This window comes from Candidatus Lokiarchaeum ossiferum (assembly GCA_025839675.1).
GTDB classification, from domain to species: Archaea; Asgardarchaeota; Lokiarchaeia; order Sigyniarchaeales; family Promethearchaeaceae; genus Lokiarchaeum; species Lokiarchaeum ossiferum.
The window spans coordinates 4,611,904-4,842,589 of sequence record CP104013.1; the positions used below are offsets into that span (position 1 = coordinate 4,611,904).

The following is a 230,686-nucleotide window of genomic DNA, read 5'->3' on the forward strand; positions in this document are numbered from 1 at the left end:
GTTCCAACAACATTTCCAATAAGCTGATCTGTTCGAGTATTGGATGGATCTAATTCAGTTCCAATAGCAATTAGACCTCCTGGACGTGCAGTCTCAAGTGAATGTTTTCCTTCATAAATACTTTTAACAGTCGTAATTACAGGTTTATATTTTCCACTGTCCGGATTTTTTAACCCAGGACGAATTTCGACTTGATCCCCAACTGAGATTTGACCTGAGATGATACTTCCTCCCATCACACCTCCAGCGAGATCATCAATCGAAATTCCTGGGCGATTAATATCAAAACTTCGGGCTACGTTGAAAAGGAAATCTTCTTCATTTAGATCTTCAAAATCAGGAGATGGTATTATTTCTTCGATTAATTCGGAAATTTTATCAACATTAGCTTGGAAAATAGCTGAAGTTGGAATTATTGGTGCATTTTCAGCTATGGTGCCTTTGACGAAACTTTTAATTTGATTGTAATGTTCTATAGCACGTTCTTTTCCTACAGAATCTACTTTGTTTTGAACAATTATAATATTTTCAATTTTAGCAATTTCTAGGGCTGCCAAATGTTCTCTTGTTTGAGGTTGGGGGCAATCTTCATTCGCTGCAACTAACAATACGGCTCCATCCATAAGTGAAGCGCCTGATAACATCGTTGCCATCAAAATTTCGTGTCCAGGGGCATCAACAAAACTAATTCGACGTTTAAATGCTAATTTTTCGCCACAATCAGGACAATGCCCTTTTGGATCTTTTTTGCTTTTTCGGAGCAAATTAGCGAGTGCTTCAGCAATCACTCGATTGCACTTAGGACATTGCATAACTGCAGCTTCAGCATACCCTAATTTAATAGTAATTCCACGATTTATCTCATCAGCATATTTTTCTGTCCAAGTTCCGGAAAGGGCTTTAACTAAGGTTGTTTTTCCATGGTCAACATGGCCGACCAACCCTACGTTACAAGATGATTGAATGAAATCTGATTTTTTAGAAGATTTTTTAGTTGTTTTTTTCTTTGTTGTGGTTTTTTTCTTTGAAGTTTTCTTCTTAGCAGTTGTTTTTTTCTTTTTTTCTTCGGGAACGACACCTAAGTCTTCTGCTGAAAGATCATCTTCGGCTACTGTTTTTTTCTTTTTCTTTGCCATCAGTCATCTCAAATGCAACATGAAAAATAATGTTTATTAATCGTTCAAAAACAAAATTTCCAAAAAAATAAAAACTCACGGATTAAACATTAAAGTAGGATTAAATCAGAAATGAAATTCTGAAAACTATCCGAAATGTGAAATGTATGCCACAAAGCAATAAGGATGTTATTTCTGAACTATTTGATGATATAGACAATCAAATTTCTTCAAAACAATATGATAAAGCAGTTGATTTAATTGGTTCTTTATTAATGGAACATGTTTTTCATAAAAGTGAGAAATTCTTAGCCAAATGTTTGGAATTAATTAATATCATTTGTGATAAAACAAATTATACTGTCGATACTATCACCGAATTTATCGCACCATTATTAGATCATGAGGAATATTGGGTTCGACAAGATGTTCTTGGCATACTAAAAAAAATATATCCTTCGGTTTCCCTAGGCAAGTTTGATTCTCTAATTGAAAAATGTGAAGCTAAATTATTTGATCCTGATAAGAAAGTCCGAGAAATAGCAGTATCTTTAGTTGCTACTATTATTAAGAAATCATATACTGATTATCCCGATATTTATTTGACATATTGTCGTATGTTTGATGATGACTCTTGGAAAGTTCGTGCTAAATCGTTGGAAGGAGTATTAGAATTTTTAACTCCTGAGTCAAATCCTCCTGTTGATTTAATCAATGCACTCAAGGAAAACTTGACCCATTTATTTAAAGATCCTGATGAAGAAATTCGAGGATTTGCTTCCGAAGTGATGAAAGCATTATGTTTTCATATGGAATCTGATGAGATTATTACGATTTTGCAACCAATTCTTGAGGATGATGATTGGGAAATCCGAGAAAAGGGTATTTGGATAATTGGAGAGATTGGTTATCTTTATTTCAGTGAATTTGAGGTATTATTTAATATAATGATATCGCTATTTTCTGATCAAATCATGATGATCCAGACAAAGGTGATTGATGCTTTTGTTAAGATTGGAAAAACTCAAAGTAAAAATCTATTTCGCTTGTTTTTGGATTATTTATCCAGTATATGTAATATAGCTGAATGTAAAGATCAAGAAGATGGAATTTCGGAAACATTAATTTTCATTTCTCTTCAAAATATGAAAAAATTGCTTCCTATTCTAATCATTGAATTACAAAACCCAATACAAATCATCCGTGATATCATTGCGAATTGTTTATTAAAAATATATATGGAAAAACCCGACGCTTTCGAAGAAGAACTCTATAAAATGTTTCAAGGCTTAGATCCTGAAGATTGGCGTCAACGAAAGCAACATATTAGTTTGGTGGGAGATTTAGCTTATATTTTACATATTCAATCTGTAGCAATATGGACTGCAATCAATTTAAAAAACTGGCAATCTCTAGAAAAGGATTTGGATGTATTAGATGAGATAGAAAATTCGTTGTCTAAAATTAAGAATGTATATGAGAATATTGATACTGAAATACAAGAAGTTGAAAAGCGAAAAATTTCCTTTTATAAAGGATTAGACAAATTCCAATCCCTTTCTACAAATCTTCGAGGAAAAACCGAGCAGCTTATTATCAAGAAGAAATTTAATGATGCGGAGGTTCTCTTGGAAGAAGAAGGAAATAGAATTTCCGAAAAACTCAACGAATTTGAAAAGATCTTGTATGAATCCGAGTTTAAGCGTTTTTCTGTCGATATTTTGCAAGATTTCAAAGAAATTAAAGAAGAGATCTTGGAAAATATCTCTGATATTAAGGCTGTTATGTTCAATCAAATATGTGATGGACGTGCGGAATATTTAGAAGATCTTCAGGATGTTGTAAAAAATATTGAAGAATCTATTTTAGATGTTAAAAATGATTATCAATTTGTTTTGAACTTAGAAAAGAAAATTGAGAACTTAGATTATCAAAATGACCCCTCCAAGATTGAATCCTTTCTAGATCGCATTTCCCATATTAGAGAGAAGTTGTACACCTTGGAATTCAAGATTGGACAAACTTGGTTAAATAATTTGGAATTTAAAGAATTTCTAAAAGAAGTGACAATATATTGGGTTGATGTAAAAATTGAGGTTCAGCAGTATATTGGCAACATTTTCCAGAAGTTTAATTTATTACAATCTGAAATCGATGGGACCAATGGAGAATATTCCGATCTGAAGCGTAAAATTACCTTCAATTTTCTCAATTCAAACTTACAAAATATTATTTTGCAAGCTGTGCAGAGCCAACGGGATGTGCTTGAACGATTTGATTCTATTACTGAGCCGATATACCAAGAAATTAAAAAACGAAGGTTTAAAGAAGCTCATCATCTGGTATCTCTTACCATCAATAATTTATATAATACAATTGAAAATTACAATAAAGAAATTAACCATATTTATAATGATTTAGATAAAATTAATCTTTCAGCGGAAGCGTTAGCTGAAGTGCGAAATTATGTGAATAATTGGGCTGATGTAAAAGATTCACTTATTGAAAAAATTCGATCTTTCCAAAAAGAAGTTGAAGACGAATTGTTTATTCAAGAAGTTCGCGAGTATTTGAAATATATGAATCCGATTCCATTGGATCGTCTAGAGAAAGCCCTTTCAATACAAAAGAAGCATTTGAAGGATCGCTTATTTGCTTTAATCGAAGATCGTACTCTCCATGCAGAAATTCACAATGAAGAATTAATCATACCTGAACGTCCTTTAGGTGAAAATCTGTTGTCTTTCTCCCGTAAGGTTGAGATTATTGGTTCAAGAATAACATTTAATCTACGTATTTATAACCCTACCAAGTTTTTCCTCAATGATATGGGATTGATCTTCATTTTTCCAGAGTTTTTAAACCTTCAAAAGGAAGACAGCGATTTAACTGAGATTTTTATTCGGGAATTTGAACCAGAAGCAATCAGAGTCATACAGTGGAATTTTCGTTTGGAAAAACAAAATGAAAAGAAGTACGAAGTCAAAAAATGGTTGTTAAATGTGTCTTACCGCAACCCCTTCGATGAGATAACAACATTCCAGAAAGAGATGGAAATTATTTTTTAATATTAGGTTATTCAAATAGAGAAAGAAAGAGAAAAAATCTATTTTACATGTAAAAGGAAGCGCCAGGATCTTCGTCTTCGTCATCCTCGTCATCATCTTTCTTCTTTTGACGCTTTCCAAATAGTTGATCCATCATGCTTCGGGAAATTTGTTCCATCATTTTTGGATCGAGACCCATTTTTTCAAGATCTTTTAAATTTCCTCCTCCGAATGGCATGATCTGAACTCCTACCTTTTTATTTGCCATAGCTTGTTTTTTTTGACGGATCATCTTTTCTTGTTGAATTTTCCGCTTCTTGATTTCCTTTCCATGTTTCTTTTCCAGAATTTTTTGGAGTCTAGTAATTAGGAGGTTTTCAAGTTCTTCAGCTTCTTTCATGAAAAGTTCTTCTTCTGTCATCTCTTTTTCAATGTTGTGAATCGATTCTTCAATGCTGGCTTGATCCGGTGCGAATGTTGTTAGGGCTTCAATGCTATGTTGAATATTGGCCCAATTAATCATTGCCCAGGCTGCGCTGCGTTTCAGTGTTGTCATTATTTTTCGCTCTTAAATAAAAAGAATAAACGTCAATATAAATAATTGATTACTAGAATAATATCAAAATTTAATTAAAAAGTGAATAAAAAATAATGCCAATTGTCTACAAACCTAGTGAAATATTAAAAAATGTTTATTTAATAGATACGATGCAATTTTCGATTCCCCGAATCACAAGCGCATATTGTTATTGGGATGGTGAAAAATGTCTTCTAATGGATATAGGAACCAGTGATAACGTTCCAATTGTTATTCGAGCCTTGAAAAAAATGCATATTCCCTTGGAAAAAGTGGAAGGAATTATGTTAACTCACTACCATTTTGATCATGCAGGAGGTTCCCTTCGTATATGGCGTAAATTGGTGAAACGCAATCCTAACTTTAAAATAATAACCACCAAAAAAATGCGAGAGAAATTGCAAAATGCAGAAGACCACATAATAGGTGCTCGTACTACTTTTGGAGAATTTGTTGGTACTATGAAACCAATTTCTCCAGAATTTGCAGATCAAGCATTTTTTGAAGTGGAACCCGATAGCCCATTGCCCCTCAATTTGAAGAATAATTATGTTCTTCAATTACTATCAACTCCTGGTCATACTGGAGGGCATCTTTCTCCAACGATATTCCAGAACAATTCTCCCATATTTTGTTTTGCTGGAGAAACAGTTGGATGTTTATATCATAGTACAAAAATCTCTCCTCAACCAACTTCAATGCCTCCTAATTTCAATTATGATCTTACAATGCAAAGCTTGGAAAAATTACGAAAATTAAATCCTATTAACTTAGCTTTTTGTCACTTCGGTGTGATTACTGGATCAGAAGATGTTAACCGGTATTTCGAAGAGTTCCAAGAATACATGACTTCTCTACGTTCCACTGTGATAGAATTATATTCTAAAAATCCAAGTACAAAATTCATAGTGGAAAATACTGCATTATTTTTCTCAAGTAATGGTGAAAGGGTTGATGAGTATTATCGAACAGTTCCCCAGAGCCAAAAATTCTTCAAAAATCTTCATTTAGCTCTAATTTATGGCCTTTTAGTTGATTTAGGTTATAGGAAATCGAAATATGAAAAGTAAAAAATGCTAAAAAAAATTATTTATTGAGCTCAATTGAGCTAAATACCAGTTTTTGAAAGATTTCAAATAATTTTTCGGGTTCTTCCTTGTAATTTTGGATAAAACCTTGAGCGGAATCCGGTTTCCCTCCTCCTTTTCCATTCACTTTTTGTAAAAATTGCTTGGAGATTTTTGATAAATTATATTCTTTAATTTTTTCTCCACGCATTACTATAAAATTCACACCTTTGGGGGATGATCCAATTAAGAAGATTAATCCACTATTAACTTTTTTCAATAAAGCCTTACCCAAATTAGATAAAACTTTATTATCCATATTGGGATAAATTGCTGCAATAAATTTAACATTATGCACTTCTTTGGCATTTTCTACAAGATATTCAACATTTTTTTCTCCCACTACTATTGCGATCTGCTGAATTTCTTTTCTCATGGTCTCCCATTCTTCTTTTAATTTTTGAATTTTACCAATTAGCATATCAGTTGAAATTTCAAAAAATCTGGACAATACATGTAATGATTGGTCTGGATCTTTTTCTTTTATAGTTAGTGTTGTCATATATTCACTGTAATCACCTGTTGACATTGCTTTTCGAAGCATTCGCCATTTTTCAAGTAATTCTTGAGATCGAGCAACAAGTTCGTCTGGAGATACTTCTAAAATCTGACTCAATTTCTTTTTGATTTTCTCATTCTTTTCAAATAGAGCCTTTGTGGCATTTCCCGCTGTATATGTCAGACGCACTATCCCATCTTGTATTTTTTGAGATTTTATTATTTTGATTTGACCAATTTCCCGAGTATTATTCACATGGGTGCCTCCGCATGCTTCTATATCAATATCGGGGATTTCTACTACTCGTAATGATACTCCGGGAACTGCTCCCCCTTGATATAATGACATTCCATATTTGGATTCCGCTTCACTCCTTTCCATAAAACGAATGTTTGATTGAATTTCTCGTGAAACTAACTCATTTGCAACTTGTTCTATTTGGTTTACTTGCTCATCTGTTAAAGAATCGTAATGGGTTATATCCAAATGGGCTTTTTCTAGTGTTTTTTTAGCACCTGCTTGATTAATATGATTTCCTAATATTTTTCGAGCAGCTGCATTTACAATATGTGTTGCTGTATGATGTTGAGTTAAAAGCTTCCGGCGATCTCTATCAATTTTTAGAGTAACTGTATCTCCTTCCTTAAAATCTGGTTCTTGATCTAAAATATGGATTGTTATACCTCCTAATTTTATAACATCAATAAATTTAATTGTATTGATCCAGCCATTATCATGAAGTTGACCTCCCGATGTAGGGTATGCAATAGATGAGTCTAACACTATTGCCCAAGCCGTTATTTTTAACATTTGCTCTCCTTCGGCTTCTTCATCTTCAATTTCATGGGTAATTTTTTGAATTTTGAGCACTTTTGCAGAATTTTCTGTTTTAGAATAGTCGGTAAAATAAAGTTTCTTTGTATCGGGTATGTTAGTTAAATCAATATCTATTTTTTTATTGGTAGCATGGACTTGAACTATTTTTTCATGACGAGCAATTACTTTTCCATAAAAATCATCCGGGATCTTAATTTTTTTACCCAGTTTTGCTGCCGCTGCCTTTATTAGTTCTGGATTGATTCCATTACTATCATAAAGTTCAATCAACTTTTCTTCCGTGATATCCTCTTTTTTGACCAATTTTTTAACAATTTTTTCTGCTTCTTTCTTGGTGGCATAATATTTTTGTTTTTCAATTTCCAAGATTGCCTTCACTTCATTTAAGCTCTCGCTTATTTCTGGAAATATTTCAAATAATTCTTCTGCATGCCATTCACAAACTTCTCCCATATCGATATCCCAATTAAATTGATCAATGAAAGAAATTGCTCGTCTGAAAATCACTCGGAGATTATATCCTCCTCCCACATTTGAGGGGAGTTTTCCATCGGTGATGGCAAATAAAAGGGATCTAGAATGCTCCGCAATGGAATATACTGCTGTCATAGGAACAATCTTTTCCTTTAAAGTGATAGGATCAATATTTAATTCCCTCCCAACTCGAGCCCAAGCTTCATTCATATCTTCGACTTCATCTATGTTTAGAAAGGCTGAAAATTGGGAAAATCTATTATATAGTGTATAATCCAATTCAACTTTGGTTCGTTCACGAATACGCTGAAGAACTAATGGGAAAATTGCTTCGTAGATATTTGGTGTTCCTTGGCTGAACCAAGCAACTCGTTCCATACCCAATCCCATGTCAAGTACTTTAAGATTTAATCCGATTGGGCCTTCTGGAGTTTGCTGAAACAACGTGTAAACTTGATTAAAAAGCTCAACCCCTCTGCTGAAAAATTCCATGCATGGTCCAAAACATCCTGCACCTGCCCATGCATCCTCATGAATAACAAATTCTGTATTAGCAAGCCCAACTCCATCTACTAAGAAATCATAAATATCTCGAAAAGCTTGATCTTGATCCCATTCTTCAGGAGAAACAAATTGATGTTGTCCTATCATTACGAATCCTGTGCAATGAGACCCTGTAATGCCTACATTTTCAATATCACCAAATCGTAAACAAAATTGAGGAATTAATAGTTTTTTTGCTGGAGGGGGGACTTCACCAGAGACAACATATGGTTGAAATGCTGCAATTGATGCAATCGTAAATTCTGTGGTCGGGTTCCATCTTGCAACCACGGGATATCTTTTAATAGGTACATATCCTCGAGGTTCTAATATTTCAACAATTTTTTTCCATACCTGGATGAAAGATAAATGATTCTTCTTGGGATTATTATTTACAACTGTAAACCCATCATTACATTCAGGTTCACCACAAGTTTCTTTTGTATGCACTGCAGTCCAGAAATATTTCTTACAATTAATACAATGTTTTCGAATAAATCCTTTTTGTTTTAATACTGTGATAGGATAATATTTTCCTGGGTTTTCTTCAGCAATTTTCTTAAATGCTTTTTTCTGTTCTTTATCTGACAGAAGTTTGGCCATATGTATCATGTAGCTAGAAGTCGGGATTTTTCAAAAATTTTATGCAATTTCTTTTATTGGTTTATAGTGTGATTTTTAATTGAGAACCCAGAGAATATAAAAATGGGGGATAGGGTCCATAGCATATGCCCAATCCAATGGGCTGTGACATACCAAAATTGAATTGACAAAAATTCAAAAACTGCTGGTATTTTTAATAGTAGGGATAATCCCAACCAGTAAATATGTCCACATGCCATGAATACTGTTCCCAAAATTAATATTTTGATCCTTCTCCGAAAAATATCATCTGAAATGGATGGGATTGATGATCGAAGTGTAATTGAGAGAAGGATTACACTTGTGACAAATAATAAGATAACTATTGCTACAAAAGCACCTTCAATTCCATCCCAAACTGCATTAACACTCGCATTACCTTCATTAATTTCTACTTTAATCTTATCACCTGCAGATAACACAATTGAACTAGTCAGAATTAATGCTTGAATAATTCGATTGTTCCCAAAAAAATGGTGGGTTTGCTTTTCTCCAAATTTAATGTTAAAAGCAGCAACAAAATAACACCATGAAATTATTAATGCTCCAAAAAACCCTATATCTCTAAGAATATTCGCGATAAATAGCGAAGGAAATTGTGAATCATACCCAGTATAAACCCCAATAGGAGTGAGTTCTGTAAAAGAAAGAGGTGCAATGATGTATATGAAAATATCTAATGTAATATAAATTAACCAACCAATTAAACCAACTAAATATAACGTGTTGAGCTGTGGTCTTTCTTTCAAGGATAATCCTTTATATTTCTTATTCAATTTCAGAATAATTATCAAAAATAATACTGCTTCAATCGTTTTGGGTATAGCTAAAATTAATTGCATAATTTCAATCATTATTCATTTACTTCTAAATGTTAATTTATATCTAATTACTTAAACAGATTAGGACTTATTATCTCTATTTGTATCACAGAATCTGTCATACTGGAACAGATATAGTAAAAATTTCTTGTTTTATTCTTTAAGACCGAAATATATAAAAATAGGTGATAACATCCAAATCATGTGCCCAAACCAGTAAAAAATCTCATAACTCATGTCAAATTTAGCAAATTCGAGAAATACTGGCCAATTTCGTAGAAGACCCAAAATTAGCCAATAAATATCTCCTAAAGCCATGAAGATAATTCCATATTTCAAAAGTCTAATCTTTTTTCTATATTGTCGATCCTGGTGCTCGATTACTGTTGATTCTAGCGTTGTATTGAGTAAAATTGCTGCAAAAATAAAAAGACTAATTACTATTGCTAAAAGGATTCCTGTTATTCCTCTCCAATCCGATGATATATTTATCCTTGAATCCTCATAGGTTACCATGATTTTATCAAAAAAATCGAAGATCAAAGTAAATGCAATCATAAAGCCCAAAACCATTTTGTTCTTAAAAAAAATCTGTTTAGTTTTATTCTCCCCGTATTTTATACTAAAGGCTGCGATAAAATAACACCACGAGATAAGAATTAACCCTAAGAATCCTATATCTCTGATTAGATTTGCGATAAATAGTGAAGGATATTCTGCTTGATACCCGCTATATATTCCAAATGGCAAAGAACTTTCTAATGAAAGGGGAGCGATTATAAAAATAACTATATCTAGAGTAATATAAATGAACCAACTGAATAAACCGATTAGAAATAAAGCATTTAAAAGTGGTCGTTCCCGAAAGGGGATATTTGGAAATTTCTTAATCAACTTTATGGAAACTATTAAAAAAAGTGTAGCTTCAATAAATTTTGGAATGATTAAGGCGATTTGTAAGGGTTCGATCATTTTAGATACCTAAATTGTATTTCTTTAAATAAACCTCTGTTTATATAAATATTCTCGGAAATAAATTTAATTTTTTGAATGTAGAACAATTTTTTCAGTCTTTTACATTTAAACCTTTTTTGAACCTTAAAAAAAAAGTTCTTCAACTCAAAAAATAAATAAGAGGTAAAAACTAAAAGATTATTAACTTGCCCTCAAATAACTCATCCCCAGAGTTGAAGAAAAATAATGAAGAAAGTACAATAGAAAAGGATTCTTCAGAGCAAAAACAGAATGTTAAAAATATTCGAGAAGAGATCTCGGATGTAAAAGATTTACGGGATGAAATCGATAAACAACTACGTGAAGTAAAAAATACTCTTGAAACAGATGATTCTTCAGAAAAGAATATTCGAGAAGAATTACTCTTATCAGATCAAGAACTACAAGGGGAAATAACTTCCAAAAAAAAGATTCTGAAGGATTTAGTAGAGTCCTGTGAGCGGCAGCAAGAATCCTTGGTCAAGTATAATGAGAAAGTTTCTGGAATCGAATCGATTTTCGTTCAAAAAGAACGAAATTTGAAAGAAATTTCCGATACAATTGATAAATTAACTTCGCAAAGAGCGATATTCGAAGAATTAGAAAATCACTTAACCAAATCAATTGAAGATCTTCAAAAACAAATCAAGGATAATGAAGAGAAGTATAATGATTTACTTGAAAAAGTTAGTCAAATTGAATCCCAACATAAATTAATTACGCAAGATCTCGAAACTATCACTGTTGATCTTCAAGATCGAAGAAATTTTATCTCTTCTTTAAATCGAGAATCTCTTGAGTTGAAAGAACAAGTCAAGATTAATAAAGAGTTAATCAATGAAAAAGAAGATGAGCTCGCAAAGCTAAAAGATTCTTTAGAATTACGGGAAAAATATCTCGCTGAGCTGGAACAAAAAATTGTTTCTCGTCAACAAAATATTAGTGTTCTGGCTGAAAAATATAGCGAGCTAGAACAATCCATCCCTCGAGCGGAGGAACAAGAAAATAATCTTAAGAAGAATATATCCAACCTTGAGGCCCTTCTAGATGAAAAAAAGAAATTATTCTCTAGCCTCGACATGGAGCTTATAGAAATTCAAGAAAAATTAAAAACTCATAAAGCAGAATTTTCAGAGAAAGATGAAAAACTCAAAGTTTTAAAAGAATCTCTTGAGGTACGAGAAAAATATCTGACAGAATTGGAACAAAAAATTATAACTCGGCAACAAAATATGTCTACCCTCGCCGAGACGCACGCATATTTTGAAGAAAATTTACCTCTTCAAGAAGAAAAGGAACAAAAACTAAAATCGAGTAGTGAAGCTTTACTTCAACAAATTGAAGAGAAACAAACTTTTATTACTCGCCTAGAACGAGAAAAGTCTGAAGCATCGGAAAAATTAACAGCAATAAAATCAGAATTACTTGAAAAAGAAGAACTTCTCTCTAATCTTAAAGATTCAATTCAAGTACGGGAAAAATATCTTGAGCAGATAAAACAAAAGATAAGTGATCGAACCGAAAATCTTCAAGAAATTTCGGAACGAAAAGCAGAATTGAATCTTCTTGTTCCTCAAGAAGAAAAACGGCTTAAAGAGATGGAAGATATGAACGCTTTATTACTTTCACAAATTGAAGAACGGAAAGAACGTTCTAATATTTTGGAAGAAAAAGTATCCATAAACACATCCACAAACCTTCGTTTAACTGAAAAAATTTCAGGGAACAATGTAATTTTAGCGGAACAAACAGAACGATTGCGAGAATTTGATGCAAAATATCAGACTTTGCTGAAAGATAAAGAAAAATATGATGTTCAATACCAGTTATTGAATGATAAAGTCAAAGATAATTCAGAAGAATTGGAAAAGCTTGAAACCCGAAAACAAAACACTGAAAAATCTCTTAAAGATGCTGAAAAACTTCTTTCCATGGGGAAAAAGAAATTAGTATCCATGGAAAAAAACATTCGGCTGGCAGAAACTCGAATTGAGGAACATATGCTCCTGACCCGGATTCGAAAAATAGGGAAAATATATGGAGGGATAATTTTTACTGCAGGCCTTTTGGTTTTTGTTACTGGATTGATTGCTGCTGCATTGGGTACGAATTCAGTAGAAAATATACTTATATTGCCCGAAATAACAATTTTCCTCTTAATATTTGGAGGAGTTATTGTATTTGTTTCTGGTTTGTTTCACATGTCAACATAAAAAAAAGGAGACTAAACATCATGAACACATTTTCAAAAAATCAATATATGTCCATAAAGACTATGCTTGAAGAGGAAGGCTATCGATCAAGTAACGATTACGATTGTTTTCTACGCTATAGCATTGCCAAGGAACCTGAAACCACATTTATCTTAGGAATAAAAATCCCGATTCAAGTCCCCAATAAAGTTACTCCGAAAGCTGAACTTGTTTCATTCTATATTTCACTTTCTCTACGACCTCGTTGGTTAGATCAATCATTTGAAGATTCTCTTCGTTATTTGGCTGTGGCGCTCAGAGAAACGGTTCAAACATTGCTTCAAGATGAACCTTATCGCTATGACTTTAATTTTGTAGCATATCAATCTAAAATCGCTCAAGTTATTGAAAAATTTTATTCATCAAATGATGATCCAACTTTTCAAGATTCCTCTGATGGTTCCATCATTAATTCGCTATTACGGTCCAATGTATTACAAAATCAACATACATTTGATCATTTTAACCTCGCTTTGTCCAAAGATGTGCTGGATATCTATCAAGATTTTCATTTGCATCCCACCGATGATCTACCTGCTGAGCTCTCAAAAGGTTTTCCAGAGAACCGAAGAAATTTCGTGGTTCTGTTTAAACGTGAGGATCCTGACCAATATTTGATAGAAGAACCCGGAAGTGTTACATATTACCGCGATTATGTTTATAATAATGTATGGGTTCGGACTGGCTTAGAATCTCACACCCTAAATCTTTGGTATCAGGTTTTTCAAGATCAATCCTTCAAAATCAATTACTTGATCTATGATTGGATCATCTATTGTCGGGGTCTCATCAAAAAAGTAATGCCATTGTTAGAAAATGGTCCATTGTTCAATCCCCTTGACATAAAAAATTTCAGTTATGTTCAATTTCTCAAGCAATTTGCCCCTAATATGTACCTCCCAGGGTTATTTCTCCCTCAACTGGTGTATGAAAATACGTTAGTTTCAGATTATTACTGCCGAGATTTTTTTCTCTTTGAAAGTATCCCATGTTCCCTAGAAGAAACGAGCATCATTGAACATTATTCTCAAGCAAAAATATTAATCGGGAAGGGAAATTATTCGAAAGCGGAGGAAGCTTTTAAGGATATTCTCCATCGTCTTAAAAAATTTCATCATATTTTGGGAGAAGTGGCGGTCCTTTTCAAATTAGCAAAAATTGCGCGAATTAAAAAGAATCATGTGCTATCTGTTGCATACTTGGAAGAAGCTTTGGATCTAGCTCGTTCTGGGAAAGTTCCTTTGAGTGATATTGTGCATATTCACATCGAGCTCATTTATTCTCACAAATTTAATTCTGATTCTTTGAAAGCCAATCAACATAAACAAATTGTGGTTCAATTCCTAAAAGATCTCCCTGCCAATGAGCAATCAGAATCTCTTATTTTACGTTATTATTTGGATATGGCTCGATTAAGTATGATGGAACAAGACTACGATGGCGCCAACTTGCAATTCAAAGAACTCCTAAAACGAATTGATAAACATCCTGATTATGAATTTCTTTATTATTATGAGCGATCGAAATATTACGCTGGCATCAATAATGAAGCTAAACAATTTCAAGCTCTCCAAAAGGCGGTTGATCTTCCCGATGGACCCAAACAAGAACACATCGAAGCTTTCTTTGATCTCGGGTTGTTTTACCTCTATCAGCGAAATGATCATTTGAAAGCGATTAGATATGTGCTGGAAGCTGAAGCAATGATTCAAGATGAAGACTTAGCGAGCTTGCAATTAAAATTGAAATGCAAAGAAGTGTTAGCTGATGCCTATCAGGCAGCAAATAAAGGTATTGAATCCGAAATTCAAAAAGAAGAAGCTGAAAAAATAAAAGCGCGTTTAGACCATCTTTTTTAATCTTTCTATCTATTATTCTCTTGCATTTGTAAAACTCTTCGGGATTCTTCTATTAAAAGGACGTTTTTGCTTTTAGTTTGGTTTTGTCTTTTTTGATAATATTTATTTATGAACCAAATTGCCCAAAGGATAGTTGTGAGATGATTTCCAAAATACATAGGGTCTAAAAGTAGTTCATCGGAAAGGCCATAACTGTTTCTTTCAATTATATTATTCTTTGTTATTAGTTCTAGAATAAATACTACAATTAATGAAAGAAAAGTTAGTAACTTCCAGATTGAAGAAAATTGGTTAAATTTTATAGAAATGATAAGAAAAATACTAATCAGAATTGTGATTACTAATTGAATAAATAACAAAGTAAAAACGGGTGAAAGACTAAATATTTCCAATGAGAAATAGTATAACCTCTGATATTGAAATATTGCCATAGTACCAATAAAATTTATTAGTAAAATTGCCCAAATGATCCAATCCATTGTGATATTAAGTCTATTTTGATATTTTTTCATTGTTAAGCTCAAAACCTTTGGAGGGTCATTCTGTTGTGAGGATATGGTGTTTAATAACGTAAAAATGAAAATAGTCAATATCATTGGCATTGTATTCATACCCAATTGAAAATTAAGACCTATATCGGGTGCTTTAAGAATTAATAATGGTAGAAGGGGAACCAAGCAGTTTAAAAGATTTACAATTAATAAGCAAAAATTTATTCTCTTTTGGAATTTCTTACTTTTACTAATCAGAACACTTGCCATACCCAATATACTGCATAACATTAAGAGAATAAAAGCGGGTGTAAATACTTCTGCAAAATAATGATATATAGGAAAATTAAAAACCCATTTTGAAGTGGGAAAATAATACATGCCTAAAAAGGCTACAATAAATATAATGTAGTATCCAACCAATTGCATTTTTTCTTGATATATTTGATTATTTAAAACGATGATAAATGTTAATACCGCAATGATATTAATTCCAACAAGAATGGGAAAAGAAACTCCGTAGTAGAAGATGTTGATCCTAGGGGTTGGAACACGACTAACCAATAGAATATATGTGCTCAAACAAAAAATGGCTATAAGTAAGCCTAACTTAAATTGTTGTGATTTTAAATCTCGTTTGAATGCTAAATAGAACAAAATTATTCCCAAGATGCCAATGGTTGGAAATAGAAGAAGTGGTAAAGTTAATCCATACCACAACATATATTCATCCTCAAAGAAAAAGAATCCGATGACCACAAGTATCAAAATTAATAAAAAGCAAAATATCTCTCTGTATTTCTGGTTTGAAAAATCATTTTTCTTATGTTTCGAATTTTCTTCAAGGAGAGGCTGAGAACTTAAAATTGATCTTTTTTCTCCCTTAAGAAATTGAAAGAAATTCTTCTTAAAACTATAATTTTCTATTTTAACACGGAATTCCTCACCATTATCTAAATCCCAACGCAATTTAATAAAAAGAATAGCGCTAGTTGTAATTAAAACAACTAAATCTACAATTTGGAAGTGAGAGTAGTAATAATAATATGAGAAGAATTTTGTTTTTATTGCTTCAAGTAAAAGAAGGATAGTGAAATCTTTAAAAATCATTAAATAGGCAAATAGAAAATTTTGAATGAAATAAATGCAAAGAATTGTATTTATCATATTCATAAATAAATCGAATAGTTCTCGGAGCAATAAATTTGGAATTTTTTTTTGATTATTGTCTGAACTCCGGAAATTTATAATATTTATGCCTTCATATCCAATAATCGTAAGAAATGTTCCAACAGAAATTCCTATTTTTAACGCAGTAGGAAGTGTTTCATTAAATAAAGATGCTAATGAAATGAGAAAAGTCAAGGGAAATATCCAATCATGAATAAATTGGTGAATTTTTTGAAATTTTTTCTTGTTTTTCCAAACAGATATCATACCAAGAAATAACAAGATACTTCCCAAAACCTGAAACAATACAGGAAAGAATGTAAATAACCCTGATAATAACAAATAACTTATCCCATATAATACAAGATATTTTTTATCTGGCTTTCGGATGAGAATTGCCCAGGTTATACCAATAATAATCAAAATTGGTATTCCCACAAATAAAATTCTTAATAGAATCCATCTACTTAGGCCGAACTTAGATTTATTACTTTCAATTATTATATTGACGCAATTTTCTTGATAAATTTCATGTAAGGCTTCACAGTAATAAATTTCATTGTCTGTTATGGTGACATTATTGCACTGTAAAAGCGCAACATCCTCCTCCGTGCTGAAATATATCTTATTGTGAGAAAAGGTGGATGTGTTGCAACTCACTCCTCCAAACCCTATATTTGTATAGCGAATTATATTATTTAAAGCAGAAATATTGTTTGAATTTATGGTTGCTATTCCTGCATCTGTGTTTTTAATTGTTGAATTTGCAATCGAAATTTCCGTGGAATTTTCTATCCAAATCCCAAATGCTTCTGGGGCATTAATTTCGCAATCTAGTATCATTGTTTTGGAACAATTCCACAATTCTAAAGCAAAACAATCCGAATATTGTCCATAAATTGAATCGATAGGTCCAGTCTGAAACCATTTTTTGTCTTTAGTTATTTTTAAGTGTTCAATTAGCATATACTTGTGAATATTGAACAATTGGAGACCTGCTCTGAAATTTGTCATATCTATTTCTAAATTTGTAATTCGATAGGGTTCTGTTTCAGTGCCTTTCCCGGTGATCCAAGGTAATTGACTAAAATTATCCGTTCCATTGATGGTTATGCTTCCTTCAATCTCTTGAATCTCTGGTGAAGATGATCTCTTGGGGGTAGAAGCGAATTGCACGGATAAATTATTTATTTTTTGATCTCCAATTCTTTTGTCAGTTTTATCAAAATCCAGTTGTTCGTTTTCTTCTAATAATTGTATAGTGATTACCATAAGCACCAGAAGTATTCCAAAATAATATTTCCTCGTGTTTTTTGTATCCCACTTTTTGGAGTTCATTTCTATTTCTAAATTGGTTAAAAATTATTATAAAACTTTTGGCTCTGTTTTAGCTAACTTTGTAATTGATGAATACTTTTTCTCCTGAAAAGCGAATTCTTATTTAAGTGCCATTGGATTTCTAAAATTTGAAACTAAATCTTTTAATGAAAGACCGCTTTTTGAAAATCTTGTAAAAACCATCTCTTATTTTATACAGAAATGGAAATTTTCCAATAGTATATATGGAAAAATTGGAATATTTCCAACCTTCGTTTTGGTAAATAAAAAGTTTCTAAAGAAAATAAAAAGGATATAAAAGAAATGGCTTCCCAGAGTGATTTGTACTGCTTATCCGAACAAATTTTTGAAGGACAATAGATAAAAACTCAGAAACTGAAATATATCATAGGAAAGAAGTCGGGAATCTACTTCTGCATTTTCGATGGAAAATGCCGAGATTCATTCTCACCTTACTTGGATGTCTTTGCGTGATGTTTTTTTCGCAGTTGGGCATTACAAATGTCTGCTCTGTGGAATTGATTCATGTATTTAATCCAGTATCCCTCTGGCCTGTATGTTGCAGGCCCTCCCTCTTTTTATTTTTACATGTGCCCGGCTCTTCCTTCTCTTTCTTTTCATTTTTATCGCAATTCTAAGCAAATTATTATAAACAAGTAAATTGAAGATAAATTATCTTTTTTCGTCGCTTATAGCCAAACTATCGATGGATATAGAAACAATTAATTAGGTGCTTTAATATGAATAGTCGTCTTAATTTTTCAAGTGATGGAACATTGTATGGCCTCATTTTTGAAGGAAATGGGGGCGGGATAATCAATATATTTGATTCTACCACTGACAAAATTATATGGAAAATCAACAATGTAGGTAAAAATTGTTTCGCTTTTTCCCCCGATTCTAAATTCATTGCAGCGATTCATAATGGCATTTCCATTTATGATATTCGCTCTAAGGTAGAGGTTTGGAACTTCAAACCTAATTTTGAAACAATTAACTCTTTTTGTTTTTCTCCAGATGGCTTAAAATTTGTAGTGGTAGGTGAATATGAAACGGATTGGGATTTCAACGATCCAGATATGACTTCTTTAGCTCTTTGGGATCTAAAATCAGGTAAGAACCTTTGGGAGTGGAGATGTGGACTCTATGAAAAGGTTATTTTTTCCCCGAATGGAGAAACCCTTTTCACAATTGGGACGGCTGCAGTAAACAGAAATGAAACAGCAAAGATCAATTCCATTGACCTAACGACAGAAGAATTGGAAGAAATATTCCGAGAAAAAAATGGTCTTCGTTTCTGGGACCTTGACATAACTCCAGATGGAAGTGCTCTGATATGTTGTGGAATGTATTATTACTATGAGTCAGAGATAATTCCAATAGTTTTGGTTGATTTATCTTCGGTAACAAAAAAAATTGAGAAACGTGGGGCATATTACAAAACTAAAAATGAATTACGAAGGTTGGAAGGACACGTTGGTTCTGTTACTGCAGTAAAGTTGGCTCCTACTGGAAAAATTGCTGCATCGGCAAGTTCGGATGGAACGGTTCGTATCTGGGATCTTGCATCCGCAAAACAACTTCATTCAATTAAGATCTTCACAGAAGATTTGAAATTTTCTCCTGATGGCACCCATTTGGTTCTGGTAAATGAAGGAAAATTACATTTTTATGATGTAAAATCTTGGAATAAGGTTAAAATGGTCAAAATCAAGTAAATTGCAAAAATGGATAATTTAAAAAAACTCGATGCGAAACTTTTCAAAATTTAGTTCATATCTTTTTTTTGATATCGCTTTACGAGCCATTTAGGTTGAAAATAACCGACATAACCAAAAATAAAGGAAACTCCCACCAATCCCCAAGCGATGAAATAGAAGACTGACATTGCCAATTGAGGGACTGCCACATCTATTCCGTAAAGAATTACGTATCCAAGTAATACTATGGCATTAATTAATAAACTGCGAACACTTAAATGGCGCAACTTTTCTTCTCCGGTTTTGGGATGCCCACTTTTCGTCATAATTTGATAGAAAGAGTTGCTTGCTGTTATGAGTAAGGGTGCCAAAAGCAAAATCGAGAGTACACTGATGGGAAGGAAATAAAATTGATAGTTTTCATCTGTTGTGGGAACAATGAATAAGATTATTGCATAGATGGCTAAAAGGATACTGAGAACTTGAATTATTCGTAATACTTTTTTTGCCCAAGGTTTAATATTTTCCAAGAATGCGTAATAAACAAACCAAGCATAAAAGAAAAGAAAAGCTAGGGCTCCCAATCCTGCAAAAACTCCAATTTTTACACCATAAACTATTTCTGGATAGGTTCTCACTCCTGTGATCACCAAGATTTTCTCAATCAAGGTGGAGAGAAGTGTTAGCAAAAATCCAAGGTAGGACGTTGTAAGTAATCCCAATATTTTTGTGCGTTTTTGAAAGAATTTGGTGACCATTAGTCCCCAAAAAAGAATAGAAATAATGGCGACGCTCAATTCTAATATCATCCCCGCTTGGTATCGTTCAGGGGTGAGATCGTTCGGTAGTAACCATGATGATTGAAAAATCATGATGAAGTTACGAAAAATTATGTTAAAAAGTTGTGTTTTCATAATTCACTTTTGTTTGTTTAAAACATTTTTGTATGGGGGTAATTAATTTAATACTCCCTTCTTAAATTGTTGGATCTCCCTAGATTTGGCTTATATTGCATAGATTGATAAATCGAAAATGCGAAACTCACCTTTTTGCTGTCTATATGAGAATATGGAATTTTATTATATTGTATATCCCAAGTGATTGTATAAATTTGTTCTATGTGGGAAATTGTGTCGGCATGTACGACAAGATGCCATGTTCTTAGCTTAATATTTTTTCGCCAAACACTTAAAAAATCAATTTGTCATGTGATGTTTGTTATGACTAAACAACAATCTCGGCCAACAAAAAACCTCACTTTTGATATTAGCCCTTTTTTACCGCGGACACATGTGTTTTTTAGTTATCACCAAATTTTGAAGGCCCACAATTTCATCCGGGATGTTAGAGTGGTCATGAGAAATCAAGAAGTACTCATTCAAGTAGAACGCTTTCACTAGAAAGCAAATCTGAAAAAAAAGAAGAAAGAAATTCCTTGAAAAACGGAATTATTTTTCAATAAACCCATCCGGCGATACTTGCTATAACATTCATTAAGATCGCCACTCCATAAATCGATGCAATGGCAATAACCCGATTTTTTTGAGTCTTTATGTTTAAGATTAAAATACATGCCACATAGAAATGGAAATAGCCAATCAAAAAGATTAACCATACACCAGCAAAAGTTCGATTCCAAAAGGGATAGGTCCATGTGAGATGGCCTCCTAAATTGAGAAAACATTCTACTAAGACACAAAAAGCTGCCAATCCTATTGCCCAGAACCACCGGTTGGGGATGCCTAAAATTTTTGTCTCTTTCTTTTCTGAGAGCATATAGTAGAAAACAAGCCCATTCAGAGCAAACATGAACATAATTTCAATATTCCATCCCACCATTGTTCGCAGAGCTGTTTCTCCTGGGGCGGTCCAAAAAGCTTGATCTTGAGTCAACCAGCACACCCATCCGTTCCATGTTTCGTTAAGGAAATCCATCCCAAATACTGTCAATCCGCAGATTACCGCGTCCCAATTTTTTGTTTGTTTCGCTTTTTTGATTTCAACCGCATAAATGTAGAACACAATCGCAAGTAAGGGAATAACGTACCACTGTAATGTGGCCCAATCACGCAATCCATCTAATGCCAACTGTGTGTCGGCACTTCCATAGCTAAGACTCATCATTTCACCAGAGGTCACTTTGACTCTCTTAAAGAGAGGTGAGTGAATACTTGTTATTGTGCGATTGAAATATAAAAAAGTATTTTTGATTCTTCCATCAAAACGAACATAAATTCATCTTAATCTTATCAAATACTATTTGTGCATATCATATATCAAAAATTATGAAAAAAAGAGAGAACTATGAAAATCTTCAAAGTTTGGTTTTAGGCATTAATATCATCTGGAATAAAACCCTTGAATTGAGCCTTATAAAGTTCGGAATAAATGCCCTTTTCCGCCAAGAGACTATCATGGGTTCCTCGTTCTGCAATACCTTCGTCTGTGAGTACTAAAATTTCATCTGCATTTTTTATGGTGGAAAGTCGATGAGCCACAATCAATGTGGTGCGATCTTTGGCTACTTGTTCAATAGAATCTTGGATTGCTAATTCGGTTGCATTATCTAAGGATGATGTGGCTTCATCTAAAATTAACATTGGTGGATTTCGGATGAACACCCGGGAAAGGGCAAGACGTTGTTTTTGTCCACCGGAAAGTTTAACCCCACGTTCTCCAACGACAGTCTCATATTGTTCTGGAAGTGATATTATAAAATCATGAATATTCGCTTGTTTAGCTGCCATTACTATTTCATCTTCCGTGGCATTGGGTTTTCCATATAGGATATTCTCTTTAATTGTACCGTAAAAAACAATAACATCTTGTTGTACAAATCCTATGTTAGACCGCAAAGATTCTATCGTTAAATCTTTGATATTGTGCCCATCTACTAAGATCTGCCCTTTAAGGACTTCATAAAATCGAGGGATTAAATGAGTGACTGTTGTTTTTCCAACTCCCGAAGGACCAACTAAGGCGACAGTTTTGCCCGGAGCAATTGTTAAGTTGAAATTTTCCAAAATATTTTTAGAATTTTCAAGATACTTGAAGGTTACATCCACAAATTTGATTTCTCCTTTGGGTTCTCGTATTGCAAAAGCATCAGGTTTGCTCTGAATTTCTCCCTTAATATCCATCACTTCTAAAAATCGTTCAAATCCTGCAAATCCTGATTGAAATTGTTGCATAAATTGGGTTAGACGACGAATTGGACGGACAAATGCATTGGTAAACAATAAGAAAGTCACTAATTCGGGAACCGTGATCAAGTTATAATACACAAAAATACCACCCCCAACTATTGAGATTACCCCCAATAAATCAATTAAGAAGTTATTTCCACTTGCATAATTAGCCATAATGCGATAAGCTTTATCATAAGATTGAAAATATGTCAGGTTGTTCTCTTCAAATTTCTCAATTTCGAAATCTTCGTTGGCAAAGGATTTACAGAGTCGAATACCTGAAATAGAACTTTCTAAGTGGGCGTTGATATCGGCATGTTTACGACGGGTGGCTTTAAATCCATCCAGCATTTTTTTACGATAGGAAAGACTGAACCAAATTAAGATAATAACAAAGAAGAAAATGATTAAAGTGAGTTGCCAATTTACTCGAACCATGAGTATGAAACTTCCTATAAGCATTATTATGGATATAAATAAATCTTCTGGACCATGATGTGCCAATTCCGTAATTTCCCGAAGATCATGGGTTAAACGTGACATTATTTGGCCCGTTTTGTTATCATCATAGTATTTAAAATCTAATGTGTGTAAATGTTTGAAGAGATCACTTCGCATATCAAATTCCATACTTACTCCGACAATATGACCCCAATAAGCCATTATATAGTAACATATTGTTCGAAATCCATAAAGGATCAGCAAGTAAATTCCATATCGGATCATCAAGTAAATTTCTCTATTTGGGATAAAATCATCTAAAAATGTACCAGTTACCACTGGAAATACTAAATCCAAAGCGGCAATTATAAATGCGCAAGTCATATCCAAGAAAAAGGTTTTTTTTTGCGGTTTATAATATTGAATGAAACGGGTAAGTTTTGACATGTTCTAATTCAAGAAAAGAAAATGAAAAATTGGATTAGAGTATTACGGTTTTTCGAATTAGTATTATTCGGTATTTATAACATTTTTTCGATCGATTTTAGTATTCTGGATTGACACAGTGTTTACTTTCTACAAATAACTTTTTATTCAAATAAACACTTGAAAATACATCACTTTTTCTATGTAGACCTAACAAATATGTTGTGAATTATTATGCGAAATCTCTTTGAATCCTATGCGGAACTGCCTCTCTTTTTACGGAGACCTCTTTGGAGAATCTGGCACAATTTTCTTGTTAAGCAAGATAAATCTATGGTTATAAAATTTATGAATTATGGTTATGCACCTCTCAATGATTCGGAACCGGCTTTAGAATTGATTCCTGAAGATGAACCTGAACGATATTGTATCAATTTGTATCATCATGATGTCGAAGGTGTTGATCTTGAAGGAAAAGAAATTCTTGAAGTAGGTTGTGGACGGGGGGGTGGGGCGTCTTATATCTCTCGTTACTTTAAACCAAAATCTTATATTGGATTGGATCTGTCAAAAAAAGCGATTCGATTTTGCAATCGAAAATTGAAGAGTTCCAATTTGTCCTTTGTTCAAGGGAATGCGGAGGATTTACCTTTTGAAGATAATTCCTTTGATGCAATTGTCAATGTGGAATCTTCTCGATGTTATCCTCATGTAGATAAATTTTTATCCGAAGTCCATCGGGTTTTAAGACCAGGAGGCTATCTTCTATTCTCTGATATGCGTTTTGTCGCTGATTTGGATGTATTAAGAAAACAATTTTTAGACGCAGGTTTAAAAATTTTAGAAGAGGAAAATGTTCTTCCCAATATAGTTAAAGCTCTTGAATTAGATAGCTTAAGACGAGAAACATTAATTGACGAGAAATGTCCTAAATTTCTCCGAAATTCTGCTCGTGAATTTTCTGGTACCTTAGGCTCTGAACGTTATCGCTTATTTAAAGATGGTGAGATGCAATATCACCGATTTAGAGTACAAAAAGCAGTATAAAAAAAAGAACCCAAAATCTATTATAGGGGAGGATTTCCTTCCTGGCCGATTTTTTTATTTATTTTTAAAATTTTAATTCATCAAAATCCTCATCTAAATCAATTTCGATCGTCCGTTCTTCTTCATTATCCTCTTCATCATCAAAACTCTTTTTTTTCTTTTTCTTATTAGTCGATTTTGGTAAACTTTTCAACCAATCTTCATTGAAATTAAAAATTTTTTGCCCTTTTATGATTTGGGAAAGAAATTCCACATCAATATCTTCAATGTAAGGGTTGTCATTTAATTTTGCTATGAATTCTTCATGATCTTCCGCGGTGGTATGAATTGAAATGAGATAGATTACTTTAGAATCTTCAGACAATGCGATAAAAAGAACTTGGGGAAATTCATTATTAATAAAGCTCGCAAATGATTTGAGAAACATATCATCTAAGCTGGAGATGTTCAGAGGTTTGACTTTGATTTTTTGAATTGCAATTTTTTCAATATTGAGGAAATCCGGGTTGAAAATGATACTGTAACCTAAAATGACATTATTCGATTTCAAGCGTTGCAGGCGATGATAAATGGTGGATGTTTTTTTATTTAATTCATCAGCGAGTTTTTTTAAGCTTTTCCGGGCGTCATCTTCAAGATATTTCAAAATTTCTATGTCCAAATCATCGATTTGCTTTTTCACGTGTTATTCCCCTCTTTTTTGGCATTTTAACTCATGATGCCGATGCACACAATATTGATTCTCTTTGTGTTTATCTTAATTAAATATCGGTATATGACTTATTATATTTTTTTGTAATTTTGTAATTAATATGATTGGTTTAACAAAAAATATTCCAAGTTTGTTAGAATATTTTTCCAATATTGTAAATTAAAGCTAAAATATAGATAAAAAATGAGTAAATACATTTTACTCTTCTTTTAGGATAGTCGAGTTTAATAGTTGCGAGTATTTAAAAAATTGTCTTTAGAAAAAGACTTCTGATGTGTTTTCATCGTTTTGAGCTTCTTTTTCCTTCTTGTCGATAACTTCATCGGAATTATCATCGAAGTATTCTCCATCTTCTTCCTGTTCAAGCATGTCGCCCATGAATGTAAAGATTTTTTTCCCTTTTAAGATTTTATTGAACATAATGGTATTGAAACTTTCAATATATGGATTTTCCTTGATTAATTCGTTAAATTTGGCGAAATGCTTATCATCTCTGAAAGTAGCAATGATCCAGATTTGTTCATCGTTTCCCACAGAGCTGAATAAAACTTCTTGATATTGATCGCTCAAAAATTTTGCAAAAGATTCCAAGAACATAGAATCTAATTTTCCAATTACCATTTTCTTTAATCGGATTGAAATTAAAGAATGTACGGTTAATCCTATTTCTTCAGGATTTACAACGATGGTAAACCGTTCGAGTATATTACTTTCACGCAATTTGTGCAATCGATGGTAGATGGTTGAAGTTTTTACATTCAAATCCCGCGCCAAATTTTTTAATGAAACTCGTGCGTTTTGTTCCATCGCTGCTAATAATTTAATATCTACTTTATCCAATTAAAATTCCCCCAATTAATACTACATCTGAAATACTGCCGAAGCGCCCTTCATATTTATTTTCAAACATTCCAATGAACCGAGTTCCGATTAATAAATGTTTTGGAAAACAGAGAACATTTTTGTTGATCTCTGGTAAATATGAAAACTCCCTCTTTTTTGTTCTGTTTATGGGCTTTGAAAATTCCAAGACTCTTTCGACATTATTTCTTAGAATTACTATAAGGTTGTGTTCGAAGTCTTTTAATCTCTCATTTCAAGAAAATTTATCAGAAGTTTTTAGAAATATTCTAATGTGATTCTGCGCAAAAATGAAAGGGATGTCCTCAGAATGGTGTAAAAATAGGATGTTATATAGGGATCAAAAGGGGTTGAATAAATTTATTTATAGGGTACTTATATCTATGAACAAGCTTTTTCCCATTGAGATACTATTTTTTGACACGAGTAATCAATGGTATTGAGAATCTTCCGGAATTTTTCTGCTTCTATGGTAAATGGATCGATGATATCGCCATCAATTCCCGCCGCTTCAGAAAGAGTTTTCATTTTCCCTTCTATTTTGCGACGTTTCCGTTTGGTTGTATCACAAAAATAGTGCTTTAATATATATTCCTTATGCCACCGTTCCATCACTAATATCTGATCAAATTGAGTTAAGTAACGTCTGGTAGTCATTTTTGAACGGAATCCAGTAAGATTAAATCCTTTTTCTTTAACAAATTCATCAGAAATATCAGATAATTCAAGTTTTCCTCCAAATAATCCGGCTGAATCAAAATTGATTTTATGAAGTGCTGAATTTTTACTTCTTTTAGTGTACTCCCGCAACAATACTTCGGCGACTGGGGATCGACAAACATTGCCGACACAAACCGTTGTTACGGATTTTGGAATTTTGTTACTCATTGACAAATATGATAACTCCCTCTTTGTTTTGATTCCGCACTCTTACTTATGCTCTAATAACTACTTATTTTTTTTACCTTAAAGATTTTTTCATAATATCGCTCCATTTTTTCCCATGACAAGAAGGAATTATTAGATCAGATTGATCTGTGAAATTTTGTATTCATTTTACCGTAAATTAGAAAGTTATGTCTAACAAATCAATAAATCATTTTCTGGAATTTGCAATGTTGAAATAATTTACTTTGATTCTCTTTCTCTTGCTTCTAAATGTGCATTACAATATGAAAACAAATAATTATAGAATATTTATCGATCGTTCGATATCAAAAGTTCTAGATCCGCAAGTAGTTGTTCATTTGAAATCATAAATATTGAATTATTTCCAATTTTTTTTGCTTCTTCTATATTTTGATCCATATCATAAATAAAGATCTCTTCTTCAGGTTTCAATTGAAGTGATCGAGGACATGTTGATATATTTCGCGATCTGGTTTTCTGTGCCCTATTTCTTGGGAAAAGAATATGTTTTCAAAATATGAGAAGAGAGTTGGAAATATTTTAGTAAAGTTGCTCGATGATCACATTCTCGCTGCTTTGGTTTCTCGATTCTAAATGGCTCAACCTAATGAGACTTCGCTCGACTTCTAACATTATGACCAAAGTTTTTTCGAACCTTTTTGGCTCCTTTTGTGGGAAATCTTACATAATCTTGCTGTGTCTCTGAGTTCATTTCCATTTTTAGAATAATCACCAAAATAATTCTTACGTTCTTTTGAAAATATATTTGGGATTGTTCCAAAGATTTTGTTTTTTTTTCACTAAATACTCGTAAATTGGTCCAAAATTGCGTTATTTACTTGCTAATAAGTGGGTCTTTTGCGGTGTTTAGAGTTTTTTGTTTTCTTACTTCAAAAAATAGTTATCATTGTGACCGCTTTCTTTTTTCAGACGGATTTTAAATCATAGAAAATTAATCATTTACGTCTGAAATTTTTTTTAAAACTGCTATTTTTTCTGCTCTCCCCTCAAAATTATCTTTTTTTTCCAACAACTTATTTTCTCCATGATAGCGTGAACTTTGATGCAACTCATTTCACACTCAAAAAATTAGATATCTAATTCACCAAAATATACATTTTAATTTTTTGACCCATTCTTTCTCTCTTATTTTCACTTTGTCGCCCCCAATTTTGACATAATAAATTTTCTGCTCCCAACTACATGCGATGGTTATTCATCAAAATTGGGATCTGTCGGTTTTTTTTTTCAAATTTTTTGGGAAAAAAAATGGAAAATTTCCAAAATATACCCTTTATACAAAATCGGTTATAATTCTAATACATTGCAAAAGTTGATTCATTGAATTAACTTGGGCTTACCAACAACAATAAACAAAGGGGGTTTTTTTTATTTTAACATTAAAACGGGAATGGTTAGAAAACTACGAAAAACAATGCTGTGCCTCTCCATCGATAGGGGAACAAGAAGGGTATTTAGTGTGTAAAAACTGTGGGGTGGTGTTCCACCGCACGTTTGATAATTCACCTCGTCGTGCATTTACGCAAGATGAGATTAATAAGCGAAAAAGTCAAGAACCGGTTTATAGTCCAATTGGTCCACGAACCGTAATTCGGGGGAATACAGATTCAAAAGGAACTCTGATGTCCGCTCAAGAACAGTTAAAATTTTCAAGGCTAGGCAAGATTCACAGATCTTTAACAAGTTCATATGAACGTAATTTATGGATTGCCTTACCAAACTTTCAACGATTACAAGAACGAATGGGCTTACCTGCAACAGTTGTAAAAGACGCAATCCGCATCTATCAAAATGCTGTTAAGGCTAAATTAACCATGGGGCGTAGTATTGATATCTTAATGGCGGCTTCAATCTTTGTTTCATTAAAAATTCATGGAATTCCACGGGTTGTGGAAGAAATTATAAAAGATGTGGATGTTCCTAAGAAGAATGTAGTGAAATGCTATCGCTTATTATTAATGCGAATATTACCACAAATGAAAATTCGCGTTGTGCACTTGGGGCCGATTCGTTATGTGGATAAATTTGGTGAAGAATTGCAATTGTCCATGAATGTTCGCCAAGATGCTTGTCGATTATTACGCAGAGCCAAAAAGAATGGATTACTTATTGAAGGCAAAGATCCGAAAGGCTTAGCGGCGGCAGCTATTTATATTACTTCACACTTGCACAAACAACCAAGAACCCAAAATGCGATCGCAAAATTATCCCATATTACCGAAGTGACTCTACGGGTGCGCTGTCGGGATTTAAAAAAATACTGTAAAATTCCAAGTATCGGTCGATGATCTGGAATCAAGTAAGAATTATACTTATTCAACAACCAACCAACCAAACAAACAAACAAACAAAACAACCAACAACTCTTCTTTTTTTCTTTTTTCTTTTCTTTCTTCATTTTCTTCTTCTGATGAAGATAGATTCATATTGCCGATCTATGGTGGATCAATGAAAAATTGAAAAAAAATGACTAAATTTAGACAATTTTGGTAAAAGTGATATTTGGATGAACATTGAAAATTAATCCTCCTGCTGTAAAAGCGGGATATATTAATTTCTCATCAAATTCTAGATTTAAATCCAAGTATAAAATGGAATTTTCTACCGTGTAGTTGAAAGATGGTAAAAGGCTGCCATATCCGTGATTGGCGGCATATAAGTAAGTCAAATTCCATTTTGCCTCCACTAGTTTCTCGGAATGTTCATCTAATAATCCGTAGGTTACATTGAGATTGGAAGGGATCTCAAAATGAATTGGAGTCGTGTCTTGAAATATGATTTCATTTACTGAAAAAACCAAGTTATCTAGTTCAAAGGAACCGCTGATGGTGGTTGATCGAGCAATACTCCCGTCAAATCCTCGTTTATGGAAACGAACTGGTTTAAAGCAATTTACAACATACACGGTGACTTCATCCATTCCGCTGATATCAAAGAGGAAATAATCGGCAGTTTCATCTTCAAAATTAGTATTTTGATAAGAATTATTTCCAATTTGATTAAAGATCCCATTATATTCAGATAAAAAATTAATCTCATCTCCGGTTAATCTCACTTCGGTGCGGATAAATTCATTGCGACACCAAAATTTCATTTCTGATTTAAAATTGGACTCTATATTAACTTGGACTGAATTGTTGCGCTTTACATGTTGAGCCCAATAAAACATGATCGATCCCATGTCACTGGTTAGATTTACCGATGCAGGCTTCGGAAAAACCACTTCCCAAAAATCTAAAAAGAGATTACCACTCTCTGAATTGAAAAAGACGTCTCCATTAATATTCAACCAATCTACATACAAGAAGATATTTCCTGTTTTTGAGAATAACTGAACATCGGATTTTATGGATGTTTGATTTAAATAGCCGCGAAATTCCCCATCCCCAGTAGACACTTCAAATCGATCAAAGACAAAATTTCCCTTAGCTTCTAAGTAGACATTCCCATCTTTGGTGTCACTATCAAAAACATAATTTTCATAATCGGAACTAATCCAAATGGTATAATTCCATCCATAGGCTGTTGAAAAGAAATCATCTTTCGAGTAGATACTACGAACCGTAATTTTCAATGTATCTCCACTTTTTCTCTCGGAAATCGAGATTTTTAAAGGACTATGCAGATACGATTCAATCACAGTAGCATTCAGATAGGCTTCGAGAAGAGTGGAAGAATTTTCTGGTAGAAAAATGAAATTTACATCAATATTATCCGCGCGATTATAGATTTCTATGTTTTTAACATCATATTTTTCCTTATCTATATTAAATTCATCAGTATAAGTCCTTTTTGCTTTTTTATCGAAAATTCCATAATAAGCTGTCGAAATCAACCCAAGAGATAGAATAATCGTACTTGCAATCAGAATTTTTTTAGTTTTTTGTTGCATAGGATGTGAAGTTGTGGGAATATATTTATAGTTTAGAGCGATTCATCAAATTTCATCTTCTTTAAGTTCACATTTTTTTGAACTTACAAATATAATGAGTCAGGAATTGCTAAAGGCTCATTTAGGAAAAAAAGTAAATTCTTGAAAATTATGCAAATTAATAACAATCAACAAAAAAAGTGTAATAAATCAATCAAATTGTGTCTTTTTCCAATCTTCAAGGGCCACTTTGACCGATCGAACCATTTCGTGGGAATAATCGGAACCAGTTTTCATTAAATAATAATGCTGACCCAAATTTGTAGCTTCTCCCAAAAATTTTCGTGTTTTATAACGTGTTTCGAGGGTTTCGGAGTACATATCTTCGAATTCTTCTGCAGATAATTGTTTATATTTATCGTGGAAATGAATGTATTGTTGGGGAAATCGGGAGATTAATTTGCGTTTTTCAGGTGCTTGGTCCGATTTTGGATATCCAAAGCAGATCATGGTTATAGGAAAGACATTCATAGGCAATCCGAGTAATTCACGTTGAGTCTCAATATTTTCCATGATATCTCCAATATAACAAGATCCTATACCCAGCGCTTCAGCCGCTATAACGGCACTTTGGGCAGCAATTAGAGCATCACAACTCGCCAACAACAAATCGGATTCTTGGGGGCCTCGAAAAGTGAGCTCATGATCTTTACAATATTGAGGCACTTTGCAATGGGTGAAGTAATCATACCATCTTTGCATATCAGCCAAAAAAACCAATACTAACGGTGCTTTTGCAATAAAGGGTTGATTATCACACGATTTTACCAGTTTTTCTTTTACTTCTTGCTTGGTTACCTCGATGATAGAATACATCATCATATTTCCGGCCGTGGGGGCTCGCATGGCACTATGTATGAGTGTATCAATTATTTCTGGTGGAATTGGTTTATCTTGATATGCCCTGACAGATCTTCGATATTTTAGAGTTTTTATGGTTTCGTTCATAGTTTTCAACAATTTTCTTTCATTAATTAATAGGTTTATGATGGTTATTTCTTAGTCTAAATAAAAAATGAGGTCTTCAATGTGTGATATACGGTATTTTTGATTTTCAGCATCTAGGGTTTCCAATTGGCCTCGGATCACAACTTTTTGGCCTATAAAGCGTTCTGGATTAGCCATTGTGGTTTTTATGAGGCGATTGTTTTTTTTGTTGTGGTAATAGATGCAAGATTTCGTGAGATTTCCCGACCATCCCATTTGGGTTGTACTTAAAGTGACTAGAATTCTCTTCCCACTTTCGGTTTTTATCCCCAGTTTATAAAAATCTGTGACTCCCTTACTACTGGCATGTTGATAGGAATGAGGACTAGATGCTTTAGCTAGTACTCCTTTAATGGTGGAATTGGTTCGGTTGGGTTGTGGCATATAGATCAATTTGTAGAATCCGAAGATTTTATGAAAGAGTATTATTAAATGTTTGGAAAAATACATCTTGTTCGCATGTATATAATTCAAACATTTCGTGTGTCTAATTAAGAAGGGTACATTAAAGAAATTATGGAAACATACGAAGGCAAAAGTGATCATCCGATTGTGAAATCAAAAGTAGGTGGGTCACGGATGTTTATTGGCTTGTCATCCTTTCAAATGCTCGCCATGTTTCGAAGAGGGCTTTTTTATACCTTTTTATCTATTTACATGAGATACTATCTTGAATTAACAGTAACTCAAACAACTCTTTATGCAACTTTACCGATGGTAGCCAGTAGCATTTGTCAAATGTTTGTATGGGGTCGAATATCCGATCGATTGCAAAAAAGAAGAACTTTGATTATTATCGGGGAAGTAATCGCGGGGATTTTACTTTTAATCACCTTTTGGGTGCATAGAGCTTTTGATAATTTGACGACCGCTGGTTTTGTGATTATCATCGGATTAACAGTTATTGAGGTCTTTTGGTCAATGTCCAACATTGGTTGGAGTGCTTTAGTAAGTGATCTTTATCCTTCTAAAGAACGTAGTCGTGTTATGGCGCAATTGACTAGTATTGGTGGAATAGGTCGTATACTTGGCATCTTTTTGGGGGGGTTTCTATACGAAGGATTTTTCACCTTTAATTATGAAGGATGGGGTTTTCGAGAAGGAATTCTATTTTACTTAGCGGCTGCTGCGATGTTTCTTTCTACTCTACCGATGATTTTTATGGTTCCTGAAGGAGGGGTATCTTCAAAAATTGATGCTGATAATGCTTCCCTAACAGAACCTCAGTTACACGTCTCTGCAACAGATCAGCAAAATTCCAAGGAAAACTCTTCTCGTCTTCTAATAATTTTTGTGATCTTCATCATATCGATGGTTTTCATTAACTTTGGACGAAATTCGGTAGCAGTGACTTATTCACAATACCTGAATATTGAAGGATTATTTTCAGTTGATGTAAATTCTCGTATGATTAGTTACATAGCAAATGTGCGTTCGTTCGCAACTATTCTTGTAGGTATTTTTGCTGGGCGTCTTAGTAAGAAATTCGGTCATGGTATCACATTGCTTATTGGAAGTGCTATGGCGTTATTTTATCTTTTCCTCACTGCTATTGGATCCCAATTATGGGTAATTTTCTTTGGAAGTTTTCTCGCAGGTGCTTCAGAAGTGATTATTATGGCTGCTGCGTATGCTTTTGCTGCGGATCTGATACCTGAAACCCGACGAGCAAAGTTATTTGGGATATATAATGCAACATTTTTCTTATCGTGGGGATTAGCTAGCACTTTAGTAACTGGGCCTTTAGTAGATTCTTTAATTTCACAAGGAAATTCTGATCAATTTGCTTATCAAGCAGGTTTTTATGTTGGAATGACCATTACATTTGTTGGAATGCTCATCTTTGGCGGTTTATTGTTCTATAAAAAGAAAAAAATGGATATTATCAATGAATAAATATTTTTTAGATATTTTTTAATCTAATTTACGTATATTTTTGCTTTTCCAAAATTATCACTTGAATTGCGACAAGATTTTCTTTTCTGGGAGATTTAGGATTGGTGCCAGATATCGGGCAACATTTTTCTGATATTTAAGATGGAGTGCTAAACTTGGTTTTATTGTGCGCATGATGTCGTTTAGGGATGTTCGATATAGTTTTTGAAGTGTTAATGCAATTTCATCATCCGGAGCGGCTCGAAAGCGAAACCATCGTGGAGGTCTAACTCGAGATTTTGGCATTAGGTTATCACTTTTCGCATAACGAATACCTCCCAAAATATCAAAGAAATAACTTAAATGGGCATAATCTTGAGTTCTACCAATAATTCCAAGTAATCTATCTGCTAATGCTAAATTATCGTAAGCAAAGGCAATATCCACTTTTTTTGTGACATAATTCAAAAGGTTTTCATTTATCCACTTGTGGATCGTCCGGAAATCAATATCCCGTCCGATTATATCATCGATAGCTGCTTTGGCTGACCTTAAAGATGTAGATAGAAATAGATTTTGCATAAATTTTTGAACATCTGCCTCCGAATCTCGCTTATTATTAAGGTTTTTTAGCATATCTTCTTCAATTCCTGTCATTCCTTGGGCTATTCCTTGTAAATCATTAATGGCCGATCGATAATCACCATGGGCCGATTGTGCTAAAGTTTTAATTTGTTCGGTTGTCAATGCTATATTTTCTAATTTTGAAATACGATTCAAAAGGGTTGCAATTTCAGCAGGTGATGCTGTTGGAACTTCAATGAGGGGAGAAGCCAGAGTATATAGAGATTTGAACTTGTTATCATCTCTAAAATTGCATGTCATAATAATAGGATATTTAGAATAACCGATAATTTTTTCCAAAGTGGCGACTCCCCCTCGATCACTTTGACCGTGGATTCCATCGACTTCGTCTATTAAAATGAGTTTGTTTTTAACTTTTTTTTGAGTAAAAGAGAGGAGATTTGTGGATTTGACTGTTTCTTGTAGTTTACTATTAAGTGCATCTTCAGTGCGTGCATCGGATGCGTTCAATTCAATCACACTCATCTTATAATCTCTAGCTAAGGCATACACTGTGGTTGTTTTTCCAACTCCTGGTGGTCCAATGAGGATTCGAGCTTTGCTTTTCAAAATTTTGGATTGATGAGATTTTATTTTTAGCGTTAATTTTTTTTGTTCCCGCTTATCAGTTGTCATTTTCAGTTGTTTTTGGAAAACTTTTAGCTCTTTTTGTAATCGAAAGAAATCCTCAAGAAACTTACGGAGCATGACATTTATCTTTTCAAATCCCACCATTTCTTTGGTTGTTTGTGGGCGATATTTTTCAACCCATGGAATATCTTGAGTGGATGAAGTTGACATTCTTTGAATTCTCCTAATTAATTAATGGCCTTGCCAATCATGGCCATTTGTGATAATAATTTGTTTAGTTGAATTTCATCATCATTGGAATCTATGGATTCAAAATCAGTCTTAGCTATCATATCCAGATAGAAGGCTCGTAAATGACGCTCCAATGGGAGAGTCATTATAACTTGACTTAATTCGAGTAAAATTTGTTCTTTTGAGAGATTGTTTGATCGAAATATTTCCCGTAAGGTTTTTCGGATTGCCTTGAAATTGCTGGTAATCGTTTGAGTGAACAATTCTCGAATGAGTTTATAATTCATTTCGTGACTCATTGTTGAAAGATGTTCTAGGGTAATAAAATTAAATCGTAATTTAGTAAGTTGAAGCAGATCCAATGCCTTTCCAATATTATTTTGACTCATCCTTTGCAAGTAGTTTAAAATATCAAGTTTGATGGGGATTTTTTCTTGATCACAGACGCTTTTAATAAATTTGTTGAAAAGATGTGGAGGAACATGAGGGATCATGATCAACTGGCATCGTGAGATTATTGGGTCGATGATGCCTGAAATACGATCAGTAATTAAAATCATGCGACAATTTTTCGAATATTGCTCCATTATTCGCCGAAACGCTTGTTGCTCCACATCCAGTTTATGAAAATTTTTAATCGCCAAGATTTTAAAGGGTGATTCTCCAAATTTTTTGGTAGCCACAAAGGGGCGGACTCGAATTTGGATAAAAGGGCGATAGTTTTTTACAACTCCTGCACCCGATCCAATATGTTTTGTTGAAACCCGTCCTTGTCTCTTCGATAAGTCTCGTTCGGATTTACCAATTGGATCATCGGCAAATAAAAGCTTGAAATTCAGATCAAATTCGCTGTTTAGCATTTCTCGAGCTAAAATTTCTGCCAATAGTGTCTTACCGCATCCTTCAGGTCCCACTAACATAAGATGTGGTATGTTGTTCTGTGCGATAAACCCACTAAATTGTTGAGCAACTTGCCGGTAATATAATCGAATATCTTGTAAAGATCGAGGGCGGTATTTAATTCGCCAGAGAGGACTTTGATCTTCTGCAATGGGTTTTAATTCATCTGAGATCATGATTGTGGCTCCAATTGTGAAATTAGTTCTGCACATAGACCATCAATTTGAATTGTTGGATCGGCTTCTAAAGTTAATCGGTAATCATATTCTGCTAAAGTAATAAGTAAATGTTCTAATGTTGGTGTGGAATATTTTTCATTCAAAATTTTCGTCATTATTTGGCGAAACAATCCACGACTGGAAAACCCTTTGATTTTTCGGATTGTATCAATAGTTTTTTGATACTCACGCTTTTTACAGTTGGTGAATATGTCTTCAATCAGAAACAATGGCAAGAAACCCGATATTTCATACACAACATCTGGGTTCAAGTTCTTTTCTTGAACTACTCCCTCTGTATCTTCTAATAAAGCGACGGCCATCTGAAATAAATTAATGGCTTGTCGCATATCACCTTTAGATATATAATATATTGCCTCTATTACCTCTTTATTTATGGGTACTTCTTCCTTTTGGGCGATATGTTTAATTTGAATCTCAAAATCTGTTTTTGGTAGTGGGTAGAATCGGAAAATCGCACATCGACTTAAAATGGGGTCAATTATATTTTCGACATAGTTGCACATGAAAATGAATTTTACATTTGCGGGAGCCATTTCAATAATACGCCGAAATGCACCTTGCATTTGTCGGGATATATTATCTGCTTCATCTAATATGATAAACTTATATGTGATATTTTCCCCAATACCTGTATGATTGACAAAGTTTTTGATTTCATCTCTGGTGCCCATCCTTACACTATCAGATGCATTCCGCTCTAATATCATATCTTGTGTAATATTTTCCTTTCCTAAGAGATCGTTTATCAAAGATACTGCTGCCGAAGTTTTTCCAGTGCCAGCAGGTCCGGTGAATATTAAGTGAGGGATCGATTTTTTAGAAACAAATTCTTGAAGTGATTGAATAGTCATTGTCTGACTAACAACTTCTTTTAAAGATTGGGGACGATATTTTTCTACCCATGGAATGTCCCGGAGATTTAACTTGGTTTGAGGCAAATGTGTTTCACTATAATGTTTTTTTTCAACATTCTTTTTCTGGAGGCTTGAAGATACCATTCAGAATTTTTTTACACAGCTATATTATTTTGCTATCTAAAAAAAAGGCGATCAGTACCCAATTAATAAATTTATTAGATCACATTTAATTAAAATTGTTTTTTTGCAAGCTCTTATTTTCCTCTCTGTTTAAACCAAAATATCTTTAGGGAATTTTCGAATATAAGGATCATGTCACAAAATTTGCCCGAGGGGTTTCTCATTGGAAAAAAAATTGAATTGCGGCCAATGACAAAAGAAATTTTCAAAAATCTTCATCCTTGGATGAATGATCATCGTTCTCGTCGTCTTGCCCGTCATGTTCTTCCAGTTTTGGAAGAGACAACTGCACATTGGATCCAAGAAGGAAAATCAGCACCTTCAGGGGTAGTTATGGGGATCTGGACAAAGTTCTCCCAAGATTCTCCATCGATCAATATCGGTTTTGTTTCCATTTTCGAAATTGATTGGATTAATCGTCATGGAGAATTGGGTATAAATCTTCCTAATCCTACCTGCTGGGGACAAGGATATGGTCAAGAAGCTGTGAATCTTATGTGCCAATTCTCTTTTAGCGAACTCAATTTAGAAAAAGTTATGGCCCATGTTTTAGAAATTAACATCGGTTCTCAGAAATGTATGGAAAAAAATAATTTTCATAAAGATGGGACCTTAAGAAATCACCAGTTTATTGATGGAAAATATGAAAACATGACCATCTTTTCTATTTTGCAACATGAATTCAAGCCTTTAGAACCTTAATCTTTTTTCTTGAAAAAATATCCACCTATTAAAGTTCGTTAAAATATCTGGTCTAACTTAAAACGAATTGAATACCTTTATTATTTATATTTCTTCAACCCAGACTATATTTTGGTCGTAATCAAACTCATATTTAACTTTAACTTCATCAAATTCTTTTAGAGTGATGGCATCATCCAATACTGCTTGACTGACATAAGCGGGATCGGCATTATTTTCACATTTTGGAAAATTTGGACATCGATAGAATACCAATCTTATTGATATCACTTTGTCCATTTCCAGCTTGCATTTTTTGCAGTAAGTTCGGAGCATATGTCTTTGTTCTTTGCGTTTCGCCATAATTTCCATAAGAATTTCCTTTTTTTCACTTGAGGAAATGTCTTTTTTCTTAGCTTTAAATTGAACATTAAACGGGTGGATTAAAGCTTTTTCGGGAGGAAATTCGTCGGAAACAAAATAATTACAATGGAACATGTGTTTTATCAAAGTAAGATCAAAATTTCTCGGACAAGCATCTTTATTGGCGCATTGCTTGCACAATGATCCATCATTGCTTACTAGCGACATAGGAATCTGATCTTTATAATATTGGAGATTATTTAGTTGCTCTTTTTGAGAAAAAAAATCTATCTAAATTAGATTTTTTATAGAAAACTTTAACTAAATTTTAACACATCTTCTTTTAGATGACCTCAAGACGATTGGATTTAATACGACTTGATTATGCCTTTGCAGTTTTGATCCCATGTCTTTTGCCAATTTTCATTAATAATTTGAAAATTATTCCCCATTTAGACATTTTAATTGGATTTCTTTTCTTATCTATTACTGGTAGTACTTTAAACGACGCTTTGGATCGACGAAATCCACGTGAAAAAGAGACTATTGAACGAACTAAAGATTTTCAATGGAAAGAACTAGCGGCTTTATCAATAGTGAGTGGGTGTTTGGGAATTTTTCTTTTCATTCGAACAATTACTGAAAATTTAATCAATGCTATTTTCTTTGCTTTAATTATTGGATTTGTTATATTTTACTGCTTGAAAAAAGAAATTCCCATTTTAAACCAGTTTCTGTTAGCGACATCGCATATTATCTTCCCCTATTTGATGATAAAAGCTGATGCTGGATTACTAAATTCATTTCCTACTGTCGGAGAGATTTTCTTTTTACTTGCCCTCCTCATTTTCGGGATATGTGGAGAGACTGTGCATGAAATTATTGATTCAGACGCAATTTCTTCTTATTCGTTAAAAAATCAACAAAAAATTGTTCTCATTACCGCAGTTATTTCAATTGTGTGTTCATTAGTAGCTGGGCTCTTATTGAATGAGCCTGTCGTTTATGCAGTAATGGTAATTCCCATTGGTGTGATTTATGCATTTCGCAAGCCCACAAAGTCATCTCCTGGTGTTAAGGATATTGGGATAATCATGGGTAATTTGGTGATGTTATTACTCCTTGTGTTGATAATCCAGAAAAATTATCAAGAATAATTGTTCATCAATTTATTTTTTTGAAAAAATTATACATATATTCATTATTTTTTTCTGCGGTTGGAAACGAGCATCCATTTTCATCAGTTTACTTCCCCATAATACAAATTTATCCCAGATTCGATGAAAAATCGGATTTTTTTGGTATCGTGATCGAAGATTTTGAAGATCTTCTTCCATTTTTTCTGGATTACTCCCTTGAGAAAATTGCGCAAATCGCATAACTTGCCCATATACTCCAAATACGCACACTTCTTTTAATCCCAAGGGTAAAAAGAGATCTCTAAGTTGGTTGAGTTCATATCTTCGATAATGCCCTATTATTACATCTTGATGAGAGTAGTACTTCATACGATGAGGAACACTTAGGAGTAATGTTCCTTTAGTCTTTAAAACTCGAACTAATTCAGAAGCTGCTAATTGATCGTTCTTTACATGCTCAATCACATCTAGTGCAGAAACTAAATCAAAAGTTCCAGATTGAAAAGGCAAAAATGTGATAGACCCCATTGAAGGATGATTTTTTGGAAATTGCGCATATTGCGTCATCGGAAGGTGTGCCAAATCTATATAGGTTCTGTTAATTATCCCATCTAAAAACGGAAGAATTGAGTTTCCGCTACAACCAACATCAATTGCATTTGAAAACTTACGTGATCCTAAATATTTTTTAATTAAATCATATTTAGCCATAGTTCCTGGTGAAATACGATAATCTATTAGTGTGCGTTTTGCAAAATTGGGATGATTATCATAAAAATCTTTTTTTTTGATGATATGGTCTGACATTTGGTCACAGCAGGATTAGAATATTTCAGTATGTAGCCAAATAAGATTCTAAAAAACAAAAATTTATTGGCACATCAATGAATTTGAAGACTTAAAACTTCTGCCAAAGACTAGACTCCATAATTTTTATATTGTAAAAGAACAAAATATATGTGATAGCATATGTCAAAAGGTAAAATCTTCGGTATAAGTACATTAATGTATTTACTCTTAAATCTACTTTTTATTGTACTCTATGGAATTGTCGGTTTACACAACAGCTTTGGTGAGTTTTTTGGTCTAATTGCGGATGATATTAGCGGATTTCTCACTGCATTATTGACTCCAGGGGGCATCGTAAGTGATGTTTTTGGAGGAACTCACTATTATATTGTATTAATTTCCACTCCTGGATCCATGACTCAAGGGATTGTTGGCCTTTGTTGGGTAATTCTTCCAGGTTTATTAGCTGCTTTAACTGCAGGAATCAAATTGTCTCATGAGAGCAGTAAAAATGCATTTACTGGTGTGTTTTTCATGGTTTTGATCTTTACATCATTGCCACTTATTTTGGCTGCAGTTTGGAGTCCAAATGCTGCTAGTGTCATGACGACTGAAATGGTACCTTTTATGTATCAAGATATTGTAGGTGTTATGCAATACCTTTATCCCCCCTTAGTAGGATTATTTAACGCCCTATTCTTTGGTGGAATTGCAGCAGCTTCTGCATCCAGTCTTTAAAAAGTGAAATAGATATCTTTTTTTTTCCCATTTTCTTTATTTTATTATTCAAATGAAAAAAAATCTCACCGATTCCCTAAAATCAAAGTATGTCTTCAGGAAATTACATGGAAAATTTTATGATGTAAAATTTGGAACAGAAATTGTAAAAATTAAGAAAATCTATATTTTCCAAGAACATGATAAAAAAAAATCATATTTAGTCATAGAAACTTCCACTTCGACCTTTTTAGGTATAATTTTAGCACATCAATCATCTGATCTTTTAGCATTAATCGGAAAAAAGATCCTTCAAGAAAAAAAAAGAACCCATGATACCGAAGAAAACGCAAATCTCATTCAATATCTGTTGCCTATGGGAAATCATCAGGTGAAATTAATTGCATTTTATATTTGGACAAACGAAGAACAAGCTTTAGAAATAATACAGAAGTTGGATAGTATTTATGAAAAATTCAAACAAAAAATGAATATAATCATTTCACCAGCAATGATGTGATGAAAGAATTAGTTAAATGAAATAAATTTACTGGCAAGTTCATCATGTTCTAAAATTTGAGCTTCTAATATTAATGGATAATTTTTGTTGAAAAATTGGCTCAATTGGGCAAATTCGGTTTGGGCTTCAGTAAATTTCTTTTCATCTAATAAAGTTTGGATCAACTTCGATTTTTCTTTACAATACTTATTCACTTGAGCTTTTCGCATAAGTTCTAAAAATTTTTCCTTATTGGCTTCAATGCGATACAATCCCATGAGTTCTAATTGTTCTTCTATTTTTTGAGAGACCAAAGAAAAATCTCCATTATTCAAGGTAATAGAAATATCTTCTAAAATTGTGGGCATACTTCGGAGGAATATTTCCTTTTCAAAAAATTTGGAATCAACAGGTAAAAATAAGAGTCCGAAACCAAAAACAAATAAAATTAATCCTAAAATTAATACCCATGTAATATTTGCAGGAAGAATACTATATTGTATTAAATCCAAGGTCGATTGTTCATAGGTGATGAAAAATATTAACATAATTGCGGCGACTATCCATAAACTTAGGATTAAAATTTGCACTTTTACCGATTTATTGAAAAGATTGAGTTTTTCGCGTAAATTTTCGAATGTATGTTTTGTGGAATTGCTTTTTGTTTCTTCCATGATAATCAACTAAGTGTTTATCTAAGATTTGTTATTGTAACTTTATATTTTTTGGGGCCTTCAAATATAATATGTACGATCATGAGAAGGAAATTAGCGAAATTGCTAGTCGACTACAAAAAGATAATATCTCATTTAAAGATAAAAATATCTTGATGACCGGAGGGGCTGGATTTTTAGGTTCATGGATGTGTGAAACATTATTGAGTCAGGGTGCCAATGTAATTTGTATTGACAATCTAAGTTCTGGTCAATGGACAAACATTTCTCATTTAATTAATAATCCACATTTCAGATTTATTCGCCACGATATTTCAACACCTATATATTTTGGAAAGGTTGTTCCAAATGCAATTTGCTATCCTAATATAACTGATCGTATAGACTTTGTGATGCATCTTGCGAGTCGTGCATCTCCATTTGAATTTAAGAATCATGCGATTTCCATTATGAAATCTAATACATTGGGCACCATGAATGCTCTGGGTATCGCTTTGGAGCATAATTCAGTTCTTTTTTATTCTTCTACATCAGAATGTTATGGAAATCCACCTCCTTCTCAAGTTCCTACTTCAGAAGACTACTGGGGGCATGTGAATCCTATTGGACCTCGTTCTTGCTATGATGAATCCAAACGAGCGGGAGAAGCATTTTTGAAAGCTTATGAGTTACAGCATAATGTGAATGTACATTTTGCTCGAATTTTTAATACCTATGGGCCACGAATTCGCGCTGGAAAAGAATTTGGTCGTGTAGTTCCCAATTTTATAAACCAATGTTTAAATGATGAACCAATTACTGTTTTTGGTGATGGAAATCAGACCCGTTGTTTTACCTATGTTGTGGATGAAGTTGAAGGTTTGTTGCGGGATGCATTTATTCCTGAAGCGAGGGGTCTTCCTATCAATGTTGGGCAAGTTAAGGTGGATAGCGTCTTATATTTAGCAGAAACAATTAAAAGAATTACCAATTCCAACTCAAAAATTATTTTCAAACCTTTACCAATTGACGATCCAATTTTACGTCAACCAGATTTAACTCGCGCAAAAAAAATATTAAATTGGGAGCCTAGAACGGATTTAGACACGGGGTTGAAGAAAACTATTCAGTGGTTTAAAGAGACACAAGTTTAATTTTTTTATTTGCATTTAATAATTTTAGGTGTCCACAATGTCTGAAGATCCTGAATGGAAAGATGGGTTGTCTTTAAATAAGATAACACGTATTGTTCTTTTAGCTGGTATAATTGTTGTGTCTGGTGCTATGGTCTATACATTAACCCGTCCTGAAGAAGAAGATGTATTGTTTTTTATTTTAAATGAAGACCAAGTTATGAAAGATTATCCTGTTAATGCTTCAGTAAATCAGAATGTATCTGTTCATGCCTTTGTTGAAAACCATTTGCAAAGATCTGCTGAATTTGCCGTAAGAGTTTATCGAGGAAATAGCAATTTGACCCATAACATTTCAATTGGTGTTGAGCATAATTCCTATGCAACATATTTATTTAATTACACAAAAATTCTTGAAAATGAAGTTTCTTGGATAACTCCTAAGATCAATGTATCTTTTCCCATTGCGGGACCAGATCAACAAGTTATATTAGAATTGTGGGTTAATACTGACTTTGGATGGCGTTTTCTTCCAGAGTATATTACATTTCTGCGCATTGAAGTCTACTGAGAACTATCTTGCACGAAAAAATTCAAAAAAATTAGGTTCTTCCGGATATCGATGCTTTACTAATTTTTATCCAAGGGACAAAGGCTTCATCTACCCATTTTCGTTCTTGGCTGACTTCCTCAATACGATTATATGCATCTAATAAGTTAATACCAAGTAATGTTTCGGAAACAGCTGGACCAAGTACTCCATCTCTTATGATATATCCAGTCATAATCAATCCTGAAAAATCGCCTGTTATTTCATTTGGAGAATCTCCTGTATATTCAAAATAGATTCCTTTTTTGATATCTGCAATCATATCATTTTTTTTTCTATTGCCTGATGCCATTACAATGTTATTATTGGAAATTCCAATGTTCCCACTATAACTTCCCCGAGAAGCATGTCCATTGGAATCCACTTTTGCTCTTCCAGCAGTGAATGAATTATGATAAAAATGTTTGAGTACTCCATCTTGAATCATTGTTGTTTGTTCTGTGGCAATCCCTTCAGCGTCAAATGATTCGGTACCCAATTTTCCTGGAATGAACGGATCATCTTGAATAGTAAACTTTTTGTTTCCAATTTCCTTTCCTAAATAATCACCTAAAAATGACATCTGGTTATATACTCGTTCTGCATTTAATGCATCAGTTAAGGGTTCAATGAGGAAATGTGCGACTGCTAATGGTGATAATATAAGAGGATATTCCCCTGAATCAACTCCTTTCCGATTTAAACCTTTCAATGCCATATTATAACTTGTTTCCGCTACATTTGAAACATCTAAATTTTCGATCTGACATACACTTTGCCAATCAAAACCTCCACTCGGAATGTTGTTTTTCATCAAACTTACTTCGGTACTACAACCGATAGTTGAAAAACGATCCCATTGATTTATCCCATTACTATTCCAAATGAAAGTGGTACCTATCGATGCAGAAAATCCGCCTGAAAGCGCGATCGGTTTCATTGTTCGATTTTTTAAATCGAAAATCGGTTTCATTTGATTGTTGATATCATCGGGGCAAATATCTTCAATTAAAGGATCATAAGTTCCTTGAACCTCAGTATATTTTTTGGATGGAAACGCCAAATTTATAAAATCAGGATTTGGTGTAGCAGCTTTCATCATTTTTATTGCCTGTGATGAGATAAGCGAAATTGCTGCATCTGAGAAATCTGAGGTAAATGTCATTCCTTCTTTCCCTTGCTCCCCGATAAGACGCAATCCAATACCTCCCGCTTTTTTTTGGAAAGCATTTTTTATAAATCCTTGTTCAAATGAAACTTTTGTATTTTTAAAACTATTAGCATATATTTCAACGTGCTTAATTTCTTGCTTATTCCGTAATTTTTGGTAGATTTTTTCTGCGAGTGTTTCAAAATAGCTCCGTTCAAATAATTCAATTAATTCACAAGAATTTTCCATATTATTGTCCTCCAAATACCATATCTTTAATCCATGTATGTGGACCTCCTGAACCCACCGGAATTGATTGGCCGCCTTTTCCACAATAGCCTGTATCTTGAGTGAATTTATTGCTTATTAGGGAAATTCGTTGAAGAACCTCTAAGGTGACTCCCGAAATGGCCGCATCTCTGAGAACTTGGGTTTTTTCTCCATTTTCGATTAAATACGCTTTCGATAATTTAAAAGTAAAATCTCCCGTTATTGGATCTGTATATCCATATTTCCAGCCGATTCCTAAGACCCCTTTTTGCATCTCTGAAATCATTTCGTCCAAACTAGAATCTCCTGGTTTTAAATAAGTATTTGTCATTCGCACTTGGGGAATTACTGAAAAACCTGCTGCTCGCCCATTACCTGTAGGTTTCACATCCATTTTTGATGCGGTTTCAAGGGAATGAAGATAATTTACTAGGATACCTTTGTCTACAATCGATGTTTTTTGACTCGGTGTTCCCTCATCATCATACGGAATAAATCCGAATTCTTTTTCTAAGGTTCCATCATCGATAATTGAAACTAATTCACTACCAACTGGAGAATTCAGTTTATTTGCTAAAATACTCTCCCCCGCAATCACACTATCTGCTTCTGCAGCGTGTCCAAAGGCTTCGTGGATGAAAGTCCCCGTTAAATGGTGATCCATTATCAAATCATGAACTCCTTGAGGTGCTGGTTTGGAATGGAGTAATTCTAAAGAATTTTCGGCAGATTCTCTGCCTGTTCCTCGAGCACCTTCTAAAATTTCATAACCCCCATTTCCTCCTCGAGAGATGTGGTATCCTTCTTGACGATGGGCATCTTTGGCTATCGCTTGGAGGATAAAGAAAATACCGCTGTTTTTTATTCTAACAAATCGATTAAAATTATTGAAAATAAGTTGTTCATATTCATTATCAGAGTAATTGACATTTGTTGACACTATTTTTGGATCAAAGTATGCTTCTTTTTCAATTTCTAATAATAGGTTTACTTTTTCATCGGGATCAATATTATATATCGGTTTTTTAGGTGAAATTGTAAAAGCGTCTTTTAAACTGGATGTCGGGTGAATGGAGTATTTTTCTCTTGAAAATTGAGAACTCCATTTGGCAAGATTTGCAGATTGGACAAAGGTGTCTTCAATTGCATCTTTTGAAAAGGCTTGTCCCGCTGCAAATCCATATCCTCCGTCCTTAAATGTCATTATAGAAAATCCTTTACCAATACCTGTATTGGCAGATTTTGTTATTCCCTTTAAGAGTGCAATTTGAGTTGCTTTTCCCTTAGTAAATCGAGCATTGAAATATTGAATATTATGTTTTTGGGCTAGATCGCGTAAGAAATCTAGATCTTCGATTTCTAATGAAATAGGTTCCAGATCGATTATATTTTTAACTTGATTCAGAGTTTTCATTTCGTTGGTTTCCACTTTTTTTTTCGAAATTGAGCGTTTGGTAAAGGGCGTGCTACATGGAGTTTTCCTTCTGTAAAAGGAATATTGGGAAATTTTAAGATCAGATGGGATTGAAAATTTGTATTATCTTGATTTTTTAGAACTAATCCTTGATGATTCAAGTGATCAATCGTTTTTAGTATAAAATCGTCTTCTAAGCCTAATTCTGCTCCTTTAGATATAAGCATTTGGAAAGGAATTGCGTTGGGAAATACTGCAATGAGTTCTGTTATTAAATTTCCTAATAGATTATACTTATTCGTCATATTTGAGCTTGTCTCTGATTTTAAACGCGCAAGTCTTTGACCTATCTCACTTGGAGTTTTCATAGAGCGAACTAAATCCGAAGCTTCTTTCACAGACTCTGCTTTGGCAAAAACTTTTAGAGTTTGAACCTTCAAATGCGTTCCACAACGAGGGCACTTTCGGGATTTCTGATATTGGGAAACATATTGTACTGTTCCACACTTAGTGCATTTTACAATTAGATATATCTTACAATTCCTCCGATAATTCATCTAAGGTTTTATTAATCAAAAAATTTTGGAGAAATAAAGAAATTAACAAAATTTTTCTCTTTTGGAAGTTTTTTTTACGTGTAATGAAACGTAAAATTTCGGTTCCAAGATCAAGAGCTCCCTTATATGCAGTGATGATCATCATTACGATCATCGCATTTATTTTTCTTGTTAGAGTGATTGGTAATAATGACCAATTTAATAATTCTCAAGTCAATGGAGAATATCAAGGAACCGTCAATCTTCAAGGACAACCTCAAATTGAGTTGAATATAACTTTTGATGGGATCGGAGAACTCTTTGGATCAATTGAAATCAATAATCAAACTCTTGAGTTTCAGGAAAGTACTTATGCCAGTTTTGCTGGTCAAATCCACTTCTTCATTAATTTTCCCGAATCCGAGTTTTCTCTCACTTTCAATGGGACAGTGAGTTCAAATGCTTATTTATTAACTGGGGATGTTCTCTATATAGATTCTTCAGAAAATACTAACGAAGGATATTTTTATCTTTCAAAATTAAATTAAATTAATTCATCTAAATAAACCAAAATGAAAATGTGAAAAACATGAGTGAATCTCGAATACATCCAATTGAAGGAAGATATCGAACTAAAGACATGGCAGCATTATTTACTGATGGATCCAAGCTTTATCGTTGGTTACGTGTTGAATCTGCCTTATCTCAAGCCCATGCAGAACTTGGGCATCTTCCCAAAGAAGCATCGCAAGAAATCTCTAGAAAAGCCAATTTAGAATATGTCAAAGTTGATCGTGTAAAAAAAATTGAAGCAGATATTCATCATGACTTGATGGCCATGGTTAGAGGTTTAACAGAACAATGTGAAGGTAACGCTGGTAAATATATCCATCTTGGGGCAACATCCTATGATATTGAAGATACTGCTACTGCAATTCAATTATCCCAGGCACTAATTGTGCTTGAATCTTCCCTAATGCGAGTATTGAAAGCATTAGTAATGCAAGCTGAGAACAACAAAGCTCGAGTTTGTGTGGGGAGAACCCATGGGCAACAAGCTTTACCTACCACTTATGGAATGCGTTTTGCGATTTGGGCATCTGAAATTTCGCGTCATCTGGAACGCATTGTTCAAATAAAACCACGGATTGCAGTCGGAAAAATGTCTGGTGCTGTTGGTGCGATGGCATCTTTTGGGAAAGAAGGAATCAAAATTCAGCAATTAGTCATGGATATCTTGGCTCAAGAATTCAATCTTCCTCTGAAACCTGTTTTGATTGCAAATCAAGTAGTTCAGCGAGATCGGCATGCAGAAGTTCTAAATTTAACCGCTTTGGTTAGTGGAACGGTTGATAAAATAGCTCGGGAAATGCGCATCCTTCAACGAACCGAAATTGGTGAAATGTTTGAACCTTTTACAAAAAATCAGGTAGGAAGCTCTACTATGCCCCATAAGCGTAATCCTCATAAAGCAGAACGATTATGTTCTATCGCCCGTGTTTTAAAATCAAATATAATTATTGGGATCGATAATATAGGATTGGAAGATGAACGTGATTTAACCAATTCTGCAAATGAACGCATGATTTATGCCGAAAATTTCATATTGTTAGATTACATGTTAACACAATTGGCTCAAATTTTGGAGGGACAAGAATTTAATGATATAGCAATTCAACGAAATCTTGATTTCACCCATGGTGCCTTTTTAGCCGAAAAAATTATGGTTGAACTTGTATCCAAGGGAATCGGACGGCAAGATGGGCATGAGATCTTACGACAAACTGCTATAGAAGCTCGAAAAAGGAACTTACCTATGAAAGACATATTAATTGGCGATCCTCGTCTGGTTGGTAAATTCACAGAAAAGCAATTAGATGAAATGCTTGAACCCAAAAATTATATAGGTTTGGCAATTCCTCAAGTCGAAACTGTAATTACAAAATTGAAAAAGCAATATTTTCTCTAATCTTTTTTAAAAATCTACTTAATCTCCCACATAGTTGAATCTTATGACTCCAAATGAAAAACCCTCTTATGAAGCTCTGGGCGTCTCTTCCCAGAAAGAAGATGTTCACTCCGCCCTAAAAAATATTGACCAAGGTCTTTATCCTGATGCATTTTGTAAAATAATTCCTGATATTGCGCTTGATCCAGCTTATTGTTCTCTAGTTCATGCGGATGGTGCTGGAACCAAGTCCGCTTTAGCTTATATGATGTATAAGGAAACTGGTAATCTAAAATATTTTCAAGGAATTGTCCAAGATTCGGTGGTGATGAATGTAGATGACGTGCTTTGTGTGGGGGCAAATAGTCAGTTTTTACTATCTAACACAATAGGAAGAAATAAGAAATTAATCTCAGGAGAGATTATTTCCACCATTATTCAAGCCTATGAACATTTTATCCATAAATTACAAAGTTTTGGCTTGCCCATCTCCACTTGTGGGGGGGAGACTGCAGATGTTGGTGATTTAGTACGTACTTTGATCGTAGATAGCACTCTTGTTGCACGAATGAAAAGATCTGATGTGATTCATCCGGGTAATATTTGTAAGGGTGATGTTATTGTTGGCTTTAGTAGCTTTGGAAAAAGCACATATGAAGATCTTCCGTATAATAGTGGGATGGGGAGTAATGGATTAACTCTGGCTCGGCATGGTGTGTTAAATCATCAATATTATGAAAAATATCCCGAATGTTTTAGTCCTGAAATTGATGAGAAATGGGTCTTTTTTGGTGAGCATTCCTTGCATGATTCTGTCCCTGGGACTCCTTTAACCGTCGGAGAAGCAATTCTTTCTCCCACTCGAACTTTTACTCCAATTTTGATGGATCTTTTTCAACAAGATCACCATCAAATTCACACTATCTTCCATAATACTGGTGGCGGTCAAACTAAATGTATGAAATTTGGAAGAGGATTTCACTATATCAAGGATAATATGTTTGAAATTCCACCATTTTTCAAATTGATCCAAGAATCCTCAAATACTCCTTGGGATGAGATGCATCGAGTATTTAATATGGGGCATCGCATGGAAATTATTTGTGCGGAAGAGTATGCTAAGGACATTGTTATCCCTGCAACACGAAAATATGGTGTTGAATCGAAAATCGTAGGTCACGTTGAGCTTAACTCCGATCCCACTAAAAATAGGCTCGATATTATAAACTCAAAAGGGACATACAATTATTAATAAATGTAGGATTCGATGAGAAATGAGCGCAGAATTGAGTGGACGTATTCGATTTTTTTTGATGGTCTTGTTTTCTGGCATTTTAAATGTCATAATATATTTCATCTTACGATTTTTCGTAGACTTGTTCTCTTTATCTCTGGTTTATGAATATACTTTACTGCGATTACTTCATATGGGTGGATCTATCTTTTCAATTTTTATGGGAGTTCTTATCACCAACTATTTTATACCCGAAACAACCGTTGTGAACAATCCGAATTCGTTAAGTCTAGATAGACCAGTAGTAAGCACCCAAAAAATTTCGCAGAGTTTATTTGATGGGTTCAATTTTCAGAATTTGCTTTCACAATTAAAAATTGCTTTGATTTTGCTTTCTTGTATTTATGTCCCCCTCGATTTTCTCAGTTATCTTATTCCAGGGGTCCTTGAATTTACAGCCAATTCATTGGATGCAACAAATTCTGACAATTACTTCTTGCTTGATTCCGCCATCAATATGCTCATTTTTACTGCGATCATTCATTTCAGCATTGCCGTGAGGGAAGAATTCATTTACAGAGAGTTTTTTATTTCGATGGGGGAAGAACATGTGCAAAAAGGGACTGCTTTTTTATATAGCGCGATTCTCTTTGGATTGGCACATGTGAATTATATTTTTGATCCCGCTAATAAAGGTCTCTCACCTCTTTATCCAATTTGGTGGGGGATTAATGCTTTAATTATTGGATTTGTGTCTTCTTATCAGTTTTCTAAGAAAAAACAAATATTTCCCTTAATTTTAGCTCATTGGATCAATAATCTTCTGTCGGCAGTAGTTGTTCGAAATCATATCCTTGAAATCCCTTTCTGGAGTGAAACGTTCTTTTATATCTATTTACCATTTTTCATTCTAGGTATAATACTAATCTTTATTACTCGGAAATCGATAAAAGGAGAGTATTCTCAATTCTTTTCTTTATTCAAAGCCTATAAGATTGAAAATCCTGATAAAAAATATTATGCCATCGATGCTTTAATGATTATTCTCTTATGGCTCGTTTCATTTTTATTTTAAACTTGGAGTGAAACGATAATGGATATTGGAATTTTAAGCGATTCGCATTTGTCTGATGAAAATATGGGTGGATCTTCTTATAAGACATTTTTCTATACTCTTCAATCTCTCTTTCATGAAGTTGATCATATTATTCATGCTGGAGATATCACGTCTCCTCGATTTTTAGAAGATCTAAGTAAAATTGCGCCTGTAAGTTATATTCGAGGAAATATGGATTATGAGCATCCAAAGTGGCCGCGAAAATTACTCCTAAATTTTGAAGGTATCTCAATTGGAGTTGTTCATCGTATTGAAGATATTGGTTACTTTGATCCTATACCTCAGGTAATCATTTATGGACACACACATATCGCAGAAATTAAAGAAAGTAAAATGGGGTGTTTTCTCATTAATCCCGGATCGGTCACCCAACCTAGACCTCGATCTCGAATAAGGAACTTTCTTGAAGAAACAGAGTTAAAACCATCCGTCGGTATATTATCTCTAAATGAAGGGTTAATCTCCGCATTTATCAAACAATTTTAAATGGTTGAAATATGCTAAGGAAAAAATAATGAATTTTATGCGTCTTCTATTTGTTTTTGGAATTTTATCACTAGATCCGTTGCCATCGTGGTAAATACATCCTGGACATTAGAGTCTTCTTCTTCTAAATTCATTTTGGCGCTTACTAGGCGAATCGGGGTTTTGATCCTTTTCTCCATCTTCTTTATCTCCGCTTCGGAGATCGCCATCGGTAAATCTGTTTTGTTGCCAACAATGATTCTTAAGGCATCCTTCGCCACTTTATCGGCAAATTGAATCCAATCTGGGAGTGCTTCAAAGCTTTCTTTGTCTGAAATATCAAATACGATAATTATTCCCGCTGATCCTTCACAATAAATAGATGCTACATCCTTAAAATGTGATTGACCTGCCATATCCCAGAGTACAAGATTAAATGAGTCATTTCCTTTTAATATACCAATGTCATCACGGGTATAATTTTTATCAACAAAATCCGCTCCTAAGGTGGTCATGTATTCTTCAGAAAACGTGTTATTAATATATCGTAAAATTAAGCTTGTTTTACCGACACGTTCATTGCCAATTAATGATACTTTACATTTGAATTCCATATTTTTTCCCTATTTTATGATATTAGTAATTTTCTTCAAAAATAATTTATAGATAAGTATTTTTATTCGTGTTTATTGTTCCTTTTTTTTAAACATAACTTTTTGACAAAGATGTGAATAAACCCACAGACACATATGTTGAAATCCGATTAGTTGTTCATCGGATGCATTTTCCATGAAGATTCCGTAAGCATAATTTGGTTTCGGAGTCATATTCGATAGAAATGTTTGAATGAATGTTTTTTCAGTTAAATAAAGTCCAAACGGAAGAATTGAACCTGCATTCCATCGATAAACTTCAATATTTGAATGAAAAAGTTGATTGATAATTCCCCTTTGTTCACGCGATTCCTTCAAGATTTTCATCGCCACTCTAATTGAAAAGGATGGATTGGTTCGGCGTTTTTCGAGCAGAAGATCTGCGATGTTTTCTAATTCTCGAATCGATGGTGCCGAATTATCCAAGGTTAAGATAATCATGCAATATTTTTCCGCATCTTCCAAAAATTGCTTAAATTGCTTTCGAATCTTTCCTTCCCCTTGGATACTCCATACCGAATTATTTTCGGTAGGTTTAACATACTTAATATTTTTTAACTGCTTTTCTAAATTTTCAGCAAGTTTGATTTTATTTTTTAATCGATTTCTAATTTGTCCAAAAACTTTTTCTGGTGGAATTGCCCGATATCTCGGAGCTCTTGGTACGGGTTCTTCTTCGACAATATCCCGTTTAACAAGGCGTTTCAATGAGTCATAGACTCGTGCCCGATCTACTTGGCTTTTTTCTGAAATTTTTGCAGGACTCGACAGTCCAATCATAAGTAAGGTTGTATAAATTCTTGAGTCATTAACTGTGAAAGATCCCAATTTCTGAAGATTTTTATTAATGCTTCTAAATTGATCTTCCATTTCCGTTAAATCTGACTCACTATCATAATTTTCTTCAGAGATGATTATTCCCCCTCAATTTTATAATATTTTTTCGAGGTGTACTTTGACGTTACTTTGCAGTAACTACTTGTTGTTGTTCCTAAATTAAAAAAATTTCTATCTTCGTTTAATGAAAATAATTGTTTAGGAGATTTTGTCCTTTTGTTTTGAAAACTAATGAGATCTTTTTTAATATTTTCAACACATCATATAGTTGACGATGGATTCAGTTATCATTAAATGGTCCGAACTTAATCAAAAATTTTTGAAAAATCCTAAAAACTATTTGGAATATTTGAATCAAGATCAAAAAGATCCCAGAGTATATATGGAGTATGTCGAAGATGGTATTTTGTTTGTATATCAGAATGCTGAGGTTTTCATTGATGTCATGACATCGGTTACTGCAGAAGTTGCTGAAAATATCCATAAGTATGACCTTCCAGATGAAAATTTCTTCGAAGATATGTTCATCTCTCGAAGCGAATTTCCTTCGGAAGGATTAACGTGTAAAATAGAAGTAATAACCGGGAATGCAAAAACTTATTTTCCCGTGCTTTCAGATTTTGTTCATTTTCTTATGCCTGAATCAATTTTGAAATTTTCAAAAACAAATTATTTGGAGCTGTTCCTACCAAATTTTGAGATGTTGCAGATGTATTCAAAGTCTCTATACATTCGTTTTTTTCTAAAAAAATGAAACGTTGTTCACATTAATTAAACCCTTAATTTTTTGTCGGTGTAGGATGATAGTTACCTTTATAAGTATGGATTTTTTAATAAGGATTGGAGAAGCGGAAGCTACTTCGTGGGAAGAGTGATTCTCAGTGGGGCCTGGGTTTCACAGAGTTTCTTCCCATTTTTACCTCTCTTTTATTAACCAGCATAATTCAGCAATGTTGTTTATTATAGAAAAAAAAACCCCATAGAGGAAAGATACTGAAAATTTTATCTAATTTTTGGTATCAGAATTAACTGTTATTTTTATTTCAAATGATGTTTTATTATTCCTTTTTCCCAATAAGTAAAAATTTCTCTAAGAGGGGATATCATTTTCGCTTTTGGAAAGAAAATATCTTGGTCTAACAAAAGTTGCAGTTGTTCCTTCTGAGATAACTGATCAATATGCAATGTTCTAATAGCGTCATCGACTTTCTTTTGATTATTTTCTATTTTTTTACGCATATAGTCAAAGGGGAATGAATTTTTTTTATAAACAATATATGAATGGGAAGAAGTCATAATTTTAGCCTCTTCCATAAATTTCTTCTCCAGCTTAGTAATATCTGCTTGATAAATGTCCAGATTACATTCGTCAAATCCATACCACGGGCCAAATCCTCTATTTAATTCTTTCGGATCTTGAAGATCAAAACCAACGCAACTGATATGCAATAATTGAATGTCTGGAAGAAAAAAACCGACATGCCCTACCGAATGTCCATATAATGATATTGTCTCGATTTTCAATAGATCGAATACTAAAGTATTTCCGGACTTGAATGTTTGCGGTAAATTTTTGCATTCGTGGTATCCCATCATGGGAGCAAATTTTTCCACTATTTTTTTCTTGACTCCTTTATAAAAACCATAGTCTCCATAAAAATGGGTGACATCAACGAGTTTTTCTTTATGTTCATCGGGGCAATGGATGGTGGCGCCTAATTCTTCCCATTTATAGACATTAGCAATATGATCCATATGTCCATGGGATATAATGTAATCAATTTTCGAGTATTGTGATAAGTTAAAGGTATCATAAACCAACATAATTTCTTTGGGTTCTAAGTTTAAATCAAGAATTACTGGTGTTTTATTTTTAGAGATGGATGGTAAAAGTAATATCCCATCAGATCTTGTAAAATAACTGGAAGCTTTTATCTGATGAATGAAAAAGACTTCTGGAGTTAGTTGAGTTATTTCCAAATTCTCCAAATTTGGTAAATCCATTATTTAATATCAATATGGGGTGAATTTAAAAGTTAGTTTTCAAGATAACAGAAATGATAAAAATTGGCTTCTAAATTTTTCTTATAGTTACTCCACTTGAAATTAATTATAATAAAAACTTTTATTCAAGGTCAAAAAAATGTCTTATCATACATGGAATTCATTTATGGGGTTATTTCAAGCCAATGATATTGTCTCAATGATTGTTGGGATAACTATTGCTGTGCTTGTGTCTATATTGGCGTTATGGCTTACTTTTCAAATATTAAAACTAACATTCTGGTCTCTAGCCGTGTTTTTCAGGGCTTTATTTTTGGGGTTAGCAATTTTACTTTATACTTTAATCTTAGTCTTCATAACGGCTCCAATTGGCATGATTTTTCAAGGGAAGAATTTATTGGATATCATGAATGATTATGCTGAGAATCTCAAAGATATTGTTTACATATTTTATCCCGAATTAGAAAAATGGATCAACAAAAAGATAGTGAAATCTGCTCCTGTTGCAACGGTCCCAATCCGACAATCTCTTCCTGTTCGTATTCATCCAAAACGAACAATTCGACCAGTTAAAGTAGTAAAACCAATTGTACAATCTCCTCCTAAATCGAGAATGAATGAGATGGATGCAAAAACAATTATTGTTAAAAATCCTTCCGAATTGCAAACAAGTGCCGCTAAATTTTTCTGCACTGATTGTGGGTCTGAATTTACACCGATAATGAGCGGCTTATTACAAACTAAAAATACAGCATTTTGTCAAAAATGTGGAAAACGCTTCAATTATGAACATGGGCTACCCGTGCCCGCTTCCAAAATCTAAACAACATTCTGCTACTTCATTTTAATCCCTTTCTTTTTTCTTCTTATTTCTAATTTAAAAAAACTTCTAATTTACAGCTATATTTTCTAGTCTATGAAGAAACGAATCGCGATCATTGATAATTTTGATAAAGAAAATGAGAAATTTAAAACCCGCTTTGACAACACATTGAAAGATATAAGCAATATTGTGTCATGGAATTATTTTCATTATTCATCTGTAGGAGAATCGGCAATTATTGAAAAGATCATGAATTGTGATGGAATTATATTAACCGGTTCCTACAATATGCTTTCCGAAGAATCTACTGTTCAAAAATATGCTTCAGTGACCAAGATACTTCACGACTACTCCAAACCCGTTTTTGGAATTTGCTTTGGTCATCAATTAATCGCTTCCCTTTATGGATTTGTAACTGGACCTCTAAACCATCCTGATGATGATATTGAGGATGAAAAGACACTTCTTTTAAACTTATTCTCCCCCTATGATTTAATAAAGGGAGATTCAATATTAGCTTACGAAACTCACCACCAAGAAGTCAAATATGTTCCAGAATATGAAAATGAATTCAAAATTTTTGCTTCAAGTGAGGTTTGTAAAATTCAATTGGTTAAACATAAAACTAGACCACTATATGGGGCGCAATTTCACCCCGAAAATCCATCTAATCCTGAAGCTTTGAAACAAGGGATAGAAATGATTCATAATTTTGTAAAATTATTGTGAATGTGTGAATAGAAGTGTGATAAAAAAAATATAAATGAGTTATTGAAATACTTTTTTACTTATAGGAATTATTTTTTCCCGTCTTTTATTTTAACTTTTTGTTCCCATTCTTCAAATTGTTGATCAAGTGCTCCAACAAAAGCATTCATATCTTCAACTACAATAATTTTCTCATCTATTTTAAATGGAATAGTTTTATTCCATCTAATTAATTTTTCGAAAAGCAAATCTTCATCAATATTAAGACTTCTTCCAATTCGAGATATTTCAACACGTTGGGACATCTTCAAAATATCTTTGAATTTTTGCATTAATTCATAATCTGGATTTAATCCACTTTCAAGAATATTGGAAGATTCTAATGATATATTATTTGTAGATTGAGTTTTACTTTCAACAATTTTCTTTTCTTCATCATTTTTCTTTCCACCTACATCGACTTTTGCCATAACCGCAACTATAATCCAGATAAGGTAGAGCAATAATATTCCCATAATTGAACCAGAATCACCTCCACCTTCACCTAAAAGATTTAAGATTGGTTCAATACTAAGGATTCCCGCGATCGCAACGATGAGAAACATCCCAACTTTGCCCACATACATCCATAATAAGGTTTTTTTCATGGAATATTTAACCAAACCGAGGGGAACAAGCAGTAATGAATCGGGTAAAGGAGTTAGTCCAAAACACACAATGATTGCAGGTATTGCTTTTGGTTTTTTCATGATTAAACTTCCCCATTTATCCGTTTTATCTGGATCTTCTTTGCTCATAACGTGACCCGCCCCTTTGCCAATTACATAATCTAAGAAATCTCCAATGGCATTTCCCAAAGCAGCGAACATAATCATTCCTGCAATTTTTAGAAGTGGATTCGAAATTGTGGTGGAATTATACCATGCTGAAGCAAATAAAGCAGCTGGGATGATATATGGGATTGGGATTGGAATTAATGCTCCCAATACACTAACAATCATTAAAAATCCGATGGCTGTCCAATAATTAAAGCTCTCGTATTGATCTGATCCTAACAAATTGGTAATATCAAATACTTGTGCAAAATCAGGATTTAATAATATGATCGGGGTCAAGATAATTAGGATTATCAAAAATATTATGAGAAACCAATCGATTTTTTTAATTTCGTAGTTCTTGATTTTCATAAAAAAAGGTAGGATAACTGATGTTAAAAGATTTTTCTTTCAGATATTATTTTTCGCCAATATTGAAATTCTCTTTAACGTATTGTTCCAACCGTGTTAAGGCTTCCGGCATATTTTTCCGACCAAATCCGATTCGAAAATGTTTCTCATCAAATTCATATAGTGGACTCGGTAAGAGGAGCACTCCTTGTTTTTCGACCAAATCGAGACAAAAATCGGTCACATTTTGATCAAATTTAATCTTTACAAAGCCAATGGAACCCGCTTTGGGTCGAATCCATTCGAATAGCTGCTTATATTTTATAAAGAAGGAATCCAAAAGTTGCAAATTAGCGTTGATTATATTCAAATTACGTTGGAGAATTTTGGATTTATTTTTTAAAGCAATTTTAGCTAAAAATTCACTGGGGGCACTATTACAAATCGTTGTATAATCTTTAAATGCTCGCATTTGTGCTAAGAGTGCCATATCTTTGGTCGCAACCCATCCAATTCGAAGACCTGCCAATCCAAATGCTTTGGACATAACTCCCAGTGAGATTCCTTTGGAATAAATATCCGCAATGGCGGGTAAGCGATCCATTTCCTGATATTCTAAATAACGATAAACTTCATCTACAAAAAGATAAAGGTCATTTTTTTGGGCAAACTCAACAATCTGTGATAATTTTTCCGAAGATATAGTCATTCCCGTGGGATTATGGGGAAGATTTATGATAATTGCTTTAGTATTATCTCTCAAATTTTTATGTAAAAAATCAAGATTTAATCCCCATTGCAATTTTTCATCTAATTTCCAGAGTGATACTTCACACCCCATGGCTTTCTCAATTTCATACAAAGATTGGTAAGCTGGAAATTGGACAATAATGTGATCATTTTTATCAAGCAATGTGTTTAAAAACACAAAAATCCCTTCTTGGGCTCCAGCAAAACAAAAAATCTCATCTTTTGATAGAGTGCTGTAGAGATTGGCGATTTCGGTGCGTAATTCCGGATCTCCTTCGGATTCGGTGTAGCCTAACCAATGATCAAAGAATTTATCGCGACTATTTTCCTCAAGATTCAATAATTCTTGAATGGAAAATGATTCACAATCGGATGAAGAGAGGAGATAGGGGGATTTGAATTCATATTTTGCAAAATAACGTTCCAATTTGAATGGGCTTATCTTCATAAGAAGAACTAATAAAAAAAACCATTTGAGTGTTTGCTTTAAAAAGCAGTTACAGTATACAAGCACTATGAATCGAGTGATTTCGGCGATATCAAAATCATCTAATCCGTTAAGATCTATAGGTGTGGTAATTTCAAATTCCGATGGAAATTCCCCTCAAATTTTGCATTATTCATTCATTTTAACTCAAGATGGTCTCCAAAAGAAAAATTTTGTGCTTCACGGACAATATTGCATTGTAGATTCATTGGAAGGTTTTGTTTTAGGTGTGATTGAACAGATCCGTGTCGACAATCAATATTTTACCAATCATCAAACGGTCAAAAGCTTCGATATTGCTCAAGTTGATCTTCAAGCCTTCTTTCCCAGTGATCAATGGGAATGCCATATTGCTGAAGTCAAAGTATTGGGTGTGATCAAATCCGATGTCATTTTTTCTGAAGATATTTTACCCGATTCATTTGAGAGAATTGATAAAGTTGGATTTCCTGTAAAACCAGGAAATCGAGTCTATTTAATGCACGAATCTTATCTCCAGCATTTTTTGGGGGTAAATGAGACTGGTTTGAACATTGGACATCTGAAAAATTATCAGATGGATGTTCATTTAGACGTCAATCGCTTATTTAATAAACATCTGGCTATTCTGGCTCAAAGTGGAGCAGGAAAAAGTTATCTTCTGTCGGTATTAGTGGAAGAACTTTTATTACGGTCTAATGAACAAGGGACTCCCGCGCTGGTGCTAATTGATGTACATGGAGAATATCGATTTTTAAAAGCGAAACTTGCAGATGATCTAAAAGAATCCCCTTCGTTAAATGAATCAATTCGGTCAATTCAAAACAAAATCCAATTGTTTAATGCATCTTTTTTGCAAATAGGTGTTCCTGATCTGAATGCATATGATTTTCAGCGGTATCAGCCTGGAATTTCAGTTCCTCAACTCCGAGAATTACGGAAAGCCATTACATTTTGTAAAAAAAAATATATTTATCGGCGAGAATCCACAACCGATACCTTATCTGATGATATGCCAAAGGGCTACGATATTTCAGATATCATTGAGGTTTTAGTAGGAGATGTTGATATAAATTCTAAAACACGGGATACTTTAATCGGTTGGCTTGAAGATCTTAATCATTTGGGGATTTTTGCTAAATATAAATCTCCTGGATTAGATGAATTGGTACGAGTTGGAGAGTTATCTATCATCGATCTATCTTCAATGATCTCCATGAGAAAAAAGCAAATTTTGGTCCATTATTTTTCTTCCACCCTTTTTCAAGCACGTAGGAACAATTTCATCTCTCCATTTATTCTCTTTTTAGAAGAAGCCCATAATTTTCTCCCCGAAACAGGAAGTAAATTTGCAGTTGCTAAATCTATTTTAGAAACAATTGCGCGAGAAGGACGAAAATTTTATGCACAGCTTGTTCTTGTATCTCAACGTCCGGTCCATTTAAGTACTACGGCATTATCTCAATGTAATACGCAGATTATCATGCGAGTGACCAATCCTTACGATTTAAATCATATTAAATCGACTTCTGAAGCAATCACGAAAGAAGCTCTTGGGATGATAAGTACTCTTCCGACTGGAAATGCATTGGTAATGGGTGCGGCATTGAATTTTCCAATTTTTCTCGCAGTAAGAAAACGCCTGCTCCCCAACAGACAAAATGAAGAATGCTTATCTTCTGTGTCAAAACGGTTTATTAAAAAAGATCTCCAGCATGCTCTTGAAGATTTGAAATCAACAAGAATTACAGACCATTTCATTGCTGAAAAACTGGTTAAATCCAGTACAAATGAATGAAAAATCGCTTTATTAGGGGGATAATCCTTAATGCATAAATTTGCGAACTTCGTTCTTGATTTCATCCGTGAAACGAGCATTTCTGCTTATTTCTACTTTACTTACATCTTTCTTAATCGGAATGACGTGAACATAGCTGCGAACTTCAAGCTTGAATAATGCTTCCATCATTTCAGATTTTGCAAAATCCTGATATTTATTTGCCAATTGTCGATATAAGTCTGATGTGAGAATTTCGCCACGATTTGTCAATAATAATTGAACAATTTCTTTTTCTAATGGTATAGGTTGCCATAATTTTGTTTTTTTTGCCATGAAAGTCACAATTTTAAATATTGATTTTAATTAGAAACATTGCGTAGTTACTTGAAAAATGAAGGTAGTTAATATGAGTTAAAAAAATTCAAGTTAGTAAATGGATGCATTTAAAAAAATCTTCTGGTTTCTTGGTCATTTTTAAACCAAAAAAAAAGGAGATTCTTATGTGTACAAATCTCGTCCTTTTCGAGCACCTGCGCTACCGATTTTACGACTTCTCAAAGCATCCTCAAATTTTTCGTAAGATTCGCAAACTTCTTGCGATGCACTTGGATGCATTTCTTCCAATGCCATTTCAAAGTGGATGTTGTGGATTGTTTCTCCTCGGATATTTTCCCGTAATGCACGAATTGCAGCTTCTCGACATAATGATTCTATATCTGCTCCAGTAAAGAAATCTGTTTTGAGAGAGAGCTCATGAAGTTTCACATCGTCGTCAAGAGGCATTCCTTCTGTAAATATCTCGAAGATTGCTTCTCGATCTTCTGGACCTGGAGGTGGTACATAGGCGAGTCGATCTATTCTTCCTGGTCGCATTAAAGCGGGATCCAAGATGTCTGGGCGGTTGGTGGCTGCAATGAGGATTATTTCTTTCGCTTGAGCTAACCCATCAAGTTCTGTAAGCAATTGAGAAATCACTCGCTCGGTCACACCTGAATCGGTACCTCCACTTCCACGTCTGGGGGCGATTGAATCTAATTCATCAAAGAAAATTATACAAGGTGCTGCTAGTTTAGCTTTACGAAATACTTCTCGAACTGCTTTTTCACTCTCTCCCACCCATTTGGATAATAACTCGGGTCCTTTAATTGAAATGAAATTAGCTTCTGATTCTGTGGCAACTGCCCGTGCAAGTAGTGTTTTTCCACAACCAGGTGGTCCATATAACAAAACACCTGTCGGGGGTGCAACACCCATCCGTAAATAGGCTCCCGGGTTTTTTATTGGCCATTCTACTGATTCTATAAGTTGTTGTTTAGTATATTCCAACCCTCCGACATTACTCCAATGAACGCTGGGTATTTCTATAAAAACTTCTCGAATCCCAGATGGAATTATTTCCTTGAATGCTTTATCGAAATCGTCTTTTTCTACAAACATATGATCTAAAATATCTGGATCCACTTCTTCATCCTCAAGATTAATCTCTGGCAAATATCTTCGAAGAGCACACATTCCCGTTTCTCTTACTAAACTTGCAATATCTGCTCCAACATATCCGTGAGACACTCTTGCAACTTCTTGTAACTTAACATCTTCGTCTAATGGCATTTTACGTGTGTGAATTTGTAAGATTTCCAATCTCCCATTTTCTCCCGGAACTTTAATCTCTAATTCACGATCAAATCGACCAGGACGTCTTAACGCGGGATCTACTGCATTTGGACGATTTGTTGCTCCTATTATAACAACCCTTCCGCGACTTTCTAATCCGTCCATCAAAGCCAGCAATTGTGCAACAACCCGTCGTTCAACTTCCCCTGTGACATTTTCCCGTTTGGGTGCAATCGCATCAATTTCATCAATAAATATTATGCTGGGATTTTTCTCTTCCGCTTCTTTAAACAATCCACGCAATTTTTTCTCCGATTCTCCATAAAATTTACTCATTATCTCGGGACCATTGATTGAGATGAAATGTGCTTGGCTCTCGTTAGCTACTGCCTTTGCTAATAATGTTTTACCACATCCTGGAGGACCTCGTAGTAGAACACCTTTTGGCGGGTCAATTCCTAAGCGTTTAAATAATTCAGGGTGTTTTAAAGGAAGTTCCACCATTTCCCGAACAAGTTGAATTTCCCTATCCAAACCACCAATATCTTCATAGGTGATATAGGCGATTCCTTGAGGGATTTCATCGACAGTTGATTCATTTATTGATAAAATTGTTGATTGTTTAACTAAAGATATTCCTGCAGGTTTAATTGATGTTATTCGGAAAACAATTTCTTTCGTCATTCCAATATTAATATAAATTAGATCTCCTTTTGTGATTGGAAAATTTAAAAGTTTTCTTTTGACAAAACTCTCAAAACGTGTATTTGGTTTAATCTTTAATGATATTGGAGCTAATACAACGGATTTAGCAATGGCTTCTTCTACCTTTAAAATGTTCACAAATTCATCTATGCCAATATTTGCATTTTTTCTAACTCTGCTATCAATTCTGATAATGCCTAGTCCTTGATCTTGAGGATAGGCTGGCCACGCAATCGCTGCGGTGGATTGTTCTTTTCCTTGAATTTCTATAATGTCACCAGTGTTGACGTCTAAATCTTTCATAGTCGCACTATCGAGTCGAATAATAGATCTTCCAACATCTCTCTTGCGTGCTTCTTGCACTTTCAATTTGATCCGTCGAAATCCATTAGGGTTTTTACTAGGTTCTCCATCCATGCTCATTTTAAATTCTCATCTTCTTATAATCAATTTGTTCGTAAAGGTTTTTTGATCCTTTTATTTCTTCAATTAAAAAAAATCACCTAAAGTTCGTTGGGTTGATCCTGCTTTTTTTTTGAGACGATTTAGGGCTGTGGTTACTCTTTCTTTATTAAAATTGTGCTTTTCGCATAATATTTCGAAGATTTTATCTTGATTCGGCTTTTTCCATTTCAACGGAGGAATATTGGGATCTATTTCAGGTTTCAGAAAGATATTTCTCACTTGATTAACCATGTCCATATTCAAAGACTCCGAGATCGGTTTCTTTCGAATTTCAATATTATTGTTCATTAATGAATCGATACTGTGATGTGATTTAATTAATTTATAAGCTGTTTTTGCTCCAACTCCCTCAATTCCAGGGAAAAAGTCAACTCCCGTTAAAATTCCAATATCAACTAATTGTTCTTGAGTAAGTTCATTGGATTGCAATATTTTTGCAAGACTTAACCATTCCAAATCCACTTTTACAGTTGTTGATTTGACTTTTTTTGTGCGGTTTTGGGAGAGATTTCTAACCACTCTTGGTGCTCCAAAGAGAAGTGCGTCGTAATCCTGAGATCCAACTGCCCATGCATAATTTTGCTTAACTAAATAGGCGGCTTGAGCCTCCCCATCTTGTTTAGCTTGAATTATTGGGATTCCCATTGCTTTAATAAAATCCTTACTTTCTGCTATCATTTCTGAAGTTAGCTTACTCGAAGCTTGAGCGAAATTTGCAGCTTCTTCTTCACGACCTAAATCTTGAGCTTCGTGCATCCTTTTGGTAGCATCCTTACGAATAGTTCGTCGTCGTTCAATTTCTTCCATTTTTAAAGGATTAGGAAGACCATCAAACACAAAAATTGGTTGTATATCTTTTTCGACGATATTAATCGTTCGATAAAACAATCCGGATAAATGTGAGGTTACTTCACCCGAATAATCTTTTAAAGGACTACCGTCCACTCCACGAATGATTGCTAAAAACTGATAAAGAGTATTAAATGCATCAATGGCAATTTTTTTTCCTACTAAATTTTCAAAAGTAATTATTTTTTTTTCTTCTTGCACTAAAGGGGTAATTTTCACGCCCATAATCCATCAACTCGTTTAGTTTACTGTAATTTTCTATCTTACCTTCTTTATAAATTTGAATTTTTTTTTGGGAATTGCTCTCCTTCTTAAATTCGACGCCGTTTCCCACGATATCTTCGCCTTTTTAATTGAGCTCCGCAATGATCACATAAGTTTCCGAGTTCATTTGGGGGAAAGACTTGAAAACATTGAGGACAGTATATTTCCCATTGAATTTTTTTCTTAATTCCTTTTTTATGTAATTTGAAGATTGGAATTTTTAAAGCACTACAGGTATTTTGAACTGAATAATCATCTGACATTAAAATTATCCTTTTTTCTGCAAAATCTAATTTCAAATCCAAGCAAAGTCCAATAATACTTTGATCAGGTTTGGATAGTGCTCCAATATCTCCAGTTTTTGTTGCATATGTAGTTACAGTACTTAATGAGTCTGCAGTTGGATTTTGAATTCTTAAAATATTCTGGGCTTCAGCAATTTCGATAATTTGTTTGGATCTTGGATTTTTTAAAGCTTCTTCATAAATATCCATCGTAATGTACATTTGGATCGCTGGATTTTGAAAAGTAACCAAATTCAAATTAAATCCTGAGACAAAAGCAGTATTATCCAAAACTATAATATCAAATTGATTAAAACTCGGAAGGGAACCAGTAGAATGATTCATGTTTCTAATTTTCCAGACTATCATCAGCTAATTTCCGACTGAAAAGGATTTTGTTACGGACTTTATCAAAATATCCAGAAACTTGTTCTTTAAATCGGATAAAATAGATATTGTTCTCAGAACAACGAATCCGAATTTTAACTTGGGGACTCACTTTATATTCAGTCTGACCATCAACAATTACCAAACCATTGAGTCGTGGTCTTTGAAGATTAATTTCAATTTCGGCAAATGATGGAACGATTAAAGGTCGAAAAACCCCTGTTCCCGCAAATGGGTTTAACGGTACTATTTCTAATCCATTAAGTCTGGGATCTAACAAACATCCTCCCGCTGACAATGCATATGCTGTGGAACCAATATGTGTAGATATAATTAATCCATCCAAATAACTCGAGGTAAAATAACTACCATCTATTTTGATGTTAGCATAGAGAACTTTAGAAGGTTTAGAAGATATAATTAGCACTTCATTTAAAGCAAGAGGTAATTTATGATTTCCGATGGTTGTCCCTAATCTCACTGCTTTTTCCAATGAGTATTCTCCTTTGAAAATTTTTTCTAGGTCGGCTTTCAATGCATCGGGATCTGATTCCGATTCATCAAGAAAACCAACCGATCCTAAATTTACTCCTAATATAGGGGGAGGATCTTTTTTAGACAAATTTTGAACAACACGGAGAACCGTTCCATCGCCTCCCACAGAAATTAGAAATTTCGTGTTTGAAGAGGTCATATCTCCGAGATTTTTAGCAAAGTGTCGAATAAATTTTGAAGAGATCCGAGTTTCAAAGAAAATTTTTTCTTTCCGCTCTAATAGAAAATCTGTAATTATTTGAACTATTTTTAGCGCAGCTGGAGAATCTAAACGGCAAGCAATGCCTATGGCTCTATGATCTCCTGCTTTGCTCGAATTAATTCCTAAACTTTCGCTATTGTCCACTAAGTTAATCTCCTATTTATTGGAATGAAGAAAAAAAGAATAAAATGAATTTACTATCTTATTTTGGAGGAATAACTCGAGTTATGAAGGATTTTCCCATTACGGTCCAAAATTCACATTGAGTTTCTCCCATAAGGTCTGGATCTGCAATTACTTCATTTAATTTATTAATATTTACCTCATCATCCTCAAATGGGAACATAACATCAAGAGTTTCATAAGATTCGTTATCCATAATGGAGCAGATTTGTTCTTCTTGCATTACATCAATTAATTGACCTTGACGTTTAATAATTTCTGGAATTTCAACAGAAGTATCTGCTGTCATGGTAAGTGACTTTTTCTTCTTGGAAAATAATCCTTGACATCCAATTCGAGATTTAGCGTGACCGTGTTTCCCGCTTTTTGAATGATCGTTGGTTGAGACTAAGAAAGGTTCACCTTCATAGATGAAGTAGTTTCCCTTTTTCAAGTTATTTGCTGTTTTTCGTGCCATGATTTTTCACTTCAGTATTTCACATAAGAAAATTAATCTAATCTTATGAAATCAATGTGATAATGTATGCTAGGAAATTTTATGAATTTTTTGATTTTGTTATTTGATTTCTAAGTCGATACTTATTTTGATTGTTCTAACATAAAAATACAATCAAATATATTTTTCGATGATCAACTTCAACTGCGAAATTGAATATGGTTTAATTAAAATATCCGTAAAACCATACTCATCAAAATTTGCCACGAATGGATCATTTTCATATCCGCTCGAAACGATGATTGGTGTGATTTTATCGAGTTTTCGATAGACTTTAATCACTTCTCTTCCTCCAATTCCTCCTGGGATTGTGAGATCCATTATTATAAGTGTTTTCTTTAAAGGTAATTCCATTGATTCTAATTTTTGGAGAAATTCATTTCCCGAATAATAGGATTCAAATAGAATTTCGGTTTTCTTCAAAAATCGATCATAGAATCGATGAATCGTTTGATCATCATCTAATAGAATAACTTTTGCTTTAATCTCTGCAGAGTTTGGTTTATTTTTTATCTGTTGAGAAGAATCTACATTTTTAGAGACTGGAAGATAAATATAAAAAGTTGTACCTTTATCCATTTGTGAGCTAAAAGTCATATAACCTTCATGTTTTGATATTATTGAATAACTATTGGCCAACCCTAAACCATTTCCATTATTCTTAGTAGTAAAATAGGGTTCAAATATTTTATGCTGGATCTCTTTTGGAATTCCTGTGCCAGTATCACTAATTGCAATTTGAATATATTTTCCGTCAGGTAGGGGAATTGATGATTGATTCTTTAGGATTATTTCTGAAGCATAAGTCTTGATTATTCCTCCTCGAGGCATAGATTGATCTGCGTTAATCACTAAATTATTGAGAACTTGACTTATTTGACTTGCATCGACTTCCACTTGAGGTAAATTTTCATCATGATGTGATTCATGGCGTGATTTTGATCCCCTAAGCACAAAAGAAACGGATTCTTCAATAATATCAGTAATATTTGCAAAGATTTTTTGTGGGATACCTCCTTTTGAGAAAGTTAAAAGCTGTTTGGTTAAATCTCTTGCACGAAGGGTTCCTTGCTCCAAATCTGCTAAAATATCATATTGTTCTGAATTTAGTTCTTCTAGTTGGAGCAAATTTATGTTTCCTAAAATTGCAACTAGTATATTGTTGTAATCATGAGCAATACCTCCAGCGAGCAAATTAATGGATTCTAATTTTTGCTGTCGAATTCTCTCTTCATCAATTTTTTTACGTTCTGTGATATCCCGAACAATTGCCTGAATTCCTATTGGTTCTCCCTCTCGTTTCAATATTCTACTGTTCATTTCCACTAAGATGGTGGTTTCATCCTTTTTTAATAATTCTATCTCATATAGTGTGCTTTGAGAATTTCCAAATATTTTTTTATCGCCATGCATATCCATGACAGGATGAAACTCTGTAGGGACAAAATCTCTAAAATCATGGCCAATCATTTCATTAAATGAATATCCTAATATTTTAGCGCATGCTGGATTAATTGAGGTGATAATTCGCTTCATATCTACTCGAATTATCATATCACTTGCATCTTCAACAATAGCACGAAATTCTTTTTGCTGGTCTCGGATGATTTGTTCGATTTTTTTTTGTTCAGTAATATCATATCCAACAGTCACCTCATATCCATCTTCAATTTTCACGTCTCGAAAAACGATAATCTTATGGGATCCATCCTTACATGTTACTTCTCTAATTCGACTTGAACTGAAGTCATTGTTTTGATAGTTTCCTTCAGTGGGGATTGTCCTTCGATACTCATTATTTGGATATGCAAGTTCCATCCATTTTTGTTCCGTTGGAATATCCTGAAGATCATAACCAAGTGTTTCAATAAATGCTTCATTTAAATATACAAGATTTCCTTTATCATCAGAAATACCAATTGGAAAAGGAATAAGCTCGACGATCTTATCAAATCTTTGTTGGTATTTTTTAGCAGTTTTTTGGTTTTGGAGTTTTTCCGTGACATCTTCAAAAATTGTTATGAATTCATGGTCAGTGATATTTACATCCTGAAAAGTAACTTGTTTTACTGTTCCATCCTTGCAAGTTACGCTTGAAATTCGTTGATCTGTGATTGTGTTTGATATTTCTGGGGCATTCTTTTTTATTTTAGCTCGGTACAATTCATCAGGATAGGCGAGATTAGTCCAATGATCTGTTGTGGGAATATCTTCAATAGTATATCCAAAAATATGAGTGAATTTAGGATTAACATAAAGATTTCTATCCTCGTTATCGCTGATAGCTATGGGAAAAGGGAGTTGTTCAAACAAAATTCTGAAATCTTTGCTTGAACCTTTTTTGTTTGTTTGATTTTCAGTTTCACTCATATTTCTTTTCTTCCAAGATTCCTAGGTTGAATCAACCTAAAAATTTCATGGATTAAATAGCGATTTTTGTTGTTGAAAATGACATATCTGGAATTGAAAAAATTATCGAAAACGGATAACTTAACACAGTCAAATTTATTGTTATGTTCTCTAAATTAATTTCGATTTGCTCTTCATCCAAACAAAGTAATAATAGTATTGGTGTCTCATAACTTTCAAAATGTCCAGAGAAAGTAAAATTATGACTGAAAATCTGGTTTTTTTTTATAATGAGTGGTTCATCTAGCCAAGTATAATTGAGCTGAGCCAAATGGATATTATTCAAGGGAGGATTATCTTCCCCTAATTCGTACATATTAAAACTTATATTTCCTCCTATCGAACAAATTCTGACATCAATATTCATGGGATTAAAGAATATTGTTGAAAAATCAATGGAGTAGGAAAGATCTGCATAGTTAAAATCCAGATCGTTAATAGTAAAGTTGAAATCATTGAATAATTCAGGAAATAAATTCTCTTTAGAAAAACTTAATGTGAAATTAAAGTCAAAAGGGGGATAAATTGCCCCCGCTTTGAGTAAATGAAACTCTCCGAAAAAAGTAAGATTAATATGGTTATTAGCAATGAAATCCTGGAGGGTTCGGTTATAAAAATTGGGGTTTGGAAGGGAAATGTTGAATTCTTTTGACAATGGTTCTTGTTGAAAATCAAAAATTTCCTCTGAAGGATCAATTTGAACGATTCCAGCAGTCAAATTTTGGAAACCAACATTAAACTTGGATAATTTGAATTTAACATCAGAAAATGATGAATTAACCTTGCTTTCGAAAGCAATATTACAAATAAGATTTGTTTCCGATAGACTGGTAATGTTCGCGCCTAAAATAGTGAGAAACATATTTTCAAAAGTTAGATTTTCGAGTTTTTCATCAATTTTTGACTGAACAATTCCATAAGATCCTCCATAGGATGCACCTATAACGATTAGAAGGAGAATGGATGCATAGACTTTTTTATTTTTCAGTAGATTTTGAAACGTTGTTTTTTTTCCATTCTCCTCTCGCATGATATAATGATGGTTCGTGAACACATAAAATTATTCAATGCGATTTCTTTTAGTTATATTGTAATCAATTTGTGAAGAAATATGGTGCTTGAAGGATTAGGGAAATCACTGGATGGGCTTATTAGGAAGGTTAGAAGACTCCCCGAGATTAACAAAGATGTTATTAACGCTTTAATTAAGGAATTGCAGCGTAGCTTGTTAATGGCTGATGTCAATGTTGAGATATGTTTACAAGTGACAGAAATAATTAAGAAACGGGCTATGGATCAAAAAATAAATGAAAAAATTAACCGGAAAGACTATATAATTAAAATTCTCCATGATGAATTAATAAATCTATTAGGTGGGAAAGATGCACCGAAAAGAATTAAAACGGGTAAGGAAACAATCATTCTTTTAGTTGGTATTCAAGGGTCTGGGAAAACCACGACCGTTGGCAAGCTCGCTAATTTCTATAAGAAAAAAGGATTCAAGGTTGGAGCAGTATGTACCGATACGGATCGACCTGGAGCATATGAACAGATGGCTCAAACGATGGATTCTATTGGTGTAGCTCACTTTGGGAATCCAAAAGAAAAAAGTGCCCTCAAGTTAGCTAAAAAAGGATTAAAACAATTTACCAAATCAGGAAAAGACAAAAAAGATCTTATTATCGTTGATACCGCTGGGCGTCATAAAGAAGAATCGGGTTTAATGAAAGAAATGCAAAAACTCGAAAATGTAATTAAGCCCAATGAAACCATACTCGTGATCGATGGAACTTTGGGGCAACAAGCCTATTCCCAAGCTAAAGCTTTTTCTGAAACGACCCATGTGGGAAGCATTATTATTACAAAACTCGATGGTTCTGCAAAAGGGGGTGGTGCTCTTTCCGCGGCAGCTGCTGCCAAAGCACCCATTAAGTTTATTGGGGTGGGAGAAAGAGTTGACGATTTGGACGAATTCAGCCCCACTTCTTTTGTTGGAACATTAATGGGCATTCCTGATTTAGAAGGACTCTTGAAAAAGATTGAAGAGTTGGGAATTGAACCCGATGATGATCAGATTTCCCGGATGAAAAAAGGGAAATTTACCCTAAATGACATGTATGATCAAATGAAATCTCTCCGCAAGATGGGAGGTTTTGGAAAAGTACTTGCTATGATGGGGGGTGCCAATATTCCGAAGGAAGTCAAAGAAATGGCGGAAGGGAACATGGATCGTATCGAAGTAATGATGAAATCTATGACTCCCCATGAGCGGGATAATCCAGAAGTGATTCGAAAAACTCGAATTACCCGAATTTCTCGAGGAAGTGGTACAACCTATACCGAAGTTAAGGGTTTATTGAAGCAATGGTCACAAATGAATTCTATGATGAAAGGAATGCTCGGTAGAAAACGACGTGGTAAACGGGGTCAGCAAGTGCCAGGGATGGATGGTGGAATGCCTGGAATGGATGGAGGAGGCATGCCTGATCTGGCTCAAATGCAACAAATGATGGGTAATCAGAAGAAAAAACGTAAGAAATACCTTTGGTAATTTTTTTTTGCACAATTTTCAATCAATTTCAAATGGTTACTAAAATGCCTACACCTTTTACAATGCGAGTTATCGAAATCATCCAAAACATCCCTGTAGGAAAAGTTTCAACATATGGATCCATAGCGCGGTTAGCAGGAAGTCCTCGTGGAGCGCGCCAAGTTTCATGGGCCCTTCATTCTATGACCGAAAAATATGCTTTACCATGGCATCGCGTGATTAATTCTCAAGGGAAGCTTGTACTCAAATCTGATGCTTCTTGCGAAACCCAAAAAGCCCTTCTTGAGAAGGAGGGTGTTGAAGTAGGTCGAAATTTTAAAGTAGATCTTAAAAAATATCTCTGGGATGGAAATTCATAAGAAATTCAAAAGAATATTATGAATGAATTCCTTTTTTTCCATATGAAGCTTTTATACAATGCCCAGATTTTTACCGCAAATAAATTAATGCATGGACATTTAGTAATTAAAGAAGGAAAAATTGACTTTATCGGAAAAGGACATCCTTCTTCTGAAATGCTTTCTTCAATTGGAGACCCTAATTCTCGGATAGATTGTGAAAATGCCCTTTTACTTCCGGGATTTATTGATGCTCATGTTCACTTTCGGGATTCCAAGCAAGCTTATAAGGAAACTCTCACAACTGGTTCTAAAGGTGCTATTGCAGGGGGAGTCACTACCGTACTTTCAATGCCGAATACTGATCCACCTCTTTCTACCTTTGATGCTCTTTCAGAATATAAAACCATGGCGGCTTCAAAATCATTATTTTGTAACATTGGGCTGTATACTACTGTTAAGGAAGGTTTTTCTTTCGAAGAATTGAAGCAAATATCTTCTCTTGGTGTTTTTGGGATCAAAATATATCCTGGAGATCAATCCCAAGATGTACCCCTTGAATGGACTCCTGGATGGGTTAACGATGCTGATCCTGAATTTTTTGCGGAATCTGTTCCTAAAACTCTTAAGCATTTCATGAATACTTATCCAAATTGGACACAATTAATGCTCACAGCCAAGCAGATGAATCTCCCATTGATTTTCCATCCCGAATACCCTCGAGATCCTAAAATTTTGCAACGTATGTGGGACACCGGTGTAGCAATTGCCTCTGCTGAAAAAGCCCCAAATCCCAATTTATTTGCTCATGATGTTCATCATCCAATTTATACAAATGAGTTAGCCTGTGTCGAAATGATCGCCACATTATTACGAAAATATTTTCCGAATCCTAAAGATGCTCCTCATGTTCATTTTGTTCATGTGTCCCATCCCGATCCAGTTCAAGTGGTTAAAAGAGTGCTATTGGATCATGGATATTCTGCATCGGTAGAGGTTTCTCCCCATCATGCCCTATTGCATAAGTCAATGTCGTTTCCCGATGAAAATTTCGCGAAAGTCTTAGTTCCTTTACGAGCGCAAAAATTCCAAAAGGCGATGTATGCTTTGATCCAAAAAGGCGACATACATTCGATTGGCACAGATCATGCTCCTCATACTTTGGAAGAAAAACAACAACCTTTTGAAGTGGCTCCTTCAGGCTTTCCGTATATTGATTTCGCCAGTCGCATTCTTTTGACCGAAGTATTTGCAGAACGTTTAACTTTAAAGACAGTAATAAACTATTATGCAACCCAACCAGCAAAACTCTTTGGAATTGCAAATAAGGGTGAGATTTCAGTTGGGTTTGATGCTGATTTAGTTTTGATGAAAGAAGTGGATGCTTATCCGATAAAAGGTACTGAAATGTTGAGTAAACAGAAATGGACTCCTTGGGAAAATCACCCAATAACCGCTCAAGTACAAAAGGTGTTTCTGGAAGGAAACCTTGCCTATGATAACATCCATGGGTTATCTTCTCCCTTTGGAAAAATTCTTATAAAAAACTGATCACTACTTTTTTTTTGCAAAAATTTTTTACTATAGCTAAAAAAGCTATAACTAAATCAATTTATTCTTAGGTTTATTTGTCCTTCACTTGATAGGGGAACTACAATGACTCAACAATGGACATTAGAAGATGGCGAAAAATTAATCCGCTATGCTCGGGCAAATATCGAAAACTACCTAACTTTAGGTCTTCGCTTAGATATTCCGGATGATCTTATCAATCGTTTTGGGATTAAAGGGGGAGCTTTTGTAACCCTTAATAAATATTCTATTCTTCCGGGTAATCCTTTACGGGGTTGTATCGGAATTATTTTACCTCATTATGCATTGATTGAGACTGTTCAAAATGTTTCTATTTCTGCAGCAACTGAAGATCCGCGCTTTCCTAAAGTAAAGTATGAAGAAATGGATAAAATTCTTGTAGAAATCTCTATTCTCTCCATTCCCGAAAAAATAACAGTGACTGATCCCTTAGATTATGAAAAAGAAGTGGTTATTGGACGGGATGGATTGATCATTTCCAAAGGACATCATCGGGGATTATTACTCCCCCAAGTCCCGGTTGAACATGATCGAAACTGGACTCCTATCCAATTTTTAGAACAAACCTGTCAAAAAGCATGGTTGGCTCCAGATGCTTGGAAGGATATAAAAAATACAACTGTTGAACGCTTTACTGCCACTATTTTTGAAGAAACGGAACCTCGGGGGTTAGTTCGCCGAAAAGAAATAGGTGAATAGAATTAATTGATTATTTTTTAAATACGACAGATTCTTTTTTTAAGAAAATTTTATTCACCTACGATGATTAGCACTGAACCCTTACCTTCGAAAGACCAATCCTATGATATCATTTTAATCTCGGGAGAATTTTGGGCAGATCATCCCCATTCTGGGGTGGGAGTTATTGCCCGGGTTTTGGAAGCAGAAGGGTTCTCGGTTGGAATTATTGAAAAACCCAATTGGAAATCTTCCGAGGATTTTCTTAAGCTCGGTTTTCCCCGCCTTTTTTATGGGATTACTTCGGGTTCTATTGATAGCATGCTACAAAATTACACTCCCTTAAAAAAACCACGCGCTTCAGATCCCTATAGTCCTTTCAACTCGGAGATTCCTGACCGAGCAGTTATTGTGTATTCTCATAAAGTTAAAGAAATTCAGAAACACTTTCTCAATTCTAAACAAAGTGAAAAATCAGGAGATATGTCTACTTCAAAGAGAAAATTCATCCCCATTGTTCTTGGGGGGGTAGAAGCGTCCCTTCGGAGGTTTACCCATTATGATTATTGGGATAATAAACTACGTAGATCAATTCTATTGGATTCTAGAGCAGATATTTTGGTCTATGGTCCTGGAGAATTGCAAATCATTGAAATTGCTCATCGTTTAGACGACCATCAATCATTGATGGGAATTCCTGGAACATCCATTATTTCATCCGAATTCTTAGAAGATCTTCAAGGATCTTCGTTCATGGGAAAAAAATTCACTCTTCTTCCCTCCCATGAAGAAGTTCTTCAATCCAAAGAAGCATTTTGTTTAATGCAACTTCAATTTTCCAATCAAGCGAATCTCATTCAACCCGCTGGAAATCGTTTTATTGTGAAGTATCGAATGCCTGATTATACTACTGCAGATCTGGACCGAATCTATGATCTTCCCTTTACCTATGTCATCCCTAAAAAATTCAAAGAATTTGAAATGGCGCGGTTTTCCATCATTACTCACCGGGGATGTTTTGGGAATTGTCATTTCTGTGCTATTGCCCTCCACCAAGGAACTAAAATTGTTTCTCGTTCCGAAGCCAATATTTTACGTGAAATTGACACCATGGCCCAATTACCTGAGTTCAAATCGTATATTTCTGATTTGGGTGGCCCTTCCGCCAATATGTATGGGATGGATTGTATTCACAGGTATAATTGTTCTAAAAACTGTTTGGAATGTTCCCTCTTAGATCGTTCTCATCATCAAAATATCTCCTTGCTCCAAAAAGCCCGCCAAATTGCTGGCATTAAGAAAATTTTTGTGCGAAGCGGTATTCGCTATGATTTAGCTTTAGATTCCCTTCCATACCTTAAAGAGATCTCCAAATATCATATCTCAGGTTCCTTGAAAATTGCTCCTGAACATTTTTCTCCCAAGGTCTTAACTCTGATGAATAAGGATAATTCCCGGTTTGATGAGTTCAAGCAAAAATTTGATCAAATTAATCAACCTCTCAAACAAACCCTTAAATATTATTTCCTTACAGCTCATCCTGGAAGTACTATGCAAGACGCGCTCATCCTTCGACGTCAGATCAAGCATTTACATTATGAAAATTGTGAGAGTATTCAAATCTTTACCCCAACCCCGATGTCAATTTCTTCTTGCATGTATTATACCGGACTTAATCCTTTCACCATGGAACCCGTTTATGTTCCCTATGGATATAATGAGAAAAAGAAACAAAAAAATGTCCTTTACCCTCAGAATTTTCAACAACATAAGAAATCTCCCACATCTTCACGAAAAAAATCATCCAAAAGTTTCTACTCGAAATATTCTAAACATCCAAAAAGGAAGAAAAACAAACCCTAAATAACCTTACGGTGATCCCCATGGTTCCACAAAATCATCCCTTTTCGATTCCAAAACCACTTTTATTACAAAAACTCCGCAATTATCTGAATATTGACATCGGATTTGGAGATCTTTCCAGTGGGTTAATTCCCGCAGATTCACTTCGCTCGGCTCGAATTTTTGCAAAATCTTCTGGAATTGTGGCAGGCGCAGAAGAAGCACGCCTCTTGTTTGAAGATCTTGGAGTGCAAGTCGTTCAGGAGAAATATGATGGGGAATCTATTTCTAAGGGAGAAAATGTCTTCCAAATTGAAGGTAATTTGCGGAACATTTTGATGATCGAACGAACGGCTTTGGATTTTTTGATGATCCTTTCATCCATAGCGACCAGCACTCATGATTTGGTTTCCAAGGTAAGAGCTGCTCAGTTCCCTACTATTATTGCGACTACTCGAAAAGTGACTCCCGGCTTTGGGTGGTTTGAAAAAAAAGCAGTCTTTTTCGGCGGAGGCGATACACATCGCTGGAATCTCAGTGATATGGTCATGTTTAAAGATACCCATTTAGCGTTTTATGGGGGCGATGTATCCCGTTTATTATTGGATGCCAAGAAAACGATTAGTTTTTCCAAAAAAATCGAAATTGAACTGGAGAATTCGGAAGATATTATTCCTGCTATCGAAAGCGGGGCTGATATTATTATGCTTGACAATATGTCTCCTGATGAGATTAAAAAGGCTCTTTCATCTCTAAAAATTGCCCGCAAAGGGGTTCTTTTTGAAGCATCTGGCAATATCACCCCTGCTTCAATACTCGAGTATGCCCAAAGCGGAGTTGATATTATTAGTACCTCTTCAACGGTTTTGCAACCTCATAAACACTTGGATTATTCTTTACGCTTGCTATAGACTTTCGACCACAGTGGTTTCAATTTCACAAGAAATTTCTTTTATTTACAAATATGAAGTCGAAAAAAGGAGGTTATTACTCAATATGATCCTTTTCTGGGATGATAATGTATGTGATCGTGCATTTAAACAAGCGATCGCCGCTTAAACTGTGGAAAAAATCATCAATTTCTGTCCCAGACCCGGCTACCATGATTGATTTAATGATAATATTTTTTAAATTATATTGACCAATTGATTTGATAATAGATTCATGTTGTTCAGTAAGACCAAGAAAGCGATCGTAGATATCTTCGCGTACTTCATGATGAACTGTAATACATGCAATTCTGTGAGATTCTGAAGGAGCTTCCTTTTGGTTTTCCCGAATCAAATTATTAATTGCCATGCGTAAAATTTCACTACGGGAGGTAACTCCTAATTGCTTTTGAATTCCATCCAATTCGTTTATCAACTGTGCATTCACTTGTAGACTTATCATGGGCATTTTGATATTCTCCGATGTAAATTTAGGTGGGGAGGCTTAAATTTGTTTGGATCTCCCCTTAGTTTTCAAAAAACCTTAAAGTAATTTTAATTTACTGGTAATTCTATCTACTTGTTCGGCTTTGGCGGGTCCAATTGCAACTGCGGTTTTAGATCCTGGTTCTAACTGTGTTAGTCCTGCATCTTGAATCAAACTGCATGGAAGCCCCGCATCTTTCGCTTCTTGATAAATTTGGAGAAGATCCGTTTCGCTGGTTACTTTGAGTGCAATTTTTTTTTGCCCCTCTTTCCCCCAAGCTTGATGGATGGCGGGTGTATATTTTCGAGCATATTCCACCGCAATAACCGATGCGTGGGCACCTTGGGCAACTTTCTTTCCTGTAGACATTTTCAAATCTGTTCGTAAAATAAGTGCTTGTTTGTATTGATGATTTACTTTGATTTTCATGGGGATAACCTTGGGAAAATTAAGAAAGTAGTTAGAAAAAAGAATACGAGAAAAATAATTCGTTTCACTTTATTTTGAAAAAAAACGAATTAAATTTCAACTTGTTCTATTTCAATTTGTTTCAATAACTCTTCTGCTTTGGCAGGAGTGGTTTTGAAGGTAAATAAATGCTTTGGAGTTCGTAATTTGAGTTTCACGATGTCTTTAGATTTTTTAATACGACATAAATCTGCGGAGGTTTGAGCAATTTTGATAAATTCTGCTTCTTCAAATATTTCTACGGGCATGTTTTTTTCAACTCACTAAATAGATTATCGCTCTCTTTTCTTGGCTCGTAAATCTTTGCTTCGGCATCGACGACATTTTTTAGCACGAAATGGATTGCGGGCTCCACACTTTCTGCAGAGATAGACGTAGAGGTGATAATGATCTGCCACTCTTCTGAGATAAGGATCTGTAACTGGCATAGTTTTCACATTTTTATTTTAGCAAGATTGACTTGCTAAATACATTGAGTTGTAAAATACAGCATGAAATAAAATTTTTTTGGATACGCTTAGTTTTTTTTCCCGCAAAATGCAATAATCTTCATTTCCCGCTTTAATTTATTAAAGATCATCTTTTCAAAAAATTTTTCCTATATCACTTCTTGATTAAAGTGCTCTCTTACCTTGAACCTATGGAATCCACAATTTTAATGAAAAAACCGACTTAACCTCTCAAATTTCATTCTGTTCAATAACCTTCCCTTTTTCAGAGAAAAAAACTGGTGGTCTTTCATGTTTCTAAAGTAGTTTTACCCATCTTTCAGGGTTGGTCCAAATTTGGTTCCTCGGGAGAAAGGGGGGAAAAAAAGTGACTATTAATCATTCAACATTTTCTTAATATCTGCAACATTATCTTTTGATGTATTCGTTTCTATTTCAGGTTCATCTTCAATTGTTGGTTGTTTTTGGGGTTTTTGAACTTCCTTCTTCTTTCCTGGGAAGGGTGGAAGATCTAATTTAGTGGCACTCGGTTTTGCCGATTCTGGAGATTTATCTGATTTAAGTGTTTGAGCTGTGAATTGAAGTTGGTTCACTTTTTCCGTGAGTTTAATCAAAGATGGGACCAAGGTTGCTAAAGCATTATTCATACTTTCTAATCGATGTTCAAATTTCCCAACCGTTTTATCAATATTCATCAAGCGAGTTCGGGATTCAATATTCAAGTTTTCAACTTTTTGCTCCATGCTATTGAGTCGCTCAACGGTATTTTTTGCTAAATTCGTTATTTTCTCATCCGCATTAAACTTAGATAATCTATCTTCAATTTTACCTAATCGATTGTCCAGACGATTCATATCCAACGTATCTAATTTTGATTTAATCCTGGAAACATCTTCCGTAGTGGCTAAATTAGAGATTTTCATGTCTATTTGGGATTGATAATGTTCCATCTTATCCGATAACTTGTTTACTGCTTCATTTGGTGAATTTTCTTTTAATTCTTTGCTTAAATCTTTGATTTGATCTGTAAAATGAACTTCGCCGAATAAAGCATTCAACTTATATTCCACTTTTTCAAATCTTCCTTGGAGATCAAAACCGTCTAATTTTTGCTCTAGATTGTCTATTCGTTCTAAAACAGGTTTATTATCTAAAGATTGGGCTTCGATTTGGGGTGACTGATAACTACTTTGAGAATAGGTGGGTATTGGTGCTTGCGGCTGTGTATTTGGTTCCATGGCAGTTACCATTGGAGTTCGTTGCGGGTATTGGGCTGAACTGGTGCGTTGCGTGGTGCTTTGTATTGGATTTTGAGCGATAGTTGGTGTTTGAGGTGTTGCTCCATAGTTTTGAAAGGATGCCGTTCTTGGAACTGTGGTAGGAGAAACTCGTTTTTTAGGTGTCAATTCTTTCTTTTGACTCACGGGTTTTCCACATTTTGTACAAAATTTCTGGGAATCCTTCAATTCTGCACCGCAACCCCAGCAAAATTTTGGGGGACGTTTTTGGGCCATTTTCATTTAGTTCTCCGGATTACTCGAAGATGATTATTCTTAGATAATATATAGTGCGCTACTTCTTAATTGTTTTAGGAGGCCAATATTTGGAAAAGAGTAAAATAAAATCTCTAGAAATCTCGTCATTGTGAAATTAATTATGCAGTAATATGATTGAAATCATAAAAATAGTCAAGAATATGTTTTTTTTTTATTATTCCAAATTAATAGGGCGGGGAAATATGCCACTCTTTTTTCTCTCCAAATCGAATAAAAAATAACCGATAATTGGATAGATCATAATATTGTTCATGAATATAAGTTTAAATAATCGGAAATTAACTCCAACAGAATATTACCATCCCTTCCGTTTATACTGAAATAACTGAAGGATAAAATGTGTGGAACATTCAAAAATCACGATTATTTAGAATAGGGCTTCTTCCAAATGTGGATGTCCATGAGCTGATTATTTAAATCGTCGAAACAAATGTCCACATTCTTCGCTTCTTTCGCCGAAGTTTCATAATAGGATGCGCGCAATTCTTGTGCCAATGCTTCCCCTTCCGTTTTCGACACCACCCGCTCTTCGATCAAATCAACCTTATTTCCCAGTAATATTCGAGGGACTCCAGGCGCATATTGTTCTGATTCTTCCACCCAGTTCTTCACGTGTTCGTATGACTCTCTGCGGGTTAAATCAAACACAAAAATACATGCGAACGCTCCTCGGTAAAAGGATGGTCTTACAAATTGAAAGTGTTTTTGACCCGCCAAATCCCAAATCTGGAGTCGAATTGCCAAATTTTCTTCAGGTTTATTGATCATCTTAATTGCAAAATTGGCCCCGATGCTCATAATGTAATTTTCATTGAATTTTCTTTCCGTAAACTGGAGAACAAGAGATGTTTTACCAACCGCACCATCACCAAGTACAACTACTTTGAAGATATATTCTTTCGGGCCAGACATTCAAGTATCACAACGGTTTGATCTGTTTTTTTATTGATGATATTTGTATTGCAGATCGTATTAATTCATATTCTGATGAAATATGTTATATAGATTTTGCTTTGTTTAATAGATTTTGGGGATGAAGATTGAGGGATCGAAGGGCTTTTTTTAAAAAACAGAAAAAATAAATTAAGAGAACAAAAAAGTTCAACAATTTAGGAATGTAAGAACCCACGATAACTAAAATAAAAGCCTAACATCATGAAGAATGATGCGAACCATGTGAAAAAACTAGGGGAATCACTTAAATTGGCTAATGTAAAGAGGATGAATAGAAGTATGAAGCTAATTCCCATTAATTGGAACGATCGAAACTTAGTTTTGTATTTGGCATCATCCATACGGTGTAAAATTCGAGTGCTGCTAATTGTCCATAACCCGAAACAGAGGATGGACAATAGTAGAAAAATTACATTTTGCAGTAAAATTACCCGAGGCCAATGAAATGAATAATAGGTCATAATCAAAGTGGAAGAACCAAGCATTAATATCGCGTAGCTTGCCCACAATATATAATGGGATGTATTCCAGTTCTCTTTGACCCGAAAAATTTCGAGATATAATGCAATAAAAGCAGTATTGGCACAACCAACGAAAATTTGGCTGAAACCAAAACCTAACCATGTATTTTCTCCTAATAGATCATCCCATCCTAAAAAATTATCAAACCCCGAAAAAATCATCCCGAGAGAAGTGAAGATATAAGTAAAGAGAAGGAAAATGGTGATTTTTGATTTTTTCTGCTTATATTTTGGGATTAAAAGGAAAGCATATATTAAAGCAACCACACCAATGATTAACTTTAATAAACCATGAAAGAAAATGAGAGTTTCTGGGACCGGTAAAATATCAGCCATAGTTAAGTATGAGAAATTGAATTTATAAAGATATTTTTACGTTTTAGAACGAATTAAGTTGGGTGATCGAAGAAAAAAAAGAAAATTACTCAATAATGGTATTTTCGTTGAGTGTTTGAGCATCTAAAACCGTATTGGGTTTGAGAATTTTGCAGTTTGGACCAATTACTGTATTTGATCGGATGATACAATGATCGGCAATTTCTACATTATTAGCGATGATGGATTGTTCTACTCTGACTCCATTCCCAAGTTTCACATTATCCCAAATAACACTACGATCGATATAAACGTGATTAGAGAATCGGCAATTGGAACCAACTGTGGTAAGTTCTTTGATGAAATTACTGGTCCCATATTGATTATTCTTACCTAAACTTACATAAGGGCCATGAGATAAATTGGATGTGGGTTTTTCATTATCAAGATACCAAATGTGTGCATCTCCTTGTCGTACTCCTTTAGGTGAAATTGGAAATCCATAGAGTCGAAGCATATCCCAGTTACTCCATAAATATGTGGTGGGATTTCCAACATCTAACCAGTAATAATTGGAAGTAGGGAGAAATCCATAAAGGCGGTAATTATTTTCTTTCAAATAGGGAAATACATCTTTTCCAAAATCCATCATTTCATTATTATTTAGAAAATCGATAATCTCCTTCTTGAAGCAATAAATTCCAGTATTGATTATTGGCAAGGATTCTGCCCCTCCTCCAGTTAATGCTGACAAGTAAATTTCTTCAGAAGAGGGTTTTTCTAAAAATCGCAAAATTTTTCCATCTTCGGCAAGCATCGTATTTCCATATTTGGTAGCCATTTCTTCAATTCTTTTCATGCTAACCGTGGATTGTGCTTTTTTTTGGATGTGAAAATTCATCATGGCTTTCATGTCCAATGATGTAATGATGTCAGCCATCGAAATAACGACATTTTCTGAATCTATATGTTCGGAAACCATACGTACTGCATCAGCAGTTCCCTTGGAATCATTCTTTGGAATAATTATTTCTAAGCCCATTTTTTCCAGATATTCTGGTGTCCATGTTGTTTGAATTTGTTTTCGGAGCTGGTCTCCAAATTTTTTGACGCACACAATGATTTTAGAAATCCCTGCATACCGCAAATGGTCGATGGCGTAGTCTATCATGGGACGATTCGCCACGGAAACCATTGGTTTACACATTTCTGCTGTAAGCGGGTTTAATCGAGACCCCAATCCTCCCGCGAGGATAACTGCGTTCCACTTTTTTGGCATTTCGTTCTCATTTTTTTGTTAGTTTAATAAATAATGTATAGATGTTATTTATTCTCCTCTTCCTTAAAAATCTTATTTCTCTAAAGAAAATATATCAATAACGGGGAAAAATTGTAAAATAAAAAAAAAACTTGCATAGTTTAAGCTTTAATATTCAAAACCTTTTACAATATGGGTTGAATTAAATCTTCCGCGTATCTTATCAAGTCTTCCGACTTTTCTGGATCATTTCCTTCTGCTTCAAGTTCAATTGCGTTAGCATGCACAGACGGGGTGATGGTCACCCATCCTTTCTCCTTTAACACAATTTTCGTTCCGATCATAATATCTTGGTAATCCATCCCTTCGATTTCGGTAGTCCGAAGCAATTTTCGTAATTGTTCTTTAAACCGGTTTAGTTTTTCTTCTGTTAGTGGAACCGTTTTATATGCGTGGATTGTTCTTGGAAATGCACGAATTAATGCGGAAAGGGGTAGATTCTCCCGAGCGAGAATTTCAATGATTTTTAAAGTGGTAAACGTGGCATCTGAAAAGGGTCCGTATTGTGGAAAATAATATTTCATGGTATCGGCTCCTCCGAAGGCTGCCCGTTCTTCTCGAAGTCCTCGAGAGATTTCACCGGGGAAATTTTGAGTTTTAATCATGGTAAATCCACAATTTTCGATGGCAAATTGATCGAGAATTTTGGAAGATGACTCCGTCGCAATGATGGGGGATCCCTTGAGTTTGGATATTTTTTCTTCATATTTGAGGAAAAACATCATTAATTCCTCATACGAGAGAATGCGTCCTGTTTCATCAATATAAAGCGCTCGAGATCCATCCGTATCCAGTACTACTCCCAAATCGGCATTAATTGCCTTCACAATATTGATTACATCTTTAATTGATCGCAAATTTGGAAACATTTCGGTTGCTTTTTGATCATTTTGATAGGCGTTGATGGCAATCACATCATTTTTCAAATCGGTTAGGATAGATGGGATAACAATTGCACCGGGACCGTATGAACAGTCTACCACAATATGTAAATTCTTTTGTTTCATTAATTTTCGATTAACAAATTGCGGAAGGGCCTTTTTATAAATGTCCTGAGTATGTGGAATATCCGATATCGCCCCAACTTCGAGGGGTTTTGCGCGGTAAATTTTGTTGTTCTTAAAATATTCGTTGACACTATCAATCGAAGCGCGATTAAATTCGATACCAGAAGAATCATAAAAGCGAATTTGATTTTGCAGTTTACCAGAAGAAACCGAAGAAAAATAGACTCCTGCACTGGCTCCAAAACGCCGAATGCAAAATTGTAAAACAGGGGCGGGAGCGGAATGTAAATTTAATATATCTATTCCGGCACTCATTACTCCCCCAATGAATGCTCGTTTTAACATGCGATTATTATTTGAATATTCTCGTGCGACAACTAAAATCCCTTTGGGACCTAAATATGATCCTAATGCCGCTCCAATCTTTGCGGCGGCTTCTGGTGTGAGCACTTCATTTCCAGTGGCTTGAATTCTACCTCGTTCCATAATTTCGGATAAATCTAAGATTTCTGTCATATAAATATCATCTCTCTTCCAATAATATTCATATTTTTTAAAACTTAAAACCTTATCTTTGAAATTGCAGATATTCAGAAAAAAGAATTTCAGCCTTTTTTGGATTCTAATGAAACCTCGTTCTTTAAATTTCTAATATCCTAATAGGAAATTTCCTTTTTGAGAATTAATAATTTAACTGGTTCAGTGAAAATGTCCACCAAATTCATTCAAGAAACTATAAAGGGTACAAGCGTATTTATTTAATCATGAAGATTTCCAGACATGCGCGTGATAAATATCAATTCCATGAGGAGTATTTTGCAGAAAATGGGGATGCACTATTTTCAGGGGATGTGCATAAAGTCAGAAAATTTGTTCAACAACTTAATCAAAAGCGGGATCTTATTTCATATCCCGAACTTGCTGCAAAAACAAGCGATGTTTATACATTAACTTTAATTTCAGAAATTAAAGGGTATGTGTACCAATTATATTTGGATCAAATTCAAAATTCAAATTTGGCTCAAGAATTATATGAACATTTAGAAAAAGAATTTGATTCCAAAACCCTTCTTGAATGCACAAAATCCTTAATAGAAGAATTTCCTCCAGATCCCGTTTATAAAAATCAAATTGAAAGTGAAAAATTTCTGGAAATGGAAGAAAATGGAATTAAAAATAACATTAAATATTTGCCTGGGTTTATCGAGCTCTGGCTTATAAATTCCAATCCTGCCTTTTCACAATATATGGAATTATATGATGATGAAAATTTAGAAAAACGGACACAATATCTTGCCATTGTTGAAAATATCCGAACTTTTATGGAATCCAAACCCAAATTTACTTTTTCTGGTACCAATATTATTGATACTCTTCGAAATCCGGAATTAAAGAGTCCACATTCAATTCGTGATCAATTGAAATATATTCAAGAAAATTGGTCCGAATTTATTGGTAAATGGGGATATTTAGTTCTAACCGGTATGGATTTGATTCAAGAAGAAGAAAAAATGCGAGGATTTGGTCCAGGAAAAATCCAACCAATGGATTTTTACGGATTAGATATTGAAAACTATACTGCTGACAGTGCTTGGATGCCTAATGTCATCATGGTTGCTAAGAATGCATATGTTTGGCTAGGGCAGCTCTCTAAACAATATAATCGGGAGATTATTTATTTAAATCAAATTCCAAATGAAGAGTTGGATCAATTGGTAAAATGGGGCTTTACATCCTTATGGTTAATTGGATTGTGGGAAAGAAGTCCTGCCTCAAAAACAATAAAAAATTGGTGCGGTAATTCAGATGCGGAAGCTTCTGCATATTCCCTCTACGATTATGAAATTGCAGCGGATTTAGGTGGCTATCTTGCGTATCAAGATTTGAAAGATCGAGCGAGTCAGCGAGGGCTTCGCCTGGCGAGTGATATGGTCCCCAATCACACTGGCATCGATTCAAAATGGATGCGTGATCATCCAGATTGGTATGTTCAACTTCCTTATCCTCCATTTCCTTCTTATCAATATTCTGGGGCGGATCTATGTGGTGATTCGAATATTGGTGTTTATTTAGAAGATAAATATTTTTCCCGAACCGATGCGGCTGTGTCTTTTAAACGAGTGGATTTTCGTTCCGGTGATACGAGATATATTTACCATGGGAATGATGGCACGAGTATGCCATGGAATGATACTGCTCAATTAAATTTTCTGAATCCTGAAGTACGTGAAGCTGTAATCCAAAAGATTTTGGATGTTGCTCGAATGTTTCCCATAATTCGATTTGATGCTGCCATGACCTTAACTCGAAAACATTTTCAACGATTATGGTTTCCAGAACCTGGAACTGGAGGGGATATTCCATCGCGTGCGGGAATGGGCATGACTAAAGAAGAATTTATGAAAAAAGTCCCAGAAGAATTTTGGCGGGAAGTGGTGGAACGTATTCGGACAGAAGTACCTGATACTTTACTTTTGGCTGAAGCTTTTTGGTTATTAGAAGGTTTTTTTGTTCGAACCTTAGGAATGCATAGAGTATATAACAGTATTTTTATGAACGCATTACGGGATGAGGAAAATTCGCTCTATCGAGGGTCCATCAAGAAAGCCCTTGAATTTGATAGGCGGATGTTGCAAAGGTTTGTAAATTTCATGAATAACCCTGATGAAGAAACCGCCTCAGTTCAATTTGGCACTGGGGAGAAGTATTTTGGAATTTGCTTATTATTAGTTACCATGCCTGGATTGCCAATGTTTGGTCATGGTCAAGTTCAAGGATATAAGGAAAAATATGGGATGGAGTTTAGGCGAGCTTATTGGGACGAAACGGAAGATCGGGCTCTTCTTCATCACCATGAGCAAACCATCTTCCCAATTATGCAAAAGCGCTATCTTTTTGCTCAAGCGGATAATTATTATTTATATGATTTCTGGGCTGGGAATGTTGTAAACGAAGATGTATATGCTTTTTCAAATATGGTTGGAAATGAACGCGGTTTTGTTGTTTATAATAATCGATATAGTGAAACTAGCGGTTATGTGAAGAATTCGGTGGGTTATAATGAAAATGGGATCATTCTTCAAAAAGAACTTGCTTCCGCTATGAATATTCCACGCGAAGGATATTCAATATTTAAAGATTATATGAGTAAGCTGGAATACATTCGTAAAAATCAAGAAATTCAAGATAAGGGGTTATATTTTGAGCTAAAACCATATCAAAGCATGTGTTTTTTGGAGTGGAAAAGTGTACAAGATAATGAATTTTCTCACTATTCTCAACTTTACAATATGCTGGGTGGAAAAGGAGTACATTCCATTGATGATGCTTTAAAAGAGATGGTCTATAAACCAATTTTAACACCATTCCGTGAATTATTCAATGCTGGTCTGTTGAAACAAATACTGGTTGAAAAAACCAGTTTTATTGAAATTAAACCAAAAATAGAACATCAATTAAAGTTGTTAATTAATGAAACTCGAAGGTTTGTGGGGTTGGATTCCAATGGGGACGCTTTAGTTTTAGAAATCCTTAATAAATTGCACAATTTCATAGAATTTGCACAAAACCCTCCATCTCTCGATAATGTGGATGATCTCACACCTTCAACTCATGCTAAATGGGCAATGTTCTTTGGATGGGTTTTAACTCGTGAACTCGGAAAAGTTAAGAATCCAACTGATTTTTCCCTTTTGAGTCGAAGCTGGGTAGAAGAATGGCATCTTGGTAGTGTCATTCATTGGGTGTTAGGTGAAATTTGTCAGGAAAATGAAAAAATTGAAGAATATATCTATTTATTGAAAATTTTAATTGGGTATCAAAATTGGGACACTGTTTTGGATTCACAAAAAGCAAACCTGTCATATTTCTCCTTGAAACCCTTGCTTTCAGACCCTGAAGTCCAAAACTTCCTTGGCTTTAATAGGTATCAAGAATCTTTGTGGTTTAATGAAGAGCGTATGCGGGAACTTTTAAAGGGGTTATTCATGGTATCCTATTTGAAAAATTATTCTGAAGATCATCTGCATCCCAATCCAGTTTTAGTAAAAATTTATCAAAAATGGAAGGAATCAGTCTTGAAATCCAAATTTAAACTAGCTTCCTTCATAGATAACATAAAAAATGGCAACAATTAGTTATTATACCCTTCTTTTTTTCGATTATTATTATAACAAATCGCAAGCAGTGTCATTTTCAAATAAGATTTAAACTAAGCTTCAGCCTATCATTTAATTAAGCTGTTTTTTATTTCAATTATTTATAAGGAAAACTTCCGTGAGTTATAGGTGGTCAAATTAGATCTTAAATAGATCTTAGGTCAACCTATTAAACGCTTTTGTTGGATATGATCACAATATTGCTCGGAAATAACTAAGTTTGGCTTGAAAATTAGTTTAAAATAAAGTAAAAAATGAAAAAATCAATGATTTAATCTGGATTTACAAATGTTAAAATATTCCATCCGTTCGATATGATATCCCCTGAATCCAAATCAATAAGATCAAACTTAATATAAATGGATAAAGATGGACCGTTTAAGGATTCTGATGGATTAAGTTTTAGAGTTATCATTCGTCCTTCTCCTGGGAATATTGCGGTTGTGTCGTTCCAAACTCCTAATGTATGATTCCACGCGACAATATTCTCGGTAAAATTGTACTGATATCCTGGTTTTATACTGTTGAATACTTTAACATCAATATCAACATCGGTTCGGACAGATAAATTGAGCATTAAATTTTTCTGTGGAAGGCTGTCATTTGTAGTGAAGTATTCGAAATAAGTTCGAATTTCTGCCCAACTTGTCGGACTGTACTGAAATTCATCATATTCCTCTACTTCAAGCATCAAACCAGTTATATTTGTTTCAGTGGTTGTATCATTTAGTTGTAGATCAATTTTCAGTTCATTGTACGCTTCAGTTAAGGTAGGTCCATAATATGCGTCTTGTGTAAATGCATTTACTAAACCTGCCAAAGAAAGAGATTCCAAATTACCATCTTGAGAATATACTGGGATGTAGTAATATAATGATGATGCCAATGGATATAATAAGATATTTCCATATCGTTCATTCTGAATTGTGAAAATTTCATTCGTTGCTTGATTTCCAAGCTCACCCATGGCTGTAGTTGGCCCAATTATATTATTTGAACTCTGGGTTTTATAAAATATTGTTTCTCCAAAGTGATTTCCCTGACGAATGATATACAGTCCCGCTAATTTAACTGAATCAACTTGATCATATTCCACAATATCAACTCCTACAAACTCTAATCCTTCTCCTAAGTCTGTTTCAATATAGAAGACATCTCCATTTTCAGGCCGTTTATAGAAATCAGACTTAAGCTTCCATGTTTCCTTATTTGTAACGTGATATTTATAATCTATAACCAGTTGTTTTTCCCATAAAGACTCGGGATATCTTAATTGATCTAAAAGCCAATCTTCTGCGACCTCAAACTGGTAAATGCTCATATATACACCCCAAATACTGGAAAGTGGATCTTCTGAACCTGCGGGGAGTCCTGGGTTTCGATACCATGACAATTCGCCCGTTTGAACATCAATCAATACTGTACCTAAGAAACGGTGTAAAAATGAATCAGTATACGCCCCCATAAATATTTCCGTATAGATTGAAACAGCATAAAACATTTTGCTATTATTTCTATCAAACACTAAATATGGATCATCATCAATCTTTAGACCAGGCATCAAAATGGATTCAACTCGCGTTCGTATATTTCTGTTTATTAAAAAGGATTTATCTTCACCGTCAAAAGCATTTTTTGTTAATCCCATATTTGCAGTAAACCATAAAGCTTCTAAACCAGTAATTGTCCCATCTGGGTCTCCTTCGTACTTATATTTCATTGATTCGTTACTTTCCCATCCGGTGTTTAATAAGATATCATTATCATATGCATCAATTGAAAGTGGGACTGAATAAAAGTCTGTGTTTGTTGTCCCTTCTAAATATGATGTATCCTCCTCTTTCTCACCAAAGAAAATGGGGTGATCATTACCAACTCCAAAAATATCTTGGTAATCTTGACTATCTTGCAAAATTTTTCCTGTGGAAGTATCTAAAGCTATAAATCCTTCTACATGATCATAGATTTCCGTATGTTGGTTAACATTTGATTCTAACAACTTTTTTGTTTGTAAAGTTTTTGGGGCTACCCAGAATTCACCCTTACCTTGTACAAAAACAATATCACTATCAGCCATCGTTTGGAAAGAATTGGTTATCAACGGCTTAATCTTTTTTGCCGAATTTATTTTATCATGCTGCCGAATAACGTCAAGGATTGTATTATCTTCTTCAATTACATTTTGGGGATAGTTATCAATTGAATAAGTCATAAACAGATCATTGTCCCCAATGGTAATACCTGCTGCTGCTCGTGTCCATTCTATCTGTTTTCCATCTTTAATATCCCAAACTTCTTCGGTCCACGTTTCGGGAGTTGACAATCCAATAGTTTTTGGGATACTGATAAATACTGGGATTAAGATGATAAAAATAGTTAAAACTGCTGCCATAATGGTCTTTTTTTGGATATTTCGACTGAATTGATGAATTTTGAGTTGATTTTGTTTCCTTCCATAAACTAAAAAGGCTATTCCAAGACCAAGAAAGCTAAATATTCCCAAATAAATACTCCAAACTTGAGTTAAATCAATACCATTTTGTGCTTGTAATGGTCTGTCGATTAAACTCAGTATGAAAAATATTGCAATGATAAAACTCGCATTTGCTGCTATTTGAAACTCATCTTTTACTAAATAAGCATAATATACAATGGTTGAAATAAGTCGGAAAATTATTACCCCAAGAACAAATCTTAATATTGGTAAGGTTACCGCTGCATATAAAAAGATATCCAATTGTGATACGGATGCAGGATTTGAGATCGCATTTAATGCAGTCAAGAATGAACCCAAATTACCCTCAATTGTTCCTTCATCTATCATTTTCATGACTAAATCAAAATAACCACTTCCCATGGCTTGACCAATAATGAAGAAAAATACAAACCCTATCGTCCACCATATGATTAAAGTCTTCACTTTGGAAGGTTTTCCCCATCCGAATTTTTGACCGACAATTGTGATTAACGAATCGTCTGGTGGAATACTCATAATTAGTGATCCCAATATCGCTCCGATTAATCCTATTTTATTGAAGAAAAAGTTGGTGCTCCACCCATTTAATGTAAAAATTTCCCAATAATTAAGTCCGCTTTTAGTGTCATAGAGTTGGTTTTGGAGATTAATTTTAGCATGCCACACGGGGTATATATAGAAAATACTTATCAAAATAATAACTACTGCAATAATCCCTACGATGTAGAGTTTTTTTTTGAAATTAGGCGAATTTGATCGAGTATAGGTAAACCGATTTGGTCGTGATGGTGCATCATGGTAGGATGGACCATTTTCAATATTTGGAATTTCCGGTCGACGTGGTGGGGTATCATTTTTTGAATTTGAGAAATCTTCGTAATTAAAATCTTCTATGTTTACATCATCATACAAGCGTTTTCTATCTGAATCATCTTCGGTTTCAGCATTTAAAGCTTGACATTCAGAGCAATTTGCCACAAACCGATAATGTTTATCGCAATGTTTTTTTTTTACCATTTCATTCACTTATCTAAGATATGTATATATTAATAGGGTACACAAGATATCTAAAGATATATATATTAATGGGTATACAATAAAAAGTGAGTAATATGTTTAAGAAACGAGGCCAGAAGAAAGGAACGAAGGAAAATGATTTATACAGTGTTCTTGCTGCTCTAGGTGTTATGGAGGACGAATTTTGCGGAGCTGCTCCAATGGATGAAATTCATTTCTGTCTTCGAGTTGATTTCAAACGCAAAATGAAAGATACTCAAATGATTACTTTTCTCGAAAAAGGAATCGAACTTGGCTATTCTCTTCGAGCTGATAAGGGATGGAAACTAACTCCTCAAGGCGCTCAAATTGTAGATGAATATTTATCATCTTTAGCAAATTAACAATATTTTTTCAATTTATTATAAATCTAAGATAATTATGAATATGAAACTCCTTTTTTGATAAAGGGTGACTAATCGATGCTGAAAACACGGGAAGAAGTAAATCAACTAATTATTGATGCTGACAAATTGATTCAACAAGAAAAAATTTCAGAAGGACTTGCATTATTCGATAAAGCAAAAAAGCTTGCGATTGCATTAGATTGGGCTGAAAGAGAATCGCAAATATCTCAAATGATTTCTGATGTGCATTTTAATGTAAAAAAAAGACGATTTCTTGAAGAAAAACAAAAAAAAATCGAAGAAAATCTCAAGAAACAGCAAGATGATGAAAATAAATTAGTCGCTGCTCAAAAAAGGGTATTTGATAAACAACAACAAAATAAACAATTGAAATTAGATCAGTTAAAACAGAAGAAGGAATTTGAATCCCAACAATCCGAAAAAGCTTATAATCAATTAGAAATTGGCTCTAAATTTGTTTCTCAAAACCAGTTTGGGGAAGGATTGAATGCTTTTCAAGAAGCGCTAAGAATATTTACTGAAATACATTGGTCCGCAGAAATTATGCGTACTAAAGAATTAATTTCAGACACGAAAAATAGAAAAAATGAATATGATGTGAAACTTCTCAAGGAAAAACGAAATGTTGAGACTCTCCAAAAATCTATTCAACAGGAAAATAAAATTATTGATTCAGAACGAGAAAAAAAAATTTTGGAAGATCAAAAGAAGAACTCAATAAATGAAGAAAAAACAAAGAAACAATCTTTTGAAAATCAACTTTCAGATGAAATGTATGATGAAATTTCAAAATGGGAAAAAATTGGTGATGAATACCTTAAGCAAGTTAAATCTGGAAATATACTTTCTACTGAGTGCCCATATCCACAAATTATTGAAATTTACTCCCAAAATTACAAAAAAGCAAAGAATCTTGGCTGGACAAATCAAGCAAATCGATTTTTTGAGGGTATCTCTTTATATAAGGAAAAAATGGTAAGAGATCAAAAACTCAGAGTTATTGAAGAAAGAAAAATATCTAAATCCAAAGCAGATCAAGATTATATCAATAAAAAAATTAAAACTTCTAAGTTATTGCAACAGGAAAGACAACAAAAAATAGCTTCTAAACGTCAAGAAGAAGAATTGAAAGCTCAACAAGAGCAAGCTATCGCGGATGAAGTATTGAAATCCATTGATACGATTGAGTCTACAATTAAGCTATATGAAAATCGTGCTGATCGCATTCCCTATGAGTGTCCATATGCCCAAGCCATTGAAATTTATAAGGCGGGTGCGAACCGTTTAAAGGAACTCGGTTGGACGGAGCAATCTCAACGTCTTTATGATGGAATGAATACATATCGCGAAAAATTAACCAAAGATCAACAATATAGAGAATCCGAAGCCAATCGTATTGCAAAAACCAAAGAAGAAGCGGAAATGTTAGAAAAACGGGCGACTCTTTCCAAACAATTACAGGAAGAAAAACAACAAAAACTCTTGTCCCAACGTCAAAAAGAAGAATTGAAAGCCCAACAAGAACAAGCAATCGCGGATGAAGTGTTTAAATCCATTGATGCGATTGAGTCTACAATTAAGCTATATGAAAATCGTGCTGATCGCATTCCCTATGAGTGTCCATATGCCCAAGCCGTTGAAATTTATAAGGCGGGTGCGAACCGTTTGAAGGAACTCGGTTGGACGGAGCAATCTCAGCGTCTTTATGATGGAATGAATACTTACCGGGAAAAATTGACCAAGGATCAACAATATAGAGAGTCCGAAGCCAATCGTATTGCAAAAACCAAAGAAGAAGCAGAAATGTTAGAAAAACGAGCGGCTCTTTCCAAAAAATTACAAGAAGAAAAACAACAAAAACTCCTGTCCCAACGTCAAGAAGAAGAATTGAAAGCTCAACAAGAGCAAGCTATCGCGGATGAAGTGTTTAAATCCATTGATGCGATTGAGTCTACAATTAAGCTATATGAAAATCGTGCTGATCGCATTCCCTATGAGTGTCCATATGCCCAAGCCATTGAAATATATAAGGCGGGTGCGAACCGTTTAAAGGAACTCGGTTGGACGGAGCAATCTCAACGTCTTTATGATGGAATGAATACATATCGCGAAAAATTAACCAAAGATCAACAATATAGAGAATCCGAAGCCAATCGTATTGCAAAAACCAAAGAAGAAGCGGAAATGTTAGAAAAACGGGCGGCTCTTTCCAAACAATTACAGGAAGAAAAACAACAAAAACTCTTGTCCCAACGTCAAGAAGAGGAATTGAAAGCTCAACAAGAGCAAGCTATCGCGGATGAAGTGTTTAAATCCATTGATACGATTGAGTCTACAATTAAGCTATATGAAAATCGTGCTGATCGCATTCCCTATGAGTGTCCATATGCCCAAGCCATTGAAATTTATAAGGCGGGTGCGAACCGTTTGAAGGAACTCGGTTGGAAGGAGCAATCTCAGCGTCTTTATGATGGAATGAATACTTACCGGGAAAAATTGACCAAGGATCAACAATATAGAGAGTCCGAAGCCAATCGTATTGCAAAAACCAAAGAAGAAGCGGAAATGTTAGAAAAACGGGCGGCTCTTTCCAAACAATTACAGGAAGAAAAACAACAAAAACTCCTGTCCCAACGTCAAAAAGAAGAATTGAAAGCCCAACAAGAACAAGCTATTGCGGATGAAGTGTTTAAATCCATTGATGCGATTGAGTCTACAATTAAGCTATATGAAAATCGTGCTGATCGCATTCCCTATGAGTGTCCATATGCCCAAGCCATTGAAATTTATAAGGCGGGTGCGAACCGTTTAAAGGAACTCGGTTGGACGGAGCAATCTCAGCGTCTTTATGATGGAATGAATACATATCGCGAAAAATTAACCAAAGATCAACAATATAGAGAATCCGAGGCCAATCGTATTGCAAAAACCAAAGAAGAAGCGGAAATGTTAGAAAAACGGGCGGCTCTTTCCAAACAATTGCAGGAAGAAAAACAACAAAAACTCCTGTCCCAACGTCAAGAAGAGGAATTGAAAGCTCAACAAGAGCAAGCTATCGCGGATGAAGTGTTTAAATTCATTGATACGATTGAGTCTACAATTAAGCTATATGAAAATCATGCTGATCGCATTCCCTATGAGTGTCCATATGCTCAAGCCATTGAAATTTATAAGGCGGGTGCGAACCGCTTGAAGGAAATCGGTTGGACGGAGCAATCTCTGCGTCTTTATGATGGAATGAATACATATCGCGAAAAATTAACCAAAGATCAACAATATAGAGAATCCGAAGCCAATCGTATTGCAAAAACCAAAGAAGAAGCGGAAATGTTAGAAAAACGGGCGGCTCTTTCCAAACAATTACAGGAAGAAAAACAACAAAAACTCCTGTCCCAACGTCAAAAAGAAGAATTGAAAGCCCAACAAGAACAAGCTATTGCGGATGAAGTGTTTAATTCCATTGATACGATTGAGTCTACAATTAAACTATATGAAAATCATGCTGATCGCATTTCCTATGAATGCCCATATACGCAAGCCATTGAAATTTATAAGGTGGGTGCGAACCGCTTGAAGGAACTCGGTTGGACGGAGCAATCTCAACGTCTTTATGATGGAATGAATACTTACCGCGAAAAGTTAACCAAAGATCAACAATATAGAGAGTCTGAAGCAATGAAAGTGCTAAAGACCCAAAAAGATACCGAATTGCTGGAAAAACGCTCCCTTTTATCCCATCAACTAGAATTAGAAAAAAAGCAGCAAAAATTGCGTCATGAACAAGAATTAAGAGAAAAAGCCAGAAGAGAGAAATTACTAGGTGAAAGTGTTTTTAATGAAATCGATAAAATTGAAGCTGTTATAAAAAAATATGAATCCTTAGAGGATATTATCCCATATGAATGTCCATACTCTGAAGCCATAAATGTTTATAAAAAGAGCGCAAATCGGTTGAAAGATTTGGGTTGGCTTGAACAATCTTTACGATTGTATGATGGAATGAATACTTATCGAGAGAAACTTGCAAAAGATAAGCAATTTCGTTTAAATGATGCAAAAAGAATCGTAAAGACGAAGAAAGATGCCGAGATGTTAGAAAAAAGAGCAGCTATCTCCAAAAAATTACAACAGGAAAAAGAACAACGTATAATTAAGGAAAGAGAAGCAGAAAAGGCAAAACTTGATAATCAAACTACTATTGCAAATGAAATTTTTAGACAAATTGATGAAATTGAAGAAATTGTCAAGAATTATGAAAACAATGTTGATATCTTTTCGATTGAATGTCCCTACTCTATTGCAATAGAAAAGTATCAATATGGTTCAAGGAAATTGCAAGAGATTGGGTGGATTGAAGAATCAACTAGGTTGTTAGATGGGGTTGAGCTATATCGTGAAAAATTGATTAAAGACAATACTTTTCGCCAACTCGAGAAAAAACGAATTGAGAAAATTCAAGAAGATGCTGCTTTAATTGAACAACGTGTAAATTTATCTAAAAAATTGAAAGAAGAACGAGAAAAGATAGAAGAAGAGCAAAGATTCCGAGAATTGGAGAGTAAAAAACAAAAAGAGTCTTTAGCTCAAAAAGTTTTTTTGGAAATTGATGAAATCGAAAATCAAGTAAAACAATATGAAAATCAACCGGATAGAATCCCATATGATTGTCCTTATCAAAAAGCTATAAATATATATCAAGAAAATGCGTCAAAATTGCGTGATATTGGTTGGGGCGAGGAAGCTGCTCGATTATTTGATGGTGTGAATACTTATCAACAAAAATTAGCTGCAGATAAAAGTTATAGAAAGTTGGAAATGCTGAGAGTTGCAAAGACCAAAGAAGAATCTGAAATGCTCGAACGAAGAGCTAAGCTGGCCAAAGAAATTGCTGAAGCAACTAAAGCTAAACAAAAAGCTGCAGAACTTCAAATAGAAAAGGAAAACCAATATAAAAAAGAACAAAGTGATATTGCTTTTGAATTAATGGATAGGGGAAATTTGCTTGCTAATGAACATAATCTTTTTGATCAAGCAATAGAAAAATTCAAGGAAGCTCAAGAAATTTTTCGTAATATTCATTGGTTTGCAGAAGAAGAGAAAGTTTTGATGCAAATATCTCATTTTCGGGAACGAAAGCTTCAAAAACAATTAGAAGAGCAGAAAAATAAAGAAGCTTACTTTAAACAACAAAAAGAAATCGAAGAAATAGAGCAACTTGCGAAATTGAGCCAAGAAATCCAAAATAAAAAATTAAAAGAAGAAGAAACTAGAAAGAGAATTGATGCTGAAGATAAACGAAAACAAGCTGAAATTGAATTTCAAAAACGAATCGAATTATCCCAAAAGCTAGAAGCAAAAAAATTACAAGAGCGACAGAAAGCTTTACAAGAAGAAATTAATAAAGAAATGCATAATAAGCAAATTCATGACGAATGCCTGGAACTTCTAGAAAAAGCACGCGTTTTCGTGACTGATCAGAAAATTGAAGCAGCATTAAAAATTTATAATACAGTGATTGAAAAATATGCTTCAATTGACTATTTTGACGGGATTAGACTAACAAAAGATACTATTCTTAAGGTAGAACAAGATTTTGAAGAATTTAAGAAGCAAGAAATGTTAAAACTCAAGTCTATTCAGGAAAGAAAGGAAGAAGAAGCGAGATTGGAAAAATTGATTTTAGCTGCTAAAGAAGAGTCGGAACGACAAAAGCTTGAAGAACAAAAAAGATTTTTGCAAGAAGAAGTAGAAAGGGAGGAAAGAGAGCAAATTCAAGATGAAATTATTACTTTAATTGCAGATGCTGGAAATCTTGCACAAAGTAATAATTTTGAAAAATCACTTGAAATCTATCAAAAAGCTTTAAAATTATTTGATAAAATTTCTTGGCCGTTAAAACATCAACAAGTAAAAAGCATCATTAATGAAGTTAAATCAAAGAAAAAAACTTATGAAGAAAATCTTCGCCTTAAAAAAATCCAGAATGAAAAGTTGGAGGCTGAAAGGAAAGAATTTGAAGAGATGATGGCTCAACAAGAAAGAAAAAGAAAATCACAAGAAGAACTCGCTGAGCAGCAATCTATGGAAAGACAGATTGAGATCGCTCGTCAAAAAGAAATGGGTGATAATGCATATCGCATGTTAGAATTAGCTGAGAATTCAAGCGAGTCTCGTAAAAAATATCTTGGTTTACATTATTTTCACTATGCTCTATTTAATTTCAAGACTATTGGATGGGATCGTGAAGCAAAAACTACCAAAAAAAGGTTTATTGGTATATATAATTCTATTCAATCTCCATTAATTGATGTTAATGAACTTTTGATGAACGAAAAACTTGAAAAGGAGTTTCACATAATGAATTCTTTAACGCAAGTTATTAAATGGAAGAATAGAAACGATTTTTCCGCTGCCCAAACCGAAATTAAGACGATCATTCATCTGGTTCAAGAATTTGGGTGGGTTAAATCCTTAAAGTTACTCCAATCATTTCAAGACCAATTGAAAATTGAAGAAAAATTGTATCTGAAAGAATTGGAATCTGAACAATCTAAACCAAGTGAAGAAAAAGCAAATAAATTAATAAAACAAGCTACATATCAAATAAAACAATTATCCTATGATAAAGGAATTAATTTGGCTGAAGAAGCTCACGAAATGCTTGTCCAGATTGGAAGGGCGAGAGAAGCGAGAACTGTGGAGCAAGAATTGTTGAGGTGGAAATTGAAAGCGGAAAAAGCGTTACAAAAGAAAAATTCATCCGATAGATCGGAATCTCCAAAAATATCTCAATATTTAACTGATGAAGAACGAAGAAGAGCAATTATTGATGAAAGAAAGCGTAGGAGAAGAGAAGCTCGCAAAAAATTTCAGAAATAATTCAATTTTTTCAAATTTTTTTAGTTTTCCCCTTTATTTTTCCTATTTTCAATCAATTTTTTGAGTTGAATTTCATTACGTATTAAATCTCTAACTGCAGTACGAATAGCTTCGCTTCTGTTGGGGAACAATTTTTCATTTACTAATAAATCAAGCGTTTCAATATAAGCTTCAGGTATGTAAACAGTTAACATTTTCATAATTCTCTAATTTTAGAAAGATTTTTATCGATTAGTAGTTTTTCATAAAATTTTAAAAAATTTCCAACCCCTTGCCCGTACACGTTACAAAATTATTATATACCGCGTAACACATAAGATACTTTGAAAATATATTTAAAAAAAATGTGATTTAAAATATGATAGAAGCACTAAAAGAACACTTAGAAAATGGAAAAGATTGGGAAAAATTGGAAACTGATATACCTGGAGTTTTTGTCGTTAAAATTCCTGGTACAAAAACACGTTCTTCTCGATTAATGGTTGAAGTTAATCCTATTAATAAACTAACTGGAACTCCAAAGAAGCGCAAAGGACTATTTATTGCCGATTTTGAAATGTATTTACAATTCCAAGAAGCCTTAATGGAAGATGAGGTTCCTGCATTGATTAAAACGCTCGAAGAAGTTAATCCAGAACCTGCTTCAAGTGCAAAAGCTAAGAAACTGAAATTGAAAAGTTAAAAATTAAATAAAATCAATAACTCAACACTACCCAATCTTTTTTAATTATCTCATTCATGGTAAATATAATGCAAGAAAAAGAGATCAAAGTTCTGTTCAATTTGAAAGAATCTCTTAAAAAAATGGTTCAGACAAAAACAGAACAAATTCAGTTAATTGAAAATGAAATTGGATCTTTAACTAAACAGTGTGATATGATTGATTATTTAATTTCGGATGGATCTTTTATTTCTGCTGCAAATTTGATAGATGCAGAAACTGCTGCGAGTGATCATCAATCTCAATTTCAAAATTTAGAATACACTCAAAAAATTTTTTCTCCATCCAAAGAATTGTTAACCGTTTTGCAATTTCAAAATAATTCTGTGTTTATTCGCTTTCCTAATCCTGGAATTTCGAAAATAAATCAAGAAATTTATATAAATGAATTTGTTAAACCCCATTTGGTTTCTCTAAAAAAAATTGAACATGATTTAACTCCTAATATTACAAAAAATATTTACGATTCAGAAGAATACTTAGATTCAATCACACTATCCAATATCTCAAATTTCGAAAGCTTTGAATATATTGTTGAGAGTATCAATGAGATATTTAAAAATCAATTTCCAAAATAAATATCTGGAAAAAAAAATTATAACCGAAAATTTTTAGGCATTTAAGCCTAGTGGAAAATATAGTAACAAGTGAAAAGTAATGGTGAAGAAAACAAAAAAAAAGGAAGCAATTTTAGTCTTTCCCAAAATCCATTCTCGATTCAATGATGAAAAAGTTGAGACTGCTTTGATGAATAAGGCGAAGGAATTGCTTGGTACTGATGAGCAAGATTTAAATTTCATTCTCCTCAGTGGTCAGTTTTATGATACCCGTGGATGGGCATATTCAGCCCTCCGTTCTTGGAGAGGGGCGATAAAACCATCAAGCTCGAAAAAAAAACCTCTATTGGATGCAACTTTCGCATGTTTGTCCGTTTATCTATCATCGCTAATCTCATTTCAAGCAGACTTTGCATTTGCTTATGATGAGATCAAAGATATATTAGTAAAAGAAGAACGAGATGATTTATGGGCAATTATTGAAGAAAAATTACCTTTTGTGAGTTTACCTCCTGCAGAAATGTTTCCTCCAGGGCTGAAATCTCCTATCGCTCCATATTATACTCTTAGGCAAGATGAAGACATTTTCTTAGGGGAATTGTATGGTTCTGTTTTTCTATCTAATTTTGTATCGAATTTAAAGAGTCGTTTCTTCGTTTATTTTAATTTTGAAGGAAATTCTGCTTTTGGGTATTTTAATCAGTTGCCTCCAACGAAGAATTTCGGCTTTGGAAAAACGCCGAAAACCTTTGATGATGAACCAACAACAGAGAATATTGTTCGTTTCATAAATGAAGAAGTTGATAACTTGAAAGATTTATTAGGGGTTTTAATTTCATGTCATAATACTTCTGTTTTAGAACAATATTTAGTTGATGATTATGAAACTTTCTTAAATAAATTATTAGAAATTGAAGAAATTGATGAAGGAGAAGGATAAAAATGACAAATTTAGGCTTATTAGGTGCAGTTTCAGTTGGAAAAACCACTATACTGCGATTATTTGTAAAATATTTGAAAACTAAAAAAATATCTGATGTCAAAGGTGGAAAAAGTTGTACGGTCGTGAAAACAGACTTTTCTGGTGAAGCCGTCCTTGATCCAGAAACTGGTGTTAAAGAAACCAAAACAATTCATCCAAACCGGGTAGTATTTCGAGAGAATGAATTGAAGAGAAATCATACATTGTTTGCTCCTGGTGGAGACAGAGGTAGGGCCGTTGTTCGCATGGGTGTCATTACGATTTCACGGATTGCGAAACAAATCATTGCGGTATTTGATTGTAGCCGTCCAATTAAAGATCAGTTCCAATTCTTCCGAGATGTCCGCTTTTTCCCAAAAGGAATATTTGTGTGTTTTAATAAATATGATTTGGTACCAGAAGCGGATCGGGAAAAAACAATAGAAAACATGAAAACTGAAATTGTTGCTTTCTTTGCTAAGCGTAAAATTACCGTTAAAGAGTTTCATATTGTATGTGCAGAAAGCATTGATGGTATGGAATCATTTAATGATGCAGCTGCAGAAATGATCTTAAAAATTGCAACCAACATTTAATTCATTCTTTTAAACCCTCTCTTTTTTTTGTAATTCTCTCATCTCTGTTATTATGAGATCAAAGATTTTTTGAACTAAAGCGGGATTCAATGTGTATTTCTGTGCCAAATTTGCATATTTGGTTAAAATTTCTTTTTCTCTTTCCGGTTGATAAATTGGAATTTGATTTTCTCTTTTGAATTCAATTAGAGAAGGCACTAAACTCATTCTTGTTGCTAATAAATCAATGATATCTTCATCCACGCAAGAAATTTGGTGGCGAATTTCTGATAAATTTAAGGTAGTGCCAGTAATAATTTTTCGCTCAACTTCTAAGATAGGTTTAATCTGATTAATCAACTCCGAAAATTGTGCTATATCAAGTGATTGAGGTCCATCACTCATTGCCACCTCTGGATTTTGGTGTACTTCAATAATTAATCCATCTGAATTGCTTGCTATTGCAGCTTTGCACGCTGGGGTGATTAATTCTCGATTCCCTGTTGCATGGCTCGGATCTACAATTATAGGGAGGTGCGTTCTCATTTTGATCAAAGGAATAATTGATAAATCCAAAGTATTTCTGGTTATTGTTTCAAAAGTTCTGATACCTCGTTCACACAAGATGATGTTTTCATTCCCTTCAGTCATCAAATACTCTGCAGAGTTCAACCATTCTTCAATTGTTGCAGACATACCTCTTTTCAATATTATGGGGTTGTTGATCTTTGCCAATTCTTTGAGTAATTCAAAATTTTGCATGTTACGTGCCCCAACCTGCAGAATATCGGCATGCTGAGATGTCGTTTTGACATCTCGAGGATCCATTACTTCTGTAATTGTTGGGATTTTTAGTTCTTCCCCTAAATCTCTAATTATTGTTAAAGCTTCTTGTCCTAAACCTTGGAAGGAATATGGGGATGTTCGCGGTTTGTACGCTGATCCGCGAATTAAATTTGCACCAGATTTTTTAACAGCGATTGCTGTTTCGAAGTACTGATCTCGATTCTCGACTGCACAAGGTCCTGCTGCAATTGCGAAAAATTTTCCACCAATTTTCACATTTTTTACTGTGATAATAGTATCCTTTTTTTTATAATCTCGACTGTACCGCATAATTTTTGACATGCTTAAATATGCTCCACAATTGAATTATATGAACACCCAAAGAAAATATTTAGGATTTATCTTATATGAAAATTTTACCCTTGAATTCATTTTGTAAAATGAAGATTGAAAATAATATTCCTCGAGAATTTTTTGATGCAATAATTGCTATTTTTGCTCTTTATCCCTTCTCAGAAAAAGTAACATTTTCTCTTGAATTCATTCCAAATTCTTCAAAAGAAAAAGAATTTCTTCAATTAATAAAAAAAATGGGTGTGGAATTTATAGATAATGCTCATTCGGGAGAATTCTCCCTAAGCGGAGGTACTTTTTTAGATGGCCTGCAGATTGATTGTAATATTTACTCAAAGTTTCTTCCGATCTTAATAGTGATTGGAGTATTTTGTAATTATGATTCTCGGTTTTACAATTTGAAAAAAATTTCAGATGAAGAACGGAAAATTATTGAAGATCTTTTAAAAATATTACAATCTATGGGGGTACAATATGCTATTACTCAAGATTCCGTTTTTTTACAAGGTCCTCAACAAATAATTGGATTCAAACAAGAAAACGTTAATAATTTAAGTATTGCAAAATCCCTTGTTGTGGCTGGTTTGTACGCCCGGACGTCTTCAGAAATAAAGGTTGTGTCTAGTTTGCAAGAAAAATTTAATTCATTTACCACTTATCTTGCTGATTTTATATGTGAATTTAATAATTAGGAGAAAATAGTAATAAAAAAAAAATTTTTTAAGTTCGAATCCTTCTTGGGTTGTAATGGAGAGTCAATTCACTATTTGTGACAACTACGCTTTTAATCATTTTGCATTCTTTCTGAATTTTTTCATATTTCATTTTAACTGCATCAATTTTAGCTTGATCCTCCTTCTTTTCCGCTTTCCGAATTAATTTTAAGTATTTTCCCTTTTTCTTAAGTGCCTTATAGATATGTTTGTATTTTGTATCAAGATCATCTAAGAATTTGATTAAAATTCCAAACAAGATAAGAATTCTTCGAAAGACTACGGATCGATTTAATTCTTCAAACTCCTTTTCCCCGCGGAATCGAATTGTAATTTTTCCACCAATATTTAACTTGCGATCATCGATTTCTGCAACTCTTTGATTTGTTTCTGAATTATAAACAAAGAAATCTTTACCTGGTGTAAATCTCCTTCCTTTTATTCTGAAAGTGGTTAGTTCTCCCGTTTTTGGATTTGGGATTGTAAACATATACCTATCCCCGATAATTGTATGAGTGCGCATTAAACCTACCCGATAATTATAGCCTGGAAGGTTAATAAAGAAGAAGGGCCTGGCTTTTCCTCTATTTTCTCCCATCATTCCATTTGTACTATTTATTATACTCTCTTCAAGTGTTCCTCGCCATCTTCCAGCATGCCCTTTTTTCTTTTTGTCGCGTTTTAATTCCGAGAAGGTTTTAATGACTAATCTTCTTAGCAATTTTGCATACTTATCAGGATCATAGTCTTGGCTTAATTTTTGAGCCTGTTTTACAATTATCGAATTTTCATCACTTGGATCCCAAAATGATTTGTTAATGCCCAAGACTTCTTTATATTCTAGTATTTTCTTTTCCCGCTTTCGTTCCTTTAAAGGTTTTGTTAAATCTTCTGGAGAATACCCAAAAAAGGTGATATCACCTTTTACTTCCATACTTGCAGTAAATTGACGGCTTTGAGCTCGATATTGGTCTTGTTGTCGAATACCCATTGTGGCGGTATGCATTTGCGTTTTCCATAGATCAATTTCTATGCGTTTATACCATTCACGACTCATTTGGATTGCTTCTTTTTCTCCATCAATATCTTCTGGTGAAAAATCATCCATATTTAATGATTCATCTTCTTCCGAGCCAATTTCAAGTTCTTGTAATGAATCTTTTACCTCATCAAGATCGGTGAAATTTTCATCGTCCAATTCTTCATCATATTCATCTTTTTCTTCTTCCGACATTTTTTGATCTCAACTTAATATTTTTCTATTAGATACTACTCTTCATTTTGTAAATGGAAAATATAAATATATTGGAACTTTTTCAACCTCTAGGAGATTTACCCAGACAAAAATGACTTGTTATTTTTCCAATAAATTGTGGATGAATCTTTGTGAATCTGGAATTTCATTGGCTATTTTTCCCAAAAATGCCATAAAATCAAAAAAAATTAAAATGATGGTGATTTTTTCATCTTATATATTTATTAAAATATATAGGTTTTTCAAATGACTAATAAAGTTACAGGGCCGAGCAATGTGCAAAAACGCATGTTAGCTCGCAAGTTATGGCAAACTAAACGCCGAATTTGGCGTGATGTTTCTAAACGACTTATGGCTCCCCAGAAAAATCGAGTCGAGGTTAACTTGGCGAAATTAAATCTTGCAACATCCAAGGATGACGTTGTTGTCATTCCAGGAAAAGTCTTGTCTGTTGGTAATATGACCAAGGCAATCACCGTTGCTTGCTACGCCATCTCATCCTCAGCTGCGAAAAAGTTGGAAGAGTCTGGAAGTAAACGAATCTCTATTGAAGATTTGCTCAAGCAAAATCCTTCTGGTAGTGGAGTTAAAATAATTGTATAGGGTGAAAAAAATGGCAGATAAAATTAATTGGAAAATATTAGATGGTTCTGATTTAATCATGGGTCGATTATGCTCTCAAGTTGCAAAACTTGTTTTGTTAGGCGAGCATGTTTTGATTACAAACGCCAAAGATGTTGTTATCAGCGGTAGACGTAATGAAATTCTTGAAAAATATGTTCATTTGCGACATATAAGAAATTTATCCAATCCTCGAAGAGGACCATTCCATTCAAGCCGACCAGATACTTTCTTACGACAAAAAGTTAAAGCTATGCTCCCAAAGAATGCTCGTGGTCATGAAGCTTTAAAACGATTACATGTGTATATTACAGCAATTCCAGTAGTAAAAGCTGAAAAATATGCTAATCAAGAACCAATTGTTTTTGCAAATGCATCGGCAGAACGTCTCCGATCTAAATATATTACAGTTGAAGATGTATGTAATAATATGGGCTGGACCCGAAAACGTGGTCCTGGACAATCCGCATAGGAGATATTAGGTGAAAATCATGAAAATCATTCAAACAAGTGGAAAACGTAAAAGAGCGATTGCACGAGCAACTGTTCGTGAAGGTACTGGAGTTATTCGAATCAATGGGATTCCAGTGAATAAATTAACTCCTGATCTCGCTCGAATGAAAATTGAAGAATTATTAATTATCGTCCACGATGAAAAATTAGCTACTGTTAATATCGATGTTAAAGTTGAAGGCGGTGGCGCTTTAGGTCAAATTGATGCTGCTCGAATTGCTTTGAGTCGAGCTATTACTCAATTCTTAAAGAAGAAAACCGTTGTGAAAAACATCAAGGCATATGATCGAAGTATGCTTTCTGGTGATTCCCGACAAGTTGAAACTAAACATTGGGGTGGACGAAAAGCCCGAAAACGTTTCCAAAAATCCTATCGTTAAGATAGAATCCTTATTTTTTTTTATAGTTATTCCCACCGAGTTGATCCCCGTGAAAATTGACGTTTTTGAAAGAATTCAAAATAAAAACTTAGATATTGTTCGTTTTGTGTTAGATGGTGTTGGTGTCGAGCTTGCAAATGCCTTTCGCAGGATAGTTTTAACTGACGTTCCAAGTATGGCGATTACAGAAGTCCTTTTTATTGAAAATGATAGTGTTCTTTATGATGAGATGATTGCTCATCGGTTAGGATTAATCCCCATCACATCAGATTTAAAAAATTATAATCTACCTGAAGAATGTTCCTGCGGCGGTCAAGGGTGCACTTTGTGTCAAGCCCAACTTATGGCTGAAGTTCATGCTGACAACGGTGAACGGACTGTATATTCTGGTGATTTAGAATCAATGGATCCAAAGATTCATCCTGTCAATGGTGATTTTATAATCGGAAAGTTAGGAAAGAAATCTTCTTTGGTATTTGAAGCCTATGCTCAACTTGGACGTGGTAAAGAACACGCTAAATTCCAACCTGTTTGCTCCATCGGATACAAATATTATCCTGATGTTGTGATTGATAATTCGTTATTTTCCTCAGAAGAAGAAATTGATGAAGTAATTAAAAAAGATCACACGCAATTATTCCAAAAAGTTGATGGAAAATTGGTCTTACCTGAAAATTATTGGCAAGGTCCAGATTTTACTGGATCTTGTGAAAAATATTGCCCACCTGGTGCGGTTAAAGTGAACTATGTACCAAATAAATTTGTGTTTACCGTTGAAGGTTCGGGTGCAGTACCCTTAAAAGAAATTTTTGCCAAAGCTGTTGAAGTATTTCTTGAAAAAGTGGATGAATTTGAAGATCAATTAAGCAATATTCAAATTACCCAAAAAGTTATCGCAAAATATGAGAATTAATTTTTTTTCTCTTGTCTTTTTCTAAACTACCCCTTATTTCATTTATTCATTTTTGGCTCCATCAAGAAAGAAATGATCTTTGAGAGTATCAAATTTAAAATATAATTTTAACAAAATCGTTGCCTTAAGGAATGGACCATGGGCATTTTTTCCCGCTTTTCCATTCTTTGATTGCCATTGGTTTCATTGCAGAAAGTATTTAAATAAAGCGGTATGAAATTAATGCTAGAGAGTGCATTTTTATGAATTTAATGAATGACATAGAAACTAGCGATCCCAAAATATCTGATATGATTTTGCGGGAATTGAAACGTCAAGAAGAAGGTGTTGAATTAATCCCTTCCGAGAATTATACTTATCGATCTGTTATGCAAGCAGCTGGAAGTGTGTTCACAAACAAATATAGTGAAGGATACCCTCATAAAAGATATTATGGAGGTAACGAGATTGTTGATGAATTGGAAACACTCGCCATAGAACGTGCAAAAAAATTATTCGGGTGTGAACATGCTAATGTGCAACCATACTCTGGATCACCTGCGAATCAAGCCGTCTATTTTGCTTTATTAAATTTGAAGGATAAATTCTTGGGATTTAATTTGACATCCGGAGGGCATTTAACCCATGGAAGCCATGTAAATTTCTCAGGCAAGAATTATACTTGTGTGAGTTATGATGTAGATCCCAAAACTGAAATGTTGGATATGGAAGTTGTCCGTAAAATCGCAATAAAAGAAAAACCAAAAATGATTATTTCTGGATTGACAGCCTATCCTCGAAAAATTGATTTTAAGGCATTTCAAGAAATAGCAGAAGAAGTTGATGCATATCACATGGCAGATATTTCTCATATTGCGGGATTAGTCGCAGGAGGTGTTCATCAAAGTCCTATTCCTTATGCCGATGTTGTGACTACTACCACCCACAAAAGTTTACGTGGTCCACGTGGAGCTATAATTATGTGCAAGACAGAAGATCGTCTTCATGATTTATATCATGCAAATTCTAAGAAAAATCTTGCTCAATTAATTGATTCGGCGGTGTTTCCTGGATTGCAAGGGGGTCCTCATGACAACGTGAATGCTGCAAAAGCTGTAGCATTTAACGAAGCTTTAAAACCAGAATTTAAAACTTATGCAACCCAAGTTGTGAAAAATGCCAAAGCCTTGGCGGAAGAATTGATGGCTTTAGACATAAAATTAGTATCTAATGGAACCGATAATCATTTAATCTTAATTGACATGCGTCCCGATGGGTTAACGGGTGAGGGTAAATTGATTCAAAACGCATTAGATGCGGCCGGAATTACTGTGAATAAAAATACTGTGCCTTATGAGCCTTCAACTCCCTTTAATCCTTCTGGAATGCGGCTGGGGACTCCAGCAGTCACATCCCGAGGAATGAAAGAATCAGAAATGAAAGTAATCGCGGCTGGAATTGCAAAAGTTATTAAATCAAAAGGTGATAAAACCGTTTCTGCCAATGTTCATAAAGATATTCTTGAATTGACTGCAAAATTTCCCTTATATCCGGGAATGTCTATTTTAAAATAGTTTAACTTTTTTTTATTATCTTTTTTATTATACAAAGAAAATACTATATTCATCAAAGAGATATTACTCAATAAAACGGGTAAGAAAAGGTATAAAAAAATAGAATAAGAAAATTATTATTTCTTATTATTGGCCGCATCTTCTAAGAAGGCACGGGCTTCAAAGATATTCAATTTGACACCTTTCTTGATTTTAACTTGAGCGTCCTCAAGGGTCATCTTGTGAATTTCTTTCTTAATTTTCTTCTTGTTTTGGTATTGAGCTTTTCGGGTAATACGCTTTTGTCGATTTAATTTTTGACTGGATTCAATCAAACGCTGGTGGTAGATGTCAGCAATATATCGATTTTCGTTCAATTCTCTTTGTAATCCCCGTTTTTCATTTCGTAACTCATCCATTTCTTTGGAAACATCTAAGTATAATAAATGGTAATTTTGAGATTCTTCAGCGGTTTCTCGAAGGGTATCATTGGTTTGTTTTAAATCTTCACGGTAAGATCGAATGTTATCAATTTGATCTTTGAATTGTTTTGGTTTTTGATTTTCTTTCAACAATTCTTGTAATTGTCGTTCCAATTTATCAATTTCATCAACGATTTGATTTTCTTCTTTTAATTCTAAATCTTCAGTCTCAATCTTCTTTTCTAATTGATCGATTCGTCGCCGTAATCGACTAATTTGGGTTCCCACGCCCTTTCGCTTCTTAGGATCATCAGATTTACGTGCTTCTGATTTAGCATCCTTTAACGAATTGCGGGAATCATTAAGATTTTCAGAGATGTTATTTTTAGATTTTTTAATATCTTGAACCTTTTTATTTAAGGTATCGCGTTTATTGCGATAGTCAAGAGCTTGAGTACGAACGTTGGAAATTTCAATTTGGATTTTTTTTATCTTATTAATTAATTCCCGTGTTTCGTTATTATGAGCATCACGTTTTGCTTTTAATTCGCCAACATCGTCGATACGTTCAACTTCTTGGACGATCTTTTTAAGTTTAGGCGATTTACTGAGATCAATCTTTGGTTGTTTTCTCTTTTTCTTACCTTTTTTACCCTTTTTATCTGCTGTACTTTCTTTTTCCTTAGGTTCTTTTACAGCTTCAGGTTTTTCATCGTCTTCATCTTCTTTTTCTTCTTCGTCGTCTCCGTCGTCTTCTTCATCGTCATCTTCTAAGACGTCATCAACTTCATCATCAAGAGTTTCTTGGTCAACGTCTTCTTTAACTTCGTCATCTTCGGAAACGTCTTCAACAACTTCAGATTCTTCTTCAGAAGGAGCTTCTACTTCTTCAGCTTCTTCTTTTTTCTTTTTACTAACCATTTATTTAGGCACCCAAAATAACCATGATTCATTATGGTTTCTGACAATTTATTTCTCTCACAACAAAAATTTTATGAAAAAAGAGTTGTAAGATCAAGAAATTTTAGTCGAAGAAAGCCTTTTAAGTTTTCGATTTTTTCTCAAGGGCTTAAGTAAAATTTATGATTTTTGCTACTTTACACCTTTTAATGACAGTTATACAAGATGGTGATTTGATCTTCATTGTTCACGATAAACGGAGACAATGGGTGAGAAAAGTCCAGGCTAAACAGCAATTTCATTGCGATAGGGGATTTCTACGTTATGATGATATCATTGGAAAACCTTTCGGAGAAACTTTTTTACTCCAACCTAATAACCATAAAGTTGCATTATTAAATCCATTACCTGGTGATATCATTTCACACATGAAACGTCAAAGCCAGATTATTTATCCTGAAGATATTGGATTAATTTTAACTTCTAGCGGTATTCATCTAGGTTCCAAAGTGATTGAAGCTGGAACTGGGAGTGGAACTGTGAGTAGTGTTCTGGGAATGTTTTGCGGAAAAACAGGAAAGGTAAATACCTTTGATATTCGGGAGATTGCTTTAGATCAAGCCCGAAAAAATATTGCTCAGATGGGGGCTGATGGTGTGGTTTCTGCTCAATTTGGTAATATTATTGAAGATAATTTTGAATTCTCGAATATTGATTTTGCTATGTTAGATCTTGCTACTACATGGTTAGCTGTTCCAAAAGTGCTTCCATATCTGTCTGATAATGCTCGAATTTGCTTATTTAGTCCCACTCTTGAACAAGTAAAGAAAAATAATCAAGTTTTAGGCGAATATAATTTCAATAATATAATAACCATTGAAATGATGAAGCGAACTTTTCAAGTGAAACCAAATGCAACCCGTCCTCACGGAAGAATGATTGGACATACCGGATACCTAACATTTGCCAATCGAGATACAAATTCCTTATATTCTTCTGCCTTTTCTGAATATATAACTCCTGAAAATCTTGGAAATTTATTTGTGTATGGGGGGATTGTTCCAGGGATTAAATTGTTAGTTGTGAGTTCTGAAAAATCTTCATTGGTAGAATTAATAAAATATTATTTTAAAGAAGGTGTTGAGTTCATTAAAATTCCTAAGACTTATCCTCCAAACGAAGTATCAACATTCATTAAATCGGCTTGTAAGGTGTTTTCTACAAACTCCTTTAATAGCATTTTGATTGATAATCTTTCTTTACCTGATTTAGTATCTGTTTTGCACCCCCTATTGCTTCCAGGGGGGGCGATGTGTGCTCTAAGTGCTTACGTTGAAAATATGAAAATGATCTTTGATCAATTAATGGAGCTAAAATATTTTGAATTAACATCCTCAGAATTGATTAAACGGCAAATTCTTGTTGAAAACGATGGGTCTTCAACTCACTCTTCTCTATTACCAAGTACCGGTTATATAACTGTGGGAAGAAAAGTGATCGATAAACATCCCTATAAAGCAAAACCTGTTCCAAAAAATGAGTTTGTAGATATTGCAGTTGAAGTTGGCCTCAATCTAAAAGAAACGTTACCTGAAGAAAAAGAAAAGGTTGATTACGCCAATTTACGTGAATAGTGAGAATTGTTGAGACAATCCGCAATACGGGCAAATATCCCATTCATTTGAAATCAATTGGTGGCATTTACGGCATTTTTTTATTTTAATATCTCCACATTGAGGGCAGATTTCAAAATCCGTTTTTAAATCATAGCCACAATTATTGCATTGATAATCTGCTTTATATCCCCAGTTTGGATTTATTTTTAAGATTGAAGAATTTGATTTGGAGGACAACTTTTTATTAAAATTTTGTATTTTTTGATGTCCAAAAGTTGTTATTGAAATAAATTGCGACGATCCACTTTTATAACGAAGAGGATCAGATACAGAAATAAGTCCAAACTCCTCAGCATAGTCAACAATATTCTGCATTTTCATATTTAGGTCATTTAACGATTGGGATGGAAATAATTTAAGCAACGATTTTTCAAACATCTGTGATTTAAGAGCATATTTTTGAGATCTGGAACTGATACCATGTAAAAAATCACGGATGATATCATGATTTAGAAATTTGGCTATCATGAATTTTCGAAAGATTTTTGGTGATGTAAGGGACATAAATTCTTCAGAAATTGAGAAGGATTGAATTTTATGATAGCATTTTGGAACCCATTTGTACCATGTGTTGATTTGATTTTTAAATGAAATTGTTGCTTCTAACTGTCCTTCAAGTCCTGAAGCTGATGAAAAATGGGGTATAATTAAACCCCATTGAATTCCATCTATCAAAGCTTTTGCAATTATTTCTTCAGAGAGATCCACGAAAATTTTCAGTTTTCTGGGTGAATCTATTTGGTTTTTAGCGGAGAGAGCATGAATTACACTATAAAATGTGTTGTAGGATACAAATGGAAGCCACAAATGAGATTTTGATTTTATTTGATCCCAAAAGATTGTTTCCTCTAAAGATCTTTGGGCAAATCGTTCTAATTCTGGGATTTGAGAGGGTTCAAGAGGAGGTTGAGCATTCCACATATTTATAATCATGGCTGTTGAACTGAAATTCTTAGATATAGTGATTGTATCTTGGATATCTGGGTGGGATTGTAGAAAAGAATCTTCCCTATCTCGACGTTTTATTGGATCGGGGGTTGCTATGATTGCTATTGAAGATTCAAATTGCATATCATCTGAATATAGAGTATTGGGTTTCAAGATTTCTTGATCGAGTTCAAAGTTATTCTCTATATTCTTACTTGTAATACGAGTAACCTTCGTTTGTGATATTTTTTTTATTGTTGGAGTTGGTATCTTACTTTGAGCAATAATTGGATGTTGATTAATTGCTTGAGATTTTGGATTTGATTTCAAAGCTGAAGATTGAAGTGCTTGTTCCCTCAGTTTTCGTTCAAAAAGTTTCTTTTCTTCTTCAGCTTGTTTTTTAAGACGGAGAATTTCATTATCTTTTTGTTGTTCAGCAATTTTTTGTTTCTTTCGCTCTTCTTTTAATAATGTAAGTTCTTCTTCTTGCTTTTTTTTAAGAGCTTCCTTTTTTTTAAGTTCACTATCTTTTACTTCTCTCTGTTTTCGTTGCAATTTTTCCATTTCTCGCTGTAAAAGATCGCGTTCTTCCTGTTTTCGTTTTTCTTCTCTTTGTCTTTGTTTTTCTAAGTACGATTGTTGAGGATCTACTCCTGCCTGAATCTCTTTATCTCTCTGATTTTTATCTTTTTCTTTACGATCACGTTCTGCAGTTGCATTTTGGCGTTGTTTGGCTCTCCTTCGTGCCAGTTCCAACGCCCTTTTTCGAGCATCTGACATTTGATTACTCTTCCTCTATCATTATATCTCTCAACAAGCTGTAAGGGAAAAATTTCCTATTTGGATTTAATTTTTTAAAAAGATCGCAAAAAAAATAGATTAAAGAAAATCCAACAAGAAATAACATTACTCTTCCTTGAGTAAATTTGCCTCTTTTAATTTTTCTTTTAATGTGGAGATTTCTTTCATTCGTTCTTCTCTCATGCGAGAATGTTCTGCAAGTTCTTGTTCATCAATTTTTGCGAGCACTATCCCTTCACCCACGATTTTACTCATTAATTCTTCCACAACATCCAATTTACCTTTCAAAGCGCTCAGTTCTTTCAAGCGTTTCGCTTGTTCGTCTTTATGTGCTTTGATCTCATTTTCATCAATTTTCGTTAATTGGATTCCTTCTTTAACTGAATGCATAAGTTCTTCAGCAACCGCCATATGTGTTTTAAGATGATCCATTTCATTGGCTCGTTTAAATTTCAATGCCTGCATCTCTTGAAATTCTTCGGGAGGTATTTCTTTTAATGCCGGTGCTTGCTGGATTTCAGCCATCAAAGAAGCGGTCACATCAAATTTTGCTAACAATTTTTGCTTAATTGCTTCAATATCCTTAATTCGGGCTTGTTTTTCTAATTGGATGTTCTTCTTCACTTCTTCTGAAACAGGCTTCAAACTCGCCTTTTTCATTTCAGTAAATAAATCTTGCATTTGGTTTAGTTCTTTTTTAAGACCCGTGACCTCTTCTAACTTCGAAGTTTTTTCACTCTCAATTTTTTTTAAGTAATTAGAAGCGATCTGGAATTTTGAGAGTAATTCTTCTTGTAATAAACTTTGATCCATGGGTTTTAATTTTAATTCTTTAGAAATATCACTGATCAGATTCGTTGCCAGTTCAATTTTACTTCTCAACTGCGACACATCAGCAAGACGTTTTTGTTTTTCTTGTTGATATGCTTCCAATTCTTGCTCGTCAATTTTTTTGAGACTGATTTTACCTGATCCAATTTCATTAAGAATACTTCCAAAAGAATTTAGGTGCTCAGTTGCTTTAATAAATTCTGCTTTCCTTTGTTCCTTTTGTTGTTCTCTCTTCGCTTTTTCCGATTCTGGTGGAGGATGCAAATTGGTTGTTCCTTCTTTAATTTCATCCAATATATTTCCAAAGGTGATTAATTGATTATTTGCTTTTTGAAGAAGTTCGATCCGTTCTTTTTTATCTTGTTCATATTTTTCCTTGTCTTCTACAGGAACCTTTGCAAGATGCGGACTTTCCTTAATTTCATCTAATAATTTTGTGGTTGAAGAAATGTTTTCTTGTAAGGTTTCGAGTTCTGCCAATCTTTTTTGTTTTTCAAACTCGTAAGCCTTTCTATCTTCTTCTGGAATCGCAGCGAGCTTAACATTACCGCTGGTGAGTTCTTCCATCATGCTTTGAGCATTTTCATATAGTTGCTTTACTTCTCTAATCTTTTTCATGCGTTCTTGACGATTTAAATTTATTTCAGCAATCTCTTCATTACTCAATTTTTTCAATTCTTTTCCAGCATGAATTTCTTCATGAAGATCCGTAATTTCTTTCTTTTCCTCTTCATTTGTCATAGGTGTTTCACTATTATTGTTTTTATCTATGCTTGATTTAGTGTTTTGAACTTAAATGCTTTCTTTTGGTAAGAACAATAGATTAATTATTAGAAAATTTTGCACAACTTGAATGAATAAAACTGAAAATTTTAAGAATAAAAGAAAAAGAAATGAGATTGACACTTATTTATTACGTTTTCCAAATATTTTTGTACCCACTCTTACCATTGTTGCTCCAAATTGTATCGCTTCTTGAAAATCTGAGCTCATGCCCATTGAAAGTTCCGTGAGATGATATGCGTCTTTATATTTTAAAAAAAGCGACTGCATTTTTTGAAAATAAGGTCGGGGTTCCTCACCGTAAGGTGGGATGCACATAAATCCTAATAATTTAAGATGGGGGCAATTAATTATGAAATCCATCAGTTTTTGGACTGATCGGTACGAAATTCCATGTTTCTGTGGTTCTTCGCCTATATTAATTTCTATTAAAACTGACAGGGTTTTTTGAAATTCTCCCGCTGCTGTGTTTAATTTTTGGGCTAACTTCATTGAATCCACTGATTGTACCATATTAAAATATTGGGCTGCTAACTGTGCTTTATTTGATTGCAAATGGCCTATAAAATGCCATTGAATATCTGGTAAATGAGAAGCATTTTGGATTTTTGGAACTGCATCTTGAATATAATTTTCTCCAAAAATACGTTGGCCGTATTGATATGCTTCTTCTATCATTTCTAACGGCTTAGTTTTTGATACTGCAACCAATTTCACCGTAGAAGGAATGTTCAGTGATTGAATTTTCTTACCAATATCATCTGTGGGCATTGTTTAAGAAAATCCATCACGAAACAAAAATGTATTCAAATTCTAAGAAAAATCTTGTCAAATGCTGATAATTGAGAATTATCATAAAAGGATTGAAAAAAATAGAAAAATGGAAAATATGAAACTTTTTTACATCATACCTGGTGGCATACCGCCACCCATGCCGCCCATACCACCTGGTGGACCGCCGGCACTTGCTTTTGCTTTTATCATATCATCGATACGTAGGATCATAACTGCTAATTCTGTTGCTGATTTGATGATGTTGTCAATATTCGCAACAGGTTCAATCACTCCTGCTTCTCGATTATCAATAACTTTGCCTTGATAGATTTCTAATCCATAAAATTCGTTACCTGGTTTAGAATGGGCAGTACGAAGTTCAGCTATGATGTTAATTGGATCTAAGCCGGCATTTTCAGATAGAGTAATTGGAATTATTTCTAAGGCTCGAGCAAATGTTTCAATGGCAATTTGTTCTTTTCCAGTTTGTTTGCTCGCAATGTTCAATAATCTTTGGCTTAATTCCATTTCTACGGCTCCGCCTCCACCAACAACTGCTGATCGGTCATAAATTGATGCAACAACGCAAAGTGCGTCATGCATGGTGCGTTCTGCTTCATCTAATCCTTGACTTACTCCTGCTCGTAATAGCATTGAGACAGCTTTTGCATGATTACAACCAGAGATAAAACATAAATCATCTCCTGCTACTTTTTTGAATTCAACAACTTTTGCAGTTCCTAAATCACTTGGAGTCATTGCTTCAATATTTTCAATAATTTTACCTCCAATAGCTTTTTGCAATTTTGATAAATCGGTTTTAGTCACACTTTTTATTGCAACAATACCTTCTTTTTGTAGGAAATGGCTGGCTCCATCATCAATTCCTTTTTGGTTAATTATCACATTGGCCCCAATTGCTTTCAATTTAGTTGCAAAGTTTTTTAAGATAGATTCTTCCTGATCTAAGAACCCTTGAATTTGGCTGGGATCGGCAATGCGTAAATCTGTTGAGAATTCGGTTTTTTTAATTTCAAAGGATTGAGCAACTAATGCAATTTTGGCATCATGCACTACTTTTGGCATCATTTGGTGAGTGGCTTCTTTTTCTAAAATGATTCCATCAATGATTTCGGACTCCTTTAAGGATTTTCCTTTTTTCTTTACAATCATGATATCCTTGACTTGTCTCATATTATTTTTGTCCGATTTAACTTTAGCAAAGGCTTCTACGGCCAATTCAGCAAAGAATTCTTTATTTCCACTAATTCCTTTTGAATTCATGGTAGTTATGGCAATTTTTTTTAAGATTTCTTTATCAGTATCGGGATCGATTTTCATTGCGATTTCCTTAAGCACTTCACGCGCTGTTTTTCCTGCTAAATTAAACCCTCGGGATACCACACTTGGGTGAATGCCTTGAGACATCAATTCATTCGCAACAGTTAATAATTGACCTGCAATAATAACGCTGCTTGTAGTTCCATCTCCAACATTTTCATCTTGAGATTTGGAAATGGCTACAGCCATCTTTGCACCAGGATGTTGCACATCTAAATTATCCAAAATTGTGGCTCCATCATTAGTGACTGTGATATCGCCTAATGAATCAACTAACATTTTATCCATTCCCCGTGGACCGAGGGTGGATTTAACTGCTTCTGCTACCGCTTGGATTGCCAAGATATTCTTGGCTCGTGCGTCATTTCCTTGCGATCGTTCTGATCCTTCCCTAAGGATCAAAATTGGTGTTCCTCCGAGCATTGACATGATTTTTCACTTAGTTCGTTAAAATCCAGTCATCAGAGTGACTGGGGTTTAGTATGGAAGTCTAAGTCACCAAAAATTTTAAAGTTTTTTTTTGGGATTTTGGAGTGACAATAATTGGACTTTGATAATTTGAATAACTCTCCCCCCATTTTTTAGTTACAATCTAGTTTCGTGATCTCAACAATGGAAAAACATTATCATCCACATCATAAAAAACACGCTGAAATGCCTCATTCCGAATTTCTCGGATCATTGATTGCCTTTCTCGTTGTTGTTATTGTAATGAACGGAATATTTCCGTATGACCCTTGGTTTGCTGTTTTGCCTCAAGTAATTCTTGCGTTTATCATGGTGAAAAATGGAATACTATATATCCAATCCCGCGATGCACGCCGAGATTTTGTCTATACTACCACTCAAGACGATTTATGGCACATTTGGCTGGCGGCTATCATTGTAAATATAGTAATGTCGGCGATATTCCATGGAAGTTGGATTGGGCGAATCCCAACAACTGTCTTAAATATCAAAGCGATTGAAATTACCATTACATATATTGCTGCTCAAAAACAGCGCAAAAATGCGACATTATACACCCAACGATATGTGTCCCCTGTTGCTCAACCAGTTGCAACCGTTCACAACACAACTTCTGGTGCTTATGTCACCTTGTCAACTCCATCTGATGTGGCTCAATTCTGCCCTATCTGTGGTGAAAAACATGAAGCGGACTATAAATTCTGTGCCAGTTGCGGTGCATCATTATATTAATCTTTTTTTAGAATAAATCTAGATGATATGTTCCCCAAAAACAAAAAACCCCTCTTGTTTTTTTTTCTTCCCTTCGATCAGACTTTTTAATAGAAATGATTGAAGGGTAAAATGTTTTCCACAATTAGTCGATAAAAATGTCAACTCAAACCAACCAAAATCCAAATTCAGACCAGTTCGAGGTTAAAATGTACAACCTTGGGGTGGCGATGAAAGACTTCCAGAATTTTTATTGGACCGGAATCCTCCTTTTCTGGTTGTTCGTCCCGCTGATTATTTTATTTGTAAAATATGTGAAATATTTAATTGCCTTAAATGAAGTTAAAGGAACAACTCCCGATCAAGACTTTCATAAAGGGTTTATCCTACTGATTGTGAGTATTCTCTCTTCCTTTATTATAACTTCTGCAATTGGAGATTCTCGATGGTCTTTTTCAGGTATTATTGGCATAGTCCTTACGTATTTAGCGTATCAATCCTTCCAGCAATGGTCCGCGAGATTATCTCAACAATCCCAATCGCCCAATCATGTTCAATTACGCGAAGGTTTTCACGACATCCAAATTGCCAATTTATTCTGTATTATATTTATTGGGATATTTATGATTCCTGGGGCTTTTGGAAAAACCGCAGATGCGTTGCTAGCAGAATATAGTGGAGTGATTCAAAAAAATTTTTATTCAAATTCCAAACCCTTAAATCAAATCTATGGACATCAAGAATATGTTGCCCCTACTTCTACTGACACAACATTTACTCCTTCTATTTCACAAACTAAATCAATTCCAATTTCTAAAGAAAAATTTTGTCCCTTCTGTGGGAATCGGCAAAATTCTGATGTGAAATTTTGTGCTTCATGCGGAAATCAAATGGAATAATCGTGCTTTAATTTTAGCATAATACTCTTTTTTTTCTTTCATGCACTTTCTATTTCTTTTTATTTAAAGCCTTAATTACTTCTTTCTTCACAGAAACATGTAGTACAATTCTTTTCCCTACATACTTGATTAGTTTCCCTACATAACAGATTTTTAATAGAAGCGACATTTTTCAAAAGATGGGTCACATTTCTAATAGTTACTTGGACTTACAAAAACGTCTCGATAAGTCACCACAAACTGCCCCCATATCAGAATCCTTATTTAAAATTTTGGAAATTTTATTTAGCGAAGAAGAAGCGACTTTAGTCTCAAAGCTTCCAATTAAACCTTTTGATTTGGCAACAGCGGTAAAAATTTGGAAAATTTCAGAAGAAAAGGCTAAAGAAATCCTCTTTGAGTTAGCCGAAAAGGCTTTAGTTCTTGATTTTATTAGTGGGGATAAAATGATGTTCAGCTTGGCGCCTCCAATGGCAGGATTCTTTGAATTTTCTTTAATGCGTACCGATGGTAAATTTGATAGAAAGATTTTATCTGAGTTATATCATCAATATCTCAATGTTGAGGATGATTTTGTTCCAACTCTATTTGGGTTGGAGGTTCCTATAGATAGAGTTTTTGTGCATGAAGATACAATTCAAGATACCGATAAAAGCATTATTTTAGATTATGAAAAAGCAAGCGAAGTGATTGATACTGCAACGTGTATTACTGTAGGCACATGTTATTGTCGCCATAAAATGGAACATTTGGGAAAAGCATGTGATAATCCTCAAGAAGTCTGTCTTACGTTTAATAATGTCGCCGCCAGTTTATCCCGCCATGGTGTCGCCAAAGAAATATCTAAGGATGAAGCCCATGCCATTTTGGATCGGGTGAGAAAACTCGGACTTGTGCAGGTGGGTGATAACCGTCAAGCTGGAGTCTCTTGGATTTGTAATTGCTGTGGTTGTTGTTGTGAAGCGTTACTTGGATATAAACGATTGGGTTATAGTTCCAATATTCAAAGTAATTTTGAAGCTAAAATTGATATAGATGAATGCACTGCATGTGGTATTTGTGTCCAGAAATGTCCTGTTGATGCTATGGACATGATTGAAACAGCTGATGGATTATCAAAAGCGCAAGTGAATTATGATCGCTGTATCGGCTGTGGTGTATGTGCTCGGTTTTGCCCTTCGGAAGCGATCAGTATTGTTCGTCGGAAAGAGCTCAATTTCACACCTGTTGATGATTTTGAGCGATATATCATTAATGCAATTGAAACTGGTAAGCTCCCAAACTTAGTGTTTGATAATTTTAACCTCTGGAGTCACAAAATCTTGCGCCGCTTAATGAAGATTTATATTAAGCTTCCCAAAGTGAAAAGATCCTTGGTGGAAGATCAATTACAATCTCGGTATCTGAAAAAAATGGTCCACTTGTATAAAAAATATAATAAAGGAAAGTTGGATGATTTCGATTTAGAGAATTATACTCATCCTGAATTGTCCTCAAATAAACAGAAATAAATCCTTATCAAAATTGGTTTGGTAAAATCTATTTTTTCTATTCTTTTATTATCATTTTGAGATATTTGAGTCTTTTAGTCATTCAATTGGTTCTTAACAATTTTTCCTTCAAAACTATTTTATAGATTGCATTCTCGTAATGTATCCTACTTTTTCGGTAGTTTTTTTTACTCGCATTTGTCTTACTAATTTGGAGGATTGTATATCGTTTTTTAAGAATCGAAAAGAAATGAAAGAAAGTTGATAAAAAATCGAATAGATAAAAATGAAGTTGAAGATGAAAGAAATATGAATGGAAAAACAGTGTTTAAGGCTGATCGACAATTGGATCCAGAACTCGATTATGCTTTTGAAAAAATGATCCAAAAAATTAGTTTTGAAGCGAAAATTTCTCCCCAACTCCTCCGAAAATATGGCGGCGAAGCATTTAAGGATTGGGAATCTAAAACAGGAAAACCTATATCGTCTTTGAATGCGATGAAACCTGAAGATCGCAGTTCCAATATCTATGCCATTTTAGATAAATTTAGGCATTCATTAGAGCATATAGTCCCTTCGGTAAGAAAAATGGATAAAACAATGTGCATTGCTTCTGTGTCCATGGAGATCATGTTTGGATCCTAGATGAAGAGTTTGAGGTTGTATCTACTAATCCTTTTTTACCCCATCTTTCTGTTTTTAAGCTCATTTGCTTCCTTCAGATTTCGAAAATTAATGAGTCATATTTGGGAGAAGAAATTGAGAATTGAAAAATAAATTTAAAAGTTAGAGTAAAAAAACCAAAGAAATTCGTGTGCTGCTTTCACATTACCTCAGTTTTTGGCCGCATGTAGAACAAAAACTGGATTCTTTATCTATCAAAGTCGCTCCACAAAACTTACATTTGTCCGATACTCTATCCACCTCATTTATTGTGGTTGGGGTGTGAAAGTTAGTGGGGGTACTAAAAGTCTGGGTGTTGGATGGAGCTGCTTGATAGGTTGGTGCTCCATAGGATGAATTTGAAGTTTGGTTGAAAACAGGTTCTACTTGGATGGAAGGTGCTGATGGCATAAGATTTGAAGCCACAATTTCATCTCCAATTTTCATTAGTCCAAATCCCCAGATAATTTGTCCAAGAAATCGTAGAATTGGGCCAAAAATTCCTGGAATAAACACAAATCCGTTAATTAAGCTTACTGTAAAAGCGAAAATAGATCCGATCTTCATTATTAGGAAGAAATTTTTCGTGCTATCTTTTAATGGGTTTTTATCTGTTTGGGAGGGGATTAATTGAATCCATTTTTCTAAAATAAATACTATCGCAATAAATAATCCTAATTTTATTGATGCTCCAATAAACGGAATTAAATCTCCAAACACAACTAAGATAATATTTATTATTTCAAACCAAAATATCTTCTTAAGATTTGAATCCATTGTGATGTTTGCTAAATTATTCAATTTGGATAAATAAATTCCTAAGAATACTAAAATGACTATAAACCCAATGATTAGCAAAATAATGTATAAAAATGAACTCATTAATTCTGCTCCTGATATATTAGTCATTGCTTCTGGATCGTTAGCGTCAATTGTTTGAAAAACCGATGAAGCCATTCCTATTATGGCAATCATTTGAAATATGGACCAAATCATTCTGGCTATCCCATATCTCTTCGTCATTTTGCCAAATTCAGTAAATGGATTTGGCCGATAAAAATTCGGTGTGGACATTTTATTTTCTCCTAACGAATGTAGGATTTAAGTGAAATAAATACCTTTTGTTTCCAATTAAAATAGAATTTTCAACGATATTAGAGTGGCATTATCTCGAAAAAATTGTTCATTTCACTGTGAATGGGAAATTAATTAAAAACATTTAGAGCATCTTTGTATCTTTTAGTTGCTTGCTCGATAATTTAACAAAAGAATTATTTTTAGTTAAGAAGTAAGTTCGCAGTTGCTCGATTTAAGGCAATAGGTACATTTTTGATCACACAGATTCGTATCAATGTTTGAATATCATGTTCATGTCCGTGTGGAGACCTCGCATCTATAAAAAATATTACTTTATTCACTTTTTCTTCCAAAATTTTTGCCGCCAAGAGGATATCTCCTCCATCAGGTCCATGACCAAATCCATTAACTTTCAATTCTAGTACATTATAGAGTAACTTTGCTGTGTGTTCAGTTCCAATTAATTCATATTTTTCCAAACACTCTTTTTTGCTTTTTGCCCATTCTAAGAGGTTATTCTTAGTTTTATCATGAGCTACTAACGCAATTGTTTTTTTTGTATTATTCATACTCAAATTTAGTAAAGTTGCAAAAAAATTATTGTTTCTCCATCAGAATAATAAGGTATCTAACGGAAAAATTTGCATTTCACATATCTCCGCTTTCCTTAGTCTTTCTATAAAATAATATGACCTTTATCATTTTTCTTGATTTTAACAATTAAAGTAAAATTGTTATCCCTTAATTTCGCCCAAAATATAAATATGTTTTAATAGAGACAAGATCGGAAAAAAATATGAAATATAAGTTCAAAACAGAGTTTAATCCCTAAATCGAACCTTTTTTTATTCCATAAAAAACTATAACGATAAACTTGTGTTATTCAGATTACAATTCAAAATTTTCAAATTTTCTTGTTTCTTTATGAAAAAATGGGAATCCTGTTCTAAAGATTCAATTTTTCTAATCAAAGCTTCCTCAAATTCTGAAACTCCTTCCCCAGATCGTGCCGACATTTCAAAATATTCCATTTTGTGCTGATTACATATATCCAATACATCTTCCTTCGTAATACATTTTTTAACACTATCTATTTTATTTGCAATTAAAAATATATGGGCTGGAGGATCGTTTTTTGGAATCATAGAGATCCAAGATTTTATATCTTTGAGTGAATGAATCCATTCACAAGAATAAACAAAGATAACTATTTTAGCTCCCTTTATATATGAGTCTTGAATAAAACGAAATCGCTCTTGTCCACCTAAATCCCATAATGCTGCAATACGTTTTTCATTTTTAGACTTTTTAAATTCATGTAGATCTATTCCCGGTGTCATTTTTGGAGGATTAAATTTATCCAATTTTTTAGCTAAGAGGTGGCATATGGTAGTCTTTCCGACTGCGCCACTGCCTCCTACAACAATTTTGATCGGTTGTTTCATAATAATCAGTTTTTTAAGCTTAATTTGCTATCTCAATAAGAAATTATCGTTGACAATATACATGTAATAGGTTTGAATTGTACAAAATGAAGGGTGTAATGAAAACTTGATTACCTTCAAGAAATTCAACGTGTCTACAATTTAGTTTATTATCTAAATATGCGATCAGGGTATGAATCTCAATTTTCCCTTCACTATTATCTGCACAATGCATCAAAAAAATCGGAAAGGGGAAATTTTCAACATTTTCTACCATAGATTTATTTATCTCAATCTTTTTTGTTTCGTTACACTTTTTGCAAGGTATTAAAACAGTTGTTGATTTTCCTTTCTTTTGATTTTTTAGAAAAGTTTCAATTTCTTCAACTTTATCTGATTCTAGCATTTAATTTCTTTAATTCGAACAGATCTAATTACAATTCTTATTATGGTTATTATGGTAACATTGGGAAAATTCAAAAATCAATAAAAATCCAAATTACAATGTGATCCATATGGACCAGCCATGAGCAGTATGATTCACAAGATCGGAAGTTAAAATTTTACCTAAATAATTTTTGTTATACTTATTTATAACTAATACATCAGAATCTGTTGGCTTCATTTGGAAGGTTCTTTTTTTTTTTATACCATATGAAGAATGGGGGACAATTCAGTTATTATTATGGATCTATAGACTTGTAAAACTATCTATAGGGTGCAGATATTAATTCGATCTTGCATAGGTTATAATATTTACCATATTGGTGGCGTTAATCTGATTTGTAAGATAATAACATATTAGAGAACTATGAAACGAAAAAACATAGTATTCATGACCACATTAATGTTGGTTTTAATGATGGTAGGAAGTATCGATACAGGACGTGCTCAAACCACTCCACTCATCTCCGATACACAAAGTTTGGTTGTTGATGGTAGTACGACTGTTCAACCCATTGCTTCCAAAGCCGCTGAAGTATTTATGACCTATTTTCCAGGTTATACAATTACTGTGAAAGGTACAGGTTCTGGAACAGGTATTGCTTCATTAATTGCTGGAACATGTGATATTGCAATGGCATCTCGTAGCATCAAATCTTCTGAAATCACAAGTTTAGAGACCGCAGGTGGTTCAAGTGTTGAACATGTCCTTGCAGCGGATGGAATTGGAATCATTGTCCACCCTGACAATCCTTTAACTGGATTAACCATGGATGAACTTCATGATATTTTCAATGGTTCCATTTCCAATTGGAATGAAGTAGGAGATGGAAGCCATTCAGGAGAAATCACCGTTGTCAACCGAGAAACTACTTCTGGAACTTATGGATTCTTCAAAGACACAGTCCTTGATGATGATACTTTCCGAGAAGATGCTCAAATTGTTGAGAAAAATTCCAATGGTGCCGTTCATGATGCTGTTGCATCGATACCTTCTGCAATTGGGTATGTTGGTTTAGGATACATTGATGAAGATGTTCAAAATATGGAATTAGATGGTGTTGCTGCCAGTACAGCGACAGTTGCAGATGAAACTTATTCAATTGCACGAAATTTATATTTCTATACCAATGGCACCCCTGCAGAAGATAGCTTCGCAGCATTATTTATTCAGTTCATTATGAGCCCTATTGGACAAGCTATTGTAGAAGGTGAAAAATTTGTTCCTGTAGCAGAAGTTGGATTAATTCCTGGAAATGGATTCTCTGGGTCAATTGTTGTTGATGGTAGCACTACTGTCCAGCCAATCGTATCTAAATCAGCTGAAATTTTCATGGGTATGTATGACGGATTTACAATTACCGTGAAAGGTACAGGCTCTGGAACAGGTATCGCTTCATTAATTGCTGGAACATGTGATATTGCTATGGCATCTCGTAGCATTAAATCTTCTGAAATCACGAGTTTAGAAACCGCAGGTGGTTCAAGTGTTGAACACATCCTTGCAGCTGATGGGATTGGAATCATTGTCCACCCTGACAATCCTTTAACTGGATTAACCATGGATGAACTTCATGATATTTTCAATGGTTCCATTTCCAATTGGAATGAAGTAGGAGATGGAAGCCATTCTGGAGAAATAACCGTTGTTAATCGAGAAACTACTTCTGGAACCTATGGGTTCTTCAAAGACACAGTCCTTGAAGATGATACCTTCAGAGAAGATGCTCAAATTGTTGAGAAAAATTCTAATGGAGCCGTTCATGATGCTGTTGCCTCCATACCTTCTGCAATTGGATATGTTGGTTTAGGATACATTGATGATGATGTTCAAAATATGGAATTAGATGGAGTTGCTGCCAGTTCAGCGACAGTAGCAGATGAAACTTATTCAATTGCTCGAAATTTATATTTCTATACTAATGGCACCCCTGCGGAAGATAGCCTCGCAGCATTATTTATTCAGTTTATTATGAGTCCTATTGGACAAGCTATTGTAGAAGGTGAAAAATTTGTTGCTGTTGCAGAAGTTGGATTAATTCCAACAATCCCAGAAGAAGGCACTACTACTACTAAGACTGATACAGAAACTGATACAGATACAGGATTAGAAACAATTGATGTAAGTAATATTCCAGGGTTCACACCATACTTCTTAGTTGCAATTGCCAGCATTACTGTTGGCGGATTAATGTTTAGAAAACGGTCTCTGAAATAAGATTTCTATTTTTTTTTAATTTTTAAACAAATCCTTTTGGGGAAAACAATGTCAATCACAAAAATTCAAGGTCCAAAATCAACTATTCAAGATTTGGTTCCTAATCACACATTCTTAATGAAAAAAGAATTATTCATTGATAAAATCATAAAAAATATTCTCATCATTGCTGCTTTCTTTTCTACATTTGTTGTTTTTGCACAAATTATCTTTTTTTTTAACGAAGCTTCAGGAACATTTCAAGAAATTCCCGCATCTGAATTTATTTTTAGTACACGATGGAGAATCGATTTAGATACTGAGGCAAATACGAGTTATGGTTCAGTTCCTTTAATCTATGGATCATTAGCAACTACCTTACTTGCTATGTTAATTGCTGTTCCAGTAGGGGTTTCAACAGCAATATTTATATCCGAAATGGCACCGACCAAAATTAAAGATTTTATCAAGGGTTCTGTAGAAGTTTTAGCTGGAATTCCATCTATAGTCTGGGGGTCTCTGGGAATGACAGTATTAAATCCATTAATAATTAACTTATTTAATCGACCTATGGGTGATTCATGGTTATCTGGCTCCGTTATCCTTTCAATAATGGCCCTTCCAACAATCGTTAGCGTTTCGGAAGATGCAATAGAATCAGTTCCGATCTCATTTCGAGAAGCATCATTAGGAGTTGGAGCGAATAAATGGCATACTATTTCAAATGTAGTATTACCAAGTGCTTCTTCTGGAATAACAACTGCAATCATTTTAGGAATTGGAAGAGCTATTGGGGAAACTATGGCCATTTTGTTAATAACAGGTGCAAATCCGATTGTCCCGGACCCTCTTAATAATATTTGGAGTCCAATTAGCACAATAACTGCAACCATCGCCAAAGAATTCCCAGAAACTGTTTTTAGAGGGACCCACTACAAATCTTTAATATCCTTGGCAATTATACTATTCATCATAGTTATAGTTATCAACACAACTGCAGAATTTATCCTATCAAGGATTCAACTCAAATTTAATCCAAAAACACAAGTAAATTATGAACAAAAACTTAACGATATACAAAAAAATTGCAAAGTAGGGAAACAAACAGCTAAAAATAGGTGGGAAACGCAATTTGTTACATTACAATGCAAATTTCAACTTTGGAAAGAACGAAATTCATTTCGATTTTCAAAAATAAAGCATTTTTGGAATAAATACAATAAATATCTTGGAATTTTAATCTTGACTCTTTTTGTATATGCAATGGCGATTAATTTCACCACTTGGTGGGGCGCTCTAATATTTATAATACTTATGGGTTTTTGTATCTATATATTTTCTGATCGATTGAATATCAAATCAAAACAATCAGTTGCTTTTACACTTATTCGATTAACGGTTATTTTGGTTATCGCAGTATTATCATTTGTTGTGGGATATATTGTTTACCACGGTCTTCCATACATGACTCGAAGTTTTCTTCTAGAATTTCCAAGTGATATTGGGCGTGATGGAGGGATTTTACCGGCAATTATTGGAACTTTACTTCTGACTGTTGGATCAGTAATTGTTGCGGTTCCATTAGGAGTATTAGCAGGAATTTATCTTTCAGAATATGCGAAGGACACACCTTTAACTCGTTTTATTCGCACAGGAATTGATATTTTAAATGGTACGCCAAGTATAGTATTTGGATTATTCGGATGGGTTTTCTTTATTTACTTTATCGGAGTGAATTTCTATGAGCCGATGCGAAGACCTACATTACTAGCAGGAATCTTGACATTATCACTTATGATATTACCAACGATAATACGAACTACGGAAGAATCTGTGAAGTCAATTCCACAAAATATTAGAGAAGGAAGTTATGCATTAGGTGCCACTAAATGGAAAACCATCAATAAAACCGTTATGAAACCTGCATCTCCAGGCATCATCACAGGAATTATCTTAAGTATGGGGAGATCTGCGGGTGAAACTGCTCCAATAATGTTCACTGCTGCTACATTAATTGTCTATGCCATGCCAGATACTTTCTTAGGGGTTTTGCTTAGCCCCACTATGTCGTTATCATACCATCTCTATGCATTAAGATCATTTATACCGGGACAAAGCCAAAGAGCAGATGCAACAACTTTTGTTCTTCTTATATTAGTGCTATTCCTTTATCTGATCGCTATGTTCATTCGTTCCAAAATTAAAAAACAAAATAAAACAAATTTCCACTATTAATTTTTTAAATTTAAAAAAAAATATCATATAAACAAGTGATCTCTATGAGTAAAGTCGATATTGAAACGCAAAATAATGATAAAAATCATTCTGATAATATTAAAGTAAGCGTTGAGACCAAGTTCTCGATTAAAGCTACTTCTGATAATGATTTAATATTCCGAACGGAGAATTTAGATCTATTTTATGGGGATAAACAAGCCCTCTCAGAAATTTCGTTTGAAATTCAAGAGAAAAAAGTTACAGCTCTAATCGGGCCATCTGGATGCGGAAAATCTACCCTTATTCGTTGTTTTAATCGAATGAATGATGTTATTGACAGTTGTAAGATCAAAGGAAAAATTTTCTATCATGAAGAAGATATCTTTAGACCAAAACTGTCAGTTACGGATTTGCGCACTAATGTTGGAATGATCTTCCAGAAACCGAATCCATTTCCTATGAGTATCTATGATAATATTGCATATGGTCCACGGATTCATGGAATCAATAAACGAAAAGTATTAAATCAAATCATCGAAGTCAGCTTGAAAAAGGCCGCATTATGGGATGAAGTCAAAGATCGCCTCAAAGATTCTGCCTTAGGCTTATCAGGAGGACAACAACAACGTCTTTGTATTGCACGGGCTTTAGCGGTTGAACCCGAAGTCATTTTAATGGATGAGCCTACGTCAGCCTTAGACCCGATTGCCACTTCAAAAATAGAAGATTTAATAAATGATTTAAAGAAAAATTATACCGTAATTATAGTTACTCATAATATGCAACAAGCAGCACGCATTAGTGATTATACTGGTTTTATGTACTTAGGCAAAATGATTGAATTTGGGCAAACTCGTCAAATTTTTGAAATTCCAAAGAAGGAACTTACAGAACGATATATTACAGGGAGATTTGGTTAAAATGCAAAGATTTCATAATGAACTAACTTTATTAAAACAAAAATTGCTTAAAATGGGTGAACTCGCGCTTTTTATGTTAAATGGCTCGATTGAAGCATTAAAACGTATTGATATTTCCTTAGCAAATAAGATTCATGAAGAACGACTCGAATTGAATCAGTATGATATCGAAATAGAAAATGAAGCTTTACGATTGATTGCGCTTTATCAACCAATGGCAAATGATATCCGGACTTTAGCGTGTATTTTGAAAACAAATACGTATCTTAATCGCATAGGTAGGTACGGGAAGGATATTGCAAAAATTACTTGGGAATTTGAAAATCATCCCCATTTTAAAAAACTCGTCTCCATTCCCCAGATGGGCCGGCTTGTAGAAGAAATGGTAAAGGATGCATTGAAAGCCTTTGAAGAAGGTGATCTTAAATATCTTGAAAATTTTACTGAGAGGGATGATGAATTGGATGAGCTCCGCTATTCAATCTTTCGTGAATGTGTGTCATATATGATGGAGAACCCTCGCATTATTACTCAAGGGTCTCACTACATTATGGTGGCTCGCTATTTGGAACGTTGTGGGGATCATGCGTGCAAAATTGCTGAAAAAATTCATTATATGGTTGATGGTTCTTCAATTGAAATTAAATAATTAGAGAAGTAAAATAGGTAATCATTATGTATAACGATGCAAAAGGAAATCTTGATCAAACTTTCGAATTTGATAGAATCGATAAAAGTCAAAATATGCTTCAATCTCCAATTTATAATTTTTTTGCACTAATTCTATTCGGAATATTCGATTTTATTTTGATAAATGAATTTTTAAACCAAATAAAGGATCACGACATTCGGATCCAATTTGAAATTCTGCCTTTCATCCTTCTTGTAACAATTTTTATGTTCTTATCGATAAAAATTGTCCTTGAAGCATTCATTTCAAGGAAGAGCCCGAATCGTGTTATTTTCACCTCAAAGTCTGTGATGGTTTATCGAGATGAAAAATTGCTAAGAGAATTCAATTCATACAGTGTTAACAAAATTACCTTATTCAAAGCAAAAATTTCTCGTAAATCACAAAAACAAACTGAATTTGCTTCAAATAGCCAAACACCTTATATTTTTGATCTTGGATTTACAAAAAATAAAAAGAGAACCATAAAAATGTCGCGCTTTTTTCTGGTGAATAAATCAAATAGTAAGGATACTCTGGAATCTTTTACGAAATTTACATTCCAACCGAATCTACCTTATCAAATTTCAATAAAGGAACGAGTAAACAGAAGAGAAAAATATTTCGTGATAATTCTTCTGTTCTTCTGTTTAATAAGCGCATCAATTATTTCCATTATAAACTTGATTTTCACATGATTTGAAATAGGCGCTTGGGCTGGTGAACAAGATAAAATCACCTACCAAATTTTTTTTTTTCAAAACCGAGTACTTATTAACATTCTTTCCAAGAAGACCAAGAGGCGAAAGAGTTGAAATAAAGATAATCTCTCCCCATTGTAGATGCGATACAAAAATTAGTTTTAGTCTTCTAATTCATCAAAATCCATATCTGGATATAATTTTGCCACGCATTCTGGGCATAGACTATGTGTTAGAAGTGCATCTGAATGATCACTTATATAATTCTCGATATTATCCCAAGAATTTGATTCATTACGTATCTTTTTACAACTACTGCAAATAGGGAGTAAACCGGATAAATTTTTTATCTCGTCCTGGGATTCATTAAGATCTTTTTCTAGTTTTTGAGAATTACAATCGATTAATAGCAAGCTTTGAATAATATTGGATGAAATAATGTTGATGAAAGCTAACCCTTGGATAATCCCAGCTTCTAAGAAATCTTCTATTTGACTTTCCAATAATATTGTGAGAATTAAACGGGTTAGATGCCATCCAATAAAAATGACAAATGAAGTGAATAAGAAGATCTGTTTTTTTAGAAGAATTTTATAAATTCCTGTCCAAATGATATAACATATTCGACAGGAGATAAGGAATATTAGACTTGAAATTATTATGATTCGCGCATTTACATTTGGAATTACGTATGTATAAAAAATAAAAAATATAGTTAATAAAAGTGGAGGTATCACATCAAACCAAAGTTGTTGATCGCCCTCTGCAAATTTTCGTAATCCTCTTGCTATAAATACTAAATAGAGCAAAATAAAATTATTTGCAATGATTATCGATATAAAATCCGGCAAAATAGGACGCAATGCTAGTAAAATCATTCCCAAACTATTAAAAAAATTTGCTAAGGTCCACTCTTTAAAACCAGGATAAATCTTCTGTTTTTTTGCCACAAAAAGCATTACAATAAATGTACTGATTGAAACAATACTTGTTATAAACGATAAGGTTTGGATATCTAAGTAATCTTCTAGCATTTGAATGACTTCAATAAAGTTAATTTAAGTATTTTTTATCATGTCATTTAAATCTGTTCTTGCTATAAACATGTTGGAATAAGTATACTTTATCGGGATTTGATTTAGAATAAGTATGCATATTTTAAACATTATTTCTGACACAATTTAATTTCCAGATTCACTTTTCATTGTACATATATCATGTCGATATGTCTCTGTGGTCTGAAATCGGTCATTCTCTCCGAATTGTACAAGATCATGAATGGAGTTCGATCTGCTTCACAGCCATTTATCCATCTTTAGAATGTAGAAATGTGTATCTCTGGTCGAGATGTGAGTTTTTTTGATTTCATATATTATACTAAATTGTGATCTATATCTTTGAATCAAAGAAATTCATTCCATATGGAAGCAATAGCATAGCTAAATAACCATATAAATTTGATAAATGCATAGATTACCAACATAATAATTTGGATGTGGAATATATTGATTAAATTCTTAATAAGAAGTAATGAACATCGAATATGAAATCAATCAGTCACAACCTGTTGAAAATGTGTTAATTTTAAAAAAATATAAGGGAAGTACTATTTCCCAACTGATTGTTGCAAGTATTTTTTCTGCTGGTTTATACTTTCTTATCGGCTTTTACATCTTTATTTTAAGTATAATCTTGTTGTTGCTCGCTATTGTTATTGAGAACTTTCCCTCAAAATATGATCAGATTGAATTTACAAGTTATGGTATTGAGTTATTAAAGCAAAAATCAGGAGATCTTGTTGAAATTATTTCATTGAATCAACTGAAATCATTCAAAATTGAGTATAAACAATATAATCATAAAGGTTATACTCATTTTGGGATAGAATTATCATTAATATTGTGTGATGATAGATATCTAAATTTAGACCTATCAAACTATGTTTTAAATGAATGGGAAGTTGTTGAACGTTTATCAGAACAGTTACGCGATTATTTTCTTCAATATACTGGGATGATTGATTCCCAAGTTATTCATTAATAACATTATTTATAGTCATGAATTTTTTTTTTAAACCAAACCATAATAAAACCTTTTTTTTCCTGATATGACTTAGTCATCTCAGTTTTTTCATTTTTTCAAACATTCAAAATTTAAACATTTCTTAATTAACTATTCAATATCTCTCTTCATCTGACGATTATGACCCAGATCGTTAGAAATAGTCCACTTAGTTTTCAATAAAAAGTCCTAAATGTCAAACCAAGGTCAAAAATTAGATCAAAAAAAAACATTACATATCATTGTGAACTTTATTGACTATTGAATTTTTAAGACTGCTTTCACAGCTCTTCGCCATTGTTTTAATTTCTTTTCTCGTTTTTCTAACCCCATTTTAGGAGAAAAAGCATTATAATTTTTTTGTAAAGATCGGAGTTCCTCTTGATCTCGCCAAAATCCAACGGATAAACCTGCAAAATAAGCTGCTCCAGTTGCAGTCATATCCGATTCGGGGGCCCGTTCTACAGTAATATTGGCAAAATCTGCTAAACATTGGAGTTCAATGTCCGATTGTGAAACTCCACCATCAACCTTAATATCCTTAATATCAATTTTAGTATCGTGTGACATGCCCTCCAATATGTCATAAAGTCGCAAGGCAAGTCCTTCTAAGACGGCTCGACAGACATGACGACGATGTGTGGCTAAGGAGAGTCCAAATATTGCTGCCCGGGTGTTGGGATTGAAATGAGGAAAATTCATTCCAGAAGGCGTTGGTATAACAATCACTCCTTCAGTGTCTTCAGTTTGGGCTGCAAATTCATTTAATACTTTGGGGGTATCTGCAAGACCGATTCCTTCCCCGATCCAATCAATTAGGGTTCCAGCTGTTGTAACTTGACCTTCCAACATATACGTCACATCCCCGTTTAATTTCCATGCAATGAGCGGGAATAGCCCTCTTTTGGATAACTTGGGTTTGAGACCTACCGTCATATCCACAAAAGCTCCTGATCCTTGGGATATTTTAACTTCTCCTGGCTCAAAACAGCAGTGACCAAAGAGAGAACTCATTTGATCGCCAATACTCGCTCCAATAGGGATTGCGACATTACTAAATATTTCTGGATCTGTAGTCCCAAAATCACCGTCATTATCCAAAACCTTGGGGAAGAAGGTATCATTATGGGGAATATCAAATAATTTTGTATAGATCTTGTTCCATACCAGATCGAAGGGATTGTAGAGGGCTGTCCCACTTGCATTAGTAACATCCGTAATATGCTGTTTACCTCCGGTTAATTTGTACATAAACCAACTATCCAAGGTGCAAAAATGAATCTCTTCATTCTTTGCCATATCATAGAGTTGTTGGCCGCTCAGCTTACTGTCCCGATATATCACTTCTTCTTGTTCATATAGCCATCGGACCCGACAAAGGGCAAATTCTGGGGTAAGTTTTAACATTCCAGTAGTAGTTAGCATCGTGTTGCCGGAAATTTTGCCGAAGAGTTTGGCTATAGCCACTAATCCGCGATAGAGAAATTTTTTCCGCATTTTCATAGTTGTTTTTTCAGCACGAACATCGGCCCAACTAATGAGGTTGGTTAGTGGTTTACCTGTTTTCTTTTCAACTAAACAAAAGGATGCTCGTTGATTGCATATGCCAATGGCAGCAATTTCTTCTGGTGAATAGTCTGGTTTGGCAAAAATTTTATTGACAACACTTTTTAATGCTTCCCACAAGACTTCTGGATCATGTTCCAAAGCTCCATCTTCGGGGAACATTGGAAGGGTTTTTTCATATTCTCTGTCAACAATTTCGCCTTTTTTGTTAAAAAGAATGGCGCGGATGCCTGTTCCACCTGAATCGATGGAAAGGATATATTTTTTTTGTAGCGGTTGGGTATCTGACACGATTATCACTAAGGGTATGTTTGAAATGGGATTTCGTTTAGTGTTTCCTTCTTGAATTTTATTGTAGAAAAATCTTCTTTCTATCATATTCTAAAAAAAAAGATGAAAGATGTTTTTTTAAAAAATATATGTTTATAGAATGTAAAACCATTTAATGTCAACATATGAATTTAATACTCAATTTAAATTTATTAAATACATTAAAATATATATTTAAAATGGTTAAATTTGTTTAAACATTGATCAAAGTTGACTGATGTATTTATTTTATAAAAACATATATTTTAAGCAAAAAAATATATGTTTAATGAAGGAGTTAGTTTTGATAAAAAATTGAGGATTTCTATATGAAAATGCAAATTAGAAAACTAAAAATAAGAAAATGTGTAAAAAAAAAATGCTTGGGATGGCAAAGAATATCTTAAGCAATTGGGTATTTGATAAAGAAAACCACTATTAGAATCATCCGAATTATGAAAAATGTTGCTGAAATTCCAATAATGCCTTTATACATCAATTGCTGATTTTTTGTTTCTTTCTTCTTTTTGTAATAGCGCGTTTCCAATTCATTCCAAAGCATGCCTCCACTAAAAGTGATTGCTAAATTCAAAATAAAGAACCAACCATAATTCTCTGGAGCGGCATCGAATACATCCAGAGTGTAAGGATTGCCATCGTACATCACTAAGAAGAACTGGTATACTATGGAGAAGTAAAATATTTGTGTTAGTAAAATATGGTAAGTAGAGCGACTAATTCTTCTCACCCAATCGTAGTATTTTCCTTCGGGATTTTCTGGAATAAATTTCATCCCGACTAAAAATAGAAAGCCTGAATAGGGGAAAAAAAAGAGATGATAATCCCCTGTAATCCAAGAGAAGAAAAGTAAATTGTAACGCAACCAATTTCCCAAAAAGACGTATTGAAACATATATAAAAGACTTAGAGGTAATAATGACCACATCCAAATATTGCGTTTGGCATATAAATCATGATCTGTAGAAAACCAAAGCCCCAACCCTATGGCGCTGAACATGTTAAATATATGGCATCCGAAGAAACTGGATGTGATCCTTGCTGGATCCGTATAATCAAACACATTATAGAAATAGTAGGTCATAACTCTCCATCCGAACTCAATGACGAAGGTCGATACAAGAGTTAATGCTGGTTTCTGCAGATAACACCAATATAGAGCGGGGAAGATAAGAATTGTGGAGAAAAGTGCCGGTAAAAACCAACTTCCTGGTCCGTAGAAGGGAGTATAACCAATATAGACGTTGTAGGGTGATTCGTAATAGGCGACGTTTAAGGTAGTCATACCCGTATAGCGTTCCAAGAGATATAGGATAGTATGGGCCGCGTAAAGGATTAAAAATGGGGCAATATATCGTTTCAACTTTGATTCGAAGTATTTGAGGGAGTAGAGTTGTTTGATGGTAGTGTATCCTTTCTTTTTAAAGGAGATGCCCATATTATACCCCATAATTATTACAAGCATGGGGATACTGATCCTTTCCCAGAATGTGGAAAGGTATTTGGATAGATAATGGTGCGTAAAGGTATGGTCCATGATGACCAGAAATATCATCACCGCTTTGAAAGCATCTACCTGAAAATAATGCTTAGATGAAGTTGGTTTTGCGATTAAAGCCGTATCATCTGAGGGAGTTATACTTTGAGATTCCATGATTTTGTTCACAATTTCAATATTAGGTAGATAACAAAGGGCGAGGGATATATTATTTACGAAATTGAGATCAATGCAATTCATGAAAAATAGAACTAGGATGGGAAATTATCATAATTAAATACTCGTAAAAAAAAACTACTCCAAACCCGTCAGTTTTAATCGAAGAAAATTAAGGAAAAAGGCCATTGCAAGTATTACTGGTGCAAATAGCAACAAAAACCAGTTATCACTCAGAATGGGATTATCACTGACCTGAATAATTACGATAATACAGCATATGATCCATCCTCCGAAAAAAATCGCTGCAAAGATGCCGTACTTATTTGCCTTTTTACTGGATATTTTATATGCCGCAACTTTTTCTTTAAATTGTGGATCATTTTGAAGACGCCTTTCCCGTTCTTGATTTAAGGCATCAATATACTTTGCTATGATTGTTTTTTTGAGTGCTCGATTTTTTTTTGCATCAAAAGGTGTCGTTTCCTGCCATTTTTTCAAGTTTGGAGTGATAGAAAACATTTTGATCTTAATTTCGCCAATGGGGTCTTCTCCTTCTTGGTAATGACATTCTCCTGTTTGATTGATCCAAATTCCTCTAAAAACTTTCCTATATGGTAGTGTTTGCATCAAAGTCATTAGAGTTCCCATAAACATTCCTGCCAGCAAAATGACTTCCAATCCATTAAGCTTGCCCATTGAATACATTCGGGTGGGATTGACGATTAAACCAAGCCCCCAAATGAAAAGACAAAATAAGAAAAATGAAATCCACCAAAATTTGATACTGTCATGAATACTTTTCTTTAAGCGGATCGGGTCGAAATACATCGTATCATCGGGTAAATACCGGAAAATATCATCGGGGATCCACCCATCAAAGACAAAGACATTATTAATCGTGTTTTCCGTGGTGATAGCTGGAATTGCGGTGGCTTGAGAAAGAGCATTTTTCATTTTATATTCTTGATAAAACTCGACACATCTTTTGTGGTCTGCCTTTTTTAAAGAAAAATTGATATTCATCAAGATTTCATAGATGATCTTCCTATTTGGATTTGAGTATGCTAAAATTTATTGTCTTGGAATGAAATATCTCCGTCATGAAAAATGAAAGGAAAAATTGGACCTCTTGAAAGATAATAAAAAAAAAATGTGTTATTTTGACTTTCGTCGTTATATTTTCAATATTTTATGAAGAAAATCACGATTAACACTATTCGAGTCAAGAAGAACAATACACTTAAGCCTATGGCTCCTTTATAGATCAATTTCAAAGAAGAATTTTCTTTGACTTTGCGATAGAATCGCGATTCTGCTTCATTCCACAACATACCTATTGAGAATGTAATTAATACATTCAGCGGGTAGAACCATAGATAATTAATTGGATTGGCATCGAATACATCAGGTACATTATCGAGGGGGTTAAACATAAACAAGAAGAACTGATAAACGATTGAGAAATAGAATATTTGTGTTAAGAGAATGTGGTAGGTTGATTTACTAATCCGTCGGACAAAATCACTGAGTTTTCCTTGCGGATTTTCAGGAATAAATTTCATTCCCAACAAGAATAAAACAGCAGAGTATGGGAAGAAGTAGAGATGGTAATCTCCTGTCACCCATGGTAACCAATTGCCAATAGCATTGTAGCGGAAAATATAGATAATTGAAAACAGCCCAATAATCCAGACAAATCGATTACGTTTTGATAAAATATCATGATCAGTGGAAAACCATAATCCTAGACCAACAGCGCTGAACATTGCAAATACATGACATCCAAAGAACCCATCGGTTACTTTAGCTGGATCTCCAAAAAGCATATCCCCATAAATAATGTCTCGTATTAAATACCAACCCAATTCAATAACAAATGTTCCAACTAACGTAATAACATCATTTTTCTTGTAGCACCAGTAGATAATTGGGAAAATAAGGATTGTAGACATGAGTACTGGTAAAAACCACATGCCTGGGCCGTAGAATGGCGTATATCCAATAAATATGTTGAGAAAGTTCTCATAGTAGAAGACATCTAAGGTATCAAAGACCATTGCAGATTCTAACAGATATAATATGGTGTGAACGAAATAAAGTATCAAAAACGGGACCACGTATCGTTTCATCTTGTTCTCAAAATAGGAGAGCGAATACATTTCTTTTAATTTGGTAACTCCCTTTTTATCAAAGGATTTTCCCATATTGAATCCCATGATGATCATCAACATTGGAATCGAAATTCGTTCCCAAAAGGAAGAGCCAAAATCATGCAGAAAAGCGTGGGTAAAGGTGTGATCCATTATCACAAAGGCTATCATAAGGGCTTTCCATGCATCTACTTGAAAATAGCGCACACCCTTACGGGATTCTGTTTGAACTAAAGCAGAATCTGGTTCGGTTAAAGTTGAGTTTTCCATAAGATCTATCACATTAGTAGGTAGACTGAAGTTCATTGAAACTAGGTCAAATCCTTTCTTAGTTTACTTTAGAGAGAGATCTTATTTAAAGAAAAATTGATCTTTAAATCGATTGTTCAGATTAATTAGCACTTGCCTTTTTAGGATGTCAAGATTTCGTCCCATCAATTAATAGTCCAATGTGCAATATTCAGGGTTAATGGTATCATGGGAAAGATCATATTTCTGACAAATTTTCTGGATCAATTCGCACGAAAACGCACCAGCAAGATGAATTGCTTCACTATGGGCTTGGATTTTTTGAAGGTCAAGGGTATCTACCAAAAATTTTTCTATAATAAAATGATGGTTGGATAGATGTGCAGCATACTCCATTCCTTGGGAAGTTAATGAGACTGGACCATATTTCTCCCATGTTATTAGTTGAGTTTCTACTAAGCGTTTCAAAGTGGAATTGAGGGTGGAATGCTTTATTCTAACTTCCTTTTTCAAATCTCCCGGACGGATTGGTCGTTTCCAATAAAATAAAAAATCGAGGACTCGGTGATCCTTTTCCTTCAGCAATTCACAGCTTATTTGATTCATGATTTTTCATGCCTTTTGAATAAAACTACGAGTCCTATTAGCATTGATCCAAATATGATCTCTATTTGGTAACTGGGAATATTCGATGTTGAACTTGGAATTTCTTGAGGATTTACTAGTGCCCATAGGTTATATCTGATCATTTTAGCGTAAGTGTCAATCAACTCATTATTGTCTCCTGTCATGCCCAGAAGGGGTATGGCATTTACAATTTTTGCGTTCGTATCGCGAGCTAGTTGAGCCACATCCGCAACATCGAGGTTAGGTTGATTGATGATTATGGAAATATTTTGTTCTATCATAATTTGTTGAATATCTTGAATGTGTTTGGCAGAAGGCTCTGATCCTTCTTTTTCTTGAATCACAGCTACTCTTTCAATTCCAAGTAAATTGAGCAAATACATCATGGATGGGTGGTGTAGAACTACTTTTAGACCTTCAACTTGAGGTTTAAACTCGAGAATTTCTTGGTATAATGTATCCAAGGTTGCTTGATAAGCATTATACGTCGAATCTAACGCGGTTGAATCAAAATTTGAATCTATTTGGAATTCTGTATAAATATTTTCCACCATCATTTTAGCAATTATAGGGGAGGTCCAGCCATGAGGATTAATTCCTTCAAGTAATGGATCATTTTCTTCCATAGTTGCGTTCATAACAGTAATAATCTTGAGATTAGGATTATCTGCTAAAGCAACTTCCTTGAGACTCCCTTCCCAATAAGGTTCCAAATCTTCTCTTCCCATCAAGATAATGTAATCCGCTTGGATCAATTTTTGAATTTCAGTAGGATTTGGCTCGTAAGTATGAGGATCTTCATTTCCATCTACTAAGGAATATACTTCTACTTGATCTCCTGCAATTTCTTGCACAAAATCTTGAAGAATCGTAATGCTTGTGACTACTTGAATTGGATCTGCTTCGGTTGTTGAAGTTCCCATCGATAATGGGAGAGTGATAGTCATGCTTGCAAAGGTAAATAAAACAAGGATACTCATTTTTCTAAAATTATTAACAATTTTGTGATTTTTCATTTTTTATCTTCTCAATTAGGCAAAAATTTTAGTTGGTATGAGTTTACGAACTTTCGTAAATTTTGTTCATAATCGTATTCTAACTAAATAAGCATAAAAACATTTCTATGAAGTCATAAAAGCTAAAGAAAAAGAAAAAAATAGAAATTTCTCATCAAAAATCGTCAAAATAATACGTTTTCACAATCTTTTCTGTCCGGAGAATTCCAATACGGATGATTTCGGAATTAATTAGCACTTTTTTGATATTTGTGGTAAAATCCTCCACTTTTTCTAGTAAAACTGCAATATCTTTGGGGACAGCAATGGTGTTTACTCCTATGCAAAAATAGAAAGGAAACTCTTCCCCAACAGTAATAAAAAATTTCTTTGTATAAATTTGATTGAAACCAACAGTAAACTGTGGAAATTTTCCTTCAAATCCAGAAAAATCAAATTCTTTCAAATACGCTGAGAGTGTTTTTATATTGCTTTGTAAATGGTCAGGATTGGTAAAATTTCCAATTTCAAAGAAGTTCTTAGTAAAAAGAATTCCAAAATTCAGGGCATTTTCTTTGCAGAATTGACCAATGGTTTTACAAAGTGTTTCATAAATGTCTTCATTACTCAACATAGGCTGTGTAAATGCGGAGATCACGCTTAATGGATGATGAATTGAAGTGTGAAATATAGCTGGAGGATTATTTGCTTTTGCTTGAACTTTTGGAAGGATTTCTTCTAAAAACTCATTTTCAACCTTGGTAAAATCGACACTTCCAGAATACTCTGGATCAATTTTGTGGAAAAATAAATATAATTTGGCATTTGGGCTAAATTCAATCGCTTTTTCGAAAGTTTTAAGAAAATAAGCCATGGATTCACGTAAATTTTTGGTATCCTGACTATCAACGATATAATAGATGTAGCGAATTCCTTCAAAATATTTTTTGGGATTATTTAAATAATTTTGTCGATACCTTTCTTGCCCTCCAAAATCCCAAATCAATAATTCTCGTCCCAAAAATTCAATACTTGTTCTTTCTACACTCTTGGTTGGAGCCAAAGACATTAATGCTTCGAATTGGTAAAGGACTGATTTAACAATGGACGTTTTTCCAGCATTTCCAAGACCCAATATTGCTATTTTTTGGACCTTCTTTGCATCTAATTCTTTTTGCAATTCTTTCCGTTCATAATCTCGCAGAATCAAGGTACTCGATCTAGCAAAAAGTGAGTTATTGATTTATATTATATCTTTGTAAATTTTTTAAAGCTAATTGGAAAGTTTTTTCTTTTGAACTAGGTAGTTTTTAAGGGTGGGCTGATTTCTTTCTAAGTAGCTTATGTTGCTTGAGACATTAGGTTTTTTTGAAAGCTTAAAATATCAATATTTGCAATTTGCCTTGCTTTCTACCATTTTAGTAGGTGTAATCTGTGGAATTATTGGTGTTTTTGTAGTTCTCAAAGGTATGTCTTTTTTGGGTGCAGGGATTGCACATTCTTGTTTTGCTGGAGGTGCTTTAGCCATTTTGCTGGGGACTAATCCATTTATCACTATATTTCTTTTTGGGGAATCAGCGGCAATGATTATTGGATTTGTTAATGATCGGGATCCCAGTGGCAAAAACGATACTGCTGTGGGGATTATGTTTAGCTTTACAATGGCTCTTGCAATATTATTTATTGGTTTAATGGAATCGTACAGTACAAACGTCCAGTCATTATTATTCGGAAATGCTCTAACCGTCCCTAAAGAAAGTATGTGGCAATTGATTATCCTTGGAGGAATCATTTTGGTGATCTTTTTTGCACTGAAGAAAGAATTTTTCTTCATAATATTTGATGAAGAAATGGCCAAAGTTTCTGGAATACCTGTTCGGTTATTGAATTACATCTTTATTGGAATTATTGCTGGAATTGTAACTGTATCCATTCAAGCGATTGGGGCAATTTTAGTTTTTGCAATGATTGTGACTCCTGGGGCTGCCGCTCATGCTCTAACTTATAATGTAAATAAAATGCTCGGTTTAGCATCATTATTTGGTGCTATTTCATCTTCCCTTGGGTTAATTCTGAGTTTTTATTTTGATTTACCTACTGGTTCTACAATTGTAATGGTTATCACATTCATTTATATTCTTTGCTTTACTTTTTCCCCCAAAAGAAAAGCTTACCAGCCTATAACTCAACAAGATCAGCTAGATCATCAGAAATATTGTAAATTTTGTGTGGATGATGAATTTCGATGCCCTTATTGTGAAGATGAAAGTGAAATCTTAATTGTTGATTCTTCAGGAAAATCTCACACTCATTCAAAATCTCTCAATTCTTCACATAATCATTCTCATCAAAAATTTTGAGGTATTAAGCTTGGCAAAACAAGAACATAACTCCAATCAAGAATTATCTATGAATCCCGAGGAAGAATTAATAAGGTTTGAAAATGTTAAATTGGGATATAATCAGAGACCAATATTACATGGTATTAATTTCAAAATTCGAAAAGGAGATTACATTGGAATAATCGGGCCGAATGGCTGCGGGAAATCGACATTTTTAAAAAGTATTTTAAATTTAATCGTTCCAATGGAAGGGACTATCCGAATGCAAGGCAAAAAAATTAATCGTCAAATTCGTAATCAATTGGGATATGTTCCTCAAGATACTAAATTTAGCAAGGAATTTCCTCTTAGTGTGTCTGAAGCCGTTTTACAGGGACGTTATGGGATCATTGGTATTTTGAAGAGGCCGAAAAAAGAAGATTTTGAAGCCGTCCGTCTTGCATTGCATAAGGTACATATGGGGAAGTATGCAAAACGGCCTATTGGGCATCTTTCAGGTGGTGAGCAACAAAAAGTTATGATTGCACGAGCTCTTGCTCGGAATCCTGATATCATTCTTATGGATGAACCTACCAGTGCTTTGGATTATCAAATGACTCAAAGTGTATTTACTTTGATTGAAGAATTACATGATAAGTATGGTTTAACTGTATTAATGGTTCACCATGATATCACCCTCATACGAAAACATGCGCGAAGATTAGTTGTTCTTGATGGAACAATTCGTTATGATGGATCTCCAAATACACCAATTGCAGATGAAATTATTGCCACTGCATACAATGTGAGTAAATAATTTTTTCATTTTCATTTTCTTTTGATTTAATTGAGTTAATTAAATCAAAATAAATAAATCCCAAATTAACCTTTCGCTGGATGTTTTGGAGAGAATTTACTCTGATAAGAAATTTGCTTTTCATTTAACCAAGTTCAAATTTTTTTAAAAAGAAACGTCTAATGATATATCTATGGAAGAAAAAGGAGATCTCAAAGTAAATTTTGATCATGATCCCCATGCTGTAATCCAAGATCTTGATATTGTTATATCCAAACTGAAAAAAATTCTTGGGAATCAATGGGTTTCAACGGATTATATTGACAAAGTGGCTTATGGAAAAGATTATTGGCTAATATCTAATCAAATGACTCTTGATGGGAAAATCCCAGCATATCCTGATATTATAGTATGGCCTCAAAAAACTCACCAAATTGCTGAAATTTTAAAATATGCTAATAGTCATAAACCACCTATCCCCGTTATTCCCTATGGGGAAGGCTCCGGTGTGGTAGGAGGTGCAGTTCCAATTAAAGGTGGAATTATGGTGGATATGAAACATTTTGACCAGATCACAATTAATGCAGAAAATATGACTGCAACTATTGGAACAGGTGTAAATGGAAAAGTCTTAGAACGTTACATGCATGAACACGGATTTCGGATGGGTCATATCCCGCAATCTTTACATGCTTCAACTGTTGGAGGGTATGTGGCTCACCGCGCCGCAGGTCAATTTTCTGGAAAATATGGAAAAATGGAAGACATTGTCAAATCATTAGAAGTTGTCCTTCCTACGGGTGAGATTGTCAAGTCTAAATTTTATCCGCGAGCATCGGTAGGTCCTATTGTAGATCGAATCTTTTTAGGCTCTGAAGGGACTCTTGGTATAGTTACTGAAGTTACTTGTCGTATTTGGCCATTTCCTGAAAAACAAGCAGGGTCTTCCTTCGTGTTTCCTACTTTACAAGATAGTTTGAATGCAATACGAGAAACCTTACAAGCGAATATTAATCCAGCGGTCGTTCGAATTTATGACAAACCAGAAACAGTTCGTCACTTTGGATCAACTGAAAAAAAATCTAAGGATAAACTCATGGTGATTTTTGTTTTTGAAGGGAGCAGCCGATTGGTTGATTTAGAAATGACAATCACTGAAGAAAACTGCCTTAAACACAACGGAGAAGCTTGTAGTAGTAGACCTGTAGATCATTGGTTTGAGACTCGTTTCAATGTCAAAGAATCATCAGATTTTGGACCATACGGTCTTGTATTTGATACTGTCGAAGTTTCTATTCCTTGGGATAAAGCAAATGAATTATATGAAGCTGTTGTTCAAGAGATACTTGCTGTTCCCGGAGCTCTCATGGCAACTGGGCATGCTTCTCATTTTTATCCGACTGGAGTATGTTTCTATTTTACTTTCAGTGGTGTTCCGAAAAAAAATCAGGATTATTTAGAATTATATAATCAATGCTGGGATGCAGCTGTTAGAGGAACTCTTTTAAAAGGTGGTGCTGCGTCTCATCATCATGGGATGGGCTTGAATCGAACACGCTGGATGCAGCTTGAACACGGTGAAGAGTTTAAGCTATTGAAGCGGATCAAAAAGCTATTAGATCCAAATAATATTATGAATCCTGGAAAATTGTTTTCTCAGCGTGAAGAAGGATCGGTTTATTTAACTCAACGGTCTTCCCTTGATGCAAAACCTAAAGGAGGGCTTTAATATGGAAATATTTAAAAAATTTAAGAAATATAGTTGGATGATTCCAATTTTTAAGACCGTGAGTAAAGAAGATCGTAATAATTTCATTGATGGGTATAAAAATAGGAAAAAATTCTATACTGTGGATAATATCGATGCAAATTTAAAAGATATGGCAAAATGCGCCTTATGTCCAAACATGTGTCGTTTTGATTGCCCCGCAGTGCAAGTTACCAAAAAAGAGCCGTATGCTCCTGCCAGTAAAGCACGAATTTCATATTTTATGGGTATGCAACATATTCCCATGGGCGAATCTAGTGCTATTGACACTCTCTATCAGTGTATGGGTTGCAACGCTTGCCTTCAGTGGTGTCCAATGGATATTAGTACTGGAGATTTTCTCGTTGAAATGCGCGCCGAACTTGAAAAACGTGATTTATTACCTCAATCTGTTCAACCTCTAAAGCAACGCATTGAAAGTAACGGCTCCGTTTTTGAAATTTCCCCTTTTTCGGAAGAATCAGATTTTAATCATAATGATCCCAATCCTGAGGTTTTTTATTATATTGGATGTATGGATATGAAATATGCTCCACATGCAATTCGAGCAACTATGGGATTGTTGGAAATGATGGGTGTAAAATATTGTACACATCTTGAATCTAGGGAATGTTGTGGTGGTCCCGTAAATAAAGCAGGTCATAGATCCGTTGCTGTTGGTTTGTCTGAACGAAATCAAGTTCTCCTTAAGGAATCTAAAGTGAAAACCATCATTTCAACTTGTCCAGGATGCACAGGGACTATTAAAAAGACTTATACTTCCCTAGGTCATCCTGTAAAAGCTGAAGTGTTGCCAGCAATTCAATACTTTTTGAACAAAATCGATGAAGGATCACTAAAATTAACTCAAACCATTGATAAAACAATTACTTATCATGATCCTTGCTTATTGGCTAGAAAAAATAACGAAATCAATTTTGTTGATGGAACCCGCGAATTAATTGGTAAAATTCCTGGGGTGCAATTGAAAGAAGCATATTTGCATGGGGATGAAACTCGTTGTTGTGGGATGGGAGGGGCCTATCAAATCTCAAACCCTGAATTTTCTTCCAAAGTACGTGAAGATCGTTTAATTCAATTGGAGAAATATTCTCCCAATTATGTTGTATCTGCCTGCCCAACCTGTGAATATGCTTTCAAAAAAGCACAAGAACAATTGAAAAACTATACATCTGAAGTAAAGGATTTGGTTGAAATAATTGCAGACGCTGCAGGTGTTAAATACTAACTTTTTTTTTCATTTCTAAAATAAATTGTAAAAAATTTTTTTTATGTCTTTTTTCATTCCAGAATAAATTTCCAACCACAATAGTATTCTGGTGGATGTTCATCGGGAGGGCAACAAATACATTCAGTTCGAATGCGAGAATCTATGGCTTTAGCAAATAATCCATATTCCTCAACTCCCACTTCTTTACATGGAAAATCGGGTAAATTATTTCTATTTCGCGCGGTTTGAACCCTACACTTGTTCATGTGGAAGATAAATGAATTTTCCGTAATATCTACAATCTCTTGTACATTGATATTTGCATATAATCGGTATTTCAACGCCTGCATCAAACCTTTTAGTCCAGGATTTTCTTCCAACCCTAAAAACTGTTTAATCTTTTTAGCCTCGATCACTGTAAATCGTTTCCAACCTGCAACATCATATTTTATGGCTTCTCTCATTCCAATATCACGTTCAATTGCTTGAAACCAACAACCATCATGTGCGAGCCAATTTTTGGATATCATCTCGATGTAATCTAAAAGTTGTTCCTTCGAAAGATTTTCAATATCTTTTCTCATAGGTTTGATCAAAACAGATTAGATTTAAAATTTAGCTAATACACATTCAAAAAACTGAAAAATTTTTCTTTCACTTCAAGGTTAATAGACATATTCACCCATTGATAATTTGATTTTCGTCGAGCGTTATACTTCGGAGTTAATAGATACATATTCACCGATTAATAATTTGATTTTCGTCGAGCGTTATACTTCGGAGTTAATAGACATATACTCACCGATTAATAATTTGATTTTCGTCGAACTTTACACTTCGGAGTTAATAGACACATATTCACCCATTGATAATTTGATTTTCGTCGAGCATTACACTTCGGGGTTAATAGACATATATTCACCAATTAATAATTTGATTTTCGTCGAGCATTACACTTCGGGGGTAATAGACATATATTCACCCATTGATAATTTGATTTTCGTCGAACATTACACTTCGGGGGTAATAGACATATATTCACCCATTGATAATTTGATTTTCGTCGAACATTACACTTCGGGGTTAATAGACATATATTCACCCATTAATAATTTGATTTTCGTCGAACATTACACTTCGGGGTTAATAGACATATATTCACCCATTGATAATTTGATTTTCCTCGAACATTACACTTCGGGGTTAATAGACATATATTCACCCATTGATATAGGTGATAATTCAAAATAGGAAAAAAACAAAAGATTATATATATTTTTTTGCAACCAAATATTCCGCGCTCAAAACTCCTCCCCTTCCTGCACCCAATTCCGTATTATGGGAAAGCACAGTAAATTTAAAACCGTTGGGAAAATTCGTTTTGGAAATTCCTCCTACGTACGTAATCATCCCTGAATGATCATTACATCTATTTAATTCAACACGTGGTTGAGGTCTGTATGGTTCAGAATCATTAAATACTCGTATTGGATACTCTGGTGCATTCGGAAGATTCAAACCTTCGGTCTCCCCTTTAAAATTTGTTAGAATCTCTTGAATTTCTTCAACTGTTGTTTGTTTTACTGTTTGGATGAAAACACTTTCCATATGGCCATTGATGACTGGGACCCTATTACATTTTGCATCCATCATGATATCAGGTGCCGTTATTTTGCCTTCTTCAATAATTCCAAATATTTTCTTGAGTTCTTTGATTATTTTTTCTTCTTCATCGGGAATATAGGGGATGACATTACCTAATATATCATAAGATGGGGTACCAGGATATCCTGAGCCAGAAATTGCTTGTAGTGTGGTCACATGGATTGATTTAATTCCAAACTTTTTAAAAATAGGAAAAGTTGCTATAGCTAAGCCAACTGTACTGCAATTTGGTCCGGGGCATATAAATCCCTTCCATCCTCTATCCGCTTTTTGTTTATCAAATAATTTATAGTGAATTCCATTAACAAATGGAAGGAAAATGGGTATGTCTGGTTCATATCGATATGCAGAAGCTGTGCTAATAACTGGTTTCTGTATCGCTAGTTCTGCTTCCATTTTATTTGCAATCGTACTGGGAACCGCACTAAAAATTATGTCAATATTATTAATATCGGCATCGTAGATGTCTGTTATGGGCATATCCAAGATATGTGGAGATGTCAAATGTGATGATATGCCTTTTCGTGTTTCTCCATATGTTTTTCCTATGCTTTTTGTACTTCCATGAATAGATACTATATTGAACCATGGATGTCCGTCTAATGCTTCGATAAATTGCTGGCCTGCCATACCAGAAGCTCCTATTACCGCAACATTTTTTTTGCTTGTTTCGATGTTGATCACAACCTCAATGAAATATTCTTCAATCTTTGAAGAAGTTTTTTTCTTTTAATTAAGATTTAATTGGTTTTTAGTTAAATAAAATTGTTGGCTCTGATTTAATAAAATCATAAAACAAAAAAAATAAAACAACTAAGGTGAAATTATCTTTAGGATCAATATAGCTTAGAGGAAATTTCCATGGTGAAACAATGGGGTTTAGTTCTTTATTTGGACAATATAATTCTGAATAATTATTGGCGAAAATATTACACCTATTTAGAGCTCGGTTGGGATGATGCATCAATCAAACAATATTTATCGCAGAAGCAGTATCTAATGCAAGTTGCATCTTTTAGTACTCCCACGGTTACTTTTTCTGCGAGTTCACGAAGAAACCGATTTTACTCCATCTATAATCGTTTAGATTTGCTCGATCAAGATGTTGCTTATGGTGAATCAATCAACGGTTTGAAGAAACTGGCTCTTAATTATGATATTTTTGTAATTTCAGCACGATCTATTGATCTAAAGGATAAAACTCTCGATATTTTAACGAGATTAGGATTTCCAATGGAATCTTTAACCATTTTCTTTAAAAAAGGTAATGAACAATTGCATCAATATCGGAAAAAATGTCTCGAAAATATTCATGAAAAATATAAATCTGGTGTGGGAATTTCTTTACAACAAACAGATATTGCATTATACGAACGGTTCAATTTCACTCCCATTGCATTCACTTCAGTTAAAGAAAAACAGGAATTCGATGGGAAAGTACAAGCAATTTGTCAAGATTGGAACGATATTTTAATGGCATTAAATTGTCATTAGGTTAGATGATCTTTGAACAACCTAGGTGAAAAAAATGGATTGGGCAGAAAGAAAAAAACAAGAGCGATTAAAACGAATGCAACTTCTTCAGGCAAAAAAGAAAGAAGAAGAACGAATGCTAACTGATGCTAACGATACAATGGCTCTTGCAAAAAATGCTTTTTCGAAAAATAAATTCTCTAAAGCAGCAGAGTTGTACATCAAATCATCGAAGATTTTTGAGACACTTGGATGGACTCAACAAGCAGAAATGTTACTAAAAGAAGCCTCAGATATGGAAATAAAAAAGAAAGAATTGGAAGAAAAAACCTTACTCCAAGAAGAAAAACTTCGACTTGAAAAAGAACATTATGAAATCCGAGCACAGGAAATTCTTGCAGAAAAGGAACGCCTTAAACAATTAGAGGAAGAACTCCGAAATCGACCTTCTCCGGAACTCCAGTTAAAAATTGATCGTGCTGTCATGATTGAAGAAAAAGCAAAAAATTTGGAATTAAAAGGAAAAACCGCGAAAGCATTGGCTCGTTATGAATATCTTATAGAATTGTTCCACGAAATTGGATATGATTCCCAAAAAATTAAGCCAATTCAAGAAAAGATTAATTCTTTGAAAAACTAATCATCCAATTAAGATTCAAATGAATTTGGATCAAATAACTCATTTCCAGGCACTGTATACTTATTATGGCATACAGGGCAGGAGTTATATTTTTGAATCCACCAAACCGCACATGTATAATGGCTTAAAGAATCACAAAATTCACATTTTATATAATTATCTTCTGCCACTTTAACCGATTTATGGCAAATTATGCATTTTTTTGATTTTAAACCTTTTTCATTAAGTTTCTCTTCAAGAAGGGACAAAAACCTTTTTTTCTCCTCTTCATATTTCTGCTTACGCACATCGAGACTTGCTAGTTTGGTCGTTATTTTTTCTATCTGCAGACGGATATCTTTTTCGGAAAAACCTTCTGGGGAGACAATTTTGGTAGAAAAAAGATCAAAATTTTCATTGGGAGTAGACACATCCTGAATAATATTAAATAATTTTCCTTCTTTTTCCAAAACTCCTGAAAATTGATCAAATAATTGAACAAGGGAAGTTCTTAAGGAAAATTTGGAGCGATTCAGAATTTCGGAGTATTTTTCTTCCCAAGAATCAATATATGAACTGATGTTTATCTTTTTCTCGCTATATTCTTTAAATATTTTATTCATGCGTTCTTTAAGAGATGTAGCTCGTGTGTTGAAATCTTCAATTAATTCATTCATGGGGGTTAAGTCTGGTAGGTTTTCCAAATATGGAGTAGTTTTATTTTGGTAATCGAGAAGTAATGTTTCTAATCGCCCAATTTGTTTGCTTATCTTTTGTTCAATCTCCAATTTTACATTATTTTCTTGAACTGAATCAGAATATTCCTCAAAATCATTCAACTTGCGATTTATTTCACCGCGTAGTTGGTTAATCATGTTTTGATTTTTTCTCAAAATTTGTTTCCACGGTTGAACAATAGGGGCAATTTTTTGGCTCCAATTCTCCAGTGCATCCAATATTTGGAAAAACTGCCCTCCAAATTTTTGAAGTTCTTTGTTTGCTGCATTCAGATCTCCTTGTTTTTTTTGTGTAATCTGATCTTGAAACTCTTCTAATTGGAGTTTAATATTATGTGGAATTTCTTTGGAAGCAATACTTTGTTCGTTAAACACATAGAGAATGCCATATTTTTTTGAGATTAAACTCATTTCAAAATTTATTTGCCGATTTAAATATAATTCCAGTTGTTTAGCAATTAATTTTTTCTGGATTTTATCTTTAAAGGAAGGGTAGGATAATTGGATCGCTTCTTTAGAATAAAGTAAATATAAAAATTCTTGCTTGCAATAATCTAAAGACAAAGTCGCGTGGTCAGAAATTATTGGTGTGGTAAAAAGTTCTAAAAATTGAATATTTTGATTTTTAGTGGATTTCTGCAATGATTTTAACTCTTCTTCTAAAATTCCAATTTCTTCAAAAATTTTCATCCATGAGACGGGATATATGTTCAAATGAACAGTTCCTTGTTTTAAACATTCAATTGTATACCAAATCTCTGGAAGTTTTTGAGTGGGTGAATTATTTTTTGGTAAGAGATCTGGATGTTGTATATTATAGGGTGAATTAAATAACAATGATGAAAATGAATCTAATGTGGAAAGGATGCTTGATTCAATCTTGCTGGTTTCGTTATAAAATTTTTCCAAAAAACTAGAATATTTATACAAAGATTGGATTGAACGAATAGTTGAGATATTGTTTCCTAAATTTTGATGAATTAATTTACATTCAGAAAATAATTCACTGGGTAAGTAATAAAGGTCTAAATTCTCTAAAATGGGTATGATTCTTTTAATTGCAGCAAGATATTTGGTCAAATCACCAAGAAGCTTAATTTTAATTTTTTTTTCCAACTTTTTCACATCAGAGATTGATGTTAGGAGTTTTTGACCTTTGGAATCAATTATTTGTCCCAAAATCTCACTCACGAAATTAAAGATTTGAAATTTATTATTAAAAAGCTTAACCATGTCCTTAGGTTATGAAGCATCGTAAAAAATTTTTACCAACCAATTTTTTAAAAAAAATCTTAATCCTCTGAACATTGTATTCGGTAACAGAATGGGATCAGAAATCGCTTTACATATTGATGATGAAGAAATTAATTCTAAAACATCATTTCAAGGATTATGGGGAATCATTTTTGCCTTAATTGTATTAGTTGGGAACGGGGTTCATCCAATAATCAACTCTTCTCGTCCGGAAGATTTAAGCGCTTTACAATTTGTTTTTTTAATGTCTTTGATCGAGTGTTGCTTGTCATTACCATTTTTTATAAAGGACATGAAGAAAAGAAAGCTTACTCCAATTACATCTGATTTGACTAGTTTCCAAAAGTTGCCGATAAAAAATGTTATTTCACGTTTAGTCTTGGTTGGGTTAATTTTTTCACTCGCGACCTATCTTTATATTGAAGGTTTAACTCTTGCTGGCGGTGTTTCTGGCTCAATTGCATTAAAGACTTCTCCAATCTATGCTATGATTGTAGGGTTTTTTTTTCTTCATGAAAAATTTGACATAAAACAGATTTTTTTAACCTTTTTAATGCTTGTGGGTTTATTTTATTTAGGAACAGAAGGAAAATTTGAATTGGATGCTTTTTCTTTAGGTTTTGGGATGTGTTTAATAACACCTCTCTTTTGGACAATTGGACATGCAATTACTAAACCTTTGCTTGTTAGGAAACTGGCTCCGCCTTCTCAAGTCATTTTTATTCGTTCTGGTGTCATAACACTAACAATATTCTGTGTAAATGTATTCAATGATGGGTTGCAAATAATTTTGCATTCTTTCACCCAAATAAATCACCTATTCTTTGCTTTTTTAATGGGAGGGACCTATTTTCTAATGCATTTGTCTTGGTATAACAGTATTTCCCTCATCGATTTAAGTTATGCCAGTGCTTTAGTAACTCCAAGTCCCGTTATTACTGCACTTCTTTCATTTATCATTCTTGGTGAACCTATCAAAGGTTATCATATAATTGGTATGGTCATAATGCTAATAGGACTGTATTTAATGATATATATCAAAGCTAAAAAGAGGGATAAGGAAAAAAAAAATTAATCAATATTTTCTTCAAATTCTGCTTTGTGAGGATCAATTCCGTAGATATCTAACGCCTTTATTATTTTTTCATCAATATCGGGCGCTTTTTCCACTGAAAAATCCATTTCTAAAGATAGGTTTCCACTCCTCGGTTCTGTTTCAAAACCTAACTCCGCAAATTTCTGAAGTTGCTCTTCTGATAAAAATTCTTCTTCTGCAAGATGGGAGTTAGAAACTGCATCAATAAAGATTTTAGGTGCTTTCTTTGCCCCATTAACTTGAATGTAGTAGGGATCTTTTGAAATTGTAAGGAAGTTATCATCGCTTCCAGTTAAATACATATTTTTAAGTATCTTGACTAATTTTTTCATCGGTCAATTATAAAAAAAATACTGTCTCTTAAAATAATTTCTGAAAAAAAAAATTTTTTTTAAAATTTTATGAAAAACTAACTTCAAATACCTAATTACATTTTAGCTTTTAACATTCTTCAAGGATATTAGTGATTTTTATGGTTCAGCAATCAGGAAAGATACAATCAAATAATGATAAAAAATTAACCCCATCTCAAGTCCATAATCAATGGCCTGAATTTCTTGAGAAGACTGCCGTTATTCTCTATAGATCTAACTTAAACCACTTATGGGGTCTGGAAATTCTTAAAGGAGGTTATGAACCACTATTTGAAAAGATCAAAAATGACTTCATTTCTAACTCTCTAGATTTTTCTAAACTAATATCCCAATCTGACGAAAAATATATCCGGAATATAATATCCCATTCAATTGCAGAGAATCAGTCCTATTGCCTCGTTTATCAGATTAAGCTGGAAGATGGGTCGAAATTTTGGGTTAGGGATGTTGGTAATCCTGTATTTAATGAAGACGGTTCCTTTGAGTATTTAACTGGTTGTATTTCAAATCACACAACACAAAAAACACGTGAAATTGCCCAAACCCAAGAAAATCAAAAAAAAAATTTTATTCTTGAAAATATACCAATTGCAGTAATTGAATATGATCTTAACCTAAAAATCACCGAATGGAATAATTTTGCAGAAAAAATTTTTGGATATCCAAAGATGAAGGCTATTGGAAGAAATATTGAATCGTTACTTGTTCCTGCAGATCTTCAAGATGAAATAGAGTCGATTCTGCAGGATTTGCAGATTAAAAAAACTCCTTCTACGAACATTAATGAAAATCTAACAAAATCAGGAGATCGCATAATTTGTGAATGGTATAACACTCCGATTCTTGATGAGAGTGATAATCTCTTAGGTTATGCGTCTATGGTGCAGGATATTACTGATCGACGTATTATTGAATATTCTCTCAAAGAAAGTGAGGCGTTATTCCGTACTATGAGTGAGCAGTCCATTTTGGGGATGTTTTTAATAAAAAATCAGTCTTTTGTCTTCGTGAATGAAGGATTTGCTCAAATTTTAGGATATACTGTAAATGATGTGACAAATTGGGATGTTGAACAAAAGCTGCGTGAAATTGTACATCCTGATGATCTCAACAATTTTCTTGCTCTTCATGATCAAAAAATGTTAGGAAAAAGTGACTTTGGAGCTAAGGAATATCGCATTATACGTTCAGACGGGAAAATTCGATGGGTTCGCCATTATTCCAAACCTATTGAATCTATTTCTGGGCGATTAATTCAAGGTGTAATTTTAGATATTACTGAACAAAAAAATGCGATTTTAAACCTTGAAGAATCTGAAAGTAAATTTCGCGCTATTTCTGACCAGACTTTTGTTGGAATTAACGTCACTCAAGATGGTGTAACAAAATATAGCAATCTTGGCACTGAAACGATCACTGGTTATTCTCAAGAGGAGCGTGATTCTTGGGGAAAAGATGAGAATTTACAATTAATCCATAAAGATGATTGGGATTATGTCACTAAGTTATTTGATGATGATCAGAACCATGAAAAGAATCATTTACTTGAATATACTTATCGAATCAAAACTAAGGATGGGACGATAAAATGGATTGAAGATTATTCAAAGAAAATTTCTTATGAAGGAAGACCAGCATGGCTTTCCATCATCCTTGATGTGACTGAGAAACGAAAAATGGAGGAAGAAATAATTAAAACTTCAAAATTGGATTCCTTAGGTGTTTTAGCTGGTGGAATTGCTCATGATTTTAATAACCTTTTGACTTCCATCATTGGGAATTTATCTATTGCATCTTTAGAAATTGAAAATCATCAATCTTCTTTACGGGAATTAATAAATGAAGCCGAAAGTGCTTGTATAAGAGCTGCTCAATTAACTAAGCAGCTGTTAACTTTTTCTAAAGGAGGTGCTCCTATTAAAAAATCCGAATCGATTTCCCATATTATCTCAGACACAGTACAATTTTTATTACGGGGATCAAACATTCAATTCGATTCGCAAATTGATGAAAATCTTGATGTAGTAAATGTCGATGTTAGCCAAATAAGTCAGGTTATTCAAAATATTGTTATCAATGCCAAACAAGCCATGCCTCATGGGGGAACAATTAAAATAAGTGCAAGCAATTTCATTGCCTCTAGCGGTGATCACAATTTTGCTAAACGCAAGGGATTAAAATACGTTCAAATCGTCATTTCAGATTCTGGTATCGGAATTCCTCGAGAATTCCTTCCACGTATATTTGATCCCTATTTCACTACAAAAGAAAGCGGTTCGGGATTAGGTTTAGCAATGTGTTATTCTATTATTAAGAAACATGATGGAATTATTCTAGTTGACTCCGAGGTTGGGAAGGGGACGACTTTTACGATCTACCTTCCATCAGAAGTGAAAAAAAAATAGAAACAAAAATTGAAAGTTTCTTACATTGTTAACATTTTGTTGGCAAATACTTAAATATTTACATTGTCTATATAATATTGATATGGAAGATATTTTCGATCAACTTGATGCAATTATAAAAAAAATGTTTGAAAATTTAAACTTGGGTAGTGAAGACTCGCAAGATTCCTATTCTATTTCCTACCGATTTAAATCAGGCATGGATGAACCAGAGATAAAAGTGAATGGTGAATTAAAACCCGAAATCTCAGAACAATTTAATAAATTATTGGCGGATTTCACAAGCAGAAAATTTGCTTCTTCTCCCATAAATGAAGAGATCATGTTAGAAAATAAAAACAATAAGCCTTTTGTCGATATATTTGATGAAGAAAATCACTTTTTAATTGTGATTGAGCTTCCCGGAATTGATAAAAAAGACATCTCCTTAATCTCAATTTCTTCAAAGGAACTTGAATTGAAAGCTTTGGATTATGTTGAAATTATAACCTTACCTCAAAATTATATTTCAGATTCTGTTAAGGCTCGTTATAAAAATGGAGTTTTGGAAATAACTATATTAAAAGATCAATCCACAATCAAAACCAGCCGCATAGAAATTAACTAATTTTCCTTTTTTCATACAAAGAAAGTTTTTATTCACACAATTCGTATATTTTGTACATAAAAGGAGCTAATTCAATGGACGAAAAACCTCATCAAAAACACGACTCAATTGACGAAGCAGTCATTAAAAAACTCAATCATCTTATGAAAGATGACGATTTTCGTACCGAGCTAAAATATTTTTTTGAGCCCTTACCCTCTCAACATGAAGAAATATTCACATTTAGTTTTCATGATACTTTTAATAAAAAATCCCTTGAATTGGTGTGGGATACGCTCAAAGAAAAACTGGAAGGAGGATCGGTCGATTTATTAAGGGATTTAGATAAAGAGACTTTAAAAAAATTCCATGAATATCTTGAGCATTTGGAGATGAAGCAACGTATAAAGCAATATGCATCCAAAAAACCGGATTATATTGATTTTTATGAAGATGATGCTTTATTTATTGTTGCTGTCGAAATTCCCGCTTATGTAGGTGATGAAGATATTGAAATTGCAGGATCTCCTCATGAAATTGAAATCGTGATCGGAGAAACTTTTAAAAAAAACATCAAAATAAAACCACGAATTGATCCTGAGAGTGCCTTAGCTCATCATGAAAATGGTATTCTCGAAATTAAATTATGCAAAGCAAAGAAAACTCCCAAAACTAAAATTACTTTAAGTTCACACTAATTAAATAGTATATTAAAGAAAAAAATGACAGAGTCTAAAAAAAATGACAGAGCCTAAAAAAAATGACAGATCCTAAAGAGAGCCCCAAAGAAACTTTTGTACGTATTAGCGATTCACGTCGTCGTGATGCTGGACGTGGTTTTGCGCGTGTTGATCCCGAAATTCAAAAAAAATTGAAACTTCACTCTGGAGATGGTGTTATGTTAGAAAATGCTGTCACAGGGAAGAAAACCGTGGCTCTTATCATGCACGGGTACTCTGAAGATGATGGTACCGGAATAATTCGGATTGATGGATCAATCCGTCGAAATTTGAAGGCTTCTATTGATGAGCGCGTTCTTATCCGCAAAATTGACGTCTCTCCTGCACAATCAATAGTTTTTGCTCCTGTTGATAAGCATATTGGCGTGCGAAATGTGGCGGTATTTGCTGAAATTTTAGAAAATAGGATTGTAATGATTGGAGACACGATCAGTTTTGATTTGATTGGGCGTTCAGTTCATTTTGTTGTGAAAAATTTTACTCCCAAAGTTCCAGCGGTTCAAATCTCCCGAAGAACTAAAATTCAGGTGGATCGAAAACCTGTTGAAGCAAAATCGTTAGAGCGTACAATTCCTAGGACCACTTACGAAGATTTAGGTGGTGTATCCGAACCCATTCAGCGAACGAGAGAAATGATTGAATTACCTCTTCGTCATCCTGAATTATTCAACCGTTTAGGCATTTCACCTCCTAAAGGATTATTATTATACGGACCTCCTGGAACAGGGAAAACATTATTAGCTCGTGCAGTGGCCAACGAAACTGATGCGCATTTTATAACATTGAGTGGGCCAGAAATAATGTCTAAATTTTATGGGCAATCGGAAGAAAACTTAAGGAAAGTGTTTGAAGAAGCTAAAGAAAATGCTCCTTCGATAATATTTATAGATGAAATTGATTCAATTGCTGCCAAACGAGAAGAAGTGCAAGGTGAAGTTGAGCGGCGTGTTGTTGCACAATTACTTGCTCTAATGGATGGGCTTGATGAAAGGGGTAATATTGTTGTTATTGGTGCCACAAACCGTCCCAACAGTCTCGATGAGGCGCTACGCCGACCCGGGAGATTTGATAGGGAAATTGAAATTGGAGTTCCGAATAAAGAGGGTCGTTTGGAAATTCTTCAGATACATTCTCGAGGGATGCCATTATTGGATGGAGTTGATTTAAAATACCTTGCGGAAAAAACACATGGTTTTGTTGGTGCCGATCTGCAAGCTTTGGCAAAAGAAGCTGCGATGATCGCCCTACGTCGTATTTTACCTGATTTAAACTTAGATGAAGAAGTTATACCCCCAGATATTCTAAACAAATTAACCATTTCTCAAGATGATTTCAAAAAATCTTTGGCTGGAATTGAACCTTCAGCCTTACGTGAAGTTTTAATTAGTGCTCCTACTGAAACATGGGCTGATGTTGGGGGGTTAGAGCATGCTAAACAGCAATTGCAAGAAGCAATTGAATGGCCTATAAAATTTCCTAATATTCATAAATATCTTAAAACTAAACCTGCTAAAGGAATTCTTTTGTATGGCTTGCCTGGAACTGGAAAAACCTTGCTCGCAAAAGCTCTAGCCCATGAAGCCGAAGCAAATTTTATTTCCATTAAAGGTCCAGAACTTATTTCCAAATGGGTTGGGGAAAGTGAGAAAGCTGTCCGAGAAACTTTCAGAAAAGCACGCCAAGCCGCACCTTGCATTATTTTCATGGATGAGATCGATGCAATTGCTCCTACACGTGGCCGTGGAGAAAGCAATCAAGTCACGGAACGGATTGTATCACAACTTCTAACTGAAATTGATGGTATGGAGCGATTACACGATGTCGTTTTAGTGGCAGCCACTAATCGTCCTGATATTTTGGATCCCGCTTTAATGAGGGCTGGGAGATTTGGAAAACAAATTGAAATCCCATTGCCCGATAAAGATACGCGTGTTGCAATCTTCAATATACATCTTAAAGGATTACCTCTTGATCCTGATATTGATCTCAATTCACTTGCTTCATCGATGGAAGGAAAATCGGGAGCTGATATTGAATCATTTTGCTCTGGAGCTGTACAAATTGCAATTCGATCTTATATTTCAGGGAATAATTTTCTGGATTTGAAGGAAGACGAATTACAATCCATCCTTATCAAAAAATCTCACTTTGATGAAGCAATGGAGATTGTTGTGCATGATTCTGCACGATCTGAACGCGCTTACAACAAATTGGATGGATCAATGTCCAAAGATTTATACAGTTAAGATGGCCTCATTGATGTATCCGATCTAAAGTTTTTTTTACTATCTAAAAGACATGTATTTGGAGTTAACCTACTATGACCGCCCAGAAAAATGGTTCGAAACCATCTGATATTGATTCAGAACATCCTTTAAAAACAAACACCTCAATGATCCTTACTAAAAACCAATCAAATATGTTTCGATCGGATGGTAGCTTTAACGAAGAATCCTTTTTCGAATTGATGGGTAATGACATTCGTCGAAAAATTTTATCAAAAATCTCTAAATTTCCTCGCTATGCGTCTGATTTAGCCATTGATTTGGGGGTCTCCAAACAAGCGATTAAAAAACATCTTGATAAACTTGTGAATTTTGGTGTGGTGGAAATGGCTTATTCTCAAGGAGATCAAAAAAAACAATTTTATCAAATTAGCGGAAAAATTGCCTTGTTCGCCCAAATTGATCTGACTCCTAATTATTTTTCTCTGAATGTTGAAAATTCTCCAGAAGCATTGGCAAAAGGTATGGAACAAATGCTTCATAATCCAAAAACCGCCGTCACATCGAGTACGAATGCGCGTATTGATTATACTCAATTGAATTATGCATTGAAAATTTTGGGCCAGCAACTTGCTGACGCTGAAGGAAAAATTAACAAGGTTGAACAACAACGCAAAGAAATTCTCATGGAAAAAACGGTTTTATTAAATCGGATTCAAATGATAATTAATTCCTTGGTTCAAAATGATCTTGAAAAAGAAGTTATTTTCTCCCTATTTTTCGATACAAAATCTACCGTGGAGGGTTTAACTCTTGAAGAGATTCTGGATCAGTTATTCCTTCGGAAACGGAAACGGGCCGGTGTTTCAAAGTATAAATATATAAAAACCGATCCAAAAACCCGGGAACGTGGTCAAGAATTGTTAGATTTAATTCAAATGTTGATTGATAATTTTGGATTTATCCGAACTGAAAATATGAAGCTATTCTTTGATTTTGCGCTATAATTAACTTTTTTTAAACCGGAATATCATAACCTGATGTAATTAAATCTTCTAATTCTTGGGCAAATCGTGCCGCTGGTGCTCCGTCTAAAATGTCATGATCCAAATGGATGGTAATGTTGAGAAATTCCCGTTCTTCAATAACATCTTCCAATTTCGTGAGCCGTTTGGAAATTCCTCCGATGGCTATATTGAGTGTAGTTAATCCTCCAAACCCTAAAATCCATCCCTTCGACTTAACAAACATTCCTACTGAAGTTACTATAATCGTTGCTCCCTGCCGAAAATAGGTCATTGGGTTTGAAATCATATGACGAATTATTCTTTGACGAATAAATTTAGGAATGAATGGATAAAGTTTCATTAACTTGCCTTGATATAAGAGTTGATCATTCTCTTCATATTCTGTTAGTTGCGCGTTTCGAATTTCTTTTGATAATTCCAGTGTAGATTTTGTATTCGCTTGTTTGATTGAAACAGGAATAGGGATTTTTTTTCCTTTGATTTCTTTTTCTACCATGACAGAGATATCAACGTCATGGAAATGTATTAGTTTTCTTCTTCCAATTCGATAAGCATTTACTTTTGGATGTTTTTCAACTGTTTTAGCAATACATCGTAGAATCCAAGCTGTAAATGATATTTTTTCTCCGGATTTTTGAGTGTACTGGTGTAATTTCGTTCGAGCTTGCGTAATATCTAGCTCCATTAACCCTGTCATATAGTGTTTTTTTTGAAATTCATCATAAACATCGCTGAGAACTTGTCGATTTAGGGAAAAAGGCGAAATCGTCCATTTCTTATCCATAGGTGAAGTAGAAATTGACCGCTAATAAAAATACTGATCCTTTTTATTTGATCAAAACGAATCATCAAACAAAATATATCCATAGGACAAAGAATAATTGATGTAGGAAATTTAGGATGATCATCCCTTGAATTACTCGAACTATTTATATCTGGAAATCACGAATAAAGTTTAACAAACTATTCCATTTTTTCTACATTCATGTTTTTTAGTTGAGTTATATAATTATCATCTGATTTGTTGAACAATCCCTATTTGGAGTTTGCTTTTGCTTTTTATCTCTCCACAATTTCATATTTATAATGAAGTATCTAAAACAAAAGTTAATAATGATTTTGGGAATTGGGATAATTATTGGTATTGGTAGTATTGTCACCTATTTGGTTATCGATTCTTCCAATAATGCGAATTTTAGGATGAAAATGCATGATCCAATTCAAATTCTATCCGATGATGATTTTAGAAGTGTTAAACGAGCGGGAAGTGGATCTGAAAATGATCCTTATATTATATCAAATTATCAAATTGATGCCTCTGGTGAACATGAACCTGCAATTGCTGTAGAAAATACACAGAAACATTTTATCATCATCAACTGTTCCATTTCAACCAACTATGTTGCCATTCGGTTTAAAAATGTTGTTGCAGGGACTGCAAAGATTATTGGGAACAATTGTACTTCAAAAAATAATGATGGAGCAGGAATAAATTTGATTCTCTCGGATAGTTGTGAAATAAAAAACAACACATGTTCCTTTTTCTTCCAAGGGATTCATTTGAATACAGCAAAAAATAATCTCATTCAAAATAATCTCATAAAAAATTCATCAGGGGATGGGATCAATTTACGCACTTCCTCAAGCAATGTAATCATGCAAAATATGATTGAATCCAATGCAAATTATGGGTTGTCATTCGTACTTTCTTCACGAAATAATCTTGCATACTGTAATAGATTTCTGAATAATGGTTTATCATTTGCAGCTTTAGATCAAAATCACGGATATGATGAAAATGCCAGTAATCTGTGGTATAATACTGATTCAGAACAAGGTAATTTTTGGTCAAACTACGATGGATCGGGAAATTATGTTATTGAAGGATCTGTATCCAATGAAGACATTTTTCCTTTAACTGATTAGTAACACGGAATTATTAGCTTTATCACAATTTTTTTTTATTTATGGTATTAATTTTATTAGGAATTTGAAGTTCGGTGATTAATTCTTTTTCGAGGGTTATAAACGTATCGGTTGAATACAATCCTCTCAATAGATTCATCGTTATATAAAATTGAAATAGCTATTGATTTTTATATTCTACCATCTCAATTGCTTTATTAGATTTGGTTCTCTCCATTTAGAATTTCAAGATATCAAATCTGGTGATTAAATACCCGAAAAAATTATTGAGTCTAAATATTCCAAAATGATCTTTATAAAAGAAAATTATAATGTTAATTGTTCTCAAAGGATGAAAGAAAAAAAAGTGAACTCTTGTTCAAATTCAATCGATAATTTTAGGAAACATATTGTGCTTTACTTTCAAGATCAAAAGTAACTCTTTGTAAATCTAATTGATTTAAAACACAATATTGATAAAAATTTTCTAAACTGCTAAGATATTTTTGTTTCTGAAATTCATAATGTTCAAATTTAGGAAGGAGATATCTATGAAGGAAGGTATATAATTGGGCAAATCTTCTATCTTGTGAATCAACCCATGAAGTTTCAGTTAATATTTGAAATAATTGCTTAAAATCTGGAAAATATCTGTCCAAAGTGTGTAATAGACTTATCTCTGAGTGAAGTTCTGTATATTGAATAAAATCCAAAATATAATATCGTAATCTTGGGTGAGAATTAGTCGAGGGTTGAATAATTCGGACATTTAATACCTCTATTAGATATTTTAGAGCTTCAGAAATCTTGCCAATTGAATATCCACTTAATTCTTGAATCTTTTTTTGAGTTAAAATCTTCCTTGTATAGAAATAAGCAAAAATATTACTAAAAGATTTTTTATTTTTAATCAAGAGCGAATCTGATTTCATCAGTATTGAGATTACTTGAGATTCTAATTGTTCCACTATGGGATCAAATTCAATCGGTTTCTCACCCATCACTTCATTTTTTACGAACTCTGATTTGGATTGATAAATGCTTTCAATTTGTTCTTGAATTCCTATTATTTCAGGATGATTTCGTAGTAATAATATTTCATTAATTCTAAAACTTAATAATGCACTTCCAGGTCTGGCTTCTTTGATAAGTGGTTGAAGTTTTTTATTAATTAATTCCAAATCACATAAGATCGGTTCATTACTATAGTGCGAGCTATAATTAAAGGAAAACTGGTTTATATTGAGATAGTAATTATAAGAATTTGTTTTTCTTATTGATTCCTTTGATACTAATCCAGATCTTTGCATTTCCTGTAAATTTTTAGAAATAAGACTTGGTGAATAATGAGTCAGAAAAACTAATTCTCTCTGGGTTAATCTTCGTTTCAACAGAAGATAGAAATAAATTACGTTCATCTTTGGATTTATTGCCAATTCATGACCATATTCAAAATAGAAATTAGCAATTCTCTTCTCAATAATTTCATATGAAAGTTGATCATTTTTTTTCTTATTGCTATCCATTTATATTTAATAAATTCCAATCAATTATATTATTTCACATTTCCAAGAAAACGTTTCTTATTTTTTGAAGATTAGAATTTTCTATTATAATTCTAAAAAATAATCAGTTTTCACAATTCAGTACTCTAATACTCTGGAACTTGAAATTATACGTTTTGGATGATGGATGAACATGAATTAATTGTGGGCTGGAAATTCTATATAATAAGTTTTTGAAAACGAGGAATATAGATCTTACAAGAAAAATGAAAATAGAAAAAAAGTTTTAGTATGAATTTTTTGGAATCGCCTGTTGTATTGACCTTTTTGTTTTAATAATCTCCTTATCTGCTGGAATCTTATTAGATTCATTTTCAATTGGTATTTATTTATCGAAGTTTATTCATGGTTTCGTGCAATTCAGAGTAATTAACAGATTTTAGACCACAGAGACATATTGACATGATATTAGTACAGAGAGAAGTGAATCGTGGGTGTTAAATAGTATCCAGCAAGATGATACTATGGCCGCTTGCCGTGAATTCAACCCAGAGAAACAAGACTGTATATTGATCATGTCATTTTTCACAGTGAGGCTTTCTATTTGGTCATGACTCAAAAATGATATGCATTGAGGAATTGATTTTTACGAGAAAAAACGTAATAGAAATAAAAAATTACAATGTTATATCGATTTCAACAGATCCAACATTAGTTTCTGCGTCAATTTGTAAAAGATCAAGTAAGCTAGATTCAAATCCAGGGGATTGGTAATATCCATTCGTGGTTCCCCAATCCTCATGATTAAATTGGGTATCTCCAATATCTGTTTCAAGCCCCACCAAATATTTTAGTAAATTCGATTGGATTTCAATGTCGATTTCACCCACATCGGTAGATGCATCCAACACAATATCAGCACCTAATGCAATCGTTTGGTCCCAATTAACGCGAATCGCTCCCGCATCAGAATCCAAAATGATTGTAGACTCATTTTGGAATTTAATATTTTCGATATTTAGATCAATGGCTCCTGCATCAGTAGTCACAGATAAATCTCCATCAATTGAAACTTCATTGAGAGAAACTGTTATTTCTCCTGCATCGGTTTGAAAATACGCACCACTACTAATATTCACTGTGTTAAGATTAATATCAATGCTTCCTGCACTGGATTCGATAATGAATGTTTCCATTTCTATGTTTGCAAGATCTACATCAAGTTCTCCGGCTTTTATATCTCCGATTATGGAATAAAGTTCATAATTTGGATTGATGTATATGGTAAAGTCCCAGTCATCAATTAATATGATTTCCTCATCTGGATAATCAACAACTAAAGTGATGATTATCGTTTCATTAACTGTCGTATTTGAAAATGTGATTTCCAAATCCTCAACCGCACTATCGCCTACTCGGTATTCCAATGCCCAATCAGCACTAATCAAATTTTCAGAATCATTATTGAGAAGGCCTACGTCAAAATCACCAACATCTGCTTGTATATCAAGTGAGATTTTTGTTATATTTTCGTAATCTGTTTGTATTAATTCAAATTTTCCAGAAGATGTAGCTGGATTGTATTGGTCGTCAGGTAACGGGCCATACAAGGCAAAATACCAGAACCCGATGGCAAAGATTATAACTACAATAGTAATTGCCGTGGAAATTCCATGACTCGATTTTTTTTGATATTCACTCATATTATTTTCAACAAGTTTCGTGTTATTTTAAATGAACAAGCCTTCCTATCTAAAAATTGGAGAGACCACTTTTTGGCATGATCCATCTTTTTTCTGAGGAAATGTTCAAAAGTTTTATTTTGTTCAGAAGCATTATGTAATCAATAAGGTTCTAAAAAACGAGTTGAGTGAAAAACAAAATGAGTGAAATTTTAGTGCAGAAGGGGGGCAACCGCTTAGCGTGCCCAAAATGTGGAAACTACAAGAAAAATATGATTAGGGAAACAGAAGATCGAGAACATCAGATATATGACTATCCACCAATCTTCGCTAAGAAGTATACTTGCGGCCAATGTGGTACAATCTGGCGATGGGAAAAAGACGAATAATTTCAGTCTTACTGCTTTTTTCATTAATTATAGAACTAATTTCTTTTTTTCGGTAGTTAATTGAGAGTTAGTTCTTTTTAACCTTGTTAAAATGTATTTTCGGTTTAAATTTTTATAGAAAGCCAAAATGAAGCAAACTTCTTTTAGTCTCAATTCTGGCAATAAAACGTTTCTGGACTTCATCTTCGTTATCGGCTTGACCTTCTTCGAAGAATTTCGAAAGAAAATGTAAAAAATTTTCAAATTAATTTTTGCAGGTGATCATATACCAGAAGGTTTTTTTTCACAAATGAGAACCATAATTGATGATATCTAATTCCTTTCCAATGATTCAAATGGATGCAATCGATCCCTTAATTTTAAAAAAGGGGATTATTGCATATTGTGGTGCCGGAATTTCCATTTCTGCACCTACATGTGCACCATCGTGGTGGACTTTAACTGAAGAAATCTTAGAATCCTTTTTCCATTCCGTCCCTCCTGAATTTAAACTCCCAGATGATTTAATCATCAAAGAAAAATTATTCTCCCCTGAAGGGATATTTGAAGTCTTTGGCAATATTTTTGGCCAACATTTTTTTAAAACGTTTCAAGCTTTAGATGTTTCCGAACCCAATGGAAATCATCGATTAATTGCTCAATTAGCGAAAAAAGGAATATTAAAAGCTTGTTTTACCACAAATTTTGATATTTATATCGAGCGAGCATTAAAAGAAATCGGAGTTCCCTTTCAAGTAATTGTTAAGAATGATGAATTTGATGAAATTTTTCAGATCATTTCGAATTCGGGAGAATTACCTTGTTTTTATGTTTTCAAAATTCATGGCACTATTGAACAACCAGAAACTATTATTGCACTCGCTTCAGCCTATAAAAGTTCAAGTGGTTTTTCGGTAAATAAAGGCCGTGTTTTAGAAAGTCTGTTAAAAAGATATTCGTGTCTTTTTTTAGGTTATTCTGGATGGGATTTTGAACATGCCAACTATCGAAAATTTTGGGATAATGCTGGAAAAGAGATAAAAGGCATTTTTTGGAATCGAAGACCTCAAGAAACAGGAGGTCCAAAATTTCCTCTAATATTCAATTCTTGTGCTCAAAAATTCATTTTTACAGAAGCAGATCTTCCAGAAGGATGGGTTAAAGCACTTTCTTCTGCTAATATCATAAATCAAGAAGACATTGGATTAAGTGTCTTGGAACAAGCTAGCGATGAATCGAAGTGGCAAGAAGTAAAAAGTAAACGGTTAGAATTTTTTAAAGTTTGGGCAGAAGAGATTCCCGAATTTACAAAGATTGGAACCGTCATCTCGGAAGGAGTGCATTTTTCAGCTAAATTTAAGGAAATGCGGGATCAAACAATAGCTAAAGCTCAAGGTAAGGTGACCCAACCAAGCCAAGACCCAACTTTTCAAACAAAAGTTCAAGAATTGACTCAAAAGATGTCTAAACAGGAAATTTCACCTCAAGAATATCAATCTCAATATCAAAAATTACAATTAGATTCGATTATGGTTAATTTAGACTCGTCAAGAAAAGATCAGTTAAAGCAAGTAATTAGTAATAACCAGTTTCCGGGGATTACTGACAATCCCTCAAGATTATTTGGATTTGTGCAAAAAATAACCCAATTATGCAATAATTTTTCCATGGAAGAAGCAATTAAAATAGCTGAAGATTTGTCAAACCGTGAATGGCAAGCAATGATGAAGGGTGGCAATAATTATATTGCAGAAATGACAATTACTTCATGGCTCGCCGCGAATATGACACAAGATGAGACAAAATGGAAGCCAAATCATGAAAAGATGGAAAATGTTAAGGCAAAATTCCTTTCAGGTGAAATTGAAAATCAAGAACAATTTAAACAACAAATAATGTTAATTCAGCAAGATCAATCTCTGGCAAAAATGGGATACGATGCACCAATATATGATTGGATTCAAAAACTCGTGAATAAAATGGCAAATTGTACCACTCGTGACGAATTTCAATTAGGTGCTGAAGCATTTAATACTGCAATAATTGGAATTTATGCTCGAATTAATGCAGATCTCTTTTATTCTCCAGAGTACAATGCTTTACGCACAGCTGCAAATAGTAAACCTCCTTCTCAAGGTCAATTTATGGGTGATTATGCTGAAATCCAAAAACGGCAAACAGAGGTAATCCAACAATATCAAAAAGGAGAAATATCGGCTCAAGATTATGGTCAAAAACTTCAAGCAATCCAAAAAGAAATTACAGAAAAAACGGTTATTCCAGTATCGACCGCAGAACCACCAGTAATTTCAGAGGAGATTTTAAAAACGTATGATGATCTGATTCGAAGTAAGTTTATGCCTGCTTTCTTACAGTTAAAAAAACTTTTTCCTGAACCAGACTCTTACCCTGAGATGCTTATGGAAATGGCTATTTTAGCGCTTTGGATTGCAGGTACTCAAGTGATATATGCAGAGAAGAGTCAACAGTATTATCCTGCAGCGAATCGTGGCGAATATTTAATTATAGAAAGTCATCCCTCCATAGTGAAATTTCTGTATCGACATCATAAAACATGGATTGACAAGGCACTTGGAGAAATGAGTAAGAGATATGGTCAAACATTATGTCGATTTGTTGTCGAACTGGCTGAAATGGGGAATGATTTTTCCTTATGCAAAACAGCAACGGATCTTTCGATCAAATATGAAGAGGGAAAAATAACCGAACAAAATTACATGAAAATACCAATTGCTCTGGCGACCTTCTATGAAAATAAGGGTGATGAAGAAAATGCGCTTCATTATTATACCTTAGGATTAGAATCCTTACGAACGCAGTTTATTACCCCATATGCAGATGTAATTGTTTTTCGCACTGCGAAACTACTGATGAAGACCGATAAAGAAAAGGCGTTAAAAACAATATTACTAGGGTATCCAGAATTTTTAGGAAATCATCCTCCGATGAAGTTTCCTGCACGCGATTTAGGGATTAATTTAGCAAAAGACCTGTGTAAAGAGTTAGGATATCAAGATCCTCAAGAAGCAATTCAAAAACTATTTACAGATTGAGCTTTGCTATTACATCCCATACTTTTTTTTTTTTACCGTGGAATTCCTTTTAAATTAAAATTCATACGATTCCAGAGCTTTTTACACCCCGAAAGTCCAAAAGATTGATAGTAGGAACCAAAAAACCCTTCAATAATACTCCCTTTGTCATGGGTGTTTAATTCATAGTTTGGACGCTTTCTAACCGCAACGATCAAATCCATTTGATTAAAAATCTGAGCAAGGTATGCATTACTCACCAAATGATTTCGTTTTACAACGGCTTTTCGAGGGTTCTTATTTAATTGTTGTTCGCGAACTATCAAATCTAAAACCGCATCTCCGAGAAAATCTAATGGGCGATAATCCTCTGCATCGGGATCCAATTGATGGTAGGAGGGGTGGGTCAGAATGCGCGTGATTAGTGACTTTTCTAGTTTTGTTAAGTGCATAAGTTCCATTTTCTGTGTGAAACTTGATTGGTTACATATTTTTTCCTCTTCCTTTAGATTTAAGGGATAGTGTTGATTTTTACATGGTTCACAATGACCACAAAAGCATATTTGTTCCGCTTTCCCTTCTGCATTCTTGTGATATCTAAGTAAATTGTCACATTCCGGACAATACTCGCAAGTAGGACTCGTTTCATTCATTTTTCATCTGCTTCCATTCACTTTCATTGCTAATTAAAATTTTATTCAAAACCTTATAAAAGTGCCTTTTCTTCTACCAAATCATGTTGATTGAATCAAAGAGAATGGAAACTTTAAATGAGAAAATAAAATCTTTTCACAGCAATTTGAAGGAAGCGGGGTCATCTGCTTCTTCTGAATTATATTTAGGTAAAACCTCAATTTCTTGTTCCCAAGTAAGCAATTTTCAAATCGCAGTGAAAGCTGGGGATCACACAATAAAAATGGATGAACCCATTGAAAGTGCAGGGGATAATACTGCTGCTACTCCGGTCCAATTATTCCTTGCGGCCTTTGCAGGTTGTATGGAAATCACTTGGCTTGAGATCTGTACGATGCATAAACTCAACGTTTCAAAGATTTCTATTAATATAACATCGACAATGGATAGACGATTTGTATTGGCAGGAAAAGCACCAATTTCTCCTAGGTTAATTTCATTACTCATAATATTTCGATTCGAAACAACTGAAAAATTGGACACATTGAAAAAATATTTAAAAAAAGTGGAACAGTTCTGTCCCGTAGGTGCCTCTTTACATCCAGATATCGAAAAAATCTATAAATTCGAGGCGATGTAAGCTTTTTTTTTATTCTTCTCTACGCCAAACGGCACCACATTTGCCACAGTTATATTTTTTAGCATAGATTGGGGGATAATCATAAATCAATCGTTCCCGATCTTCTTGTTCGCGGATCATATTGTGATTATAATTACCGCATCTTGGACATTGATTTCTGCCTTCGCCTTGTTGGATCAGCATCCCATTCTTTGTTTCCACTGGTGCCTTTGGGGTTGTTTGAACAGGTGGTTTTACCTCCGCTGCTGGAGTGTCAATTGATTTCACCTCGCCTGCAGGTTCTTGGTTATCAAAAACTTCCGCATTTAAATCAACAGTTTCCCGATCTTGGGTTGGTAATTTTCCTTTGAAGATTTCCAAAAACTCCTCATCATCTGCTCCCTCAATGAATACTTTGGGACGTTGATCTCCGGCACGATCAATATCAAACTCTCGAGCATATTGGATGGCTTTGACCTTTTCTTTAACGTTACTGTCTTTTCCTTGCCATACCCATATATCTACGCCCAAATCGGCGATAAAACAGTCTTCGCTATCCAATGACTTTTTTTCAAATGGGACTTGAACATATTTCATTGCGTTAATTCCATTGTATTCTTCACTTGAAATGCGATAAAGAGCGTTTACATGATTTGCTTGATCTGCAAATTCCCCTGTTTTTACATCCTTCAACATCGTTTTTGCGAGATTTTTATCAAGTATTTTCAAATTCTTCAATCTAGCCAAAAATTCGGGGGCTTCATCACCTTCATCATATGTGATGATTTTTGCGGCACCGTTAAACACTTTTCCATCATCGATCCGACGGGCTTCAACTGCCGCAGTTCCTTTTTCATCGACAGAACATTTGGATCCTAACCAGACATATATCTTCTTTTCTTCTTCGTTAACGACTAAGTATGCATCCCCAGTCGTAAAAATCGGTTTATCAATAAGCTCTAAACTACCTTCTTTAATCATAAATATTTTATTTTCCATTTAGATCAATACCATTCCTTTTAAGCGTGCAGAAAAATACTAATTTGTTTATTATGACTTTTTCTTTTATTTGTAATAAGAGTTTTCTTTTGAATTTTCTGATTTGAAAAAACCTAAATTTGTCGGAATTTTTAATGTTGTTTGGGAAAAATAACTCTAGGTTTGAAGATTACACGTTTTTATAAGAAAATGTCCAATAACTTTATTAAAGTGGTTTTTCATAGAGAGAATATAAAAAATAAAAGACTCGACGGTGATTCATAGTTCCTAGAAACTATTTTGAAAAAACTAAACATGCTGAAAACGAGGTTTGTTGTTCCACTCCCCATATTGTTTTGAATAATGAGTGTGAATATGTCTGCATTAATTGTGGGATGGTGATTGCACCCCACCTTATCAATTCAGAGCGACGTGCGTACAATGCTTCTGAAATTAATTCCCGAAGACGAACTGAGCCATTATGGCGATCTTTTGGAAATCGAACAATCATCGGACAATATGTGACAGATGCCCGAGGAAAACAACTGCATCCACAAAAACGCGCGCTTTTTGCACGTTTGAGTAAAATCCAAGGTTCGTTAATTAATTCTCTAGAACGAAATTATTGGGAAGCCAAACCAAAACTTTCAACTTTGTGTAATCGTTTATCAATTCCCGATTTTATTCAAGAAACTGCATGGAAGATCTATAAAATCTCTGCTAAAATGAAACTTACCATGGGAAGGTCTATTGAAGGGTTTATTGCTGCAAGTATTTATGCTGCAATCCGTGTTCATGAATATCCCCGATTACTTGAAGAAATTGTTGAAGTGTCTTTGCTTCCGATGCGAAGTATCCATAAATCTTTAGCTTTAGTGGTACGTGAAGTTCTACCTACATTAGATTTACGTTATCGCCCTATATTAAGTGAACGCTTAATTCATCGTTTTGGAAATGAACTTGATTTATCCATGCCCATTCAACAAAAAGCACGAAAAATTTTGTTTTCTGCCAAGCGCTTGGGATTAGCACGAACAGGTAAGGACCCAAAGGGTATTGCTGCGGCCGTTTTATACTTGGCGGCAAAAGATTCTGGTGAAAAACGTACTCAGTCTCATATTGCAAAAGTTGCTCGTATTACCGAAGTAACTCTGCGAACAAGAGCAAAACAGATTCATCAAATTTCTAAAAAGATTGAACTTCCTCAAATGAGTTAAATATTTTCTATATTTTTTTGGAATATTTTCTTAGCAAGAACTATTTATGTTTGAATACTATTTATCTTATAGGTTATATAGCCTTTAGAGCTACAAGTATCGTTTATCAGATCCACATGATATCATGATAAAAAAGGACATTTTCCTTTTTTACAAATATGTATATCCCCAAAGTAACCAATGGGAGAATGCACAAACCTATGATTATCCAACACGTTCGTTCGGTCTTTAGAAAGAAATTCAAAGGTGTAGTCAGGTGTTTTGACGTTGGAATTCATGAAGGAGAACAATTTCTCGCATTAGGGTCTCAAGATAAACATCTTTATATTTTAAATTCTAAACTTGAGATTATGCAAGCAATCGAATTTCCACAATGGGTTAGATGCGTTACCACAGGTGATTTGAATGATAATGGAAATTCGGAAATCGTGGTCGGATGTGGAGATCATACTTTACGAGTTTATCAATCCGATAATGTTGAATATCATGAAATATATTCTACCAAATTTGACGGTTTTGTTACATCTTGCGCTATTGCAGATCTCACTGGGAATGGGAAGTCCGAGATAATAGCGGGATCTTGGGATAAGACGGTTCGAGCTTTTTCTATTGAAAATTCCGAATTATCTCTTCTTTGGCAACAAGAATTTTCTGCTGGTATCCAATATCTTAAAGCCGATGATCTCTCGTGGGATCAAAAACCAGAAGTTATTTGTTTATTCAAAGGGCACAGCATGGCTATATTGGATGGAACAACCGGATCGGAATTATGGAATTTTGAAACTACTTCCGAACTAAAAACCTGTGATGTTGGGATTCTAGACTATCGGGGGTACCCAACCCTCGTTGTAGGGAGCAACGACCATCATGTATATTTTTTTAACCATAAAGGCAATTTAATCCAACAATCTGAATTTGATGATCGAATCACTTCATTGCTAATCACTGATTTAACTGGGAATGGAAGAAATGAAATTATCTTGGGTATAGGTCAAAAATCTATTGAAACTATTGATTTTATTAATGGTGATATCACCGATTTTGATGTGCGGTGGTCACGACGCATTCATGGAGTGATCCTCAATATGAAATCAGTGGACTTTAATCTCGATGGCTACACCAATTTATTGGTGGCTGGATATGATTGTGCCATTTGTGGTCTCCAAGATAATTATTTTGGGGAACAAGTTTTTGATCCAATTCCTCCAGCGCCCTATTTTGGGGCTGAAAATGATGCTTCAGAAGATAATTGTGTGGAAAATTCTGCTCTTTTCTGTTCCGACAATGATGTTGCCCACTCACTCGGGGTTACTGAGTCCAATTCAGAGAAATCAGATACTGCAGAAACAATTCCAATACCAGATTCTGATTCAGAAACTGGCACAAGATCAGAAGACAATAATCGACAAGATAAACAAACAATACCAGAATCGTCTTCCGATGGATCACCCACTGAACCACCAGCGTCAGAAATTACACCAAGAACTACAGACACTAAAAAAAGCAATGATACACGAAATGACTCAGTTTTAGATACATCTCCTCCCAAACCTGAATCTACTCGATTCTTTAAAAAACCCGATGAAACTTCCGAGAATCTATTTTTTGAACTTAATTCTTCTGATATAATTTTTCAGAAAATAGTGCCTCTTTTTCAAGATCAGACCATTTATACTTCCAAAGCCGTCCTTTTCAACGTTTTTCGCCAACAAGGAATTGAAGAGAAGGATCTTGATCCATTGTTTGAAGACTTGAAGTCCAGAAATGTCTTGCAATACTCTCGATCCAGCCCGCGGGGTTGGCATACGAAGAAACTCCATAAATAAATTTTCAAGATCTTTTTATCTTTATTTTATCTTTATCTTATCTTCATTTTTTAGAAAATATTTCAAGGTAATTTTTGAAGTATTAAAACGTTAAATTCTGTGTAGAATGAAGAAAAAAATAAAAAATAAAGTTTCCTTACATGGAAACTTGTGCGCCAGATGCTCTGTATTCGTCTCCAGTTCCGGTAATTTTATACGTGATTGTATAAGTTTCTTCTGCTTCGATCTTTTCAATATTCCAAATCAATACATCTTTTCCTTCTAAATTATCAAACTTCACTGGTTCTAAACTATAATCAGCATATTCGAAGTTTTCTGGGACCATGTCTTTGATTTCTATATTTTCAAGAGCATCTGCACCGGTATTTCTAAGTGTAAGCGTAATTTCGTAATGTCCATCGGTTGCCATGGCGCTAACTTTCTTACCTTTGAGAATTCTTTTACGCATGTGCACGACTGGAATACGAGGCTCCTCAATAGGTGAGATTTCAAGAGGTGCTCCTGCAGGATATGTGTTTCCAAGATACTTGACATTGGCGACATATTCCGTATCCTTTGCTACTTTATAGGCGGTGATTGGGTATTTTGCCTTGATCACCATTCCAGGGATAAACATTCCAATAGCGTTATCGCGTAATTCTGTTAAATTGATTCTCACGATATGTTCCGTGTCTGGTTCCTGATCATTAGGGGTAATTTCAATCATCGATTCGTCAATTGAAATTTGTTCTCCTAATTCTTCCCATTCAATTTCTTCATCCACATCAAAACCTTCCGATGTGTCGGAATCTTCGGATGGGCGAACAATATATAATTCAATTTCTTCTGCTTTTGGTGGAATATATCCCGATTGAATTGTTTCTTCAATCACTAATTCATTTAAGTCTGCACCACCGGTGTTCTTGACTTGGTGTAATGCATCGAAAGGTACAATTCGGTATGATTGAATTGAAGTGGCAGAATAATCCAATTTTCCTGCCATTATTGCAACAGCAAGTTCAATATCATCAAAGGTTAAAGAACCAAGAGTCGAAATTTTGCGTTTTGAAACCAAGAAGAATTCTACAGTTTTCTGGAATTCTGGTTCCATACCATCTTCAGTTTCGGACACCCACTCCACGGATTTCCAAGTTGCTCCAGAAGCAATTAAAGGAATATCATTTGGATCAATATCAATGACTTTATCTTGTGATTCACTCTCAACAACATCAAGATTAACTAACTGCATTTGGAAGTCACTTTCGTTTTGGAACCAAACAGAACATGTGTATTTATCTGGATCTTCGTCTTGTTGTTCTTCCATAATTCCGACAAAGTTATCGGAATAAGCGTCGAATTTATCAATCTCAATACCTGTAATGGCTTTATTTGCGAAATATTCTGCCGCAATTGTTCCAGTGCGTGCCTTTTCTTCTGCTGATGATACTTCAATTGTCATATTGATCTTCAAAACGGCTTCTGCGCCTGCTTCTAATTTTTCAATAGTCCATTCAATGGTATTATCGGCAGTAGCTTCAGCAACCCCAAGGGAAGTATCTAAAACATCAACACCCATATATCCTTCTTGAATATTTTTAGTGACTTTGACATCAATCAAATCATAATCCTTGGTATTTTTGGCGGTAATCATGAAAAGAACGACATTACTGGCAGAGGTTGAAAGCGAATAAGAGTTGATTTCTTCATCATTTAAAGTGCTGATAAATTCTTTAACGTTTAATGCGGGTTCTTCAAATTCTTCAATTTCATAATCGATAATTTGTTCGCCTTGAGGTTCTAAATTATTGATATGAATGTCTTCGTCAATTGATGCTGATCCTTCTTTATTGAAATTTACATCAATATCCCAAATTTTATGGCTTTCCGAAGGGTTCGTGATTTTAAATTGACCAGATGTTTTCCGATCTTCTTCAATGTCTTCATCGGCATTAAATTCGAAATGTGCTTCCACTTTTTCGATAATTTCTAAAGGTACTAATTCCCCAGTTGCTCCATCTTCACCCAAAACAATTTGACCTTCTTTAGCACCGGTTCGGGCATCATAAGTTTCAATACCTGCAGTAGATGGATCGTTATCTTGATAAGAAATTGTACTTGTTTGACTTGATCGTGATTTCATGCTCTCAGAAGTGGCACTCTCTGACCTTTCATCAGCGTTAAAACCCATTTTAGTACCAGATGACATTTCTTCAGCCTTAGCGGCTACCTTTTCAAAGAATTCTTCTAAACGATCTCGAGATTTCTTATCAATTTTTATTTCTTCCCCTGGAGAATCAATTGCTTTCTCAATATCATCCTTTGGTAAGTAATCTTCAATCAAATCCCCAAATTTATCCACAAACTGGTTATAACTAATTGAGAAATTTGCTTTCATCCATTTTTTATCGACTTCAGCAGTCCCAATATCAATAATATTATATTTAGTTCCCATGTTTAATTTCTCCATAATTTCATCGATTTTATTCGATAAAAAAAATAGGATGAGGATTCCTAAAAAATGTTCCTTTTCAGAAAATTCAAAACATGCTGTCTACAATTTAGTCATAAAGTAAAACCAGTTGGAATTCTAATATTTCATAAGTATTTGCGAAAATTGATATTTTTTTGGAAATTTATAAGATATAATGACTTTTTGGGGTGTATTTTCGGTAACTTTTTTGTTAGGTTTAGCGGGAGCAATGTCTCCCGGAGCGTTATTAACTTATACTATCGTTAAATCTTTAGAAGCCAAAAAAAAAGCTTTCTTAGTTGGGTTTTTTATTAGTTTAGGGCATGCGATAATTGAAGTTATATTGATTTTAATACTCTTAGCTGGAGTAGAGTCTTTTATTTCCCAACCTACTATACTAATTATTATTGGTGTACTTGGAGGGAGCTTACTTTTCTTCTTTGGATCCCAGATATTATTAGATATTAAAAATAATCGGGTTGATACCTCCTTTTTGACTTCAACTGATGCACAATTTGATTCTATGGTGGAAAATCCGACAAAGCGACTCTATTCTCAGCACCCTATTTTTGGCTCAATTCTCTTTCTAATGTCTAATCCCTACTGGTGGCTCTGGTGGGCTACAGTAGGTGTCTCCATTATCATAGAAAATGCAGTTAGTCTAACTAATCCGACAGCATTCTGGGGTCTAATCATTGGAAAAGAACTTGGAGTGTTTCTTTGGTATATCTCTATTTCAACTGCCCTTGGATTTTCAAGTAGATTTATGACTAAAAATGTATATCTGAAAATTTTACTCTTATGTGCGTTATTTATGGCTGGTTATGGGATCTATCTGGCAATTTCTCCGATTTTCAAATTCCTTTAAAGATTAAATTCCAATAAAAAGTAAAAGTAACAAAAAAAAGAAAAATGCTGTGAGTGCAAATTTATCAAATTATAAATCAAAAGGAGAAATAATTTCCCCTTTTTCTTCTTGGAGGGCAAGGGTATTCTTCTTTTGAGATTCCATGATTTCCCAAAATTCTGGAGGCATATTTTCTTCATCTTTAAACAAAGCTTCCATTCGAGCAAATTTTTCTAAATAGGATTTGGTATAGATGCTGAATTGGTTGATATATTCTTCCTTGGTATAATCCTTGTGAAAAACTTTATCAAAGAGCATGTGTAAATCATCGAACTCTGGAATATTTCCTATAGGGGTGCTGATTGCTCCAAAATCTCCATGAATTCGTCCTTCGGCCCAAAGTACCCATATTTTTTTATCTAATTTGGAATTCAAATATTCTCCTTCATCACTCTTAAGGAAATAGTTGGTAGCAAAAACTTTTGGTAATTTTTTCAGTTTGTTTCCAAACTTGATATGATTGGAGAGATATTTTCCTAATGGCACAATAACAAAATCCATATTTGCCATTGGGCTTGATTTACGTACTCCAGACTTTCCAATGGTTGCCGCTGTTGTTTCTGATTCAATTGTGGCACCGATGAAGACACCATGAGCCCAACTTAAACTTTCAACAACTGGAACTGTCGTATCCGAATCTCGACCTCCATATAATATGGCAGAAATTTCTACTCCCGCGGGATCATGTAATTTTTCATCACAATTAACTAATTCATTAATCTTTAAGGTAAAACGGGCGTTTGGATGAGACAGTGGAATTTCAACACCTTCAGCATCACGATTTCCTTTAGTCCAATTACCTGAAAAATTAATACCTGTGTCAGGATATTGTATTTTCTTGCCCATTCCTTCCCAATATGTTTCTCCCAAATCAGTCGTTAAGATATTTGAGAATATAACTTCTTTTGGTTCGGTAATAGCTTTGAAAATTTCAGGATCATCTTTTTCGTTCACATCACGAATAATTCCAAATATGCCATGCTCTACATTCGCACCTCGCATTTCACCATCTGGACCTTCCCGAAGATAGGCAATATCATCACCAACAATTGATCCTCCCGGGATCATAGCTGTACTGGTTTTTCCGCATGCAGAGGGATAAGCTCCTGCAAAATATGTTTTTCGATTTCCATCAATAGGGGAAAAAGCCGAAATAAACATATGTTCAGCCAACCAATCTTCATTGTTCGCTTTATTAATTGCTAAACGTAACGCAAGCTTTTTACATGCCAAGGAATTTCCAGCATATTGATTGTTCACCGAATATACTCGATTGGCAATTGGATCGATATAAATTCTTCTTTTATCAATATTTTTTGTATTTCCGCGTTCATTAAGTTCACCTGCAGAGTGATAAAAATAGAAGAAATCATCTTTATTAGCAAGTTTTTTGAATTGTTCGTAACCTTGCCGATACAATAAATCTTCGGAGTGGCTAACGTAACTTGAATCTGTTATTTGCAATGCACTCAGGGAGAATCGAGAATTGGTTGGACCCAAGCAGAAAAATCGAACAATCATAGTTTTTCCTCTCATTACTCCATTCATAATGCCCAATACTTCCTTTAATCCTGCCTCTCGTTCCACAACATTGAGACCGCGACTAAGTTTTTGACCTTTGGGTAACAAAACTGCTGTGTGTGATTTATCGCGGGCTTGATCATGATTTGTTGCTGAAATGAATCCATCATAATGGATTGAATGTCCTCGTATTGCAAGTTTTTTTTCCTCATTCATATCTAAGGCCAATTGGCGTGCTCGAGCGATATCCTTTGGATCGTCATTTATCACAATAACCTCTTTGGGATTCATTAATTGAATTGCTTCATCAATCACCTTAGTTACTTTGGGATTATCTAAAGCTGTTATTTTTGCCTTATCGGCATCGGTAATGAGATAATCAGTATACATTGGAAGGTTCATCTATCGGATTTTTTTTTCTTCACGAATTTTATTAAAAATTGATTCGGTGTTTTGATCTTAATCGCGATTAATAAAAACCTTGCTCTTTTTTTCAAACCATCCATCCTTTTTTCAAGATTATGGGAAAATGTTGGGATGTTTTCCTTCCTTTTTTCTAAAGAAAAGGTTTGCGGATGATTTTTCTTCTATTACTTTTTTTTGGATTTACGAAGATTTTTTTGTGAAGCGAATTTTCTCCCCTTAGGAAAGAGGGTCGGTGGAATATCTACGGATTTTTGCATTCTCTCATAAAAAATATTATCTATACGGAATATATTTCAATGCTGGAAAATATCTTTTTAATAAATTGTGAAGAAGCTAACTTACAAAATTTAAAACTCAATCATTCTTCAACAGATTTAGCCTCTCTTGCACGAATTAAGACCTGTTTGGCTTATCCAAATGAAGAAATCCTATTTAAAGATCCTGATATTATCAAACAAATTGTGATTGGGGAATCTGCCACTTTAGAAAGATCTATTAATCCTTCACAAATGAGTGAAGATTTTATGTATGCTCATTCTAAAGCCATCCGAGTCAAAAACATGAATTTATTAATTCTGTCTTTACCTTATCGACATATTCTTGGGCTTGTTTTTGATTTGGATTCGAACCCTTATGATTATCGAAATGAACTTCTTGGGCTCATCCAAGAGTATGTTCTTCCTAAATTCCATGAAAAACTTAAAACTCAGGAAAAAACGAATATATTACTTACTTTATTTATTGATCTCCGTCGGTTTGCAGATGAATCCCTCATTTTTCAACCAGAACAAAACCGGATCATGTTAATTGATAATAAACCTTTAATCAAGGTCTTCGTGTTTGGGATTGATAATGCTGGTAAAACTTCTTTAATGAGGTTGTTAGCTACTGGAAAATTCGATCAAAACTATTTTCCCGCCACGAAAAAATTTCGTATCACAAATGTAAAACTTGATTCTGGAACAAAACTCGTCATGTGGGATATGCCTGGCCAAAGAATTTTTCGTCCCGATTGGTTACGAGGGGCTCAAGCGAGTAATTTACTTCTATTTATGCTTGATTCTGCAGATGAAGCTCGTTTCGCTGAAGCTAAACTCGAATTATCAAATATGTTAAAATTATATGATTTACAAAATTTACCTCTTGCTTTCTTGATGAATAAAGTGGATTTATTAGAAGAATCAACTTTGAACCAGCAAAATATCAAAGATTACTTTGAACTGGATTCTCTTGATGGAAGAAGTTATATTTTAATCCCTACCAGTTTACCCGATCGAAAAGGGATTGAAAATCTGTTGGATTGGATGGATGAACAGGTTTTAAAGATGCTTTCTTTAAGCGGATTGAAAACTACCGTAGAAATGTAAAATCTGTTAAAAATAGACCAAAAAAATTTCTCTTGTTCATCCTTTTCTAGTTGAGGGTTTAGAATTTATTCAACCTTTGGTTCTTTATTCAATGAAGATTCCCCTTTTTCATCCGATTTCCCTTCTTCTGACTTCCCATCAAGTATCTCTTTGGGTTCCAGTTTGGGTTCGGGTTTTGGTTCTGATTTGGGTGGAGGGGGGGTTTTCTTAGAGATAATTACTTTTGCCGGACGAATAACCTCACCGTCCATTTTATATCCCTTTTGAACAACTTGAATCACGGTATCTTCCTTTAAATCATCGTTGATTGTTTGCATTAAAACTTCATGCTGTTTATAATCGAAAGGAATGTTCACGTCTTCTATAGGGGTGACTTTGTAATTATTAAAAATTGATTTAAGATTGTTGTTAATCGCTTCAAATCCTTTGATGAAATTCGTGACTTGACAATTTTCAGCGTCCACACTTTTTTCTAATGCTGCTCGGTTTTTGAAGGCCATTTCAAAACTATCGATGATAGGAGTAAAAGATGTGATTACTCTCATTCTTGTGCGATTTTCTGCCATTTTTTGCTGTTTTATATAATGCTTCCGCATATTTTCAAGTTCAGCCTGTAAGAAAGCAAATTTGGTTTGGTGTTCCTTAATTTCTTTGTCTTTTTTCTTGATTTCATCTTGAAGTTTTTCCACCTCTGTTTTTTTGGGTTCTTTTTTCTTCTTCTCTTTCTTTTGTTTCTCATTCTTATTTGTATCAGAAGAATTTTGTTCGGTGGGATCTTGTTTGGCGGGAGTTTCTTCAGGGGTGGCCTGCGGAACTTCATCCTCAATTTGAGTTAAAACCTTATTAATTTTCTCTTTTGATTCTTCGAAATCCGGTTTTTCCTTAGAAGTTGGTTGTTCCATTTTCAAAAGTATATAAGGAAGAATATGATTTAAATTTTTCCTAATTGACAACAAAAGGTTGGCTTATCACAAAAACAGTCTTCGAGTGAGAAAATATCGTTATTTATATATTAATCATTTTCCTAACTCAAATTTTTTTGGCTTTTTTCTTTTCCCGTTTGGAAGGTAACCCATATAGCATCACTAAATGAAGTAAATTATAGTGATGACTTTTGGCTGAAAATAACGAAAACAATACTACTCTGTCTGATTCTCAACAACCAGAAACTGAAAAAAAATCATCGAAAAAGCAAAAACTCAAGAAATTTCAATTCTTTCCTAAAAAACGAAAGTGGGAAGAAAATTATGATACAAATGGGGAATTTATTTCCAGATCACAAGATCGATTAACTCTTTATTCCGACTATTATGGACCCATTATTGAAGATAAAAACGGTCATAAAGCGGGTAAATTTTTCTTTGAAGAATACTATGAGTTAGGTCACATCCATCGATTTGGTGAATTTCTGTTAGTTCTGCTTTTTGGAATCTATTTTGCTTATGGGGGATATAACCTATATTATCTTGGTGGAGTTGTGCGTGATGCCTATGCAGATCTCGGTCTAAGTTTAACAACTGATTATGCTGAATATATGATATTTGTTCTCTATATTATCCTCATTATCATTGGAATCTGGATATTATCATTAATCATTTCATATATCTTTGTAAGAATTTTTGCAGAAATTGCCGGAATTTTAATGTATATGCTTGTAATCATCGAAATTGGGTTATTGGTTCTTTTATACATCAAAATTGATTGGGAGTACAACTGGATTTTTATAGTTGCAGTGGTTCCCAATGTTCTCATGTTGACATTTTGGTATAAAAAATTTAAAAAAGCAATTTATACCATTCGCATGAGCAGCATTGCTGTTGCAAAACAGCGGGAAATTTTGACTCCTCAAATTACTCAAACACTATGGATTTTAGTTTTAGGCTTTTTCCATATTGTCACTTCCTTGGAAACCTTTTTGGATATTACTCCTATATCTGGAGCGACCTTTGAACTCCAAGGAAAAGCAATTGAAGTCTCCAAGGGATGGATCTACTTTGGTTACACCGCTCTCTTCGTATTCTGCATTTTCACGATCTATTTTGTTTCTCAAGGTATGAAAATGCTCATGGTCCATAATTGGTATCGGGGAGGAGGAAGTTTGGGTTTCGGTAAAGCATATGGAATTATTCGCAAGCGATGGTGGGGAATTATGGGCTATGCTTTCAATTCAACGCTCGTTCATATGGTTCAAGCATTTCGAAAAATGATCAAAGGAGAGTTTGGTCCTCAGAACATTAAAGAATGTTTTACTCAGACAGGAGAAATCATCCCGACTCAAGTAAATGCTCTTCGAACAAAAAAAAATACACCTTGGTATGAACGGGTGTGGATGAGTTTAAATTTCTATACATTGCCTGCAATAGTGATTGAAAATCGTCTTTATCATCGGGCTCTCCTTCGTTCGTTGTTTTTGTCTATTCGTGATATCCCTTCTCGGTATATTAAAGCATCCAAAGTTAATGTCCTATTCAATTTTGTTAAATATGCCTTAATCATAATTAATGGCTGTATTGGTGCGTTAGTTGGGTATACATTTGCCAGTTTGTATGGTTTTCCTGAATTCACGACTTATATTATCACAGGACTTGCCGTGCCCGTTTTTATTTGGGTCGGAGGTGGAACAGCAACATTAATTGTAAATGATTTAAATAATACTTATATCACTTTGCTGTATATCCACACAGTTGATGATTTGAATAACAAGGAACATTTCACGCTAAATGAGTTACAGAAATTAAAGGGTGATACATCCGTAGTGGTTGAAAAACCCAAATGGTACCAATTCAAAAAGAAACAGCAATTTGAAGAAGATGTATCAGTCGATCCAGACCAAAAATAGAATTTGGTTACTTTTTTTTTTGAATTTTAATTACAAATAATGGGTAAGAGTTCATCTCGAATTTTACTTTGATCTTCTTCCTCTAAATCCTGAAAATTCTGGTATATTCCCGTATGACCTTTCCCAAATAAACTTAAAATCAGAATAATCGTATTTTTTGCAATATCACCAATTTTTTGTTGCTCTTGTTCGTCATTTTCCAATTTTAACTCCGTTAGAATGGATACAATTTCACGAGATGCAAAGGTTTCAAAATTCTTTATATCATTGAATTCCATTTTTTCCATATATTTCTCAAGGATTTGTTCATAATACTGGGTTTCATCTTGAAATTTTAAGGGATTCATTTTTTTCATATCCGGATTTGGCATTTTTTTTGGGAACGAGAAGTGCAATTTTTGGTGTAAACCATACAATGCAAAACACCTACGTAACTTTCTAAGATCCTTATAACAATTTTCTAACAATAATTCTAATTATTGAATCCACATGTTATTCTCGGAACATTCTCGAAGTATTTGCGAAGTATGACTTACGGAATTTTTGAACGTGATCTTACTTTTTCTGTTTTTTTTTAAGATTTCTATTTCATTCGAAACTTTCTCTGTGGAAGAAATCCTAACATGATTATATATATCAACTAGTTTAGAAACTCTCCAATACTTTGTTTTTATAGATCTATATCAATTCCGACATTTTTGGTATCTATCTCTTTACTTCTTTTATATTCTACTCTTCATTGCAAAATTCATATTACACCATTGTCTTAATGAATTGGATTTGCAAAGTGTATGAAGGAATCAAATGTAATTATAAAACCATGGCGGGATGATTATCTGAAAATTGGATTAGTCTATCCAAATTCTTATTCTGCGATGGCGGGTTTGACAATTCAAACGCTTTATAATATGTGGAATTCCCATCCCAATATCATTTGCGAACGATTTTTTCTTCCTTCTCCCGAATTTTCTTTAACTGATTCCAAACAATTGAAAGGCCATCGTTCGAATAAAAAAAAACAATTTATTTCAAGTTCTTTAAGGACTGGTGATGATTTCACGCATAATCATCCTGGACAACATCAACCGATGATCCGCAGTTTGGAAAACAACATGCCCTTAGTTTCTTTTGATATTATTGCAGTGTCCCTTTGCTATGAAATGGATTATCCAAATTTATGTTGGATTCTAGAAAATTCTCATATTCCTGTATTTCGGAAAGATCGAATAAATGCGACCTCAGAAATGGAAGAGCTGATTGATTATAAAAATTATCCTCTCATCTTGGTGGGGGGGCACGTGATTCGCTCTAATCCACTTCCCATAGATTCCATTTTCGATGCTGCATTCATCGGGGAAATTGAACCTATGAATGAGAAATTAATCGAGGCTTGGTTTTCTGCAAAGGATGATATTTCAAACACTTCCTATTTGATGATTCAGAATGACTTTTTAAAATCTATCAACAAACTGCGGGGATTTTGGATACCTTGGCTCCGTCCGTTGCAAGATGATCCCCATATTTCTCGAGTCTATGTCAAAAATTTAGATTTAAATCCGCATCCAATTTCCCAAATTATTCCTCATTTTTCATCTTCAGAATCCAATTCTCTGCCTTTTGGAGAATCATTATTTGTTGAAGTCAATCGAGGATGTCCGCATTTTTGCCGATTTTGCATGACTGGGTCACAAATCAAACCCTTTCGGAATCGTTCCCTATCAGTTTTACAAAATATCATTCAAAAGGGATTAACGGCGACCAAAGTAAAAAAAGTCGTCTTAATAGGGTCATCCGTGACCGATCATCCTCAATTTTTGGAATTATGTAATTTTTTGATTGATCTTAATATCGAGTTTTCTATCCCTTCAATCCGCATTGAAACTTTAACACTCCCTATGGCAAAAGCGTTGGTGAAGGGAGGTATGCGTACGGTGGCAGTTGCTCCTGAAACAGGTTCTGATAGATTGAGGAAAACTATCAATAAACGTATTTCGAATTTACAAATTTTAAAAGGGGCCAAAATTCTCTTGGATGCTGGGATTCCTAATATTAAATTGTACATTTTATATGGGCTGCCCCATGAAAATGATTCCGATTTGGATGCCATAGTGTCCTTGGCCAAATCTATTGCAAAATTGGGATATGGAAAGAGTGGAGTTAGGTTGAGTGTGAACCCCTTTATTCCAAAATCCCATACTCCCTATGAATCATCAATAGAGTTGTATCTTGATGCTAAAATGGCTCGATTCAAGGAAAAATTGGCCCGGATTTATGTCCCACTTAAAGGTGATAAACAAATCAAATTCGAAACTTTACCTTTGGAAGAAGCTTACCTACAAACTTTATTTTCGCTTGGAGATTCTTCTTTTGTAACATTTATCTATGAGTGTTATCAACATGGGTTAAGTATAAAGAAATGGTATCGGTTTGCCAAGGCAAAGCAAAATGCTTATGCTGGTCTTCATCAAGATTACTTACAAAAGGTTGCTGAGAGTTCTTTTGGGGGCCATCCATGGAATTTCATCGATCAAAACCTTCCTCCCCGCCTCCTTCAAAGAGAATTTGAGAAAAGTTTTATTAAGGATAACTAAGAAGAAAAGTAAAATGAATGGCGGTTAAACATTAATTTAATCGTCAAAGAGATCGCGGCGTAATCCAAAGGGACGTGTTTTAACTGGGCAAGATTCGTGTTCATTACAACAAATTGGGATGTAGGACCAGACTTTAAATTGATCCCAAGGGACTAAGACGTATTGCAACGATTGAGTTAAAGGGCATTGAGTTGCTAACTCGCGAATTGGTCCATCACATAACATTTCTTTGTGGGATTTTTTTTGAGAAAAAATACACAATCCATCAGTAGGTCGAAATCCAAATAAGAATTGCTTATGGGGGATTACATGGGATGCTTTATCGGCACTGATCACTTTGCGTTCATATAAAATTTCAACATGACCTGCATCAAAAGAAAATTTTATTGCTTTGTACATATCGTTTTGTTGATCGAGGGGAGTTAATCGTAAGACGTCGACAAAATCTTGTTCTATGGCCTCATCTATCATGCGTTCTAAATACTGCGGAAGTGCATCGGGTTCGTTGAATAGACTGGGCATAGTGAAGTTTAACTCCATCAAATTTTTCACCTAAATTGCACGATTTATGGCAATTTTGTTTTATGATTGATTAAAAACTAATGTTCTAATTTAAATTCTAGCATTTTGTTTTTATACGTGTCACGTCGAAATTTTTATATATATTAAAAGTAACATATATTGAGCACCTATTTAAAGCTAACCCACTTTCGACAAAAAAAATTTGAGGTGGGCGACTAAAAATTATAATTTTCTAAGAATTGATTTCCATAAATGTTAATCTTGCCAAATTCTTTCATTATCTTCAGGGTTCAACTCTTCATCAAGATTTTCTTGAAAACCGATCTTTTCTTTGTCTTGCTTGGGAGAATTTTCGGGAATCTCTGCCAAACCATCATCTTCTAAGTTAACATCAATTTTATCATCGGGAAGTAATTTCATAGAGACTAATTCGGATCCATGTTGGACTCGGGACGATGTGACCGATATCTGTAATGAAGAAAGTACATAATTTAAGGTAAATTGGAAGCCTTTGTAAAAATCGGGTAGGATTGAAGTACCAAAAACGCGAATTTTATCCTTACCAAATTTTTTCTCAATGGCTAAGCGAATTGTGCTTATTTTTTTTTCCCGCTTTTTATCAGAGGGAATTAAATCTATTTTGTGAAGCAGAACATACACGAACGGAATATCATAGCGAGATACGATGGTATTTAGCTGTTCCACCAACTCAAGTATTTTACGTTTCGAATGTCGACAATCGAAAATAATAAGTAATTCATCCGTTGCCGGAAAAATATATTCATTTTCTCTCTTAAACCATGTTTCTAATTCTTGGCCAGCAAGGTCAAAAACTCCAATTTGTAAATTTCTCCATTGAAAATTAGAAACATCAATTCCTCGGGTTGGTTCAATAGAACTTCTCAATATGACTTCAGGTTCGACATATCCAAAAGTAGTTAGGACAATCGAGGATTTACCACTCGCGGGAGGACCGACGAAAATTACTTTTTTTTCAATTTCCATTATGATCAATTTTTTAAGGGATTAAAGGGTGCTTCTGGCTCAATCACGATCTCGTTCAATTTCCTGGATGGTTAAATCTTTTTTGACTGTTGCCATTTCATTATATCCGTTTGGGTTGACCTTCGGGACTTCTGCTAAACTATCATCGTCTAAATTAACGCCAATAAATCCTGCTGTCCGTAAACTTTTTAGCAATGCTTCGGAGACTGGAACTGCTCGGAGTTCTTTCATATTTCGGACAGATATTTCCAAGGCGGTAAGCATCCAATCCATTTGAAATTTGAATTTTCCAAAATGATCTGGAAATAGTGAAGTAGCAAAAATTTTGATCCGATCCATTCCAAAGGTATCATCAATATTCTTTTTTAAAGTCGCAATATAAGTTTCCCGCTCGTTGATGGTTTTTGCTTTATCAATTTTATGTAAAATAAGGTAATAATAAGGGATTTTAAACTTTTTAACAATGGAGAGTAACACTTTTATTAACCCGACGATTTTTTTCGGATTCATACCAAACTCAAAAACAATGAGAAGTTCATCAGTTCCTGGAAAAATGAAATCTTGTTCATTAGTAAGAAAGAAATTGAGTTCTTGGCCTGAGAGATCATGAACTCCAATATTGACATGCCCATAACGATAAACTGAGTTCTCCATTCCACGTGTGGGTTCTGCTGGTGATGCTAAAATCAAATCTGGTTCAACAGAACCAAAAATAGACAACAATATTGAAGTTTTCCCGCAGTTCGGGGGACCTAAAATAACGAGTTTTTTATCAGAATCCATATCAGAATTTTCCATATATACACTTATATCTGCAATTTTCACCAAAATAGCCTTGCTATTAGAAAAAATCCAACGATGTTTTTAAAATGATGAACGAACTTAAATCCAAGTTAGCATGTAGATACATAAGAAATGAAATTTTACTCTGCTTTTGAACCTCTCGATTCATATCCTACTGAGTTATTTATGCAAGATGCGATTCCTTTTTGGTTAAAGGGAAAATCCGACAACGCTATTGTGATTTGTTTGCATGGACATGGCGCTACCACCTATGAAGCTTTACCCATCGGGCGAATTATCTTTGAGAAAAAAATTGATTGCGCAGGTCCATTGTTACCTGCTCATGGATTAAAAAATATAAAGATGGCTCAAAAACACATGAGCGGTATTAAAATGGAAGATTGGATTGCTCATGCACGTAAAGAAATTCAGATTGCCCGTAGTCTCTATTCTCACGTATTTATTTATGGACAATCCATGGGGGGTGCTATTGCATTACTTTTGGCTGCTGAAGGATTGGTTGATGCGTGCGCCGTGACTGCTCCCGCATTGCTACTGCCTCGTATTACTAACCTTAGTCCATTCTTAGGGTGGTTGAATGTCAATATTCCTGTTGATACGACCCAAAATTCTTTTTTTAATGAAGTTTATTCTTTTAGAAACATCAAGGAGAGTAAACAACTCTATAAATTATCAAAACTAGCACGAAGAAAATTAAAATTGATTACTTGCCCTGTTTGTGTGTGCCATTCTCATAATGATCAAACTGTTAATCCCAAGGTGGTAGACATCATCTGTAGATCTGTGAAGGGGTATGTAGATGTGGGATGGTTTGATAAATCGCAACATTCAATGACTTTGGATATTCAAGCGAAGGAAATCGGCGACAAAATTAGTCATTTCTTCCAAAAATCGATTCACTGAGATGTTTCTTTTTATTTGTCGTTTAATAAATTGAAAGCGAGGGATTTATAAACTATTTTAAAGCTTATTATCGTGTGAAGAACACTTGAAGCAAATAAGAAGAAAAACTATCTTTAATTCGACTTTTGGAGTCGTTTTATCCATCTTAATTCTAAACATCTTTATTGGTTCCGTTTCGGGTTGGAAAAATGGATCCTTTGCGGATGATCCTGCAGTGTATAATTATGTCGATGATTATGGGACACATGATTGGATTGCTGATTACGCTTTGCAAAGTCTAATGGCGCTGAATGGTTCCCAATGGCAATGGTTGGAGGATCGTAAGGAAATTTACTATGTTGGGACGGAAGCTCCAGATAATTCTGGGATAAATATTGTCCTTGATGGATCTACCATTGAAGGCTTTGGGGATACAACCTATCATCATGTGTATTTCTACGAAAATGGAACTGTGCTGGAAGACGATTCTGCAGTGCGAGCAAAATGGTGTGGTGATTGGGCAGATGTTTCATTTTCTGCAGGAGATTTTGATAAAGCCGCTTTCTATTTGGGTGCTATGACACATTATATTGCTGATCTTGGCATGTATGCCCATGTTGCTGACAACTATGTTGCCCCATACAATATCTATTTTGATGAACATCATTCTACCATAGAAGGATATGTTAACACACGAACTAATGAATATGATGATATGGTTGAGTTTTTTCACATTTCAAATATCAATGTAACCTCAATCACTCCTTATAATTCTGCAATTCAACTTGCTTGGCAAACCTACAAAGACCCTTCTCCTTCTGAATCTATAACCCGAGATGCATTGTGGTTACATAATAATCATTTTACAGGCTGGGCATTGACCTATGATTCTCGAATGAGTGAAACGAATGAAACCAAACTTCAATATTACGATCGCTTCGAAGAAAACTTGTGGAATGCAATTTCTAAATGTGCTTCTTCCATTTACAATGTATGTGGATCCGGTGATACCGCTTCTACATCCACTACCGCCACCACGACGACTACAACTGAATCTGAACCAGATGTCATCGATCAGATTTTATCCATTTTTACAATAATTCCTTGGTGGACAATTTTGATTTTACTCGGGATCGTTGTTATTATCGTTGTTATTAAACGGAATAACTAAATTTTTTCGAATCTTTTTTATTTATCGCTTCTTTACTCTCAAACGAGTTAAAATCGAGAAATTCCTTTTTACCTCGATTTAAAAAACGGTTCAAACTGATTGAGATGATAACTATATATGGTGTCAATAGAAAAAATCCATCTGGAACATGAAAAACTAACCGAAAAAATTAAGAAAATTGAACAAAATATCAAACATAAATCAAACGAAATGAAAATGCAGAAGAAATATGGACATAAACATCATGATACCGAAAAATTTGCCCGGGAAATAAGTATTTTAACTCGGGAAAAACGAAGTTTAATCCATAAACTTGAAAAACTGAAACTTAAGGAACAGAAAGTGCAAGCAAAATTAGACAAAAAAAAACCAAAAGTGGAACCACCCGTTAAATAAATTTCATTAATCTTTTTTTTCTTCGCATTGATTAAGATGACATCGTCGGCAGCTTTGACACCCTGAATGATCAAGTAAGTTTTCTTGAATTAGAATGGTTTGTTCTGGAGAACGATTCCTATGATGTTTTTTTTGATGATTTGAATGTTTTTTGATTAGATGCAAGGTTAAAATCATCAATCCAAAGAGGAATGCGAATGTGGTGATCATAACAACGGATTCTGAACGCTGAGGTAAAATAAATGCAAGAAGAACATAACTCCACCGAACGATTGCAGAGATAAATACCGCTCCAAGTAACTCAAATAGAAAAATTTGTAACGCGAATTTTTTTCCAGACTCTTTTCCGATTACTACTATCGTTGCCAAGCATGGCACATAGAGCATCGTCACCAATGTAAAAGTTATCATTTGAATTGGTGTCATATATTCATTCATGGTCATACCAATAGAAAGGACATATAATTCCAAGAGAATAAGATTTAATTCTTTTCGCAAAACTCCATAAAATAAATATATTCCTACACCAATAGGTAATCCCAAAATATAGACTGTAATGGGTGAAATCATTATATTAAGGCTCTCAACTATATTAAATTCCATCATAATTTGCATTAAAATACTCAGAATAACGATGAGTGGGAGAGCTAATACCACAAATTCTTTGCTCCGATGCCAGGTTTGTTTGGCAATGACTTTCAAATTTGGACGCCGAAAATCATGAAGTTCAATGATTAATTCTGATTGAATACCCCCTTCTTCAAACCAATTGGACATTAATTTCCCAACTATGATTATAACCATCAGATTAATTAAATATAATAAGAAGGCCCATCCGATTCCGAGATATTTGCCAACTAATCCCAATACAATGGTAGTCACTGCTGAGCATGGGATTAGCGAGGAAATCACTATTGCTCGCTTCTTTTCCGCTTCTGTTTCCATGATTGACGTTGCACTGATTGCTGGAACGTTGCAACCTAATCCTATAAGTACGGGAATTATGGTTTTTCCATGCACTCCAATGGAATGCATAAAGCGATCCATTAGATAGGCTGCCCGAGGAAGATAGCCTGTGTCTTGTAAAATTTCAATAATTGCAAAAAATGGAATAACATAAGGTAAAACTCCGCCGATTCCTGCAAATAATCCCCCTATGATACTGCTCCAAATAATTTTAAATGCCCAAGTATCCGCTCCTAAGAGATTAATAGCACCAGGAGTAATCAAACCAAACAGATTATCCATTAATCCAGAAATCCAGTTTCCAAAAGAAAATATTGCAAGATATATTCCGAACATAACCACTGCTAACAATATGTAGCCTTTGATGTTGTCTAATGTTATATGATCAATTAAATGGCGAATTTTACTTTTCCGTGTTTGAGTCTTGAGAAATTCCACTTGGGTAACGATTTGAGATGAAATATTATACATTTCTGCATTCAGAATAGTGGAAATTTGTTCCCCATGTAAATTTTCTAAATTTGTTCTTGTTTCATTAATTTTATATACTAATTTAGCAGTATCTGATCCGGTCACTTCATTAAATGCACGAATATTTTTTAAACAATATTCATCATTTTCCAAGAGTTTCATAGCCATGAATTTTGATGGACAAGATATCTTTCGATAGAGTTCTTGAACTTCTGCAGATATTTGATTTATTTTTTCTTCTATTTCTTTTCCAAAAGTTATTTTTTTCATACTTAAAGTCTTATGGCCTTCTTCAATTTCGATGATTTCTTCTAAAATTTCATGAACTCCTCGATTATGGACTGCAACCGTCGGGACTACTGCCACGCCCAAGAGTGATTCTAATTTTTCTCGGTCTATTTCATATCCTCTTTCTTTAAGTAAATCAATTTGGTTTAAGGAGATTATTGTCGGCCGATTCAACATCAAAAGTTGAATTGTTAAAAATAAATTCCGTTCTAAATGGTTGGAATCTAAAACATTCACAATATAGTCCGGTGATTCATCTAAAATATATTCTCGACTCACAATTTCTTCTAGTGAATAGGTGGATAAAGAATAAATCCCTGGAAGATCAATGATTTTGAAAATGTAGTTTCCAAATTTGGCGGTTCCTTCGGCTTTTGCTACGGTTTTTCCTGGCCAATTACCCACCACTTGACTTAAACCAGTCAATCGATTAAAAATAACACTTTTACCCACATTGGGTTGTCCAGCTAGAGCAATACGAATAATCTTGGGGTCGCTTATTTGATGTTGAGGGCTCATTGTTTTAATTCGTTTTTCTATTAAGTAAAAAAAAGAAAGGAAGGTAAATACGAAATATCTGGTCTATTCTCACAAAATTTGAATAAGAATCTTTGCTGCTAATCCTCGACCAATAGCTAATCGAGTTCCCCGCAGTGAAATTTGCACGGGACCTCTAAAAGGTGCAGCAGAAATTTTTTCAATAACTGTCCCTGGGGTAATTCCCATTCCTGAAAGGCGTTGGGTTGCTCGAATTCCTGCAAAAATATGAGATACTTTGGCTTTCACATTTAATGGCAGATCTGATAATGGAATTTCTCTAAAATCTTTGTTTTCATAGTTTTTGCTTGATTGTGACAAGATGATCATTTTTTATTATTTGTTAGGCTAGACTAAATTACCTAATATTAAAAAGGAAGTGGAGGGTTAAAAAGTTTCACTTGGAAAAATATAGAGAATTAATGCGAAATCCCTTTTAATAATTGGAACATTTAGATTTTTTAGAATTCCCATAAAGAATTTGAGAACTTATGATGTTTATGTGAATATATATTCACATACAAAAACACTTTTTTATTTTTTTGAACTAAATCGATTTACAATTTTACGGTTTAAGGATTCAGAAATCTATCCAAATTTTTATTTCGAAACCGATTTTCAACGCCTCCTTTCATTCCAGGGAGTTGCATGCAGTTTTCAGGGATCATTTTCTTAAAATACTTTCGGTTTTCTCGTTCAGCGATAAATTGGGAAGCGTAAAATTCTTCGAAGAGGTCTGTATTATCAAAAGTAATATCATCAAAATAGGGTTGATCGGCACGATTAACACTCAATTGTATGATTACAGTATCCAAAGTTTTTTTAAATATTGAAATTTGCCCCATTTCATCAATTGAAATTGTTTCTCTTTTCAAAGAGTTGTATAAACACACTATGAAATTTGGAAATCTATCATGAAAATATTGAAGAACGAAATCTTCTACAGCGTGGGAAATTGATATTTCACCCGCCAAAATTCCCTTCTTATTTAATTTTGTCCGCGTAAATTGTTTGCATCGTTCCGTTTCCTTGAATAATTCTTTGATCATTTTATCTACTTTACGTGCAAAGGGTGATCCAATATTTTGTAATACCGCTTCTGGAGTGGATTGAATTCTTTTGTGTATAATGGGAGAATAATTTGCATGACGTGGGATCAAATCTAAGATTTGAGCTTTTTCATATCCTTTTAATCCACATCGGCCATTAGATTCTACTTTTTTCTTTGGATACAAAGTTGGAACCCATTTTTCTAACATATCATCTTCAATCCTTTATCTATAAAACGATCCAATTTGTTTTGGCGATATCCATTAATTGTTAAGAATGGATCTGCTCTTTTTAAAACAACGCCCATGGAATGCAGTTGCTCTCGGGATTTGATAGGGATTTTATGTCGTCTTAATTGCATGATTCGATTTGCTGATTTAATACCAATACCTGGAACCCGCAATAAATCTGCTTTTGAAGCTGTATTCGGGTCAATAAAACCCTTTTCTCCAAAATATTGATCCGCAAGAAACATCTTAGGATCTCCTTTTGGTAAATTATTTTCATTTGTTAAAATTGCTTTAATTTCCGGTAATTTGATATGGTAGAGTCGTAATAACCAATCTGTCTGGTACAAACGGTGTTCTCGCTCTAAAGGTGCTGCTTGTTGCTTTTCTAAGGGTGTTCCTTCTATGGGGGCAAATGCTGAGAAATATCCTCTCCGAAGATCAATTTCCTTATATTCCCAATCTAATCGTCTGAGAATATCATAGTCATTTTCCGATCCGGCCCCTAACACCATTTGGGTAGTCTGTCCGGAGTTCATGATTGGGGCGCCATCCCATCGAATTTTTTTATATCCAGTCGAACGTCGTTCAATTCCATGTTCATCAATCCATCCATCTTCCAATGGATTTTGGGACTTTTTCGTTAAGGATATTGTTTTTTGGGGGAAATCATCAGCAAGATGATCTTGAATTTCCTTTTGAGCTTCTTGATTATGGCGAATTCGAATGGATTTAAGCCATTTTTGGCGGGAAAGAATGTCTGTATTGTAATTTTTTTGTTCGGCAATCTCAAGAAGATGTTGTTTGGTAGGAGCTTCCACATTCACCGAGATACGATCGGATAATTTGACTGCTTCCTTTAGTAGATATTGACTGGTTCCAGGAAGACATTTAAAGTGAACATATCCTTGAAACTTGTATTTAAACCGTAATAATTCTACTGTTTTAAGCATATCCTTGGTGGTTTCATCTGCATCTCCACAAATTCCAGATGACATAAATAATCCTTCCAATACATTCATAGAATAAAGTTTCATAAAAGTTCGAGCATATTCCTCTGGTGTAAAGGACATTCTTTGCTTACAGACATTGTTAAAACAGTATTTGCAATTATAAATACATTTATTTGTAAATAACACTTTGAAAAGGGACACACATCGCCCATCAGGAGTGTAGGAATGACATACACCCGATGCTATGGTAGATCCGATCCAATCATTCCCTTTTCCAAATAAATTTGGAGCTACTTCGGATCGACTGCTTGATGTACTCGCACAAATGTCATATTTTCCATTTTCCCCCAAAACTCGAATTTTTTCTAAGGTCGAAGGCATTTATATCCCATTCCAAAAAACCATCTCCCTTCATATTGAAATGAATATGGTGACGATGTTTTTGTATATTAAGTTCCGCTTCGTATAAATCCCTCAAGACCCCAATGACTTAGTAATTTGAATGTGGTTTTATCAGATGTTTTTTTCTTGTGAAATTGTTATTGTAATTTTCGGGTCATAATATCTCCATGTTATTTTGATGATAACTCGATCTTAACACCCTTCAATAAGACAAAATCTCTGTGTATGCATAGGTCTTCCTTCTCTGGTGTCATTATGTCCACAACCAAAACAACTCCGCACATTCAAATCTCCCAGCTCGAATTACCCTTAAAACAAAATTTGTCTGAAATTGAACACTTTCTTTCCCAAGGTCAAGTCTTATTCATCCAAACAGGGAAATATTTTGCTCATTATCAAGATGATGTGCTAAAGTTAAAGGATACAATGGATCAATTAAAAAAGATTTGTATTCGACGGGGGGGATCCATGGGAAGAGTAGGCGAAAACATTCTCATTATCACACCTCACAAAAACTTTAAACTCGGTTAATTTTTTCCTGAATTCTGTGATACAATGTTTTTCTCAAGTTTAATTATACCTTAGCGGTGAATATCTATTGATTTCTTTCCTTGTCATAATTTTCCTCAAAATTAACAAAGAATCATTTAATTGTCTATTAAATTTCAAGAGAGAGTAAAAGGGAGAAAAAAGGTATGTCTTTGACAAAATGTAACGTGATTTTTCGTTGAAGAAAAAAGAACTAATGCTTCTTAGTATGCTTACCTTTAATTTTGCGTTTGAACATTTCGTCGCGACCATTACGTCGTTTATTGCCATAAAAGGCTCGGATTTTAACCATCCAGTTGTAATGTCGAATTTTTGAAGTTTTTCCATAACCACAAGAGGCACAGAATCCTTTTCGTTTGAAATAACTATGACTTCCGCATCGTCTGCAGATTGTATGTGTTGCGCCTTTATTGTGCTTACCGAAGGCTGCTGTTCCTTTACCCATTTTATATCACTGAACTTAATGCTATAATAGAATCGCCACGTAATAGAATTGGACCGGAATATTTTTCGTGTTCCACTAAATTGCCCGATTCTTCATCTTGTTTATACTCGATAGCATTTTCCAAAAGAACATTAGAGTACTGATCAAAGGAAGCTAAAGTACCTTTCAAAAAGGTTCGGTAGAGCCGAATCTTGACAGTTACTTCTTTATCAAGCATATTTTTCAAGTTTAATCGTAAAGATGGATTTCGCATGCGATTCTCAACTGAGGTAAAAAAAGCGGGATTTAATTTATTTTTTTCGTTTTCTTGCCTCTTCGGTGCAAAAAAACTCGGAAAGGGAGGTAAGAAAATCAAAAATTATATATTGGATAAATCGAAGCCCCTTGATTTCTTGATGGAAGCTATTAAAGATATTTTGTGTTTGCTCGTTCAAAATTTTTTTGATTTTATTGGAAATATGTGATTATTTGGAAAAGGGTTTAAAAAAAGGGGAAGAATACTCATTCCCGGGTGTTTGTTTTGTTTATTGTTTGGCTTTACGTCGTTTTTTGATGATAAGGAACTCGGGTATTACTAATGTCATACCAATTGGGATCCAGAAAAGACCCACATCTTCATACCAGTGAGAAATAGTTTCTCCAAATTCTGATGCAAAACTTTTCAAAGGAATTGTGTCAGTCGCCGAAACAATATGGATATTATTCTCAAATAAGTATGTCACATCGAATTCCCCTCCATCTGAGGTGAATTGTCCGAGCATTGGTCTACTTATCCGACTTGATCCAACATAATGCCATTTTAGTTTTGAAGTTGCACCGTCAATGATGTTTAAGTAGTTATAATTTGTATAAACTAAATCATTTGTTCCATCATCATCCATATCCTTAACTATCATGTAGGAATTAACCGCACTCACCATGAGTGGAGCATTGAATCGCCAGACTTCCGTACCGACATTGTTGTAGGCAACAACACCTTCTCTTTCGAGATTGAGGATTAATTCATCATAGCCATTACTTTGATAGATATCTCCTGCCATGAAACTCCGAAGTGATGTATCTGCAGCATAAGTGACTGATACTGTATTATGTGATATGATATCAAACATGGTAATAGTCCGATCATAACGATAGGCAATACTTGAATAGGAAGAAGAAGTGTAATGGAAATTTCCTACGACCATATCCCAAATATTGTTTCCCGTGTTGTGGGTCCAAATATGAGATCCATCTCCGCCTTCAACAAAATATATATCATCATTGTCTCCACCGAAAGCAACATCGAGAGTAGTTAAATCATTGAAGTAACCTACTACAATTTTGTTATTATTGTCATAGATTGTATCCTCACTTTTATACAATGAATTTCCATCATTGTCATACCATTCAAGATAAGATTCTGTTCCACTACTCTTTTCAAATAGAATAACACATTCATCACCAGGATTTTCAGAATCTGTATTAAATTCTCCAAAGTAATAATCAGCAATATCATAACCCGTTGGAGCAGAAATAGTGGCGATTGTTTTACCCGAATCTCCATCTAAATATAATAGTTCAAATTCTCCATCGGTTTTATTCTCAAAACTAACCGCAAAATCCAAATTTCCATCTTGATTTAAATCGGCAAATTTAACATTACGGATTGTTTTCTTATATTGAACGCTTATTATTACAGAAGGTTCACTTGTCCATAAATTCAAGTTCATTCCGTCGTTTATTACCAAAATTTCATCAATTCCAGGGGTGGAAGGGTCAATATCTTCGATATAATATTGGTCAATTTTATCCCCATTGGTCTCGAAATCAAGGTATAGTTGATGAGGATCAAATCCAGCAGGAGCATGTTTGGAATATCTATCAGTAGAATCATACACATTGATATATTCAAGATCGTTCCAAGATGCGATTAAATCAAAAGGACCATTACGCTTAAGGGATACTACGGCTCTATTTAGTGAGTTTGTTTTGTTAAACCACATAGCCATTCCACTCTTTCCATCAACAGCAACAGTATATCCATCATCTCCAACAACTATTACATCAAATAAACCATTTCCTCCAAATTTTCCAATCGTTATATCTTTGATTGTAAATGTTGGGGAATAATTCCATTGAGTTGCTCCACCTTCTAAATCCTCCAAGAATATTCCATTGGATTCTGTCTGGGCCAAGACTTCTAATCCTCCATCTCCATCAAAATCTTCAAGATATATTTTTGGACCGATTTTTCCGAAGTAGGTCGAGTTATGCAAATAATAACTATTATTTACATCGATGACATGAATCGCATCTCCACCAACAATCAGTTCCTCGAATCCATCTTCATTCAAGTCAATAGGGATCATTTCATACCTTCGTCCGCTATTAGAATTCATAACTCCTTCAGAAGTTTCAAAAATTAATGATCCATCAGTGATATTTATGACTGACACTCTTCCATATTGTTCTGAAATTGCCAATGATGAAACATTTGCATTGTTATAATATCCTGTTTGCATTGAATAGATGCTATATGTACAAACATCTTGTAGATCATCAATTTCTGTGCCATTATAGTCCAAAATTTGAATATCGTTTTCATATGCCAATAAGAATTCCATATATCCATCATTATTAATGTCAGCAATATGCCATACTGGAGTGTAATGAGTAGATGGTTTGGTCCAAATAACTGATCCATTTAAAGCACTAACCACTACAATTTCATCACTTTCATGATGTTTGAAACAAATTTCCAAATATCCATCAGAATTTAAGTCAACCACGTCCATGGTCAATGTGTGAGTTCCTGATCCAAAAGAATCTGCCCACAATAGACTTCCATCTTTCTTTAATACGGTCACTTGCTTTCCTTGCGTAGAAATTGTAATTATTTCATCATTACCATCACCATCCACATCAACACTTTTCATCAAGTCAGAATCGGGAACGTAGTTGATGTCATAATACCAAGCGCGTTCTGAATTATATAATTCCACTGGGCCTTCTGAAGGATCCCGAAATTCGTAGAAAAATACATTTCCGCGTTTAGTTGCGACGGCAATTTCCTCAAATCCATTACTTTTTGTATCATACACTGTTAAACCTGTGAAATCATTCTCATACTTCGGTGAAAGCCAAGTTTCTTCATAGGTCATGAAATCCGTTCCATCAGTAGAAGATTTCATTTCATAAACTCCAACTTGATCTTCCCAACCCGCGATAACTTCACGACGACCATCAGAATCAGTATCACCAACATCTAGATCCAATACTCTTAGTAGTTGATTAGCGGTCCAATCTGATTGTGGATTAATTCCATAACTTTGAACTCCTGCCCAATCAAATTGATCTCCGATCCATGACCAATCAAAGACATCTACTGTCCAAACGAGCGTATACATAAAACCTTCTCCATCCATTCCTACTATTGTTGGTGAAAATACTCTTGGATTAAAATAGCTCCAAGATGTATAGCCATACTCTGGATATTCCGTTCTAACTAAATCCGGTGGTATGGTGTTTAATGTGTGTTCTCGTCCCCAAGTCATTCCTAGATCAGAACTCGCAATAATTCCTATTCGATCCTCATAGGGGACCCCAACATTTTCATAAACTACAATAAGAGACTCATCATCTGATTTTAAAGTATCAATTTCTGGAAAAACTTCATCTGTGTATGAATCAGTTATTTGTCTTGCAATTGAATCAGAAAAACCTGATGAATCCCATTGAAGTAAATAAATATCATGATCTGGTTTTCCATTTTTAGCTGTAAGGGCTGAGAAAACAGTTGCATAGCTTCCATCCGATAATGTTGTTGTTGAAGTTGATTGAATGTCAAAATCAGCATATCCATCAAAAAATAATATTCCACTACCTGCATAAGATAAAGTTGATGAAATATCCATTGAGAATGCACCAATCCAGCTTCCCGATCCTAAATAATCATAATCGGCTCTAAATGTAATTCCAATATAATCAGAATCCATTTGAAATAAGCTTGGATAATGGAGTAAATCATTTGTGTTCAACGCACCTATTCCTACTGGTGTGTTCCATAGACCCGTTCCAGTATTCAATTCTGATGCCCAGAATTGTGTATCTCCAATGTTAGTTACGATTTTCCAAACAGCAAAAATTCGACCTGTTGTTGTACATGTAATCGTTGGTTCGCATTCATATATGAAAGATGCATAGGATGAATCTGGCATCACTTGTTTTGGAACTTCCCATTCTTCAGTACCCTTATTATAACGTTTCCACCAAAGGTCTGACTTGTTGTTATAAATTTGTAGAATGAAATTACTATACGGTCCACTTTCACAGTTCACCGCATCGCTTCGATATTCATTTTTAAGCCACAAATACTCGGTTGTGCTGGGTGCGTAAGTTTCATCCAATTCGATGACTGGGTAATTGGGGGAACTAGTTACATATTCGATTTTTTGATATTCAGAATCTGTTGAAGGAATATGTTCCCAAATATCAAAACCTTGACTATGACCTATGATTATTTCTTGAGACCAATCATAATCCTGATCATCTAGTTTGATAATTGTAATTGGATTCCAGTAAACAACTTCACGGGGTGCATTCCAAACCTCATAGAATGTACCACCTTGGCATTCATAAATATTTACAAAACCGTTTTTTCGAATAGCACGTGTATCATTGATACCACCTAATATAAGTTCCTTGTATCCATCTTGATCAGTATCTCCCGATGCGAGTGTGTCAATCCAAAAATATTTAAAATTGCTGTCTGCAATTGGATTACCAACTAAATCATATCTACCTTCCAAGCTCTTGCTTGTAACAAAGTATTCTTGATCCTCAATCCCTTCATAATTATTTTCGGGGACATTATAAACAAATAAATAGGGTCCTGCAGCCAATATCAATTCTCTTTGGCCATTATAATCAAGATCATCACCATTAATTAATGCGGTGATCTCAGTTACTTGATCCCAACCTGATTGGCCAACAAATTCTGAGTCCCAGAGATCAATTGAGTAAATAAATTGCATCTCATCTCCTCCAGTTAATCCCCTATCTTCAAATACATAGGCTTTTAGATTTGCTGTCACTATCATTTCTTTTAATCCATCCTGATCTAAATCAACATCAGCTAGAAGATTTGTCGCATGATCCCAAATCGTTCGAGTAAATTCACCAGATATTCCTTCCAAATCTTGATATAAATAGGGACTTTCTGTTGTACTTTCTTCATGGGTCAAATCAAAAGTTTTATACATCCGTTTATAATTATTTTCCACTAAGTTTTCAAATAGATAGACATTGTTATCATAATCACCAACAATTATTTCTCCTTTTCCATCTCCATCAGTATCTGCAGATGTAATTGATAACGTCCAATCTTTGAGATCCTCTTCAGTACTCCATGATTCAAGAACATGGTAACCAAAATTCATGAAGTTTGTATCTCCACTATCAAGGAGACTGAATTCCGTTCTGATAACTTCTGGATAGGATGCTACTATATAACTGTCGATTGCATCATATACTGGTTCTGCCCAGTGTGTGGTATGCGTTTCATTATTATATGTAACCATTAAAAACTCTGGATCATCATAATCGTATAAATTTGAATAGATATCATATGTTGAACCCGTACCTACTGGAATAATTCTTGTATCTGTCATTCCCAAAAATTTTAAATTCGTTTCAGGGCGAGTATTTGAAAATATTCGTTTATCTTGTCTCCAAATAGGCTTGTCCTTAGTTCCGTGATTCAAGAATGCTGTGGATCCATTTTTATTGGCGTAACTTAAAATTAAGTCCAAATCGTCATCTTTATCTAAATCGAAAAGTTCTGGTTGGCCCCATGCATTGGATTTTAATTCACTGTTCACATCTGCAAAGTAATCATGAATAAGGGTGAAATTCATAGTTTCCGTTTCAACCCAAAGATTTTTTGCCAAATATAAACGACCATTGGTGAAAATTAAATCTTGATCTCCATCTCCGTCGATATCATCAAAGACCATTTTTGGAGTGGTTTTTGACATTCCAACTAGTGCAGTGATTTCTCCAGTTAAATCATAATAATTGATATTCCTTCTTAGCGAAAATGGATCACTGAAACCTCCTCGAAACCAGAAATTCAATTCTGCGTTATATGTATCTACATCGTTACCATAAGGTTCGATATCTGGGCTGTATGATGCTACGGCGAGAAATGGTAGTGGACTCCCTGTGGCTGGAATTAAGGGGACTTCTACAGATACGAAAGGTTTATCTTTTATTGCTAAGTAGTTATTGATATCATTAAGATAGGCTTGAACTGTTGAATCTGGCAAGTTCGGAAAAGCTTCATAGGCAAATATTTCTGATTGCTGGGTTCCTACGAAGTAATTTGGTGCATCAAAATATGGATTAATATTTCCAAAAGTCCATGAGTTATAGTCTCCCGAAAGTGGTGGCAAAGGCATTGGAACATAATTGGTTGGATTGGGACCTTTTAGAAATCGCCATCCTGGAATACTCGCAACGGATTCAATGTGTTGCAAATCCCAAATTCCTGTTCCCGCTGCATAAAATTCGTCATCGCCAGAATCCCATACTAATTCATAGATATCTTCTGCACTATTCCACTGAATCCCTAGATATTTACCAGTCACTGTTCCAACAACAATCTTATTGGCTTCTTCTTCTCCATCCATATAAGCTTGTCCGTCTAATCGTAGTGGGCCAATGGTAAGGGATAATCCATCTGTTAAAAGGTTGTACACTTGCATCAATTCTAAAGAATTGATGTCATAGTTAGCATCGTTAAATACTGATAATTTTGCATACCTGAACCAATCCCATTTTCTCTCAATGAGTGCGTCATCTACATCAATTCGCAGTTTGTTTCCCGAAATTGTGAAATGATCTGAGAAAATTTGATCGAAATCTACCCCATCTTGAGAAATTGAGAAATTAAAATCTGAATAAATTGAAGTTGTTAGACTGGTTGAAAATGTGATTTCAACATCATAAGCATCACTTGCACTTCCAGATCCTTCTTCATCTAATCCAAAATCGACCACTGCAGATGCATTAGTCACCCCTGGAATTGAAGCATCAAAAGTTGAATAATTCCCATCGGGCGCCATTGACATTCCGGTATTGTAAGGATAGCAATCAGCATCTGGTTCAAAATGATCTGTTACCCAGACATAGTCTATTGGTTCAGGTGCATCGAAGTAAGGTGAGATTGGATTGCTATAAGTGACATTATTTGCCGAGATAACTCTGTCAACATAATGATCTAATCCCCAATAGCCAAAAGTTTCCCAATCCTCGTAAGCTCGAACTATTTTTTTATAATCAAAGGTTTTGGTAATTTCATTCCAATCTAATGAGAACACCCCTTGTCCTTGAGCGATCAAAGCTAATTCTTCTCCCTCACTTCCATCAAGTTCTCCAATATCCATTGATAGAATCGGGGTCCAAGTATAATTTTCACTCGTCCAAATTAATTCATACGCGTTATCTTGAATTAAGGGGAAATAATCACCATTGATTTCCATACTAATTCCATCATTTTCAAAAATAAACACAGTTCCTTCGCGAGTTCCAACAACAATTTCAGGAAGTCCATTATGATTAGTATCTCCCGATTCAAGAGAATAGATTTTTTCTCCATCCACATCATCATGATAAACTTGACGGTAGGTTATCCAATGTTCTTCGTTGAATGGATAACCAGAATGTTCATCGTATTCATAAAGGTATAATCCATCCCAAGATCCAACAATAATATCCGGTCGATAGTCTCGATCGGCATCTTCAATTTTCACATCAAACACTCGAAACATGGAAGGTGATGTCCATACCAATTCAAACATATTTTCAGTATTAGTGAATGGATCATAGATATGGCGTTGTTCAAAAACATACACATGCCCATCAGAACTTCCTGCAACGATTTCTAAGAAATCATTCAAATCAGTATCTCCAAATGCAATTGCCATTACATCACTTTGAATAATTCCATCACCACATACCCAAACCTTGTCAAAATCCCCTGTTTCAGTATTTAAACGATACAAATGTACTTCATTATCATACAAATATCCTCCAGCCATAGCTAAATATCCTGTATCTTCATGATAAGATACTGCATGAATGGCTGCTTGTGACTTCCAAGGTTGGTATATTTCAGTGTAATCATTATCCCGATCCCCAAGAACAACTCCAATATCTTGATCTGAAGGAAATTTAACCATTTCTTCTTCCAACAGATTAGTTACAGCGGGTTGAATGTCCATAGGGAGTTCATCTAAAATGTTTTCACCTACATCTTGAGTAATTTGTTTCAATTCTTCTTTTTGATTATAATTGGGCAATAACGATACTACGTTCATCATTACTAAGCTAAGTACGATTAAACCTGCAATTTTTGTTTTAATTAAGTTTTTCATTGATTATGCCCCTCCTTTTTTCTTTTTCAAAATTATTAAAATCGTGGTTCCTATTAATAGAACTGAACCACCTCCAATACCGCCCCAAAAGAGTGCAGGGTTAATTTGGGTGATCACCTCAAAATAGACAACCACTTTATGAACTGTGCCGTTGAGATCCCGGCCATAGACTTCCATTGTGTAATTTCCGGGTTCCCAAGTAATCGTGTCATTAAACCATTGTTGTTTATCCGCTTCATAGGTCATCGAGACATTATCACTCCATCCCGTGCCATTATCAAAGCGATACCATACATCACTAAAGGATGTAAAATTAACCACTCTGACTTGAGTTTTTAAATAAACTGTAGACTGGTTTTTAGGTAGTAACACTTTCATGCTTCCAGAACCTAGCGCAATACTTAGCATGTTATTAAATTCTTCTTTTGAGGTCCATACTAAAGGATCAGTACCAACAGCCATTTCAGTTCCATCGGAAAATCCATCTCCATCTGTATCTGATTTAGTAGGATCTGTTCCGTAGAGATAGTATTCATCTCCATCTAAGAGTCCATCAAAATCTGAATCGGGATTTTCAATACCTCCTCCATAAATTGCTTGAGTCCCAATTTTGAATTCTAATCCATCTGCTAATCCATCAAAATCTGTATCAAATTCGTATCCATCAATAATTCCATCGTTATCAGAATCATCATCCATTGGATCCGTGCCATAATAATGCACCTCTGCTCCATCAGGTAATAAATCGCCATCCGAATCTGGGTTTAATGGATCGGTGTTATATGTGGTAATTGTTACCGAAGCCACGAATGGAATCGGGACTTGGGATGCTGAAGCAGGCAATATAATTGTGAGTAATTCTTCATTATCATATAACCCATCTCCATCCGTATCATTATAGATGGCTGAAGTATTATATTTGAAAATTTCATCATAATCTGATAAAGTATCATTATCGGTATCTATCACTTGTGGATTAGTGTTGTATACAATAACTTCTAAGTAATCATTTACTCCATCCCCATCTGTATCATTCAAAACAGCACTTGTATTGTATTGAAATACGAGCGTTGCTGAAATGAAGGGGTAAAGTATATCAGTTTGATTCTTTAATTGCACTTCTAAACCGTCTTCAAGTCCATCTCCATCTGTATCATTACTTAATGGATTCAATGGGATTGGATCGGTCCAAGGAATTTGTCCAGAACCTAAATAAAGTTCAAGACCGTCTCTTAATCCATCCATATCGGTATCCGATCGGGTGGCATTTGTTCCATATACCATGACTTCATCATAATCGCTCATTGGCCAAGTCATTTTTCCTTCGGCATTTGGTTCAACAATAGAATCTCCATCGGTATCCCAATTGAGTGGATCGGTGTCATAGAACAAAATTTCTTCACCATCGGAAAGTCCTTCGCCATCAGAATCATAATCAAACGGATCCGTTCCATAGACAAATATTTCTTGATAGTCCGTGAGTCCATCATTATCGGAATCCTCATCCATTGGGTCGCTACCATATTTTAAGACTTCATCTCCATCAACAATGTTGTCTCCATCACTGTCATCGGTCAAAGGATTACTGTGCCAAAAGTAAACTTCTTCTCCGTCTGTCAGACCATCAAAATCCGTATCAATCAAGTTTGGATTAGTGAAGAAAATATAAAATTCATCACCATCAGGGATCATATCAAAATCACTATCCGCGGTTCGAGGATCTGTCCCAAGCAAAATTTCTTGCATATCAAATAGTCCATCATCATCGGTATCAGGATCGTTGGCATTTGTGTGGTTGCTATATGGATTGAGTACTCCTTCAATTCCATCAATTAATCCATCATCATCACTATCCCCATCTGTAGGATCGGTTCCATAGGCTAATTCAAATCCATCTCCGTTTAACCATTGACCTGGCAGTGGCGTATGATCGCTGTTACCCGTATCACCATCCGTATCAGGATTCACCGGATTTGTAAAAACATGCTTGAGTTCAGGTTCTCCCTCATCATCATAAACAATTAGATCAAAACCCGCAACTTCAGCTCCATCATTGCAGTCGAAGAGATAATAATTATTCAATTGCTTGTCGACCATTCCATTGTATAATTGATAATTGGAATCATCATCAGTATCCGCATCTAGAGGATGTGTGTATCCATAAAAGAATATGAGTGGATCTCCTGCAACTGCAGTATCGGTCTCATTATAGAGTGAGTCCAAACCATAATATGCTCCCATTGGGCCTTCATCTCCATCCATTAAACCATCCCCGTCCGTATCGGGGTTAAGTGGATCCGTGTGGTCATTGTAGGTTTCTCCTCCGATATTGATTTCAGTTACTGTGGTGGTAACATTATCAATATCCCATTTAGTGTAAATTTCATAAGCATCTGTCAATCCATCTCCATCTGTATCTTGAGAGAAAGGATCTGTGTTGTAAACTTTTAGTTCTTCATAATCAGTGACATCGTCCCAATCGGTATCTGGTTGAAGAGGGTTTGTTCCTTCATCCCATTCTTCCCCATCAGTTAATCCATCATTGTCTGTGTCTGGATCTGTGGCATCAGTTCCCATGGTTTTGACTTCAAGTTTATCTCCGGCTCCGTCTCCATCTGTATCTGGATTATTTGGATCTAATCCGGGGATCGTAGCTTCATACTCGTCTCCAAGCCCATCACCATCTGAATCGAAACCTATACCGGCATCTTCGTAATCGGTGTCACCCTTATTTGGGGATAAATCCCATGGACCGCCAGGTTCCCATGTCCAAGTTTTAGTTGTTGAAGCAAATAAAAACCGTAGCTTAATTTTAAGCGTTAGTATTAACCTAAGAGTTATCTTCATAGGAGCACTTGATGACAGATCTTGGAAGAATGTGAGAATTATTTCTAGTGACCCATCAATCACGATTTCGACGATCAAAAGATTAATGCCAATATGAATCGCCACTCCCAAAGTAATGACAATCGTCAATGTCGATACTTCGGGAGATGTTGCACTGGCAGCTTTCTTGCAAATATCTATTTCGACCCCTAAATATATGGAAATCGTTATCGAATCTAATCCCAGAAATTCGGCTACTGCATTAATTGCTCCTCCACCCATACCACCTGTGAAGAATTCTAAAAGGGTCATGGTTTTAGAAAGTTGGATTTTTATATTAAATCCCCATTCAATAATATTAAAGAAGTCTTCCCATTCAAAAATACCTCCTTTGAAAGTAAAGAGACTCATCTTGAAATGAGCACTGCCGGAAAATGATAATTCTAATCCCAAAGCGCCTAATAAATACTGCATAAAAGAGTTTTTAGATGAATCCATACCATCTACTCCCAGTTCTGCTACAAAAACGGGACTTATTTCAAAACATGCAAAAATAGTTTTGAAGAAATCACCTACGGAGTTCAATGAAAAAGTACTTCTTCCATCAAAGATCAAACTTTTAATAAAATCTAAAAGGGGTGTGGGATCGATATTAAAGTTGGCTGTAATTCCTAAATCTATTTTTAGATCGAAAAGCGACCATTCTCCCAATCCAATTGGGATTTTTCCATGGTAACCAATTATTTCTTGTCCTCCTCCAAAGATTCCCAAAATGGCTGTTTCCAGTTCATCTATCATAGGATTGAGTAAACCTGTTAACCAATCCATCACTTTTCCAATTATCCAATCTAATCCATTCGTAAATAATCCTTTAAGATCCATGGCAATTTTTAAGAACTGGTTTAACATTTCACTATACTGAGTTGGTATTAATCCTGAAACAATAGACATTATTTCATTAATGATTTGCGTTGCACTGGGTAGATCTTTTGGTTCTAAGCCAAACATCTCGGGGAAAAAGGATTTTAAGAGGTTCAAAAATGCATCTATAGGGACTCCATCAAAATAAGGGTGAATTGTAATAATCGACCCTACCGAAGTCCATAATGCTTGGAGTATACCTTTGAAAGACTTACCTTTCACCGAAGAAACGAGATTTAGAATTCCACTGGCAATTTCTCCAAAAGTGTTAATTGTTGAATTGAATGTTTCTGTTCTTTTTGCTTGAGGGGTAAATCCCGTTATCACACCTTTCAATAATTTAGGAATCGCTTGATACAAATTGGTCCCAACATCTTTCAGAGCATTTTTCATTAATTGTTTAAGAGACCCTGAATCGGTAATATAGGCAATCATACCTAAAATAGGTCGAACGGTTTCGTTCACAATTTTTTTTATGGTTGTTAAATCCGTGCTACCCATCCCTACTTCATCCAAAATGTCAAATGCAATCTCAAATAAGTCGGGTAATTGATTAACATCAAATCCATCATTGTAAATTCCGGTAATAATTGTCATAACATCTGCTATTATATTCCGAAGATTCGATGAAACTGAAGAAGCTAAACCTTCTTCTAATTTTGCTATGATTTCTGCTTTGAAATTTGCAACACTGGTCATTCCTCCTTCCTTGTAGTTTTTCACAATATTCATGACTTTTCGGGCTAGTTCTTCAGCATCTCCAACGATACTTGAATCCCCCACGAATTCTTGTAAAACTACTTTAACCAACTCAATTACTGATTCGGCATTGAAGTTGTCCACCAAATCGATTACTTTGAACGATAATTTCATCATGGATGTTATTTTGTCCATTCCGGCTTGCATATCGGTGCTAACTGTTCCAGCCAATAATTGGAGTAAAGGTCCACCTATGTTTTCTAATAATTCTTCAATATCAAAATTCACAAGAAAGGAAACGAGACTTTTTACCACTGATTTTACTTTTGGCAACATATCGGAGACTTCAGAAGGTGTCCATCCTAGTACGCCTGCAATAGTTTTGTTTAACAGTGCATCTAAGACGTTTTCCATAAAGAAACTAACCATTACATCAAAAACATTTTTCCCTTCATTGACCACTTCATCAATAGAATTCCACAAATCTTCTCCAAAATCTAAAATACTAAATATTGTATCCACAATTCCGCTAGATTCTTCTGGTAGTAGATCTGCCATGAGGGTCTGAATTAATTCCATAACAATTTCCATGATATCGGAGGTATCCCCACGTAAGTTGAATAATGCCTTCACAAAGATATTCAAGTAATCTTTCATGCTTTCAATAAAAGGAAATTCATTCGAAATAGCATCGATAACTATTTTTAGTGCACTTTCAGCGCTGGGATCTTTTGCCAATCCAATTAATTGAGTTATTTGTCCAAAAGATGATTGGATTGTTTCCATGATGTTCGAAGGGATAGATAGGGATGTATCACCTGTTGATTCCATAATGGTTAAGAGCACATCAACAATTTCTCCAATAGGTCCACTTAATCCTGAAAAGAGTGGAAGTTCTCCTAAATCAAAATCATCTTCTGCGGCAGCTTCCGGTGCGGATAGTTTGATTATTGGACTGAATCCTTCATCTAGTTCTTCTTCCGGAATTTCGGTAAGCTCTCCTTCTTCATCTTTATAATATGCGGTAGGTTCTAATTCAGCTTCATGACGATCCCACATGGCATTTTTCCGTTCTTCGGCTGCTTCGGGATCAATTTGTCCAACAGGTGTTTGAGGTTCGGTTGAAACTTGGAAGAGTGCATTGAAATTATCTGCGTAAATTTGCCCACTCATTTGTTTTAAGTCCTCAGCGGCTTTAAGATAGTTTTCATCTTCAGCGGATTTCTTTTCAGCAAGTTCTGCAACACTCCAGATATCGAACATAGTTAGTAAAATGGCATCGGTTTGTTCCGCTTCGCTGTGATGGATATAATTCGCATCGGAAGGAATAAATTTGTCAAAAGTTAGAGTGTTTCCCATTCCCATAATATGTTGGGTGTTTGGTTGAGCTAAAAGAAGTTTAGTAAAGGTGCGCCACGAAAGTGAGTACTCTTCAAAATTAACACCATACAAGTTTGAATCCAAAGCATAGATGGCCAGCCATGGAGCATCATAAAGTTCAAGTCGCAGATCTGTTGCGGAACTAATTGGGATCATTCTTACATTTTTCAATCTAAATCCGATCACCTCATGTACTGATTCTGCAATATCTATCATTTTTGGGAGATTAGGATCATAAAAGATGTAAACCCAATCTAAATCATATTTGTCTAACGGATTAGTGTCTTTCCGTTGACTTTCTTCCATAAATTCGGCAGCTGAAGCCGCTTGCGGAATAATACTAAAAGCAAACGTTGCTATAACGAATACTGAAAGAAGTTGAATGTGAAATTTGTGAGATTTATAAAACTTCATGAAAAAATTACTGCGAATTAGCTTAATTAATGTTTTCTTCGATATTGCCCCAATATTAGAATAATTCCAAAAAAAGGGATTGATTTCATTGTATTTTTTCCAAATTTACATCTGAAAATCTAGAAAAATTACCAAAAAAACCATTTCTAATTATTGAAGGGACTTAGATTATTACTACATGGAATAACAACTATTTTCAGTAATTAAGATTTAACCAATAATAAATATTTGGTGTGCTTTATGATATCCTTAAAACTCTCAAAAAATGAATTTTTAGATTTGATTTCTGCTTTTGAGAATTTTTGTTTTCATAATCACTCCAATATTTATCATTATGCTGGCCAAAGTGTGAGTTTCTCTGAAAATGAATTTAATGATGAGACTGTGAATCCAAAAATGTTGGTTGAGCTACTTGAAGATAAACCATTGATGAAACGACAACAATCTGGCACGGTTTTTACTCCTGATACAATCACATACGAGATCGTATCTTTAGTCTTAAATATGAAAATGAGTCATCATTTTGCCAAAACCCCAAATTCTCACAATTTATTTAATTTCAAAGGGAGTTTCTGGGTTAATTTTAATAAATGGGTTAAAAAATCTTCAATTTCACAACTTTCTTCTTTTTTAAGTGAATTGTTCGGTTTATTTCTTTCCAAAAATAAAATATTAGATCCTGCTGTAGGGGGTGGATCTTTCATTTTCACTACTTTTCTAAAATATTTAGAATTTTATGTTCTTCTCTATCCTTATTACATTAATCCTAACAAGAGTCAATTGTCAAAGATGTCTTTGGTGCAACTTTTGGGAGTATGGAATCAATGGGAAAATACATCTTCCATTGAAAAACGGTTTAAATTCCTTCATCTGACATTCCATAATTCGACTCCATCTCAAAAAAGTGATATAACTCATAATTTTCTTAAAATATTAAATGAAAATATTGTTTGTTTCGATATCGACCCTATTGCAGTACGAGTTACGAAAATTCGACTCCATTGTTTATTAAAAACTTTTTTTGGTCATTCTGCGATGGAAAAAACACCTCTTTCGATCCAAACCCACTCGCTTGATTTTCTTTCTGTCACTTCAAAGAATCTCCTACCTTACTTTGACATAATATTGGGTAATCCTCCATATGTGGGATCTGATTCATTGGCAAAATTCTATCCTCGCTCTCATCATGAGGATCTAAAAAATAAATTTAGGGAGGTCGTTTTATTAGGGAGTAAACCTGATCTATATTTTTATTTTATAAAACGAAGCCTCGATTTACTCGCCAAAGAGGGAATTTTAGGCTTTATCATACCCAATCGAATTCTATCGAATACTTATGCTCAGAAGTTGCGGGAATATATCTTCTCAGTAACACGAATTGATTATGTGATTACTTTTTCTGATACGCTGGAAATATTTCCTTCCGCAAATGTTCATCCTTGCGTTATTCTACTTAAAAAACCAAACATAGTTGGAGATCCCGAAAATTATATTACTAAACATTTTACGAATTTAGAAAAATCAAATCAGAGTGGATGGGATCTTGGAATGAATACTCAAATTCCCTTAACCTTAGCTAAAAATTATAATCTATTTTTATCCGGTCTATCCTCTAAAAATATTTTATTTTTAGAAAAAATGGCTTCTTTTTCGCCGCTTAAATCCATTTTGCACATTCGAGAAGGTACCCGACTTGCACGTTTTAAATCCAAATACCCTCCCAGCTTCCCTTATCGAATATCTAAGGATGAATGGAGTAATTTGTCACTTCCAGAACAATCTCAATACTTGGCAGAAATTCGGGGAAAACAAATTAAATCTTATTCTATCTTACCTACTACATCTTATCTTGCCCTTCCCAATCTTCTTTTGTCTAATAATATTGTTTCCCAACGATTAGCTTTGCTAGAAAAATATTCCAAACCTACCGTGTTTATTCGGGAGTTGGGTAAAGAAATTTTTGCTTCCTACATCGATTGCAGTTCCCAACCTTCCATTGGTTATGGGGGGGTTTATTTCTTTCAATATGCTGATTTTACGGCAAAATTTCTTAAAACTTTTGAAAAAATTGATCTTCCTTCATCTGATGTTTTATTGGCTTTTTTAGTATATTTTTCTTCGACTTTCTTCTTAAAACTTTACAGGATTCTATTTACAACAGGATCTTGGGGAAATGCGCTTAAATTCCGTAGTTCATATTTTGAACAGATCCCTTTTGTTCCCTTCAATTATGAGTTGTTTGCCGTGTTTGGTCAAATTTTGATGATACTTAATCATCCTTCTTCCTTAAAATCCTATGAAAAAGTTAAAAATACTACACAACTCATCACTTGGATTGAGGGCATACGAGAGAAATTATTAATTGGGCGAATTTATTCTCAAGATGTTCCTACTATCTCCAATTTTGAGAAATTTCTTCTTGGTTCTCTAAATGAATTCCACTTTTCCAAGGATCTAGAATACTCCTTGGATAAATTGGAGAATCTTCTAAATTTTTTGTCAATAACACGAACTAAAATTTCAAGTCAAAAGTTTTATAGTGTATTTCTTAAGGAAGTGAGTGATTGTGAGAATAGATTGATTAAAGAATCTCAATAAAAAAATAGAAAAAATTATTTAAAGGTTTTTGAGAATGCCCAGATTCCATCGGTTAAAGAATGGACACATTTGATCACTTTTCCTTTTTCTCGCGCTTCCATTTCCGCTGCGTCAAATGTTGCTTCTCCAACTGCTAAAACTCGGTTGTGGCTTGGATCTTTAATTAGAATGATTTCTCCTTCTTTAATGCCTGGATCAATTGTAGTAATTCCAGGGCGCATAACATCCGCTCCTTTGGATACAAACTTGATTGCTCCTTCATCAACATGAACTGATTTGAAGGGTAATTCATTCTTCATCAGATAGCTAAGTAAAGGCACTAATTTATCTTCTTTTAACCAAAATGTTAGAACTCCATCTATTGCATACAATTCTTGATTTTGATCTAATCGAATCCATTCCACTTTCGATTTGGAAGAAAGAATATCACTTGCGGTCGCGGCATTTTCAGCCAATAAAGCATCAAATTTTGCGATCAGTTTCTTCTTATCTTTTGATTTTAATAAATGCCGTTGATGGATTTTTAAGGGAGCGGGAGCCATAGTTATTTACCTTGTAATGAATTTCTATTAAGCCTTTGGGTTTATCGTTTTGGGTAACCCAACGCGTATACATGCGCATAATCATCTGGATTTACCAATGAACGATGCCCTATAAATGTTGGAACGGTTATTTTTGGGATGATTTCTTTGAATTCTGCCCAATCGGTTGGGATTAATACCAATTCTGCATCTTTAATGCACTCTTCCGCGGAATTCATGTAGTTTACTTCGGTGATCCGTCTTTCTTCTAACATTTCTTTTGCCATTTCCATTCCTTGGGGACAATATGCTTTAATTTCGCATCCTTGGGAAACTAAGTAGGAAATAATTCGTAAAGCGGGTGATTCACGTGTGTCATCGGTCTCAGGTTTGAAAGATAAACCTAAGATCCCAACTTTTCGACGTGCGATAGAACCCATTTTTTCTTGAGCTAAATCAATTAAATGTAAATATTGGGTATGATTAACCGCTACCACTTCTTCCAAAATCCGAAATGGTGAATGACGAACTTGACCTGCATGCACAATTGCATTCACATCTTTTGGGAAACAACTTCCTCCATACCCAGGACCATTTCGTAAAAACATGGGGCTAATTCGTCGATCGGCCCCAATCGCTTCCAATACTTCCTTGGCATCAATTCCTGCTGCATCACAAAAATTTGCCCACTCATTAGCAAAGGTGATTTTTGTGGCTAAGAATGAATTTTTGGCGTATTTAATTGCTTCCGCTGCTGTGATACCAACATAAGTGAACTTGCTTTCTTCAGCCCAAGCATACATTTCTCTCATAATTTTTTTTGTTTTTTCATCTTGAGTTCCCAAAACAATGCTATCAGGATGGATGGAATCTTCTACCGCAACTCCTTCTCGTAAAAATTCTGGATTCATACATAATCCAAAATCAATGCCTGCTTTTTTACCAGAATATTGTTCCAACAGTACATTGACCGTGTTTAACGATGTTCCAGGAACAACTGTCGATTTAACCACCACTACATGATAGTTTTCTTTTGTTTTTAATGCTTCCCCAATACCTTTAGCGACTTGTTGAATATAGGAGAGATCAATCATCCCTCCTTTATCGGGTGTTCCCACACAAATTAATGAAATGTCGGTTGCATGCACAGCTTGTTGTAAATCAAGGGTTGCTCGAAGTGTTTTTTTCTTGAGCACCAATTCTTGAAGTAAACCTTCTAAACCTTTTTCAAAGATGGTGGGAATCCCTTTATTAAGGGAATCCACTTTTTTAGGGTCAATATCAACTAAAATAACTTCATGGCCATAATGAGCTGCTCCCGCTGCATTTACTTGGCCGACATATCCACTACCAACAAATGAAATCTTCATCTTACGGAATAACAATTTAAGAATCTTTTAAAATTCTAACAAACAGTTTTTTTATTATCAAAACTTTGAATTTGTGTAGAATTTCTAATGTCATCTCAAAAGATCTCGCTTAAACGTTTTAAATGGAAAATTGCACCTTGGTTGCGTCCTGAAAATATCTATGCATTATGGCTCTATTGTAAACAAGGGATCCTCTCCTTTGAATATGAAATAAATCCAGAAATAATTTTGCCGAAAAGTGAAGTGCGGGCACGGAATAGTAAAAATTTAGATTTTCCAAATTTCATCAAATTGACAGATCCCAAAATAATTGCGATGGTTGGAAATCATTTGAAATCTACCACTGTGAAGGGTGCTATTGGAAAAGGGATTTTCTTGGGAAATATCGAAATTCTATTTGAAAACTCTAAAAAAAGCATTCCAATGATGTCCACATTAATTGATTGGCGGGAATGGTGGTTATCCACGAATAAGAGGAGTCCTTAAAAATTTAATCGATTTTCTTTGTGGTGAAATTATTTTTTAGATATGTAGAATTACATTCTTTAGAAATTATCTTTTTAAAATAGGAACGAAAATGTCCAATTTAGAAAAACCTACTAAACGGTTGGAGCGTTATAAAATCTTATGGGAAATCAGCGAAGCTTCACCGATCATCCGCCGATATTTTGCTATGAACTTCTTTGATGGTGTTTTAACTGCATTAGGGATTGTCCTTGGTAGTTTTGTCATTTTTTTAGATAATAATGAAGCTACATCAACTCCAATTAATGGATTTGTATTTTTCACTGGGTTAACCACTGCTATCGCAATTGGGATTTCTGGTCTCACGGGAAGTCATCTTGCAGAATCTGCAGAACGCAAGTTAAATGTAATAGAAATGAAAAAAGTACTTGGGTTGGTTGATCATCACGGAAATGAGAGAACTGATGATTTAGATCGTCCAAAATGGACAGAACGTGATATAAGGTTGGCTTTGGGTAAATTCGAGAATATTAATGCACCTGTTTCTCGAAAAAGAGCCAAGAAATCAAGCCTCCATTTGGGATTAACACCTGAGCAAGCAAAAAAATTAAATTTAAATTTAGACGGGTCTCCCAAAGTCGTGGATACAAAAAAACCTCCCTTAGTTCAACCAACTCCTAAAAAACAAAAAAACCTCCAAAGTCCAACCAGCGAAGAGCAACCAAGAAAGAAAAAGAAGAAGGTTGAAAAAGAAGAAACTATTTTCGAGGCTGCGCAGGAATTTGCCAGTAAAGTTGCTGCGGCTGTGGATGGGCTTAGTCCTTTCGCAGGTGTTGTGGTTGTAGTGATTCCTTTTCTCTTTGCTGGGTGGGATTCTACAGTTGGGTGGGCTTCCTTCATAATTTCGTTCATATTGACAGTAGTTGTGTTATTTTTCTTGGGAAGATATTTAGCCATTTTAAGTCGAGAATCTGTTATAAAATATGGTGCTCAGATGGTTTTTGCTGCCTTATTGACTGCATTATTGACTCTTGGATTAAATCAAATTGTCCAAGGCTTAAATCGTGTCGTCTAAAATTTCCATTATTCTCCCAAAATTTTTTTACCCGTTTTATTTTCTCAACTATCTTAATATCCTAGAAATTTTTAGGTCGAGAGGTCTATGAACTACTTGGTGAGATTAATTGGATAAAATTGAGCGAACGGTTTTTGCTAACCTCGAGGCCCAGAGCAAGTTAGTGAGTAAAACTTTCAAAGAAATGGGCATTTGCATTAATGCATACTTAGAAGGAAATGAAGATGTGCAAAATAGCAGCATTACAAAGATTCGCAGCTATGAAAAAGATGCGAGTAAAATTCGAAGGAAAAATTTAGAAGTTGTAGCTCAAACCGTGAGTATTTACCGTAGTGATCTGCTTCGATTGGTAATGAAAATGGCAGATGTAATGGCAAATCAAGCAGGTGCTTCAGTACGCCTTGGCAAAGTAAGATACACCCCCCGTTCTGATGATGAAATGGTTCTCAAGTTTAAAACTTTAATTGATGTTTTCATTAAAATGGGGGAAGAGCTTAGAAATCTAATGTCCAAACTTGGAGAAGATATGGAAAAAGCCCATCATGCTTGCGATAGAGTGGATGAAGTAGAAGAACAAGTTGATGAAATTTATCGGGATTTACATGGTCATTTGTATAATAGAGAAGATATTCCATTGCGAATTATAATGCAGTTATTAAGTGTTGCAAAGCATGTTGAGGAAGCTTGTGATCATTGTGCAAGCGTGGCGGATTCTGTCAGAATTATTTTAGTGACGCACTGATTTTAATGAATATTGGTAAACCTTTTTTTTATGTGAGTTAAAAAGATCAATTAAGCTTTTACCTTTGAAAAAATTAAGTTGCTCAGATTAAAAAAACACGAGATTAATTGAATTTACTTATGTATAACTATTTTAAAAGGGTTTTTTATGAAGATGGAGCACACTTGAAGTGACGTTCATAGTAAGGATATTAATCCTTGAAGATCGAGAAGATGATTACGTATTAATTAAAAGAACTCTTGGACAAAGCATTCATGAAACTGTTATCAAATGGGTTAAAACTAGAAGTGAGTTTGTTGAAGCGCTCCAACACAATTCTTGGGATGTAATTTTATCCGATTTTGACCTTGGAACTTTTACAGGGCTGGATGCCTTCAATTTATTGAAACAAACTCGCAAAGATGTACCCTTCATTCTAATTTCAGGTGCAATTGGAGAAGAATATGCTGTAAATGCAATGAGGGCTGGTGTGAGTGATTATATTTTAAAGGGAGATCTTACGCGTCTCAATCCTGCTTTAGAACGTGAATTGGAAGATGCAATTATTCGAAAAGAACAAGTTGTTTCAGAAAATAAATTTCAAGAATCTCAATTAGAACTTACCCAGATTTTTAATTCTGTGGGTCCGATGAGTGTTATCTCCCTAGATTATAAATTTAAGATGGTTAATGATTCTTTTTGTAATTTTTACGGATATAATCGGGATGAAATCATGAAATTGGATTATTTTACGATTATGAAAGTTCCCTTTGATGAAGATAATGGGTGTCCAATTAAGGAAGTTTTGAAAACAAAGAATACTGTTGACCGGGAGTACACTTTCATATCACGAACAAACGAGATATTCCACTGTTTATTATCTTACTCGCCTTTTATTGATTCAAGGAATACGATCATTGGTTGTGTGGTTACAATAACTGATGTGTCTCAAATTCGTTCTCTGGAAAATCAATTGTTACAATCCCAAAAGATGGAAGCCTTGGGGAGGTTTGCAGGTGGGATTGCTCACGACTTTAATAACATTATGACTGTTATATTGGGTTTTAGTCAAATGATTTCATCTTCTTTAAGTGATTCTGATTCGAATAAAGAATATATTGATGAAATTCTCGGAGCGGCAAATCGAGCGGGGGCTTTAACTGAACAGATTCTGTCTTTCAGTCGTAAAAAGAAACTCACGGAACAATCCATTGACTTAATCCAGTTTATCCAAGATCTAGAAAAAATCCTACAGCGAATGATTGGAGAAGATATTGAATTAAATACCGTTTTTAGTTGTGATAGTGCTCCAATTTTTGCAAATCCCACTCAAATTGAACAAGTTATTTTGAATTTAGCCACAAATGCACGCGATGCTATGCCTGAAGGAGGGAAGTTTACTCTAAAGATAGACATTATTGATTTTTCAATTGAAAATAAAAAAAATCATTTCAAGTTACCACCTCAAAAATACATTCATTTGCAAGCATCGGATACGGGGTGTGGAATTAAGAATGAATTAAAAAATCGTATCTTTGAGCCATTTTTTACCACAAAAGAACGTGGAAAAGGTACTGGGCTAGGATTATCAACAGTTTATGGAATTATTAAGCAAGTTAAGGGAGTAATTGATGTTTTTAGCGAAGAATCTATGGGAACAACTTTCCACATCTATATTCCTTATTCATTAAAAAAAATCTCTTCGAATCCTACCAAATTAGTATATAGGGATCAATTGAATGGAAATGAATCTATTTTACTCGTTGAAGATGAAAGTTCCGTTCAAAATTTTACTAAAAAAATTTTAGAAAAACATGGTTATGAAGTAACATCTGCGGAAAATGGTATTGAAGCATTAAAGATCATTGAAGATTTAAAAAATCCATTCGATCTTATCCTAAGTGATATTATTATGCCAAAAATGGGGGGAATGAAATTGTTTGAAAAGTTAGCAATAGAAAAGAAAAATGGTCTAAAATTCCTATTTATGTCTGGATATGATTTGAAAACATCCTTTTTGGCCGATCAAAGAATTAATGAAAAATTTTTCTTACAAAAACCGTTCACTTCGCATGAACTACTTGTAAAAATGAGGAAAATTTTAGACAATTAAAGCAAATTTATTAATTTCCTATCTTAATTTGTCAAGTTTTTTCAAGATTTTTACATCTTTTTTGAATTCTTTTTTTTGAGATTTAAGTAATTTTATGAAATTCTTCAGATTATCTCTGTAGTCATTCAGAAGGGTAATATCTTGTTGTAACGGCGTAAAACGGGTAATATATGATCCTATTACTATAGATTGTGCCATAAATTCATCAATTTTTTCAACGAATTTGTAGTGATTCAATTTCTGCTGAATTATATTCGTTCGTTTTTTCTTCCCAAATTTTTCCGTGAGCCCGTAGAAGTAATGATGAAATATATAAATCTCCTCCTATTTTTTTATTGAAATTTACAAAAATGTAAGAAAAACACGTAATAATAAATCTATTTCTTCTATGAGAAGATTTTTGATTTAATGATATAAACTTAAATTATTTCATATTTTTTCAAAATTAAATCACATCCAGTTATTTGAAATACCTATTTCATAGATTCCGTAAACTTTTAACACTATGGAGTTTTCATTGTTAATAGGAAATATCATTTTAAATTGTATTTTTTAAATGATCTTTCAGAAGGTGTAGTATTTACGCGTGCCAAACAAAAATTTTATACACTTCTTGTGCTTTTTCAATTCATTTTAGCCATTACTGTTTATTTTTCAGTTAATGCAATTTTAGCTGTTGCACAAGAAGGGACTACTGAAGTTGTTAACCCTTCCACTAATGAATATGATGTTGGGATGTGGTTAGCCCTATCTGCTGCTATTGCTGTTGGATTGTCTGGATTAGGAGCGGGATATGCAATTAAAACGACTGGAACTGCTGCCATCAGTGTGTTGGCTGAACGGCCTGAAGAATTTATGAAAGGATTTTTAGTGGTTGCTCTTGGTGAAGCCTTGGCAATATATGGACTTATCGTAGCCATTTTATTGTGGAATAAAATTCCAAACTAGATAAAAAACAATTCAATCAATTCATAATAGAATTTTATTTTTTTTGATAATAATCAAACGAGTATTTAAGAAGAGTAACTTCGCTTTGAAGCCGGAGATTATATGAAAGTAACTATTGATGATTATGGATTTATTTTTGTCCGTTTATCTGTTATTAAATCTTTACTAATGTCTGAAGATGACCTGAGTAAATTGGCTTCAATAGGAGATCTTGAATCTTTAGGTATATACACTAAAAGATTTTTTCCCAGTTTTTCTCCTGAAGAAAATACAGTTTGGGAATATGAGTGGACCTTGTGGAATACATATTTTGCAATATTAGAAAAAATATTAATCGCTGCCCCTCATCCAATTCAAATTTTCCTAAAATCTTTATTAGTGAAATATGAAATTTTAAATCTAAAAATATGTATCTATGGAGTTATTGAACAAACATCACTTGAAGATCGATATCATCGAGTTTTTGATCGTCCTTCAAAAATTTTAGAGAGATATGATTTTTTGAAACGCTTATTGATAATGAAAAATTTTGAAGATCTCATTAAAGCTGTTCATTCTACACCATATCGAAAAATTGTTGAAGAAGGTGTCCAAAAATTTAAGGAATCTGGAGACATTTTTTATCTTGAACATAGTCTTGATAAGTTCTATTATACTAACATGATTGAAAAGAGCAGATTTTTCCCCCACCGAGAAAAGAATTTTATAGAAGGATTTATCCGAGCTGAAATTGATTACAATTCGTTAAATCTTATCTATCGCGCTCTTTTTAATGGAATTTCATTAGAATTAATTAAACCCTACGTTATTTCAAATGGGCTGCTTTTTAAGCATAATGAAATTAAAATTCTGATAACTTCTTCATCAATTCATGATTTTATAATTAAATTGAAACGAATTTTGAAAAAACAGAAAGACTTTGCAATAATTCCTGAAAAACTGAGTGATCCTAATCCAGATGTGTGGTCATGGTTGTCTGAATTCTTCTTGAATAAATATCTTGAACGTTTTCAGACTTCAATTGTTGATGATATTCCTCTCATATCTATTTCATTAATTTTCAAGTTACTATTATTAAAACAAAATGAAATCAAAAGAATTTCTGCTCGGGCAATTCAAATCTCTCTCGCTGAAGAGAAATATTAAATTTATAGGTGATATGTTATGCCAAAAAAGCTAAAAAAGAAAGATAAATCAAAATCTCCTTCAAAAAACTTAGATGATCCTACTGAAACATTTTCAAAAACGATTCTAGTAAAAGACCAAAATTTTGAAAATTTATCCTCGGAAGATGATTACAGCTGTAGGGATATTTCACCAGAACATTGTGCAGAATTAAGAAATCGGGGATTTACCAATCGTAAAGAAGATCTCTTTCTTGAAGTTCGTTCCCTCGAAGAACGCTATAAATATAAGATTAGTGTCGAAAAAGAATTATGGTCGGATAAGGTTTCCAAAGAAAGAGAAAAAAACTCTATTTTATATAAAAATGCTTTATTGAATAAGGAGAAACAATTGAAGTTTGAAATCGAAGAGTTGAAACTGGAAATGGAGAAAAATATTCATGCTTTGGAGACTCAAGAACAAATGATTCTTTCCCAGATCGACATGGTCTATAAAATTAATAAGGACAAAATAATCAATGATTTCTTTGAAATCATCGGTTTAAATTTTTAAATTGTAAAATGAAATGGGGTAGAATAAACTGAAAATAATTTGCGTTTCTGATGATGATACAAACATTCTATTTCGATTGATAGGCATAAAAAGTTTTGAAATTTCATCTAATAATTCTGAGATCTTTCAAGAAGAATTTGATAAAATTTTAGAGGATCAAGACATCGGTTTAGTATTATTAAATGAAAAATATTTGATGCGCCAACGAGATTATTTTAGGCGATTAAAATTGCGCAAATACCCCATAATTATCGAAATTCCGGATATGAAGGCTCCTTTGAAAGAATCCTATTTCCGGCATTTAATAGAGAAGTATTTGGGATTAACATTAAAGGAAGGATAGTATGTCATTAAGAGAAGATTTTAGAGATATTGGCTATGAAATGGCTCGTATGGTAACTAAAGAAGTGGAAATGATTCAAAAGAAAGCTCTAAGTGCAATAGATTTCATCAAGGAAGAAACAAAAAAAAAACTTGAGAAAGATCTAATAAAATTAGAAGCTGAATTAATCAATCGAAGCTTACAAAAATTAAATATAAATGAAACAGAACGTGTAGCTGAAATCAATCAAGCCATAGCAAACAAGAAAAATGAATGTATTGAGAACTTCATAATTTTTTTTAAAGAACAAACTCAATTAAGAATAAAAAAAAATAGTCAAAAATATTCGATGTTTATTATGTCAAAAATTATGGAATTTCTCCCATTAATTGATCGCCCTGTGAAAGTTCAATTCAACACCCGAGACTTACAATATATTAAAGAAAACACTTTTTTCAATCCAATTCCCGAGAAACAGAATTTATTGAGGTTGGATGAACGTCCTCTTGATGTTGCATGTGGATTTAAAATTGTGTCAGAGGATAAGGCCTTTACTATCGATTATACATTGGAATCCCTAATAGAAAAATATAAACAAGAATTATCTCTACGGTTTATGAAGATCTTCCCTATATTTGAAATTAAAGTAAAAAATGCAATGGAAATAGATATGCAACAACATGGAGGTGCAAAAAGACATGAGAGATGATGCTGGGGTTAAAGGAGTAATTACTTCAATAAATGGTTCAGTTATAAAAGTTGAAGGATTTCATAATCAAGCCGTAGGTGATATGGTTGAAGTTAGTTTAGATTTGCACTTAACAGGAGAGATTATTAAAATCATTGATAATGTGTCAATTATTCAATGCTATGAAGAAACTGCTGGATTAAATCTGAATGCAATTGTGACTAATCATTGTTATCCTTTATCTATGGAATTAGGTCCGGGAATGTTGAATTCAATTTTCGATGGGATACAACGCCCCTTGACTAGTATTGCTGATATGACGGGTGACTTCATAGATCGGGGGATGAGTGTTGACGCGCTAAATCGAAAGACAATGTGGGATTTTAATCCAACAATAAATGAAGGTTCACAAGTCAAAGCTGGTGATATCATTGGTTATGTCCATGAGTTTTCTCTTGAACATAAAATTATGGTTCCTCCAAATATTTCTGGAGTTATACAAGAAATTAAACCAGGAAAATTTACGTTAACCGATGTAATATATAAAATAAAAGATTCTCGCGGTGAATTACGTGAATTTTCACTTTTGACTAAATGGCCGATTAGAAGTCCGCGACCCGTAAAAAAACGAAAAATTCCTCAACGTCCTTTATTAACAGGTACCCGTGTATTTGATTTATTATTTCCCGTCGCCCGTGGGGGAGTTGTTGCAGTTCCTGGAGGATTTGGTACAGGTAAAACAGTCGTTCAACATTCCCTCGCCAAATTTGCAGATGCAGATGTTATTGTATATATCGGTTGTGGTGAAAGAGGTAACGAAATGGCTGATTTATTGAATACTTTTCCTTTCTTAGAAGATCCTGTAAACAATCGACCTTTGATGGAACGAACGATCATGATTGCCAATACCAGTAATATGCCAGTTTCAGCTCGTGAAGCTTCTATATTTTCTGGCATTACTATGGCTGAATATTGGCGCGATATGGGAAATCATGTTCTATTACTTGCAGATAGCACCAGTCGATGGGCTGAAGCTCTAAGAGAATTATCAGGAAGGCTTGAAGAACTACCGATCGAAGGTGGTTATCCTGCATATCTTGCAACTAGGTTAAGTAATTTCTACGAACGTGCTGGATTAGTTGAAGTTCTTGGTTCTCCTTCGCGAATGGGATCAATTACCATTGTTGGTGCGGTTTCTCCTCCTGGAGGTGATTTTTCCGAACCTGTTACCACAAATACTAAGCGATTTGTAAAAGCTTTTTGGGCGTTAGATGCCAGATTAGCATATGCCCGACATTATCCATCTGTTAATTGGGTAAATTCGTACTCTCTTTATGATAATCTTGCTACTTTTTGGGAAAGCAATATTGCTACTGGCTGGCAAGAATCTCGCAAAGTCGTAAGCATTATTCTTTCTAAAGCTGAAGAATTAAATAATATCGCAAAGCTTATCGGTCCTGAAAATTTACCTCCTGATCAACAACTCGTTCTCTTTATGGCTTCCCTTATCAAAGATGGCTTTTTAATTCAGAATGGCTTTAATGAGAATGATCGTTTTAGTTCTCCAGAAAAAACTATGAAGCTCATCTCGGTAATATTGGAATTTTATGATAGAAGCTTAAAAAAAATTCGGAAAGGTGTTCCTTTCTTTCGGATTCGAGAAATGCATTGTCTGCAATCCTTAAGAAGGGCACGTCTAGACATTGGTCCTAAAGATCTTTATAAATTTGAAGAAATATTTCAAGAAATTACCCATGATTTTGAGGGTTTAAAAGCTCAATATGAGGAGTTGCTTTAAGATGTCAATTGTATACCACAATGTAGAATCAATTAAGGATCCATTATTATTTTTGAAGCCCATTCAAGGGCACGATATCAAAAATGGGAGTGTAGTTAAAATAAGCACTGAGAATGGCGTTCGAACTGGAATTGTTTTGACGGTAAATACTGAGCTTGTTGTTGTTCAAGTGATTGAAGGTGCTTTTGGTATTGTAATGGGTAAAACAAACATTACTTTCTTGGATCAAGTTTTTCAGATTGGAGTTTCACGAGAAATGATGGGGCGCCGATTTAATGGAAAAGGTATGCCTATTGATGGTGGTAAAGCATTTTTACCAGAGGAAATGCGTGATATAAATGGATTACCAATGAATCCAATTAGACGAGCATACCCAAAAGATGTTATTCAAACTGGAATATCTTCATTTGATTGTTTAAATACTTTAGTACGTGGCCAAAAATTACCAATTTTTAGTGGACAAGGATTACCTCATAATAAATTAGTTGCTCAAATAGTAAATAATGCTAAAGTCACAACAAAAGATCCATTCGTGACCATTTTTTGTGGTATTGGACTTTTAGCAGAAGAAGCTCTTTATTTTCAGCAAAAATTCGAAGAACGAGGTGCAACAAATGTCATATCCTTTATAAATTTAGCTTCCGATCCTACCATTGAAAGAATATTAATTCCCAGAATTGCATTAACTACTGCTGAATTCTTAGCTTATAAACACAATATGCATGTATTGGTTGTTATGTCTGATATTACAAACTATGCTGAGGCCTTACGTGAAATATCTAATGTAAAAGGGGAAATACCTGCTAGGAAAGGATTTCCTGGTTATATGTATAGTGATTTTGCTAGTCTCTATGAGCGCGCTGGCCGAATTCGAATGAATATGGGATCTATTACGCAAATTCCTGTAATATCCATGCCGAATGATGATATTTCTCATCCAATTCCTGATTTAACAGGATACATCACTGAAGGACAAATTGTTCTGAGTCGAGACTATCATCAAAAAGGGATTTTTCCTCCAATTTACCCTCTAGCTTCACTTTCGAGATTAATGAAAGATAGTATTGGAGAAGGGAATACTCGAGAAGATCATGCAGATGTTTCGAGTCAGATGTACGCTTGTTATTCCAAAGCCCTTGAAATTCGTGAATTAGAAAGTATTATTGGTACAGAGAGTTTAAGTGATGTTGATAAATTGTACTTAAAATTTGGAAGCAAATTTGAAAAAAAATTTATTCACCAAGGTGAATCGGAAAGAGATTTTATAAAAACATTAAATCTCGCCTGGAAATTACTTTCTCTTATGGGAAAAGGGGAATTGGTGCGAATAAAAAAAGAATATCTAAGTAAATATTTTGTTTATAATGCTGAAGAAATGGATCTTTAAATTGAGGTGAAGAAATGTCTTTCCAAAATGTAAAACCAACAAAACCAGAACTTGATCGGTTGAAGAAAAAACGTCAATTTTCTGTAAGGGGTGAAAATCTGCTTGAAATTAAGCGAGAACAATTACTTAATTCATTAAAAACCATATTAGATAAGAATTTCTCTATTCGCAGTGAAATGCGGTCTGAAATTCTCAAGGATATGGATTTATTGGAAAAAACATATGAAACAATTGGGAAACGAAAAGTAGATCGGATCTCTCGATTGAATGAAGTTACTCTTAAAACCTCTGTAGAAATTAACTATATCCATGAAATGGGGATAGATGTTCCAAAACTTGAACTGCATTTTCAAGATAAACCTTTACCCTCATATTCGTATGGTGATACAACTCTACACCTTGATATATTATTGAAACGATTGAAGACAACTCTTGGTCGTTTAATTGAAATTGCCGAAGTAGATAGTATGATGTACCGGTTAGCTGAAGACAATAAAAAAATTCAGCGAAGGATTGATGCTTTGGATGATATCATTATTCCCCAACTTGATGGTAATATACATACTATTGAAGAAATTTTGAATGATGAAGAACGCGAAGAGTTTATTCGAATGAAGAAAATTAAAGAATTTTTAGAAGATGATGAAGCGGAAAAGAAAGCTAAAAGTGATTAACATGTTAACACCTGAAGATATGACTTACTTAGACATTGCTATTCATAAAAGTAAGATCTCTGCATTTTTAAACGAAGTACCGAAACATCGCATACATATTGCTGAATTTAAAGAGCCTAAAGATAAATCTGCTCATCATATCCGGCGGGAACATAAGATTAATGATGATACGGAAATGATTCAGCATAAAATTAATGAAATTGAAGAAAGTATTATTTATTTTTTTCAGAAACTTGAAATTGATCCTAAAAAACTATCAAAACCTGAATTAGATAAGCGAATTTTCTTTGAAGTTACTTCAGTTAATAACGCTATTGATATATTGCATGAAAAAGCTACCAATGAAGCGAGACGAATTCGGGCTTATTATAATACTCTAGATAAATATGAAAAAGAACTTAAATTGAATAAGATGTTACGCCAAATTTATTCTTGGGTAGCAACTTACTCTGCTACAAAAATTGCATTTGAATGGTTCAATCTATTGGAATTTCGATTGTTTTATATGAATTCATCAGAGTTTGTTGATATGGAGGTTGTTTTAGAACATGATGAACTTCCAATTGTTTTAGAATATAAAGAAATTTCGGATGATATTACAGCTTTTTTCATGATTTATTTCAAAGAACATCGTCAAAGTATAAATGAAATTTGCCATGGTGCCAGTGAATTGACTGATTTTAAGGATCATTTTGATGATTTTGGTGTAAATCTTGATACGATTGATAAAGAGATCCATTTTGCAAAAGAGCGCTTAATAAAAGCAAATGAATCGATTCAAAAAGTCAAAAATGAGGCTTTAAGGTTTCGTGCTTATATGGAATTATTAGAAAATATCAAAAAGTATGAGTTAATTGAAATTCAATTCCGAGAAAGTTATGGTTCAGAAATTGTCCGAATGGAAGCTTTCATTCCAACTAAAAATGAAGAATTTATCTGCAATTCTTTAGACAAAAAATTCCATAACTATATTAGAATAGCCGCCCGAGTTATTAAGAGAGATGCAATCAGTAATGAAAAACACCTTACAACTTCAAAATTGATTGGTACAGATTCCGAGGATTATGATTATTTTACCGATAGATCTGATTCTGATGTGTCTTCCTCATCGATTCCCTCATTAATTAAACCGAAAAAAATATTCAAACCTTTTCAATTATTAACACGATTATATGGTACAGCCAATTACTCTGAACTGGATCCTACATCCTTAGTCGCCCTTACATATCCT

General features: G+C 34.2%; 188 protein-coding genes and 2 pseudogenes (2 of these 190 running past the window's edge). 95 read left to right on the plus strand and 95 right to left on the minus strand.

Annotated elements, in window-relative coordinates:
- A protein-coding gene (locus NEF87_RS19815) for a translation initiation factor IF-2 subunit gamma (protein WP_457917192.1) crosses the window boundary here: on the minus strand, positions 1 to 1,136 show its 5' portion. The gene continues 295 nt to the left of window position 1, outside the view; the window shows 1,136 of its 1,431 coding nt (coding positions 1-1,136); its start codon is at positions 1,134 to 1,136; the stop codon falls past the left edge of the window.
- A gap of 146 nt (positions 1,137 to 1,282) precedes the next feature.
- Here NEF87_RS19815 and NEF87_RS19820 point away from each other — a divergent pair, with 146 nt between their 5' ends.
- On the plus strand, positions 1,283 to 4,183 hold the full coding sequence (locus tag NEF87_RS19820; protein WP_457917193.1) for a hypothetical protein: 2,901 nt from the start codon (positions 1,283 to 1,285) through the stop codon (positions 4,181 to 4,183).
- Positions 4,184 to 4,226: 43 nt separating this feature from the next.
- Here NEF87_RS19820 and NEF87_RS19825 read toward each other — a convergent pair whose 3' ends face one another.
- Positions 4,227 to 4,718: a hypothetical protein gene (locus NEF87_RS19825; protein ID WP_457917194.1), complete on the minus strand. Its 492-nt coding sequence runs from the start codon at positions 4,716 to 4,718 to the stop codon at positions 4,227 to 4,229.
- Between the two features lie 95 nt (positions 4,719 to 4,813).
- Here NEF87_RS19825 and NEF87_RS19830 point away from each other — a divergent pair, with 95 nt between their 5' ends.
- A complete protein-coding gene (locus NEF87_RS19830; RefSeq protein WP_457917195.1) occupies positions 4,814 to 5,809 on the plus strand; it encodes an MBL fold metallo-hydrolase in 996 nt (331 codons plus the stop codon).
- Positions 5,810 to 5,825: 16 nt separating this feature from the next.
- Here NEF87_RS19830 and alaS read toward each other — a convergent pair whose 3' ends face one another.
- The 3 genes from alaS to NEF87_RS19845 form a co-directional block, all read right to left on the minus strand.
- A complete protein-coding gene (gene alaS, locus NEF87_RS19835) occupies positions 5,826 to 8,822 on the minus strand; it encodes an alanine--tRNA ligase (protein WP_457917196.1) in 2,997 nt (998 codons plus the stop codon).
- A 53-nt stretch (positions 8,823 to 8,875) separates the two neighbouring features.
- Positions 8,876 to 9,703 (minus strand): hypothetical protein, encoded by an 828-nt coding sequence (locus NEF87_RS19840; protein ID WP_457917197.1) that lies wholly within the window; start codon positions 9,701 to 9,703, stop codon positions 8,876 to 8,878.
- Between the two features lie 132 nt (positions 9,704 to 9,835).
- Positions 9,836 to 10,654 (minus strand): hypothetical protein, encoded by an 819-nt coding sequence (locus tag NEF87_RS19845; RefSeq protein ID WP_457917198.1) that lies wholly within the window; start codon positions 10,652 to 10,654, stop codon positions 9,836 to 9,838.
- A 188-nt stretch (positions 10,655 to 10,842) separates the two neighbouring features.
- Here NEF87_RS19845 and NEF87_RS19850 point away from each other — a divergent pair, with 188 nt between their 5' ends.
- Entirely contained in the window at positions 10,843 to 12,888 is a 2,046-nt protein-coding gene (locus NEF87_RS19850) for a hypothetical protein (RefSeq protein ID WP_457917199.1), read from the plus strand.
- A 20-nt stretch (positions 12,889 to 12,908) separates the two neighbouring features.
- On the plus strand, positions 12,909 to 14,786 hold the full coding sequence (locus NEF87_RS19855) for a tetratricopeptide repeat protein (protein ID WP_457917200.1): 1,878 nt from the start codon (positions 12,909 to 12,911) through the stop codon (positions 14,784 to 14,786).
- 5 nt (positions 14,787 to 14,791) lie between these two features.
- Here the strand turns inward: NEF87_RS19855 and NEF87_RS19860 are convergent, their stop codons facing one another.
- Positions 14,792 to 17,719: a right-handed parallel beta-helix repeat-containing protein gene (locus NEF87_RS19860; protein WP_457917201.1), complete on the minus strand. Its 2,928-nt coding sequence runs from the start codon at positions 17,717 to 17,719 to the stop codon at positions 14,792 to 14,794.
- 806 nt (positions 17,720 to 18,525) lie between these two features.
- On the opposite strand from NEF87_RS19860, the gene NEF87_RS19865 reads away from it, so the two are divergent.
- Positions 18,526 to 19,503, plus strand: coding sequence for a WD40 repeat domain-containing protein (locus NEF87_RS19865; RefSeq protein ID WP_457917202.1), 978 nt, complete (start codon positions 18,526 to 18,528; stop codon positions 19,501 to 19,503).
- A gap of 50 nt (positions 19,504 to 19,553) precedes the next feature.
- On the opposite strand, the gene NEF87_RS19870 is transcribed toward NEF87_RS19865, so the two are convergent.
- Positions 19,554 to 20,357 carry a hypothetical protein gene (locus tag NEF87_RS19870; RefSeq protein ID WP_457917203.1) on the minus strand — a complete coding sequence of 268 codons (804 nt, stop codon included), beginning with the start codon at positions 20,355 to 20,357 and terminating at the stop codon, positions 19,554 to 19,556.
- A 348-nt stretch (positions 20,358 to 20,705) separates the two neighbouring features.
- On the opposite strand from NEF87_RS19870, the gene NEF87_RS19875 reads away from it, so the two are divergent.
- Complete coding sequence (locus tag NEF87_RS19875; RefSeq protein ID WP_457917204.1) at positions 20,706 to 20,885, plus strand: hypothetical protein; 180 nt, start codon at positions 20,706 to 20,708, stop codon at positions 20,883 to 20,885.
- Positions 20,886 to 20,940: 55 nt separating this feature from the next.
- Here the strand turns inward: NEF87_RS19875 and NEF87_RS19880 are convergent, their stop codons facing one another.
- Together NEF87_RS19880 and NEF87_RS19885 are read right to left on the minus strand one after the other, a co-directional pair.
- Positions 20,941 to 21,624 carry a hypothetical protein gene (locus NEF87_RS19880; protein WP_457917205.1) on the minus strand — a complete coding sequence of 228 codons (684 nt, stop codon included), beginning with the start codon at positions 21,622 to 21,624 and terminating at the stop codon, positions 20,941 to 20,943.
- A gap of 188 nt (positions 21,625 to 21,812) precedes the next feature.
- Entirely contained in the window at positions 21,813 to 23,561 is a 1,749-nt protein-coding gene (locus NEF87_RS19885; RefSeq protein WP_371803223.1) for an ABC transporter ATP-binding protein, read from the minus strand.
- Between the two features lie 213 nt (positions 23,562 to 23,774).
- Here NEF87_RS19885 and NEF87_RS19890 point away from each other — a divergent pair, with 213 nt between their 5' ends.
- On the plus strand, positions 23,775 to 24,587 hold the full coding sequence (locus NEF87_RS19890) for a class I SAM-dependent methyltransferase (RefSeq protein ID WP_457917206.1): 813 nt from the start codon (positions 23,775 to 23,777) through the stop codon (positions 24,585 to 24,587).
- Positions 24,588 to 24,651: 64 nt separating this feature from the next.
- Here NEF87_RS19890 and NEF87_RS19895 read toward each other — a convergent pair whose 3' ends face one another.
- The 4 genes from NEF87_RS19895 to NEF87_RS19910 all read right to left on the minus strand — a co-directional run bounded on the left by NEF87_RS19895 (position 24,652) and on the right by NEF87_RS19910 (position 27,048).
- Positions 24,652 to 25,269: an Lrp/AsnC family transcriptional regulator gene (locus NEF87_RS19895; protein WP_457917207.1), complete on the minus strand. Its 618-nt coding sequence runs from the start codon at positions 25,267 to 25,269 to the stop codon at positions 24,652 to 24,654.
- A 285-nt stretch (positions 25,270 to 25,554) separates the two neighbouring features.
- Entirely contained in the window at positions 25,555 to 26,139 is a 585-nt protein-coding gene (locus tag NEF87_RS19900; protein ID WP_371803226.1) for an Lrp/AsnC family transcriptional regulator, read from the minus strand.
- Positions 26,132 to 26,329 (minus strand): hypothetical protein, encoded by a 198-nt coding sequence (locus tag NEF87_RS19905; RefSeq protein ID WP_457917208.1) that lies wholly within the window; start codon positions 26,327 to 26,329, stop codon positions 26,132 to 26,134. Before NEF87_RS19905 ends, NEF87_RS19900 begins: the two co-directional genes overlap by 8 nt.
- Before the next feature lie 212 nt (positions 26,330 to 26,541).
- Positions 26,542 to 27,048, minus strand: coding sequence for an arsenate reductase/protein-tyrosine-phosphatase family protein (locus NEF87_RS19910; protein ID WP_457917209.1), 507 nt, complete (start codon positions 27,046 to 27,048; stop codon positions 26,542 to 26,544).
- A gap of 1,499 nt (positions 27,049 to 28,547) precedes the next feature.
- On the opposite strand from NEF87_RS19910, the gene NEF87_RS19915 reads away from it, so the two are divergent.
- Complete coding sequence (locus NEF87_RS19915) at positions 28,548 to 29,378, plus strand: transcription initiation factor IIB (protein ID WP_371803228.1); 831 nt, start codon at positions 28,548 to 28,550, stop codon at positions 29,376 to 29,378.
- Positions 29,379 to 29,566: 188 nt separating this feature from the next.
- Here the strand turns inward: NEF87_RS19915 and NEF87_RS19920 are convergent, their stop codons facing one another.
- The 3 genes from NEF87_RS19920 to NEF87_RS19930 form a co-directional block, all read right to left on the minus strand.
- Positions 29,567 to 30,982 carry a hypothetical protein gene (locus tag NEF87_RS19920; RefSeq protein ID WP_457917210.1) on the minus strand — a complete coding sequence of 472 codons (1,416 nt, stop codon included), beginning with the start codon at positions 30,980 to 30,982 and terminating at the stop codon, positions 29,567 to 29,569.
- Positions 30,983 to 31,171: 189 nt separating this feature from the next.
- A complete protein-coding gene (locus tag NEF87_RS19925; protein WP_457917211.1) occupies positions 31,172 to 31,969 on the minus strand; it encodes a nitroreductase family protein in 798 nt (265 codons plus the stop codon).
- A gap of 51 nt (positions 31,970 to 32,020) precedes the next feature.
- Positions 32,021 to 32,392: a hypothetical protein gene (locus NEF87_RS19930; protein WP_371803231.1), complete on the minus strand. Its 372-nt coding sequence runs from the start codon at positions 32,390 to 32,392 to the stop codon at positions 32,021 to 32,023.
- Positions 32,393 to 32,524: 132 nt separating this feature from the next.
- On the opposite strand from NEF87_RS19930, the gene NEF87_RS19935 reads away from it, so the two are divergent.
- A complete protein-coding gene (locus NEF87_RS19935) occupies positions 32,525 to 33,904 on the plus strand; it encodes an MFS transporter (RefSeq protein ID WP_457917212.1) in 1,380 nt (459 codons plus the stop codon).
- Between the two features lie 57 nt (positions 33,905 to 33,961).
- Here the strand turns inward: NEF87_RS19935 and NEF87_RS19940 are convergent, their stop codons facing one another.
- The 3 genes from NEF87_RS19940 to NEF87_RS19950 are packed head-to-tail and all read right to left on the minus strand — an operon-like array spanning position 33,962 to position 37,469.
- Positions 33,962 to 35,308 carry an AAA family ATPase gene (locus tag NEF87_RS19940; RefSeq protein WP_457917213.1) on the minus strand — a complete coding sequence of 449 codons (1,347 nt, stop codon included), beginning with the start codon at positions 35,306 to 35,308 and terminating at the stop codon, positions 33,962 to 33,964.
- 17 nt (positions 35,309 to 35,325) lie between these two features.
- Entirely contained in the window at positions 35,326 to 36,441 is a 1,116-nt protein-coding gene (locus tag NEF87_RS19945) for an AAA family ATPase (protein ID WP_457917214.1), read from the minus strand.
- Positions 36,402 to 37,469, minus strand: coding sequence for an AAA family ATPase (locus NEF87_RS19950; protein WP_457917215.1), 1,068 nt, complete (start codon positions 37,467 to 37,469; stop codon positions 36,402 to 36,404). The genes NEF87_RS19945 and NEF87_RS19950 overlap by 40 nt, the downstream gene beginning before the upstream one ends.
- Before the next feature lie 171 nt (positions 37,470 to 37,640).
- Here NEF87_RS19950 and NEF87_RS19955 point away from each other — a divergent pair, with 171 nt between their 5' ends.
- Positions 37,641 to 38,210 carry a GNAT family N-acetyltransferase gene (locus NEF87_RS19955; protein WP_457917216.1) on the plus strand — a complete coding sequence of 190 codons (570 nt, stop codon included), beginning with the start codon at positions 37,641 to 37,643 and terminating at the stop codon, positions 38,208 to 38,210.
- Positions 38,211 to 38,294: 84 nt separating this feature from the next.
- On the opposite strand, the gene NEF87_RS19960 is transcribed toward NEF87_RS19955, so the two are convergent.
- A complete protein-coding gene (locus NEF87_RS19960; protein WP_457917217.1) occupies positions 38,295 to 38,780 on the minus strand; it encodes a hypothetical protein in 486 nt (161 codons plus the stop codon).
- Between the two features lie 119 nt (positions 38,781 to 38,899).
- Between NEF87_RS19960 and NEF87_RS19965 the strand changes: the two genes are divergently transcribed.
- Positions 38,900 to 39,709, plus strand: coding sequence for a hypothetical protein (locus NEF87_RS19965; RefSeq protein WP_371803238.1), 810 nt, complete (start codon positions 38,900 to 38,902; stop codon positions 39,707 to 39,709).
- A gap of 12 nt (positions 39,710 to 39,721) precedes the next feature.
- On the opposite strand, the gene NEF87_RS19970 is transcribed toward NEF87_RS19965, so the two are convergent.
- Positions 39,722 to 40,498, minus strand: coding sequence for a class I SAM-dependent methyltransferase (locus NEF87_RS19970; RefSeq protein WP_457917218.1), 777 nt, complete (start codon positions 40,496 to 40,498; stop codon positions 39,722 to 39,724).
- A gap of 162 nt (positions 40,499 to 40,660) precedes the next feature.
- Between NEF87_RS19970 and NEF87_RS19975 the strand changes: the two genes are divergently transcribed.
- Positions 40,661 to 41,218, plus strand: coding sequence for a hypothetical protein (locus tag NEF87_RS19975; protein WP_457917219.1), 558 nt, complete (start codon positions 40,661 to 40,663; stop codon positions 41,216 to 41,218).
- A gap of 52 nt (positions 41,219 to 41,270) precedes the next feature.
- A complete protein-coding gene (locus NEF87_RS19980; RefSeq protein WP_457917220.1) occupies positions 41,271 to 41,717 on the plus strand; it encodes a hypothetical protein in 447 nt (148 codons plus the stop codon).
- 8 nt (positions 41,718 to 41,725) lie between these two features.
- Here the strand turns inward: NEF87_RS19980 and NEF87_RS19985 are convergent, their stop codons facing one another.
- Positions 41,726 to 42,370: a hypothetical protein gene (locus tag NEF87_RS19985; RefSeq protein WP_457917221.1), complete on the minus strand. Its 645-nt coding sequence runs from the start codon at positions 42,368 to 42,370 to the stop codon at positions 41,726 to 41,728.
- A gap of 71 nt (positions 42,371 to 42,441) precedes the next feature.
- Between NEF87_RS19985 and NEF87_RS19990 the strand changes: the two genes are divergently transcribed.
- The gene (locus tag NEF87_RS19990; RefSeq protein ID WP_457917222.1) at positions 42,442 to 43,503 is read left to right on the plus strand and encodes an NAD-dependent epimerase/dehydratase family protein; all 1,062 of its coding nucleotides are present in this window, start codon (positions 42,442 to 42,444) and stop codon (positions 43,501 to 43,503) included.
- A gap of 37 nt (positions 43,504 to 43,540) precedes the next feature.
- Positions 43,541 to 44,053 (plus strand): DUF1616 domain-containing protein, encoded by a 513-nt coding sequence (locus tag NEF87_RS19995; protein WP_457917223.1) that lies wholly within the window; start codon positions 43,541 to 43,543, stop codon positions 44,051 to 44,053.
- 31 nt (positions 44,054 to 44,084) lie between these two features.
- On the opposite strand, the gene NEF87_RS20000 is transcribed toward NEF87_RS19995, so the two are convergent.
- The 3 genes from NEF87_RS20000 to NEF87_RS20010 are packed head-to-tail and all read right to left on the minus strand — an operon-like array spanning position 44,085 to position 47,462.
- The gene (locus NEF87_RS20000; RefSeq protein ID WP_457917224.1) at positions 44,085 to 45,470 is read right to left on the minus strand and encodes a TldD/PmbA family protein; all 1,386 of its coding nucleotides are present in this window, start codon (positions 45,468 to 45,470) and stop codon (positions 44,085 to 44,087) included.
- Position 45,471: 1 nt separating this feature from the next.
- Positions 45,472 to 46,905: a TldD/PmbA family protein gene (locus tag NEF87_RS20005; protein WP_457917225.1), complete on the minus strand. Its 1,434-nt coding sequence runs from the start codon at positions 46,903 to 46,905 to the stop codon at positions 45,472 to 45,474.
- Positions 46,902 to 47,462 (minus strand): DUF1922 domain-containing protein, encoded by a 561-nt coding sequence (locus NEF87_RS20010; protein ID WP_371803247.1) that lies wholly within the window; start codon positions 47,460 to 47,462, stop codon positions 46,902 to 46,904. Before NEF87_RS20010 ends, NEF87_RS20005 begins: the two co-directional genes overlap by 4 nt.
- Positions 47,463 to 47,545: 83 nt before the next feature.
- Here NEF87_RS20010 and NEF87_RS20015 point away from each other — a divergent pair, with 83 nt between their 5' ends.
- The 5 genes from NEF87_RS20015 to NEF87_RS20035 are packed head-to-tail and all read left to right on the plus strand — an operon-like array spanning position 47,546 to position 52,226.
- The gene (locus NEF87_RS20015; RefSeq protein WP_371803248.1) at positions 47,546 to 47,989 is read left to right on the plus strand and encodes a hypothetical protein; all 444 of its coding nucleotides are present in this window, start codon (positions 47,546 to 47,548) and stop codon (positions 47,987 to 47,989) included.
- A gap of 41 nt (positions 47,990 to 48,030) precedes the next feature.
- On the plus strand, positions 48,031 to 49,410 hold the full coding sequence (gene purB / locus NEF87_RS20020) for an adenylosuccinate lyase (protein WP_457917226.1): 1,380 nt from the start codon (positions 48,031 to 48,033) through the stop codon (positions 49,408 to 49,410).
- Between the two features lie 43 nt (positions 49,411 to 49,453).
- The gene (locus NEF87_RS20025) at positions 49,454 to 50,641 is read left to right on the plus strand and encodes an AIR synthase related protein (protein ID WP_457917227.1); all 1,188 of its coding nucleotides are present in this window, start codon (positions 49,454 to 49,456) and stop codon (positions 50,639 to 50,641) included.
- Between the two features lie 22 nt (positions 50,642 to 50,663).
- Positions 50,664 to 51,698, plus strand: coding sequence for a CPBP family intramembrane glutamic endopeptidase (locus NEF87_RS20030; protein ID WP_457917228.1), 1,035 nt, complete (start codon positions 50,664 to 50,666; stop codon positions 51,696 to 51,698).
- Positions 51,699 to 51,716: 18 nt separating this feature from the next.
- Positions 51,717 to 52,226 (plus strand): metallophosphoesterase family protein, encoded by a 510-nt coding sequence (locus NEF87_RS20035; protein WP_457917229.1) that lies wholly within the window; start codon positions 51,717 to 51,719, stop codon positions 52,224 to 52,226.
- A gap of 35 nt (positions 52,227 to 52,261) precedes the next feature.
- Here NEF87_RS20035 and NEF87_RS20040 read toward each other — a convergent pair whose 3' ends face one another.
- Entirely contained in the window at positions 52,262 to 52,819 is a 558-nt protein-coding gene (locus NEF87_RS20040; RefSeq protein WP_457917230.1) for a Rab family GTPase, read from the minus strand.
- A 72-nt stretch (positions 52,820 to 52,891) separates the two neighbouring features.
- Positions 52,892 to 53,728 carry a TrmB family transcriptional regulator gene (locus NEF87_RS20045; RefSeq protein ID WP_371803254.1) on the minus strand — a complete coding sequence of 279 codons (837 nt, stop codon included), beginning with the start codon at positions 53,726 to 53,728 and terminating at the stop codon, positions 52,892 to 52,894.
- Between the two features lie 241 nt (positions 53,729 to 53,969).
- Here NEF87_RS20045 and NEF87_RS20050 point away from each other — a divergent pair, with 241 nt between their 5' ends.
- Complete coding sequence (locus tag NEF87_RS20050; RefSeq protein ID WP_457917231.1) at positions 53,970 to 54,449, plus strand: hypothetical protein; 480 nt, start codon at positions 53,970 to 53,972, stop codon at positions 54,447 to 54,449.
- Between the two features lie 284 nt (positions 54,450 to 54,733).
- On the opposite strand, the gene NEF87_RS20055 is transcribed toward NEF87_RS20050, so the two are convergent.
- Entirely contained in the window at positions 54,734 to 55,699 is a 966-nt protein-coding gene (locus tag NEF87_RS20055; RefSeq protein WP_371803256.1) for an MBL fold metallo-hydrolase, read from the minus strand.
- A 139-nt stretch (positions 55,700 to 55,838) separates the two neighbouring features.
- Between NEF87_RS20055 and NEF87_RS20060 the strand changes: the two genes are divergently transcribed.
- Positions 55,839 to 56,522 carry a hypothetical protein gene (locus NEF87_RS20060; RefSeq protein ID WP_371803257.1) on the plus strand — a complete coding sequence of 228 codons (684 nt, stop codon included), beginning with the start codon at positions 55,839 to 55,841 and terminating at the stop codon, positions 56,520 to 56,522.
- A gap of 93 nt (positions 56,523 to 56,615) precedes the next feature.
- Positions 56,616 to 57,251, plus strand: coding sequence for a glutamine amidotransferase-related protein (locus NEF87_RS20065; protein WP_457917232.1), 636 nt, complete (start codon positions 56,616 to 56,618; stop codon positions 57,249 to 57,251).
- A 68-nt stretch (positions 57,252 to 57,319) separates the two neighbouring features.
- Here the strand turns inward: NEF87_RS20065 and NEF87_RS20070 are convergent, their stop codons facing one another.
- Together NEF87_RS20070 and NEF87_RS20075 are read right to left on the minus strand one after the other, a co-directional pair.
- Positions 57,320 to 58,417, minus strand: coding sequence for a hypothetical protein (locus tag NEF87_RS20070; protein WP_457917233.1), 1,098 nt, complete (start codon positions 58,415 to 58,417; stop codon positions 57,320 to 57,322).
- A gap of 46 nt (positions 58,418 to 58,463) precedes the next feature.
- Entirely contained in the window at positions 58,464 to 59,594 is a 1,131-nt protein-coding gene (locus NEF87_RS20075; protein WP_457917234.1) for an aminotransferase class I/II-fold pyridoxal phosphate-dependent enzyme, read from the minus strand.
- Positions 59,595 to 59,661: 67 nt separating this feature from the next.
- Between NEF87_RS20075 and NEF87_RS20080 the strand changes: the two genes are divergently transcribed.
- Positions 59,662 to 61,410, plus strand: a complete 1,749-nt coding sequence (locus NEF87_RS20080) for an ATP-binding protein (protein ID WP_457917235.1) — start codon at positions 59,662 to 59,664, stop codon at positions 61,408 to 61,410.
- A gap of 27 nt (positions 61,411 to 61,437) precedes the next feature.
- On the opposite strand, the gene NEF87_RS20085 is transcribed toward NEF87_RS20080, so the two are convergent.
- The 8 genes from NEF87_RS20085 to NEF87_RS20120 all read right to left on the minus strand — a co-directional run bounded on the left by NEF87_RS20085 (position 61,438) and on the right by NEF87_RS20120 (position 70,832).
- Positions 61,438 to 61,725 (minus strand): hypothetical protein, encoded by a 288-nt coding sequence (locus NEF87_RS20085; RefSeq protein WP_371803262.1) that lies wholly within the window; start codon positions 61,723 to 61,725, stop codon positions 61,438 to 61,440.
- Between the two features lie 165 nt (positions 61,726 to 61,890).
- Positions 61,891 to 64,131 carry a CDC48 family AAA ATPase gene (locus tag NEF87_RS20090; protein WP_457917236.1) on the minus strand — a complete coding sequence of 747 codons (2,241 nt, stop codon included), beginning with the start codon at positions 64,129 to 64,131 and terminating at the stop codon, positions 61,891 to 61,893.
- A gap of 66 nt (positions 64,132 to 64,197) precedes the next feature.
- Positions 64,198 to 65,247 (minus strand): flap endonuclease-1, encoded by a 1,050-nt coding sequence (gene fen / locus NEF87_RS20095; RefSeq protein ID WP_457917237.1) that lies wholly within the window; start codon positions 65,245 to 65,247, stop codon positions 64,198 to 64,200.
- A gap of 86 nt (positions 65,248 to 65,333) precedes the next feature.
- The gene (locus NEF87_RS20100; protein WP_457917238.1) at positions 65,334 to 65,915 is read right to left on the minus strand and encodes a hypothetical protein; all 582 of its coding nucleotides are present in this window, start codon (positions 65,913 to 65,915) and stop codon (positions 65,334 to 65,336) included.
- A gap of 4 nt (positions 65,916 to 65,919) precedes the next feature.
- Positions 65,920 to 66,858, minus strand: a complete 939-nt coding sequence (locus tag NEF87_RS20105; protein ID WP_457917239.1) for an NAD(+)/NADH kinase — start codon at positions 66,856 to 66,858, stop codon at positions 65,920 to 65,922.
- A gap of 58 nt (positions 66,859 to 66,916) precedes the next feature.
- Positions 66,917 to 67,354 (minus strand): translation initiation factor IF-5A, encoded by a 438-nt coding sequence (locus NEF87_RS20110; RefSeq protein ID WP_371803267.1) that lies wholly within the window; start codon positions 67,352 to 67,354, stop codon positions 66,917 to 66,919.
- A gap of 153 nt (positions 67,355 to 67,507) precedes the next feature.
- Positions 67,508 to 69,763, minus strand: a complete 2,256-nt coding sequence (locus NEF87_RS20115) for a hybrid sensor histidine kinase/response regulator (RefSeq protein WP_457917240.1) — start codon at positions 69,761 to 69,763, stop codon at positions 67,508 to 67,510.
- 52 nt (positions 69,764 to 69,815) lie between these two features.
- Positions 69,816 to 70,832, minus strand: coding sequence for a hypothetical protein (locus NEF87_RS20120; protein ID WP_457917241.1), 1,017 nt, complete (start codon positions 70,830 to 70,832; stop codon positions 69,816 to 69,818).
- An 81-nt stretch (positions 70,833 to 70,913) separates the two neighbouring features.
- Here NEF87_RS20120 and NEF87_RS20125 point away from each other — a divergent pair.
- The 6 genes and pseudogenes from NEF87_RS20125 to nadC form a co-directional block, all read left to right on the plus strand.
- Positions 70,914 to 72,212, plus strand: a pseudogene (locus NEF87_RS20125) (signal recognition particle receptor subunit alpha); the annotation flags it as partial.
- A gap of 173 nt (positions 72,213 to 72,385) precedes the next feature.
- Entirely contained in the window at positions 72,386 to 72,712 is a 327-nt protein-coding gene (locus tag NEF87_RS20130) for an MGMT family protein (protein ID WP_371803270.1), read from the plus strand.
- A gap of 42 nt (positions 72,713 to 72,754) precedes the next feature.
- Positions 72,755 to 74,242 (plus strand): dihydroorotase, encoded by a 1,488-nt coding sequence (locus NEF87_RS20135; RefSeq protein ID WP_371803271.1) that lies wholly within the window; start codon positions 72,755 to 72,757, stop codon positions 74,240 to 74,242.
- 105 nt (positions 74,243 to 74,347) lie between these two features.
- A complete protein-coding gene (locus NEF87_RS20140) occupies positions 74,348 to 74,983 on the plus strand; it encodes a TIGR00296 family protein (RefSeq protein ID WP_457917242.1) in 636 nt (211 codons plus the stop codon).
- Positions 74,984 to 75,046: 63 nt separating this feature from the next.
- The gene (locus NEF87_RS20145; RefSeq protein WP_457917243.1) at positions 75,047 to 76,825 is read left to right on the plus strand and encodes a DUF3362 domain-containing protein; all 1,779 of its coding nucleotides are present in this window, start codon (positions 75,047 to 75,049) and stop codon (positions 76,823 to 76,825) included.
- Positions 76,826 to 76,845: 20 nt separating this feature from the next.
- Positions 76,846 to 77,715, plus strand: a complete 870-nt coding sequence (gene nadC, locus NEF87_RS20150; RefSeq protein WP_371803275.1) for a carboxylating nicotinate-nucleotide diphosphorylase — start codon at positions 76,846 to 76,848, stop codon at positions 77,713 to 77,715.
- A 76-nt stretch (positions 77,716 to 77,791) separates the two neighbouring features.
- Here nadC and NEF87_RS20155 read toward each other — a convergent pair whose 3' ends face one another.
- The 9 genes from NEF87_RS20155 to NEF87_RS20195 form a co-directional block, all read right to left on the minus strand.
- Positions 77,792 to 78,202, minus strand: coding sequence for a CopG family ribbon-helix-helix protein (locus NEF87_RS20155; RefSeq protein ID WP_371803276.1), 411 nt, complete (start codon positions 78,200 to 78,202; stop codon positions 77,792 to 77,794).
- Positions 78,203 to 78,277: 75 nt separating this feature from the next.
- A complete protein-coding gene (gene pth2 / locus NEF87_RS20160; RefSeq protein ID WP_371803277.1) occupies positions 78,278 to 78,649 on the minus strand; it encodes a peptidyl-tRNA hydrolase Pth2 in 372 nt (123 codons plus the stop codon).
- 89 nt (positions 78,650 to 78,738) lie between these two features.
- The gene (locus NEF87_RS20165; protein WP_371803278.1) at positions 78,739 to 78,936 is read right to left on the minus strand and encodes a hypothetical protein; all 198 of its coding nucleotides are present in this window, start codon (positions 78,934 to 78,936) and stop codon (positions 78,739 to 78,741) included.
- A 24-nt stretch (positions 78,937 to 78,960) separates the two neighbouring features.
- A complete protein-coding gene (locus NEF87_RS20170; RefSeq protein WP_371803279.1) occupies positions 78,961 to 79,116 on the minus strand; it encodes a 50S ribosomal protein L40e in 156 nt (51 codons plus the stop codon).
- A gap of 395 nt (positions 79,117 to 79,511) precedes the next feature.
- Complete coding sequence (locus tag NEF87_RS20175; protein ID WP_457917244.1) at positions 79,512 to 80,657, minus strand: zinc-ribbon domain-containing protein; 1,146 nt, start codon at positions 80,655 to 80,657, stop codon at positions 79,512 to 79,514.
- Positions 80,658 to 81,056: 399 nt separating this feature from the next.
- Positions 81,057 to 81,605 carry a Rab family GTPase gene (locus NEF87_RS20180; protein ID WP_371803283.1) on the minus strand — a complete coding sequence of 183 codons (549 nt, stop codon included), beginning with the start codon at positions 81,603 to 81,605 and terminating at the stop codon, positions 81,057 to 81,059.
- A 197-nt stretch (positions 81,606 to 81,802) separates the two neighbouring features.
- The gene (locus NEF87_RS20185; RefSeq protein ID WP_457917245.1) at positions 81,803 to 82,504 is read right to left on the minus strand and encodes a hypothetical protein; all 702 of its coding nucleotides are present in this window, start codon (positions 82,502 to 82,504) and stop codon (positions 81,803 to 81,805) included.
- A gap of 85 nt (positions 82,505 to 82,589) precedes the next feature.
- The gene (locus tag NEF87_RS20190) at positions 82,590 to 83,762 is read right to left on the minus strand and encodes a sugar phosphate nucleotidyltransferase (protein WP_371803285.1); all 1,173 of its coding nucleotides are present in this window, start codon (positions 83,760 to 83,762) and stop codon (positions 82,590 to 82,592) included.
- A gap of 164 nt (positions 83,763 to 83,926) precedes the next feature.
- Complete coding sequence (locus tag NEF87_RS20195; protein WP_371803286.1) at positions 83,927 to 85,324, minus strand: phosphohexomutase domain-containing protein; 1,398 nt, start codon at positions 85,322 to 85,324, stop codon at positions 83,927 to 83,929.
- Between the two features lie 248 nt (positions 85,325 to 85,572).
- Between NEF87_RS20195 and NEF87_RS20200 the strand changes: the two genes are divergently transcribed.
- The gene (locus NEF87_RS20200) at positions 85,573 to 88,944 is read left to right on the plus strand and encodes an alpha-amylase family glycosyl hydrolase (RefSeq protein ID WP_457917246.1); all 3,372 of its coding nucleotides are present in this window, start codon (positions 85,573 to 85,575) and stop codon (positions 88,942 to 88,944) included.
- 292 nt (positions 88,945 to 89,236) lie between these two features.
- On the opposite strand, the gene NEF87_RS20205 is transcribed toward NEF87_RS20200, so the two are convergent.
- A complete protein-coding gene (locus NEF87_RS20205) occupies positions 89,237 to 92,458 on the minus strand; it encodes a UPF0182 family protein (protein ID WP_457917247.1) in 3,222 nt (1,073 codons plus the stop codon).
- A gap of 95 nt (positions 92,459 to 92,553) precedes the next feature.
- Between NEF87_RS20205 and NEF87_RS20210 the strand changes: the two genes are divergently transcribed.
- Together NEF87_RS20210 and NEF87_RS20215 are read left to right on the plus strand one after the other, a co-directional pair.
- A complete protein-coding gene (locus NEF87_RS20210) occupies positions 92,554 to 92,841 on the plus strand; it encodes a hypothetical protein (protein WP_371803289.1) in 288 nt (95 codons plus the stop codon).
- A gap of 78 nt (positions 92,842 to 92,919) precedes the next feature.
- Complete coding sequence (locus tag NEF87_RS20215) at positions 92,920 to 99,744, plus strand: hypothetical protein (protein WP_457917248.1); 6,825 nt, start codon at positions 92,920 to 92,922, stop codon at positions 99,742 to 99,744.
- Between the two features lie 20 nt (positions 99,745 to 99,764).
- Here NEF87_RS20215 and NEF87_RS20220 read toward each other — a convergent pair whose 3' ends face one another.
- A complete protein-coding gene (locus NEF87_RS20220; RefSeq protein WP_457917249.1) occupies positions 99,765 to 99,938 on the minus strand; it encodes a ribbon-helix-helix domain-containing protein in 174 nt (57 codons plus the stop codon).
- Positions 99,939 to 100,102: 164 nt separating this feature from the next.
- On the opposite strand from NEF87_RS20220, the gene NEF87_RS20225 reads away from it, so the two are divergent.
- The 4 genes from NEF87_RS20225 (at position 100,103) to NEF87_RS20240 (ending at position 102,579) form a co-directional block, all read left to right on the plus strand.
- A complete protein-coding gene (locus NEF87_RS20225) occupies positions 100,103 to 100,426 on the plus strand; it encodes a hypothetical protein (protein WP_371803292.1) in 324 nt (107 codons plus the stop codon).
- Positions 100,427 to 100,494: 68 nt separating this feature from the next.
- Positions 100,495 to 101,043, plus strand: a complete 549-nt coding sequence (locus tag NEF87_RS20230) for a hypothetical protein (RefSeq protein WP_371803293.1) — start codon at positions 100,495 to 100,497, stop codon at positions 101,041 to 101,043.
- Between the two features lie 79 nt (positions 101,044 to 101,122).
- A complete protein-coding gene (locus NEF87_RS20235) occupies positions 101,123 to 101,962 on the plus strand; it encodes a hypothetical protein (protein WP_371803294.1) in 840 nt (279 codons plus the stop codon).
- A gap of 2 nt (positions 101,963 to 101,964) precedes the next feature.
- Entirely contained in the window at positions 101,965 to 102,579 is a 615-nt protein-coding gene (locus NEF87_RS20240; protein ID WP_371803295.1) for a P-loop NTPase family protein, read from the plus strand.
- A gap of 9 nt (positions 102,580 to 102,588) precedes the next feature.
- Here NEF87_RS20240 and NEF87_RS20245 read toward each other — a convergent pair whose 3' ends face one another.
- Entirely contained in the window at positions 102,589 to 103,686 is a 1,098-nt protein-coding gene (locus NEF87_RS20245) for a bifunctional 3-deoxy-7-phosphoheptulonate synthase/chorismate mutase (protein WP_371803296.1), read from the minus strand.
- 98 nt (positions 103,687 to 103,784) lie between these two features.
- Between NEF87_RS20245 and NEF87_RS20250 the strand changes: the two genes are divergently transcribed.
- On the plus strand, positions 103,785 to 104,390 hold the full coding sequence (locus NEF87_RS20250) for a hypothetical protein (RefSeq protein WP_457917250.1): 606 nt from the start codon (positions 103,785 to 103,787) through the stop codon (positions 104,388 to 104,390).
- A gap of 28 nt (positions 104,391 to 104,418) precedes the next feature.
- Here NEF87_RS20250 and NEF87_RS20255 read toward each other — a convergent pair whose 3' ends face one another.
- A complete protein-coding gene (locus tag NEF87_RS20255; RefSeq protein WP_371803298.1) occupies positions 104,419 to 105,645 on the minus strand; it encodes a hypothetical protein in 1,227 nt (408 codons plus the stop codon).
- Between the two features lie 267 nt (positions 105,646 to 105,912).
- On the opposite strand from NEF87_RS20255, the gene NEF87_RS20260 reads away from it, so the two are divergent.
- From NEF87_RS20260 to NEF87_RS20280, 5 genes are all read left to right on the plus strand, one after another.
- On the plus strand, positions 105,913 to 106,269 hold the full coding sequence (locus tag NEF87_RS20260; protein ID WP_371803299.1) for a 50S ribosomal protein L18e: 357 nt from the start codon (positions 105,913 to 105,915) through the stop codon (positions 106,267 to 106,269).
- 10 nt (positions 106,270 to 106,279) lie between these two features.
- On the plus strand, positions 106,280 to 106,759 hold the full coding sequence (gene rplM, locus NEF87_RS20265) for a 50S ribosomal protein L13 (protein ID WP_371803300.1): 480 nt from the start codon (positions 106,280 to 106,282) through the stop codon (positions 106,757 to 106,759).
- A 19-nt stretch (positions 106,760 to 106,778) separates the two neighbouring features.
- Complete coding sequence (locus tag NEF87_RS20270; RefSeq protein WP_371803301.1) at positions 106,779 to 107,180, plus strand: 30S ribosomal protein S9; 402 nt, start codon at positions 106,779 to 106,781, stop codon at positions 107,178 to 107,180.
- Between the two features lie 49 nt (positions 107,181 to 107,229).
- Positions 107,230 to 108,093 (plus strand): DNA-directed RNA polymerase subunit D, encoded by an 864-nt coding sequence (locus NEF87_RS20275; RefSeq protein WP_371803302.1) that lies wholly within the window; start codon positions 107,230 to 107,232, stop codon positions 108,091 to 108,093.
- A gap of 251 nt (positions 108,094 to 108,344) precedes the next feature.
- Positions 108,345 to 109,646, plus strand: a complete 1,302-nt coding sequence (locus NEF87_RS20280; RefSeq protein WP_457917251.1) for a serine hydroxymethyltransferase — start codon at positions 108,345 to 108,347, stop codon at positions 109,644 to 109,646.
- Between the two features lie 116 nt (positions 109,647 to 109,762).
- On the opposite strand, the gene NEF87_RS20285 is transcribed toward NEF87_RS20280, so the two are convergent.
- Positions 109,763 to 110,968 carry a DUF7121 family protein gene (locus NEF87_RS20285; RefSeq protein ID WP_371803304.1) on the minus strand — a complete coding sequence of 402 codons (1,206 nt, stop codon included), beginning with the start codon at positions 110,966 to 110,968 and terminating at the stop codon, positions 109,763 to 109,765.
- Between the two features lie 188 nt (positions 110,969 to 111,156).
- Between NEF87_RS20285 and NEF87_RS20290 the strand changes: the two genes are divergently transcribed.
- Entirely contained in the window at positions 111,157 to 112,581 is a 1,425-nt protein-coding gene (locus tag NEF87_RS20290) for a tRNA (adenine-N1)-methyltransferase (protein ID WP_457917252.1), read from the plus strand.
- Here NEF87_RS20290 and NEF87_RS20295 read toward each other — a convergent pair.
- From NEF87_RS20295 to thsB, 4 genes are all read right to left on the minus strand, one after another.
- Positions 112,570 to 114,330: a double zinc ribbon domain-containing protein gene (locus tag NEF87_RS20295; RefSeq protein WP_457917253.1), complete on the minus strand. Its 1,761-nt coding sequence runs from the start codon at positions 114,328 to 114,330 to the stop codon at positions 112,570 to 112,572. The two genes, NEF87_RS20290 and NEF87_RS20295, sit on opposite strands and share 12 nt — an antisense overlap.
- Before the next feature lie 126 nt (positions 114,331 to 114,456).
- Positions 114,457 to 115,923 carry a hypothetical protein gene (locus NEF87_RS20300; protein ID WP_371803307.1) on the minus strand — a complete coding sequence of 489 codons (1,467 nt, stop codon included), beginning with the start codon at positions 115,921 to 115,923 and terminating at the stop codon, positions 114,457 to 114,459.
- 165 nt (positions 115,924 to 116,088) lie between these two features.
- Positions 116,089 to 116,736, minus strand: coding sequence for a YggS family pyridoxal phosphate-dependent enzyme (locus NEF87_RS20305; protein WP_457917254.1), 648 nt, complete (start codon positions 116,734 to 116,736; stop codon positions 116,089 to 116,091).
- Between the two features lie 129 nt (positions 116,737 to 116,865).
- A complete protein-coding gene (thsB, locus tag NEF87_RS20310) occupies positions 116,866 to 118,509 on the minus strand; it encodes a thermosome subunit beta (RefSeq protein ID WP_457917255.1) in 1,644 nt (547 codons plus the stop codon).
- A 183-nt stretch (positions 118,510 to 118,692) separates the two neighbouring features.
- Here thsB and NEF87_RS20315 point away from each other — a divergent pair, with 183 nt between their 5' ends.
- The 4 genes from NEF87_RS20315 to NEF87_RS20330 all read left to right on the plus strand — a co-directional run bounded on the left by NEF87_RS20315 (position 118,693) and on the right by NEF87_RS20330 (position 122,293).
- A complete protein-coding gene (locus tag NEF87_RS20315; protein ID WP_457917256.1) occupies positions 118,693 to 119,280 on the plus strand; it encodes a zinc ribbon domain-containing protein in 588 nt (195 codons plus the stop codon).
- 137 nt (positions 119,281 to 119,417) lie between these two features.
- Complete coding sequence (locus NEF87_RS20320) at positions 119,418 to 120,158, plus strand: hypothetical protein (protein WP_457917257.1); 741 nt, start codon at positions 119,418 to 119,420, stop codon at positions 120,156 to 120,158.
- Positions 120,159 to 120,337: 179 nt separating this feature from the next.
- Positions 120,338 to 121,669 (plus strand): ATP-binding protein, encoded by a 1,332-nt coding sequence (locus tag NEF87_RS20325; RefSeq protein WP_457917258.1) that lies wholly within the window; start codon positions 120,338 to 120,340, stop codon positions 121,667 to 121,669.
- 288 nt (positions 121,670 to 121,957) lie between these two features.
- On the plus strand, positions 121,958 to 122,293 hold the full coding sequence (locus NEF87_RS20330) for a hypothetical protein (protein ID WP_457917259.1): 336 nt from the start codon (positions 121,958 to 121,960) through the stop codon (positions 122,291 to 122,293).
- A gap of 183 nt (positions 122,294 to 122,476) precedes the next feature.
- Here the strand turns inward: NEF87_RS20330 and NEF87_RS20335 are convergent, their stop codons facing one another.
- The 5 genes from NEF87_RS20335 to NEF87_RS20355 all read right to left on the minus strand — a co-directional run bounded on the left by NEF87_RS20335 (position 122,477) and on the right by NEF87_RS20355 (position 125,437).
- Entirely contained in the window at positions 122,477 to 123,385 is a 909-nt protein-coding gene (locus NEF87_RS20335) for a hypothetical protein (protein WP_457917260.1), read from the minus strand.
- Positions 123,386 to 123,588: 203 nt separating this feature from the next.
- Positions 123,589 to 123,957, minus strand: coding sequence for a methylglyoxal synthase (locus NEF87_RS20340; RefSeq protein ID WP_457917261.1), 369 nt, complete (start codon positions 123,955 to 123,957; stop codon positions 123,589 to 123,591).
- 291 nt (positions 123,958 to 124,248) lie between these two features.
- A complete protein-coding gene (locus tag NEF87_RS20345; protein ID WP_457920141.1) occupies positions 124,249 to 124,857 on the minus strand; it encodes a Rab family GTPase in 609 nt (202 codons plus the stop codon).
- 19 nt (positions 124,858 to 124,876) lie between these two features.
- The gene (locus NEF87_RS20350; RefSeq protein WP_457917262.1) at positions 124,877 to 125,218 is read right to left on the minus strand and encodes a hypothetical protein; all 342 of its coding nucleotides are present in this window, start codon (positions 125,216 to 125,218) and stop codon (positions 124,877 to 124,879) included.
- A gap of 93 nt (positions 125,219 to 125,311) precedes the next feature.
- Positions 125,312 to 125,437 (minus strand): hypothetical protein, encoded by a 126-nt coding sequence (locus tag NEF87_RS20355; protein WP_457917263.1) that lies wholly within the window; start codon positions 125,435 to 125,437, stop codon positions 125,312 to 125,314.
- Between the two features lie 186 nt (positions 125,438 to 125,623).
- Between NEF87_RS20355 and NEF87_RS20360 the strand changes: the two genes are divergently transcribed.
- Genes NEF87_RS20360 through NEF87_RS20380 form a run of 5 tightly spaced genes read left to right on the plus strand, consistent with a single transcriptional unit; the run spans position 125,624 to position 131,958 of the window.
- The gene (locus NEF87_RS20360; protein WP_457917264.1) at positions 125,624 to 127,474 is read left to right on the plus strand and encodes a phosphate ABC transporter substrate-binding protein; all 1,851 of its coding nucleotides are present in this window, start codon (positions 125,624 to 125,626) and stop codon (positions 127,472 to 127,474) included.
- 48 nt (positions 127,475 to 127,522) lie between these two features.
- Complete coding sequence (pstC, locus tag NEF87_RS20365; protein WP_457917265.1) at positions 127,523 to 129,688, plus strand: phosphate ABC transporter permease subunit PstC; 2,166 nt, start codon at positions 127,523 to 127,525, stop codon at positions 129,686 to 129,688.
- A gap of 44 nt (positions 129,689 to 129,732) precedes the next feature.
- Positions 129,733 to 130,590: a phosphate ABC transporter ATP-binding protein PstB gene (gene pstB, locus NEF87_RS20370; RefSeq protein WP_457917266.1), complete on the plus strand. Its 858-nt coding sequence runs from the start codon at positions 129,733 to 129,735 to the stop codon at positions 130,588 to 130,590.
- A 1-nt stretch (position 130,591) separates the two neighbouring features.
- On the plus strand, positions 130,592 to 131,239 hold the full coding sequence (gene phoU / locus NEF87_RS20375) for a phosphate signaling complex protein PhoU (RefSeq protein WP_457917267.1): 648 nt from the start codon (positions 130,592 to 130,594) through the stop codon (positions 131,237 to 131,239).
- A 26-nt stretch (positions 131,240 to 131,265) separates the two neighbouring features.
- The gene (locus NEF87_RS20380; protein WP_457917268.1) at positions 131,266 to 131,958 is read left to right on the plus strand and encodes a hypothetical protein; all 693 of its coding nucleotides are present in this window, start codon (positions 131,266 to 131,268) and stop codon (positions 131,956 to 131,958) included.
- A 164-nt stretch (positions 131,959 to 132,122) separates the two neighbouring features.
- On the opposite strand, the gene NEF87_RS20385 is transcribed toward NEF87_RS20380, so the two are convergent.
- Positions 132,123 to 132,995 (minus strand): hypothetical protein, encoded by an 873-nt coding sequence (locus tag NEF87_RS20385; RefSeq protein ID WP_457917269.1) that lies wholly within the window; start codon positions 132,993 to 132,995, stop codon positions 132,123 to 132,125.
- 496 nt (positions 132,996 to 133,491) lie between these two features.
- Here NEF87_RS20385 and NEF87_RS20390 point away from each other — a divergent pair, with 496 nt between their 5' ends.
- Positions 133,492 to 134,001, plus strand: a complete 510-nt coding sequence (locus NEF87_RS20390; RefSeq protein ID WP_457917270.1) for a hypothetical protein — start codon at positions 133,492 to 133,494, stop codon at positions 133,999 to 134,001.
- 279 nt (positions 134,002 to 134,280) lie between these two features.
- On the opposite strand, the gene NEF87_RS20395 is transcribed toward NEF87_RS20390, so the two are convergent.
- The 7 genes from NEF87_RS20395 to NEF87_RS20425 all read right to left on the minus strand — a co-directional run bounded on the left by NEF87_RS20395 (position 134,281) and on the right by NEF87_RS20425 (position 142,803).
- Positions 134,281 to 135,966, minus strand: a complete 1,686-nt coding sequence (locus NEF87_RS20395) for a glycerol kinase 5 (protein ID WP_457917271.1) — start codon at positions 135,964 to 135,966, stop codon at positions 134,281 to 134,283.
- A gap of 334 nt (positions 135,967 to 136,300) precedes the next feature.
- Entirely contained in the window at positions 136,301 to 137,569 is a 1,269-nt protein-coding gene (locus tag NEF87_RS20400; RefSeq protein WP_457917272.1) for an acyltransferase family protein, read from the minus strand.
- A gap of 138 nt (positions 137,570 to 137,707) precedes the next feature.
- Positions 137,708 to 138,526 carry a hypothetical protein gene (locus NEF87_RS20405; protein WP_457917273.1) on the minus strand — a complete coding sequence of 273 codons (819 nt, stop codon included), beginning with the start codon at positions 138,524 to 138,526 and terminating at the stop codon, positions 137,708 to 137,710.
- A gap of 227 nt (positions 138,527 to 138,753) precedes the next feature.
- Complete coding sequence (locus tag NEF87_RS20410; protein ID WP_457917274.1) at positions 138,754 to 139,992, minus strand: acyltransferase family protein; 1,239 nt, start codon at positions 139,990 to 139,992, stop codon at positions 138,754 to 138,756.
- Between the two features lie 168 nt (positions 139,993 to 140,160).
- Entirely contained in the window at positions 140,161 to 140,577 is a 417-nt protein-coding gene (locus NEF87_RS20415) for a metal-dependent transcriptional regulator (RefSeq protein ID WP_457917275.1), read from the minus strand.
- The gene (locus NEF87_RS20420; RefSeq protein ID WP_457917276.1) at positions 140,574 to 141,614 is read right to left on the minus strand and encodes a metal ABC transporter substrate-binding protein; all 1,041 of its coding nucleotides are present in this window, start codon (positions 141,612 to 141,614) and stop codon (positions 140,574 to 140,576) included. The genes NEF87_RS20415 and NEF87_RS20420 overlap by 4 nt, the downstream gene beginning before the upstream one ends.
- Positions 141,615 to 141,768: 154 nt before the next feature.
- On the minus strand, positions 141,769 to 142,803 hold the full coding sequence (locus NEF87_RS20425; RefSeq protein WP_457917277.1) for an ADP-ribosylation factor-like protein: 1,035 nt from the start codon (positions 142,801 to 142,803) through the stop codon (positions 141,769 to 141,771).
- Positions 142,804 to 142,936: 133 nt separating this feature from the next.
- On the opposite strand from NEF87_RS20425, the gene NEF87_RS20430 reads away from it, so the two are divergent.
- The 4 genes from NEF87_RS20430 to NEF87_RS20445 all read left to right on the plus strand — a co-directional run bounded on the left by NEF87_RS20430 (position 142,937) and on the right by NEF87_RS20445 (position 147,706).
- Positions 142,937 to 143,953, plus strand: a complete 1,017-nt coding sequence (locus tag NEF87_RS20430) for a metal ABC transporter permease (RefSeq protein ID WP_371803336.1) — start codon at positions 142,937 to 142,939, stop codon at positions 143,951 to 143,953.
- 10 nt (positions 143,954 to 143,963) lie between these two features.
- Positions 143,964 to 144,731, plus strand: coding sequence for a metal ABC transporter ATP-binding protein (locus NEF87_RS20435; protein WP_457917278.1), 768 nt, complete (start codon positions 143,964 to 143,966; stop codon positions 144,729 to 144,731).
- Positions 144,732 to 144,903: 172 nt separating this feature from the next.
- Entirely contained in the window at positions 144,904 to 146,439 is a 1,536-nt protein-coding gene (locus tag NEF87_RS20440; RefSeq protein ID WP_457917279.1) for an FAD-binding oxidoreductase, read from the plus strand.
- Position 146,440: 1 nt separating this feature from the next.
- Positions 146,441 to 147,706, plus strand: a complete 1,266-nt coding sequence (locus tag NEF87_RS20445; protein ID WP_457917280.1) for a (Fe-S)-binding protein — start codon at positions 146,441 to 146,443, stop codon at positions 147,704 to 147,706.
- A 53-nt stretch (positions 147,707 to 147,759) separates the two neighbouring features.
- Here NEF87_RS20445 and NEF87_RS20450 read toward each other — a convergent pair whose 3' ends face one another.
- Positions 147,760 to 148,272: a DUF6125 family protein gene (locus NEF87_RS20450; protein ID WP_457917281.1), complete on the minus strand. Its 513-nt coding sequence runs from the start codon at positions 148,270 to 148,272 to the stop codon at positions 147,760 to 147,762.
- A 109-nt stretch (positions 148,273 to 148,381) separates the two neighbouring features.
- Between NEF87_RS20450 and NEF87_RS20455 the strand changes: the two genes are divergently transcribed.
- Positions 148,382 to 148,939: a hypothetical protein gene (locus NEF87_RS20455; RefSeq protein WP_457917282.1), complete on the plus strand. Its 558-nt coding sequence runs from the start codon at positions 148,382 to 148,384 to the stop codon at positions 148,937 to 148,939.
- Between the two features lie 15 nt (positions 148,940 to 148,954).
- Here the strand turns inward: NEF87_RS20455 and asd are convergent, their stop codons facing one another.
- Positions 148,955 to 150,037 (minus strand): aspartate-semialdehyde dehydrogenase, encoded by a 1,083-nt coding sequence (gene asd, locus NEF87_RS20460; protein ID WP_457917283.1) that lies wholly within the window; start codon positions 150,035 to 150,037, stop codon positions 148,955 to 148,957.
- A gap of 177 nt (positions 150,038 to 150,214) precedes the next feature.
- Here asd and NEF87_RS20465 point away from each other — a divergent pair, with 177 nt between their 5' ends.
- Both NEF87_RS20465 and NEF87_RS20470 read left to right on the plus strand, forming a co-directional pair.
- Entirely contained in the window at positions 150,215 to 150,847 is a 633-nt protein-coding gene (locus tag NEF87_RS20465) for a hypothetical protein (protein ID WP_457917284.1), read from the plus strand.
- Positions 150,848 to 150,881: 34 nt separating this feature from the next.
- Positions 150,882 to 151,466: a hypothetical protein gene (locus NEF87_RS20470; protein WP_457917285.1), complete on the plus strand. Its 585-nt coding sequence runs from the start codon at positions 150,882 to 150,884 to the stop codon at positions 151,464 to 151,466.
- A gap of 8 nt (positions 151,467 to 151,474) precedes the next feature.
- Here the strand turns inward: NEF87_RS20470 and NEF87_RS20475 are convergent, their stop codons facing one another.
- Positions 151,475 to 153,415, minus strand: a complete 1,941-nt coding sequence (locus NEF87_RS20475; protein ID WP_457917286.1) for a hypothetical protein — start codon at positions 153,413 to 153,415, stop codon at positions 151,475 to 151,477.
- A 91-nt stretch (positions 153,416 to 153,506) separates the two neighbouring features.
- On the opposite strand from NEF87_RS20475, the gene NEF87_RS20480 reads away from it, so the two are divergent.
- Positions 153,507 to 154,511, plus strand: coding sequence for a DMT family transporter (locus NEF87_RS20480; protein WP_457917287.1), 1,005 nt, complete (start codon positions 153,507 to 153,509; stop codon positions 154,509 to 154,511).
- Here the strand turns inward: NEF87_RS20480 and NEF87_RS20485 are convergent.
- Complete coding sequence (locus tag NEF87_RS20485) at positions 154,508 to 154,864, minus strand: hypothetical protein (protein WP_371803378.1); 357 nt, start codon at positions 154,862 to 154,864, stop codon at positions 154,508 to 154,510. The two genes, NEF87_RS20480 and NEF87_RS20485, sit on opposite strands and share 4 nt — an antisense overlap.
- A 140-nt stretch (positions 154,865 to 155,004) precedes the next feature.
- On the opposite strand from NEF87_RS20485, the gene NEF87_RS20490 reads away from it, so the two are divergent.
- The 5 genes from NEF87_RS20490 (at position 155,005) to NEF87_RS20510 (ending at position 161,869) form a co-directional block, all read left to right on the plus strand.
- A complete protein-coding gene (locus NEF87_RS20490) occupies positions 155,005 to 157,311 on the plus strand; it encodes a PAS domain S-box protein (RefSeq protein WP_457917288.1) in 2,307 nt (768 codons plus the stop codon).
- A gap of 82 nt (positions 157,312 to 157,393) precedes the next feature.
- Positions 157,394 to 157,918 carry an Hsp20/alpha crystallin family protein gene (locus tag NEF87_RS20495; RefSeq protein WP_457917289.1) on the plus strand — a complete coding sequence of 175 codons (525 nt, stop codon included), beginning with the start codon at positions 157,394 to 157,396 and terminating at the stop codon, positions 157,916 to 157,918.
- Positions 157,919 to 157,992: 74 nt separating this feature from the next.
- Positions 157,993 to 158,595 carry a hypothetical protein gene (locus NEF87_RS20500; RefSeq protein ID WP_457917290.1) on the plus strand — a complete coding sequence of 201 codons (603 nt, stop codon included), beginning with the start codon at positions 157,993 to 157,995 and terminating at the stop codon, positions 158,593 to 158,595.
- A gap of 62 nt (positions 158,596 to 158,657) precedes the next feature.
- Complete coding sequence (locus NEF87_RS20505) at positions 158,658 to 160,883, plus strand: CDC48 family AAA ATPase (RefSeq protein ID WP_457917291.1); 2,226 nt, start codon at positions 158,658 to 158,660, stop codon at positions 160,881 to 160,883.
- 74 nt (positions 160,884 to 160,957) lie between these two features.
- Complete coding sequence (locus NEF87_RS20510; RefSeq protein ID WP_371803383.1) at positions 160,958 to 161,869, plus strand: ArsR/SmtB family transcription factor; 912 nt, start codon at positions 160,958 to 160,960, stop codon at positions 161,867 to 161,869.
- A gap of 10 nt (positions 161,870 to 161,879) precedes the next feature.
- Here the strand turns inward: NEF87_RS20510 and NEF87_RS20515 are convergent, their stop codons facing one another.
- Complete coding sequence (locus NEF87_RS20515) at positions 161,880 to 162,674, minus strand: 2-oxo acid dehydrogenase subunit E2 (RefSeq protein ID WP_457917292.1); 795 nt, start codon at positions 162,672 to 162,674, stop codon at positions 161,880 to 161,882.
- A gap of 302 nt (positions 162,675 to 162,976) precedes the next feature.
- Here NEF87_RS20515 and NEF87_RS20520 point away from each other — a divergent pair, with 302 nt between their 5' ends.
- Positions 162,977 to 163,816 carry a NosD domain-containing protein gene (locus tag NEF87_RS20520; RefSeq protein ID WP_457917293.1) on the plus strand — a complete coding sequence of 280 codons (840 nt, stop codon included), beginning with the start codon at positions 162,977 to 162,979 and terminating at the stop codon, positions 163,814 to 163,816.
- 377 nt (positions 163,817 to 164,193) lie between these two features.
- On the opposite strand, the gene NEF87_RS20525 is transcribed toward NEF87_RS20520, so the two are convergent.
- Entirely contained in the window at positions 164,194 to 165,321 is a 1,128-nt protein-coding gene (locus NEF87_RS20525; RefSeq protein WP_457917294.1) for a MarR family transcriptional regulator, read from the minus strand.
- A gap of 656 nt (positions 165,322 to 165,977) precedes the next feature.
- On the minus strand, positions 165,978 to 167,003 hold the full coding sequence (locus NEF87_RS20530; RefSeq protein ID WP_457917295.1) for a hypothetical protein: 1,026 nt from the start codon (positions 167,001 to 167,003) through the stop codon (positions 165,978 to 165,980).
- A 179-nt stretch (positions 167,004 to 167,182) separates the two neighbouring features.
- On the opposite strand from NEF87_RS20530, the gene NEF87_RS20535 reads away from it, so the two are divergent.
- Both NEF87_RS20535 and NEF87_RS20540 read left to right on the plus strand, forming a co-directional pair.
- Positions 167,183 to 167,371 carry a hypothetical protein gene (locus NEF87_RS20535; protein ID WP_371803386.1) on the plus strand — a complete coding sequence of 63 codons (189 nt, stop codon included), beginning with the start codon at positions 167,183 to 167,185 and terminating at the stop codon, positions 167,369 to 167,371.
- Positions 167,372 to 167,676: 305 nt separating this feature from the next.
- Positions 167,677 to 170,424, plus strand: coding sequence for an SIR2 family protein (locus NEF87_RS20540; protein WP_457917296.1), 2,748 nt, complete (start codon positions 167,677 to 167,679; stop codon positions 170,422 to 170,424).
- A gap of 32 nt (positions 170,425 to 170,456) precedes the next feature.
- On the opposite strand, the gene NEF87_RS20545 is transcribed toward NEF87_RS20540, so the two are convergent.
- Complete coding sequence (locus tag NEF87_RS20545; protein ID WP_457917297.1) at positions 170,457 to 171,056, minus strand: ribonuclease III domain-containing protein; 600 nt, start codon at positions 171,054 to 171,056, stop codon at positions 170,457 to 170,459.
- 83 nt (positions 171,057 to 171,139) lie between these two features.
- Here NEF87_RS20545 and NEF87_RS20550 point away from each other — a divergent pair, with 83 nt between their 5' ends.
- Positions 171,140 to 171,676, plus strand: a complete 537-nt coding sequence (locus NEF87_RS20550) for an OsmC family protein (RefSeq protein WP_371803389.1) — start codon at positions 171,140 to 171,142, stop codon at positions 171,674 to 171,676.
- Positions 171,677 to 171,685: 9 nt separating this feature from the next.
- Here NEF87_RS20550 and NEF87_RS20555 read toward each other — a convergent pair whose 3' ends face one another.
- The gene (locus tag NEF87_RS20555; RefSeq protein ID WP_457917298.1) at positions 171,686 to 172,654 is read right to left on the minus strand and encodes a hypothetical protein; all 969 of its coding nucleotides are present in this window, start codon (positions 172,652 to 172,654) and stop codon (positions 171,686 to 171,688) included.
- Between the two features lie 374 nt (positions 172,655 to 173,028).
- Here NEF87_RS20555 and NEF87_RS20560 point away from each other — a divergent pair, with 374 nt between their 5' ends.
- Together NEF87_RS20560 and NEF87_RS20565 are read left to right on the plus strand one after the other, a co-directional pair.
- Positions 173,029 to 173,850 (plus strand): transcription initiation factor IIB, encoded by an 822-nt coding sequence (locus NEF87_RS20560; protein WP_371803391.1) that lies wholly within the window; start codon positions 173,029 to 173,031, stop codon positions 173,848 to 173,850.
- Positions 173,851 to 174,050: 200 nt separating this feature from the next.
- Entirely contained in the window at positions 174,051 to 175,676 is a 1,626-nt protein-coding gene (locus tag NEF87_RS20565; protein WP_457917299.1) for a hypothetical protein, read from the plus strand.
- Between the two features lie 136 nt (positions 175,677 to 175,812).
- Here NEF87_RS20565 and NEF87_RS20570 read toward each other — a convergent pair whose 3' ends face one another.
- Positions 175,813 to 178,107, minus strand: coding sequence for a hypothetical protein (locus tag NEF87_RS20570; protein ID WP_457917300.1), 2,295 nt, complete (start codon positions 178,105 to 178,107; stop codon positions 175,813 to 175,815).
- A gap of 193 nt (positions 178,108 to 178,300) precedes the next feature.
- Here NEF87_RS20570 and NEF87_RS20575 point away from each other — a divergent pair, with 193 nt between their 5' ends.
- Positions 178,301 to 178,993: a LysE family transporter gene (locus tag NEF87_RS20575; protein ID WP_457917301.1), complete on the plus strand. Its 693-nt coding sequence runs from the start codon at positions 178,301 to 178,303 to the stop codon at positions 178,991 to 178,993.
- Positions 178,994 to 179,062: 69 nt separating this feature from the next.
- Here NEF87_RS20575 and NEF87_RS20580 read toward each other — a convergent pair whose 3' ends face one another.
- A complete protein-coding gene (locus NEF87_RS20580) occupies positions 179,063 to 180,955 on the minus strand; it encodes a phosphoenolpyruvate carboxykinase (GTP) (RefSeq protein WP_457917302.1) in 1,893 nt (630 codons plus the stop codon).
- 320 nt (positions 180,956 to 181,275) lie between these two features.
- Between NEF87_RS20580 and NEF87_RS20585 the strand changes: the two genes are divergently transcribed.
- Positions 181,276 to 182,346: an ADP-ribosylation factor-like protein gene (locus NEF87_RS20585; protein WP_457917303.1), complete on the plus strand. Its 1,071-nt coding sequence runs from the start codon at positions 181,276 to 181,278 to the stop codon at positions 182,344 to 182,346.
- A 65-nt stretch (positions 182,347 to 182,411) separates the two neighbouring features.
- Here the strand turns inward: NEF87_RS20585 and NEF87_RS20590 are convergent, their stop codons facing one another.
- Positions 182,412 to 183,248, minus strand: a complete 837-nt coding sequence (locus NEF87_RS20590) for a nucleotide exchange factor GrpE (RefSeq protein WP_457917304.1) — start codon at positions 183,246 to 183,248, stop codon at positions 182,412 to 182,414.
- A gap of 212 nt (positions 183,249 to 183,460) precedes the next feature.
- Between NEF87_RS20590 and NEF87_RS20595 the strand changes: the two genes are divergently transcribed.
- Positions 183,461 to 185,185: a hypothetical protein gene (locus tag NEF87_RS20595; RefSeq protein ID WP_457917305.1), complete on the plus strand. Its 1,725-nt coding sequence runs from the start codon at positions 183,461 to 183,463 to the stop codon at positions 185,183 to 185,185.
- Between the two features lie 26 nt (positions 185,186 to 185,211).
- On the opposite strand, the gene NEF87_RS20600 is transcribed toward NEF87_RS20595, so the two are convergent.
- Positions 185,212 to 185,532 carry a hypothetical protein gene (locus tag NEF87_RS20600; protein ID WP_457917306.1) on the minus strand — a complete coding sequence of 107 codons (321 nt, stop codon included), beginning with the start codon at positions 185,530 to 185,532 and terminating at the stop codon, positions 185,212 to 185,214.
- 444 nt (positions 185,533 to 185,976) lie between these two features.
- Between NEF87_RS20600 and NEF87_RS20605 the strand changes: the two genes are divergently transcribed.
- Positions 185,977 to 187,776 carry a radical SAM protein gene (locus NEF87_RS20605; protein ID WP_457917307.1) on the plus strand — a complete coding sequence of 600 codons (1,800 nt, stop codon included), beginning with the start codon at positions 185,977 to 185,979 and terminating at the stop codon, positions 187,774 to 187,776.
- A 36-nt stretch (positions 187,777 to 187,812) separates the two neighbouring features.
- On the opposite strand, the gene NEF87_RS20610 is transcribed toward NEF87_RS20605, so the two are convergent.
- From NEF87_RS20610 to NEF87_RS20620, 3 genes are all read right to left on the minus strand, one after another.
- A complete protein-coding gene (locus tag NEF87_RS20610; RefSeq protein WP_371803401.1) occupies positions 187,813 to 188,316 on the minus strand; it encodes a hypothetical protein in 504 nt (167 codons plus the stop codon).
- Positions 188,317 to 188,553: 237 nt separating this feature from the next.
- On the minus strand, positions 188,554 to 189,312 hold the full coding sequence (locus NEF87_RS20615) for an ADP-ribosylation factor-like protein (RefSeq protein WP_457917308.1): 759 nt from the start codon (positions 189,310 to 189,312) through the stop codon (positions 188,554 to 188,556).
- 30 nt (positions 189,313 to 189,342) lie between these two features.
- Positions 189,343 to 190,101 carry a GTPase domain-containing protein gene (locus NEF87_RS20620; protein WP_371803403.1) on the minus strand — a complete coding sequence of 253 codons (759 nt, stop codon included), beginning with the start codon at positions 190,099 to 190,101 and terminating at the stop codon, positions 189,343 to 189,345.
- Between the two features lie 117 nt (positions 190,102 to 190,218).
- Here NEF87_RS20620 and NEF87_RS20625 point away from each other — a divergent pair, with 117 nt between their 5' ends.
- From NEF87_RS20625 to NEF87_RS20635, 3 genes are all read left to right on the plus strand, one after another.
- On the plus strand, positions 190,219 to 191,010 hold the full coding sequence (locus NEF87_RS20625; RefSeq protein WP_457917309.1) for an alpha/beta hydrolase: 792 nt from the start codon (positions 190,219 to 190,221) through the stop codon (positions 191,008 to 191,010).
- 85 nt (positions 191,011 to 191,095) lie between these two features.
- The gene (locus tag NEF87_RS20630) at positions 191,096 to 192,160 is read left to right on the plus strand and encodes a hypothetical protein (RefSeq protein WP_457917310.1); all 1,065 of its coding nucleotides are present in this window, start codon (positions 191,096 to 191,098) and stop codon (positions 192,158 to 192,160) included.
- A 117-nt stretch (positions 192,161 to 192,277) separates the two neighbouring features.
- Positions 192,278 to 192,556: a hypothetical protein gene (locus NEF87_RS20635; protein ID WP_371803406.1), complete on the plus strand. Its 279-nt coding sequence runs from the start codon at positions 192,278 to 192,280 to the stop codon at positions 192,554 to 192,556.
- 6 nt (positions 192,557 to 192,562) lie between these two features.
- Here NEF87_RS20635 and feoB read toward each other — a convergent pair whose 3' ends face one another.
- From feoB to NEF87_RS20655, 4 genes are all read right to left on the minus strand, one after another.
- A complete protein-coding gene (gene feoB, locus NEF87_RS20640; RefSeq protein WP_457917311.1) occupies positions 192,563 to 194,800 on the minus strand; it encodes a ferrous iron transport protein B in 2,238 nt (745 codons plus the stop codon).
- Between the two features lie 69 nt (positions 194,801 to 194,869).
- Entirely contained in the window at positions 194,870 to 195,139 is a 270-nt protein-coding gene (locus NEF87_RS20645) for a FeoA family protein (protein ID WP_457917312.1), read from the minus strand.
- Between the two features lie 251 nt (positions 195,140 to 195,390).
- Complete coding sequence (locus NEF87_RS20650) at positions 195,391 to 196,077, minus strand: DUF4130 domain-containing protein (protein WP_457917313.1); 687 nt, start codon at positions 196,075 to 196,077, stop codon at positions 195,391 to 195,393.
- Positions 196,071 to 197,429: a putative DNA modification/repair radical SAM protein gene (locus NEF87_RS20655; RefSeq protein WP_371803410.1), complete on the minus strand. Its 1,359-nt coding sequence runs from the start codon at positions 197,427 to 197,429 to the stop codon at positions 196,071 to 196,073. The genes NEF87_RS20650 and NEF87_RS20655 overlap by 7 nt, the downstream gene beginning before the upstream one ends.
- Before the next feature lie 276 nt (positions 197,430 to 197,705).
- Between NEF87_RS20655 and NEF87_RS20660 the strand changes: the two genes are divergently transcribed.
- Positions 197,706 to 197,981, plus strand: a complete 276-nt coding sequence (locus NEF87_RS20660; RefSeq protein ID WP_371803411.1) for a hypothetical protein — start codon at positions 197,706 to 197,708, stop codon at positions 197,979 to 197,981.
- Between the two features lie 301 nt (positions 197,982 to 198,282).
- On the opposite strand, the pseudogene NEF87_RS20665 reads toward NEF87_RS20660, so the two are convergent.
- The 4 genes and pseudogenes from NEF87_RS20665 to NEF87_RS20680 form a co-directional block, all read right to left on the minus strand.
- Positions 198,283 to 198,444: pseudogene (locus NEF87_RS20665) on the minus strand (50S ribosomal protein L37e); the annotation flags it as partial.
- Position 198,445: 1 nt separating this feature from the next.
- A complete protein-coding gene (locus NEF87_RS20670; protein ID WP_371803412.1) occupies positions 198,446 to 198,697 on the minus strand; it encodes an LSM domain-containing protein in 252 nt (83 codons plus the stop codon).
- Positions 198,698 to 198,968: 271 nt separating this feature from the next.
- The gene (locus NEF87_RS20675; RefSeq protein ID WP_457917314.1) at positions 198,969 to 206,858 is read right to left on the minus strand and encodes an FG-GAP repeat domain-containing protein; all 7,890 of its coding nucleotides are present in this window, start codon (positions 206,856 to 206,858) and stop codon (positions 198,969 to 198,971) included.
- Positions 206,859 to 206,861: 3 nt separating this feature from the next.
- Positions 206,862 to 213,098, minus strand: coding sequence for a hypothetical protein (locus NEF87_RS20680; RefSeq protein ID WP_457917315.1), 6,237 nt, complete (start codon positions 213,096 to 213,098; stop codon positions 206,862 to 206,864).
- Positions 213,099 to 213,338: 240 nt separating this feature from the next.
- Here NEF87_RS20680 and NEF87_RS20685 point away from each other — a divergent pair, with 240 nt between their 5' ends.
- Positions 213,339 to 215,696, plus strand: coding sequence for an Eco57I restriction-modification methylase domain-containing protein (locus NEF87_RS20685; RefSeq protein ID WP_457917316.1), 2,358 nt, complete (start codon positions 213,339 to 213,341; stop codon positions 215,694 to 215,696).
- A gap of 14 nt (positions 215,697 to 215,710) precedes the next feature.
- Here the strand turns inward: NEF87_RS20685 and NEF87_RS20690 are convergent, their stop codons facing one another.
- Together NEF87_RS20690 and NEF87_RS20695 are read right to left on the minus strand one after the other, a co-directional pair.
- The gene (locus tag NEF87_RS20690) at positions 215,711 to 216,238 is read right to left on the minus strand and encodes a PUA domain-containing protein (protein ID WP_371803416.1); all 528 of its coding nucleotides are present in this window, start codon (positions 216,236 to 216,238) and stop codon (positions 215,711 to 215,713) included.
- Between the two features lie 41 nt (positions 216,239 to 216,279).
- Entirely contained in the window at positions 216,280 to 217,587 is a 1,308-nt protein-coding gene (locus tag NEF87_RS20695; protein ID WP_457917317.1) for a UDP-glucose dehydrogenase family protein, read from the minus strand.
- Between the two features lie 87 nt (positions 217,588 to 217,674).
- Between NEF87_RS20695 and NEF87_RS20700 the strand changes: the two genes are divergently transcribed.
- The 13 genes from NEF87_RS20700 to NEF87_RS20760 all read left to right on the plus strand — a co-directional run.
- On the plus strand, positions 217,675 to 218,073 hold the full coding sequence (locus tag NEF87_RS20700) for a hypothetical protein (protein ID WP_457917318.1): 399 nt from the start codon (positions 217,675 to 217,677) through the stop codon (positions 218,071 to 218,073).
- Positions 218,074 to 218,164: 91 nt separating this feature from the next.
- Entirely contained in the window at positions 218,165 to 219,127 is a 963-nt protein-coding gene (locus NEF87_RS20705; RefSeq protein ID WP_457917319.1) for a VIT1/CCC1 transporter family protein, read from the plus strand.
- A 109-nt stretch (positions 219,128 to 219,236) separates the two neighbouring features.
- A complete protein-coding gene (locus NEF87_RS20710) occupies positions 219,237 to 219,869 on the plus strand; it encodes a DUF47 domain-containing protein (RefSeq protein WP_371803420.1) in 633 nt (210 codons plus the stop codon).
- A gap of 169 nt (positions 219,870 to 220,038) precedes the next feature.
- The gene (locus NEF87_RS20715; RefSeq protein ID WP_457917320.1) at positions 220,039 to 221,961 is read left to right on the plus strand and encodes a response regulator; all 1,923 of its coding nucleotides are present in this window, start codon (positions 220,039 to 220,041) and stop codon (positions 221,959 to 221,961) included.
- A 543-nt stretch (positions 221,962 to 222,504) separates the two neighbouring features.
- The gene (locus NEF87_RS20720) at positions 222,505 to 222,909 is read left to right on the plus strand and encodes an ATP synthase subunit C (protein WP_457917321.1); all 405 of its coding nucleotides are present in this window, start codon (positions 222,505 to 222,507) and stop codon (positions 222,907 to 222,909) included.
- A 102-nt stretch (positions 222,910 to 223,011) separates the two neighbouring features.
- Positions 223,012 to 224,055 carry a V-type ATPase subunit gene (locus NEF87_RS20725; protein WP_457917322.1) on the plus strand — a complete coding sequence of 348 codons (1,044 nt, stop codon included), beginning with the start codon at positions 223,012 to 223,014 and terminating at the stop codon, positions 224,053 to 224,055.
- 18 nt (positions 224,056 to 224,073) lie between these two features.
- Positions 224,074 to 224,586 carry a hypothetical protein gene (locus NEF87_RS20730; protein ID WP_457917323.1) on the plus strand — a complete coding sequence of 171 codons (513 nt, stop codon included), beginning with the start codon at positions 224,074 to 224,076 and terminating at the stop codon, positions 224,584 to 224,586.
- Positions 224,587 to 224,623: 37 nt separating this feature from the next.
- On the plus strand, positions 224,624 to 224,929 hold the full coding sequence (locus NEF87_RS20735) for a V-type ATP synthase subunit F (protein ID WP_371806867.1): 306 nt from the start codon (positions 224,624 to 224,626) through the stop codon (positions 224,927 to 224,929).
- 1 nt (position 224,930) lies between these two features.
- Positions 224,931 to 225,617, plus strand: coding sequence for a hypothetical protein (locus NEF87_RS20740; RefSeq protein ID WP_371803425.1), 687 nt, complete (start codon positions 224,931 to 224,933; stop codon positions 225,615 to 225,617).
- Entirely contained in the window at positions 225,607 to 227,394 is a 1,788-nt protein-coding gene (locus NEF87_RS20745; RefSeq protein WP_457917324.1) for a V-type ATP synthase subunit A, read from the plus strand. Before NEF87_RS20740 ends, NEF87_RS20745 begins: the two co-directional genes overlap by 11 nt.
- 1 nt (position 227,395) lies before the next feature.
- Positions 227,396 to 228,781, plus strand: a complete 1,386-nt coding sequence (locus NEF87_RS20750; RefSeq protein ID WP_371803427.1) for a V-type ATP synthase subunit B — start codon at positions 227,396 to 227,398, stop codon at positions 228,779 to 228,781.
- A 14-nt stretch (positions 228,782 to 228,795) separates the two neighbouring features.
- The gene (locus tag NEF87_RS20755) at positions 228,796 to 229,455 is read left to right on the plus strand and encodes a V-type ATP synthase subunit D (RefSeq protein ID WP_371803428.1); all 660 of its coding nucleotides are present in this window, start codon (positions 228,796 to 228,798) and stop codon (positions 229,453 to 229,455) included.
- A 1-nt stretch (position 229,456) separates the two neighbouring features.
- Positions 229,457 to 230,686 carry the 5' portion of a V-type ATP synthase subunit I gene (locus NEF87_RS20760; protein WP_457917325.1) on the plus strand. 894 nt of this gene lie beyond the right edge of the window, so 1,230 of the gene's 2,124 nt are visible here — the first part of the coding sequence; the start codon lies at positions 229,457 to 229,459; its stop codon lies off the right edge, out of view.

Excerpts from the sequence above, each read along its gene's own strand:
- NEF87_RS20700 (WP_457917318.1), top strand. The coding sequence starts at position 217,675 with ATGTCATCTCAAAAGATCTCGCTTAAACGTTTTAAATGGAAAATTGCA.
- NEF87_RS20230 (WP_371803293.1), top strand. The coding sequence starts at position 100,495 with ATGCAAGAAAAAGAGATCAAAGTTCTGTTCAATTTGAAAGAATCTCTT.
- NEF87_RS20520 (WP_457917293.1), top strand. The coding sequence starts at position 162,977 with ATGAAGTATCTAAAACAAAAGTTAATAATGATTTTGGGAATTGGGATA.
- NEF87_RS20235 (WP_371803294.1), top strand. The coding sequence starts at position 101,123 with ATGGTGAAGAAAACAAAAAAAAAGGAAGCAATTTTAGTCTTTCCCAAA.
- NEF87_RS20320 (WP_457917257.1), top strand. The coding sequence starts at position 119,418 with ATGTCAACTCAAACCAACCAAAATCCAAATTCAGACCAGTTCGAGGTT.
- NEF87_RS20530 (WP_457917295.1), bottom strand. The coding sequence starts at position 167,003 with ATGAGTGAATATCAAAAAAAATCGAGTCATGGAATTTCCACGGCAATT.
- NEF87_RS19995 (WP_457917223.1), top strand. The coding sequence starts at position 43,541 with ATGTCTGAAGATCCTGAATGGAAAGATGGGTTGTCTTTAAATAAGATA.
- NEF87_RS20200 (WP_457917246.1), top strand. The coding sequence starts at position 85,573 with ATGAAGATTTCCAGACATGCGCGTGATAAATATCAATTCCATGAGGAG.
- NEF87_RS20080 (WP_457917235.1), top strand. The coding sequence starts at position 59,662 with ATGAATCGAGTGATTTCGGCGATATCAAAATCATCTAATCCGTTAAGA.
- NEF87_RS20295 (WP_457917253.1), bottom strand. The coding sequence starts at position 114,330 with ATGTCAGATGCTCGAAAAAGGGCGTTGGAACTGGCACGAAGGAGAGCC.
- NEF87_RS20180 (WP_371803283.1), bottom strand. The coding sequence starts at position 81,605 with ATGTCTGGCCCGAAAGAATATATCTTCAAAGTAGTTGTACTTGGTGAT.
- NEF87_RS20490 (WP_457917288.1), top strand. The coding sequence starts at position 155,005 with ATGGTTCAGCAATCAGGAAAGATACAATCAAATAATGATAAAAAATTA.
- NEF87_RS20450 (WP_457917281.1), bottom strand. The coding sequence starts at position 148,272 with ATGAGAAAAGATATTGAAAATCTTTCGAAGGAACAACTTTTAGATTAC.
- nadC (WP_371803275.1), top strand. The coding sequence starts at position 76,846 with ATGGTTCCACAAAATCATCCCTTTTCGATTCCAAAACCACTTTTATTA.
- pth2 (WP_371803277.1), bottom strand. The coding sequence starts at position 78,649 with ATGAAAATCAAAGTAAATCATCAATACAAACAAGCACTTATTTTACGA.
- NEF87_RS20610 (WP_371803401.1), bottom strand. The coding sequence starts at position 188,316 with ATGGAGTTAAACTTCACTATGCCCAGTCTATTCAACGAACCCGATGCA.
- NEF87_RS20510 (WP_371803383.1), top strand. The coding sequence starts at position 160,958 with ATGACCGCCCAGAAAAATGGTTCGAAACCATCTGATATTGATTCAGAA.
- NEF87_RS19820 (WP_457917193.1), top strand. The coding sequence starts at position 1,283 with ATGCCACAAAGCAATAAGGATGTTATTTCTGAACTATTTGATGATATA.
- NEF87_RS20675 (WP_457917314.1), bottom strand. The coding sequence starts at position 206,858 with ATGAAAAACTTAATTAAAACAAAAATTGCAGGTTTAATCGTACTTAGC.
- NEF87_RS20045 (WP_371803254.1), bottom strand. The coding sequence starts at position 53,728 with ATGGAAGATCAATTTAGAAGCATTAATAAAAATCTTCAGAAATTGGGA.
- NEF87_RS20680 (WP_457917315.1), bottom strand. The coding sequence starts at position 213,098 with ATGAAGTTTTATAAATCTCACAAATTTCACATTCAACTTCTTTCAGTA.
- NEF87_RS20740 (WP_371803425.1), top strand. The coding sequence starts at position 224,931 with ATGTCATTAAGAGAAGATTTTAGAGATATTGGCTATGAAATGGCTCGT.
- NEF87_RS20060 (WP_371803257.1), top strand. The coding sequence starts at position 55,839 with ATGTCTTATCATACATGGAATTCATTTATGGGGTTATTTCAAGCCAAT.
- NEF87_RS20050 (WP_457917231.1), top strand. The coding sequence starts at position 53,970 with ATGGATTCAGTTATCATTAAATGGTCCGAACTTAATCAAAAATTTTTG.
- NEF87_RS20440 (WP_457917279.1), top strand. The coding sequence starts at position 144,904 with ATGGAAGAAAAAGGAGATCTCAAAGTAAATTTTGATCATGATCCCCAT.
- NEF87_RS20420 (WP_457917276.1), bottom strand. The coding sequence starts at position 141,614 with ATGAAAAATCACAAAATTGTTAATAATTTTAGAAAAATGAGTATCCTT.
- NEF87_RS20115 (WP_457917240.1), bottom strand. The coding sequence starts at position 69,763 with ATGAGTGAAACTGAAAATCAAACAAACAAAAAAGGTTCAAGCAAAGAT.
- NEF87_RS20620 (WP_371803403.1), bottom strand. The coding sequence starts at position 190,101 with ATGGAAAATTCTGATATGGATTCTGATAAAAAACTCGTTATTTTAGGT.
- NEF87_RS19975 (WP_457917219.1), top strand. The coding sequence starts at position 40,661 with ATGTCAAAAGGTAAAATCTTCGGTATAAGTACATTAATGTATTTACTC.
- NEF87_RS20480 (WP_457917287.1), top strand. The coding sequence starts at position 153,507 with ATGGGATCAGAAATCGCTTTACATATTGATGATGAAGAAATTAATTCT.
- NEF87_RS20285 (WP_371803304.1), bottom strand. The coding sequence starts at position 110,968 with ATGGTTAGTAAAAAGAAAAAAGAAGAAGCTGAAGAAGTAGAAGCTCCT.
- NEF87_RS20525 (WP_457917294.1), bottom strand. The coding sequence starts at position 165,321 with ATGGATAGCAATAAGAAAAAAAATGATCAACTTTCATATGAAATTATT.
- NEF87_RS20120 (WP_457917241.1), bottom strand. The coding sequence starts at position 70,832 with ATGCGAGAGGAGAATGGAAAAAAAACAACGTTTCAAAATCTACTGAAA.
- NEF87_RS19875 (WP_457917204.1), top strand. The coding sequence starts at position 20,706 with ATGACTAAACAACAATCTCGGCCAACAAAAAACCTCACTTTTGATATT.
- NEF87_RS20380 (WP_457917268.1), top strand. The coding sequence starts at position 131,266 with ATGTATAACGATGCAAAAGGAAATCTTGATCAAACTTTCGAATTTGAT.
- NEF87_RS19930 (WP_371803231.1), bottom strand. The coding sequence starts at position 32,392 with ATGCCACAACCCAACCGAACCAATTCCACCATTAAAGGAGTACTAGCT.
- NEF87_RS20495 (WP_457917289.1), top strand. The coding sequence starts at position 157,394 with ATGGAAGATATTTTCGATCAACTTGATGCAATTATAAAAAAAATGTTT.
- NEF87_RS19970 (WP_457917218.1), bottom strand. The coding sequence starts at position 40,498 with ATGTCAGACCATATCATCAAAAAAAAAGATTTTTATGATAATCATCCC.
- NEF87_RS20470 (WP_457917285.1), top strand. The coding sequence starts at position 150,882 with ATGGATTGGGCAGAAAGAAAAAAACAAGAGCGATTAAAACGAATGCAA.
- NEF87_RS20655 (WP_371803410.1), bottom strand. The coding sequence starts at position 197,429 with ATGCCTTCGACCTTAGAAAAAATTCGAGTTTTGGGGGAAAATGGAAAA.
- NEF87_RS20025 (WP_457917227.1), top strand. The coding sequence starts at position 49,454 with ATGACTCCAAATGAAAAACCCTCTTATGAAGCTCTGGGCGTCTCTTCC.
- NEF87_RS20220 (WP_457917249.1), bottom strand. The coding sequence starts at position 99,938 with ATGTTAACTGTTTACATACCTGAAGCTTATATTGAAACGCTTGATTTA.
- NEF87_RS19990 (WP_457917222.1), top strand. The coding sequence starts at position 42,442 with ATGTACGATCATGAGAAGGAAATTAGCGAAATTGCTAGTCGACTACAA.
- NEF87_RS20165 (WP_371803278.1), bottom strand. The coding sequence starts at position 78,936 with ATGCCCGTAGAAATATTTGAAGAAGCAGAATTTATCAAAATTGCTCAA.
- NEF87_RS20205 (WP_457917247.1), bottom strand. The coding sequence starts at position 92,458 with ATGGTAAAAAAAAAACATTGCGATAAACATTATCGGTTTGTGGCAAAT.
- NEF87_RS20350 (WP_457917262.1), bottom strand. The coding sequence starts at position 125,218 with ATGCTAGAATCAGATAAAGTTGAAGAAATTGAAACTTTTCTAAAAAAT.
- NEF87_RS20065 (WP_457917232.1), top strand. The coding sequence starts at position 56,616 with ATGAAGAAACGAATCGCGATCATTGATAATTTTGATAAAGAAAATGAG.
- NEF87_RS20130 (WP_371803270.1), top strand. The coding sequence starts at position 72,386 with ATGGTTACTAAAATGCCTACACCTTTTACAATGCGAGTTATCGAAATC.
- NEF87_RS20245 (WP_371803296.1), bottom strand. The coding sequence starts at position 103,686 with ATGTCAAAAATTATGCGGTACAGTCGAGATTATAAAAAAAAGGATACT.
- NEF87_RS20545 (WP_457917297.1), bottom strand. The coding sequence starts at position 171,056 with ATGAATGAAACGAGTCCTACTTGCGAGTATTGTCCGGAATGTGACAAT.
- NEF87_RS19910 (WP_457917209.1), bottom strand. The coding sequence starts at position 27,048 with ATGAGTAACAAAATTCCAAAATCCGTAACAACGGTTTGTGTCGGCAAT.
- NEF87_RS20540 (WP_457917296.1), top strand. The coding sequence starts at position 167,677 with ATGATATCTAATTCCTTTCCAATGATTCAAATGGATGCAATCGATCCC.
- NEF87_RS20270 (WP_371803301.1), top strand. The coding sequence starts at position 106,779 with ATGAAAATCATTCAAACAAGTGGAAAACGTAAAAGAGCGATTGCACGA.
- NEF87_RS19980 (WP_457917220.1), top strand. The coding sequence starts at position 41,271 with ATGAAAAAAAATCTCACCGATTCCCTAAAATCAAAGTATGTCTTCAGG.
- NEF87_RS20170 (WP_371803279.1), bottom strand. The coding sequence starts at position 79,116 with ATGCCAGTTACAGATCCTTATCTCAGAAGAGTGGCAGATCATTATCAC.
- NEF87_RS20145 (WP_457917243.1), top strand. The coding sequence starts at position 75,047 with ATGATTAGCACTGAACCCTTACCTTCGAAAGACCAATCCTATGATATC.
- NEF87_RS20300 (WP_371803307.1), bottom strand. The coding sequence starts at position 115,923 with ATGACAAATGAAGAGGAAAAGAAAGAAATTACGGATCTTCATGAAGAA.
- NEF87_RS20635 (WP_371803406.1), top strand. The coding sequence starts at position 192,278 with ATGGTGTCAATAGAAAAAATCCATCTGGAACATGAAAAACTAACCGAA.
- NEF87_RS20485 (WP_371803378.1), bottom strand. The coding sequence starts at position 154,864 with ATGAAAAAATTAGTCAAGATACTTAAAAATATGTATTTAACTGGAAGC.
- phoU (WP_457917267.1), top strand. The coding sequence starts at position 130,592 with ATGCAAAGATTTCATAATGAACTAACTTTATTAAAACAAAAATTGCTT.
- NEF87_RS20260 (WP_371803299.1), top strand. The coding sequence starts at position 105,913 with ATGACTAATAAAGTTACAGGGCCGAGCAATGTGCAAAAACGCATGTTA.
- NEF87_RS19870 (WP_457917203.1), bottom strand. The coding sequence starts at position 20,357 with ATGATTTTTCAATCATCATGGTTACTACCGAACGATCTCACCCCTGAA.
- NEF87_RS19825 (WP_457917194.1), bottom strand. The coding sequence starts at position 4,718 with ATGACAACACTGAAACGCAGCGCAGCCTGGGCAATGATTAATTGGGCC.
- NEF87_RS20010 (WP_371803247.1), bottom strand. The coding sequence starts at position 47,462 with ATGAATTATCGGAGGAATTGTAAGATATATCTAATTGTAAAATGCACT.
- NEF87_RS20500 (WP_457917290.1), top strand. The coding sequence starts at position 157,993 with ATGGACGAAAAACCTCATCAAAAACACGACTCAATTGACGAAGCAGTC.
- NEF87_RS19840 (WP_457917197.1), bottom strand. The coding sequence starts at position 9,703 with ATGCAATTAATTTTAGCTATACCCAAAACGATTGAAGCAGTATTATTT.
- NEF87_RS19845 (WP_457917198.1), bottom strand. The coding sequence starts at position 10,654 with ATGATCGAACCCTTACAAATCGCCTTAATCATTCCAAAATTTATTGAA.
- NEF87_RS20190 (WP_371803285.1), bottom strand. The coding sequence starts at position 83,762 with ATGCCAAAAAAGTGGAACGCAGTTATCCTCGCGGGAGGATTGGGGTCT.
- NEF87_RS20100 (WP_457917238.1), bottom strand. The coding sequence starts at position 65,915 with ATGAATCATTCTACTGGTTCCCTTCCGAGTTTTAATCAATTTGATATT.
- NEF87_RS20155 (WP_371803276.1), bottom strand. The coding sequence starts at position 78,202 with ATGCCCATGATAAGTCTACAAGTGAATGCACAGTTGATAAACGAATTG.
- NEF87_RS20755 (WP_371803428.1), top strand. The coding sequence starts at position 228,796 with ATGTCTTTCCAAAATGTAAAACCAACAAAACCAGAACTTGATCGGTTG.
- NEF87_RS20185 (WP_457917245.1), bottom strand. The coding sequence starts at position 82,504 with ATGGCTGATATTTTACCGGTCCCAGAAACTCTCATTTTCTTTCATGGT.
- feoB (WP_457917311.1), bottom strand. The coding sequence starts at position 194,800 with ATGAGCCCTCAACATCAAATAAGCGACCCCAAGATTATTCGTATTGCT.
- NEF87_RS20590 (WP_457917304.1), bottom strand. The coding sequence starts at position 183,248 with ATGGAACAACCAACTTCTAAGGAAAAACCGGATTTCGAAGAATCAAAA.
- NEF87_RS20750 (WP_371803427.1), top strand. The coding sequence starts at position 227,396 with ATGTCAATTGTATACCACAATGTAGAATCAATTAAGGATCCATTATTA.
- NEF87_RS20685 (WP_457917316.1), top strand. The coding sequence starts at position 213,339 with ATGATATCCTTAAAACTCTCAAAAAATGAATTTTTAGATTTGATTTCT.
- NEF87_RS20175 (WP_457917244.1), bottom strand. The coding sequence starts at position 80,657 with ATGAAAATGGCCCAAAAACGTCCCCCAAAATTTTGCTGGGGTTGCGGT.
- NEF87_RS20290 (WP_457917252.1), top strand. The coding sequence starts at position 111,157 with ATGACAGTTATACAAGATGGTGATTTGATCTTCATTGTTCACGATAAA.
- NEF87_RS20515 (WP_457917292.1), bottom strand. The coding sequence starts at position 162,674 with ATGGATAAGAAATGGACGATTTCGCCTTTTTCCCTAAATCGACAAGTT.
- NEF87_RS20410 (WP_457917274.1), bottom strand. The coding sequence starts at position 139,992 with ATGGAAAACTCAACTTTAACCGAACCAGATTCTGCTTTAGTTCAAACA.
- NEF87_RS20465 (WP_457917284.1), top strand. The coding sequence starts at position 150,215 with ATGGTGAAACAATGGGGTTTAGTTCTTTATTTGGACAATATAATTCTG.
- NEF87_RS20005 (WP_457917225.1), bottom strand. The coding sequence starts at position 46,905 with ATGAAAACTCTGAATCAAGTTAAAAATATAATCGATCTGGAACCTATT.
- rplM (WP_371803300.1), top strand. The coding sequence starts at position 106,280 with ATGGCAGATAAAATTAATTGGAAAATATTAGATGGTTCTGATTTAATC.
- NEF87_RS20535 (WP_371803386.1), top strand. The coding sequence starts at position 167,183 with ATGAGTGAAATTTTAGTGCAGAAGGGGGGCAACCGCTTAGCGTGCCCA.
- NEF87_RS19950 (WP_457917215.1), bottom strand. The coding sequence starts at position 37,469 with ATGGTATCTTCAAGCCTCCAGAAAAAGAATGTTGAAAAAAAACATTAT.
- NEF87_RS20035 (WP_457917229.1), top strand. The coding sequence starts at position 51,717 with ATGGATATTGGAATTTTAAGCGATTCGCATTTGTCTGATGAAAATATG.
- NEF87_RS20650 (WP_457917313.1), bottom strand. The coding sequence starts at position 196,077 with ATGTTAGAAAAATGGGTTCCAACTTTGTATCCAAAGAAAAAAGTAGAA.
- NEF87_RS20570 (WP_457917300.1), bottom strand. The coding sequence starts at position 178,107 with ATGGGAACTAAATATAATATTATTGATATTGGGACTGCTGAAGTCGAT.
- NEF87_RS19965 (WP_371803238.1), top strand. The coding sequence starts at position 38,900 with ATGACCTCAAGACGATTGGATTTAATACGACTTGATTATGCCTTTGCA.
- NEF87_RS20445 (WP_457917280.1), top strand. The coding sequence starts at position 146,441 with ATGGAAATATTTAAAAAATTTAAGAAATATAGTTGGATGATTCCAATT.
- NEF87_RS20240 (WP_371803295.1), top strand. The coding sequence starts at position 101,965 with ATGACAAATTTAGGCTTATTAGGTGCAGTTTCAGTTGGAAAAACCACT.
- alaS (WP_457917196.1), bottom strand. The coding sequence starts at position 8,822 with ATGGCCAAACTTCTGTCAGATAAAGAACAGAAAAAAGCATTTAAGAAA.
- NEF87_RS20030 (WP_457917228.1), top strand. The coding sequence starts at position 50,664 with ATGAGCGCAGAATTGAGTGGACGTATTCGATTTTTTTTGATGGTCTTG.
- NEF87_RS20690 (WP_371803416.1), bottom strand. The coding sequence starts at position 216,238 with ATGGCTCCCGCTCCCTTAAAAATCCATCAACGGCATTTATTAAAATCA.
- NEF87_RS20575 (WP_457917301.1), top strand. The coding sequence starts at position 178,301 with ATGACTTTTTGGGGTGTATTTTCGGTAACTTTTTTGTTAGGTTTAGCG.
- NEF87_RS20225 (WP_371803292.1), top strand. The coding sequence starts at position 100,103 with ATGATAGAAGCACTAAAAGAACACTTAGAAAATGGAAAAGATTGGGAA.
- NEF87_RS20140 (WP_457917242.1), top strand. The coding sequence starts at position 74,348 with ATGACTCAACAATGGACATTAGAAGATGGCGAAAAATTAATCCGCTAT.
- NEF87_RS20660 (WP_371803411.1), top strand. The coding sequence starts at position 197,706 with ATGTCCACAACCAAAACAACTCCGCACATTCAAATCTCCCAGCTCGAA.
- NEF87_RS20195 (WP_371803286.1), bottom strand. The coding sequence starts at position 85,324 with ATGACAGAAATCTTAGATTTATCCGAAATTATGGAACGAGGTAGAATT.
- NEF87_RS20040 (WP_457917230.1), bottom strand. The coding sequence starts at position 52,819 with ATGGAATTCAAATGTAAAGTATCATTAATTGGCAATGAACGTGTCGGT.
- NEF87_RS20280 (WP_457917251.1), top strand. The coding sequence starts at position 108,345 with ATGAATGACATAGAAACTAGCGATCCCAAAATATCTGATATGATTTTG.
- NEF87_RS19940 (WP_457917213.1), bottom strand. The coding sequence starts at position 35,308 with ATGTCAACTTCATCCACTCAAGATATTCCATGGGTTGAAAAATATCGC.
- NEF87_RS20215 (WP_457917248.1), top strand. The coding sequence starts at position 92,920 with ATGCTGAAAACACGGGAAGAAGTAAATCAACTAATTATTGATGCTGAC.
- NEF87_RS20340 (WP_457917261.1), bottom strand. The coding sequence starts at position 123,957 with ATGAATAATACAAAAAAAACAATTGCGTTAGTAGCTCATGATAAAACT.
- NEF87_RS19920 (WP_457917210.1), bottom strand. The coding sequence starts at position 30,982 with ATGCAACAAAAAACTAAAAAAATTCTGATTGCAAGTACGATTATTCTA.
- NEF87_RS20560 (WP_371803391.1), top strand. The coding sequence starts at position 173,029 with ATGGTGATTGCACCCCACCTTATCAATTCAGAGCGACGTGCGTACAAT.
- NEF87_RS20055 (WP_371803256.1), bottom strand. The coding sequence starts at position 55,699 with ATGGATTTACCAAATTTGGAGAATTTGGAAATAACTCAACTAACTCCA.
- NEF87_RS20705 (WP_457917319.1), top strand. The coding sequence starts at position 218,165 with ATGTCCAATTTAGAAAAACCTACTAAACGGTTGGAGCGTTATAAAATC.
- NEF87_RS20505 (WP_457917291.1), top strand. The coding sequence starts at position 158,658 with ATGACAGATCCTAAAGAGAGCCCCAAAGAAACTTTTGTACGTATTAGC.
- NEF87_RS20210 (WP_371803289.1), top strand. The coding sequence starts at position 92,554 with ATGTTTAAGAAACGAGGCCAGAAGAAAGGAACGAAGGAAAATGATTTA.
- NEF87_RS20355 (WP_457917263.1), bottom strand. The coding sequence starts at position 125,437 with ATGAAGCCAACAGATTCTGATGTATTAGTTATAAATAAGTATAACAAA.
- NEF87_RS20325 (WP_457917258.1), top strand. The coding sequence starts at position 120,338 with ATGGGTCACATTTCTAATAGTTACTTGGACTTACAAAAACGTCTCGAT.
- NEF87_RS19955 (WP_457917216.1), top strand. The coding sequence starts at position 37,641 with ATGTCACAAAATTTGCCCGAGGGGTTTCTCATTGGAAAAAAAATTGAA.
- NEF87_RS20090 (WP_457917236.1), bottom strand. The coding sequence starts at position 64,131 with ATGAGCATGGATGGAGAACCTAGTAAAAACCCTAATGGATTTCGACGG.
- NEF87_RS19925 (WP_457917211.1), bottom strand. The coding sequence starts at position 31,969 with ATGAACGAAACCATAAAAACTCTAAAATATCGAAGATCTGTCAGGGCA.
- fen (WP_457917237.1), bottom strand. The coding sequence starts at position 65,247 with ATGGGCGTGAAAATTACCCCTTTAGTGCAAGAAGAAAAAAAAATAATT.
- NEF87_RS20430 (WP_371803336.1), top strand. The coding sequence starts at position 142,937 with ATGTTGCTTGAGACATTAGGTTTTTTTGAAAGCTTAAAATATCAATAT.
- NEF87_RS20670 (WP_371803412.1), bottom strand. The coding sequence starts at position 198,697 with ATGCGAAATCCATCTTTACGATTAAACTTGAAAAATATGCTTGATAAA.
- NEF87_RS20725 (WP_457917322.1), top strand. The coding sequence starts at position 223,012 with ATGAAAGTAACTATTGATGATTATGGATTTATTTTTGTCCGTTTATCT.
- NEF87_RS20315 (WP_457917256.1), top strand. The coding sequence starts at position 118,693 with ATGGAAAAACATTATCATCCACATCATAAAAAACACGCTGAAATGCCT.
- pstB (WP_457917266.1), top strand. The coding sequence starts at position 129,733 with ATGAGTAAAGTCGATATTGAAACGCAAAATAATGATAAAAATCATTCT.
- NEF87_RS20075 (WP_457917234.1), bottom strand. The coding sequence starts at position 59,594 with ATGAAGATAAGCCCATTCAAATTGGAACGTTATTTTGCAAAATATGAA.
- NEF87_RS19945 (WP_457917214.1), bottom strand. The coding sequence starts at position 36,441 with ATGTGCAGAACTAATTTCACAATTGGAGCCACAATCATGATCTCAGAT.
- NEF87_RS20695 (WP_457917317.1), bottom strand. The coding sequence starts at position 217,587 with ATGAAGATTTCATTTGTTGGTAGTGGATATGTCGGCCAAGTAAATGCA.
- NEF87_RS20565 (WP_457917299.1), top strand. The coding sequence starts at position 174,051 with ATGATTATCCAACACGTTCGTTCGGTCTTTAGAAAGAAATTCAAAGGT.
- NEF87_RS20390 (WP_457917270.1), top strand. The coding sequence starts at position 133,492 with ATGAACATCGAATATGAAATCAATCAGTCACAACCTGTTGAAAATGTG.
- NEF87_RS20400 (WP_457917272.1), bottom strand. The coding sequence starts at position 137,569 with ATGGAATCTCAAAGTATAACTCCCTCAGATGATACGGCTTTAATCGCA.
- pstC (WP_457917265.1), top strand. The coding sequence starts at position 127,523 with ATGTCAATCACAAAAATTCAAGGTCCAAAATCAACTATTCAAGATTTG.
- NEF87_RS20070 (WP_457917233.1), bottom strand. The coding sequence starts at position 58,417 with ATGAAAATCAAGAACTACGAAATTAAAAAAATCGATTGGTTTCTCATA.
- NEF87_RS20415 (WP_457917275.1), bottom strand. The coding sequence starts at position 140,577 with ATGAATCAAATAAGCTGTGAATTGCTGAAGGAAAAGGATCACCGAGTC.
- NEF87_RS19860 (WP_457917201.1), bottom strand. The coding sequence starts at position 17,719 with ATGGTAATCACTATACAATTATTAGAAGAAAACGAACAACTGGATTTT.
- NEF87_RS20335 (WP_457917260.1), bottom strand. The coding sequence starts at position 123,385 with ATGTCCACACCGAATTTTTATCGGCCAAATCCATTTACTGAATTTGGC.
- NEF87_RS20015 (WP_371803248.1), top strand. The coding sequence starts at position 47,546 with ATGAAACGTAAAATTTCGGTTCCAAGATCAAGAGCTCCCTTATATGCA.
- NEF87_RS20550 (WP_371803389.1), top strand. The coding sequence starts at position 171,140 with ATGTTGATTGAATCAAAGAGAATGGAAACTTTAAATGAGAAAATAAAA.
- NEF87_RS19865 (WP_457917202.1), top strand. The coding sequence starts at position 18,526 with ATGAATAGTCGTCTTAATTTTTCAAGTGATGGAACATTGTATGGCCTC.
- NEF87_RS19885 (WP_371803223.1), bottom strand. The coding sequence starts at position 23,561 with ATGTCAAAACTTACCCGTTTCATTCAATATTATAAACCGCAAAAAAAA.
- NEF87_RS20360 (WP_457917264.1), top strand. The coding sequence starts at position 125,624 with ATGAAACGAAAAAACATAGTATTCATGACCACATTAATGTTGGTTTTA.
- NEF87_RS20085 (WP_371803262.1), bottom strand. The coding sequence starts at position 61,725 with ATGGCAAAAAAAACAAAATTATGGCAACCTATACCATTAGAAAAAGAA.
- NEF87_RS19985 (WP_457917221.1), bottom strand. The coding sequence starts at position 42,370 with ATGGAAGAAACAAAAAGCAATTCCACAAAACATACATTCGAAAATTTA.
- NEF87_RS19830 (WP_457917195.1), top strand. The coding sequence starts at position 4,814 with ATGCCAATTGTCTACAAACCTAGTGAAATATTAAAAAATGTTTATTTA.
- NEF87_RS20395 (WP_457917271.1), bottom strand. The coding sequence starts at position 135,966 with ATGATAGAAAGAAGATTTTTCTACAATAAAATTCAAGAAGGAAACACT.
- NEF87_RS20135 (WP_371803271.1), top strand. The coding sequence starts at position 72,755 with ATGAAGCTTTTATACAATGCCCAGATTTTTACCGCAAATAAATTAATG.
- NEF87_RS20000 (WP_457917224.1), bottom strand. The coding sequence starts at position 45,470 with ATGGAAAATTCTTGTGAATTAATTGAATTATTTGAACGGAGCTATTTT.
- NEF87_RS19855 (WP_457917200.1), top strand. The coding sequence starts at position 12,909 with ATGAACACATTTTCAAAAAATCAATATATGTCCATAAAGACTATGCTT.
- thsB (WP_457917255.1), bottom strand. The coding sequence starts at position 118,509 with ATGTCAATGCTCGGAGGAACACCAATTTTGATCCTTAGGGAAGGATCA.
- NEF87_RS19960 (WP_457917217.1), bottom strand. The coding sequence starts at position 38,780 with ATGTCGCTAGTAAGCAATGATGGATCATTGTGCAAGCAATGCGCCAAT.
- NEF87_RS20255 (WP_371803298.1), bottom strand. The coding sequence starts at position 105,645 with ATGTCGGAAGAAGAAAAAGATGAATATGATGAAGAATTGGACGATGAA.
- NEF87_RS20585 (WP_457917303.1), top strand. The coding sequence starts at position 181,276 with ATGCTGGAAAATATCTTTTTAATAAATTGTGAAGAAGCTAACTTACAA.
- NEF87_RS20555 (WP_457917298.1), bottom strand. The coding sequence starts at position 172,654 with ATGGAAAATAAAATATTTATGATTAAAGAAGGTAGTTTAGAGCTTATT.
- NEF87_RS20305 (WP_457917254.1), bottom strand. The coding sequence starts at position 116,736 with ATGCCCACAGATGATATTGGTAAGAAAATTCAATCACTGAACATTCCT.
- NEF87_RS19935 (WP_457917212.1), top strand. The coding sequence starts at position 32,525 with ATGGAAACATACGAAGGCAAAAGTGATCATCCGATTGTGAAATCAAAA.
- purB (WP_457917226.1), top strand. The coding sequence starts at position 48,031 with ATGAGTGAATCTCGAATACATCCAATTGAAGGAAGATATCGAACTAAA.
- NEF87_RS20625 (WP_457917309.1), top strand. The coding sequence starts at position 190,219 with ATGAAATTTTACTCTGCTTTTGAACCTCTCGATTCATATCCTACTGAG.
- NEF87_RS20405 (WP_457917273.1), bottom strand. The coding sequence starts at position 138,526 with ATGAAAAATGCTCTTTCTCAAGCCACCGCAATTCCAGCTATCACCACG.
- NEF87_RS19890 (WP_457917206.1), top strand. The coding sequence starts at position 23,775 with ATGCGAAATCTCTTTGAATCCTATGCGGAACTGCCTCTCTTTTTACGG.
- NEF87_RS20730 (WP_457917323.1), top strand. The coding sequence starts at position 224,074 with ATGCCAAAAAAGCTAAAAAAGAAAGATAAATCAAAATCTCCTTCAAAA.
- NEF87_RS20385 (WP_457917269.1), bottom strand. The coding sequence starts at position 132,995 with ATGCTAGAAGATTACTTAGATATCCAAACCTTATCGTTTATAACAAGT.
- NEF87_RS20605 (WP_457917307.1), top strand. The coding sequence starts at position 185,977 with ATGAAGGAATCAAATGTAATTATAAAACCATGGCGGGATGATTATCTG.
- NEF87_RS20745 (WP_457917324.1), top strand. The coding sequence starts at position 225,607 with ATGAGAGATGATGCTGGGGTTAAAGGAGTAATTACTTCAATAAATGGT.
- NEF87_RS20330 (WP_457917259.1), top strand. The coding sequence starts at position 121,958 with ATGAATGGAAAAACAGTGTTTAAGGCTGATCGACAATTGGATCCAGAA.
- NEF87_RS20250 (WP_457917250.1), top strand. The coding sequence starts at position 103,785 with ATGAAGATTGAAAATAATATTCCTCGAGAATTTTTTGATGCAATAATT.
- NEF87_RS20475 (WP_457917286.1), bottom strand. The coding sequence starts at position 153,415 with ATGGTTAAGCTTTTTAATAATAAATTTCAAATCTTTAATTTCGTGAGT.
- NEF87_RS20580 (WP_457917302.1), bottom strand. The coding sequence starts at position 180,955 with ATGAACCTTCCAATGTATACTGATTATCTCATTACCGATGCCGATAAG.
- NEF87_RS20110 (WP_371803267.1), bottom strand. The coding sequence starts at position 67,354 with ATGGCACGAAAAACAGCAAATAACTTGAAAAAGGGAAACTACTTCATC.
- NEF87_RS20600 (WP_457917306.1), bottom strand. The coding sequence starts at position 185,532 with ATGAATCCCTTAAAATTTCAAGATGAAACCCAGTATTATGAACAAATC.